Raw genomic sequence first — 194911 nt, 5'->3', positions numbered from 1 at the left:
TTATGTTCGCATACTTGGTAATGCCCGAAAAAATCACTATTTTGGCGGGCTTAGTTTTGTTCGGTCTTAAAACGAAGTTTTTACTCGAATAACTACTCCTTTTCACTTGACTTACTACCACTAGACTCACCTCTCATTATACCATTTCTTTCTCTTTTTTCAAGTCATTCTCCGACTTAACAACTCTTCTTTTTTCATCGCTAGTTCCTCCATTTGCTGATTAGTAATCGCTAGTATTTTTTCTGTTGTCCACAAATTTTGAACGTATCTGATATTCTTAAATGGTCCATATTGCAGAGCACTTTCTAGCAAGTCTTCATTTTGACTCATAAAATCGCAGAAAACACCGCTAATTGGATCAAAAATAATATCATTTTCGACTATCTCGGTTTTTACATAGACGCAAATATGCTCCATTGCATTCAAAATTTCTAATCCTCCGCATTGTATCTTAACTGCGACAATAATTTCTCCCTTTTTATCCTGCCCCACACTACCAAATTTGGCTATATCTAACTCAGCCTGAACTCGCCTGATATATGTGTTTATAGCAGGTATAATATCTTTCGAAAAAGCATGTAATAAATCCACAGAGTACTCAATTTTTTGCATCCTAACATCCATATCCCGCTGAACTTCTGAACGCTTAAATTGGCGAACCGTATAGACCAAGGCGATAACTCCAAGTATCGTCGTAGCCTCAGCCAATATGGAAACTATCTCTTTTAGAATCATAAACCAATCTGCCAAAACTACTCCCTACCTTCATTTTTAGCCATTATATCATGTTCTCTCTGTAAACCGAAATCACTAAAATATGATAGTTAGCAAAAATAGCGCGCGAAAAAACAGCCAACTCCATCTAAAATCTAGATTTAGTCAGCTGTTCTCTATTTTTGAGCTTATAATTGTGTTTTTTCTACTAACGCTTCTTTTAATTCTTCCACAAATTTTTGTGCATTTTGTCCCGCTAAACCACCATCACCAGTTGCTGTAACTACTTGGCGCAATGACTTCACGCGAACATCTCCTGCCGCAAAAATTCCTGGAATCGATGTTTCCATTTCCTCATCCGTGATAACATAACCCTCATCATCCAGAATTCCAAGTCCTTTAAAAGCACTCGAAAGCGGTACAAGGCCGACGTAGATAAACGCACCATCCGCACTTATTTCAGATGTAGAGCCATCAACCGTCGAAACAAGACGAGCACCAGTCACCTTCATGTCGTCGCCAACAATTTCTTCCACCGTACTATTCCAAACGAATTCGATTTTCTCGTTTTTGAAAGCACGATCTTGCAAAATTTGTTGCGCACGTAATTTATCGCGACGATGCACAATCGTTACTTTGCTTGCGTATCGTGTCAAATACGCGCCTTCTTCCACAGCTGAATCCCCGCCTCCGACAACGATTAACTCGCGATTTTTGAAAAACGCTCCGTCACATACCGCACAATAAGAAACGCCGCGACCGCTGTACTTATCTTCGCCCTCTGCACCTAACTTGCGATGTTCGGCGCCTGTCGCGATAATAATCGAGCGCGCTTTGAACGTCTTAGAACCCGCGACAACCGTCTTATATTCCTGGCCATTTTCGACCGATTTAATATCACCATACGCGTATTCTGCCCCAAATTGTTTCGCGCCAGAAAACATTTTTTCCGACAAATCTGGTCCTAGAATGCTGTCAAAACCAGGATAATTCTCAATATCAGCCGTGTTCACCATTTGACCACCTGGAACACCGCGTTCGATCATTAAAGTATCTAAATCAGCACGGGAAGTATAAAGCGCCGCAGTCATTCCCGCAGGCCCAGCACCGATAATAATAACGTCATAAATCCTCTCTTCACTCACTGTTATTCCTCCAATCTAACTCTAGAACTATCGTAAACCCTCACGCATTTTCCGTCCATTTATCTGCTCAAAAATTCTCGATCTCAAGCGTATATTTACGAAGCGTCGCCACCGAAATATCAAATAAATCCGCAACCACTTTCTGCGTTCCAAACTTATATCGATACAAAATCGCCGCAGCCACTCCGTCCAAATTTTTCATCCGTAAATCATATTTCTGATCAATCGAACGCTTCATAAAATCTAGCACAAACACATACATCGAAGCCGTCTCCACTTTTGCAGGGAAATCAAGCTCTTCAAAACGGCCTAGAATCGCAACCGCAGCATTGCAATTCGCCGCATCTCGACTATCCGGCAAAAACTCGAACTCCGAAAAAATCAAATGCTCAAAAAAGTCCCAACCCGTCATATCGAAATAATCATTGAACATAATCAGCGCTGGCTGCTTATCCGAAACCGTCAACAAATACACACCAAACAAGTGCTCCGCCCGATCATCACTCGCCAATTTCTCCAAAACCGCACGCTCATCATTCGCCAGCAAATCAGGATAATCCCACGGAAAATCAAGCTCTTCCCCATCAATCTGCTTAAAATGCTGCCAAAAATCTCGAGCCTCACCCAAACGCCCCAAAAAGAACGCCGTCTCGGCCTGATAATAATAATACGCATATCGATCCAGAATTTCCAGCTGATCCACTTTTGCAAACAAATGATCCGCGTGTTCGTAATCCCCAGACATCGCACAAATCCGCGCCAGCTTCTCCCGTTGCGACGACATAAACGGCTCCACTTTTCCAAGCTCCTTCAAAACCGCATCTGCCTGCTCCCACTCTGCCTGATAATAAGCATACAAATAAAGCTCGCACAACGCCATGAAATTTCCTGGGTCTCGTGCCAACACATCTTCCAATATCGCCAGTCCTTCAGCAAACCGCTCCTCTTTAAAACGAATGCCCGCAAGTTCAATATAAGCCTGCCAAAAAATGGGGTTATCCTGGATTTCAGCAATCAGAAACTGGCTAACCTCATCCAATTTATCTTCCGAAACAAGCTCGTCTACCTTCGCTTTGAACGCAAATGACGCCTTCTCAATTTCTGACATATCACTCACACCAAAACTCGCAAGGGGCGCTTCTTCCATAATAAGCTGAATCAAATCCTTCGCTTCCTCGACATATTCCCCTTCAGAAACGAGCGCCAAATACTTATTCGCATGCTGTAACGCCTGTTTAAACTCCTTCATGTACGCATAATTATTCGCCATGAAATAGTAACAATAATGAATATCATCCGCCTCATCCAAAACACGACGCAAAATCTGATTCGACTTATCAAACTGACCTAGCTCCGTATAACAAATCGCCAGCTGACACATAATCACAGGCTCATCCGGTTCAAAAAAAGCAGCCCGTTCCAAATACCGCAACGCTTCCGGCATCTCCTGATTACGAAAAGCCTCAATACCTCGCTGAAAATAAAACTCACCATTCGGCCTAAACGGATAAATTTTGTTACTATCTTCTTTACTATTTTTCAAATTTTTAACCTCCGCGCATTTTCCAAGTAAGTTGAGTATACCATAAAATGAGACAATAAAGGGCTTTACTTTTCTAATTCACTAATAACAATCGGATTTCCTCTGGCAAAACTCCGCGCTGGGACATCCTTCGAAACGACCGCACCAGCACCAACTACAGCACCATCACCGATACTAACACCCGGCAAAATCGTCACATTCGCGCCAATCACAACCTCGTCACCAATCACGACCTCACCAATCCGGTACTCCTGAATCAAATACTCATGCGTCAAAATCGTCGTGTTAAAGCCAATCACCGAATTCCGCCCAATCGTAATTTTCTCCGGATAAAAAAGATCCACCGTCACTTTATAAGCAATCGATGTATTCTCACCAATCTTCATTCCCAATCCATGCCGGTAAAGCCACCGTTTTCCGCGCATAAAAGGAAAAATACGCCCGCATTCAATCACAAGCGTATTCTTCAACGTACGGCCAAACGACACGGTTTTATATACATTCCAAAGCGGATTAACACCATTCTTCGTCTCAAACCGTTTCGTTCGGCGCACTAATCTTCCCTCACGATATCCAAAAGATCGCCCATCGATTCCAAAATATACGTTGGATCGTAGCCTCTTAAATAATCCGCACCACGAATAGCCCAAGAAACACCAGCACTTTTCACGTTCGCATTATGTGCCGCTTCAATATCATGATAATTATCGCCTACCATAATCGCCTCATCCGCCGTCGAATTCAGCAATTTCAGCGCCATATTAATTCCTTCCGGATCCGGTTTCGGCGACGCCACTTGATCCAGACCAATCACCACTTGGAAATACTTATCCAAACCAGTCGTCTTGAGCCCTTTAAGAATCATATCGTACATCTTAGTGGACACAATCGCCAATTTATAATCTTCCTCATACAGCGCTCTAATCGCCTCATAAACCCCATCATACTCCAAAATTAATTCATCATGATGCAATTTATTAAACGCCCGATAATGATCCACCATCTCCTGCGCACGCTCCGGATCAAGCCCAGTAAACGTATCAATCAACGAAGGCCCAATAAACGGCAAAATATCTTCACGCTCATACGTCCGCTCCGGAAAATAAGCCCCCAGCGTATGTTGAAACGTTTTAATAATCAATTCATTCGTATTAATCAAAGTCCCGTCTAAGTCAAACAACAATGTCGTAATTTTCCCAGTCATGTGTACTTCCTCTCTAAAACCCTATTTCTTCTTCGCGATACCATACTTATCTTCCAAATAATACGGGCGATCACGCTTCACGCGGAAATAAGCAATCAATGCCACTGAAAGCGCCACAAGCACAATCGAAATAAACTGCGCCATCCGAAGCGTATCCGTCAACATCAAACTATCCGTCCGCAAACCTTCGATAAAATAACGCCCAACCGAATACCAAATAACATAAGACAAGAACAGTTCCCCACGCAAAATTCGCGTCCGACGCAATACCAGCAACACGATAAAGCCAATCACATTCCAAATCGACTCATATAAAAACGTCGGCTGATAATACACACCATCAATATACATCTGATTAATAATAAAATCAGGCAAATGCAAACTCTCTAAAAAAGCACGCGTCGTTGGCCCACCATGAGCCTCTTGATTCATAAAATTGCCCCAACGTCCAATCGCTTGCGCAATAATCAAACTCGGCGCTACAATATCCGCCAACTGCCAAAACGAAACTTTCTTAATGCGAGAAAAGATAATCGCGGTCAACACAGAACCAATCAACGCCCCATGAATCGCAATCCCGCCATGCCAAATTTTGATAATCTCGTTCAAATGATCCTTGTAATAACTCCACTCAAACAACACATAATAAATACGCGCACTGATAATCGCAATCGGAATCGCCCAAATAAGCAAATCCACCAATATTTCTTTATCTACATTGCGTTTCGTCGCTTCCTGTAACGCAATAAGTAGCGCCACCACAACAGCCGTCGCAATAATAACACCGTACCAGCGTATCGATATTCCACCTAATTGAATGGCCACTGGATCCAGCGCCGCAAAATTCAAGTTCATCATGCCCCTACTTTCTAAAACAGACTAGCCTCAATCTGTCATACTACTATTTTGACCAATAAGGTTATTTAAATCTTGTGTGAAGCGCTCTGCTGCATTGTACCCCATGTTTTTCAAGCGGAAATTCATTGCCGCAACTTCAATAATAACCGCCAAGTTACGCCCTGGACGAACCGGTACCGTAATTTTTGGCACATCAATATCAAAAATTCGAATCTTCTCTTCATCCAATCCAACGCGGTCATAATGCTTGTCTGGATCCCAACTTTCAAGGTGAACCACAATCGTAATTTTCTTGCTAGAACGCACAGCACCAGCACCAAATAGCGTCATCACGTTAATAATTCCTAAACCGCGAATCTCCAGAAGATGCTCGATAATCGGCGGCGACTGTCCAATAAGCGTCAACTCATCTTCCTGTCTGATCTCCACATTATCATCCGCAACCAGCCGATGTCCACGCTTCACAAGCTCAAGCGCCGTCTCACTTTTACCGACACCACTTGACCCCATAATCATCACACCGAGGCCATAAATATCGACCAGCACACCATGCATCGAAATCACAGGTGCCAATCTACTTTCCAAATAATTCGTCACATATACCGACAAACGCGTCGTCTTCAGTTTCGAACGCAAAACAGGTATCTTAGCTTCCGTCGCCGCTTGCACCAACTCTTTCGGCGCTTCCAAATGGCGCGACACAACAAATGCCGGCGTCCGATTCGTACACATTTGGCGGAACCGTTTCAAACACTCATCACTCGACATCCCTTCCGAAAAAGAAATCTCCGTCATTCCAAAAAGCTGCACCCGATCCTCCGGGTAATAAGAAAAGAAGCCTGTTAATTCTAAGCCTGGGCGTGATAAGTCACTCGTCAAGATTGGTCGTTCCAATCCCTCTTCCCCACAAATCAATTCCAAATTTAGACGTTCCATTAAATCTTTCACCGTTACTGATTTTGTCATGAAAGTACCTCCATTAAGTCAACAGGCACAAAGCTCAAAACACAGCCCAATCCCGCCAATCCTTTTTGTCTGCAATCTATATCTCATTTTAGCACTTTCTCATTTTTAAGGCTACCTATTTTTGTACATACGAAAAGAAACCCCGAAAGGAAGCGATTCTTCATTTAGCGAAGTCCTGCTATTTCGAGGTCTCATCTCATCGTGGTTCTTTACTCCAAAGTACCGAATTGATAACCATATTGGCAAGCGACATCAGTAACGCAATTAATAATGCCGTCCCAAAAGTCTCAATTTGAATGTACGAATCTAGGAAGAATGACGTTAATTCTAGCATCATCGCGTTCACGACGAAAGTAAATAACCCAAGTGTGAAAATATTGATCGGCAATGTCAAAATGAGGAGAATCGGTCTCACCAACATATTCAAAATCGCCAATACAAAACTTGCAATCACCGCACCTGTAAATCCTTCTACATGGAAACTTTCAAAGAATCCAGATAGAGCGACAAATAATATCGCATTAATTAAAACTCCTGCTATCCAACGCATTTACTTGGATCACTCCCAACTTGAATTAGCTGGCATAAGAATGGCTAAAATAATATAGATGAGTATTCCTGTTCCGAAAAATAGGGTTAATAATGCCCAACCAATACGAACCAGCGTAACGTCCCATCCGAAGTATTCAGCAATTCCGCCACATACACCTGCTAGCATTTTTTGTGATGATGATTTCGTTAATTTTCTCATGTTAGTTCCTCCTAAGATAGATTATACTTGTTTTTCTTCTAATTCGGTAATTTTAATGATGCCGTTGTCCACTGCGGCTTGCAATGTTGCGACACTCATCTCTTCTGAATTTTGCGTGAACACAAGGGACTTATTAGACTCATCCCAGACTTTTGCATTTTTTAGGTCAAAATAGATTTTTTCGCGTTTCGTTCCAAGTGTCCCATTCACATTCCATGTTGCTGGAATTTGGATACGAAGATCACCGTGAGGCGCCTTCAAGTCGGCTGCTGTTGCTTGATCATTTTGAAGAATATAGCCTACATCACCATGTTCAGCAACGGCAACGGTTGTTTGGAAATCTCCTGTAATAGAGATATCTCCTTTTGTCGTATGCAAATCGATGTTTTCAACTTTACCGCTCTTGAATAGAATTTCGCCGTCCTCCGTGCTAGCAACGAGGAATTTACCTGCCGTTCCAGTTGATCTAATATCACCATGACGGACTTTTAGCGTGCTATCGTCAACTTCCATATCGTCATATTTCAAGTTACCATTCAACAATTGAATTCTCACTTGCTCATAGGTCCGTTTTGGAATAGTCAACACGATATCTGTTTTCAATGCATCATTCTTCGATTCAAAAACAAAACGGTCATTAGACATATCAAGCGTTGTTTGGCTAAAGAAATAATCCCACAGTTTCTCTTCGCTCAGTTGTTGGACTGCTCTAGCCTTATTGTGCACAGAAAGTACCGTGCGCATCTTCACGTCATCTTTGTCCCAAGCACGAATAATGATGTCACCAGTTGCGATTTTTAATTCCATCGTGCGGAAAGTCGTATTGTTAAACTCAAATTCACGAATTGGTCTTGGACGCGCAGTCTTTTGATTGCCGTGGATATTATTCTCCATATTCATACGCTGATTCATGCGGTTTTGGCGATGTTGTCCGTGGCGTCCGCGCATTTCTCTAGCACGCTCGATATGGCGTTGTTGCATTTCTTTTGCGCGTTCTGAGTGTGTCGCTTGCGCTTGTTTGATGCGCTCGCTTTTTGATTGCATTTTTCTTTCGTGGCGATCGTATTTATCTTTCATTTTTTGGTTATGTCGATCGATCACTTCATCGTAGCTTGTATCTTCGGAAGGGATGATAAACAAGGCAATAATATAAGCAATAACCCCGATCATCGTTTTCCAAGAAATAATAATAAGTACAACATAGATAATACGTAAAACGTTGGCGTCGATACCGAGATATTCGGATAATCCACCAAAAACCCCGCCTATTTTACGATCTGATCTGGATCTCCTTAATTTTTTGTCCATCATTGTTCCTTCCTTTCATTCATAAATATGTAACCAGTCGCGCTATCCCTCGAAAGCGATAGCGCGCCATCTTACTTCACGTCTTTTACTCTCACGTTACCAGTCGTTGCTTCTGCTTCGATTTTCAAAACAGCTTCATTTGATTTTGGTAATTTTGTGAAAAGAATTGTTTTGTTAACAGAGTCAGATGTTTCATCAAGCACATCAGCATCCGAGATTCCAAGGTTAATCTTACCTAGATTCGTATGCAATTTACCATCCACACCTAGCTCGCTTGGCACTTGAACATCGATGTTACCAACACCAGTTTTTGTTTTCAAGAAGCTAGAATCATGGTTCGTCAATGTGAATGAGATGTTTCCTGTTTTCGTTTGCAGGTTCGTTGAGTCAAATGCACCTTTAGCAGAAACGTTGCCGTGGAATGTTTTTAGCGATAAATCACGCACCGTACCACTATTTACACGAACATTTCCATTGATAGATTCGATCTCTGTTAGCGTCGTATTCAACGTACCAACACTGATATTACCATTCGTTGTTTTGGCGAACATATCGCGACCTGTCAACCCTTCAATATGAAGATTACCATTCAAAATCTTGATCGATACATAATCATATTCGCGCTCTGGCAAGTAAATCGTCAAGTTCGTTACCACTTGTTTAGATGGTGATTGGAAGCGCAAAGTCTCTTCATCCACACGTAATGTCGTTTTGTCAAAGAAAATTTGCAATGCTTCGTCTTCTGGATACTCTTTGAAAAGCTTGATATTCGCGTGCACCTTCACATCATTGCTGTCCCACGTCTTGAATTCCACATTACCATTCGCAATTTCGAACTCTAAAATCGATAAAGTTGTATCATGGTAAACAAAATCACGTTCTAATTTCGTCGACGTCAAAAACGGAATCGGTATATCCTTCACTTGCTCAAAAGCACTATTCAAGAATTTACCGAACTTTTCTCCTGCTTGAGAAAGCTCATCCATGATTTGGCGACCAGTATCTTGTTGTTTCTCTTGACCAGCTTCTGGTTTTTGTTTTGGCTGCGGGCGTTTCTTGTAAGAAGCACCACCACGGTATGGATTTTCTTTCGTATTCCAACCTTGCGAATAATCGTATTCTTCTTTAACGATCTCTTCTTGCACGTCTTCCACTGTTTCCGAAGAGCGGATATCCTCCGCTGCTGCACTTTTGCCTTCTTTTTTTGAAATATTTTCAAGTAACGTTAGCGCTTCTTCCGTAGAGATAATACCTTGTTTCACTAGTTCTAAAATTCGTTTGCGTTCGTTTTCCATGTTTTTTTCCTCCTCGTGGAAATATAGCGATATCCATTAAGTATTTGTAAAATAAATGCTTGGCTTCTAACTGATAACTCTATTATGACCGACAAGACCATTTCTGTCATACAACCAGAGTATGATTATTTCTTTAGACTTTTGTCACTTTGGATTTAGTGTATACGCAAAAAAATCGGCGGCAAGCATTCGCAATTCGGGCGTTTCGTGGAATCTGGAAGCGGAGCATACCCCGCCAGAAGTCCACGAAACGCCCATATTACAAACGCTCTCGCTCGATTTGTGTAAAGCTTCGTTTACGTCCTACCCGAAAAAATGGGGTTGGGCGCTCTTCGGCTTATTTAGAATTAGTTTGAGTTTATCTTTGTTAGTCTGCTTTGCTTGCTATTTTTTCTTTCATTCTGGCTTTGTCGCGAGTTAGAATTGGCTTTAGGTATTTCCCGGTGTAGGATTTGGCTACTTTTGCGACTTGTTCTGGTGTACCTTTCGCAATGATTTGACCGCCGCCATCTCCGCCTTCTGGTCCTAAGTCAATGACATGATCGGCTTGTTTTATAACGTCTAAGTTATGCTCGATAACTAGAACAGTGTCGCCATTTTCATCTACCAAACGCTGTAGTACTTTTAGTAAGCGCGCGATATCGTCCGCGTGCAAACCAGTTGTTGGTTCATCCAAAATATAGAACGACTTACCGTTACTGCGTTTGTGAAGTTCCGAAGCTAGTTTCACACGTTGCGCTTCTCCACCTGATAGTGTCGTTGCAGGTTGCCCTAATCGTATATATCCGAGCCCTACATCTACAATTGTTTGTAGTTTGCGGCTTATACGAGGAAGGTTTTTAAAGAACTCTAAGCCTTCTTCCACAGTCATATTCAGTACTTCTGCGATATTTTTGCCTTTAAAACGGATATCTAAGGTCTCACTGTTATACCGTTTTCCGTGACAAATTTCGCACGGTACATACACGTCGGGTAAGAAATGCATCTCTATTTTGATGATACCATCTCCTTTACATGCCTCACAACGACCGCCTTTTACGTTGAAGCTAAAGCGACCTTTTTTATAGCCACGAATTTTGGCTTCATTTGTGGATGCAAAAAGATCCCGAATATCATCAAATACGCCTGTGTAGGTGGCTGGATTAGAACGCGGCGTGCGCCCAATTGGTGATTGATCAATATCAATAATTTTCTCTAGATTTTCTAATCCTTTGATCTCTTTGTGCTCACCTGGTTTCGCGTGCGCCCGGTTAATATGACGGGATAAAGCTTTGCGTAATACTTCATTAACTAGCGAACTTTTCCCTGATCCGGAAACGCCTGTTACACATGTAAAAGTTCCTAATGGGAAGGTTGCACTTACGTTTTTGAGGTTATTCGCCTTGGCTCCGATGACTTCGAGCTTGTTACCACTACCTTTGCGACGCTCAGAAGGAATCGGAATGAATTTCTTCCCAGATAAATAGGCTCCAGTAATAGAATTCTTATTATTCCGCACTTCTTCTGGTGTTCCAGCAGCCACAACTTCTCCGCCATGCTCACCGGCACCTGGTCCGATATCAATTAGGTAGTCCGCCGCGAGCATAGTATCCTCATCGTGCTCCACTACAATTAGTGTATTCCCAATATCTCGCATACTTTGCAGTGTATGAACAAGTCGATCATTATCACGCTGATGTAGCCCAATCGAAGGCTCGTCCAAAATATACAATACGCCTGTCAAACGTGAGCCAATCTGTGTCGCTAATCGAATCCGTTGTGCCTCTCCTCCCGAAAGTGTTCCGGCAGCACGACTCAATGTTAAATAATCCAATCCAACATTCTTCAAGAATCCTAAGCGTTGTTTTACTTCCTTCAAAATCGGCTTTGCAATCTGTGTTTCTTTTTCAGATAGTGTTACTTCATCGAAAAAGTTCAGCGCTTCAATGATGGAGAAATTGCTCACATCACCAAGATGCGTCTTGTTAATTTTGACGGCTAATGCTTCTTCTTTAAGACGATAGCCTTTACAAGATGGACATGGTAAATCCGTCATATATTGTGCCATTTGTTCTCTCGTGAAATCCGAACTGGTTTCACGATAGCGGCGCTCCACATTAGGTATAATTCCTTCAAATGGTATATTTGTTTCGCGCGTCATTCCAAAATCATTTTTATATTCGAAATAGAATTCTTTGCCATTTGAACCATTCAGAATGATATCTAAGTGTTCTTTCGGTAAACCTTCTAATGGTGTATCCATATCAATCTTGAACTCTTTACAAGCCGCAGCCAGCATTTTTGGATAGTATTGCGAGCTGATTGGTTTCCAGGGAATAATCGCGCCATCATTAAGCGATAGACTCATATCTGGAATGACTGTATCGATATCTACTTCGAGCTTCGTTCCAAGACCATCACATGTTGGGCACGCACCGAATGGACTGTTGAACGAGAACATTCTTGGCTCTAATTCACCGACAGAAAAACCGCAATACGGACAAGCGTAATGTTCACTAAATAGTAATTCCTTATCACCAATAACATCGACAACAGCGTAACCATCTGCCAATCTCAAGGCGGACTCGATAGAATCAAACAAACGAGAGGTCACGCCTTCCTTCACAACAATACGGTCAATCACGATATCAATGGAATGTTTTTTGTTCTTTTCAAGTTCAATTTCGTCTCCGATATCATACATGTCTCCATCGATGCGAACGCGGACATAGCCCTCTTTCTTGATACCTTCTAGAGTCTTCTTGTGCGCACCCTTCTTGCCTGAAACAATAGGTGCCAAAATTTGAATCCGCGTCTTGTCTGGCAACTCTAAAACACGATCCACCATTTGTTCAATGGTTTGCGATGAAATCTCAATGCCGTGATTCGGGCAAACTGGATGTCCCACGCGGGCATACATTAAGCGCAAATAATCATGAATTTCCGTTACCGTTCCTACTGTCGATCGCGGATTTCGGCTCGTTGTTTTTTGGTCAATGGAAATTGCTGGAGATAAACCTTCTATTAAATCTACATCTGGCTTGTCCATTTGACCTAAAAATTGGCGTGCGTAAGAAGATAGCGATTCCACGTAACGTCGTTGTCCCTCTGCATAAATGGTATCAAAAGCTAGCGACGATTTTCCCGAACCAGATAAGCCTGTCATGACAACAAGCTTATCTCTTGGAATTTCGACGTCAATATTTTTTAAATTGTTGGCTCTCGCGCCTTGTATCACAATTTTATCTTTTTCCAACTCTAATCATCCTTCCGCTTTTAACTCGAGTAAGGTATCGCGAAGTTGCGCTGCACGTTCAAAGTCAAGTGCTTTTGCCGCATCTTTCATTTCATGTTCTAATTCTTCGATAAATGCCATTCGCTCTTTCTTGTTCATCTTGCTAAGGTCTTTCAAGTGCTCAGCTTCTCTTGTTTCAGCAGCAGTTGTTGCGGCGATGACACCTCGAACGTCTTTAATAATCGTTTGTGGAGTAATGCCGTGCTCTAAATTGTAAGCCTCTTGTATTTCACGGCGACGCGCTGTTTCGCTAATCGCAAATTTCATCGAGTCGGTCATCTTATCTGCGTACATAATAACTTTACCATTCTGATTACGCGCGGCACGACCGATTGTTTGAACGAGAGAACGCTCAGAGCGAAGAAAACCTTCCTTGTCTGCATCAAGAATCGTAACTAATGAAACCTCCGGTATATCGATTCCTTCACGCAGTAAGTTGATTCCGACAAGTACATCATATACGCCTAGTCGCAAGTCTCGGATGATTTCAATCCGTTCCAACGTCTTAACTTCTGAATGCAGGTATTGTACCTTGATACCCGTTTCTTTCAAGTAATCCGTCAAATCCTCTGACATTTTTTTCGTCAGCGTCGTAATCAGGACGCGTTCATTCTTCTTAATACGCTCATTTATTTCATCTATCAAATCATCAATTTGTCCTTCGATTGGTCGAATTTCGATAATCGGATCGAGAAGACCGGTAGGACGAATGATTTGTTGAATCACATCCGGATTTAAAGCCAGTTCATACGGTCCTGGTGTCGCTGAGATGTACATAATTTGATTGACATGTTTCTCAAATTCCTCCAAGCGTAATGGACGATTATCCAACGCCGAGGGCAGCCTGAAACCATGATCTACTAGCATTTGTTTACGCGCTTGGTCCCCGTTGTACATACCTCGAATTTGCGGCATCGTGACATGGGATTCATCAATTACTATTTGGAAATCGTCTGGGAAAAAGTCTAGCAAAGTATAAGGTGTAGAACCAGCTTCTCGCAAGCCTAAATGACGTGAATAGTTCTCAACGCCTGAACAATAGCCCATCTCTTCCATCATTTCAATATCATAATTCGTACGTTGCTCCAAACGTTGCGCCTCTAGCAACTTATTGTCAGCACGCAATACTTTCAAGCGATCCTCGAGCTCCGCCTTAATATTCACGATTGCCTTCTTCATAATATCTGGGCGCGTCACAAAGTGGGATGCTGGGAAAATAGAAACGTGTTCTCGCTCCCCGATGATTTCACCCGTCAACGCATCTACTTCACGAATTCGCTCAATTTCATCACCAAAAAACTCCACACGCATACAGTGTTCATCACGGGATGCTGGGAAAATCTCTACCACATCGCCACGGACACGAAAACGACCGCGCTGGAAATCAATATCATTGCGATCATACTGTATTTCTACTAAATCGCGCAACAACTGATCGCGACTAATCTCCATTCCAGGTCGTAAGGAAACGAGCATAGCACCATATTCCTCCGGCGAACCCAAGCCATAAATACAGGAAACACTGGCTATGATAATGACATCACGCCGCTCAAACAAGGATGCTGTTGCAGAATGTCGCAATTTATCAATTTCATCGTTCACACTGGAATCCTTCTCTATGAACGTATCTGTTTGCGGTACGTAAGCTTCCGGTTGGTAGTAATCATAGTAACTCACGAAATACTCTACCGCATTATTCGGAAAAAACTCTTTGAATTCACTATATAATTGCCCTGCCAAAGTCTTATTGTGTGCAATGACGAGCGTTGGTTTATTAACTTCTTGAATCACATTAGAAACCGTAAACGTCTTCCCCGTTCCCGTTGCTCCAAGTAAGGTCTGATGTTTTATACCACTTCTAAGGCCCGCAACCAATTTCTCGATTGCTTTCGGTTGGTCCCCTTGTGGCGTATATTTCGAAACTAGTTGAAATGTATCCTTCACCTTTTTTCCTCCTTTAGCAAAACGAAAGTGAGTCTAGGCAAATCCCAGACTCATCACTTGTATTCATTTTATCATAATCTGACTAAATCCGCTAGCAAAAAGCGAACATATTTTCGCATCCGTGTAACACGAAAGGCTCCGCCGTTAAGCAAAGCCTTTTCATCATAATACGCGTCTTTTTTACGCTTCTTTATCTGCTTGACGCAACTTGCCAAGCATTCGTGTTGCTAGGAAGAACCCGATGGTCATCGAAATCGCGTCTAAACATATGAGCCACCAGGTGTTCGTGAAACCCATGCGAGCGGAAACAGCTATTAAAATCACGGTGAGTCCTAAACCTACAAAGCGTTGGTACGTCATTCGAGATAATATAATAACCAACAATCCTGGAAAAATTAACGCCGAAATTAGCTGATCCCACATAGGCTTCGCTCTCCCTCTTTTTTAACTGTCTGCTTTTAAAACGCGTGCTTTGATTTCATCTGTTAAAGCTGGTAAATCTGTTTTTTCAATCCCTTTTTCGGCGAGTAGATCTGGCAATATTTCACGTAAGAAGTACTGGACGCAGTTCATGTCGCGGAATTGGTAAATGGTTTCTAATGCCTCGCTGTAAATTTTAGTGAAGGTCGGCTCTGGGTTGCCTTTCTGGATTTCGCCGAATGATTCGTAGAGTAAATCTACTTTATCTGCCACCGCCAAAATTTGGCCTTCTAGCGTGTCGTCTTTGCCTTCTTTAAGCAACACGTGATAGATGGCTTGAAACTCTTTCGGAATCTCATTGTTAATGAAGTTTCGCGTCATCGTTTCTTCTACTTCGGATAGCATTTCGCGGAGTTCTGCGGTCGCATATTTGACGGGTGTTTTGATATCTCCAATGAACAGTTCTGGATAGTCGTGGTTCAGCGCTTTTTCATATAAGGCGCGCCAATTGACGGTTTGTCCAGCTTGCTCTTCTACATTGCCTAGAAACTGTGCAACTTGGGTGACTTTGAATGAGTGTTCCGCGACTGAGTGTTCTTGGTATTTGAACTTGCCTGGACAGCGATAAATATTCTCTAAATCTGATAAACTACGAAAATATTGATGGATTCCCATTTTGTTTCACTCCTCATTGTTCTCATTGTTCTTCTTGTTTTTTATTATCTGGATGCGTGTTTTCTACTTCACGCATAATTAACGCTGAACTAAAGCCAAGTAAGGCGATAATAGCCGCCGAATATTGTCTGAAATTGTCTGCTGCAAAAATATAGATGAGTCCCATAAAAATAAGTGTCGTCAAGATTCCCCATGTGAATAATTTGTGCCCGCGTGTGACGCCAACTTTCATAACGGAATAAATGCCGACATAGCAAACCGCTTGGATCAAAATGAATTGGACGATGGAAATGATGATGACGGATATTAGGTCATCGTTGAACATCACTGCTGCAACAGAGACGGCGAGTAGAGCTATGATGCCTAAAATAACGATAATTTTTTTGCTATTAGATAGTTGCTTCATGTTCTTCCCCCAAATGGCTTTCTTTTTTTACTAGTATAACGAGGATACGTGTTGATAGCAACCTAAAACACTTGATGGTATGCGGTTTATCGGTTTATTTCAAGAAAAACAAGAAGCATTGCTACTCCTTGTTTTTGCTTGCTTATTTGATTTCTTTTTCGACTTTACTTCGGAATAAGATGGAGAGTCCAAAGATGGTTACGACGATGGTAGCGCCCATATCTGCCATGATTGCCATCCATAGAGTTAGATAGCCTGTTAGCGCGAGTAGGAGCGCCACGATTTTGAGGCCTAACGCGAAGGCGATATTGAATCCTACGACGAACCTTACTTTTTTAGCAATTTTTACGGTGATTGGTAATTTGCCTAAATGGTCTTGCATGAGTACGATATCTGCTACTTCAATCGCGCTGTCTGTTCCTTTCCCCATCGCGATGCCGAGGTCTGCGGTTGCAAGGGCTGGGGAGTCGTTGATGCCATCGCCAACCATTGCAATACTGCCGTTTTGGGCTTGAAGGTCGCCGATTTTTGTCAGCTTATCTTCTGGTAGCAAACTGGCGTAGTAGTGGTCGATGCCGATTTCTTTTGCTACTTTTTCAGCGGTTTTTTCGTGGTCGCCAGTTAGCATGATGATATTGGTCATACCTGCTTGATGGAGCTGGGTCACGAGTTGCTTGCTCTCTTTGCGCAAAGCATCTTGAATACCAAACATGCCGAGAATCGCGGTTTCTGATGCGGTAATAACGACCGTATAGCCTGCTTCTTTCAATGCGTTAACGTCTGTTCTAGCCGCGTCTGTCCAACTCGATTCTGGGATTTGTTGCTCATTGCCCAAGAAATATTGCTTGCCCTCGAATGTGCCGATGAGTCCTTTTCCGCCGACCGTTGTTAAATTGTCCATTTCTGCATCAACCGCACCGATGCGAGCGATGATTGCTGCTGCGATTGGATGCCCTGAGCTCTGTTCCATCATACTGGAAATTCGGAAAAAGTTCGCTTCATCATACACGATTTCTTTTTCGACAGCTGGTTTTCCTTCTGTCAGTGTGCCCGTTTTATCAAACGCGATTTGTTTCGTTTTAGCGAGTTGCTCTAGGAAAACGCCGCCTTTGATCAAAACACCATTCTTGGCACTGCGCGTAATGCCAGATACAATCGCGACTGGCGAGGAAAGGATTAGCGCGCACGGACAGCCGATAATTAATACTGCGAGTCCTTCGTAAACCCAGTGACCCCAAGCTCCTCCGAAGAAAAGTGGTGGCACGATAGTCACTAATACGGCGAATAGCATAATGATCGGTGTGTAATATTTGGCAAATCGATCGATGAATAGTTCCGTCGGTGTCTTCGTTTCCTGCGCTTCTTCTACTAAATGCAAAATTTTAGCTAGCGATGAATCCTCGTAAACCGCTGTAATCTCAGCTTTTAGCGTTCCTTCGTTATTGACTGAACCGCCGAACAAAGCGTCACCAATTTGTTTTTCCACCGGCATCGATTCACCAGTTATTGCGGCTTCGTTTACAGAACTTTTCCCGTCCACAATTACAGCGTCAGACGGTACTTTTCCACCGGCTTTTATCAAAATAATATCACCGAGCTGTAAGTCATTAATTGGTACTTCCGTTGCAACGCCATCTTTTAAAAGGTTCGCCGTTTTTGGCACGACTTTGAGTAATTCTGCCATCGATTTGCGTGCTTGCCGCATGCCGAAGCCTTCTAGATACTCATTCACTCCGAATAATATCGCGACAACCGTTCCTTCGCGCCAATCTCCGATAATAAAAGCACCAACTAGCGCAACCGTCATCAACGTATCGATGTTAAACTTCAAACGAAATAAGTTCTTAAGTCCTTTGAAAAACGTTTGGTAGCCGCTGAGTGCCGCCGCAACGAAATAAATGCTGAACGATCCCCAGGTTGGCATATATTTATCTGTAAAAAAGGCGAGGAAGAATAGCAACGTTGAAATGACAATCTGAACAATGAGTTTTGTGTCACCGTGGCTATGGTCATGGTCATGATCGTGATCTCCATCTGGTTGCACGACAGAAACACCTTCTTGTTTCAATATTTTCTCCACATCCACCATTTCCATCTTATTCGAAATAACCATTTTCCCAGAGTTATAGAGTACTTTCGCATCCTTGCCGTGCTTCAACTTCTTCATCTCGGCTTCCATCTCTTGCGCACAGTGCGCACAGGAAAGCCCGGTTAATTTGAACTCTGCCATTGTCCTCCTCGTCCCTTCTCAATTTGTGTGTTCCACGTGCCTAATCGCTTGTGAGAGCAGTTCCAGAACGTGGTTGTCGTCTTGCGTATAATAAATCGTTGTACCTTCGCGTCTTGATTTTACCAAGCGTAAATTCTTTAAAAAGCGTAATTGATGGGAAACCGTTGTCTGATTGAAACCTAGCGTCCGCGCAATATCGTTCACCGAATACTCTTGATCTTGCACGAGGTTCAAAATTTGCACGCGCGTCGGATCTGCCAATGCTTTAAAAATCTGTGTCACACCAAAAAGTGTTTCTTCGCCTAATAGTTGCTTGCTTTGTTCCATCTCTTATCACTCCAATTCTCGTATATGTTCATATACACATATAATAGACCAAAAAAGGAAACTTAGCAAGGTTTAAATGGGATAATTTTTAATATATGTTTATATACACATATATTAATATAGATTCGATAAAATTGCAAGTATTTCAATCATTATGTACAAAATGAGTTTATTTATGTAAAAAAAGAGCTCAATCCGCAAAATCATGATATAATTTACACAAAGGAGTGATAGCATGCCAGATTTAAGCGGACGATTGACAGTTTTAAGGGAAAAGCAAGGCTGGTCGAAAGCCGAAACAGCGAGAAGACTCGGACTGAAGGCCCCTTCTACATACGGTAACTGGGAGTATGGTATTCGAGAACCGGATTTGGATACGGTTCGCCATATTGCAACGTTATTTGATGTTTCGGTAGATTATTTAATTGGCCAAAATAGTGAACCCTCATATAAACCGGTCACAACAAAAGAAAAGAACGACATTGCAAAACGAATCGAGAAAATAATTGAGGATTTGCGTTACGAGGAACATCAACATTTAAACGGGGAGTACTTACAGGAAGAAACGACGGAATTTATTATGGATTCCCTTGAATTCACTTTGAAACAAGCTCGGAAATTAAATAATTGATACATCGAAAAACTCTGCCACAGCAACGTGACAGAGTTTTTTCGTGTATCAGTTATTCAGTTCTTCAATTTCGCCGCTCTTCAAATAGACAATCCATTCGCAGACGTTTGTTACATAATCACCAATCCGCTCTAAATATTGCGCGACAAGAAGTAAGTACGAAATTTCTTCTAAATGATCAGGATCTTCTTGCATGAAATGGATACATTTTGTATAAATGACGCGTTGCAGTTTATCGACTTCATTATCTCGCGATGCTATTTCACGCGCTGCCTCCTCGTCCTCCGCCAGATAAGCTTTTAGAACGTCATGTACCATTATTTTGACGATATCGCCCATCTCTTGAATTTCTGGGATTGGCTTCACGACTTTGGTACGACCGACTAAGATCGTTGTTTTAGCGATGCTGACGGCGTGGTCACCGATTCGCTCTAAATCAGAACTTGCTTTTAAAACCGTGACAATTTTGCGAAGGTCAATGCCTACCGGTTGTTGGAGGGCAATGAGTTCAAAGGATCTTTGTTCCAACGCCAATTCCATATTATTGATGGCTCGGTCGCTTGCAATGACGTTTTCCGCTAGTTCATGATCCCGATTAACAAGAGACTTAACAGCTTTGTAAATCGCCTCGTTGACTAGCATTCCCATCTCGAGTAAATGTTGGTGCAACTCGTTTAACTGCTCATTAAAAATTTTTCTAACTGGCATATGCTTCGCTCCTTATCCAAATCTTCCTGAGATATAGTCTTGCGTTTGTTGTTCTGCTGGATTCGTGAAAATGGTGCTTGTATCAGTGAATTCAATGATTTCTCCGTTGAGGAAAAAGGCTGTCTCATCAGAAATACGCGATGCTTGTTGCATATTATGCGTCACAATAACAATCGTGTAATCTTTTTTCAACTCTAAAATCAGATTTTCCATTTTTGCTGTGGAGATTGGGTCGAGCGCGGAAGTTGGCTCATCCATTAGAATAACTTCTGGCTGTACCGCTAAAACGCGGGCGATGCAGAGCCGTTGTTGTTGTCCGCCAGACATGCCGAGCGCTGATTTGTGCAAGCGATCGTGCACTTCATCCCAAAGTGCCGCTTGTCGCAGGCTTCGTTCCACGATTTCATCTAGTTTTTTCTTATTTTTGACGCCGTGGGTTCTTGGACCGTAAGCGACGTTATCATAGATTGAAAATGGAAACGGGTTTGGTTGCTGGAACACCATCCCGACTTTTTTGCGCAAATTAACTGTATCGATTTTGGAACTTTGGATGTTTTCGTCGGCAACTTTGACCTCGCCTTTGATTGTAACGTTTGGAATCAAGTCGTTCATTCGATTCAACGTGCGCAGAAAAGTCGATTTTCCGCATCCAGATGGACCTATAAGCGCCGTCACGCGATTTTTTTTGAAGTTGAGACTTATCTTATTTAGCGCTTGTTTTTGCCCGTAGAATAGGTCTACGTCTCTTGTTTCGATGACGAATTCCGTGTCGGTTATGGTTGACATTTGGGTGACTCCTTTCTTCTTTTTATTATCCAAAATTACCAGATATATAGTCTTGCGTCTGCTTATTAGACGGATTCGTAAACAGCGTCCCTGTATCGGTCACTTCGACTACTTTTCCAAGGTAGAAAAAAGCGGTGTGATCGGATACGCGGGCGGCTTGTTGCATGTTATGCGTCACGATAATAATCGTGTATTTTTTCTTCAATTCGTGAATTAAATCCTCTATTTTACTCGTCGAAATCGGATCGAGCGCGGAGGCTGGTTCATCGAGTAGCAACACTTCTGGCTGCATCGCAATCGCGCGGGCAATGCATAAGCGTTGTTGTTGTCCGCCAGATAATGATAAGGCACTTTTGCCTAAATCATCTTTGACTTCATCCCAAAGCGCGGCGCTACGCAAGCTTTTCTCGACACGTTCTGCGAGCTCGGCTTTATTTTTCATGCCGTGACGTTTCAAGCTAAATGCAATATTTTCAAAAATCGATTTCGTAAATGGATTCGGCTTTTGAAACACCATCCCGATTTCTTTACGAACGTTGTATAAATCCACTTCTTTGCGGTTAATGTTGATGCCGTTATATAAAATTTCGCCTTCCATTCGGCAGCCATCGATTTCGTCATTCATTCGGTTGAGTGCGCGAAGGTAGGTCGATTTTCCGCATCCAGATGGGCCGATGAGCGCCGTCACTTGGTTTTCATGGAATTCTAAATCGACACCTTGAATCGCGTGGTTGTCGCCATAATAGACGTGCAAATCATTCGTAGCCATTGCGGGCGCGCCAGTCGTCACGATTTCATCTTTTGCTTCGTTTATCGCGAACGACATATTAGTAGTTGCCATCATTTTACAAAACTCCTTTTGTCCGCCGAATTAGGAAGACGTCATCTTTTTAAATACGTATTTTCCTAGAATGCGGGCTAAAATATTGAAAAGTAGTACGGAAAGAATGAGTACGGCGGACGCTCCCGCGGATACGGCTGCAGCGTCTGGCATGATTCCTTCCCCATTAATTTTCCAAATGTGAACGGCAAGTGTTTCTGCTGGACGGAAAATGTTGAGTGGCGACGTCGGGTTCATAGGATTCCAGTCTCCGAAGTTCAATGTTGGCGTACTTTGTCCAGCAGTGTAGATTAAAGCGGCTGCTTCACCGAATACGCGTCCTGCGGCTAAAATAACCCCGGTCACGATTGCTGGAAGCGCGGCTGGAACTAACACCCGTGTTATGGTTTCCCAGCGCGACAAGCCTAATGCAAGCCCTGCTTCTCGTTGCGTATTTGGAATAGCATTGAGCGCTTCCTCGATAACGCGAATGAGTAGCGGTAGATTAAAGATGGTCAGCGTCAGCGCCCCGGAAATAACCGAAAAGCTCCACCCCATCTGCAACACGAAAATTAAGAAGCCGAACAAACCGACCACGATCGACGGTAGCGAAGACAAGACTTCAATGGTTGTGCGGATGAAGTCTGTGATCCAATTTTTACGGGCATATTCTGCCATGTAGATGCCTGCTCCGAGCGCAATTGGAACGGATAAAATCATTGTGATAAGCAACATGTAGAAAGAGTTCCAAATTTCTGGACCAATCCCACCGCCTGCTTTGAATGATTCGGGTGGTGAGGTTAGGAAATGCCAGCTCAGATGAGGAACGCCTCGAACTAAGATATAGCCGAGTAAGCCTGCCAAAATAACGACGATGAGTAGCGCAATCAAATAGAAAACGGAGGTCGCGATCTTATCTTTTGTTTTTACATTCATTTGACTTTCCTCCTACGTCCGATGAAGCGGATCATAATGATAAAGAACAGTGACATTGCCAGTAGCACCATCGCTAGTGACCAAAGCACGTTATTATCAAGCGTCCCCATGACGGTATTTCCCATTCCCATTGTTAAAATACTTGTTAACGTGGATGCCGGTTCGAATAACGAAGTCGGGATAACCACAGAGTTTCCAATAACCATTTGTACAGCTAGTGCTTCACCAAACGCGCGCGCCATTCCGAAAACAACGGCTGTCAAAATACCTGGTCGTGCACTGCGCAGAATTACTTTCCAAATCGTCTGCCACCGCGTTGCACCGAGCGCAAGCGAAGCCTCACGATAATGACGTGGTACCGAATGAATCGCATCCACTGTCAAACTGGTCACAGTCGGCAAAATCATGACGGTCAAAACCGCGGTCGCCGCTGCAATCCCAAAACCACTTCCTGAAATATGTTCCCGAATAAATGGAACAACGACGCTGAGCCCGATAAACCCGTAAACAACGGACGGAATCCCAACGAGCAACTCCATAACAGGTTGCAAAATTTTCTTACCAAACTTCGGCGATATTTCCACCATAAAAATAGCTGCGCCAATCGCGAGCGGTGCAGCAATACAAGCTGCGAGTAATGTCACACCAAAAGAACCAAGAATCATCGGCAAGGCGCCAACGAGTGGATTTCCAGCCGCATCTGTTTTGGAAGGGTTCCAATCTGTTCCTGTAATAAAGTCAACAAACGAAACATTATTGACAAAAAAAGTAGCCAGTCCTTTCGAGATGACAAAGAAAAGAATGGATGCCGCTGCAATAACCATGATGCTGATGCAGATAAACGTTATGATTTTCCCTCTCTTTTCAAGACGGGCCTTTTTGGAAGTTTGCGTTAATGCTTTTTCTCGTGCTTCCACTGCGTAGACTCCTTTCCGATGCTGGGCTCTTATTTTTATACCCAACAAACGGGTTTGCGCCCACTTCTATACTTAGAAGTAGACGCCTTCCCCAATATATTTTTTATTTAACGTCTGTGATATTTCCTTTAGCGTCGCGTTCTACTTTCATCGAGTGAATCGATTGGTAACCAAGTTGTGGCACCAAGTCATTTTGAACGTCTTCGCTCGTGATGTAAGCTAGGAATTTTTTCGCAAGTCCTGTCGCTTCACCTTTTGTATACATATGCTCGTAAGCCCAAATTTTCCAATCGTTTGTTGCTACGTTTTCTTCTTTCGGCTCTACATTATCAAGGGAAAGTCCTTGGATCGAATCGTCAATGTAAGAGAAGGCTAGGTAACTGATAGCTCCTGGTGTTTCGCTTACGATTTTACGAACGGTACCTGAGGAATCTTGTTCTTGTGCTTTTACTGGAGTCGCGCCATCTAAGCCCCATTTTTCAAAAGTTGCGCGTGTTCCGCTTCCTTCTGCACGGTTGATGATCGTGATTTTTTCGTCTTTACCGCCAACATCTTTCCAGTTTGTAATTTTGCCAGTGAAGATGTCGATTAATTGTTGTTTCGAAATATTTTTCACGCCAGCGTCTTTGTTCACGACTGGTGCCATGCCGACTACTGCGACTCTGTGGTCTACTAATTTTGAAGCATCAACGCCGTCTTTTTCTTCAGCGAAAACATCCGAGTTGCCGATATCCACTGCGCCTTGTTGCACTTGCGTTAGGCCAGTACCAGATCCGCCGCCTTGCACGTTGATTTGTGCTTTAGGATTCTCAGCTGTAAATTGTTTTGAAGCAGCTTCGACAAGAGGTTGTAGTGCTGTTGAGCCGACCGCCGTGATCGAACCAGAAACTTCCTTGCTATCTGCATTTCCGTTTGCTTTATCTGATGATGTATCCGAATTTCCACATCCTGCTATAATCATTGTGAATGCTGCAATAACAGCTACTATTCCTAAAAATCTCTTCTTCATAAACTGTAAACCACCTTTTTTTTCGATTTAACTTACAAACCTACTATACCTCTTCTGGATTAAGGGGATGTGTAGCTAATGTTAAGAGAATGTAAAGATGATGATTCTGTAAATTTCTTTATCAGGAAATGACAAAAAGACCGCGGATTGGGCGGTTTGGAGCTGGATCTTATGTAAAGAAAAACACAAGCCGCTAAAATCACGACTTGCGTTACCTTTTTATTTTGGAAGTGTTACGGTGAATGTTGTGCCTGAACCTTCGATGCTTTCGACTTGAATCTGACCGCCGCAGCTCTCCACAATATGTTTCACAATGGAAAGTCCAAGTCCTGTGCCACCGGAATGCCTGCTACGAGCACGATCAACACGATAAAAACGTTCAAAAATCCGATCGATATCCTTGACTGGTATGCCGATTCCATTATCGGTGACCGTGATAGCAATCGTATCATTAGCCTCGTTTTCCGTCACGCCGACCGATACTGTCCCATCTTGTGGCGTATACACAATCGCGTTTGAAATGAGGTTAATCAAGATTTGCTGCAACCGATCACGCTCTGCTTGGATAATCACCGGCGACGCTAAATTCGGCGACACAAGCTGAATCCCTTTTTCAAGCGCCATCGAGCGAACCGTATCCATCGTCGTAATCACCACGTCCTCCACGTCCACCTGCTCCAAATTCATCGACACATGCTTCTGCTCAATTCGCGACAACTCTAAAATATCCATGATTAAGCGGTGCAAACGATCGCTTTCCTCTTTTATAATGGTGAGGAATTTCTTGAGTAGCGCTTCATCGTACATCGCGCCATCAAGTAGCGTTTCCGCAAAGCCTTTCAGCGCGGTAACTGGTGTTTTCAGTTCATGCGACACATTCGCGACAAATTCCGAACGCACATTTTCCAGTCTTCTAATTTCAGTAATATCATGCAACAGCAAAATCACGCCTGTTATATTGCCCGTTTTTGATAAAATTGGCGAAACGTTGGCGTCTAAAATAAGCTCCCTCGGGAAATAAATCGTAATCTCTTCTTGTTGGAAAGCTTTTTGATCTAAACACTGATCGACAAGCTGCGTCAAAGCAAAACTTTTCAAAACTTCATAATACGCTTTTCCTGTCAGTTCTTTTTCACCGATAATTTGTTCCATCATTGGATTCGTCATCACAATCAGTTTTCGTTGATCAATCAGCATCACACCGCTGACCAAGTTCTGCACGATTCCGCTTAGTCGCTGCTGGTTAAGCTCGATTTCCTGCATTTGCTTCTCTAAACTTTGCGCCAGTTGGTTCACACTTAGCGATAAATCCTGCAATTCGCCGCTCGTTTTTCCGGTAATTCGGCTGTAATAACGGTGGTTCGCCAAATCCATCGACACGTCGATAATCTCGTTGACCGGTCGCGTAATCCGTCGCGCAATCACCGCGCTGATAAAGCCAATAAATACTAGCGCCAAGCCAAATATCAAGGTGAGGCTGAGCCATAATTGATGGACCGCTTTTTCCACCGATTCCAGTGAAATCGAAATTCGCAACACACCATCCGTTACACCGTTATGCGTAATTGGAACAGCCACATACAGCATACTATAACCAAGCGTAGAGCTTTTTCGCGTAGCAATCCCCACATCTTTTCCTTGCTCAAGGACTTCCTGCACTTCCGGACGATCCATATGACTACCCAGACCGTGCGGATCTTCCTTCGTATCAGCGACCACATGCCCCGTCTGATCAATGACCGTAATCCGCGCATCAATTTTATCCTCTAGCGGTTTTAAGCTCGACTGAATTTTATCCGCATCCTGGTCCAAATCAACATCTTCTAGCTTCGTCGTTGTCAACAATATCTTCGCATCATCCTGCAACTGGCTTTCCTTCATATGCAAGTAAACACTCTTCATCAATTCCCCTGAGAAAAAGCCCACAATCACCATGACAATAAAAAATAAGATAAAAAAAGACAGTCCTATTTTCAGCCATAATTTTTTCATGATTTCACGTTCTCCATCTTATAGCCAAAACCACGAATCGTCTTAATGTAGCGCGGCTGCTTCGTGTCCGCCTCAATTTTATCGCGCAAATGGCTCACATGCACATCCACAATCCGCGTTTCGCCAATATAATCATAATTCCAGACCGCATCCAGCAACTGATCTCGCGAAAAAACCTTGCCCCGGTGATTCGCCAAATAGAGCAACAACTCGAATTCCTTCGGCGTCAAATCCAGCAACTCATCCTGCAAATACACCTCATAACTCTCCGTCAGAATCTTCAACTCACCAACTTGCAGCGCCTTCTCTTTTGGCAACTCCTCCGGTTCCACATCCGTCGCTTTCCCAGCACTCCGTCGCAAAATTGCCTTGATTCGCGCCACAACCTCACGCGGGCTAAACGGTTTCGTCAAATAGTCATCCGCACCAAGCTCCAGACCAATAATTTTATCCAATTCGTCATCTTTTGCCGTTAACATCAAAATCGGCGTCTCCACCTTATCTTGGCGCAACTGCTTACACACTTCAATCCCGTCCATCTCAGGCAACATTAAATCGAGTACAATCAAATCCGGTTTTTCCGACAAAGCAAGCTCGTACCCTGTCCTACCATCTTCTGCCGTCACTACATCAAAGCCAGCCTTTTCAATGTTAAATTGCAGTAAAGTTACAATAGAAGACTCATCATCCACTACTAAAATCTTGGTCAATGCTCTTTCCTCCCCATTCATAACGCGCAGCCCTTTACAATCCCGCCACAACTTGTTATGTATTCTTCCACTAAAATATAGCACGAATTTACCTTTTTCGGGTAGAAAACGGTCACTCTTAACACAATCTTAAAAGTCAGGGCTGCGAGAACTACCCATTTTCGTCGTTAAAAGTTCCGTTCCGATACTCATGTACAAATCGTACATTCCGTTTCGGTACTCACTTTTGCCTAGGATCTGGGCAGTTCTAGCAGCCCTGAGGCGTTTTTTTACTATTCGAAGTTCAAATAGAGTCAAACTATTCTACCATGAATAAACCTAGTTCAAATGAGTCTTCTTCATAGATAGCGGTTTGGACAATTCGTGGTTCGCCGTTGTTGTCACGGACTTTTAGTTTGCAGTAAGCTCGGTTTTCATTTAGCGCCTCGTACAAATCTTCGCGATCCATCACCGGTATCCCGTTTACTTCCATGATGACCTCTCCCGCCAAAATGTCCATTCGGCTAGCTGGCGTATTTTCCCGTGCGCCTAGAACCATAATGCCATCCACTTGTGGTGTAAACTTAAAGGCAGAATCCCGTTCCTCGTTACGATGACGATAGGAAATCCAAAATCGGCCTGCGATTGCCACGATAAATGCGAGTAAGCTCAAAACTGGAATCACGATGCTAACTACGCCAAGTAGCGCGATCAGAATAGATAAACTAGTCACTCGGACGGCAATTTTATGCGTCGCTTGTGCTGGCAACTGAGACTGGACTTGTTGCTGAAAACCAATCACAATCGGCAATACCATCAAGGAAAATGTCTGATTCCCGATTTGAAAAATAGGCCACCAGTCAAATAATGCTGCAAAACCGTGTCCTGGAATAAAGCATACAAGTGGTAATAACCATAAACGGCGTAACTGGAATGCTCCAACCCATTTTCCGCGCCCACTTTTCCGAAGCATTGGTGAGGCTTGGTTGGCCCCGGTAAATTGAATCAAAAACGCCTCTACCGCAAGCAATAATGCCAATACAAACACAATAACAATCATGAAATTATCAATATACAAATCGCGAATCGGCAACATCCGGTCTTCAAACGGCGCCAACTGCCAGTCGAAATAGTAGACCGCATAATAAACGAGGCTGGTAATCCCAATCGTATACGCCGTGGAAGTCATCCTAAACATCCCGACGAGCAACAACACAATCAGCACGACATTAAATATCGCGATCCATCCAATCGTCAGCGTAAAACCTACAAAAACCATGATAATCGAAATCGCCACACCAAAAACGATACCTAAACCGAAGAATCCTTTTAGCTCCTGCCAAGGTGAATGTATCCGTACATGAAAGGATTTCCGTTCCCATTTTATTCGATTAAAGCCAGCAATAATCGCTATCAATATCGACACGTATAACGCCGGTTGTACCAATATACTGCCAATTCCTTTTACAATTTCTACTATTATTGTCTCCATTCCATTCACCTCTTATAGTATCGGAGAAAGTAGCCGCGACACCGCCTCTTTCACTTTTATCCAAAATGAGCGCTCTGCATACAATTCTTCCGTCAGCTGATACGATTTCAAAATATCCTGTAAAAAAATATCTTCTAGTTTTTGAGCTATTTTCTTTTCATACATAAACGCATTCACTTCAAAATTCAGTCTAAAACTGCGAAAATCCATGTTTGCCGTCCCAACCGAAGCAATTTCTCCGTCCACAACAAGCGTTTTCGCATGAATAAAGCCATTATCATAAATATAAACCTTTGCACCACTCTCAATCAATTCCCCGCAATAGCTCGTCGTGGCCCGGTAAACAAAGGCATGATCCGGCTTATTCGGAATCATCAAACGCACATCGACACCAGACAGCGACGCGATTTTAAGCGCCTCTAGCAAACTCGCATCTGGAATAATATACGGCGACTGCAAATAAATCGATTTCTTCGCCGAGTTAATCATTTTGATGTAACCATTCTTAATTTGCTGCCATTCCGAATCCGGTCCACTGGATACAATCTGCATACTCGTCTGTCCCTTACCGTGAAAACTCGGAAAATAGCGCGTTTGATAATCCAGCTTTTGACTAGCCGATGCCGCCGAATTCCAGTCCATAATATATCTCGTCTGCATCGCAAAAACCGCTTTTCCACGAACCCGAAGATGCGTGTCACGCCAGTATCCAAAACTATCATCAAGCCCTAAATACTCATCCCCCACGTTGAATCCACCAATATAGCCAATTTCACCATCAATAATCGCCAATTTACGATGATTACGGTAGTTCAATCGGAAATTTATCAACGGTAATTTCGAAGGGAAGAACGGCCATACTTTGACGCCATTTTGCTTTAACTTATTCCAAAAAGCCTTTTTCGTAGTTCGACATCCCATCGCGTCATAAATCACCCGAACATCGAGGCCTTCTTCTGCCTTTTTAATCAGCGCTTTCTGTAAACGATTTCCCAGCATATCCGAGTGAATAATATAATAAATCAAATGAATATGGTCCGTCGCCATCTCAATATCCCGCATCAACGCATCGAACTTCTCATGCCCATCTGTGAAAATCGTCACTTCATTATCCTGCGTCAAAATTGCGCCATCGTTCACCAACAATAAATAAATCAAATCCCGATGCTTTGCTACATTTCGATCGCTAAACGGAAACTCCTGCTGCCTAATCATGCTAATCTGATTATCCGTCGACTCTCGCAATCCAATTTTCTCCTGTCCCTTCCAGTCGAAAATTTTGCGGTGGGAGAGCTTTCGGCCAAATATTAAGTATATAACAAATCCAATAACAGGTATGAATGTTAGTACTAGCAGCCAAGCCCACGTTGCTGATGTGTCTCGTCTTTCTAAAAACACCATCACAGCAGCGAAAAATAGATTGATGACTAGCAAAACAATCAGTAATCCCGCGATAATCCCCATAATGTACCTCCCAATAATAATGCTACCTTTTTATCATATCATAAATCAGAGGTGAAGTATTGCCTTAGTATCACACAAAAACTCGGCTACCAAAAGTGGCTAGCCGAGTTCGATATTAAATATAAGGTGATGGATCTACTGGAACACCATTTTTATGAATTTCAAAATGAAGATGTTGCCCAGTCGATTGCCCAGTTGAGCCCATCATGCCGATGCCTTGTCCTTGAGAAACGCTTTGTCCTGCAACCACTTGCAAGCTTCCTGCTCTCATATGACCGTAAAGTGTTTGGTAGCCATTTCCATGATCGATTTCAACAACATATCCGTAGCCACCATAACCGCTACCTGGAGCGCCGAAACCAGAGAAAACAACCGTTCCACCTGCTGCTGCATAAATTGGCACACTACCACCTGCGGCGATATCTTGCCCTTTATGCGATTCATGTTGACCAGTCACCGGATTCGTTCTATCGCTAAATCCAGACGTCAGGATTCCAGCTGCCGGTTTAATGAACATGCCTGTTTGGGAACCAGCACTAATCGAAGGAATCGAAACTGCTGGTGTATCTGGTGTTGTCGTTGCGGCTGCCGCAGTTTCGGTCTGTGTAACGACCTTAGATCTTGCCTGTGCCGCGGCTTCTCGCGCTTCCCTTGCTGCCCGTTCTTCGCTCGCTTTACGCGCTGCTGCTAATTGTTGTTGCGCTTGGCGGTTCTTCTCCGCTTGGATATTTCCAGCGATTGCTTGTTCATTCGCTGCCAATTCACCTTGTTGCGCTAATAAATCATTCTTTTGTTGCTGCGTTAAGTCTTTTTCAGCCGCGATTGCCAAGATTAACTCATCTTTTTGACTTTTTTGGCTTTCTAAGTTGTTTTTTGATAGCGCGATTTCAGTAGATAATTTCTTCAATCCTGCCAACTTAGTCTCTGTTTGCTTTTGCTTAGAGTTAAGAGCGTCCTCATCTTTCTTCTGGTCACTCATAATATCTTTATCCGCATTAACAAGTGTCGATACCATCGTTGCGCGATCAATAAAATCACTGAAGTTATCCGACGCTAAAATTACATTCATGTACTCTTGTCCGTTTCCGTTCACCTGGATAGCACGTGCACGATCTTTTAGTAAATTAAGACGATCATCGATACTTTTTTGTAACACGACGATTTCATTTTTTAACTTACTTACTTCTGCATTCGTTACCGCTACTTCTTGTTGCTGCTTTTGTAACTTTTTATTGGTTTCTGTAATGCTTTTTACGAGACTTTCCAGTTCAGCAGCCGTCGTTTGTTGCTTTCTTTCAAGAACGGATACTTCATGATCTTTCTCGTCAATGTGATTATCTATAGTAGAACGTTGTTGCTGAATTGCTTGTTGTTGTTTCTGTAGTTCATTTAAGTCAGCAGCCTTTACATTGGTTGGCACTGTACTAAAAAGGCCAACTGCTACAGTTATTGCAAGGCTATTTACGAGTAATTTCTTATATGCCATGTATTAATTCCTCCTAGATCAGATTCATATATTACTATTTTTTCCATGCGTTAGATTAGAAAAAAAGTACCCTCGTAAATAATCATACAAAGGTACTTTTCTATTTTCAAAAACGCTTGTTATATTTTACGATTAAAAGTTAGCTACACGGCCAAAACCTACAAGAGATTGTGCCCAGAAGCCGCTTGAAAGGCTATCGATTTTAACACCGTCGTTTTGCGCGTTAATCATTTTGCCTCCGCCAATGTAAATACCAACGTGAGCGATTCCGCTACCATAGCTGAAGAATACTAAATCACCTGGTTTTGCTTGGCTTGAACTAATTTTAGTAGATGCTGCATATTGAGCACCTGAAGTTCTTGGAAGAGAAATTCCTGCTGCACGGAATGAGTAAGAAGTGAATCCAGAACAGTCAAATGAACCTGGTCCAGTTGCTCCTAGTGAATATGGTTTACCTAATTGTGCGTAAGCAGTTGAAATCATTGCATCATAACCAGAACCTGTTGGTGTTGGGATATTATTGTTTGTTGAACCTGAATTATTTGATGATGCTTTTTTCGCTGTAGTACTTTCAGATTTAGAACTGTTGTCATTAGAAGATGACGCTGTAGATGAAGAATCATTCGAACTTGCATTCGACGATGATGATTCTGTTTTCGTTTCCGTAGCTGCTAATGGTTGAACAGTTGTCGCTTCTTTCGCTGCTGCCGCACGAGCCGCCGCTGCTGCTGCTTCTCTATCACGTTGCGCGATTAAAGTAGATTTTTCTTGTTCTGTTGTTGCTTGTTGCGCTGCTAATTGTGCTACAACAGCTTCTTTCTCAGCTTTTTGAGCTTCGATTTTATTTTGTTGTTCTTCATAACTAGCGATTGCTTTTTGTTGTTTTTCTTGCTCTTTTTTAACAGATGCAGATTTTGATTTCAAAGCATCTTCGTCTTTTTGTTGTTCATCAAGGATAGCTTTATCAGAATCAACAATTGTGTTTACAGCAGACACACGGTCTACTAAATCGCTGAAATTATTTGCTCCTAAGACAACATCAAGATATACGTTTGAATTTGAGTTTACTTGCATAGAACGAGCGCGCTCTTTAAGGACACCTTCACGTTCTTTAATGCGGGCATTGATTGCCGCGATATCAGCGTTTAATTTCTTTAATTGTTCTGCTGATTTGTTGAAGCTCGCTTGTAGCTCTTTAGATTTTGCTTGCGCTGTTTCTAGTTTTGTTACTAGAGATGATAGATCAGCTTGTAAATCAGCTTTCTTAGATTTAAGATCGTTTAGCTTAGCATCTTTCTGTTGGATGTCTGTGTTAACGTCCGCAAATGCATTTGTTGTAAAAACCGGTGATAAACTGATTACAGCTGCCATTGACGCAGCGATTAAAGTATTTTTTTTCAAAAGATTTTACCTCCTAAAAAGCTCCCTAGGCTTTTCTTTCATTGAATTTTTTTATTATTTTTTAGAATGCGTTCGTTTCTCTGATACGCATTTAATTGTTAAACTTTCAAGAATCTACGGATGGAAATTGCGCTTCCCCATATACCAATCAATACTCCAATAGCAATGATTAACCCTGATATTTCATACATGAATGGGGTTGGCGATAATAAGGAAAGGTTGGTGCCTTCTCCAAGTCTTGGGTTGACAAGGTTATATGTGTTGATGTAACCCACAAATGTTAGTATGACTGGCACAATAGATCCTAATAGACCTAGCCAAGCGCCTTCTAACACGAACGGCCACCGGATAAACCAGTTTGTCGCTCCTACCAATTTCATAATCTCAATCTCGGTTCGACGCGAGTAAATCGCAATCTTAATCGTATTGGAAATTAGGAACATGGCTGTTAATAAAAGACCAGCACTTAATATGATACCAGCATATCGTCCCCATTTCAAGACATTAAACAATTTATCTACTGTTTTTTCACCATAGTTCACTTTTGCGACATATTTCATTTTCTCGATCTGGGATGCAACCTTCGCCGTTTCACTCGGCTCCTTCGCTTGAACAATGAACACATCGTAAAGTGGATTATCTTGTTCGAACAACTCGAAATCCTTACCATATGTAGAGACTAACTTCTCCATTTGCTCATCTTTGGAAGAAAATGTGACACTATCGACGCCGTTTAGCTCTCCGATATTGGCTTTTAATTCATCCTGTTGATCTTTGGTCGCAGTAAGTTGGATATGCACGTTAATTTCAACGTCATTCTCAACATCATCTGCTAACTTGTTCATGTTCATCATAATTGCGAAGAACACACTGACTAAAATCAAAGTTACTGTTACCGCACTAGCTGCAGCGAATGTCATCCAACCGTTACGATAGAGACTCTTAAAGCTCTCTTTAAAATGTCTACCTACTGTTCTAAATTTCATAGCCATAATCTCCTTGCTGTTCATCCCGAACGATTCTACCGTTTTCAATAGCGATTACACGATGTTTCAGAGTATTAACAATCTCTTTATTGTGTGTCGCCATAACGATTGTCGTTCCGCGATTACTTATTTCTTCAAGGATATTCATGATTTCCCATGAAGTATCAGGATCGAGGTTTCCAGTTGGTTCATCTGCAATTAAAACCTGTGGCATATTTGCTATCGAGCGAGCAATCGAAATCCGCTGTTGCTCCCCGCCAGACAACTCATCTGGTAGCATTCTGACTTTGTGTTTCAAATTAACTAGGTCTAGCACTTCCATGACACGGTCTTTGATGACTTTCGGATCTTCCTCTACTACTTCCATCGCATACGCAATGTTTTCATAAACGGTTTTGCTCGGTAGCAACTTAAAATCCTGAAAAACAACGCCGACATGTCTTCTTAAAAATGGGACTTCTCGATTCTTCATATGGAGTAAATCAAATTTACCCACGTTAATCGTTCCTTTTGTTGCTCGCTCTTCGCGGTATATCATTTTGATAAAAGTCGATTTACCAGCACCACTCGGCCCTACGACATAAACGAATTCTCCCTGATCGATCCGAATGTTCAATCCGTTCGCGGCTGTTATACCATTGGGATACTTCTTGTAGACATCTTCCATAACAATCATTTTATCACCTAACTATGCCTTTCTTAAATCAAGTTGGAATGATATAACATGTAAGATAACCCGAATCTGTGCAGTGAAGTCTCAAACAAGGCTCACCATTTTTGCTGAAGTACTTGAAGTCACAACGCATAATACAATTATAACACTTCAATTTTTCAGCCATGGGTTAATTAGGTTACAGTTATATTTCAACCAATGACAAGTTTTATTTTATTCGCAACATACCTATTTACATTCATTTTCATTGTTAACTATTTTACGTTATTCTCTTTCTGTAAAAAGACCATAAAAAAACGTGCCCGAATTTCCGCACTGTTTTACTACTCTCCTATTGTACCGCGTTTTCCAGTGAATTAACATTACAGGGATATTAAAAATAGTTACAGTGAAATCAATTGGAATAGACCACTTCTTGTAAGCAAATACCTTCCCACTTACTCTGAATGAGCTTCTTGTTACACAACTGTTATACAAACGATGCGCTATTTTAAAACTGTATTACAAAAAAGCAACATTAACTTGATTGGTCAATGCTGCTCGTTTTGCATTCTTATTATAAGTTGAAGCCTTCTCCCATCACTTCACTTGCGCTCATAACGACGACAAATGCGTTTGGGTCAATCTCTTTTATGACGCCTTTTAACCTTGAAAATTCGGACTGGGCAATGACACAGAGCAATATTTGCCTGTCATCTTCTGTATAACCGCCTTTTGCCGATAGACGCGTAATACCTCGGTCAATTTTATAAAGGATGGCGTGGCGTATCTCATCTTGCTTTTCAGAAATAATAAGCACGGTTTTTGACTGATTGAGCCCCACTTGAACGAGGTCGATCGTCTTACTCGTAGCGAAAAGTCCGATAAGCGCGTACAATCCCGACTCGATATCAAAGACGAACATAGCCGCAATAACGACAAACCCATCAATCAAAGCCACACAAATACCTAGCGAAAGATTCGTGAATTTGTGCAAAATTTGGGCGATAACATCTGTACCACCAGTCGATGCTTTGCCGCGAAAAACAATGCCTAGCCCAACACCAACCAACACACCGCCAAACAATGCGGCAACGAGTGGTTCATGCGTCCAAACCGTCCAATCTGCTGTCAAATAAACAAATAGTGGCATAATCATCGTGCCAACAAAAGTCTTGATTCCAAACTGGTAGCCCAAGAAAAATACGCCTGCAAAGAATAACGGAATATTAAAAGCCCACTGAATGTAAGCCGGTGTCCATCCCGTTAAATAATTAATAATCGTACTAATCCCGCTCACGCCGCCAGAAGCAACATGATTTGGCAGTAGCAAAACATTGAAAGCCAAAGCAATAATGAAAGCGCCTAAAATAACATAGACATACTCCATCGCTTTCGCTAATTTAGGCGGAAGTTTACGCCGTTTGACTGGTTTTATTTCGCTCATTTTTTCACCTTAATCAATCCGCGAACGCAGATAGCCATTGATAAACTCATCAATATCGCCATCCATCACTGCTTGTGTATTTCCTGTTTCAACATTTGTACGGTGATCTTTTACCATGGAATATGGATGGAATACGTAGGATCGGATTTGACTTCCCCAACCTATTTCTTTTTGTTCACCGCGAAGTTCCGCAAGTTCTTTCTCTTTTTCTTCTTGCTCTTTTTGGTATAATTTCGCTTTTAACATTTTCATTGCTTGATCACGGTTTTTCAACTGCGAACGCTCGGATTGGCATGTTACAACAATTCCGGATGGTATATGCGTCATCCGCACAGCTGAGTCGGTCGTATTGATATGCTGACCACCGGCACCGGTCGCGCGATACGTGTCGATTTTTAAATCCTCAGGGCGCACTTCGATTTCGATGTCGTCATCCATTTCCGGCATCACATCACAGGATACGAACGATGTATGGCGACGTCCCGAAGAATCGAATGGCGAAATACGGACGAGACGGTGAACGCCTTTTTCCGCTTTTAAGTAGCCGTATGCATTATGTCCTTTGATGAGCAATGTGACACTCTTAATGCCCGCTTCGTCTCCTGCTTGGTAATCCAGCATTTCGACTTTGAAATCCTTCTTGTCCGCCCAGCGCTGGTACATGCGCAGTAACATGGAGCCCCAATCCTGCGACTCCGTTCCGCCAGCTCCTGGATGTAACTCTAAAATCGCGTTATTTTTATCGTAAGGCTCGCTTAACATCAATTTCAATTCAAAATCTGTTAACTTCGCCACAAATGTCTCTAATTCTGTTTCTAGTTCTGTTTGCAACTCTTCATCTGCCTCTTCACGCAAAAGTTCCAAACTGAGTTCTAGATTTTCTTGCTCCTCTTCTAACTCATGAAACGCATTATACGTCTCTTTGTAGCCATTCGCTTCATTGATGACTTTCTGCGCTGCTTGCTGGTCATTCCAAAATTCTGGGTCCAACATTTGATCCTCTAACTCAGCAATCCGAACTTCTATGCTGTCTAAGTCAAAGAGACCCCCTAAAGTCTTTGATTTGTTGGGTTGTCTTTTCTAGTTCATTGCGAATTTCAGCTAATTCCATTCTCAACACCTCTTTTTCAATTTTCATGCATCAAATAAATGCACCCTTAATAATATAGCATACTTAGAGAGAAACTGCGATTCCAAACAAAAAACCAGGAAAAATCCTGGCTTTTTGCATCTTACTATTTCTCTTTTCCGTGACAGTTCTTATACTTTTCGCCACTTCCACAAGGACACGGATCATTACGACCAATGTGTTGATCTTTGTGAACTGGTTGTTTCTTAGCAACCGGTTTGCCTTCGTTTGGATCGATAGCATCACCTTTCGCCACTTGTTCACGCTCAAGATTTTGACGAATTTCAGCTTTCATAATATAACGCGCAACTTCCTCATCAATCGAACTAATCATTGCTTCAAACATTTCAAAGCCTTCTGATTGATATTCACGTAGCGGATCGATTTGACCGTAGGCACGTAGATGAATACCATCGCGTAAATGATCCATTGCATCGATATGATCTACCCATTTCGTATCTACTACACGTAGCAATACTACTTTTTGGAACTCATTGAATTCTTCTTCTGGTAGCAATGTTTCTTTTTCATTGTATGCTTCATTCACTTTTTCTAAAATGAAATCTTGAATGTCATTAGACTCCATATTCTTAATGTCATCTACGCTAATTACGTCTTCTGGTAGCAAGTTCGCTTCCACGAAATCGATAATTCCTTGCAGATTCCATTCTTCACGATCCTCTTGTCTTGGTGCATTAGACTGTACCACAAAATTCACGACGTTTTGAATCATTGGTTCGATCACAGAGCGCAAGTTATTCTCTGCAGTAATAACTGCATAACGCTGTTTATAAATAACTTCACGTTGTTGACGTAAAACATCATCGTATTGCAGTACTTGTTTACGCGAATCAAAGTTATTTCCTTCGACACGTTTTTGAGCAGATTCAACGGCACGGCTAACCATCTTACTTTGGATAGCTTCGTCGTCCATTCCAAAACGTTCCATCATCGATTTCATGTTATCTGAACCGAAACGTTTCATCAACTCATCTTCCATTGAAAGATAGAATTGTGTCACGCCTGGATCACCTTGACGTCCTGCACGACCACGTAACTGATTATCAATACGTCTTGATTCATGACGCTCTGTACCAATAACAGCTAAACCGCCTGCTTCGATTGCACCTTCGCCAAGTTTAATATCCGTACCACGACCAGCCATATTTGTCGCGATAGTTACAGAACCTTTTTCACCAGCAAACTGGATAATTTCAGCTTCTTTTTCATGTTGTTTCGCATTCAAAACGCTATGTGGTACACCTTTACGTTTTAATTTATGGGAGATAACCTCAGACGTCTCGATGGCTACTGTACCAACTAGTACTGGTTGCCCATTCGCATAACGCTCAGCGATATCTTCTACCACAGCATTAAATTTCGCATCAATCGATGTGTAGATTAAATCCGCACGGTCATCACGAACGATTGGCTTATTCGTCGGAATTTCGATAACACGCATGTTATAAATATCGCGGAATTCTTCTTCTTCCGTTTTAGCCGTACCAGTCATACCAGATAGTTTCTTGTACATACGGAAATAGTTCTGGAATGTAATAGTCGCCATTGTTTGTGATTCATTTTGGATTGTAACGCCTTCTTTAGCCTCAAGCGCTTGGTGCAAACCTTCACTGAAACGACGGCCCTTCATAATACGACCAGTAAATTGGTCTACAATCAATACTTCATCGTCTTGCACAACATAATCAACATCAAGATGCATAGTATAGTTTGCTTTCAAAGCTTGCGCAATATGATGCAATAAAGTAGAGCTTTCAATATCAAATAAATTCTCGACGTCGAAATACTTCTCACCTTTTGTCATACCCTCTTCGGTCATGTATACTGATTTCGTCTTAATATCAACTGTATAATCTTTCTCCACTGTCAATGTCTCAACGAATGAATTAGCACGAACGTATAGAATGGTCGATTTCTCTGCTTGACCAGAAATAATCAACGGCGTTCTCGCTTCATCAACAAGAATGGAATCGACCTCATCAATTACCGCATAAGAAAGCGGACGTTGAACCATTTGCTCTTTATAAACAACCATGTTATCACGTAAATAATCAAACCCTAACTCATTGTTTGTACTGTACGTAATATCAGCAGCATATGCTTCACGTTTTTCTTCACTGGAAAGCGCATTTAGATTCAGTCCAACTGAAAGACCAAGGAAATTATATAGAACGCCCATTTCTTCCGCATCACGTTGCGACAAGTATTCATTGACTGTAACAACATGCACGCCATTGCCTGAGAGCGCATTTAAATAAACAGGTAGTGTTGCTGTCAGCGTTTTACCTTCCCCAGTTCTCATCTCTGCAATATTACCTTCGTGTAGTACGATACCACCCATTAATTGAACACGGAATGGGAACATACCTAGTGCACGCTTTGCTCCTTCACGCGCAACAGCAAAAGCCTCTACCAAAAGAGAATCTAATGTTTCTCCATTCTGATACCGCTCTTTAAATGCCTCTGTTTTCGCACGTATCTCATCATCAGAAAGCTTCGCCGTTTCTTCAGCTAGTGCCTCAATCTGATCTGCTTTCTTCTCTAGATACTTAACATCTTTTTTACCAGATTCAAATATCTTTTTTAATAAACCTGCCATGATCTTATTCTCCTCTACTGTTTCTATACTTTCCCTGAAGTTGAAATCGTCGCGCTCTTCCCATTTTCTGACGCAACTGCCTTATCACAGGCACACTAGACAATTCTACCATCTTTCGCCTGTCTTTTACAACCTGTTTTCCTGTGAACATTTCGACGCATTTCCTTTGATTCTGTATAAAAGCCTAGGCTATGCGATTTATTTAAATAAAAAAATATCTTCTTAACTCCGTTTTTCGTCATTCACTATTTTATTTTTAATTAGGTATTGACAACAAAAGCCGAGATCCCCTTGTTTTGGATCCCGGCTTTTAGAGGACAGTCTAAGTTAATTGGTTTCAATTAAACCGTATTTACCATCTTTACGACGATACACAATATTTGTGCCGTCTGACTCTGCATCCGTATATACAAAGAAACTATGGCCTAATAAATTCATTTGAAGTACAGCTTCTTCACTATCCATTGGTTTCAAAGAAAATTCCTTTGTACGAACAATGTCTAGCTCGCTGTCATTTTCAAATTCATCTGCTGCAGCACTGCCATTTACTTCTGAAAAAGCAAAGTAATCATGCTCAGCGCCTTTATCACGGAATTTACGGTTCACTTTTGTTTTGTGTTTACGAATCTGTCTCTCTAATTTATCTACAATTAAATCAATACTTGCATATAAATCCCCGCTCGTTTCTTCAGCACGTAACACTAAATTTTTGAGAGGAATGGTCACTTCAACCTTTGCATTCTTATCGGAATAAACTTTAAGATTCACATGAACATTAGCATCTGGAGCCTCGCTGAAATAGCGCTCTAATTTGTCGATTTTCTTTTCAACATACTCTCTAATTGGCTCCGTTACTTCAATGTTTTCGCCACGAATGTTATACTTTAGCATAGCAATTCCTCCTTTGAAATAAAACAAATCATACTTTGCAAGAAGTGAATGACTTCTTAGATACAGTCTACGTTATAATGTAGTATTTTGCAAACATTTACACAGAGCAAAATTACTATATTCCAACTGCTTACATAGTCTGTAAGTATGATGCTGTTACTCTATTCATTCCACAAATCCTCAAATACAAACCTAAAATAATTGAAAATTTTGCTTTAACGGAAAATAGTGAGTGATGATACGCTTTTAGCACCTGCTTTCACAAGGGCTTCTGCGGCCAGATGCAACGTGGCTCCGGTTGTATAGATATCGTCGACTAGTACTATTTCTTTGGATTGAATGACCATTTTGTTTTCTACAAAAAAGAACTGCTCCTGCTCGATTCTTTCTTTGCGTGTTTTTTTAGATTGCTTTTCGGTGTGCTCTCTCTTTAGCTCTGTCACAAATGGAATATCTGCAAAATGAAGGAGTCCTTCTGTTTGATTAAATCCGCGCTCTTTTCTCCGCTCCGAACTGATTGGTAGCGGTATTGTGACCTCTTTATTCATTTCTGTCCACTTTGCTTTCAATCGCTCTGCAAAAACTGCTGCAATCGCGTAATCTCCCCTGTATTTATAGAGAGCCATTAGATCCTTAGCGAATTCATTATATGTGTAACAAGCCATATTTTTGTGTAAATAGCCTTGCCGTTCTTTTTTCGCCCATTTTTGGCAATCTTCGCAAATTAACGCTTCATCAGGATCCGCCATCTGTCTACCGCACTTGCTACAGGTAGCATTATCAATACGATATAACTTAGATTCGCACCTGATACAGATTACACGCTCTTTTTCTAACTTAAATAAACTTCCCCAAGAAACTTCCGATATCAACTCTGTTTCACATAGGAGGCACTTAGTTTTCATCTAACAACCCTTGACGCTTTCCAAGTTGATTCATCATTTTTATTTGCGAAATCGCCAATGCCATATTTTTAGAAACACCATTGTGAAAAAATAACACATCTCCACTTGGATAATCAAATTTCCGTCCAGCGCGACCTGATATTTGGACCAAGGCTGATTCCGTGAAAATTCTCCCTTCACTTCCGAAGACGCCTACCTGCACATTTGTAAAGGTTACTCCACGCTCAAGAATTGTCGTTGTAAGTAATAATCGAATCGTTCCGTCTCGCATTTGTTGCACCTTTTCTTTCCTCTCTGGATCCGCCGAATGAACCGTCAAAAGCGGCTCGAAGTTTAGATGTTCAAGGATGCTTGCCACCTCTAGCATGACTTTGATTTCCGGAAAAAACAGTAAGACGGGACAATCCTCGCTCAGCTTTTGTCTCATCCATTGGTGTATCTTGCTAGGAATTTTTTGTTTTTGTAATTCTTTTTTCCAATTCCCTACCCATATTTTCTGAGGAACAGGAAGCGATTTTCTATGGTAACGCGCCGGGACTTTCACAAAATTACGCTTTCCATTACCGCATTCTTTTTGCCATTTTCTGTCTGGCGTTGCTGTAATAAAAATGGAGCAACCTGTTCGTAATTGTGCTTTTTTAACAGCGTATTCCAAAAATGGGTCTTTAGCATACGGAAAGGCGTCCACCTCATCTATAAAAACAACATCAAACGCTTCATAAAATCTAACGAGTTGATGGGTTGTCGCTACTACAAAACGTTCCCCATTGTAAACATCTGTCGAATCGCCGTATAGACAAACCATATCCACGTCCGGAAACACTTCTTGCAACCGTGGAAATAGTTCCAAACAAACATCTACTCTGGGTGAAGCCACACACAGACGCCCACCGTTGACCAGCACTTCATTCATCCCTTCAAACATCATTTCTGTCTTCCCAGAACCAGCCACGGCCCATAAAAGTAGGTTTTCTCTATCCTTTACGGCTTGATGCACTTTATCGGATGCCACTCGTTGACCTGGGGATAATTCTCCTTTCCAAGCCAAGTAAGTATCTCTTTGATGTGAGGTACTCATCACGCTAGGTAAAAAGAAAAGGTTGGCACACGCCGTCATCTTCCCCATTATGATACAGTTTCTGCAATACCAACATTCTTCACTACCACAATGACTGCAAGGAGATTTAAAAAACAGGGTCTCTTGATTATTTCCGCATCTAAAACACAATTTCTTATTCTCATTGATTTGAATCGCTTTAACTTGTTGCATGCCTTTACTATCAAGGGTTTCTTCTTCTGAAAATAGCCTTCCCTCTATTTTTCTCTGCAATATCCTCACCTCGTATACCCATTTATACACGAAATAAAAAATGTTTGCCAATTGCCATATTCCGATTTTCATCCCTGATTACAGCTTTATTGGCATACATTTTAGAGTAATATTTACTTTTTCGGCCTTTTCTCAGACTTTTTATGGTTTGTTTGAACTTTTTTATGCTTTTTATTTTTTCTTGTTTGTGCGCTATACTAGTAAAAAACCTCCTAAACTAATAGGAGGCTGAAAATATTTATTTTATTGTCCATACGAGAGCTAACGAACCTTCACCAAGGTGCGTTGCAATAACCGGGCCGAAATAGCTGATATTAAAATCTACATTAGGATGTGCCTTCTGTAACTCCGCTCTCCAGTTCTCTGCTTTTTCATAGCAATTGCCATGAACAATGTATGCTTGTTGCGCTTGACCATTTTCTACAGCCTCAGCTAAAAGACCTTCAATTCTGCGAAATGCTTTTTTCTGTGTTCTAATTTTTTCGAACAGAACAATCTTTGCCTCCTCAAAATGAAGGATTGGCTTAATTTGGAGAACACTCCCAATAATCGCTTGAGCATTGGAAAGCCTACCACCTCTTGCAAGATGATTTAAGTCATCCACAATGAAATAAGCACCCATAGCATCACGCATAGCATCCAATTGCGCCAAAATGACGTCTAATTCAGCTCCTGTAGTTGCTAATTTTGCAGCCTTCTCCACTAGCATTCCCATAGCCATACACGCTATTTCAGAATCGTACGCCGTAACGTGAATGCCTTCTACCATTGCTCCAGCCGATACAGCATTCTGATAGGTACCGCTAATCCCGCTACTAAGATGGACGCTAATAACTTTATCAAAGCCCTTGTCCCGCAATTTTTCATATAAAAGAACAAAATCACCTGGCGCTGGTTGAGACGTTGTTGGAAAGGATTTAGCCGCCTTCACAATGCCATAAAAGTTGCTTTCATCGATATCTTTATTCTCCACATAAGACTTCCCGTCAATCGTCACAGAAAGCGCCACACTATAAATCTCAAACTTATCGATTACTGCTTGGGGTAAATAAGCAGTACTGTCAGTCACGATAGCAATTTTCTCCCCCATAAAGTCACCTCAAACTTAACGATTTTATCTGATGAATACCCAGCCATTTTTGATTGCAGTCACAACAGCTTGCGTACGATCGTTTACTTTCATTTTTTGTAAAATACTACTCACGTGATTTTTAACAGTCTTCTCACTAATGAAAAGTGTTTCTCCAATGCCACGATTACTTTTACCATCCGTCAATAGCTGCAAAACTTCACATTCTCTGTGCGTGAGAATATGTAATGGCATCTTGACTTCCGGTTGCTGATAACCATACGCGCCCTGTGCATTATTAGTACTAGCCAAATGACGATATTCACGAACTAATTTGATAGCAGCTTTCGGGTGGATATATGCCCCACCATCTTCCACTGTCTTGATAGCATCAACAAGATCTTTAGCGTCCATTTCTTTAAGTAAATAGCCCACTGCTCCAGCGCGCAGAGCCTCTGTAACAAATTCATCTGTATCATGAATAGTCAACACCACCACTTTTATACTCGGAAATTGTCTCACTAGCATTTCTGTGGCATCCAGACCGTTTACAGTAGGCATATTTATATCCATAAGCACGATGTCTGGTCGATATTCGCGCACCTTAGCAACTATATTTTTTCCATTTTCGGCTTCTGCAACTACTTCAAATGAATCTTCTAGTTCTAGTATACGCTTTATACCTTCACGAAATAATTGATGATCGTCTACAATCATGATTTTTACAGTCATAATGAGAAATCCTCCTTCAAAATTCTTATTTTCATATTCGTTCCCATTTTTATCCCTTTAGTAGCTCTAAAGACCACTCAGATTAATTTATCGACTATATTCCTATAGCTTTTCTCTGTATCATTTCATGCTTTTCTAGAAGCCATCGTTCTCATAATTATGTTATGTTCGCCAATTACTTCCTATACAATCCGTGAGAGATTATCACTTGATATATTTCGAGTCTCCCACAAAAATGCCTAGACGATAAAAATTTTATCTATCGAAAGTAACAACGACATTCATTATACCATGAATTTGCTCCCACTTCACCTTTCAAATATGCTACAAACACATTTTCTAACTATACACGCTTCCTTTTTTCCGTTAGAATGTGAAATAAGATCATTAAATTAACTATTGGAGGCCTATATGCTAGAAAAATATTTAACAATTAAGGTAGCTGGGCAACATGAAATAATTATTGAAAAATCTAGATTTATTTGCTCTATTATTCGAGCCACAGATGAGCAATCCGCGCAAGAATTCATTCTTAATGTCAAAAAGAAAAATTGGAATGCTAGTCATAACTGCTCTGCCTACTTGCTTGGCGAGCGTGATCAGTATCAAAAAGCTAATGATGATGGGGAACCAAGCGGTACAGCTGGTGTGCCGATGCTTGAAGTTTTAAAGAAGAAACAATTAAAAGATGTTGCTGTTGTTGTCACTAGATATTTTGGTGGCGTCAAACTAGGGGCTGGTGGTCTTGTACGCGCATATAGTAATGCGGTTAGCGAAACTTGTAGCACTTTAGGCATCGTAGAGCGTTCGCTTGCTATTATTATCTCATGCACACTTGATTACTCCTCCCACGCAAAATTTGAAAACGCGCTGGAGAAAAAAGGGTACCAAATCGCCGGTACAGCCTTCACTGATAAAGTTGTTCTTGATGTTTATGTTGATAGTAATGATGTCGCTTTATTTCAAGAGTGGGCTACAAACTTAACAAATGGGCAGGTGGAAATGCATGAAACTGGGAAAAAATATCGTGAAAAGGATGTTAGCTAAATGTTAGTAGATATATTGCGAAAAATACCTACCGAATTCGAAACCACGCGCACGCAAAATAGGAGGATGACTTTCGATGATGCCGATCAAATGCTACAGGTATGGTCAGATGAAGATGTAACACGCTTTATGAATATTGAGACATTTAGCACAGTTGAGCAAGCGCGCGAAATTATCTTGGCTATACTTCAAGAAAAAGCAGCTAACAGGTATGTTATTATGGATAAAACCAGTGGTGAAATAATCGGCTCTTTTGGCATTAATGAGTTGTACATTGATACAATGACTGCTGAGGTTGGATATGAACTGAAGAAAAAATACTGGGGGTCTGGCATTATGTCAGAGGTTCTCCAAGCATTCATGCAAATAGTCCAATCAACAAGCAACATTCTTATTTTCACAGCAAAAGTAGCTCCAGAAAACGAAGCTTCTATCAGATTGTTAGAAAAATTAGGGTTTCACTTCGAAAAAACGGTATCAGAATTGGATATGAGTACAAAAACCTTAAAAGCTATAAAACAGTATAGTCGTGGAATAATTTAACTAAAATGCTATTACATACGACTTATTTTGCCTTATTTATGATGATTTTAATGTTCTTTTACGCCTTACTTATGTATAATAGAAAAAAGCACCTTTGTTTTGCAATGTTCTTTACTATAACTTTAAAGCAAACGTAAATTTACTGTAACAAACCAAGCTTCTTATCATGGTACAATTGCATCTATTGCATATGCAAATACTTTACTTCGGGATTTAGCTAGAAATTTAATTATAAGGAGAAAATAATTCATGCCTATAAACAAAAGCCCAGCTCCAAGAAGCGCGAAGTATAAACGCCGCCGACTGGTACTTTTTTCAGTCCTGATTCCATTGATGCTAATCGTACTTGCGTGTGCTGGATATGCTACATATTTGTTCAGTTCGGCAAAACTTGCTGTAGATAATTCCTACGATAACGTGAGAAGCGGAGAGGCATCATCTCTACGTAATAAAGATGTTGACCCGATTAAAGACAGCTTTTCTTTTCTAATTATCGGTGTAGATGATAGTACAAAACGACAAGCGAATAATGGCGGTAATCCTCGTAGCGATGCACTTATCTTAGCAACGCTCAATGTAAAAGATAACAAACTCGAGATGACAAGTATTCCTCGTGACTCTTACGTCCATATAGAAAGCAAAGACGGTAAAACTGACAGATATACAAAAATAAACGCTGCTCATGCGTATGGTGGTCCTGAGCTAACGATGAAAACAGTAGAAGATTTGTTCCAAGTTCCTGTCGATTACTATGTTCGCTTCAATTTCGACGCTTTCTTGGAAATAGTTGACGCTCTGGACGGTGTTGAAGTTGATGTTCCCGTTGATTTCACGGAACAAAACTCAAAAGACCAAGCTGGTACTATTACACTGAAAAAAGGAAAGCAAAAACTCGATGGAGAGCAAGCATTAGCGCTTTCTAGAACACGACATATCGATAATGACATCGAGCGCGGCAAGCGACAACAGCTCGTTATGAAGGCAATTATTGATAAGTCCACCTCTATCGGCTCCATAAATAAGTACTCCGATGTTATTAAAGCTGTTGGAGACAACATGAAAACAAATATGACTTTTTCACAGATGCTTTCCATTGCTAAATATGGTATGACGAATGATATTGACATGAAATCTCTCTCGCTTAAAGGAGCAGATGCCCCGCAAGATGGCGTCTATTATTACCAACTAGACGAGAACTCTGTGCAGAGTGTTGCTAATGAATTTGCTGGGCAACTTCAAGGTGTCAATAAGCCATTCCCTAACGCATTACCATACAGCGAAGAGAATTAAATAATAAGAGGCGCTAAGTATCTAGGAGAATTCTCCCCAGTTACTTAGCGCCTTTTTTTTGCTATGGTCTTTTCCTTCTAATTTTGGATAGTATATTCAAAATCGGACGATAGTTTTCTCCAATTAAACCAATAAATTCTACGATAATTTCTATACAAAATGCTAATAATATTAATAGAATAACGGCTCCCCATGTAGTCGAAAACGAGAATACAAAACCAGTTATCGAAAACAAAATAGCCATACAATAAATCAGTAATACAGTCTGCCTTTGCGAAAAACCTAATGCCATCAGTCTATGGTGGATATGCGATCTATCGGCCATTGAAATTGGTGTCCTCGCTTTTAACCTCCTTATGATTGCAAAAAAAGTATCAGAAAGCGGCACGCCTAAAATAATTAAAGGCACCAGTATAGAGATAAAAGTCACATTTTTAAAGCCCATCAAGGATAGTACTGCAATCATATACCCTAAAAATAAAGAGCCCGTGTCCCCCATAAAAATAGTTGCAGGCGGGAAATTATAAACAAGGAAAGCCAAAATACAAGCAATCAACATAAATGCTACTGGTGCCACAAAAACGTCTTGCAGTAATAATGCCATCCCAGCAATCGTTAGTAAAGCTATAATGGAAACACCGCCAGCCAAGCCGTCTAACCCATCAATAAGGTTCAATGCATTGACAATAGCTACAATCCAAATAAGGGTAATCGGGATTGCCCATACTCCGAAATATAACGGCCCCATAAAGGGAATATTAATAAATTCGATGGTTATCTGTCCCCATAGCACAACACAAAGCGCCGCGCTGATTTGACCAACTAATTTCCATCTAGGTGATAATTCAATAATGTCATCAATGAATCCAGTCGCGACAATAATCACTGCACCTATGTAAACTGGTAAAAAGTCACTTTTATCGACAGCTAGTAGTAACATTCCTACAGTAAACGCCAAAAATATGGCTAAGCCGCCTAGTGTTGGTGTTATTTTTGTGTGGATATGCCTTTCACGAGGCTCATCAACTGCATTGATAAAAAAAGCAAATTTGCGGACTAATGGGATAATCAAAATCCCAATTAGAAAGCAAATAATCATAATCCATATTTGCAAATTAATTTCAGCTCCATCCTTCAGTTTAAAACGATATATTCTCGTCGTTTGCAGTAGGAATCTAGACTTTGTTGGTCTATCTCCACACCTATTCCCAACCCCGATGGAGTCGTTACTTTCCCTTGCTTAATATTGAATTCTTCTTTCGTGATATCCCTCTCAAAGTATCGGTTAGAGGCTGAGATATCCCCTGGAAAACTAAATTCCGTTCGAGAGGCTAAAGCAATATTATGCGCACGACCAACACCTGCTTCGAACATGCCACCACACCAAGCAATCATGTCGTTTTCATAGCAAAATGTAGCTATTTTAAGCGCTTCTGTTAAGCCACCAACACGAGCTATTTTAATATTAATTGCCTTAGCACTATTTAGTTCAGCTGCCTGCTTTACATCCTCTAAAGATCGAATATTTTCGTCGAGACAAATTGGCGTTTGTAGCTGTTTTTGCAACCACGCGTGATTCACAAAATCCGTTACACCAAATGGCTGCTCTATCATAGCTAAATTATATCGATCCAATTGCTTGAGTACAGCAATATCTGATTTACTATATGCAGAATTAGCATCTACCATCAATGATAGTTTCGGGAAATCGCGTCTGATTCGCTCGACTGGCCCTATATCAAACCCCGGCTTAATCTTGAGCTTTACTCGCGAATACCCATCGTTAACATAGTTAGATACAGTATGCACCAACTCGTCAAGATTTTTTTTAATTCCTATACTAACTCCAACAGGGATATTGCCTATTTGACCACCTAAGTAAGTCGTTAACGGTTGTTCCGACATTTTTGAGAAAATATCCCAAACAGCCGTTTCAACAGCAGCTTTTGCCATCTCATTTCCCCGGATAACTTGAAAAATTTGATTTATTTGATCAGGATTGGTGAGATTAACGTTCTTCAGCATAGGTAGTAAGTGATTTTTAATGATCAATGCTGCAGTCTCTGTTGTTTCTTCTGTGTACCACGGTGCAGCAAACGCATCGAGCTCACCATAACCCTCTAATCCGTCGTTTGAGACGATTTTAATGATGCATAGGTGTTTATCCTTCATAGAGCCGTAACTAGTCTTAAACGTCTCTCTAAGAGGCATAACAAGATGATATATAACAGCTTCCTCGATAACCATATAAAAATCACCCTTGCCTTCTTTGTTTTTTCATGGCTAACATAAATCGAGGGATGGCCAATGCTCGTTTCCAGCGACTAGGTTGCGATAAAATGCGATACAGCCACTCTAAATTAAATTTCACCCAAAAACTAGGTGCGCGTTTCGTACACCCCGAAAGGACGTCAAAACTACCACCAACACCCATAAATACACCTTTTTCAAATTTATCTAAGTATGCTGATATCCATTTTTCTTGTCGCGGAAACCCAAGGGCTAAAAATACAAAATCCGCTTGACTCATTAAAATATCTTCTGCGATTGCTTCTGATTCAGAAGTTTCAAAATAACCATCACGTGCGCCTACAATTTCAATATGACTGTACTTCACACTAACATGCTCTTTTAGCTTTTCTATAACATTTGGTTTAGCTCCAATAAAATATACTCTCAGGTTCATTTCATTTGCTTTCTCAAGAAGCCCCAACATTGTATCATATCCAGTTACTCTTCCTTTAAGCGGCTTCCCAATACTCTTTGCAGCCTTAACCACTCCAATGCCATCCGCGACAACATAATCGGCTTGCCGAATCACTTGGTTAAATTCCAAATCTTGTTGTGCATGCATAACTATCTCGGGGTTGGCCGTCACAATAAACCTACGCTTCTTATTCAAAGCAGCGTCCATCAATTCATCTACAAAAGCATTCTGAGAAACATTATAAAATGGAATACCTAGAATCTCAACCGTCCGTTTCATATGTTCACTCCTATATTTCTCATATCTCTAAGTTTATCATAAATATCCGATTCTTCCTATGCTAAAATTATATATTCTCTCCTTATCTCATTATGTAACTGGGAAAACAACGCAAAAAAATTCGTGATTGATATAATTACCAATCACGAATTTCACTAACTTATTCTTAGTTTAGAATTTGAACTTTTACAGTCTTAACGCCCCAATTGTAACAAGCTTGCACGCTATCTAAATGAACATCAATTTTATTACCTTTGATGGCACCGCCAGTATCGGCAGCGATAGCTTCTCCGTATCCTTCTACATAGACTCTAGATCCTAGTGGAATAACAGACGGGTCCACAGCTATAACTCTTGGATTGTCATTTAAATCAATACCAGATGCTGTCACATGCCCCATGCCAGGTTCTGCTTTGCTGTAAGCGGTCGCAGTCACTGTTACGGTTTTAGCTACACTTTTAGATGTGCTTTTACTTGAACTTTGCGTTTGTTTGCTCGGCGTACTAGTTGCCGCCTCTTGTTTTTGCGTTGTTTCTTTTTGAACTACTGGCGTATCCGATTTCGTTTCTTGCTTCGGTGTTTCTGATGCAGGAGCCGTAGTTTCTGTTTGCGTACTTCCAATATTTAAGGTCTCACCTGCAATAATCAAATCAGATGATAGAGAATTCCAAGATTTTAATTGAGCAACTGTAACATTGTGATTTTGAGCAATTTTACTTAGAGTGTCGCCTGGTACAATTTTGTATGTACCTGTGTTTGTGGATGATTTAACTGTCGCAACTTCTAATTTTTGATTTGGATAAATAACGTTTGAACTTAAATTGTTAACTCGTTTTAATTGATCTATGGAGATGTTATTTTCATTCGAAATTTTCCATAGTGAGTCTCCTGATTGCACCGTGTATTCTGCCGCACTAACCTGAGTTGATCCAATTCCAGCCAGGACTATACCTGCTGCAATAGTAGCTACTGTTTTCTTCATGTAATAATTACCTCCTTGATAACTTCGAGAATAATCGTATCATATGGGAGAAGGCATTAGGTTACTAAACCATTAAGGCTACGTAACACACCTCTTGAAATCCTCCCATTATGCGTAACATTCGTTAATAAACTCATTTGAATGAATTTTCTTATTATTTTATTTCAGATTTAATATACCTAGTTAATTGAGACAAGCGTTCTCCCACAAACATGTTCTTACATCGCTTTATTTTTTGAAATAGTTAAGAAACAGAACTTCTTTATATCAATATATGATATTTAGCAAATTTAAACATTTCAAAAATAGTATTCAAACAATGAAATTTGGCAAAAATAGCAGCATTTTTGGACTATTTTTTTAGTATCTATCTATAAATATAACAGTAGATTACAATTGTTATCTCTATTTTTAGCTACTTTCCTCTACTGTCATTTCCGAATCGTCTGCTTTTTGCTCCTTATTTTTACTCAAAAATCTTATTTTATCTACTAAAACCTCCGTAACATATATCTTCTTCTCCTCCCTATTTACATAGTTTCTCGTTTGTAGTTCTCCATTTATCCCAACTAGTGTTCCTTTCCTGCAGTATTCCACTGTATTTTCTGCCTGTTTTCCCCATATCACGCAAGGAATAAAGTCTGCTTCTTGATCTAGCCTACTACCTCTTCCGAATCGGTTCAAAGCCACAGTAACATTCACAACTGCCTTTTCTTCTGATGTAAAGCGCATTTCTGGATCCTCAGTCAATCTGCCAACTAATGTTACCTGATTAATCATATTATCACTCTTTTCTTTTTTAGTACCATCAGCATACCTCCTCACTTCCAATCTGTAAAATACATAAAAAAATTTTTTTCTATGTTTTAGTCTGCCCAAAACAAGTTTTTCTCTTAGAAAAAAAGAGAAACTGTATCTCTAAACAGTATTCAAAATACGAAATTCAATGTTAAGTCACAATTTTATTGCCCTTTATTTTATGCTCATAGTCTGTTATTCTGTAACTCAAGCTAGTTATAGGCCAAACGGAAAAGCCGCGATACAATATCACGGCCATTCCTCTTTTATTCAGCTATATCTGTCAAAGCGAACATGATATCCGCCTCACAGACTAACTCTCCTTCAACTGTTGCCTTTACATGTGCTTTAGCAATAGACCCACGTAAGCGAAGAATCTCAGCTTCTAAGCGAAGTTGATCTCCTGGAATTACTTGGCGCTTGAACCTACATCCATCAATCCCAGCAAATAAACCAATTTTCCCTTCATTTCCCGCTACTTGCATCATAGCTATCCCGCTTGCCTGAGCTAAGGCCTCTACGATGAGGACTCCTGGCATGACGGGGTAGCCTGGAAAATGCCCATTAAAAAACTCTTCATTTGCTGTCACATTTTTAATAGCTACTACTTTCTTATCTTCGAGTTCTATTACTCTATCTACCAATAAAAATGGATAACGATGTGGTAATATTTTTTTTATTTCACTAATATCTAACATGTCATACCTCCGAACAATTGTACATGAATATTAATTCACCCTTCGAATCGACTTCATTTGTGTTAATAAAACCATGCCTTTCATACAATCTTCTAGCATATTGGTTTTCAGGTGTGAAACTTAACAATATTTTTCTGATTTTAAATTGAGCCTGTATGTGCTCTAATAAATAAACTAAGAAGCTCCGGCCAAAGCCCTGCCCCTGATACCTTCCATCTATCATGAAACGATCTAACCAAATGGAATCATTTTCGCAACAACCGTACATTGCAAAACCAACTAATATTTCTCCAGAGTATAGACCTATAGGATACCAACCAGCCACGTAATGAGACTCTAAGATAGAGCAAACATTTGATTCAATAAAGTTCATTTGGCTTGAATCTACAGTCAGATTAATAACATCTTCCCAATTTGATCTGTCTACAAGCTCTATTCTGATAGACAAACTATCACCTCAAATTTTTTAAAGCCAGTTTTTCTTAGTACGTGACGTATTTTCCAAAAGTATTCCTGTTCCTATCGCAACAGCGTCTAAAGGATTTTCAGCAAGCAAAACTGGGACTTTTAATTCCTCAGCTAATAGTTCATCTAAGCCATGAAGCAAAGCTCCCCCGCCAGTCATGATAATTCCGCGGTCAATAATATCAGCTGAAAGTTCTGGCGGTGTCTGCTCTAATACCTGTTTTGCGGCTTGAACAATAACATGAACAGACTCTCTTAGGGCCAACTCAATTTCTTCGCTGGTTACTGTTACCGTTTTAGGTAGACCTGTAACTAAGTCACGTCCTCGGATATCCATGGATTCTTGTCTTGTTCCCGCTGATGCAGTTGCAACATTGATTTTTAATTCTTCTGATGTTCTCTCTCCTATTAGAAGGTTGTATTGGCGCTTAATATATTGTAGAATGTCGCCATCCAGCTGGTTCCCTGCAAGTTTCACAGATTTACTGGTAACAATATCTCCCATAGAAAGAACCGCTATATCTGTTGTGCCACCACCAATATCAATAACCATATTTCCACTTGGTTGGAAAATATCCATACCGGCACCAATTGCAGCTACCTTAGGCTCTTCTTCCATAAATACCTGTTTCCCGCCACTTTGCTCAGCTGCTTGTCGTATAGCTTTTTGCTCCACTGAAGTTATATTTGTTGGACAGCAGATTAAAACTCTTGGCTTAGAGAAAAATCCTTTTAAATCTAGTTTTTGTAGGAAAATACGTAACATTTCTTGAACAATATCAAAATCAGCAATCACACCGTCTTTCATTGGTTTAATTGCAGTTATATTACCCGGAGTTCTCCCTACCATATTTCGTGCTTCCGTCCCAACTGCTAAAACTTCATTTGTAATATTATTGATTGCTACAACAGATGGTTCATTTAATACAATACCTTGCCCCTTCACATGAATCAGGACATTCGCAGTACCCAAATCTATCCCAACATCTTTCGCCATAATTTACAATGACCCCTTTCTGTGTTGTTTCATATGTATTGCCTCATACTACCTCTTTTGCATTATAGCATATTTCTTTTAACATATATATCTTTTCCCTAATTCTAAGTAAGAAAAATATTTTTACAAATAAAAAACTAGATCAGTTAAGACCTAGTTCGTTCATTTATTTTGTTGTTTCTTTTACGTTAACTTGTTCAGAATCGGCCACACGTTCGATATCTGCGCCTAGAGCCTTAAGCTTAACATGGAAATTATGATAGCCTCTATCTAAGTATTTAAGTTCAGTTACTTGTGTGTATCCATCGGCCACCAAACCAGCAAGAACTAATGCTGCTGCTGCACGTAAATCAGTTGCAGCTACCTCAGCTCCTTGAAGCTTAGCTGGACCAGAAATGATAACAGAATGGCCTTCAATTTTCATATCTGCATTCATTCTACGCATTTCTTCAACATGCATAAATCGGTTTTCAAAAACAGTCTCTGTCATAACACTAGTACCTGTACTCAACATTTGGATAACCATCATTTGAGATTGCATATCAGTCGGGAATCCCGGGTGAGGTAAAGTCTTCACATCGACAGCCTTCAAATGTTTAGGTCCAATAACACGCACGCCATTGTTTTCTTCAATGATTTTAACGCCCATCTCTTCTAATTTAGCAATAAGTGAGCTGATATGTTCTGGAACCATATCTTCAATAAACACGTTTCCTTCCGTAATTGCCGCTGCAATCATAAATGTTCCGGCTTCAATTCGATCAGGAATAATAGAGTGATCTGTTGCGGTGAGCTCTTTTACGCCTTCTATGCGAATAACTTCAGTCCCTGCACCAATAACTCGAGCACCCATTTGGTTTAAGAAGTTAGCTAAATCAACAATTTCAGGTTCTCTTGCAACGTTCTCAATAACAGTTGTGCCCTCAGCTAATGTTGCAGCCATCATAATATTTTGAGTTGCTCCAACACTTGGGAAATCCAAATATATTTTAGCTCCTACTAATTTCTCAGCAGTCGCTTCAATGTAGCCATTCTCAATTCTTACGTTTGCACCCATCGCTTCGAATCCTTTTAGATGTAAATCTACTGGGCGTGAACCTATTGCACAACCACCTGGAAGTGCTACCCTTGCTGAACCTGTACGAGCTAAAAGTGGCCCCATAACAACGATGGAAGCACGCATTTTACGAACATATTCAAATGGTGTATCCGATAAGATATCTCCTGTAGCATTCACAGTAACAACATCATCTTCGAAAGATACATCTGCTTTTAAGTATTTTAGCACTTCATTAATTGTGTAGACATCAGATAAACGTGGTACATTTCTTAACGTGCTTGTTCCTTTGCTAGCTAATAAGGTAGCGGCTATAACAGGTAAAACAGCATTTTTGGCGCCTTCTACTTTCACTGTTCCCTGTAATTTATTCCCACCACGGACAATAATTTTTTCCAAAACGAACCCCTCCGCGTATTAATTACTCTATTCCTATTTGATATACATCGCTTAAAATTAATCCTGAAATGTATTCTTATCTTTACTCATACTCTGAACATTTTACCATTAATGCCTACTACATTTCAACACTAATTTTAAGAGAGTTATATCAATTGCGAACATGTATAAACATTTTTAATCAATTTCCGAACAAATTACCTAGTTGTCTCGCTGATATAAAGTAGTCTAGAAAGAAATTACTAATTGTAACTCCTAAGGCTACAGCAAGGAGTAAATATAATATTCTTGCTTGTATCACATGATCTCGGCGTATTAGTTTTTCAAAGTGAAGTGCTTGGAGTGCCCAAAAAGCAATAACGATGAAAAGTAAATGTGAAACCATAACAATAATTGCTTGTTGTCCAATAACTGTATACATCTATTACCTCCAAAATTTTATCAGCCTCTATCATTCTACCAGTATTATCGCTGAATAACAATTTTATATGCTTTTATTGTTTCTTTTCAGAGAATGAAGTAAATGAGCTTGGAGTCATATCCATTCTAAAATGGTTTACTCCAAACTCATTCTGTCTTACTTTTTGTTGTAAGCGTGAATTCGATTTACTGCTTTTTGAAGAGCTATCTCTGCTTTTAGTTCGTCCACTTGCTTGCTCTTCGCCTCTCTCAGTTCATCTTCTGCACGTTGTCTAGCAGCTTCTGCGCGAACGATATCAATTTCTTCTTCTCGCTCTGCAGTGTCTGCTAGTATGTTTACTTCTTCACCATTTACTTCCATAAAGCCGCCATTTACTGCAACCCATTCTTCTTTGCCATCGTGCTTTAAACGCACCACATCAATTTTGAGAGGGGCTACTAAAGGAACATGGCCAGGTAAAATACCTAATTCGCCGGCTTTTGTTCTTGCGATAACCATGCTCGCTTCACCGCTGAAAACAGGACCATCTGGAGTAACAATACTTACATTTAAAATGCCCATGTGTACCTCCTCCTGTTTTTATTAAACTTCAACGCCCATGCTTTTGGCTTTTTCGATAACTTCTTCAATGCGTCCTAACGAGCGGAATGCATCCTCAGGAAGATGATCGTATTTACCTGCAAGAATATCTTGGAATCCTTTTACCGTTTCTTTGACTGGTACATAAGAACCTTTTTGACCAGTAAATTGTTCGGCAACATGGAAGTTTTGACTCAAGAAAAATTGTACGCGACGAGCACGCCCAACAGCTTGTTTATCTTCATCAGATAATTCATCCATACCTAGAATCGCAATGATATCTTGTAATTCTTTATAGCGTTGTAATAATTGTTGTACTTGCGTTGCCACTTCATAGTGATCTTCACCAACGATATCTGGCGCAAGTGCACGTGAAGTCGATGCAAGTGGATCTACCGCTGGGTAAATACCTTGCTCTGTTAATTTACGCTCCAAGTTCGTTGTTGCATCTAAATGGGCGAATGTTGTTGCTGGTGCTGGATCGGTGTAATCATCGGCTGGAACGTAGATTGCTTGAATAGATGTAACGGATCCAACGTTTGTGGATGTGATACGTTCTTGCAATTGTCCCATTTCAGTTGCCAATGTTGGTTGGTAACCTACGGCAGATGGCATACGACCAAGCAAGGCAGAAACCTCTGAACCAGCTTGTGTAAAGCGGAAAATGTTATCGATGAATAGCAGCACATCTTGATGCTCTACATCACGGAAATATTCAGCAATTGTTAAGCCTGTTAAAGCAACACGCATACGTGCGCCTGGTGGCTCGTTCATTTGTCCAAATACCATGGCTGTTTTTTCGATAACGCCTGAGTCTTTCATTTCAAAGTAAAGGTCATTACCTTCACGAGTACGTTCACCTACGCCGGCAAATACCGAAATACCGCCGTGTTCTTGGGCAATATTATGAATGAGCTCTTGAATAAGTACTGTTTTACCTACACCGGCACCACCGAACAATCCAATTTTACCACCTTTAACGTAAGGGGCTAAAAGATCAACCACTTTGATTCCTGTTTCCAGGATTTCAGTCGTAGTGGAAAGTTCATCAAATGTTGGGGCTAAACGGTGAATTTTATTGCGCTGAACGTCACTCGCGATCGGTTCGTCTAAATCAATTGTATCTCCAAGTACGTTGAATACACGTCCAAGAGTTATATTTCCAACTGGAACTGTGATTGGGCTTTCAGTATCAATTACTGTCATGCCTCTTTGAACACCGTCTGTCGAAGCCATCGCAATGGTACGAACGACATTGTCGCCTAAATGGATAGCTACTTCAAGCGTAAGTTCCACACTTTTTTCCTCTTCGGATAGTGCTTTATATTCAACTTTAAGCGCGTTGTAGATTTCAGGTAAGTGATTATCAAACTTTACGTCTACAACGGGACCCATAACTTGGATTATTCGTCCTTCAGTCATGCGATTTTCCTCCTCACTTGCTTTCCCTGATTGGGAACTTTAGGGGTGGATAGACGCGCTCTTAAATGTTTATTCAAGAGCCGCTACACCACCAATAATTTCAGTTATTTCTTGCGTAATCGCAGCTTGGCGAGCACGGTTATATTGTAATGACAGATCATCAATAATATCGGTTGCGTTGTCAGTCGCGCTTCTCATCGCTGTCATACGAGCAGCATGTTCCGCGGCTTTAGCATCCAAAATAGCACCGAAAATCAAACTTTCAACATATTGCGGTAACAATACTTCTAAAATCTCACCTTCTGAAGGCTCGAATTCATATGTCGTCAAATCGTGTTCTGTCTCATTTTCATGAAACTCTGTCAGTGGCAGCAATTTCTCGTTTCTTATCGATTGAGAAATTGAGTTCACATGGTGGTTATAGACGATGAATACTTCATCGAAAACGCCATCTTCGAACATTTGAACCGTATTGCGCGCAACATCTTTAATCTCAGCAAAAATTGGATGATCCGAAATACTTGGTACCTCTAAAACAACATTCATACTGCGGGCTTTAAAAAAGTCTGCGCCAGCTCTTCCCAAAGCGATAATTGCATATTCATCGCTGGAAGTATGGTTTTCTTGAATTTGTTTGTACACTTCTTTGATAGCATTACTGTTATAAGCGCCTGCCAAACCTTTATGCGAAGTGACTACGATATAGCCCGTTCTGTGGACTGCTCGCGTTACTAGCATCGGATGGTCTGCACTGTTACCAGAAGCAACATGGGTTACAACATCTCGAATTTTTTCTACGTAGGGTGCGTAGGCTCTTGCTTTTTCTTCTGCACGACCGAGTTTGGATGCAGAAACCATTTGCATGGCCTTTGTAATTTGACTGGTTTTCTTTGTAGAAGTGATTCGCTGTTTAATATCTATTAAAGATGCCAAAGATTTTCACCACCTTTGTTTCGTTTGTCGGTCAAAAACGGGTTAGGCTTCTGAAGGAACAAATGTATTTTTGAATTCTTTAATCGCACTATCTAACTCTGCTTCGTCAGGCAATGATTTCGTCGTGCGGATCGTTTCCAGAAGTTCTGGACGGTTGTGATCGAACCACGTATTCATTTCACTTTCGAAACGCAACACATCTGTTACAGGAATATCATCCAAGAAGGAGTGAACTAATGTGTATAGAATTAGGATTTGTTTTTCAACTTTTAGTGGTTTGTGTAAATCTTGTTTTAGGACTTCTACTGTACGTTTACCACGTTCTAGTTTCGCGCGTGTTGCTGCGTCAAGATCAGATCCAAATTGTGAGAAGGATTCTAACTCACGGTAAGATGCTAAATCTAAACGAAGCGTTCCGGCAACTTTTTTCATGGCTTTGATTTGTGCTGATCCACCGACACGGGATACGGATAACCCGGCGTTGATTGCGGGACGAACACCAGAGAAGAATAGATCGGATTGCAAGAAAATTTGACCATCTGTTATCGAGATAACGTTTGTAGGAATGTAAGCAGAGATATCTCCGGCTTGCGTTTCTACGAACGGTAGGGCTGTGATCGAGCCGCCACCTAATGAATCATTTAGTTTTGCAGCACGTTCTAATAAGCGGGAGTGCAAGTAGAATACATCCCCTGGATATGCTTCACGACCTGGAGGACGGCGAAGTAGCAAGGAAAGTTCACGATAAGCAGCAGCTTGTTTCGATAAATCATCATAGATAATCAAAACGTGTTTGCCGTTATACATGAATTCTTCAGCCATCGCGACACCAGCGTATGGAGCTAAGTATAGTAATGGAGCTGGTTGAGATGCGGATGCTGTTACAACGATTGTGTAATCAAGCGCTCCGTGTTTACGCAATGTTTCAACTGCTGTACGAACTGTTGATTCTTTTTGCCCAATAGCCACGTAGATACAAATCATATCTTGGTCTGCTTGATTTAGGATTGTATCGATAGCAACCGTTGTTTTACCAGTTTGGCGGTCACCGATGATTAGCTCACGTTGACCACGACCGATTGGTACTAAGGCATCGATAGCTTTAATTCCTGTTTGAAGTGGTTCATTAACGGATTGACGTTGCATAACGCCTGGTGCAATTGCTTCGATTGGGCGTGTACCCGTTGATTCAATTGGACCTAAGCCATCGACAGGTTGTCCAAGTGCGTTGACAACTCGACCGATAAGACCTTCGCCAACTGGAACTTCCATGATTTTTCCTGTACGACGAACTTCATCGCCTTCACGGATTTCAGTATAAGGTCCCAAAATAATGATACCAACATCATTGGTTTCTAAGTTTTGAGCCATACCCATAACGCCGTTTGAGAACTCGAGAAGCTCTCCAGCCATTGCGTTATCTAATCCGTGAGCACGCGCGATACCATCACCAATATAGGTAACTGTTCCAACATCGCTAACTTTTAGCTCCGATTGATAATTTTCAATTTGTTGCTTTATGAGAGAACTAATCTCTTCAGCTTTTATGCTCATCAAATTCACCCCTTGTTACACTGAAAGCCTACAATTTAATTTGTCGCTCCAGGTCTCTTAGTTTAGATTTTAGACTGCCGTCATAGATACGGTTTCCAATAACTACCCGCACGCCTCCAAGAAGGGACGGATCGATATGATTATGAATATTTAACTCGTTTTTAGCCATTTTTGCTGCAAACGCTTTGGATAATTCTGCTTCTTCTGCTTCAGAAAGCGGGATTACGGAATATACATCGGCGTCAGCAATGCCACGAGCGTCTTTTACTTTTTGTAGATAGCGATCAATGATAGTTACTAGATAATCCTCGCGTCCACGGTCGATTAGCAGAAAAATGAAATCTTGTAATACTGGCGTTAAACCACTAAAAACAGTTGCAATCATATTTTTCTTAGCATCATCTGTGAGCGTTGGATTTTCGATTAGTGTGGCGAAATCGGTATTTTGTTCTATCGATTCCTTCACAACCGCGAGCTCCGTATCGAACTGGTCGATCAATTGCTCGTCTTTGGCAACTTCAAAAAGTGCTACGGCGTAACGATTCGCAACTTCGAAATCTTTGCTCATTTGTCATCGCCTAACTTTCCGATATACTCTTGTACAAGTGCTGTTTGCGCTTCTTCGTCCAAGTTTTTCTCAATAACTTTGGATGCGATTAGCACAGACAAGGAGCCGACTTGTTCACGAAGCGCTTTGATAGCATCTTCTTTTTCGCGAGTAATGTCGCTTTTGGCTTCTTCTTTAATGCGTTCACTTTCAGCGCGCGCAACTTTGATGATTTCTTCGCGTTCTTTTTCACCAAGTTGTTTAGCGTTCTCAATCATTGTTTGAGATTCTAAACGAGCTTGTTGAAGAACTTCTTTTTGTTCGGCTAACAGGGCTTCTGCTTGTACACGACTTTCTTCTGCAGAGTCGATTTCCGATGCGATGTGCTCTTCGCGGGCCTTCATGATATTCATCAAAGGTTTCCAAGCATAAATACGGATTAGGACTAACAAAATACAGAATGCTACGACGGTAAAAATAGAATCACCAGCTGTAAAAACGGCTGAACCTAGTGCAATATTAAATCCTAGCACGTTCGATTCACTCCTTTCCATACATTCGCTTTTTATCGTTTCATGTTTTTTGACACATAAAGGAATGGCGAGTTGGCCCCGCCACGTTTTCTAATTACTTATTCATTACCATGAACGCGATAACAACAGCGATGATTGGAAGGGCCTCAACCAAACCAACACCAATGAACATGATTGTTTGTAGCATAGAACGTGCTTCTGGTTGACGAGCAACACCTTCAACTGTTTTTGATACGATAAGTCCGTTACCAATACCTGCTCCTAAAGCTCCTAAACCTACGGCGATAGCCGCTGCAATTGCACCTAATGACATAATAAATATCCTCCTCGAATTATCTTCTAAATTATTTTTGTTTATAAAAAGATTATGAGTTTTGCCTCATAGCTCTGACTTAACTTAGGTGTGGCGAGTGTTGCTTAGTGTTCGTCACTTACTTTGTGCGACATGTAAACCATGGTCAGCACGGTGAATAGGTAGGCTTGGATAGCACCGATAAATACGGAGAACCCTTGCCAAACCACAGCTGGAATGATTGCAAATACGCCAACTACTGGGTTAATATGTGCTAATTGTATTGCGATAATACTTAGCAATACTTCCCCTGCAAAAATGTTACCGTATAGACGCAAACCGAGTGTCAATGTGTTGGCGAATTCTTCCACTAGCTTCAATGGGAATAAAAATTTCATTGGGCTAAAGTAAGTTCCAACAACGTAATGTTTGACTCCTCTAAGTTTGATTCCATAATAATGAGTCAACCCGATAATGAGTACGGCCAAGGTTAGTGTTACAATCGGATCGGCAGTAGGTGAACGCCACCATACTTCGCCACCAACAGCTATCTGCATTGGCAATCCTAACATATTAGCTACGAAGATAAAGAATATCAGCGTAATTCCTAATACGTGGAATCTCCCGCCAGTTTTCCAGTCCATATTACTGTTGATAATGCCTTTAACAAAGTCCATTACCCATTCAATAAAGTTCTGTTTTCCTGTGGGACGCATTTGTAGCTTTCTCGTACAAAAGATTGCAATAAACAGTACGATAACACATGTGACTGTGATCATCAGGACATTAGACAAGTTAAATGCTAATTTCCCTAAGTACCATATTGGAAATTCCTCTTCCAATTTGGTTCACCCCTCTCTCTTTTTAAGCGTTTTTCTTCCGGTAGATGGAATAGATAACAAAATCCAAGAAAACCACGGAATAAACAATGCCCAAACCAATCACCATACTATAAACGTGAAAGAAATCCGGTACTTGTGTCGCAATGATTGTTGCAAGTAGAACGCTTCCCATTCTTGCTGTTGTGCCCATGCCATAAAAGGTTCGCTTCTCGGCAATCGCTTTCGTCATGGCCTGTGTACGTCTCATCAACAGCCAGTAGTTAAACCAACCTACAATAATCCCCAGTTTTAGCCCCAAAAAAATATGTACATGTGGGGTTAGTAACCATCCAGCTACACATATACCAACAAAAGCAATGATGTATTTCTGATGACGATGATACATTCCTATTAGTGATTCTAACATTCCGGCAGATGTCCTTTCTTAATGTTATTGGTATTTCTTGCTCCCCGTCTGTAAAATGTGACTCGGATTTTAAGACAGAAGTAAGCTTGGAGTTTGTGATTTCTTACACATTACCCGTTTGCTAACAAAAAATTAAACACAGCTGTAAGCCTTATCAGTGCGTTAGTTTTTAGCATACAATAGGCAAAAGTAAAAAGTCAATATCTTTTCACAAATTCCGTACCTACTTGATAACAATTCTACCACAATAACACTGCTTCAAGGAAATAATGCGAATTGATTTTTAACATTTTTTTGAAAAATCATATAGGTTGCTCTGATTTCGCTAGTACAGGCATTATTTGGATTTGATTTCAGAGTAGTTTATCGCACGCTACACCTCCATATTCCTTAGAAAGCTTAGATGTTGTTTAGACTTTCACATAAATTGTACAAAAAAAGCTCTCACCTGACTTGGCAAAAGACTTTCGGCAAGATACGTGTTTGCGAAAGCTCCTTCCAGTGAAAAAAATAGCTAGACACGTATGACTTGAATATGAAGTTATAATTACCCAGCACACTTGGGTCAATTCTGTCCACGCCCTTATTTTCGGACGTCGGCGGGATTGAGACAGTGCTGACTTGCAGCAATTATCCCTTACGCATTTCATGAACAGCTAAATCTCATGCTCTTTTGTAATAACATTGTTCATCTTAACACAATCCACTGTAAAGCTCTAGCGAAAACTTGCCTCGTAATATATCTGTAATAATGATGCGCTTCCATTGGGATTTCTTGTTTTTTCATAGGTTTTTAGGCGTAATAAAACGGATTATTCATAGAAAATAAAAAGACCATCTTTCGCGTAAAATTTTGAAACGAAAGATGATCGGATTCTTTTTTATACGGTGTAGTCTGATGGGCGTTCAGTTGTTTTTTGGAAATGGAACTTGATGGCTTCTAAAATTCGTGCGGATGCTTCGCCGTCTCCGTATGGATTGCTTGCATTCGCCATTTTAAGATAGGCATCTTTATTGTCCAGTAAATCGAACGCTTCTTTTTTCAGGTCTTCTTTGGCCGTGCCGATAAGTTTCAGCGTTCCTGCTTCCACGCCTTCTGGACGCTCAGTTGTATCGCGTAGCACTAAAACGGGAACTCCCATTCCAGGCGCTTCTTCTTGTACGCCACCTGAATCGGTAAAGACAAGATACGATTTTTTCAAGAAATTGTGGAAATCGATTGCGTCTAGTGGCTCGATGAGATGGATGCGTGGATGCCCACCAAGAATTGCCGTTGCTTTTTCACGAACGGCAGGGTTCATATGCATTGGGTACACGATTTCAACGTCTTCGCGCGACTCGGCAATTTCACGAACGGCTTCAAAAATACCTTGCATCGGTGCCCCTAGATTTTCACGACGATGTGCCGTCATTAGAATTAAGCGGTTATCGCCTAGCCCATCTAAAATTGGATGATGGTAGTCTTCTTGAACTGTTGTTTTCAGTGCATCGATCGCGGTATTACCTGTGACAAAAATAGTATCAGGATTCTTACCTTCATCTAGCAGGTTTTGCTTCGATTGTGACGTCGGCGAGAAATGTAAATCCGCCATAACGCCTGTCAATTGACGGTTCATCTCTTCTGGAAATGGTGAGTATTTATTCCATGTCCGCAAGCCTGCCTCTACGTGTCCAATAGCTGTTTGGTTGTAGAAAGCTGCCAGTGCCGCCGCAAAACTTGTTGTCGTGTCGCCGTGAACTAGGACGATATCTGGTTTTTCTTCGGCGATTACTTCATTCAAACCTTGCATCGCGCGTGTTGTAATGTCGGTTAACGTTTGTTGTTTTTGCATGATGTTTAAATCTACGTCGGGTTGCACGTTGAAAATATCCAACACTTGGTCTAACATTTCGCGATGTTGCGCGGTGATGACTACGCGGGACTCGAAAAACTCTTTTTGTTTCTCAAATTCTAAAACTAGTGGTGCCATTTTTATTGCTTCTGGTCGTGTTCCGAAAACACTCATTACTTTAATTTTACTCATCGTTCCCCAACCCTTTCTGAAAAAACGAGGAAACCTCTGCTTCCCCGTTCTTGAATCTCTATTATTTTGTACCAAACAAGCGGTCACCAGCGTCGCCTAAGCCTGGAATAATGTAGCCGTGTTCGTCGAGTTTTTCATCTAAGCCGGCAACGAAAATATCCACGTCTGGATGTGCCTCTTGTAATGCTTTAATTCCCTCTGGAGCGGCAACTAAACACATGAATTTCATGTTTTTCGCGCCACGTTTCTTCAAGCAGTCGATGGCCATGATTGCGGAACCACCAGTTGCAAGCATTGGATCAACTACGATGAATAGACGCTCTTCCACGTCAGATGGTAGTTTCACGAAATACTCGACTGGTTCTAATGTGTCATGATCGCGGTATAGCCCAACATGCCCCACTTTTGCAGCGGGAATTAGTGTTAGAATTCCGTCTGCCATGCCAAGACCTGCGCGCAAAATTGGAACCACGCCTAATTTCTTACCTGCGATTGTTTTTGCGGGTGTTCTTTGTAGCGGTGTTTCAACAAATGTGTCTTCTAGCTCGACGTCGCGTGTAATTTCATACGCCATTAATGTCGCGACTTCGTTTACTAGTTCACGGAATGCTTTCGTTCCTGTGTCTTTGTCGCGGATAATTGTTAATTTATGCTGAACTAATGGGTGATCTATTACGTGTACTTTTGCCATTGTATTCGCTCCTTTAAGGTAAATTTCCTTCTCTTATTGTATCAGAGAATCGCGCTTGTGCAAGTATTAAATCGTTTCGTAAAAAATGCTACAAAAAAAGCCCTACTAAATTGCTAGCAAGGCTTTCTCTGTTTATAGTGATGGATATAATGGATATTCCGCTGTGATTTCAGCTACTTCTTGTTTCACTTCTGCAAGAACAGCCTCGTCTTCTAAGTTATGCAACACTTTTGCAATCAGTTTTCCGACTCTAGCAATAGCTTCTTCATCGAAACCACGCGTTGTTACTGCTGCAACACCAACACGAATACCGCTCGTTACAAAAGGACTTTCTGTTTCGAATGGAATGGTGTTTTTGTTTACAGTAAGGCCGACATCGTCAAGCACTGCTTCTGCTGCTTTTCCAGTTAAGCCCAGTGGTTTCAAGTCGATTAGTAGCAAGTGATTGTCGGAACCGCCAGTTAAGACTGTTACGTCGTTTTCTTGCAATGTTTTCGCCAATTGTTTGGAATTTTTTAAGATATTTTCGCTGTATGTTGTGAATTCGGGTTGTAATGCTTCGCCAAATGCAACTGCTTTTGCCGCGATAACGTGCATTAATGGACCGCCTTGAATTCCTGGAAAAATGGCTTTGTTTAGTTTCGCTTCCCATTCAGCTTTTGCTAAAATCATACCGCCACGTGGACCGCGCAAGGTTTTATGCGTTGTCGTCGTTACGAAGTCTGCATATGGAACCGGGTTTTGATGATGACCTGTTGCAACAAGACCGGCGATATGGGCCATGTCAACCATTAAGTATGCGCCAACTTCATCCGCGATTTCACGGAATTTAGCGAAATCAATGGCACGTGGATAAGCACTTGCTCCCGCCACGATCATTTTTGGCTTATGTTCTAGGGCAATTTCACGAACTTTGTCATAATCAATTTGTTTCGTCTCTTCATCCACACCGTAAGCCACGAATTTATACAATTCACCACTAAAATTAGCTGGGCTGCCGTGTGTTAAATGCCCACCATGAGATAAATTCATTCCAAGAACGACGTCTCCTGGTTTCAGCGTAGCGTGATAAACCGCCATGTTTGCTTGTGCACCAGAGTGAGGTTGAACATTAGCATATTCGGCGCCAAATAATTGTTTCGCGCGATCACGGGCTAAGTTTTCTACAATATCAACATATTCACAACCGCCGTAATAGCGTTTGCCAGGGTAACCTTCTGCGTATTTGTTCGTTAAAACAGATCCCATCGCTTCCATAACTTGTTCGGTTACGAAATTCTCCGATGCGATTAACTCGATATTACTGCGTTGTCTGCCTAACTCTAACTCAATTGCATCAAAAACTGCCTTGTCGTGCTTTTGTAGATAAACCATGTGTGGATCCCCATCCTTTTCTCAAATGATTAGTAAAGCTTCGTACATGGTTTAATAATCTCTCATTCCAGCTTAAATTGCAAGTATTTTCGCGCAAGATTAGCTTAATTCTAAATAGTGAGGTAATTCACAAGAACGAAAAGCGGAGTCAGCCCGTTAGCCTCGACAGAAATTGTTAGGGGGCGAGGAACGAATGTTCACTGCCTTCACACTCATATTGAGGTTTTAACTTCCTAACAACCACAGCAATTTCCGAAAGGCTGGCTAATAGGACTAGACGAAAGACGGAATCAGCTATTTTTCGGCGTATCCCGTCCCAATGCTAGACTTATTCCTCTGCTTTTAGATTTCGCATTGTGGTCAACAAACTATCATGAATATACGTTAATTCCTCGCTTGGCTCAAAATCCCAACTTTCATCAGAATCCTCGCTTGCTTCCCATGAAACTTCCTGCTCTTGATGCTCATAAATCCACCAAACATTTCCCCATTTATCTTGTATTCGAGACAATGTATCGCCATAAAAATCAGTCGGGTTTGTTACAATTTTCGCACCTAAATGCTGTGCTTCTCTTAGTGTTTCTTCCATGTTTTCCACATATACACGAAGCAAACTTGGAGTGTATGGCCAATCTGCTTTTCTATCCGCAACCATTACAATAGAGTCACCAATGATCACCTCAGAATGTAGTATCAGACCATCTGTATCCACCGTCCTAGCGTCAACTAGCTCTTTGGCATGGAATACCTTTCTTAAAAATTGGAGCACATTTTCGGCATCTTTCGTGATGATAAATGAATTCACCGTTTGATAACCTTCTGGTGCTTTAGGAACGTTTGGCTTTGTCATACTATTTCCCTCCTCCGATTATTTCACAAAAATCGTCGCGCAATCATCTCTTCCAACTCTGCAAACGTATATTCGTAATCCGCCTTACTCCCACCGTACGGATCGGCCACATCAAAATCGTATGGGGAAATCAGCTCTGTTTTTTTGTTTGGGAACTTATCCACAAGGGTGCGCCGATGTTGTTCTGTCATCACAAAAATTTTGTCGGCTTCTTCTACTAAGTCAGGGGTTAGCAATTTTGCAAGATGATAGGTCGGTAAGCCATGTTCTTGCAATATTTCTTTTGATTGTATCGACATTGGTGCGCCGGTCTGTGCTGCAAGTCCGGCAGAGCGGATTTCCCATTCTGGCTTGAACCACTGTAACATTTTTTCGGCCATTGGGCTTCGGCATGTATTTCCAGTGCACACAAATAAGATATTCATTCTAACGTTCCTCGCTTTGCTTAATATAATGTCCGCCTGCTGCCTTATCAAGACGATTCATTACCGCTTCTCCAATACCCGTTTTTGCAAAAGGCTCGGCGTAAATTAGCGTCACAGGTGTGTGGTCAAAATGGCGTAATCGGTCGTATAGGCGGTAGGCGACTTCTTCCGGATAAGCCTTACTGCCAAGCCCCACCATATAATCTGACTTTCGCAACTGCGCCTCTAGCTCATCTGAAACGAGCACACCGACGATTTCTCCGCGTTTTTCGGCCAAGTCAATCTGTTTTTGGAAAAATGCTGCATCGCCCTCAATAATGGCCACAGGGGCTTTCGGGGCATAGTGCGTGTATTTCATTCCGGGCGCTTTCGGGGCTTCTTGTTGCGCGACTTCTTTCGCTTCTGAAATAACAGGACCAATCACCGCTTCTATTTCCTCTTGTGAAACGCCGCCTGGTCGCAAAATGGCTGGGATTTCAAGCGTGCAGTCAATCACCGTGGATTCCAGACCGACGCCAGTTTTCCCACCGAAAACAATACCCGCAATTCGTCCCGATAAATCTTCCTCGACGTGTTCCCCAGATGTTGGGCTCGGTTTTCCCGATTGATTCGCACTTGGAGCTGCCACAGGAATGCCCGCTACCGCTAAAAGACCAAGTGCAACAGGATGTTCCGGCATGCGTACACCCACACTATCGAGGCCTGCCGTCACATTGGTAGCTAATCGACCAGGCTGTAATGGCAAGATAATCGTTAACGGTCCCGGCCAAAATTCCCGCATCAGTTTTTTGGCGTTGCTCGGAACTTTCTGGACGAATTCATGAATTTGAGACTGATCCGCGATGTGGACGATGAGCGGGTTATCAGATGGCCTGCCTTTTGCTTCGTATATTTTAGCGACGGCTTGCTCGTTTGTAGCGTCCGCACCGATACCGTATACCGTTTCGGTTGGGAAAGCCACAGTTTCTCCCGCTTGCAAAAGTTTCGCGGCTTCGAGGTACGTCTGAATTTCATTTTCCTTTGTGATATGCCAAATCTTTGTTTCCATTAGGAATTGCTCCTTTACATTGCTTTAATCTTATTTTAACGGTTCTGACGCTTTTTTTACAGTGTGAGATCGATTTATTTGAAAAATGGCTTTCATCCACGAAGTTATCCCCAAACTGTGGATAATAACTTTGTCAATGTGGATAACTAATTGTGAACCTGTGGATAATGTGAATAAGTGTGTTGATAACTGGGTTTTAATTATTAAGATTTGATTAAAAATATTTTTTTGCACAAAGTTTTATCCCCAATGCTGTGGATAAATAATGCGAATAAAAAAGCACTTCTTCATTAGAAATGCTTCTATATCAATTAGTTATGGCAAATTACCATTCGATCTTTCCCGTTGATGTCTTGCTTGATGATGACATTTGCCTGTGGAAAACTTTTTTTGAAAAACTTTTTTACTGCGGAACCCTGTGTATAACCTATTTCCATCCCAATCCAAAACAAGTTATCCACAATATCTGGTAAATCCTGAATCAACCGTTCGTAAATGGCTAAACCGTCATTTGGCGCGAATAGGGCTAGTTCTGGTTCGTGATCTAAGACGTAATTCGACATTTCCACGCGCTCACTATCCGCAATATACGGCGGGTTTGCCAGAATCATATCGAATTTTTCGCCATTTTGTTGGAAATAGTCTACGAGATCGCTGTGGATAAATCGGACATCTTTTTTTAGGCGGGTCTTATTTTGTTCTGCGACTTCGAGGGCTTCGGCGGAAATATCGGAACCGGTCACCGAACACTCGGGAAATGTTGCTTTTAGTGTGATGGGGATAATTCCGCTACCTGTGCAAACATCCAAAATACGCTGGATTCGCGCTGGATTTTTTTCGATAAATTTTTCGGCGGCGTACACGAGTTCTTCGGTTTCTGGACGAGGAATTAGGACACTCGGTGTGACATAGAAATCGCGACCATAAAAAGGAGCCACTTCTAAAATATACTGAACTGGCTCTCCGTTTATATAACGTGCGAAATCGTTGTCAAACTGGGCTTTTTCGCTCGGATTTAGCTCGCGGTTCGTTGACATCCATAGCTCGGATCGTGTCAGGTCAAGCCGCGTTTCGATGATAATTTCTGCGATGTTGAGGTCTAAATCGCGAGCGCTTAATTCGGCTTTTGCTTGGTGCAAGATTTCGGCAATTGTCATCTTACATACCGTCGCTTAGGTGGTCGAGTCGGCTCGTTTGATCTTCCATAATAAGCGCGTCGATCACTTCATCCAGCTTGCCTTCCATAATTTGATCGAGCTTTTGAATCGTCAAACCAATGCGGTGGTCTGTCACACGGTTTTGTGGATAATTATACGTCCGAATCCGCTCAGAACGGTCACCGGTACCAACTGCCGATTTCCGATGTGTATCGTATTCCTCACGTGCTTCACGCTCAAATTTATCAAAAATCCGAGCACGCAAAATTTTCATCGCCTTTTCTTTATTCTTAATTTGGGAACGTTCATCCTGCATCGAAACAACAATCCCCGTCGGAATATGCGTCAAACGTACGGCTGACATCGTCGTATTGACACTCTGTCCGCCCGCACCACTCGAAGCGAACGTATCCGTCCGAATTTCGTTATCTTTAATGTCGATTTCCACATCTTCTGCTTCTGGCAAAATCGCAACGGTCGCCGTCGATGTATGGATTCGACCGCCTGATTCGGTTTCTGGAACACGTTGTACACGATGCGCGCCATTTTCGTATTTCAGACGTGAGTAAGCGCCAGCGCCGTTAATCAATACGATGATCTCTTTATAACCACCAATTCCCGTCGCGTTCGCTTCCATAACTTCGGCTTTCCAACCGCGAGATTCGGCGTAACGTGAGTACATCCGGAATAAGTCGCCAGCAAATAGAGCGGCTTCATCGCCACCCGCAGCTCCGCGAATCTCCATAATAACGTTTTTGTCGTCATTCGGGTCTTTTGGAACGAGCAATAATTTCAGTTTTTCTTCCAGTTCGGCTTTTTTTTGCGTTAATTCATTAAATTCTTCTTTCACCATTTCTTTCATGTCATCGTCGAGCTTCTCGTTCATCATTTCGCGCGTTTCCGCAAGTCCCGCGGTCACTTCTTTGTATTCGCGATATGTCTCGACTGTTTCGGTGATGCCAGATTGCTCTTTGGAATAGTCGCGGAGCTTTTTCGCGTCACTGACCACGTTCGGGTCGCTCAGCAATTCGTTCAATTCATCATAGCGATCTTCCACCGCTTGTAAACGATCATACATTTAGGTTCACCTCATTTTTTAGTTGTTAAAATGTTAAATTGATGGGTTGGCGTGACATTTTCGGCATACTGGATAGTAACGATCATTGCCGCCAATCATGATTTGGTCGCCTTTATACATTGGTTTCCCCTCTTCATCCACACGTAAAACCATCGTTGCTTTTTTCGTGCAAAACCAACAAACCGTCTTCATTTCCTCGATTTTGTCTGCGTAAAGCAATAAATACTTGGAACCTTCGAAAAGTTCATTTTGAAAATCGTTTTTTAGGCCGTAAGCAATGACGGGGATGTTGAGTCCGTCTGCAATTTGCGCTAGTTGCAGGATATGTTTTTTCTCCAAAAATTGCGATTCATCGAGTAGTACGCAATACGGTTTTGGCTCGATTTTTGCGACTTCTTCATACAGATTCGTCGCTGAAAATACTGGTGTTGCCTCGCGTTTTAAGCCAATCCGACTCGAAATGATGCCGACTTGATCGCGATCATCGATACCTGACGTAAAAATCATGACCGGCTTATTTTGTTCCTCGTAATTATGTGCCACTTTTAAAATTTCAATTGTTTTACCGCTGTTCATTGAACCATATCTAAAGAAAAGCTGTGCCATTCACTCAAAACCTCGCATTCCCATGTTAAAAACTCTTTTTCATTCTATCATAGCGCGTAATTTGGGACAACAGGTATTGTTTTGGAGAATGTGTAAAAGTAGCAACAGCCTCATTCTGAAGGTAACTTTCTATGCAAGATTCTTAAATGCGCATGGCAAAAAAACTACAAGTAAAGCGTAAAAACGATACTTTACTTGTAGTTTATTCATGAAAATATCGTCGAGCCATTTCCCTCTACAGTTAATGAAAGGACCGTCGCCGTTTGATCGAATTCCTTCATAACACGTATCAGATTCTCGCTTTCCGTTTTTGGAGCGAAGATTAGAATCGTTGGACCCGCGCCACTCAAACACGCAGCGTAGGCACCGTTCGCTTTCGTCAATTCACGCAAAGGCTTCAGATGAGGCACAAGTTTGGCACGATATTTCTCATGCCATAAATCGCGTTCCATCATCTCACCTGCGAGTTTCAAATCATTTTGCAAAAGCGCCGCGATCATCACATTGGCAATACTGCTAGCTTTGACCGCCTCTTTGTACGGAAGCTGATCCGGCAAAACACCGCGACTCTCACTCGTTAGGAGTACTTCTTGCGGAATAAACGCGAGCAGCGCGCAGTCTGGGAAAAGATGCCTCACGTAGAAATCTTCACCATCCAATTTTGCACCAACGACAAAATTACCGAGCACGGCTGGGGCAACGTTATCCGGATGGCCTTCGATTTCCGCGGCAATCTCGACTTTGCGTTCTGGCGTCAACTCCAAATTCGCGAGTATATTCGCAAGCTCAATGCCTGCCACAACGGCCGCCGAACTACTTCCAAGTCCGCGCGCCGCTGGGATATCGCAGAGCATTTTCAAATTGTGTGGTTCGAGATTTGGCGCGATGCTAAGCGCGGTTTCGACGATGACGTTTGACGCGTCCATCGGGATTCCGTCGCCTAAATCATGCGCGATATGCCACTCTTTTGCTGGCTCCAAAACTTCTAGCGTCAAATAAAGCGATAACGCAAGACCACACGAATCAAAGCCTGGTCCAAGATTCGCTGTTGTAGCCGGAACTTGGATTCTAATCATTTCGTCACGCCTCCGCGCAAGTAATCACGCATTGCGTCCACGCCTTCCACATGCGAAATTGGAACTTCATGCACGCTCATCGCCGTATCCGGGTCTTTCAAGCCGTTTCCAGTGAACACACACACGACCGTTTCGCCTTGTTTGATCGCGCCACTTTTCACGTGTTGAATTACGCCAGCAAGCGATGCCGCCGAGCCTGGCTCAATAAACACACCATCTTGCGCTGCGACTTTTTTGTAAGCATTCACAATCTCGTCGTCCGTCACCGAATGGATATAACCCTTAGACTCATCACGCGCAGCCTCAGCCAAGCCCCAACTTGCAGGGTTACCAATCCGAATCGCCGTCGCAATCGTCTCAGGATTCTTGATTGGCGCACCTTGAACGATCGCCGCCGCACCCTCCGCTTCAAAACCATGCATCCGCGGTAAACCAACGCCAAAATGACCGTCCCATTCTTTGAAACCTTTCCAATACGCCGAAATGTTCCCCGCGTTCCCAACCGGAATCGCAAGCACGTCTGGCGCTTTCCCACCTAGTTGTTCGCAAACCTCGAACGCCGCCGTCTTCTGGCCTTCCAAACGATACGGATTCACCGAGTTAACAAGCGCAACGGCTTCCGTTTCCGCAAGCTCACGAACCGCGTCCAAAGCTTCATCAAAGTTCCCTTGAATCGCGATAATATCCGCGCCATACATCACGGCCTGCGCCAATTTACCAAGCGCCACTTTGCCATCTGGAATCACGACATACGCCTTCATCCCCGCGCGAGTCGCGTACGCAGCCGCTGCCGCCGACGTATTCCCAGTAGAAGCACAAATGACCGCCGTCGCGCCCTCTTCCTTCGCTTTTGCAACAGCCATCACCATTCCGCGATCCTTAAACGACCCCGTCGGATTCAAGCCTTCATATTTCCCATATAACGTCACGCCAAGTTCCTTCGACAAATTCGGTAACGGAATAAGCGGTGTATTCCCTTCCGCCAAGCCAATCATCGGTGTTTTGTCCGTAATCGGTAAATAATCCTTATATCGTTTCAATAATCCTTCATACATGCTTTATCCCTCCACAACTTGATATTTCGCTTCGACTTGCATTTGCGGTTCCAGTTTCACTTTTTCGATCGCTTGTTCCAGTTGTGCCTTGCTCGTCACATGCGTCACCACAACAACCGTCGCCGTAAACTCATCCAGCGGTTCCTGCAAAATTTTATCAAAACCAACGCCCGCTTCCGCAAAAATCTGCGTTAATTTCAGGAACGTTCCCGTTTTATCATCCATGACAATCCGCAAATAATATTTCGAGAAAATTTCTTCCGGTACCGTCTGCTTCGTATCATGTTTATAACTATTAAATACATTGCCGTTAATGCCTAACTTGCTGTTTTTGGCAACCGTAATAATATCGCTGACAACACTCGTCGCCGTAGGTAATTCACCAGCACCAGGCCCGTAATACATCGTCTCTCCAGCCGCAGCACCCGTTACAAACACCGCATTATTCTCGTTGTTCACGCCCGCCATCGGATGGTATTTCGGCAAGAGCACTGGCCCAACGCTAACCGCGACCGAACCGTTCTTCTCTTCCGCCGTACCGACCAATTTAATCACGTATTTCAACTGCTCCGCAACTTCCATATCCCGCGGCGCAATCCCACGAATACCAACCGTATCCACGTCCGCCAAGTCCACATTCATGCCAAATGACAATCGCGTCAAAATAACCATTTTGCGAGCCGCGTCGATTCCGTCCACATCGTTCGTTGGATCAGATTCCGCAAAACCTAAGTCCTGCGCCTCTTTCAAAACATCCTCATAACTTCGCTTCTCCGTCTTCATTTTCGTCAACATGAAGTTCGTCGTACCGTTCACGATTCCCATAACTTTCTGAATTTTATCAGCCGCGAGCCCGTTCACAATCGTGCGCAAAATCGGAATTCCACCAGCAACGCTCGCTTCGTAAAATAAATCACATTGGTTCGCCTGCGCAACAGCAATCAGTTCGTCCCCGTGCAACGCGATTAAATCCTTGTTCGCCGTCACAACATGTTTCCCAGCATTAAGCGCCTGTAAGACATACTCACGCGCCGGTTCAATGCTTCCCATAACTTCCACAACCACCGAAATGGCTGGATCATTTAAAATGTCAGAAGGTTCCGTGGTCAAGCTAAATCCCTTCGTCTCGTAACGACGATTTTTCTCTAGGTCGCGCACGAGCACCGTTTTGACGCTCACTTGGTAGCCAGTCATTTGACTAATTTTCTCTGCATGCTCTTCTAAAATATGAATGACACCACTCCCAACTGTTCCAAATCCTAAAATCCCAACTTCTAATTTCGCTTCCACTTGTCAACCTCCTCAGTTATAAAACCATGTAATTATGCTTATTATACGCAATTTCTTATCATAAAGCAAAGGATTATTTGACATATCAGAATATTCATTTAGGACAATGTTCACAAGACTATCACATCTAGGGAGGGAAACGTAAAAAAGGCTGCATCTCTTTCTTGTTTAAATTAGAGACTTGACAGTTAGAATTCTATCTATTATAATCACTTTATTAAGTTAGAATTCTAACTATAAGGAGTCGAATTAAAATGAGCAATCAACCACTAAACACCCCGTATTCCGATTTATTCCGAGGCGTTGGGATGAAAATCAAGATGACCGCCGATGCCAGACTTCGCGAATTAGACCTCAACGGCCAGCAAGGACGCATGATTGGCTATATTTTTGAGAACCAGGACCGCGGCGTTATTCAAAAAGATCTCGCCACCCAATTCAATCGTAAAGGCGCCAGCATCACGAGCATGCTACAAGGCCTCGAGAAAAAAGGCTACATCAAACGCGTCATCCCAGAAAACAACGAACGCCAAAAAAAAATCTACGTCCTAGATAAAGGCGTGGCATTAATAGAAGAATTCAACACCATTTTTGCCGAAATCGAAGCCAGCATCACGCAAAACCTCACCGCTACCGAAACCGAACAATTAAAATCGCTTTTGGAAAAAGTACAAGATAGCCTATAAGGAAGAAGGAAAGAACATGACCAAGAAATTTTCAGATCAATATTATTTAGAAACCGCACCCGTGAAAAAAGCCATCGCCCATTTATCGATTCCCATGATGATCGGGATGTCAGTCGGCACTATTTATAACGTCATCAACGCCTATTTCATCGGATTGCTACACGATACTAGCATGCTCTCCGCGATCACCCTCGGCTTACCAATTTTCACCGTTCTCATGGCTTTCGGTAACGTGTTCGGCGTCGGAGGTGGCACATTTATCACCCGCCTCAATGGCCAAAAAGACACCGAAAAAGGCAAGCGCATCGCCGGCTACACATTCTACGCCAGCATTATTGCCGGACTTTTGCTCGCACTCCTTGCTTTCTTTTTAATCAATCCTATTACCCAACTACTCGGTGCTGATGCAGCAACCTTTGATTACGCCAAAACTTATGCGCTAACCTTATTCGCAGGCGGTTTCATCGTCATACTGAACTTCGCTTTGGAACAATTAGTCCGGTCGGGCGGCGCTTCCAAAGAATCCATGTACGGCATTTTCATCAGCACCGGCCTCAGCCTCATTCTCGATCCTATTTTGATTCTAGGCCTAGGCTGGCACGTTGCCGGAGCTGCACTTGCCATGATTTTATCCCAACTCGGTTCCGCCATTTACTACCTCTACTTCCTAGAAAAACGCAGCGAACATTTACAAGGCTTCCTGAAACACTTCAAAATCTCCATCAAAGACCAACTCGAAATTTATAAAATTGGCGTCTCCGAACTATTACAATCAGCCTTTTTAATCGTAACAACCTTACTACTCAACAATTTTGCGATCCAATATGGCGATAATGTTATCGCTGGATTCGGAATTGCACTACGCATCGTTCAAATCCCAGAATTTTTAGCTATGGGACTGTTCTTTGGTCTCATTCCATTCTTCGCCTTTAATTTTACTAGTAAGAATATTCCGAGATTTAAAGCTGGTATGAAACAAGCGTCCCTTTATATCGGCATCATTTCCGTTACATTCGTCGGCTTCGTTTACCTATTTAGGGCGCCAATTATCCACCTATTCTCTAACGACCCGAGCGTTCTAAGCGTTGGCACCTACATTCTCGTGGCTATGCTTGTATCAGCAATATTCAACGGCTTTACTGGCTTATTCATCAGTCTTTTCCAAGCAACCGGACAAGGTACAGCGACGATGGTTATGTCCATCACACAAGGCGTCCTTTACATCCCAATGATTCTGATTCTACACGCAACACTTGGCCTCCACGGCGTCATTTGGTCCATGACAATCACCGAAATCATAACCGCCGTGATGGGGCTTATCTTCTTCATTGCCTTCCAGAAAAAATTAAAAACACCCGCTGTGACCGGAGTCAAAATAAGTACAGCTTCCTAAAAAAAAGCGCCGTTCCCAGCTCGGAATGGCGCTTTTAAAGTATCTAATTAACGCATCGTCACAAATTCCTCAGAACCCGTCGGATGAATCGCAACCGTGTTATCAAAATCAGCTTTCGTCGCGCCCATTTTCATCGCAACCGCAAAGCCTTGAATCATTTCATCAACACCCGTTCCGATGCCGTGCAAGCCGACCACTTTCTCATTATCACCAGCACAAACCAACTTCATTCGGCAAGGCTCGCGGTGCTCTGTAATCGCCGTGTACATCGAGGTAAACGAGGACGTATACACTTTCACTTGCGTCTCCCCATATTTCTCTATCGCTTCCGGTTCCGTCAAACCAACCGTCCCAATCGCCGGATGACTAAAAACAACCGTCGGAATCAGATTATAATCCAGATGCTCATCCAATTTCCCATTAAACAACCGCTCAGACAAGCGACGCCCAGCCGCAATCGCAACCGGTGTCAGCTCGATATGCCCCGTAATATCCCCGACCGCATAGATTCCTGGAACCGCCGTATTTTGGAATTTATCCACTTTAATGTAGCCTTTTTTATCCAGCTCCACAGCCGTTGCCGCCAAATTCAGCGTCTCGGTCACCGGTGTTCTGCCAATCGCCCAGATCAATTTATCCACCGTCTGCGTCCGGCCATCCTCCAAATGAAGCGTCACCGAGCCGTCCTCATTTTGTGTGACCTCCTTAGGAATCGCCTCCGTATGAAGCGTCGGTCCCTGTTCCTTCATGACCTCCACCAAAGTTTCCACTAATAAGGGGTCAAAATTGCGTAATGGCGCGTGTTTCCGAACAAATAAATGCGTCTCTACACCAAAGCCCTGCAATACGCCCGCAAGTTCCACCGCAATGTAGCCAGCACCAACAACCGCCACGCTTTTAGGCAACTCCGTCCACGCAAAAAAGCCATCCGAGTCCGTCCCCAACTCTGCACCAGGAACATCCGGCCAAGCAGGCTTCCCACCAGTCGCGACCAAAATATGATCCGCCGTATAATGCTTACCGTTCACCTCAATCGTGTGCTCATCCACAAACGACGCGTATCCCTTCAAAATATCGACCTTATTATGATCGAGTCCGCGCTGATACGAACCATGAATCCGCTCAATATACGCTTCCCGATTTTCCACCAACTTCGCAAAATCAAAACGCTCCTGTTTCACATCGAACCCATAATCCGGCGCATATTTGTGCATCGCCTCTGAAATCTGAGCCCCGTACCACATCACTTTTTTAGGAACACAGCCAACATTCACACACGTCCCACCAAGATGTTTCGGCTCCACAAGCGCACATTTCTTCCCATAACTAGCCGCACGATTCACCGAAGAAATCCCGCCACTACCTCCACCAATCGCTATATAATCATAATGTTCCACCATATGAAAACCTCCTCATTTATTTCTCTATCCTCCAATTCTACCCCAAGCAAGATTGAAATGAAAATGTTTGGATTTTGTTGCGCGGTTTTATGTTTTTCTCACTTTGATTGGGGCTTTGTACAAAGAAGAACTAAAAATTCTCCAATGGTCCACTAATTTTTTCTTTTTCTGCGTAAGACGTACATTCTGCTTTACACAAATCGAACGAAAGCGGTTGGAATCAAGTGATTTGGTGAAAAAGGATGGCAAACTCATTTCATTCCTTTGCATACTAAGGTTCTAATTCGCTTCACTTCAAAGAACCACAATAAAGCGGAGCGTACTGGTGTACGTGATGACTGAAAGCAGGGAGAGAGTAGTTTCCTCGACCATGCGAGAAGTTAAGCGAAACGGCTCTTGTGTAGCAGAACCGTAAAGATGTACCGCATCCTTGTTATACATCTCCAGAAGGAACGCCTATTCGCGATGCTCCTAGGCATATTGGGACTGTAACTCATTCCATTTCGAACAGCCCCAACAATGCGAGCGCTTGCCGCCGATTTACCCCGCATAGGCTCAAGGTATCAAATAAAAAAGCCACCCGAGGGTGACTTTTTTATTTGATGCCGTATTTCTTGTTGAAACGGTCGACACGTCCGTCGGCTGTCGCATGTTTTTGTTTACCAGTATAGAATGGGTGAGAATCAGAACTGATCTCGACACGTAGTAATGGATACTCGTTGCCATCTTCCCATTGAATAGTTTCGTTCGAGCCCTTAGTAGAACCAGAAAGAAATTTGAAATCTGTACTAGTATCAAGAAATACCACTTGACGGTATTCCGGGTGAATTCCAGCTTTCATTGTTTTCAACTCCTTCGCCCTGAATCATCTGAAACAGAGTAATTTCTGCACAATTGCACACAGTAAACTCATTATAACAATGCTTTTCTAATTTAGCAAGGCTTATTTTTTAAACATTTCTGTTTGGATAACTTCGAAAAAATCTGCGTTCGTCGGCGTCTTTTTCAAATAGCGAATAAAGCGTTCTGAAATGTCTAGTGCATCGCCTTGAATCGGCATAATTTTACGGATTTTCCAAAGCTGTTCGAGGTTTTCTTTTGGAAGTAGGAGTTCTTCTTTACGCGTTCCTGAGCGGCGAATATCAATGGCTGGGAAGACGCGGCGTTCTGCCATCGCGCGATCGAGATGAAGCTCCATGTTTCCGGTTCCTTTGAATTCTTCGTAGATAACGTCGTCCATCCGCGAACCGGTGTCAACAAGCGCCGTCGCCAAGATTGTTAAACTTCCGCCTTCTTCGATATTTCGAGCAGCCCCGAAAAAGCGCTTCGGTCTGTGGAACGCGGCTGGATCGATACCACCTGACAGCGTTCGACCGCTCGGTGGAATAACGAGATTATAGGCTCTGGCTAAACGCGTAATGCTATCCATCAAAATAATAACGTCACGCTTCTGCTCTACAAGGCGCATTGCCCGTTCTAAGACGAGTTCTGCAACTTTGATGTGATTCTCTGGAACTTCGTCAAACGTCGAGCTAACAACCTCTGCTTTGACGGAGCGTTCAATATCGGTTACTTCTTCTGGACGTTCATCGATTAGTAGTACAATCAATTCTGCATCTGGACTATTTTCTGTGATCGCATTAGCAATTTCTTTTAAAAGAATCGTTTTACCAGCTTTAGGCGGGGCTACAATGAGTCCACGTTGACCAAAACCAATCGGCGCAATCATGTCAATCATACGCGTTGAAATCGGCTCTTGACCAATCTCCATACGTATTTGGCGATCAGGATAAAGCGGCGTTAGGCCGGGAAAATGGACACGATCTTTCGCGACTTCTGGATTTTCACCGTTAACCGCCTCGACGTGAAGCAAGCCAAAATAGCGTTCATTCTCTTTTGGAGGACGGACTTTTCCTGAAACTTTATCACCTGTTCTTAGATCAAAACGTCTGATTTGGGAAGCTGATATGTAGATGTCTTCGGAACTCGCGGAATAGTTGATGGGGCGCAGGAAGCCAAAACCTTCCGAGGCAATAATATCAAGAACGCCTTCCATGAAGAAGAAGCCTTGTTTTTCAGCACTTGCCTTTAGCAGAGCAAAGCTGAGTTCTCGTTTCGTGAGCTTGCTATAATAGGGAATCTTATGTTCCTTTGCAAGCGCATAAATTTCTTTAATTGTCAGTTTTTCCAGATAGGAAATGGATATGTCCGGCATATAATTTGACCACCTTTTGGATTTTTTGTAAAGAGGATTTTAGGAGAGCTGAGGATTAAGAATGTTCTTTTATGACTTACTAACAAAATTTGAATTAAAGAAACTGATGTTTTCACGCATTTCACGATCTCCTGCCGAGCCTCAGCGGAGGTAGAAGTGCTCAGATTCTAGGCAAAGCCGAGCACTGGAGCGGAATGTACTTGGGTACGTGAGCACCAGCGCACAGGCTTTAACGACGAATATGAGTGCTTCTACCTCCGCTGAACGACTAGACGATTTCGGAGGCGTGTGACACCTTACAAATATCAGCGCCAATACCTTCTAATTTTTCAATAATACGGCCATAGCCTCTTTCAATATGTTCGACGCCGTGGATTTCTGTTACACCGTCTGCAGCAAGGCCTGCGATAACAAGCGAGGCACCTGCGCGTAAATCTGACGCGGTAACTGTTGCTCCTCTAAGCTGCGTTGGGCCTGTCACAATGGCTGCGCGACTTTGAAGTTTGAAGCGACCACCCATGCGTTTTAGCTCATCGATATGTTTAAAACGGCTTGGATAGATAGTGTCTGTTACGACGCTACTTCCGTGGGCACCGGCTAATAATGCGGTCATTGGTTGTTGTAAATCGGTTGGGAAACCTGGATAGGCGTAGGTTTTGATATCTACTTTTTTTAGTGAACCACTTTTGCTGATATAGGCAGAATCTTCATCCATTTCGATGGATACGCCAGCTTCGACGAGTTTCGCTTTCACGGCTTCCATGTGGGCTGGAATGATGTTTTCGACCTTGATTCCAGAACCGACTGCGGCTGCTAAAATCATGAAAGTGCCGGCTTCAATGCGGTCAGGAATAATGGTGTGGCGGCATCCGTGAAGTTTTTCAACGCCTTCGATGCGGATGGTGTCTGTGCCTGCGCCTTTTATTTTTGCACCCATGCTTGTAAGGAGGGTTGCGACATCGATAATTTCGGGTTCTTTGGCTGCGTTTTCGATGACAGTTTTACCAGTTGCTTTAACAGCAGCAAGCATGATATTAATCGTTGCACCAACACTCACGACGTCCAGATAAATACGGGCACCTTTTAGTTCGTCGGCACGCAAATAGATAGCGCCTTGCTCATTTGTGACTGTAGCTCCAAGCGCCTCGAAGCCTTTAATGTGTTGGTCGATGGGACGCGGACCTAAATAGCATCCACCTGGAAGTCCGATAACCGCTTTTTTGAAACGGCCTAGCATCGCACCCATGAGATAGTAGGAAGCGCGTAATTTTTTTACATTGCCATTTGGTAGTGGCATATCAATTAAATTAGACGGATCAATCGTTACAGCATCTGTATCCGCATGAATCGTTCCGCCAAGTTCTTCTAAAATGGCATATAATGTGTGTACATCGGATATATCGGGTAAACCTTCAATGGTAACGTCTGAATCGGCCAGAATTGTAGCAGGAATAAGCGCCACAGCACTATTCTTAGCCCCATCCACACGCAACGTCCCTGATAGCTCTTTTCCACCTTGTATTACTAATTTCTCAATCATACCGTTCCTTCTTTCTAATTAAAAAGATTTCACTTGTTGCTAATTATCCCTGATATTGAGGAAATTTGCAAATATTGAAAAGCTAAAGAAGCCCGTTAGCCCCGAAAAAGCTTGGAGCGGCCGCAATGAAAACCCGCTCTTGGTTTTTATGGAGGGCGTGAAAGCTTCGAGGGGCTGGCTTCTGAAGCTAGATCCGGAGGTGCTGGTCATGACGCAGCACATAGATTACATGCTCACTTCGTTCTCATGCATATTGGGGTTCTAATTCAGCTCGACTTCGCTTCTTAACTCCCTCACCCATCCAAATCCACATCATACAAATAATCCAACTGCTTTCGTTGCAGCGTCGCGGGTGCCAAACGCATTCCCATATTCCGCGTCTTACATACAAACGACGCCTCCAACTGCCCAATTTTTCCAATCAATCGTGAGCGCTCTGTAATTTTCTTTGTTCTGCCAACTCTAGCCAGACTGAAATCCTCAAAAGCCTGCTCCACATCATGATTCTTTTTCAAGCAGTTCCGCAAAATAATCGCGTCTTCCATCACCTGACAGCCGCCCTGTCCCAAATTCGGCGTCATCGCATGTGCCGCGTCTCCTATCAAAACCACGCGCCCTTTTGCAAAACTTTTCATCGGTTCCAAATCAAAAATATCTCCGCGTATTATTTTATCTGGATTTGTAGCTTCCAATACTTCGCGAATCGGCTTGTGGTAAGGACCAAAACGTTCTATTAAATGCGATAATTCATATGTTTGATGGGCGATGCTATTCTCGGACGCCCCAACTACCGCAAACCAATATGTTTCCTTGTTTGCCAATGGGACAATTCCAATGCGCCCTTTTGTGCCCCAAGTTTCTGTGAATAACTTAGGATCTGCATCTTTCGGCCAAGTTTCAGCAATGCCACGCCAACACGTGTAACCCGCATAACGGAGCGGTTGTTTGCCAAAAATACAGTTCCTCGCGATAGAATGGATCCCGTCTGCAACGATTGCGTAGTCTCCGCGAACCTCAGAACCGTCCTCCATCTGAGCGACAACTCCCGAATCATCCTGTATCAAATCGTGACATTTGCTACCTAGTTTTAATGTACTTTCTTGAAGAGCACCTAGCAAAATTGTCTGCAAATCGGCTCTATGTATTGCGTAAATCGGGAAGGCATATTTTTCATCGTCTAGCTTTGTAATAGCTTTGCCAACCTCATCCACAATCGCAATTCCTTTGGAGCTAACATTTCCCATCGCCTTTACTCGTTCCGCCAAACCGAGCTGTTCAAGCGCTGCCATCCCGTTCGGTGCAACGGTAATCCCTGCGCCAACCCGCTTAACTTCCTCTGCCTTTTCAAAAATTTCTACGGAAAAACCGGCTTGTTGAAGCGCTATTCCTGTCATCAAACCAGCGATTCCTCCGCCTATAATTAAAAATTTATTTGCCATTTTCTGCGCCTCATTTCTTGTATGCGTTTTCTTTTAATTTTATCAAGCTTTGTGGAGATTGGGTATCGGACTTTTGATTTATGTATTTGGAGAATAGGAGAGGAGTTGATTTTCTGCTATTTATTTGGTTTGGGGTATATGCTGTCTTAGTTTCCTCATATCTGCTTGTTTCGTCTATTGTCTTGGCTTGGCTGCTGGGGGGATGCCTCATAACAACCTCAACAAATAACGAGCCCAGATTTAGGCTCGTTATCATCGTTAAGTATAAAATTATGCTTTGCCGTTTGAACCAAATTCTTGGATCTTAGCAACAACTGTTTTAACAATCGCATCTTTACCAGGTCCGATAACTTTACGTGGATCGTAAACTTTATCATCTGTAGCTAATTTTTCGCGAACAGCGGCTGTCCAAACGATTTGGCATTCCGTGTTAACGTTGATTTTGCTGTGACCGTGTTCGATTGCTTGTTTAATTTGGTGTTCAGGAATTCCAGAACCACCGTGAAGTACTAGAGGAGCACCTGTTAATTTCGAGATTTCTTCCATTTCTTTGAATCCTAAAACTGGCTCGCCGTGGTAAGGACCGTGTACAGAACCTAATGCTGCAGCAAGTGCATCAATGTTAGCTTCTTTAACAACACGTAGACATTCAGCAGGATCAGCATAGTTGATTCCGCCTGTTACGCCGTCTTCTTCGCCACCAACAGTTCCAACTTCGGCTTCAACAGAAACGCCTTTTGGATGTGCGTAGTCAACAACTTTTTTAGTCATTTCAACGTTTTCATCGATTGGGTGATGAGAACCATCGATCATAACAGATGAGAATCCTGCATCAATTGCAGCTTTACAAGAATCAAAAGATGAACCGTGATCCAAGTGAATTGCAACTGGTACAGTGATTTTTAGGTCATGCATAAGTCCTTCAGTCATTTTAACTACTGTCGTAAATCCACCCATGTATTTCGCTGCTCCTTCAGAAACACCAAGGATTACAGGGGCTTTTTCTTGCTCTGCAGCTTCTAAAATAGCGCGAGTCCATTCAAGGTTGTTGATGTTGAATTGACCTACAGCATATTTACCAGCTAACGCTTTGTTCAACATTTCAGTCATACTAACGATAGGCATAATACAATTTCCTCCTCAGGAATATAAAAGTGTGGAGCATAAGCCGGGGAAATCGGCGGCAAGCGTTCGCATTGTTGGGACTGTTCGACATGTAATGAGTTACAGTCCCAATATAAGCGTGAACGTAGTGAACGGTTAATCCATCCACCGGTTCTGCTACACAAGGACAGTTTCGCTTAACTTCTCGCATGGTCGGGGATATGACTCCCTCCCTACTTTCAGTCATCATGTACAGTCGTACACTCCGCTTCCGGCTTCCGCGAAACTTGCGGAATACAAACGCTTTCGCTCGATTTGTATAAAGCCGAGTCTTCATCCTACCCAAAAAGAAATAGGGCTCGGAGTTCTTCGGCTTCATTCGAGCTTAGTTCCAGACTCTTACAAAATTTGATTTTCTGCTGTGAAAAATAACGATTGCTATTTTTCCTAACACTGTAATAATACCAGATTTGTGAGTGGTTTACCATAGTGAAGGTCGATATTTTTGATGTAATCGTTTTATTTCTGGATGCGGTGCTCGATTCGGGCTGCATCTGCCAAAATTGCTAGTTTTTCTGGTAAGACTTCCAATCTGTAGGGTGTCTCTCCTCCATATACGCCGTCGTAACTTATGTTCAAACCCGCCTCGCATTCGATATCTGCGTATTTTGTTTTGACGTATACGACATCTTCGCTTTGGAGATGAGAACCATTTTTAATAGAAGCAAGTAATTTGAGTAATTTTGCGGGCGAAACTTTTTTCAAGATGAGCAAATCCATATATCCGTCGTTTAGTATTGCTGGTGGGCACAGTTTTTCCATACCTCCGACGCTGTTTGTTAACGCGCCAAATAACAACAAGATTTCACCTTCAAATACGCCTTCATCGTGTGAGATTTTTACTTGTTTTGGAGCTAATTTTGGTAGTAACTTTATACCGCTCGCCAAATAGGCTAAGCGTCCAATTTTGTTTTTCATGGATTCTTTGACAGCATACGTGATTTCGGTAATTTTTCCACCCGCCGCATTGTTGATAAAATATTGATCGTTTGCTTGACCCACATCAACTTTTACCGTCGCACCGGCTGCAATGATATGCAAGGCTTCCACCGGATCTTTTGCCATCCCGAGTGCGCGCGCGAAATCGTTCGTTGTTCCCACTGGTAATACCCCAAAAATGGTCTGCGTTGGCGCTTGCATTAAACCGTTGACAACATCATTTACCGTGCCATCTCCGCCTGCCGCAACAATAAATTCAAAACCGTCCAATACGCCTTGCTTCGCGATTTTAGTCGCACTTTTCGCCTGGTCGGTCGTTGGAATCAAGGTAACATCAAACCCCGCCTCTTCCAAAACTTGTTCTGCAACCGGCATCAATTTGTGAAACTTGCGCTGCCCAGCAACAGGATTATAGATGATTAACATTCGCTTTAACAACAGTTTTCCCCTTCTCTCATGCAGTGATAATCTTAGTTTCTTATTTTCCTTCTTTCTTGTCAAATTGGGCGCCTCGAATCCACCTTTTTTGATGCAAAAATTAGTACACCGAATAGCTCACTTTTCAAGTTAAAACGCATACAGGAATATTTTGTTGTAACATTACTTACTAAATGACTTTTTTGACGCTATTTCGACATAGAATTGTAGGTAATTTGTCAATATTCGAGTTAAATGTCCTAAAGATGTTGCTACCACTTACTATTTTTGTCATAAACAGTAGATACATTCGCTCAAATTGCGCCCAAGATAGGGAAACTCTATTGACTCTCTTCTTGATTTTCTACATAATAGGAGTATTCATTGTGTACATTGGGAATAGACTGGGAGCAATCGCGTTCATACCGTGTACTTTTTAATACCAAAGGGGACTTTTTAGAATGGAGATGGAAAATTGAAGACTTTATTAAAATCAGCTATTGTGACGGTCGGGCTTACAACTGTTGTTTTACCGATATCTGTCCTGGCTGTTGAACAACAACCTGCTGATAATATTAGCGCAGTCACTGCAAAAGACGGGTCGCAAACGATTGATGATAATTCAATCTACGTACCAAAAGCAGAACGGGAAGGCACATTCACTGGAGATTTACATGCCGATGAAGACCAGGATGCACCAATTCCTGATCGTAGCAGAGTTTTAAATGCAAAAGCAGCCTATCCAAATGTGAATAACTATATCAAATCCAATAATTTTACAAATGCAAAGTTGAGTAGCCAAATTCAGTCGCAATTCACGAAATTCAACTATCGCAATGGTTATGGCAAGCCAGAAGGTGTTGTTTTGCATGAAACGGCTAATCCAAATTCGACCATTCAGAATGAGATTGACTACATGAGTGGCAATTGGGAGAACGCTTTTGTGCATAGTTTTGTCGATAAAGGCAATATTATTCAAATTCACCCGACCGATTATGGTGTTTGGGGAGCAGGACGTTTTGCCAACGCTCGTTTTGTTCAGTACGAACTGGTAGAGCACAAGACTTTTGACGAGTTTGCGCGTTCGATTAATAATTATGCCTATTATACAGCCTACATTCTAGATAAATATAAACTGCCGATTGATAGCGCTGAAACAGATGGCGTTGGAACTGTTTGGACACATAATGCAGTCAGTAAATACCTAGGTGGCACAACGCATACCGATCCGATTGGTTATTTCAACAAATGGGGCTACAGCTATAATGAGTTCCTAGCACTCGTGACTGAGAAATACAACGCGATGAGTAAAGATACAATTATTTCTAATGTCCCATTCGCAGCTACAACTTACGCTAATGTCAAAACAGCGGCTGGCAACACGGTTTGGTCAGCACCTTTCAATACAGCAGGAGCCAACGAAGTGAATCCACTATCCGCCTACACTGGCAAAAATTTGAAACTATTACGCGAAGCAAAAACGCAAAGTGGCACGTGGTATCAATTTAGCATTGACGGGAAAATCATTGGTTGGGTGGAAAATAAAGCCGTTACTGCTTTCTACACACCAAGCATGGAACAAACCGCAAATCTAACTCGCTACGTCAACGTTCCAACTGAATCCGTTTATTATTTCCCAGTGATTGACAGCTCGGTGCGTAAAGGAACATTAGCGTCTTATACGAACAAACCATTGCTTGCGAACAAACAAATCACGCTAAACGGTACATTATGGTATCGCCTAATGAACGGTTCCGAAGCAGTCGGCTGGGTTCGCGCTTCAAGCCTTACCGCCACAGCTTTTGATCAAATCGCTTATGACAAGGTAATGGGAGCTACAACCTATGCTAGCGTCAAAACTGCTGCTGGCAACAACGTCTGGACTGTACCAAGCGGAACACTCGGCGCCAAAGTTGTCAACCCCCTCTCTACCTATAACGGTAAGAATTTAAAACTCATTCGTGAAGCGAAAACAAGCAAAGGCATCTGGTACCAATTTGCCATTGATGGGAAAACGATTGGTTGGGTAGACAGCAAAGCCGTATCGATTTTCTATACACCAAGTATGGAACAAACGGCGAATCTGCCGCGTTATGTCGCGCTTCCAAAAGACTCTATTTACTACTTCCCAGTGGTTGACAGTTCGACACGTAAAGGCGATTTGACGAAATATCTGAACTTAAAACTAACTGTTCACAAACAAATGACGGTTAACGGTACACTCTGGTTCCGCCTAATGAACGGCGCAGAGTCGATTGGTTGGGTTCGCGCAGTGAGCGTTACGCCGACTAATTACGACCAACCCGTTTACGACAAAACATTGACCGCTTACGGTAAAACAAAAACGACAGCAAATCAATACATCTGGAAATTAGTTCCGAACACATACGGTATCAATTCAAAAATTGCACCACTTTCCAATTACAGTGGTAAAAAGCTCCGTATCTTGCGTGAAGCCAAAACAACTGGCGGCTTATACTACCAAATCAGTTCAAACGGTCAACTTCTTGGTTGGGTTAATGCAAGTGCCCTGACGAAATTTTATGATGGCGCAATTGCTGAAAAACCAGTGAACTTAACGAAAAAAGTAGCTAATACTGCTGGTGTACTCTACTCATTCCCTGTCGATGATCCTCCGATTAAAGTTGGAACGCTCGCTAATTTTGCTGGCAAAACATTAACCGCAGATCGTCAAGCTAATATCGAAGGAAAAGTATGGTACCGCCTCAAGAATGGCAATGTCGTTATCGGTTGGACATTACTAGCAAATCTTAAATAACATGAAAAAGCAGTAAATCCACGAAAATGGATTTACTGCTTTTTTCGCATCTAGAAATTAAAATTATCTGGATCAGGACCTGTACGCTCATTCTGATTCAAACTATCAATCAACTTCATCTCTGATTCTTTCAACTCGAAATCAAAAATATTCGCGTTTTCGATAATGCGGTTTTGGTGGACTGATTTTGGAATTGTCACGATACCGTGTTGCAAATCCCAACGTAAAATGACTTGCGCCACCGACTTCTCATAAATTTTGGCGATGGAATTAATCACGCTATTATCGAGAACTTTACCACTACCAAGCGGGCTCCATGCTTCTACGACGATATTTTTATCCGCGCAATATTTGCGTAATGGTTCTTGAGACAGCAACGGATGCAACTCAATTTGATTCACCATCGGCGCGATTTTCGCTTCTTTTAATAATTCATCCAAATGATGCTCATGGAAATTACAAACACCGATCGCGCGTACTTTTTTATCTGCGTATAATTTTTCAAAGGCACGCCATGTATCGACAAACTTACCTTCCACCGGCCAATGAATTAAGTATAAATCAACGTAATCTAAGCCTAGCTTCTCTAAACTCGTGTCAAAAGCAGCTAATGTCGATTCGTAACCTTGATCCGCATTCCATAACTTCGTCGTTACAAAAAGGCTATCGCGCGCCACCCCAGATTCCTTAATTGCGCGTCCCACACCTTCTTCATTTTTGTAAGCAGCAGCCGTATCAATGCTCTTGTATCCCGTTTCGATCGCCCACTTCACGGAATTCACTGCCTCTTCCCCATCATTCACACGCCAAACGCCAAAACCAAACTGTGGCATCTCCACGCCATTTGCAAGTGTTACCGTATCATTAATGTTCATTTTACCAGCCTCCCGATTTCTATTTACCTCTCTACTATACACCTAATGCCCCCCAGAGATGCAAGCCTTAAGCCTCCTCCATTCTGAGCACAAAAAACCACCGCGGAAAAAGGGGGGAAACCGCGATGGTTAAAAAGGAGTTCTATCGGATGAACAACTACTAAAAAGGGGGAAAAAGTAATTACTATCCTCTTTACATTCTCTATAATACAGGTCCAACATGATAACCCATCAAGAATTAGATGAGAAATTCATGAAAATTACATTTTGGTACTTATACATCTTTTTTCGCAAAAATACGTAACGAGCAGCATAACGATACCGCGTAGGCTACAATAGAAATAACCAGAAGAACGCCTGCAAGTACAACTATCGACATATCCGCCAAATACCGTACTAACCAATGCCCAAAATCAGACTGATATAAAGCCACCAGTCCCGCACCAAAAAGAACAACCAGAGCTGTGTACATATAGCTCAATCGCTGAAACCCGAGCCAATAGTAGCAAGGAAAAACAATAGCAAAAAAGAAACATAGCCCAGCCACAACAAATCCTATCGAAACAAAATGCGCACGTATCCCACTTCCACTTTCGATAAATAGGCCGATAATTAGTGTGCTTATAAAAATAAACACCATAGCAAAAATCATGAAAATCAAGCTCGATATATATTTTGCAATAACTATCTTGCCCCGAGAAACTGGCAAAATTGCTATTAGCTCACCACCACTTTTATCGTCATAGCTGAGTGCTGCAAAAATCGGAGCCATCGAAATCATAGTCGCGCCCAAAGCATAAAGAGCCCATGTTACAAATCCCTGATTCATCCATAAAGCTAACAGAGCTACAACAAAAATCAGATAATAAGCCGTCACTTTCGTCTGAGCACAAAAATCTTTCCTTATCAATGCATACACTATAATCCCCCCTTATAAATCCGTGAATTCCAGAACTCGAATAGATAATCGCATCGATACTACATATAACATCAGCATCAATCCGAGCAGCAGGGCCAGTATCACACCATATCCCCATCCTTCAAACCAAGTTATCGCCTGTTGAACAATAGGGAGGCTGGCTAGCATTGTCAATAAAGCATAAAAAATAATCAATCCACCTAACACATATCGCATGGAATCATAACCAAGCCAGAAATAAATCGGAAAAAGAATCATTGTTACGCCTAAAATTATCATCCAAGCCGTCACAGCACTCAAGAAAAAATCCGTCATCGGAATCAACGTCCACATCATAACACTTGTTACCACATACAAAAATACGGTTGTAGCCATCATGATAAGCAACGTTCCAACATAACGCGCCATGACAACATCTTTTCTACTCACTGGCAGAGACGTCACAAATAGTAACGTGTGATTATCCTCATCTCTGCTAATCGATTTTGCTATGATACTTCCACCTGCAATCAATGCTCCTAGCGACAAGAAAACAAACGCTGGCATCCCAATACTTACACCAAAAACAACCAAAAATAGTAACAATACCGCAAGCCATATAATCGAGCCGCGCTGAATCATCGCGTCTTTCCAAATCAATTGCCACATCTACATTACCCCTTGTCGCCTCTTCTTCGTTGCTTGCACGGTGTGATACATAATATCATCCAAGGTCGGCTTCTCAAAAATAACTTCCTCACCAAAATAAAACCGAGCTTCCTCCGCTTGCCTAGATAACCCCTGAAAGCCTAATGAACCGATCTCCACATCAACAAATAAACTTTTAGCATCGTCATCCAATAGGTCTTGGTCACCCTTCACAATCACATATTGTTCCAATAAGGCGTCTTTCTCCTCACTGAAAAAAACACGCCCCTCATGAATATACGTAATAAAATCAGCTATCCGCTCTAAATCAGCGGTTACATGCGTAGAAAAAATCACAGATACTTCTTCCTTCATCACCACTGTTTGTAAAACGCTAATCAGCTCGCGTCGCACGATTGGATCCAGTCCAGCAGTAGGCTCGTCCATAATAATCAATTTCGCATGATGACTAAGAGCAATCGCAATACTGTATTTCATCTTCATTCCTTTAGAAAGCGTCTTTATCTTCTTATTGCTTGGAAGTTCAAACATTTTCATGTAATTCTGATATTCTGCCTCATCCCAATTCCGATAAAAAGGAGCAATAATCCGCTTCATTTGCTCACAGTTCAAATGTTCATAGAAATGGTTCTCATCAAAAACAAAACCCACATCTTGCTTAATCTCTTCCATCGCATCTTTCGTATTCTTCCCGAATATAAAAACATCCCCACTGTTCTTCTGTACTAAATCCATCATTATTTTTAATAACGTGCTTTTACCCGCGCCATTCACACCAATCAATCCCATGATATAGCCTTTCGGTAAGCGAAAAGAGATATTTCGCAACGTAAAATCCTTATACACTTTCGAAACACGCTCCACCTCTAAAATGCTCTCCATAGTCTAGTCCTCCTCTGCCAACAAATCCATCATGTCACGAACTTCTTTATAGGTTAATCCTAAATCATCCGCTAACTGCAGCAGTTGACTTATCTTTTTCTCCAAGTCCCTTATCTTATGTTCCCGAATTAATGCCATGTTTTGATTCGAAACATATGTACCTTTCCCAGCGACAGTCTGAATAAAGCCATCACGTTCCAGCTCCTCATACGCGCGCTTCGTTGTAATGACACTAACTTGTAATTCCTTCGCCAGTGCCCGAATAGAAGGCAACTGATAGTCTCCAACAAGCTCCCCATTGATAATCTGGTTGCGAATCTGTGAAGCAATTTGCTCATAAATCGGCAATGTGGACGTATTCGTAATGATTATTTTCATACGCACCTCCGCACATAACTGTTCATATAATATATATACAGTATACACGGATATGCTATAGATTACAAGCCTAAAAAAGCGCAAAAAAAAAACCAAGCTGGCAGGGGAACCAACTTGGGAAAAAGGAGTTTAGATATCCTATTACTAAAAAGGGGGTAAAAGTAATAGTTATCTTGTTTACATTTACTATATTACATCAGCTACCTAACATTGCGAGGAAAATCACATGAGATTTCCATTAAACTTTGCCAATTTACTCATGTGAACTACCGATATGAAAATTTTTCTTCGTTAGCAATAAAATCGATAGGCCGAGCAACACGACAATAAAGAGAAGCGAAATCAACAAATTGCCTACAAAATACTCCTTCACGTCCCCAGTCACAATTATATGAACCGCATTCGCGCTCAAATAAGCAGGATTAAAGATTTGCCCCCACCCTGAAGCTCCACTCACCAACTCCAGAATAATCGCGCCACCAGCCCCTATCATCGCGACAACCGCTGTGCTCCGAAACACGATTCCGAGGATAAGCACCGCTGAGACTATAAATAACAACCATACAAAATAAATGCCAAATCCAGCAAAAATACTTGCCATCTGAATTCCACCGTACAATAAGTAAACATAATAATACGCTGCAAAATATCCTAAACCTAGCGAAATTAACACTAGTAAGGCTTGAGAAAACCATTTTGCTAAAATATACTGCCACGCTTCTACAGGCCGCGTTAAAATAAACGCCAACATTCCATTATTTTTTTCAGAAATAATCGCACCCATCAATGCCACAATCAAAATAATAATGCCAAGTTGGTCAAACTGCGAAGAAAGCGTCCCAGCCATGACTTGTTGCGCATTTACCACACCCATTAAGTCCGCGATTGCAGCCCCTTGCTCACTACCATCGCCACCCACTGCCCCCATAATTTCAGGTAAATAATACATCATAAGCGGTTGCATCATCCCAAGAATCGCAAACACGACCGGCAACCAAATCCATTTCAAACTGCGCCACTGCTCCATCTGCTCTTTCAAGAAAAGCGTCATCACATTACTCATTTGCCCACCATCCTTAAAAAGACATCTTCAAGCGTCTCCTCAGCCTGACTCACACTCGTCCAAGCCATTCCAGTCGCCATTAGCACGCGCAAAATAGCTTCACGCGCAGCATCCGCATCCTCCTGATAATACAAATATAAGGCGCCTTGCTTCCGTTCCACACGACTAATCGCCGCCTCTGCCTCAATCAAACGCTCGAATTCAGAAACGCCCACTTCACCCTTCAACACAAAAACAGGCGCGGCATTGGCTTGAACTAAGCTCACAATCCGATCATCCGCCACAATTTCGCCCTCGCTAATAATACAAACACGTTCACAAACCTCTTCCACGTCCGCCAATATATGCGTAGAAAACAACAGCGTCGTCTCCCCTTTCAAAGACTGAATCAGCTGTATAATCTCACGACGCCCAATCGGATCAAGCGCTGAAACAGGTTCATCCATAATCAACAACGCCGGTCGGTGCAAAATCGCCTGCGCAATCCCCAAACGCTGTCTCATTCCCCCTGAAAAAGTAGCAATTTTCTGCTTAGGAGTCGCATCCAAACCAACTTGCGCCAACACCTCAGGAATCCGTTCCGCCAAAGCCGCCTTATCCATACCAGAAAGTTTTCCCATAAACTGCAAAGCATCCGTTGCCGTCATCCATCCATAAAAATTAGGATACTGCGGTAAAAAACCAATTTGCTGCTTCATTTTTGCATGCTCGCCACCACAAATCTGAATTGTCCCACTATCCGGATTTATCATATCCACAATCATTTTCAAAATCGTCGTTTTCCCAGCACCATTGGGACCGAGCAAAGCCACACACTCCCCGGCTACCAGCTGAAAACCGACATTTTTCACAGCCTGATACGCATCAAACCGCTTCGATAAATTCGTAACCTCCAATATTTTCTCCATCATCGATAATCCTTCCTACCAAAAATAAAGTAAATAATCGATCCAATTGTACTAACAAAACAAATAAGAAGTAACCACAAAATCGGGTTTTGCCGATTGTTCCAATTCCGGATTAAATCTATCAACGCTGTCACTAATAAAATAACGTATAAAATAAAAAATGGTGCTAACAATGCTAACGTGTTTGACATCATACTCATCCTTTCTAAATCTAACTGTTATACAAATAATATAACAGATGCATATAAAAGTCAACAACAAAAAAACCGAGCATACACTAATGTATATCACTCGGCTTCAAAAAATTCACTCTTTCAACGATGCAGCAATAAAATCATGGAATAGACTTTGCGGACGCGTTGGGCGTGAAATAAATTCTGGATGATATTGACATGCCACAAACCACGGATGATCCGTAATCTCCACGACCTCAACAAGACGACCATCTGGGCTCGTTGCTGATACTGTCATTCCCGCATTTTCTAACTGCTCACGGTACTCATTGTTAAACTCATAACGGTGACGGTGACGCTCTTCAACCAATGTCGCGCCATACGCTTCCGCTGTTCTTGTACCTTCTTTAATGCGTGCTGGATAAAGGCCTAAACGCAATGTTCCGCCCATATCTTCCACATGTTTTTGCTCTGGCAATAAATCAATAATCGCATGCGGCGTTTTCGGGTCGATTTCCGCAGAATTCGCACCTTCCAAGCCCATCACATTACGCGCATATTCAATTGTCGCCAACTGCATTCCTAAACAAATACCGAAATACGGCACTTTATTTTCACGCGCATATTTAATTGCAGTGATTTTGCCTTCGATACCACGATCTCCGAAACCACCAGGAACTAGGATACCGTCTGCATGACCAATTTTTTCTTGGACATTCTCAGGTGTAATTTCCTCTGAATCAACCCAGTCAATTTGTAGCTCAGCATCATTCGCATAACCCGCATGACGCAATGCTTCTGCGACAGAAAGATACGCATCTGGTAACGCAACGTACTTACCAACCAACGCGATTCGAACTTTTTTCGTCAAATTCTTCACCTTATGAACAAGCTCTTCCCACTCAGACATGTCAGCAACCGGCGCCTCCAACTGCAAGTGATCCAATACAATCTGGTCCATTTTTTGCGCTTGTAAAGAAAGTGGCACATTATACAACGTGTCCTCATCACGCGCCTCGATAACTTCCGACGCTCTCACATCACAAAATAGCGCGATTTTCTCTTTCATCTCTTGAGAAACCGGTTGCTCCGTACGAACAACAATAATATTCGGCTGAATACCATAGCTACGAAGCTCCTTCACACTATGTTGCGTCGGCTTCGTTTTCATTTCACCAGCAGCCTTGATGTAAGGAATTAACGTCGTGTGAATGTAAAGCACGTTTTCCGCACCAACATCACTCTTAATTTGGCGAATCGCTTCAATAAACGGTAAAGACTCAATATCCCCAACCGTTCCGCCGATTTCCGTGATAATAATATCCGAATTCGTCATACGAGCCGCACGGAAAACACGATCCTTCAGTTCATTCGTAATATGCGGAATAACTTGCACTGTCCCACCAAGATAATCACCGCGACGCTCTTTCTTAATAACCTCGGAATATACTTTCCCCGTCGTTACATTGCTGTACTTGTTCAAATTAATATCGATAAAACGCTCATAATGACCTAAATCCAAGTCAGTTTCCGCACCATCATCCGTGACAAAAACCTCTCCATGTTGATACGGGCTCATCGTCCCAGGATCGACGTTAATATAAGGATCAAATTTTTGAATCGTTACACTAAGTCCTCGGTTTTTAAGTAGTCTACCAAGTGAAGCAGCCGTAATCCCTTTACCAATTGATGAAACGACGCCACCTGTCACAAAAATATACTTTGTCATTGTTCTAAAATCTACTCCTTTCGCCTTATCGAAATTTATTTCGGGGTGGAGAACCTTTACTTGCAAAATTTCATTGCTAAAAAAGAAAATCGCCAATTGCTTTCATGCCCTTGGCTTACACTCTTTGCGTCATCCATTTTCATCACACAAAAAGAAAACGCCCACTTACTCATCTTGCAAAGTAAGGGAGCGCAATATTTATATCCGTCCTTATAAAAAGGAGCCCAAATAAAATATTACATAGATAGCGCAAATAAGTCAACCCTTTATTTCATGAAAACGCCCTCAAGCATTGCAACTAGAGGCTAAAAATATTTTCAAATCGATTCTCATTTCTACAAACGAAAAACCCGCCTCTTAATTTCAGAAGCAGGTATCCATTTTTTACTTTTCGAATTCATCTTCAAATTCACTATCGTCTTCCACAATAGTTGTCAGATCTCCTTCGATACCATCTGGTAAATGACCTTCTTCTGGATCATCGTCGTCACTAACAAGACCATCTGTAAGAACAACTTCTTCTTCCCCTAGTTCTTCTACCACATCGTCCTCTTCGTAATCGATATCATCGTCAAGAATGTCCTCATCGATTTCTTCGTCATCATCGTCGTCATCATCTGATTTACGTTTCTTCTTAGGTTTTGTCTGCGTTTGAACTTCTTCATCAATCGCATCAATTGGGTACCACGCACGTAGCCCCCAAGTATTATTACCAAGAGAAATAAAATTACCCTCAATATTCATATCCGTGTAAAATTGAACAAGTCTCTCTCTTACTTCGCCTTCGCTTAAATCAAGAAACTTAGTAATCTCATCCACAATCGCTTGGAATGGCATTACTTCTCTTCTTTTTTCAAGAACATAGTGCGCCACTTCAATCAAAGATAACTCTTTACGTTCTTCTTTTGTCAATTGGCTCAAATCCAAAGCTGGCACGCCCCTTCTATAATAAAAAATAATTTCCTAAACTGCATTTTTCTGACTCTATCTATTCTACATGTAAATGACGCTGAACACAATAAAATTATAACATACTCTGCAATAATACCCATATCAATTCCATATTCATAGCTTCGTCAGTACACAATAACCAATATAGAACAACAATATCGCGAGCAATAGTATCGGGATAGAGCCTAATTGCATGCTATATAAAATTGCCGTTGCAATGACAAGGAGCAGAAAAATGATACACATGAAAATGATATAGCGCATAATTCGCAAAACCCCGATCTAAAATTTTTCTAGTGCTCACTTTGTTCAACTAAATTCCTAATTACATTTTTTCTGGTGCAGAAACGCCAAGAAGTGTAAGTCCATTACGCAATGTGATTTGTGCCGCTTTAATCAAAGCAAGCCGCGCTTCTGAAACCTCTTTATTCTCCATATCCAAAACCTTATTAGAATTATAAAAGCGATGGAAAGCCGTCGCTAAATCATTCAAATAACGCACAATCCGATGTGGAATTCTTTTCTCAGCAGCCTCTGCGACAACATCTGGAAATTCACCCAATACTTTCAACAAGTTATAATCTACCTCAGAATTCAGCAAAGCAATGTTCGCGTCCTTACTCAAAGTAAAGCCTTGCTCCACGCCTGAACGTAAAATACTTGAAATCCGAGCATGCGCATATTGTACGTAATATACTGGGTTTTCAGTAGACGTCGATTTCGCAAGCCCCATATCAAAGTTCATATGTGTATCTGAACTACGCATCGCAAAGAAATAACGTGTCGCATCCAATCCAACTTCCTCAATCAAATCGCGCATAGTCACTGATTTACCAGTACGTTTGCTCATCTTCACTTGTTTGCCGTCCTCATAAAGATGAACCAGTTGGATAATCTCAACCTCAAGATGGTCTGGGCTGTATCCCAAACTCTCAATGGCAGCACGCATCCTTGGAATATAGCCATGATGATCCGCTCCCCAAACATCAATCAGTACGTCAAATCCACGCTCTAATTTATCTAAATGATAGGCGATATCTGGTAAGAAATACGTGTAACTACCATCCGATTTAATAAGTACGCGATCTTTATCGTCACCAAATTCCGTTGTCCGAAGCCAAGTAGCGCCCTCTTCTTCAAAGATATAGCCATTATCACGAAGTTTCGCTAGTGCAGGCATAATTTTATCATTCTCATATAGCGTCGTTTCCGAGAACCAGCTATCAAAATGAACACGAAACTCCGCCAAATCTTCGCGTAATTTCGCCGTTTCAAAAGCCAACGCTTCTTTGCGGAATAACTCCCGTCTCACGTCTACATCTTCCTTGACATACTTATCCCCATACTTTTCAGCTAATTGCTTACCCAAGTTAATAATATCCGCACCACGGTAACCTTCTTCTGGGAATTCTGCATCAATGTTCAGCGCCTCTAAATAACGAGCTTCTGTCGACAAAATCAAATTATTAATCTGATTTCCTGCATCATTGATATAGTATTCACGAGATACACTGTACCCTGCCATCGTCAAAATATTCGCCAATGAATCACCAATTGCCGCGCCACGTGCATGTCCTAAGTGCAAATCACCCGTTGGATTCGCTGAAACAAACTCAATCTGAAACTTCTTGCCTTTTCCTGTATCACTTGTACCATAAGTATCGTCAGCATCCATAATGACAGGTATTAAAGCCGTCAAATAGGCATTATCTAAGTAAAAATTAATAAATCCTGGTCCAGCAATCTCAATTTTATTGATAAGTGCATGGTTTTTCCCGATTGCCGCTACAACCGTCTCTGCAATCGCTCGCGGTGCTGTCTTAGCCACACGTGCCAGCTGCATAGCGATATTGGTAGAATAATCCCCATGTTGCTTATCCTTTGGAACCTCCAGCAAAATAGATGGTACCTCGGCTTGCTCAATCCCCAATCCTTGTACCACCGCTTCTTTAATAATTGCAATCAAATCTTGTTGACTTTTTTGACTAACATTCATTCTTTATCCTCCTCTAAAATCATCGAGACATCAAAAATTCCAATGTTCACACCTCTGTCTAACAACTCGTACTGAAAGTCAATCTTCCCAGAAAACAGCCCCTCTTGTACGTAAACTTCTTCTATATTCAAAAGCTCTGACTCCATCATCAGTTTGCCAACACCATAGTCTACGCTAACCGTACTACGCTTACGCTCTCTGAAAAAATGCATGCGCATATTCACAGCACCGCTACGCATCAACAAAACTTCTTGATCCGTTATTTTCAAAACCGTTCTAATAGTCCCAGCTTCTTGCTCTTCTTCATAATGAAGGTAACGACTTCCCGTGGTATGATCCAAATAAAACACACCTGACAGCGTTAACTCCGTACGTTCCTCTTCCATTTCCTGCTTAGAAATCGTTTTTAAACGCAACTGTACCGGCGTCTTTTCCTTATTACTCACGCTTTAAAGTCCCCCCATATAATTTCGAATGCACTACATTATAGTTAAAAACAGGCTAAAATGCAACCTCAAATTTGAAAAACAAAGTAGTAGAAACTCGCCATTTCCCCAGCAATCCACGGCATAAGCGTGTTAAAAATCGGTGATATCGTATACCTCGAAAGCGGCGTAATAACTAGTATCAAGAAAAATAATAACGCATAGTTCTCATAAGCCTGCACTTTTAACCGCCATTTCAAAGGTAAAAATTCCGATAAAATTTGATAACCATCCAATGGTGGCAATGGCAATAAATTAAAAATAAATAAAATCAAATTCAGCGACACAAACAAATTGAAGAAATGCAAGATAATCTGCGAATACGCCACATCCATTTGTAGAAATAAAAAATACAGCCCCAATCCAATAAAAGCAAGCAATAAATTACTAACTGGACCAGCCAAACTCACAACTACACTACCAACACGTCGGTGCTTCATTTTATACGTATTAACAGGCGTTGGTTTCGCCCAACCGAATCCGGCTATAATAACAAAAATAAAACCAATCGGATCAATATGTTTCAACGGATTAAACGTTATGCGACCCTCATTCTTCGCAGTATCATCGCCAAATAACAGAGCAACCCAAGCATGCGCCAACTCATGTATTGTAAAAGCAATCAAAAGCGTCACGATGACGTAAGGCAAATCCTGCAACGAATAGGCTAAAAAATTCTCCATGAATAATCTCCTTCTGTATTGTAGTACTTCAATTATGTTATAATACACTCATTAAATCAATACTTAGGAGTGAATTTCATGCCGTTCGTAACAATAAAATTTCTAGAAGGTCGAACAGATGATCAAAAGAAAGCCGTCGTAGCAGACGTAACAGAAGCTGTTTCGAAAAATCTAGGTGCACCAAAAGAAAACATCCACGTCATCCTAGAAGAAATGAAAAAAACAGATTATGGCGTAGCTGGCGTTCGAAAATCGGACATCTAAGCCACTAAACGATTCTCCACTAAAAGCGTTGTATCGCAGTCTGCTTCTATTAGCACACTAGGTACAGCGCTTTTTCTTAGCCTCACCGCTTATATTCTTTCAAAGAATGTGCATGTATCAAACTCACGATTTCCTCCGAAATGGTAGCATTGATACGTCCACTTTCTATAAAATCAAGCGGATAATAAAGTTTGATATCCACACGCCGTTTGCCAGCTATAGCTTCCACTATAGAAGATTCCGTCGATAGCTCATGTAATTCTCCATTTGGCATTAATAATTGGATAGGCGACCTCCCAGCGACGTCTCCTGGCTCATATAAGTCATACGGTAAATCCGATGTCGAATCAATCACCAAATAATATTCTGGATCAATATCTGCCTGTTCCAGCAACCCTTTTAACTTCAAATAAAGTTCCGCATCCACTCTCGAATCATAATTAATATATTGCAACAATCTTCTGTTCAAAAAACGACTACATAAATCACTTAAAATAGCGTCCTCTTCGTACTGCCATATCGAAAAGAAGTACATCAATACCGTATCATCTAGCGTAATATACTCCTCAAAAGAAACGTCACGATTCAAAAATGGCAACAACTGAACTGGCGTCTGTGTAAAATGATAGTCTCTTTCATGTAAATTCTGCGCACGCTCTAATATCTTCCACAAAAGAACCTCCGCACTCCTGCTCACCGGGTGGAAATACACCTGCTGATACATCTGATAGCGGCTCACAATATAATCCTCCACCGCATGCATTCCCGAAGCCTTAATAATAACTCCATTTCCATCCGGGCTAGGACGCATCACACGCATAATTCGCTCCATATCAAAATTCCCATAACTAACTCCAGTATAATAAGCATCTCGCAACAAATAATCCATCCGATCCGCATCAATTTGACTAGAAATCAACTTAACCAGCGTCTGGTTCTGATATGTTTTATTGATAACGGCTGCTACTTTCTCTGGAAAATGTATCCCAGCCCGCTCTAAAACCGTTCGCACCTCGGTATTCCCTGTTATAATTGCCATCGTATAATGTTCATGATCCGTGCTAAAAACCTTCTCAAAAGCATGTGAAAACGGTCCATGTCCTAAATCATGTAACAACGCCGCACACAAAGCTACCAAACGCTCTTCGTTATCCCACTGAATCTCATTGGCAAACGTACCTTCTACAATGTGCCGCGTCACCTCATACACACCTAATGAATGATTGAACCGACTGTGCTCAGCCCCATGAAAAGTAAGCGAGGTTGTTCCCAATTGATGGATTCTACGTAATCGCTGAAATTCTTTTGTTGCTATCAAATCCCAAATAATTTGGTCAGAAACATGCACATATCGGTGTACAGGATCTTTAAATACTTTTACTTCTGGTAATTTTGTCTCTAAATATGTCACATGTCATCTTTCCTCTCTAAACTAATTCATAGATCTGCTAAAACCTTCTCGTTCCTCAGTATAAGCCGTTCGTAATAAGCCGTATACCAATCTAACTCTTCTCCCATTAGGCGGCTGGACTCTAAACGCCCCGCGAAATGGTACAATGCGTTGAGCAATTTCACCATCACATCATTCACTTCAAGCGGCTCTCCAGATAGCTCCGACAACGTGGTCATAACCGCTGGATCAACATCTGGATACGTATATTTCTCTTGCTTATCCTTCCCACTAATACGGTAAAATTCGCGAATCAGCTCGGCCCGTTTCTGTTGATCGCCATTAACAGCTAAATATATTTGTACCGCAACACCCTTCGCCATCCGACGCTGAGATATGCCTGCAAATTTCTTACCATTAATGCTTAAATCATAACTTCCCGGACAATAAGATCCGACTATTTCACGCGCTTCCATCTTGTAAGCAAAAGTCGGAAACATGTGTTTAATAAGTGCGAACATTGTCTCATAACCACGATCTATCGCAATCCCTCGTTCCACATCTGGAAAAACTAACGACAGATTGAGCACACCAGAATCCAGTACCACTGCCAAACCACCAGAATTCCGCACAACCGCTCGATATCCTTGCTCTCTAAAATAAGCAATACCCGCCTTTAAATCAGGCAGCTTCGTATCTTGAATCCCCATCGAAATTGTATCATGATGCACCCAAGCTCTCGTTGTAGGTGGCGATATCTCACTTCCAACCGAGCGACAAAGCGTATCGTCCGTCGCAAATGATTGCAAGGCGTCAAACGCAATTTGCACCGTTGTCTGATCGATAAATCGCCAATTTTCCTGCTTTAATAAATCCAGTCCTTCTTTCATCTCAGTGACTCCATTTCCAATAATCTTTGTTGTTATTATAGCACACTCCACGGCGATTTGGAGGGCATTTAGCAATTTCGCAGTTTAAATGAATATACGTATTTTTAACCCCTGATTCGATTATTTTACACGCCTCTTTTTACTTGTTAGAATTATTTTTGCTATCCATGCGACAGCCGCTAATTTTCCCAACCGATTCCAATTCTTTTTATTCACGATAATCGCCTCCTCAATACCAGTTTAAGTGGTTTTATCGGAATGTACAAACATGCACGCTTATCGTTTTAACCTTAGACAATAAAAAAAGCCTGAACGCGGGGCTCAGGCGAAATTTAAAACCTAGGGAGTTTTAAATGAGTATATGGTTTAAAGCGGTTTTACCATTCATAACGGTCGTGTTTGCTTGAGTTACGACGGTTACAGTTACGTGGGTTGCCCCAAATGCGGTATAGCAGATACACAACAAGCGCTAAACCTAGAAGTGGGAATAGGAAATGCATCGTGATACCGATGACTTTGAATAGAATATTAAGTCCAATGATAGCTAGAATAACGGTGAATAAGTATTTGAAAAAATTGTTCATTTTAATGACCTCCAAATTTTATTATATCAACTTTTAACGTTAGCATGATTAAAATCTATGTGAAATCGCTGAAATGCCACGATTAGTTTTTAACGTCTATAATTTGAGCTGTTGATGGCTCGGCTGGAATGGTGGTATGTAGTTTTATCGTTTTTGCTGGTACGATAATTGGCTGTGTCTGTGTTCCAACTAGCAACATAATGAGTAATGCTGACATTAGACCGAAAATCCCTTTTTTCACGTCGTTCACGCCCTTTTGTTTGGTTGATAGGTTTATTATAGCTGGATTTATTTTTTTTAACGATAGGCTCTGGGCTGAAAATTCGTACGCCCTAAGTCGGATGTTTGAATGGGCCACCTACAAAACCACCTTCACCTTGGAACCCACCTACAATTAATGCTATGATACATACCATATAAAACAATTGGAGGGAAACAAGATGCTAGAACAAAACCAACCGCGAATCTGGACAATTATTTGGGTTTTCGGTGTTTATTTATTCCTATCACTTATATTTCAGATTGCGAGCATCGTTTGGGATGTATTTGCTGGGAATGAGGCTCTGGATATCGCCGTCACGTGGCATAGTGAACTACTTAGCCTGGCCGCGATGCTAATCACGCTTTTGCTAGCGAGATGGCAGCGTATTCGATTTTTCAGTCGTGTGCGGATTAGTTGGAAAGGATTTCTGTTTGCGGCTGTTGTGATGCTTGTCGCGATTGGGATTAGCTCTGTCATCGATTATCTCGGTCAGAATTTTTCTTCCTATACGAATACGCAAAACGAGATGCTATTAGAAGATGCTTACCTGAACGCTTCTTGGCTGCTTAGTTTCTTGTCTATCGTTATTATCGCGCCATTTGTGGAGGAAATTATTTTTCGGGGATTCCTGATGCAGCAACTTTTCAGAAGTCGGTTATGGCTTGGCTGGATTGTTAGTAGTTTGCTTTTCTGCGCGGCGCATGTTCCGACGGATTGGGTTAGTTTTCTGCTTTATTTGATTCCAGGCATTGCGCTGGGCGGGATTTTGTACAAAACGAAGCGGCTTGAACTGACCATTTTTGCCCATTTCCTGAATAACTTTATAGCTTTTATTTGGACATGAAAACAGCAGCGATTCCTCGATGCGAATCGCTGCTGTTTCTATTTATATAACCAGTGTAATAACGCGGTCGCCTGGTTTTACTTCTTCTTCATCGACAACCATGACGTCTAAATATTGATTCGTGTTTGTGACGATAATAGGTGTCGTGATATCATAGCCTTCGCTTCTGATACCTTCAATATCGAATTCTGTCAATAATTGACCTGCTGTAATTTTATCGCCTTGTTTTGCGTGGACGGTGAAGTACTTTCCTTCTAGTTGAACCGTGTCCATTCCGATATGCATTAGGATTTCAGCGCCTGAATCGGTTGTGATTCCTACTGCGTGACCGGTTGGGAAGACCATTGTTACTGTTCCATTTGCTGGTGAGTATAGTTTGCCTTCTGTTGGTACAATTCCCAAGCCTTTGCCGAGTGCGCCGGATGAGAATGCTTCGTCTTTAACGTTGACAAGTGGGATAAGTTCACCTGCAAGTGGCGATACTAAAACTTCTTGTTCGATTAGTGTTTCGCTTTGTGTCACAACTGGTGTTACGGATGCTGCTGTTTCTACTGGATCTTTGAAACCGAATACGAGTGTCAAAATGAGTCCTAGTACAAAGCTGACAACCATCGCTAGCATAACCATCCAGAATTGGGTGCCGATTGGGCTACCTGGTTCGATGAAGTTCGGGATACCGAAGACGCCAAGTCCGCCGAGGATATATCCTTGTGAGCCTGCAAATCCGATGATTCCACCACCGACTGCTCCGGCGATACAACTCATGATAAATGGTTTTTTAAGTGGTAATGTAACCCCGTATATTGCTGGCTCTGTTACGCCAAAAATACCGGAGATGAATGCTGGAAAACCAAGTGTTTTGATTTTTTGATTCTTTGTTTTTAGGATAACTGCTAGAACGGCACCGATTTGTGCAAAAGATGCGCCGAACGTCATCGCTAGAATTGGATCTGCGTGTAGTGTAGCAATGTTGTTGAGCGCCACCGGGATAAGGCCCCAGTGAAGTCCGAAGATGACGAATACTTGCCAGAATCCACCGAGGAATAGACCTGCGATAACTGGACTTAGGTTGTAAACCCATAGTGTTCCTTGACCGAGTAAGTCGCCTGCCCATACTGCGATTGGACCGATAACGATGAATGTTAGTGGAACAACGATTAGTAATGTAAAGAATGGCACTAAGAAAGTTTTGACTACATCTGGAATGATTTTTTTGAGTCCTTTTTCCACTTTTGAAGCGAAGAATGTTGCTAAAATAATGGGAATAACCGATGAGGCATAGCTCATTAGAATGACTGGTATTCCTAGGAATGTAACGTGTATTGGTGATTCAAAAAGTGTGCCTGCAAATAGTGTGTATAGGGGTTTTCCGGCTGTTAATCCTGATATTGCTGGATAGACGAGCGCGCCCCCAATGGCCATCCCGACGAATATGTTGCCGCCGAATTTCTTGATGGCTGTGTAACCCAGGAAGATTGGGAAGAAGTAGAATAGCGCGTCCCCAATCGCGTATAGGATTTGATAGGTTCCGGATGTTGCTGTCACCCAGCCGAATGCTAGGAACATCGATGCGAAACCTTTAATCATACCAGTTGCTGCTAGAACGCCCAGAACTGGTGTAAATACGCCTGAAATCATGTCGATAAATTTATTGAAAAGATTGCCGCCGCCTTCGTTTCCTGCTCCTTCTGCGCCTTCAGCAGAAATGCCGCCAACTGCTAGTACTGCTGTGTACACGTCTGGTACGTGGTTTCCGATGACGACTTGGTATTGACCACCGCTCCGAAGTACGGAGATAACGCCGTCCATTTTTTCTAATTCTTCCGTTTTCGCAATACTCTCATCTTTCAGTTTAAAACGCAATCGCGTGATACAATGGAATACACTATTGATGTTGTCTGTTCCGCCGACTTTTTCGAGAATGTCTTTAGCGAGTTGTTCATATTTCATAATATAAACCTTCCTTCTTACCTTATTTTTGCACAAAGAAAAACCCAAACCGTTTCATGGGAGAATACATGTGTATCCCACGAATCAGCTTAGGTAATGCCCGTAGATTGGTAACAATCCTTTGCGATGTCTATAATATATCACAGGTTGAAAACGATTACAAGTAGTTTTTTTAAATTTTTTTATTTTTATTTTGGCTTTAAAATTTGTGCTTTTATTTGACTTGATAGAGAATTGTGGAATTATTTGTATAATTTCCTTTTGATTCTGATATTTGAACTTTAATTTGATTACCGCGAACGAGTTTGATTGGAATGCTGAAATTTCTAGTGACCCCTTTGATTAGTTTTTGTTCGGGAGCTATTGGTTTGCCTGCTAGATTTGTGATTCGGATGTATTTCGTTTTTGTTTCGTCGGCGTTCCAAATGATGGTTCCTCGTATCGCTTTATTGGAATAAGTAATCGATTTTAGCGTGGTTCCGATGTAATTTCTAGCGGTTTGATGGATTTTGCCGTTGTTTTTGTTGTTATTTAGAAATAGGAGTTGTAGGGCATCTTTTTTGCTAGTGGAGGAACCGTCGACCATGCTTCCTAGATTTGTGCTGCGAATGTTGTTGTTAAAAACGCTTAGTAATGCGGTTGGATAGTAGGCTGTGCGTTTGTTTTCTGTTACTGGGACTTCGCGGACATTGATGAGTGAGCGGTAGTAATTGTTGATTTTACCGACGATTCGGAAGTTGTTGGATTGGATGGTGATGCCGTTTAAAAGCGCTGTATCACTTATTCCTGCAAAAATTCGGATGGGATAATCGATGTTTCTTGATGTGAAGTTGTTCCCCGTGAGAACGATGCCTTTTGGTCTGGTTAACGTGTTGCTTTTGCGCATGTTGGTTGTGAAAAAGGAGAATGTGTCTGGGCTGTCGATGTTAACGGTGTTGCCTTGATATAAAACGTATTGGGCCCCGCTTGCTCTGAAGGCTGTGTATCTCGTATAGTTGGGAACTTTTTTGAGGCGCCATTTTTTTGCGATTAGTGGGTTATTGGGATTGACTTTGTTTGCTCCGGCGGATAAGTTGATTCGGTTGTTTTTAACGGTGATGTACTGATTGGCTGGGCCGTAGCTGTCGATTGCGGCGTCTTGCATGCTGTCTAAGGTTTCACCGCTTTTTTTGACTGCATCGTAGTGGTAACTGCCGTAGCGCTGCATCCAATCGATGACTTGATTGTTGTAAATTGTGATGCCGCTGTTTCCGTAATACATCACAATGCCAGTTCTGCCAAGGTTTTTAAGGCGGTTATTGGTGAGTGTGATGTTGTCTGAGTAGGTGAGTGAAATGCCGCTTTGTAAGCCTGAATTTAAGAGTTGGCTATTTTGAATCATGACGTTTTTTGCTTTGGCAATGTTGATGATGCTCGTACCGACATTGTTCGCATTGAAGATCATGTTGGAAATTTTGATATTTGTTTTTAGCGCTTTCTTGGTGGTGGCTTTGTAACCCGCCGCAGTCTCTGCTTTTGTCGTCATCCCGATATTCAGCAGGTTGTCTTGATAAAAATTAGTGGGATTGGTTAAGTAATTGAATTTCGATATCGTCGGATTATATTGTAGGGTAAAATTTTGTAGGATTATATTCGTAGCAGATTCTTGGCTTGTTGGTGTCGAATCTGTAGTCATTGGGGCGTTGTTCATGGTTAGCGTTGTCGCTGTGGGGGTGGAGTTTGGGCCGGTTAAAACGATATTTGATTTTAAAATAATTTTCCCGTTTATATAAAATAAGCCGGCTGGTAATGTTACTTGTTTTGCTTTTGTTGTTGAGGCTTGGTTAATTGCAGCTTGCAATACCTTACCGTTTTGCGTTGCGATTTCTGGCGTCGTGCCTTTTGTTAATGGTATAATTTCGGCCTTAGCTATTTGGGGAATAAGGATGACAAGTGTCAAGCTAATAATAAATCCTGTGATATACGTGATGGTTTTCTTCATTTGAACCACCGCTTTCTTTAAATGTGTCGAAATTGTGTCTTTTACCTTAATATACCGCAAAAAAATACATTCCAAACACACAAAATCGTGTTTGGAATGTATTTTTCTTTACTTATTATCTTTTGACATCCATTTGTAATTCTCGGAACCGATTGGGTACGCGATGTAATCTTGTAGTGCTGCTTTTTGGAGATACGCGCGTCCGCCTTGGTATAGTGGCACTAATGTCGCGTTATCCTTGAGCAAAATTTGTTCGGCTTTTAGGAGTGCTTCCCAGCGTTTTTCGGGGTCATTGGATAGTGATCCTTTCGCGCCTAGTACTAATTTGTCGTACTCTGCGTTAGAAAAACCGGTGTGATTTCCTGGGCTGTCTGTTAGGAAGAGGTTCAGATATGTGAGTGGATCTGAGTAGTCTCCGCCCCATCCGCCGAGTAACATTTCGTAGTCTTGGCTAACATCGGCTACAAAGCTTGCTTTTTGTGTGACTGTTTTGATGTTGACGGTCAAGCCTGGTAGATTTTTTTGGAGCTGGTCTTGCATGAACTCTGTTTGTTGTTTTTGCAAGGATGAGTCGCCGGCTGTTAAGGCAATGGTTAGGCCTGATTTGCCGATTTCTTTTAACCCTGATTCCCAGTATTTCTTGGCTTCTGTTGGATTATAACTTAGGAGATCGCCGTTTTGTTCGCGGAAATCTTCTTTTGTTTTTGGATCAAACATGATTTTAGCTGGTACGTTTCCGTTTAGTACAGCTGAACCATTGGCAAGTAAGCGGTCTACCATCGATTGTTTATCGATTGCCATGGCTAAGGCGCGGCGGATATTGACGTTTGCTAAATCGGTTTTCTGGCCATCTTTGCCTTGGTTCATCTTGAGGTAGACGGAGCGTCCTGTGAAGGTCTTGTTGAAATCGGGATCGTCTTTGTATTTGGAAACGAATTCGCCGTCAAGTTCGATGCGATCTAGTTTATCTGTTGTGTATAGATTTAACGCCTGATTCGTGTCTTTTACAACCTGAACGTGGATTTTATTCGCTTTCACGTTCTTTTTGTCCCAGTATTTGTTGTTTTTAACGTAATCCCACGTTTTTTTCGTGCCGTCCCAGTTTTCTAGTTTGAATGGGCCGTTGGAAATCAAGTTTTCGCTAGATAGGGCGTAGCGGTCGCCTTGGCTCTCGATGTACGCTTGGTTTTGTGGGAAGAACGTGCCGGTTGTGAGCAAGTCTTTGAAAATCGGTACTGGATTTTCGAGCTCGACTTGTAGCGTTTTGTCGTCTAGTGCTTTGACGCCGAGCTGATCTGGATCCATATCACCTTTTAAAATTTGCGTCGCGTTCTTCACGATTTCTTCCATCTGCGGACCATATGCAGCGGCTGATTTCGGATCGACGACTTTTTTCCATGCGTATTCGAAATCAGCAGCGGTTACTGGTGTTCCGTTCGACCACTCGGCATCTTCGCGAATTTTGAAAATCAGCGTTTTACCGCCGTCCTTTTCTTCTGGTTCTGCGGCAGCCATGGCGAGTGCCGGTTTGCCATCTTTATCTAAACGGTATAACCCTTCATATACTTGATTGATTGCTTTAAAACTGACGCTATTGTCCGCAGTCGTTGGATTGACGCCTGGTATTTCGCCTGTTTCCATGATGTTAATCGTACTGCTTTCTTTTTTCTCCGTGTCTTTTACTGCATCTTTTGACTGACAAGCGGCAAGTAATACAAGTCCTAAAAGCATTAGGACGCCTAACATTTTTTTGCGCAAAATCATGTCCCCCTTTGTGTTTTGGCCGAAAAAAAAGCCCAGAGAAATTGGGACATCAGCGACTTAGTAGAAACTGTATTTTAAAACGCCTAACCCAATTCTTCGGGTAAGACCCTACATACGGCTCCAAACAAATTGAGCGAAAGCGTTTGTATTCAGGAGATTCGGTGGAACCCGGAAGCGGAGCGTACTTGTGTACGTGATGACTGAAAACAGGGAGGGGGTAGTTTTCCCGACCATGTAAGAAGTTAAGCGTAGCAAGTATTGCGTAGCCGAACCGGAAGTCCGCCGAATCTCCTGAATGCGAGCGCTTGTCGCCAATTTACTAAGGCTATGATCCAACTCTCTTTGGCTTTATTAAACCATAAACTGTATTCATTGTAAACTGGAACTGTACTATTTTTTATTTAAGTAGACGCCTGATCCGACGATGATAATAGTCATCGATAGTAGCGCTGCAAGCATGATAATAGAGGGATCGTTGAACATGAAGATGCCGAGAAGTAGAAATGTAAATCCGACTACTGACAACGTTATAACAGTTATTTTTCTCAAACTATTTCGTGATCTTGCGTCTATCTTTTTAAAGCCGATGAGTGTGAGCCATAAGAATATTTTTTTGGAATTTGAAAGGTACATTGCGGTCAGGACTAGGAGCGCTCCAACAAGTAGTAGGCTGTAGCGGCCTGTTGGGATTTCGTAGCCTAGACTGAACAGGATAATCGTCACCTGAATGATTGCGAGTAGGATTAGTAATGCGTAGAACATGTACTCAAACTCCAAACGATTATCTGGTTTTACTTTCTCTTTCCCGTAGTATTCTGTGCCGGTAAACATCACCATAAGGAAAGGAATTAAAATTAAGCCAAGCCATTTTTGGACGAACATATCGGGTGAAAAATCCGTTCCAAAATGTACCGCTACCTCGCTTGGGAGTAAGGGATACGTTGCTAAGGTTAAAACTAGTGTCGCAAAAATAACCATGCTTGGAAACATTCCAATTCTTTTCATTCGTCTCGCCTCTTTCCTACATTTAAATTTGGCGATACGCGGCTAATTCAGCTCGGTCCTTGGCTATCCTGACGTTTTTTAGCGTTCCTAGATGCGCTGCTGTGTCGTGATAACCGCGCTCTGTCAAAGCACGCGTCGCAGGCAAATATACAACAACCGCGAAACCTGCTCGTGAAAGCTGTTCCACCGTCGTTTTTACACAAAAATCAAAGGCTAATCCTCCAACAATAACAAGGTCTACTTCTCGCTCTCGCAGGAATTCAATCACACCGGTCGACAGGTTTTCGCGAATATCGTGATAACACGCGCCGTATGGATGCAAATCTGGCTCCATTCCTTTCCAAACAAAAAGATCGTATTCGGATGGGTGCGGCATGTCGTCTAATAGTTCAAAGCCTGGCGTACCTGGCACGCAATGCTTCACCCAAGTGAGGTCGGCATCTGGAAAATTGAGTGGCGCCAACATTTCTTCAGGCTCCGTGACGGTCCAAACGGCTTGTTTGGGATGCGCGTCTTTACTGCCAATGCGAATGCTGCCCATCGTCGCCATAAATTGTAGTTCCGGCACGATGAGATGGCCTTCTGGAACGGGAAGTTCTTCTGGGCAAAGTGGCGTAAAACCTTTTTGTACGTCGACATCAAAAGTTGCTATTTTCATGATTCATTACTCCTTTTTGCGATACGTCATCTGTGTAAACTGGCCAAACTTTACGACTTCTTCGAGATGTAGCAGCTCTCGTGCGCCTTTTTCAAAGAGTGGTGTGCCGTCTCCGAGAATAATCGGGGCAACCGTGATGATGAAGCGATCGATTTGATTTTCTTCGAGGAACTTTTTCACTAATTGGGCGCCACCAACAAGCCAGATGCTCTTGCCTTCTGTGGTTTCAAGCCAATTTTTAACGGAACCATTTACAAACGCGGCGTATTCGTCTTTTGTACCCGCTTTTTCATTGGAAAAAACATAAACGTGCTTCTTGCTGTATGGGAATGTGTCGGTGAGCGTGAATAATTGTTTGTAGGTTGTGTGGCCCATCACGACGGTATCGATTTCATCTAGAAATGTTGTGTAGCCGTTATCGCCCTTTCCTTCGATCTCTTCTAACCAGCCTACACTCCCGGATTCGTCTGCTATATATCCGTCTAAACTCATGGCTATGAATAGGTCAATTCGTTTTTCTGTCATCCTGATCAAATCCCTTCACTACTAGTTTTCCGATTGATTTTCCTGATTCTAAAATGCGGTGTGCTTCTTTTATGGTCGTTGCGTTTATCGGTGTTAAGGTTTGGTTTAAGGTTGATTTTAAAAAGCCGGCTTCGAATAGCTGCGTGGCCTTTGTTAGAATGTCGTGTTGGCGTACTTTATCTCGTGTATTGTATTTGGAGCGGGTAAACATGAATTCGTAGCTCACCGTCACGCTTTTATCTTTGATGAGGCTCATAGATACTGGGTTTTGGAGCTCTACGATGGAGCAAATATGACCTTGTGGCAAAATAATTTCTTGCATCGCATCCCAGTAGGCGTCCGTGTTATGTAGGCATAAAATATAGTCTACACCGTCAAAACCGAGTGCTTTTAACTGTGGCAAAAGTGGCTCGCGATGATTGATGATATGCGTCGCGCCTTGCTGTTTGGACCAAGTAACGGTCTCGTCTCGCGATGCCGTCGTGATGACTTCCAAACCAGCCCATGCGGCGAGTTGCGTTGCGATGGAACCGACACCACCTGAGCCGTTGATGATAAGGAGCGGTTTCCCAGCATCGGCGTCAGGGTCAATACGGATTCGGTCGAATAGGGCTTCCCACGCGGTGATTAGCGTAAGTGGCATGGCAGCGGCTTCTTCGAGGGATAAATTGGCTGGTTTCGCGCCGACTAGATGTTCATCGACAAGTTGGAATTCGGCGTAACTTCCTGGCCGCGTCACATCGCCTGCGTAGTAAACGGTATCGCCAACTTGGAATAATTCGACGGCGTCACCGATTTCTGTCACAATTCCGACCGCGTCCCAACCGAGAATTCGCGGTGTTTCTTCCAAGGTGCTTTTCGGCGCGCGTAGTTTTGTGTCGACGGGATTGACTGATATCGCTTGAATTTGGACGAGTAGATCGGGTCCGCTAGCTTTTGGTGTTTCGGTTGTGAGATCTAAGAAACTTTCTTCGGCTTCGATTGGTAAATATTCGTATAGTCCTACTATTTTCATTTTTCAACACCTCGCTTTTTATTATTCCCCGTCTCCTTGGAAATAATGCATGGATTGGGAATTTTTTTGTGGAATTGAAAAAACACGAACGAGGACAAATGAAAACAGGACACAAAAGAGACGTTCCTTTTATGCCCTGTTTATCAGCAAAGTGAACATGAAAGAGAAATTATTTTTTCATGTTAGCTATTGCTTCTTCTAGATTTTTGTTTTGAAACAAGTAGGAACCTGCTACGAGGATGTCGACGCCTGCTTTTTTGGCTAGTTTTGCGGTTTCTTGGTTGATGCCGCCGTCTACTTCGATGAGATAGGAATAGTTGTTTTTTGTGCGCCAAGTTGCTAGTTTTTCAATGTTGGTTAGTGTTTCTGGGAGGAAGCTTTGGCCGCCGAAGCCTGGATTGACGGTCATCTGGAGGATTAGGTCGGCTTCGGATAGGACGGCGGTTAGGCTTTCTGCGGGTGTGCCTGGATTTAGAACTACGCCTGCTTTTGCGCCGGTTTGCTTGATGGCTTTTAGGGTCGCGTGGATGTGCGGGCAGGCTTCGATGTGGACGGAAATGATGGCGACTCCGGCGTTTGCGAAGGCTTGGATGTAGCGTTCTGGTTCGGCGAGCATGAGATGGACGTCGAGTGGGACGCTGGTGCTTTTTGCGATTTGGGCGACCATGTCGATGCCGAATGTGAGGTTGGGCACAAAATGTCCATCCATCACATCGATGTGCAAGTAATCGACGTCTGCGGATTCCATTCGGTTGATTTCCTCGCCAAGTTTTAAGTAATCGGCGGCGAGGAGGGATGGCGCGATGTGAGTCATGCTTTGACACCTTCTTTTGCGAGATGCTCTGCCGTTTTTTGTGCGATGGCTGTGGCTGTGAGGCCGTACGCTTCGAAAAGTTGCGCTGCTGGGGCGGAGTCGCCGAAATGGTCGATGCCAATATTGAGCCCAGCTGTTCCGGTGAATTCTTTCCAGCCAAATGTGGCGCCGGCTTCGATGGAAACGCGGGCTTTGACGGCGCTTGGTAGGACGCTTTCTTGATAGGCTTCGGTTGTTTTGGCAAAGCGATCCCAACTCGGGAGGCTGACAACGGAGGCGTCGATATGATTTTCATCGTGCAGGACGCGTTGGGTCTCTAAGGCTAGCGATACTTCGGAACCGGTCGCGATGAGGATGGCTTCTGGGATGGTGGCGCATGATGGTGAGATGGTGTAACCGCCGTGCTTGACGCCTTCATCGATGGTGGGTTGCGGGTTCGGAAGGATTGGTAGGTCTTGGCGGGACAGAATGAGCGCGACGGGTCCTTCCGTGTTTTCGGCTGCGAGCGCCCATGCTGTGCGGGTTTCTTTGGCATCGGCTGGACGGATAATCGAGAGGCCTGGCATGGCTCGTAATGACGCCAAATGTTCGATTGGTTCGTGTGTTGGGAAGTCTTCGCCGACTGCGATGCTATCGTGTGTGAAAACGTACGTGACGGGGAGCTTCATGAGTGCGGCCATTCGGATGGCTGGTCGGATATAATCGGAAAATACGAAAAATGTGGATCCGAAAATGCGGAGGCCTCCGTGCAATGCCATTCCGTTCATCATGGCTCCCATCGCGAATTCGCGGACGCCGAACCAGATGTTGCGCCCTGTTGGATTTTTTGCTGTGTAGGCTGGGCTTTCGTCGATGAATGTTTTGTTGGAACAGCCTAAATCTGCGGAACCGCCGAATAGTTCAGGTAGTTTCGCCGCTAGCGCGTTGATCATATTTCCAGATGCGCTTCGGGTTGCGATTTTTTTACTGCTTGCATCCTCAAAATTCGGGAAATTGGCTTGCCAATCGGTCGGTAGTTTGCCCGTGATGACGCGTTGGAATTCGGCGGCTAATTCTGGGTGTGCTTTGGCGTAATTGGTGACGAGATTATTCCACTGTGTTTCTTTTTCCGCGCCGCTTTTTGGGTAATTTTCGAGATAGTCTTGCACTTCGGCTGGAACGGTGAAGGGTTCATGATTCCAGTCATAGGCTTTTTTGGCGGCGGTGGCTTCGACGGTGCCTAGTGGTGCGCCGTGACTCGCGGAACTTCCTGCTTTTGTTGGAGCGCCGTAACCGATGACCGTCTTCACTTCGATGAGTGTTGGCTTCTGGCTCTTTTTGGCTTTTGTGATGGAAGCTTGAATCGCAGCCAAATCGTTGCCATCTTCTACGCGCAAAACTTCCCAGCCGTACGCTTCGAATCGATTTTGAACGTTTTCGCTGAAGGAGGCGCTTAAATCGCCGTCAAGTGAGATATCATTGGAATCGTAGAGCACGATGAGTTTTTTTAGTTGGAGATGGCCTGCAAGTGAGGCGGCTTCGGATGCCACGCCTTCCATCAAGTCGCCGTCTCCGCAGATAGCATACGTGAAGTGGTCGACGATTTGGTAGTCATCTTTATTGTACTGAGCGGCAAGATGCGATTCGGCAAGCGCCATTCCAGCTGCCATCGCGATACCTTGTCCTAGCGGCCCACTTGTTGCGTCCACGCCTGCAGTAAGGCCAAGTTCTGGGTGTCCGGGCGTTCTGCTTTCGTATTGACGAAATCGTTTTAAGTCGCTTATTTCTAAGTCATAGCCAAATAGATGAGTCAAGCTGTAAAGTAAGGCTGATCCATGTCCAGCGGCTAATACGAAACGGTCGCGGTTGAACCAGTTTGGATTGATTGGATTGAAATTCAGATTTTTCGCCCAGAGCATGTATGCCATTGGAGCCGCTCCCATCGGCATGCCTGGATGGCCTGAGTTCGCTTTTTCAATCATGTCTATCGATAAGGCTCGCACCGTGTCGATGGTTTGTTGGTCTAATGTTTTTTTCAATGTATTCACTCCTCATTGTGATTTATCGCACATAAATATTTATCTTTTTACTTCTGACCAAATTTGAACACAGCGCTCGGCATAGGTTTTGTTATCCTTTTTATGGAATAATGCGGACGTTCCGAGTACAAAAATATCAGGTAGGCAGTCGCTCATTTCGCCTATTGTGGTGGCGTTTATATTGCCGTCCACTTCGATGAGCGGCGCATAGGCGTTGTCTGCGAGTGTGGCTCGTAGTGTTCGTAGTTTTTCTAACACGCTTCGCTGGAATGCTTGTCCTGCAAAACCTGGATTTACGGTCATCATCAGTACCATTTCTACGTCATTTAAATATGGCAAAATGACTTCGAGTGGTGTTTCTGGATTCAGCGCAATGGCTGGTTTTATGTGGTAGCTACGGATTTTCTGAATGACTGCTGGGACGTCTTCACAAACTTCGACATGGAACGAGATGTATTCGGGCTTTATTTTGGCAAACATTTCAATATATTTCAATGGATCTATGGTAGCAAGGTGGATATCAAGGGCTATGTTCGTCGCCTCTTTTACCGCCAGCAGCCATTCTGGGCCAATCGCCAAATTATTCACATACTTGCCATCCATGACATCACAATGTAAAAGGTCTATTCCAGCAGCGTCCAATCGCTCTAGTTCGTCCGCGATATGTAGCTGATCCGCGCACATAATAGAGGCTGCAATGCGTGTTGCCATTTAGATCCGACCTCCTTTTGCGTGAAGTTGGAAGGTTTGAATGCTATCTGCGGCTAATTTGTTCGCCATCATGACTTCCACCAAATCTGCTGGTATCGTCACATCTGTCGCCCCAGCTATAAGCGTTTCTGTGATTTGCGCTGTATTTTTAAAACTGGCGCCGAGAATTTTCGTTGGAACGCCTAGCTGTTTAAAAAGTGTCGCTGTGTCTGAGATGATTCTTGTTGCGTGGAGTCCCTGATTCGCCATTCTGTTGACGTAAGGCGCTACCCAATCACAACCTGCAAGCGCTGCGAGATAACTTTGCTCCACTGAAAAAATGGCTGTGGCCAAAATTTCAACGTCTGGCCGTTCTTGTTTTAACTGTGCCATCACACAAAAACCGTTTTGATCAGCTGGAATTTTGATAGCGATTCTAGCATCTTTTGAAAGAATGGTTTGGGCATCTTCGTATAGTTCGGCTTGCGTTTCGCCAGTTGCTTGAATGAAAAGGCGTTGATTTTCGTCAAGGAGCGATAATATTTCCCGGGAAATAATTGCGCGCGTCTTCCCTTTTTCTTTGGCAAGTAGCGTCGGATTGGTTGTGACACCGCTGAGCCATTGGAATGGTAGGATTGCTTCGATTTCAGTTATATTCGCTGTATCTAAAAACATGACCTTCACCTCACGATTCGTTTTTTAATTCGATTGCTGTGATCATTTGTAATCGGCGTGCATGACGTTCTCCACCAAATGTGGCGTCTAGCCAAGTATCTACGATTCGTAGTGCCAAGCCTTCGCCAACAACGCGTTCACCAAGGCATAGAATATTGCTATCGTTATGCTCTCGTGTCGCTTGTGCGCTGAAGCAATCAGAGACTACTGCGGCACGAATTCCTGCGACTTTATTTGCTGCGATAGACATGCCAATCCCAGTTCCACAACACAAAATGCCCAAATCGGCTTCTCCGCTATTCACTTGATTGGCGACTTCTTCTGCATATGATGGAAAATCAACGCTGGCATCACTGTAGGTGCCTATATCTGATACTTGAGCGCCTCGCGTATTTAGATGAGTAACAATGGCATCTTTCAACCTCCTGCCTCCGTGATCGCATCCAATGGTTATTTTCATTTTTTTCACCCTCATTCTAGATTTTCAACCCCTGATTCGCGTATAATGAATGACAACAGAAACAGATGTGATACGCCAATATGACATCTGTTTCCGTTGCTTTTAGAGGATAACTGTATGCTTGAATGAGCCCGCCAGCTTTTTCTTGTGTATTGGTTGTCCTTTTTTGTCGTTGTTTTAGCATGGTCGTTATCCTCCAATCGTTAAGATTTCACTAATACTTTGATTTCATTTCCGGCCATGACCGCTTCAAAACCGTCGCGCCATTCTTCTAAATCATAGACTTTCGTGATCATTCGCTCGGTATCGATTTTCCCATTGGCTAGTAGGTCTAAGGCGATGTGCCATGAGCTAGGCTTCTGCGATCTGCTGCCGATATAGGTGATTTCGCGCTGAATAATAGATTCTTCATCGATGGGATTGCATTTCTCCGCAAAAAGTCCAACTTGGCCGAATGTGCCTTTTTTGGCGGTTAGTGGCAAGCCTTGATTTACTGCGGGAACAGCGCCTGAGCAGTCGAACACTTTATCTGCGCCATAGCCTTCTGTCATCTCGAAAACGATGTCTGCCAAATTCTCCTGCATCGTTTCTACTGTGCGATCGATGCAAAGTTCTGTCGCCAATTTCAACCGTTCGCTATCCTTCGTAATTCCTGCCATGATAACTGTCGCGCCTTGTGCTTTCACAACTTGTGCGAGTAGCAATCCGATTGGTCCTGGGCCGAAAATCAATACCGTATCGGTTGGCTCAATCGTCGTTTTTTCAAGTGCGGCGTGGACGCAACATGCGAGTGGCTCTGTGAGTGCCGCGGCTTGATAGGAAATCGAATCCGCTAATAGATGACAGCTTTCCTCGCGTGACAACACATACTCCGCAAAACTACCATCCGCCTGCGTTCCAATGCCACGTCGATGCGAACAAAGATTATACTCTTTTTCCAAGCAAAATTTGCACGTTCCGCACGTTTCGAATGTCGTCTCACTTGTTACCCGATCGCCCACTTTGAGCCACGTTACATCTGGCCCAATCGCGACCACTTCACCTGAAAACTCATGTCCCAGCGTCACTGGCGTCGTTGGATTGCCGTACTCGCCTTTAAATGTATGAATATCAGACCCGCAAATCCCAGTATAGGCCACTTTGATTTTCACACGATCTCCGTAAACCTCTGGCTCAGCGACATCTTTTAATATCATCTTGTCAAATCCTGATTCTGTTTTTACAACTGCTTTCACTTTTTTTCACTCCTCCTGTGGTAAAATCATGACTTTGTTATAATCCTCTTTTCGACTGAGTATCATCGCGAATGCGTCACCCGTTTCGCTTACTTTATAGCGGTGCGAAATCAATGGTTTCAACTGGATTCGCCCTTGATTCACGAAAGCAATCGATGTCGTCCATTCTTCTCCTGGAAACGGTGCCGAATAAGAATTCCAAAAACCTTTTAACGTTAACTCTCGCCTGAAAATATTCTCAAATGCTTCTTCGGGTAGCAAAACATCTGCGTACGCAATACCGAGATAGCCAATCTTGCCTTTTTTCTTCGTCACGTGTAGGCATTGTTCCTGCGTAATCTTAGAACCAGCGCACTCCAATGCGATATCGGCGCCACTTCCGTCAGTGTATTCGCGCACTTTTTCAGCTAAATTTTCTTGGAGCGGATTAATCGTGTAACGGCACCCAAACTTGCGAGCTTCCGCCAATTTCCCGTCACTAATATCCACCGCGATAACATCCTTCACGCCTGCTAGCTGTAAGCACTGCACCACAAGGATTCCGATCGTCCCAATTCCAAAAACAACAACCGTATCGCCGAGTTCTGGCTTAATGCCTAGCACGCCATGCATCGCTACAGCGAGCGGTTCTAACATCGCCGCTACCTCAAAATCCATATCGCCAATCCCAATCACATTTGTTGCTTTCAACACCACATTTTCTGCAAAAGCACCGTGGAAATGAGAGCCGACCATCCGATAATTTTCGCATAGGGAGAATTCGCCTTGTTGACAATACTCGCATGTCCCACAAGGAACGAGCGGAATCCCAGCAACGCGCTCTCCGACAGCAACCTGCGTCACGTCCGCACCTTTTTCCACGACCACGCCTGCGAATTCGTGCCCCATTACCGCCGGAAGTGGATATTTCCACCGCGTCTGCATTTTATGAATATCCGAGCCGCAAATACCAGCCGCCATCACCTTTACACGTACCTCATCCTTGCCACAAACCGCTTCTTCCACCTGTTCCGCTTTAATTTCATTATTTTCATGCAAAACCGCTGCTCGCATTTTTCCAACTTCCTTTCAAAAAACACCTTTATTTGCCGAATATAGCTTGATAACCTTCAGAGAATTTCAAAATTAACCAATTTAAGAAATTCCCACCTAAATCAAGGCTCGAGACTTTCGTTGCCCCGTCTGGCATTTTGAAATCAGCGCCGTTCATCATCGCCGTGTGTGTATCTGCAAAGTTTGTTGCCATGAGTAGTGAGAAAGCGATAACAATCGTCCCCGTGATGAGTGACTGCACAATGTTCCCTTTTCTGGAAGCTACGATAAATGCAATATAAAACGGGATTGTCGCCAAATCACCAAATGGCAAAACCCGATTTCCCGGCAAAATAACCGCCAATAGAAGTGTAATCGGAACGAGCATCAAAGCTGTAGACATAACCGCCGGATGTCCAACAGAAAGCGCCGCATCTAGCCCAATATATAATTCCCGACCTTTGAATTTTGACTTCATAAACTCACGTGCGGCTTCTGAAATCGGAATTAAACCTTCCATCAAAATCTTCACCATACGTGGCATGAGGAGCATAACCGCTGCCATGGAAATCCCGACTTGCAACACTTCACCAAGATCATAACCTGCGAGTAAACCGATTCCAATACCTAGAATCAAGCCCATCATCATCGGTTCCCCGAAAATACCAAAGCGTTTTTGAATCGACTCTGGATCGGCGTGAAGATTGCGCAATCCTGGAATTTTTCCGACAACCCAGCCAATCGGAATACCAATCGCTCCGAATGCAGCCGTAGAACCAGTCGGCATCGAAATCCCTTTTAGACCGTAGAATCGTTCAACCATCGGCGCCGTTTTATCCGCAATAATCAGAACAGCCATCTCATACAAAATCGCGCAGAGAATCGCGAACCACCAGTTACCGCCAGTGACAACATAGCCCGTCGCCCCAGCCGCGATAAAGTGCCAATAGTTCCAAATATCAATATCCAACGTTTTTGTGATTCTAAAGAAAATAAGTAATAGATTGACAATAAGACAAATCGGAATCAGAATCGCCGCTACCGGTGATGCCCAAGAAGCCGCAGCCGCTGATGGCCAACCCGCATCAATAATCGTCAAATTCAGGCCAAAACGCTCCACCATTTGTTGCGCCGCGGGACCGAGATTCGTCACAAGTAAATTAATCACGAGGTTAATCCCCACAAAACCTATCCCAATTGTAATCCCCGACCGAAACGCCTTTTTAAAACCAGTCCCAAAAATCATTCCGATAATCAAAATTGCAATCGGCAAAATAACCGTCGGGCCGAGATTCAAGACATACTGTACACCATCTAAGAGCTTATCCATACCCTTTTCCTCCTTTTTAGATGAGAGCTTTTTTGTCAAGCTCCCGACTCTCTATTTACTTCAAACTCGCCAAAATCTCCTCATCCAATTCTTCCATCCCAATCCCTGAAATGTACGCCGTCGCGATAATCGCTGGAATGCTATACGTCGTCGGCAGAATCGTCGTTGATACAATGAGATCCGCCCCTTCTTGCTTCGACGCTGCTTCCGCGATTTTAATCTGCTCCACACTCGCGTCAATGCCGTTATCCTTCAACAAATTCTCCACACGATTCATAACGACCGTCGATGTTGCGATTCCTGCTCCACATGCTACCAATACTTTTTTACTCATAATTTTTCCTCACCCTTCAAATGTAATACGACTTGCGACAACGTTTCGATGATATCATCCGCCGTTTTTGCCGCGAGCAGTGCTTTTACGTGTTCTTCATTTTGGATTGCACCCATTAATTGTTGCAAAACGGCAAGTTGGCTGTGCGGCTCATTTAGCCCCAACACAAAAATCAAATTCGCCGTCGTTTCTTGATTCGCGTCCGCCATCTGCTTGAACGGAATTCCCGCCTCACTTGTTAAAACCGCGATAAACTGCTCCGTCACACATTCCGGGTCCGTATGCGGCAATGCCACGCCAAAATTTTCTAACTGTAATCCCGTTGGAAAAATGGCCTCCCGTTCCGTCAACTTCTGCAAAAACTGGTCGGTAATCAAGTCCTGCGAAGCCGCACGCGTGGATACTTCTGCAAAAAGTGCCGTCTGATCTTGGCAAGGCGTCTGCACCCAGATCATCTCTTTCTTTATAAACTGTACTAAATCCATTCCCATTCCTCCTTATTTCACTTTCTCCTCAAGTTCTACGATGAATTTTCGAATTGTCTGATGGATGATTTGCGATTCCTCTAGTTGCGCGATTTTTTTCAATGTTTTTTTATGTCCAGCAAGTTCCATCAATTGCAGTAAAGCTTGGAAGTGAGCGTTTTTATCGATGGCTGCGATGACCACAACGAAATGCAATGTTCCGCCGCCTTCAAGCGCTAGCCCGTTCTCGATATAAAGCATGCTCATTCCGAGTTCTTTCACGCCTTTTTCAGTCTCTGCATGAGGAATAGCAATGGTCTGCCGCAATACAATATGTGCGGCAGGTGTGACATGTTGTTGCATCATTTCTTGCACGTACGCCTCCGTGATGGCGCCTTTTTCCAGTAACGGCACCGAAGCCAGTTGAATCGCCGCTCGCCAATCCGTCACGGCTTGCACCCGTTGAATCATCTCCGGTTGTAACAAGTCGGCCAACTGTTTCCGCTCGCCAGTCACATATTCCGCCGTCTTCATCGGTTGCGTTAAACAATCCGCCAGCGCCTTCGCCAGCCGTCCCTTATCCTGCACCGTTGCATGTTTCTCGACCGCCCGCATCAGCTGCTCCACGCTCACGCTGCTCTCGCCCACCATGTAAACCGACCGCATCACGCGCCGTCTGAGCTCCAATCGTTCCTGCTCATCCATTAATTGATTTATTAGAAAAATTTTCTTCTCCGTCCGCAGCGGCACTGCCGAAAAAATCAAATCATACCGTACATTCGTCTGTTCAAACTCACGAATCGACATCGCCTGGTAAAAAAAGATTTCCGGGAACAAACTCCGCAACGTCTTCTCCATCAAACGCGAAATCGACAACCCATTCGGACAAACCACCACGCCCTTTAATCGCGTCTGCAATCGCTCCGTCGTATCAATCAAATGCCCACCAATAAATAACGTGATAAAAATACTCTCATTCTCAGGAATACGCGTTCCAATAAATTTTTCGAGCGGTTTGAGGGACTGCTTCACAATATAATGTACCGCCTGAAATTCCTGATCGATTTTGTCCAAAAGACTATAATCCGTCGTTAAATGGTATTTTATACGATAATACGCCGGTTTGATGTGCGCAAATAGCTTTTCGAGCAGAGAATCCTTGTCCACAAACTGAATGCATGCCTTCTTCTCAAATTCGCCTAAAACCTGTGCCACGGCCATTTTCAAGCGCGGCGACGTCTCATTCGTTAAATCATTCTTCGGTAACACGTTCGAGGTCAGCAGTTGCAGCGAAATATACAGCCGCTCCGTCTCCGAAATATACGGCTCGTCCTCGATTAACAGCTGCACCGCGCCATATTCCTGCGTATCCGACAGCTCGTTAAAATCAATTAAAAATTCCGTCGTGATTCGCTGCCCTTTTCGGATTCGCCTGAAAATACTTTCCAGAATATACGGTAAAATCTGCATCTTGTTATCAATAAACGTCAAATTCAGCTGGCCTTCCACTTCCACCAAATGCTCCCGAATTGTCTCCACCCGCGCCGCATCCATCTGCATAAAATGCTGTAAAAACGACTCGCCATGATAACTAGAAATAATGTGTCCTGCCGCATAAATCAACGCTGACCGCTGATTCCACTCATCCCCGCGAACCTGATAGCCCTTCATCCGCGAATAATGCACCTCAAGCCCAAACGTATCGAAAATCTGCTGCACACCCTTCAAATCACGCAAAACCGTATTTTTGCTGACATCTAATTCACTAATAAAATGATTCAGCGACAGTTCCTCCTGATTCGTCGTGAGCATCAAGATAATTAAGCTCGCCCGCTCTTTTTCAGACAGGATATACCGATCTTCCTCCTCCCCACTCGCCTTTTTTTCCACCAATTGAAACAGGTCAGGTTCCACAACAAAACGTCCATTCGCCGACCGATGAATTTTTGGATAGGCCTGCTCTTCCAGCCACTGATTCACCTTCTGAAAACTATAATCCACCTGCCTACGCGTCAACCCGAACTTCTCTTGCAGCTTGGCATTCGATATATTAGGATGCCGCAGAATCTCTTTCAACAGCACGTTGCTTCTTTCATCCAAATACATGATATCCCTCCTGTTCTCTTTTATTATAGAACGCTTTTCGCTAAAATTGTACACGCTTTCATCCCAACATCTTGTCCAGCAATTGTACAGCATGGGGCTTTACTTGTGATTTTCTTAACAGGAATGCCTCTTTTCAAACACGCAAAAAAAGCCCACTAGGCGATGCCCGGCAAGCAAAACAAAAACCACATCTACCTCAACTATACGGCGCAGACATGGCGATTTCAATAAGAATTATTTGACATGGTAGGCAATTCTAAAAACGGCGTACAAGATACGGAAGTAAACCATCGTCGCTGAACAATTCGATGTCTATCAAAATGTATAAATCATCGTTTCGAGTGCCTTTAAATCTTGTTTTGTCGGGGGCATATTCCAAATAAGTATCGGAACCTCATTGGAAATAGCCGCTGGATAGTCGCTCACTATTACGTCGTAGTCGATGACATGCTCCTTCGAATTAAGCTCATTACTAAAGATCACCAATTTTTCTGGGAAGCGTTTTCGAATCTCGTATTTCATGAATTGTTCCCAGACTGGTCCTTTTTTAGATAAAACCTTGATTTTTATGGAATTAGCAACGTTTTTAGAAAGCATCGCTACATGAACAAATTCATACACATAGGCGAGGATGACACCCTTATTCTTCCTAACAAAGATCAGATCCTTATCGTGTGATGCCTCATCGATAATATGTTGGAGTCTTTTTTGTATCGCTTGATCAGGAGCAGTTAGTCTTGAAAAATAATCAATATCCGTAATTTGCGCTGCTTTTTCTAAAAAGGTAAACTTAGAAAAATAAGCGAGCAATTCGGCTTTAAGCATCTCTAAATCTTTATAATCCGCTCCGGCTACTTTAGCTATTTCTTCAGCCAGTAAATAACGCGAAGGCCTGAATTGTTTATTGTAGTCTAATATCCGTTGCACCTTGCTATCATCAAAAAAGGTAAATGATGTCAACCGAAGACTCAGTATAATCAAATGACGCTCTGTATCCGGTAAGCTAATACCTCCAATACTAGTCTCAAGCTCCGTGAAATCAATGTTTGAAAAAGAATAGAGATGTGCAAATTCAGTCACTGCCTTACGCTCCTGCGCCGTTAGTTTTACATAGTAACCATCCCGTATTCTAACCAAACAAACACTTATCGCGATAGCATAATCAATCTTAGCAATGGGTGATAAATAAATTCCCATGTAAGGCGCTAACTTTTCAATGAAAGAATAGATGTGCTCCAAGTCCACTTCCGGAATCTCCCAGCCAGAAAAAGGATATGATTTTTCAAATAGATGGAAGTAGAAAAAACGGATATTTAACTCATTTCCCACTATGTTTAACGGACTTCTATCTAAAAACAAACTATTGGCAGCAAGTACATCGTCAAATTCTTCTAATCTAGAATAAGCACTTGATTTACTAATGCCCGCGAATTCCACTACTTGCTCCACAAAATCAGGCTTTATTCTGAACGCTAATTTCGAGATATTATATATGTCACTATTATAGATCATATAGGAACCCAGCAAAGCGTTATTCAACAGGACCTCAGGCGCTTTCTTTAAATAGAGTAGATTCTTCTGATAAACTTCTATCTTAAACTGAAATGTAGCGTAGAATTCATTTATTTCTGAGATATCCTTATTAAGCGTCTTCATCGTAATTTCCATTTTATCCAAAATAAACTGTTTCTCTACATATTCAGACTTAGAGTAAAATAACAAATTAATAATGCTTAGTTTTCGAAAATTGGAACGACTTAGTAACTTCCTCACATCCTCAGCCCCTTTCTTTTTCCTTGTTATCTAGTTTTATCAAATACATTTCCAAATTTATACCCTTTCATTTCTTCATAAACTCAAATAAAGTCACTACGCATTATGTAATCTATATTAGTTTACTAGATTAATAAAGTCAAAAAGGAGCACCGCATAAAATGGAGCTTACCCTTGATGTCAATTTTGACAACCTTGAGTAAGCTCCGTTTTATGATTATTTATTATACACTACTTATTTGTTCTTATTCCGTTTCCTTTGCCTTCGTAATCGCCGTTTCGTAATCAGGGTGGTCTGTTACCTCACCAACATATTCGGCATGAACGACTCTATTATCGCTATTCAACACAAAGACTGCGCGTGTTAGTAAACGCAATTCTTCAATCACAACACCATACGCCTCACCAAACGAAAGATCCCGATGATCGGAAAGTGTCGTCACATTAGGAAGGCCTTCTGTATCACACCACTTCTTTTGTGCGAAAGGTAAATCTACAGATATCGTAAGTATTACCGTATTTTCTAAACTAGATGCTTCTTCATTGAATTTGCGCGTTTGTTGCGAACATACGCCTGTATCAATCGACGGAATCACACTGATTATCTTCACTTTGTCATCGTAATCGCTTAATGTGACTGGCTCCAGACCTTGATTTAAAACCGTGAAATCTGGTGCTTTATCACCAACTTTTACTTCTTTCCCAATCAACGTCATCGGTGTTCCCATAAATGTAATCTTTGTCATTTGAACTTCCTCCCTTGATTGCATCTAATTCTCTTACTTTACTAATATCAGAGTTAGGTCACTAAGAACGGAATGATTTTTTCCGTAGAGGTACTAACATGATATCATGCGCTTGTTACATCAGTGTTACATTTATTTAGTATTAAAATCAGCTTTTCTATGTTGTCTAACAACTACTGCTCCTAGGATGAGGAGGATTATTGCTCCTAATAGAATCCAGATATATTCTAATGCATCACCGGTACTCGGTAGGGTGTTCGTAGGTGTTGGTGCGTTGTCGTTATTTTTTGCTCTGCTGACTTTCATTTCTGCTGTTTTTTCTGGTTGACTTGGTATCTTGCTCGCTTTTTGGGGTGATGTTTCTTTGTTGATTTGTGTTTCTTTTATTGGCGAGACTGGCGTTACTTTCGATGGTGTTTCTGGATTTCCTGGTGTTACTGTCACTGGTGTTTCCGGGTTTGGCGGGGTCACTGTTGGAATTTCTGACCGGATGTTGTCGCCCTTATTACCGAACGCTAGATCAGCTTGGTTTGGAATCCCACCGTCTTGGATGAATGGCGCTAGTTGTTCATCTGTCACGCTTTCTTTGATGGTTGTTGCCGCTATCATTGTATACGTGTGACCTGCCAAATAGGCAAAGCTATCGTCTTTTTTGCTCATCGTGAAGGTAATCAAGTTGTTTTCTTCTGTGATGGTGCCATTTTCTGTTACATCGTTGCCATTTTCATCAGTGATTTGGATGCTTTGAATCGCTAGTACGTTGTTTATTTGGTCTGTGATGATGGCTTGGTTCCAGCTTGCTGTTTGGTTACCGAATGCTGTGTGGATATTCCACTTAAAAGCATCATTACGGTTCGCTAAATCTACATGCTGTACACCTTCAATGTCTTTGTGGATTTCTGGATTCACTGGTGGTGGTGTTACCGTTGGAATTTCTGACTGAATCATATCGCCTTCGTTCGCAAAAGCTAGTTCTGCTTGGTTTGGAATACCTCCGTCTTTAATGAATGGGGCTAATTGCTCGTCTGTTACGTCTTGTTTGATCGTTGTTGTCACAGTCATTGTATAGGTGTGGCCTGCCAGGTACGCAAAGCTGTCGTCTTTTTTGTTCATCGTGAAGGTAATCAGGTTATTTTCTTCTGTGATGGTGCCATTTTCTGTTACATCGTTGCCGTTTTCGTCGGTGATTTGGATGTTTTCGATTGCTAGTACGTCGTTGATTTGGTCTGTGATGATGGCTTGGTTCCAGCTTGCTGTTTGGTTACCGAATGCGGTGTGGACGTTCCAGTTGAAGGCGTCGTTGCGGTTGGTAAGGTTTAGGTGCTCTTTGCCTTCGATGTCTTTGCTGATTTCTGGATTCACTGGTGGTGGTGTTACCGTTGGGATTTCCGATTGGATCATATCGCCTTCGTTACCGAACGCTAGGTCTGCTTGGTTTGGAATCCCACCGTCTTGGATGAATGGGGCTAGTTGCTCATCTGTTACGCCTTCTTTGATGGTTGTTGTCACAGTCATCGTGTAGGTGTGGCCTGCCAGGTACGCAAAGCTGTCGTCTTTTTTGTTCATTGTGAAGGTAATCAGGTTGTTTTCTTCTGTGATGGTGCCGTTTTCCGTTACGTCGTTGCCGTCTTCATCTGTGATTTGGATCTTTTCAATCGCTAGTAAGTTGTTGATTTGGTCTGTGATAATCGCTTGGTTCCAGCTTGCTGTTTGGTTACCAAATGCTGTGTGGATGTTCCAGTCAAAGGCGTCATTGCGGTTCGCTAGCTCTAGGTGGTCTTTGCCTTCGATGTCTTTACTGATTTCTGGATTCACTGGTGGTGGTGTTACTTTTGGAATGTCTGATACGATTTTACCGTTATTGTTGAAGGCTAATTCTGCTTGGTTTGGAATCCCGCCTTCTTGGATGAATGGTGCTAATTGCTCGTCTGTTACGCCCTCTTTGATTTTTGTTTGGATGTTCATCGTGTACGTTTGGCCCGATAGGAACGCGTAGCTGTTGTTTTTCTTGTTGATGGTGAATGTGATTAGGTTGTTTTCTTCTGTGAGTGTGCCGTTTCCTGTCACATCGTTGCCTTGTGCGTCTGTGATTTGAATGTTTTCAATCTCTAAAAGGTCGTTGATCTGATCGGTTAATACGGCTTTTGTCCATGTCGCTGTGTTGTTGCCAAACTTCGTGTCTACATTCCAGACGAATGAATCGTCGCGGTTTGTTAGTTCTAGTGATTGGCTAGCTGTCGTTGGTGCGCCTTCTAGTTGAGCCATGATGTTCCAGTCAAATGCTTGGTGTGCTGCGACATTTTTGTGGATTTCTGGTACGTCGATTTTTGTGTTTTTATGCGTCAGTGTGATCATTTGGCCTGCATTAGCTTCTGTGATTTCGAAGGCGATGGGTGTTTTATCCAGGATATAACCGCTTGGGGCTGTCATTTCAACCAGACTGTATTTTCCAAGGGCAAGATCATTGATTGTCAGCGTACCGTTGGCTTCTGTCGTTACCGTCTTAATGGGTGTCCCAGCGGCGTTAAGCAAGTGATACGTAGCACCGGCTAATGTCTTGTTGGTAGCTGCTGCATCGACTTTGCGTAGTTGTACGCTACCTGTTGGATCTGGCTGTTCCACTATTAATGGTTTGTTATCTACCGTGACTACTTGGACGCTGGTATGATTTGTTGCTGTGATTTCAAATGTATGTGGGGTCGCATCTAGCTCAAAACCTGCTGGTGCTTTTGTTTCAACCAAGGTGTAGTTTCCTAGTGGCAGATTCCCTACTTCCACGTGTCCTGTAGCATCTGTTGTGATGGTGCGCGCCGCCTCGCCATTATTGCTTGTTAATCGGAATTCGGCTCCTTCTAAACGATTCGCATGATTTGATGCATCGCGTTTTATAAGTTCTAGACTACCTGTTGGATCTGGTGTCGGTGGCTGATCTGGTGTTGGTGTGTTATCTATTGTTATGGTCTGAATAGTCGTATGATTATCTGCGGTGATTTCAAATGTGCGCGGCGTGGCATCTAGCTCGAAGCCTGTTGGTGCTTTTGTTTCAACCAAAGTGTAGGTTCCTAGTGGTAGATTTCCTACTTCTACACGCCCGGCAGCATCGGTTGTAATCGTACGCGCTGCTTCACCATTATTGCTTGTTAATCGGAATTCGGCTCCTTCTAAACGATTCGCATGATTTGATGCATCACGTTTGATAAGCTCTAAACTACCTGTTGGATCTGGTGTTTCGCCAGTTCCGGATCCATCACCACCAAAGTATTTTACTTCTGATTCCTTATTTTCACTTACATCTGTCCCTGTCAATTTCGCTTCGTTTCTATAGACTTGCCCTGTGGTAGGATTCGTCATTTTTGTTTGGTATGTCACAGATACCGTTTGATTAATTGAACCTAACTCTAATTGGAACCCTTCAGCACTATGACTTTTTAACATGTTGGCCGTTTCTGTATCTGATAATTTATTAGCAGGTCTCGGATTTCCTTGACCATCCGTATCTCCCTTATAAACCACTAAAGAGTCACGTACAAAAGTATGACCAGCAGCAATTGTGTCTGTATACACAGCGTTTGGAATCGTTAACTTATCGTAATTGATGAGTACATTCCAGTTGATTAGCGTTGGATCGTTCGCATCTACCTGGCCCCATTTGCCCAATACGTTGGCTGGTACTTCTGTTGTTGGCGGTCCTACTGTTCCGTTATCTGGAACAGTAATTCCTAGTCGTACTTCACCATTTTTTGTTGGGAAGTTAATGGTGGTCGTTTCGCCAGGTATATTTGTAAATCTATCTAATTGGACCCAGACTCGCATATCGCCATGTACGTTCGTTCTTGATTCGGCGTAGTCAGTGAACGTTACTGTGATTTCGTTCGTTGTTGGATTTACTTGCGCTCTCCCTACAATATTCCTTTGTGCATCTTTTAGATCGAAGTCAAGACCAGCTTCTAGTTTTAACTCGGCAGGCATCTTCACAATCATCGTGTCGCCTGCTTTTACCGTACCATCTGGAATAGCCCAGGTATAGTTAACTTGAAATTTCTCGCTAAAATTAACTGTCGTTTTATCTAAACTCACACTCGTGATGAGGTTTGAACCGTGATTCGTGCTGGCAGAACTAAAGTTGAAGGGAATCACTGTGAGTGTGATAACTGTTATCATTAACATGGTTAATAACTTTTTCATTTTTTTCATAAAATTGACTTCACTCCTATACATTTCGTTTTGGTTCCGTGGCTTTTAATTAACGGCTCTATCTACTAGATTTGAGTCACCCTATTTATTCTTTCGGAACGCAGATATCTTGCTATTGATAAAAAGCATATAGGGAAAATAATTCTGTAGCACATGATATCTCTCCTTTCTAGCTTCTATATATCATTTATTTTTATGTAAATCTCTGCTCGCATGCTAATATCTTATCGCATCCAATATTCGCTCACAACTCTACTTTGTCGATTTGTATGACAAAAAAAACATTGTAAACTGAATATTATTATTTTTGAAACATATTTAAAGATCACATTATATTTGTATATTCCCTTACATTTATCTATACTTGACACGTAGGTAAGATGCTCCTTCTTGAATCTTTATGGTAGCTATTCCTTGATATGAAATTTGTTACTCTAAGGAGTTTTATTTATGAATCAATTTTGCCTAAATATTATAGCGGATAAGAAAATTCGTCGGCAACTTCATCTGGTGGAGCGAATTTATGCCTCTCAATATCCTATTTCTCTGGAAGAAATCGCGAATGAGTTCGATATTTCAGTTCGTACGCTGGAACGTGACATTTCAGAAATCAGTACCGTTGATAAGGACTTCATTATTCAACATAGAGCAGTCGGATATGAGATTGAGAGCCATAGCCTTATTGATGATTTGTTAAGCGAAATTTCAGAACAGTCTCCTCTTTTTATAATCATTCAAAATATTTTTGAAGAAATATTCTTAGACGTAAACGAATGGGCGGATGAGTTGTTTATATCTTCGTCTGCTCTTACTCGCTATCTGAATGGTTTCAAAAAAATATTGAAAGATTTCGATCTCACGCTGTCGTATTATCCCGTTAAAATAGAAGGTTCTGAGGTAAATATTCGTTATTTCTTTTTCTATTTTTTCTATAGTACAAATGACATTTCAGAAAAATATCGACCTGGTCAGGAATTATTTGATATTTTTGAGAAAAACTATAACTACTTTATTGAAAATACGCATATTGAAGGCTATATTCAGCATCGTAGCTTGCTTTATTGGATAATGGTTATGAATAAACGACTAGAACAAGGCCACCATGTCGTGATTAGTGAAGAAATAAAAGAGAAGCAGATGCAATCATTGACCTATGAGTATATTGCTAAACTGGCGCATGAAATTATTACAACTGTACGCTTATCGAATATAACGGAAGATGAAATTGCTTTTATGGATATGTTGCTTTTGGATAATTACATTTATAAAGAAGGCGTCGCAGGGCCAATCGAGGAACGGCTTTATCCTTTCCTTACCAAAGAATTGCACGCGCTTGTGAACGACTTTTTTGTAGATGCCAGGTTGGAAAAGCCGAGTGATGATACGCTTTATATTTTCGTGTTCTATATCCGGAATATCCTTTTGTTATCTGAGCTAACACCACTTTTTCAAAAGAATTTTTTCGAGGTAAACCAATTTGTCAAGTCCACGCATTATGCTTTATTTAAACAATGGATGGATAAGGTTTCTTCGAGTAGTATTCCTGAGTTCAAAAATATTCACCACATGGAAGATGTTTGTGCTAACTTAACGTTATTTACAATTTACGCCAATAGTCAAACATTGCAGCATACTTCTCATATTCTTTTTTCATTCGATGGAAAAACGGCTTATCTTAACTACCTAGAAGTATTTGTTGGTAATTTTATTGGTGGTAATAAAAAGATGACTTTCATTTCTAATCAACATATTACCAATGATTTGGCGAAACAGCTGCATGTCGATTTGGTTGTTACGAATTATAAAGAAACATCGCAAACATTCGATTGTGCCTACTATAATACGGCCAGACACCCTTCCTTAAAAGATTGGGATAATATTCATCATTTAATTCTTTCTATGTAAGTCTTAAAGAGGCACCAACCTGCTTTATGGTGCTTCTCTAAGACTAGATTTACCGTGCGACTGACTAAGACATTGGCATCCGTACACAGATTAGCCGATCGTCTAATTTGACTAACTCCCTCTCTTCTAGTCGCTTTATCGTTGTATTAAGCGTCATACGGCTCACGTTTATATAATCGCTCAATAGTTTTCTCGTGAAAAAGCTCGGAATTTTAACAAAAGGACCATCTTCTTCTCCAAATTTATCAGCCATTATTTCTAAAAATCCGAATACTCTTTCTTCAACGTCTGCTCCCATCGCCAGAATCTTATTTAAATAAATAGGATAGATGCTAATCATGTAGTTGTAGTGGTATAGGTAGCCTTCCTGGATATTCATTATCTTAGCTAGTACATCATGAAAATGGAATCGCCAGACAACAACCTCGTCTGATATGACACTCCCGCTAAATCTGGTTTCGTCCGTACTACCTTCACAATGCAAGCCAATAAACTCTCCTGCCCCGACAAAGTTTACGAGTTGATTGCCTATAAAGACCGAGCTGATACCTTTCTCAATCGCAAAAACATACGAATCCTCCTCATTTTCCATGTAAAATATTTCGGATTTTTCAAAGACTAGTTTTTGCTTCCTGATCGGGTAGACCTCATCATCTAGTAATATGGATAACAATTTTCCTAAACTAAAATCCCGTTTGATTGCTTCGATATTGTAGAGCTTGTTTATAGTCAAAATTTAACCTCCCGATTTTGAATTTTATCGACTGTTAAGAGTGCTTTCGGTCTAGCTAGAAATAAGTAACACGCGTCTGCCATGAATAATTTTCCCCTCCTCATTTAACTTGTTTAACGTTCCTGTAAGTGTCGCTAATTTGATGTCCGTATAATTGGCTAATATTTTTTTAGTGAAATCTTGTGGAAGTCTGATGACACCTTTATCCTCTGAAACTTCACCGAACCTTGATGCGAGCATTCTTAAAGATAGGAGCAATCTGTTCGACTTGTTCAGCATCATGATACTGCTTTTTTTCAATAAATTTTCTTGGATATGTGTGATATGCTTGTTGTAAAGTTGCAGACCATTTTTATTTTGCGCTACTTTTGATAGGACATCTTTTAGTTCGAATTTCCAAACAGTTGCTTCTTTAGATACGATTTCACCGTGCAAGGTTGCTTTTCCATCTGTGTAAAGCCCGATGAACTGGTCTGTCCCAATGAATTCAAGGATGGTTTCTTCGCTCTTAATCGCTGCAATTCCTTCTGAAATACCGAATACGTATTGCGGCTTGTTCCCCGCATCTTCTAGCAATAATTGTTCGCCTCTTTTTAACGTTATCTGCTCACCTTTGATAGTTGGGAATTCATCATCTAATAGAAAATTTATGAATGTTTGCATCGTATACCTCCTATATAATTTTGCCTTTATTGGCTTGCTCTCTATCTTGGTTGGCTTTCTTAATCTAAATGTAACATGTGGGCATTATCAAATTGGGCTATTACAAAAAAAGAAAAAATAGGCGTATTTATCCGTTTTATATCTAATTATTCTGATTATTCATATTTAAAAATAAACTACTGGAACTCCCATTTTTAAGGGAAATTCGCAGGAACTAGCATTATTACAAAAAATCAGTTATACTTGTATCGTTATTTGAAAGCGTTATCACAAATATAGAAATACTCAGGAGGTATGAAATGAAAAAGAGTTATTGGTTCATTGGTTTAGGTGTTATCCTGCTGATCGTAGCTGGAATCACTGGTTTTAACGTATGGAATAAAGACAAAAAGCAGGAACAGGCGTCAGAATTGGTCGAGAAGGCGCCAAAATCAGAAGTCTCGAATTTTAAGAATCTGATTGATATCTCGGCAAATCCCACAGAAAATATGTATGGGAATTATGATACCAACCGCTTTAATAATTTCGCTGATTTAGGCGCTTGGCACGGTTATTATTTGCCTGATGGGAATACACCTGAAATACTTGGCGGTTTTGCTGGCCCGGTCATCCTTGCTGAGGAGTATCCGGCGAATTTAGCGAAAACATTTGATAAAATCCAAATTGCGAATGATGACACGAAAACAACGTATGATTTGAGTAAAGCAAGTACCGATTTTGCATACTATCCAGGCAAATTAGTTCAAACGTATGAGCTCGATGATTTGACGTTACAATTGGACTTGATTTTTGCGAGTAATCGGACGGCGCTTGTGAAAACAAATATCACGAATAAAACGGAAAAACCGCTTCACTTATCGCTTTCGTGGCAAGGGACTTTGTTTAATAAATTGAATGATGGCAGCAATCAAATCGACTTGAAGCAAACGCTTGAATCCACGCCAAATGGTGTCCAAGTCAATTTTCCGACTATAAGAGAAATGTGGACGTTCTTCTCAACGACACAAACGAAATATTCGATCTATCATGACATGCCAGTTACGAATGATGTGGCTGCGAATACATATACATCGAAGGCAAAAAATCCGATTACGATTGACCCGAGCAAGGATTTTGCGACATATGCCGTGGAAAGTTACACGTTCACCGATAAGGAATTGCAGACGGAAAAAGCCAATTGGGATTCGTATATCGCGGACCAAGATCAACTTTTCCAAGATAACAACAAGCGCTGGCAAGGCTATTTAGACAAAACATTTGCTGAGAAGACACACGAAAACCATCCAGAATATAAAAATGCGGCCGTGAAAACAATCGAAACGCTGACAACAAACTGGCGCAGTCCGGCTGGCGCGATTCAGCATGATGGCATTGTTCCGTCGATGTCCTATAAATGGTTTATCGGACTCTGGTCTTGGGATTCGTGGAAAGAAGCCGTCGCGACAGTGCAATTCAACCCAGAACTGGCGAAAAATAGCGTGCGTGCCCTATTCGATTATCAAATTCAGAAAGATGATCCGATTATGCCACAAGACTCCGGCGCGATTATCGATGCCATTTTCTACAATAAAACACCAGAACGCGGCGGGGACGGTGGAAACTGGAATGAGCGCAATTCGAAGCCACCACTTTCCGCGTGGGCAGTTTGGAATATTTATACGGAGACAAAAGATAAAGACTTCCTCAAAGAAATGTATCCGAAGCTCGTCGCTTATCACGATTGGTGGTATACGAACCGCGACCATAACAAAAACGGCATCGCGGAGTACGGCAGCATGGTCAGTGACGCCAACTGGAAAAAAGACGCGAACGACAAGAATATCAAGGATGCAAACGGCAATTATGAGCTGAATGATGAAGCCGTTATCGAGGCCGCAGCTTGGGAAAGTGGTATGGATAACGCTGTCCGTTTTGACAAAGATGGCATTGGGAAAAATGATCCCGGCGTGCTCGTTTTTGAGAATAAAGATAGCGCAGATAAAGTCATCGGCTACTCCATCAACCAAGAATCCGTCGATTTAAACGCCTACCTATACGCTGAAAAAGGCTTTTTAGTCTCGATGGCAAAAGAGCTCGGCAAGACAGACGACGCGGATAAATACAAAAAAGAAGCCGAAAAAGTACAAACCTACATCGAAAAAAATATGTACGACAAAGACACCGGTTTCTATTACGACCTGCAAATCAACGACGATAACTCCAAAACAAAACTGCTTGTAAATCGCGGCAAAGGCACAGAAGGCTGGATTCCACTTTGGGCAAATCTATCCGACAAAGACAAAGCAGCAAGCGTCCGTGAAAACATGCTTTCTCCAAATAAATTCAACACGTACATGCCGTTTCCTACTGCGTCCAAAGACAACCCGCGTTTCAGCGCAACAGAATATTGGCGCGGCCCCGTTTGGCTCGATCAAGCATTATTCGGAGTCGAAGCCTTGCAAAATTACGGTTATAAGTCCGACGCAACCTTCCTTTCGAAAAATCTATTTAATCACGCGAACGGCTTGATGGGCAACGGACCGATTCACGAAAACTACGATCCGCTTACCGGTGACGGTCTAAGCACGAAAAACTTCAGCTGGTCCTCCGCCGCGTATTATTTAATGTATCAAAATACGATTGTCGGTGATGAAACAACCAGCCAGACTGGGATTGAGAAATAAGATTTACCGCTAATATAAAAACCGCTAAAAATCGAACCTGATTTTTAGCGGTTTTTATATCATTTATAATTTTCCAAGTCTACGAACATACAGAGCAATCAAACCGGCAATCACCATCAGTGCACCAATTAATAGAGCTACTTGATTCGTTGTTTCTCCTGTTTTTGGAAGCTTAGCTGCTTGCACTTTTGCTTGGTTATCTTTAGGTTGCATTCTCATATCAATGTTTCCATATACGCCCATGTTTATCTTGCTTGTATAGCTAGTTACTACATTTTTATTCTCTTTTTTTCCTGTAACTTTCTCCTTGATTGCAGCATCTTTTAATACTTTTCCGTTCTTATCTACAGTTGGAGCTACAATACTTTCTTTATTCGATTTCACCGTTACATAAGCCGTTTTTTTCATCCCTTCGTAAGCGTATTCGATTCGATAAGTCCCTTCCTTATTGACATTAACCAGCCCTGAGACTTGCATGTTTTGAAATTCGAGCGGATCACCATTTTTATCTGATGCACTTTCAAAATTGTCAGAGGCAGTCCAATTTCCGCCAACATAAACAATGGAATCTTTCACAACTATGTTCGTCTTGTCTTTCTTATAGTGATACGTAATCCGTTGCGCCTGATCTGTGTATTTCCCCGCAATACTATTTCCCTCCTGTGTCTGGCCATTTAAATCTCCTGATTGAAAAATATATCCCGGTATATCTTTCATATTACTCTCAAAAGGGTCTCCAAAAATCGCGTTCTTATCCAATATCTCATCTTGTAATCCTATTTCTTTTTGTGTATCATCATCCATATATTGTACGTACACCGGAGCCGCTTTCTTCCAGTCATAACTGTAAATAACAGTTTGCTCTTTTGCATCATCGAATACACCGCTTCCCTCGGAAACTCGTACGCCATCAAGGGTAATCTCCTTCAACTCGTATCCTGTAAATGATTTTAATTCTGTCTCAAAAGAATCGCCCCATTTTTTATCAACCCCATCCAACTCTTCTTTCGCTAGCACCTTACCCTCCTTATTTTGGTAGATAACATGCACTGGTTTCGCTTTGGCTTTCGTATAAGAATAGTAGACTTTGATTGTTTGGTTGGGATCAGGATACGTTCCTTTTGCATTATCGGGTATGTCTGATAATTCATAGCGATTTATATTTTTAGGTTCAAAATCATACGCTTGACCCACCCCTCCGCTTTTAACATCTACTGGACTTATTTCCTCTTTTGTATCCTTGTCAATGTAATGTAATTCGACGGTACCGCCAATATCGGGCTCATAAAGATAGCTTACTTCACTGCTCTTATCGCCGAAAGTTCCTGATGTATTATCTGGTATATAAACCAAATGATAGCCATTTATGAACTTAGGCATTGTGGAGTATCGTTCATCATATTTACCCGTTAAGATTTCTTCTGAGGCGATGTCTTTTTGATTATTTTTATCCTTAAAGCGTACTTTTACTTGGCCGGGAGCATCGTCTTTTTTCAAGGAGTACGTGAGTTCACTTGAATATTGGACGTCACTATCATCGGTAAAATTCCCACTTGGGTTGCCTTGAACGTCTTGCAGTGTAAAATGTTCGCTCTTTAATTTCGTTAAAATATCTTGAATGGCTTTGTTTTTTTCAGACCCATCGAATGCCTCATCATGTTTTCCATACATTAAGTAGCTCTCGTGTATTAGTCTGCCCTTATCATCTTTGAAACGCGCAATCACAGGTTTACCATCATTTTTTTCATAAACAAATGTAATTTCTTGTTGTTTATCTGTTACTTGGCCGCTAATCTCATCTTTTTTTTGTCGATAATGTTGTATATTGATGGCTTTTTCTTTGAACCTGGAACCATATTTTAGGCCTGATAACTTCTTGTCTTCATGAATCGTTTTACCTTTTTCATCCACGTAATGGACAACTACCGGAGCGCCCTCAGATACTTTATATCGGTAGACGATTTCTTGATCATCATCTGTCAAATAGCCTTCTTTCTTTTCACCGCTATCTATAAGCGTATAAAAGGGAATTTCTTCTCGTGGCGTCACCGTATATTGGTCTCCCCATTTTCCAGTTATTATTTTATTATCGACTCCTGGAATGGGGTTCCCATCTTCGTCTACATATTTTACAATCAACGGCTTTGCTTGCTTGAGTTTGTACTTAAACGTTTGTTGTTGTGCTTTTTCATCTAGCTTTATCTTCATCTCCTCTTTACCATCGAGTGTTTCGTAATGCACCATATTTTTGGCTTTCGCGGTTACCGTGTCGCCATATTTGCCTGTCAGGATATCAGGCGTCGGGCTTCCAAATGCCTCCCGTTGCTTCTCATTTAAAGTGGATTCTGCGTTAACGTGATTTACTGTCGCATTTCCACCAGGCTCTCTTTCAAATTGATATTCTGCGTTAACTTCTCCATCTCGATAATTTCCCATCGTATTTTTTTCACCTACATAATTGTAATGTTGATTCTTAATGTATTCTTTTTTAGCTATGTAGTCCTTTTGAACATCTTGATTGTAGGGATTGCCAATTTTTCCGTGTAAGACACTTTCCACCATGATCGATTTTCCTGTATCCACATCGACGTAAGATACCTTTACTGCTCCTTCTTCATTATCTTTTGTGACATGTACCCTGATAGATATCGGTTTATCTAATACATCTTGGGAATACAAGGTTTGTTCTGAACTTCCCCAAAAAACTTCCCGTTCGAATGTGTGCCATACTGTATAAACGCTACGAACTTCTAGCAAAAAACTGGTGTCGATTTTCTTATTTGTTTTCGCAGTAATCGATATGGAGCTTGGACTTGTGTTAGTCGTTCCGTTTCCTGGGCGCTTGTAGTCGATGGATAGTAAGCTAGTATCGACACCGACTGTAGAATAAATGGGGTTCATACTAATGACATAGGCTTCTTTTTTCCACGTCGGGCCTCCCTCACTATACTTTGTGGATTCTCCTCCCCTATAGGAAAATTTATCTGTTAGCGGTGTTGTGACTGTATGGATACGCTGTTCTGAGTTCTCTTGAATAATTCGTTTTACATTTTCTGTTAATTTCGCTTTTGACTCATTTTTCGCTTGTTCGACTCTTTGCTCCATCGCTGCATGGGCTAGTTCAGGGTGTAGTACAAACGTGAAAAGCGGAAAAATTAACATCATAACGATACCTATTTTTAAAAATTTCTTCATCTCGAACCTCCGATTATTTTTTATAGCCTATTTTTATTTAAAAATTAGGAATAATGATATTATTTTATTGTTAGATCTTATGTAGCTGCTCCAGAAGATGTCGTAAAGTACATTGGTCGCTAGCTTTTTTGTAATATTTTGACACAAGTGTTTATTTTACAACTTTATCCTACTCTGCTATAGTAACATTATTAAACGAGACTTTGTATGTACAATTAATGTTTAGCGCTAGATATTAATTGTACATAGCAATGAGGAGGTATTATTTTGATTCCAGTCTATTTGCAAAAAGAGCTAAATATTTTATTCTTTGTCATCAAAAAAAAGAATACTTCGCTAAGGGATATATCCTCATCTTTAGGTATTTCTAAGCAAACTGTAAAATCAAATGTGGTTAGAATCAATCAATCTTTTGAACAGTATCTAAAAATGAAGGACTTCATTTCATCAGACAACACTGGCACTATTCGGGTGAAACGGCAGTATGAGAAACAAGCCGTGGAATGTTCTTATATTTTGAAATTAAAATTGCTGAAGCAGGTAGTTATATTCAATTATGCTGTTTTACTTACAACAAGATCCGTTATTAAGAAACAAGAGATAATCGAGTTATTATTTATTTCAGAGAGCTACTTTACTAAGTTAACGTACAAATTAAATACATTTTTGAAACCATATAATATTAAAATAATTGTCTCTGATAACAGAATTTACCTTGAGGGTAATGAAATATTTATCAGGCTCTTCTCCTACATATTTTTGCAAGATTCTTTTCAAGATTTAGAATGGCCTTTTTCCAATATAAGTATCGATGAAATTAAATCCACCGTTCCTCCAGAAGTTCTACAAACCACTCATCAGAGATCTAATACGAAAGAAAGGTCTCTCTATATTCTTTATGCCGTTCTTCATACTAGAATAAAGGAACAAAACTTCATTGAAAACCCTAATTCTCCAGAGCTTTTATCTTTCTTTGAGCTGATCACAGAGAATTTTGACGCTGCGTTAATTTTTCACAAAAATGGGTTTGGTAACCTGAGCTTAATTAACAAAAAAAATGAAATACTTGTTTTTAATTTTCTTTCTAGAATTTTTATTTCAGATATTATTCAGAGGGAACAAAAAATCCAGCTCGGTAAAACCTTTTCTGCCCAAAAACACCCTTATTGTGTGCTTTCGAAGCAAATTTATACGCGATTTTCTACGTTAACTTCCTTAGTTTTATCCAAAGAAAAAGAATATATGTATATCTATTATTTGTCACTTATTATCTCTTCCTATAATTTAATTGGCAACGCATTTCTCAGTTTTGTGGAACTATATATCCCAAAGCTGGTCATTTATTTACCAAAGAAAGATGCTATGGCCGATGCTATAAGAGAGACACTTTCTCCTATCATAGATGATGAAAGCCACCTAGAATTGATATGTAATCTTTTGCATTCTTTATTGCATTCCGAAAGAAGTCCTAAAATCAAGATTTATTTACAAATGACAAAGGATTTTACCGCTATTTATGTCATCAAAAATCGCCTATCTTCGCTGTATAATAATATTAATATTTCCGTTACTAGCGACTACTCAAAAGCAGATATTATTGTAACGGATACGCTTGAGAAAGCCAAACCAGATAAACACGTATTTTACCTAGATTCAACTAGAAACATGGAAAGATGGGCAGAATTAACAACGATTATACAAGATAAATTCCGCGAGAAAATAAATTTGGAAGGAGGAGTATAATTCGTTATATCAGGATAAACTGCAGCTTCAAAATTTTGACATGCAAATACATGTATGAAGACTAGTAAGAGAGAGTACCACAATAACCTTACTAGTCTTTGTACGCTTTATTCATGTTTTTATCGGATATTCCCTTCTAATCCTTTCCCCATATCTTCCATCCACGCCGCCATTTCGTTTGCATCCGCTGAAACGCTAAAAACTGCTGGCGCGAACGCTTGAGTTTCTTGTATCTTCTCGGGTTTTTCTGATAGAATTGTTGATGGAAATTTTCAGCTGGCCAAAAGGTCGTAGCTGGTTCGATAGCTGTCACGATTGGATGCTTGTATCTCCCCGACTCCGCTAAATCTCGCTTCGACTGCTCCGCGATTTGGTGCTGTTCCTCATTTGCCACGAAAATAACAGGCCTGTAGCTGTCACCACGATCCGCCATTTGGCCAAATGCATCAGTCGGATCAGTCAACTGCCAGTAAAGTTCGACCAGCTCTTTATAACTCCAAATTTGCGTATCGAAAATAATCTCCACCGCTTCGACATGCCCCGTATAACCACCAACCACTTGCTCATACGTCGGATTTTCCATATGACCACCAGTATAGCCCGATATCACCGAAATAATTCCAGGCCTAGTCTCAAACGGCTCCACCATACACCAAAAACAACCACCAGCAAAAATCGCGCGCGCTTGATGTGGACCATCTTGTTCGTAATGGATAGACAAATCGAAGGAGCTACCAGCCAGAGGATCATCCGTGATTTTTAAGTAAAAATCGGTCACGTCTGGCGTCAAGTTATCTCTTAGGGCCAATGGACGCAACAACGCCTCAAGCTTCGCAATCTGATCGTCAAAATGCGCACCATCATCAATCGCCGTCTTTGCCACCCGCAATTGAGCACGTTCCCAGTCGCGAGTGGCTGGATTTAGCAGCAGATTGTAGAGATCTCCGAGTATTTCGGTTTGGCTTGTTTTCATTTTTTAGGACCACCTTTGTGATGTGTCAGTAACATTTATATTCTATGTTATGCCACTTTTGAAGGTTAGTCAAAATGTAGGGTTGCGGGTTTCTCCTCTTTTAATAATGCGAAACACTATTCAGCCAAGTAGCCACAGAGTTACCAATAAAATATTGTCCTTCGTCATTAGGATGAAGTCCATCAGTATTGTTTTCATCGTAGAAATTCATGATTGCTTCTGCATCTGCTGTTCTAATTTTATCGGCTGCGTAGAATCTAACTGTGCCGTTAGCAACAGTTCCACCCCAATATTTCGTGCCGTCGACTACTAAACCAACCTTGGCTACATTGTTGTTATACGTTCCTGTTAGATAGCCATCGCCAATTTTATAGTCTGCCACAGTTACTTTTAATGGTTCATATACTTGTACCTGTACAGACGTTCTGATTTGTTTACTGCTATCGTAGAAATTCACAATCACAACATCGCCGGCTTTTAGATTTTTGTCTGCTACGTAGAATTTAAAAGTACCATTAGCGATATCCCCGCCGTAGTAACGTTTACCATTGACATCGACGCTCAAAGCTGTTGCTGGGCCAGTATATGTTCCAGTGATGTACATGTCACCAACTGTGTATTTTGTAATGGCTCCTGTAATCCCAACTCTTGCTGAAACTTGTGCTTGCGCTTTATCTACTTGTTTTTGAAGTGTTGCTTTTAGCGCTGGGTCAGTCACTGCGTTTACTTTATCTTGTGCGGCGTTAACTGCTGCTTGGTTCGTTGTCGTTTTAATATCTTTTGTTGGATCATTATTTAAGAATAGATCGCTCACGCTTGCTTTAGCTGCATCTTCTGCTTCTTTTTCAGCGTTTGTGCGGTCTACTAGTTGTTGTTTTGCCTTATCTAAGTCGCTTTGAAGTGCTTCTTTTGACGTTTCATCTGTTACTTTGTTGATTAGATCCTCTGCTTTATCAATGTCTTCTTGTGTCATGCTTTCTGAAATGTTTCCGTTTGGATCGTTATTCTCAAATAAGTTGTTTACTGCTTCACGCGCTTTTTCTTGCGCTTCTTGTTCCGCAGCTTCTTTACGATCTGTTAATTGTTGTTTTGCTTTGTCCAAATCTTTTTGAAGTTCTGCTTTTTTCGTTTCGTCAGTTACTTTATTGACTAAATCTTGTGCTTTATCCAAATCGTCTTGTGTTAGATTCCCAGTGATGTCACCATTTGGATCATTGTTTTCAAACAGATTATTTACTGCTTCGTTCGCCTTGTCTTGCGCTTCTTTCTCGGCAGCTTCTATGCGATCAGTCAATTGTTGCTTTGCGTCGTCCAATGCTGTTTGGAGCTCTGCTTTTTTCGTTGCATCTGTTAATTCATTCACTAAGTCTTGCGCTGCATCAATGTCTTCTTGTGTTACATTTCCTGTAATATCACCGTGTGGATCTTTATTTTCAAACAAGTTGTTTACTGCTTCTTGCGCTTTGTTTTCTGCATCCATACGCTCAGTCAATTGTTTCTTCGCGTTATCCAAATCCTTTTGGAGTGCTACTTTTTCGGTTTCATTTGTTACTTGATTCACTAAATTTTGCGCCTTGTCGATATCGCCTTGTGTCACAACTCCTGTAATATTACCGTTCGGATCTTTATTCTCAAATAAGTTATTTACTGCTTCGCGTGCTTTTTCTTGTGCTTCTTTTTCCGCATTATCACGAGCAATTAATTGTTGTTGCGCTTTATTTAGACTGCTTTGTAATTTCGTTTGCAACGAGCTATCTGTTACATCGTTAATTAGCTCTTGTGCTGCATTGATTTCCTCTTGTGTTAGTCCAGCTTTAATATCATTGGCTGGGTCGCTTCCACTAAATAAATTATTAACCGCCTCTTGTGCTTTTTGAGCCTGTGCAATGGCATCTTGTTGCATTTGGTTAGCACTTTTCGTAATGCTTTGCGTAGCTTGGAATACTTTATAATCTCTTGTAGAAGCAGTTCCAGTAGAAGCTAGTGTGATGTTTGTTTTTGTTGATGTTGCCACGAAGCTAAAAGTACCTTCATAACCATTGAGGATTCCCTGATTTAAACCAATCAATGTTCTAGGTGCCAAATCATTAATCTGTAACGTAATATTTCTATTTACCATTGTTCTAGTCGGACCAGGACCGACGCTTTGATCTAGATAGAACAGGGACGTGTATGTGTATTCTTTTCCGATTTCTGTATTGATTGTCTGAGATACAGAAGCATTTTTTCCAGCTTTAAAAGTAGTTTGCATGACTCCGTTCACATTACTTATTTGAAATAAAGTACCTGATGCATCTGTCGCTCTTACCCTTGAACTACTACCAGTTTCATATCCTAGCGTTGTATAATCTGCACCAGATGTTAGATTCCAGTTCGCTGCTAATTTTTTATTATTCGTGGCTGAGATAGAAAGATCTTGGCTTAATAAGTTTGGGTTAAGCACTGCTAATGTGCTTGGTTGCGACTGCGATTCTGCCGCCTTGGCAGTTAGTGCTCCTAGTGGTGTCGTTACCGATGTTCCGAGTAGTGCTACTACAGCTACAATACTTGCTGCTTTTTTCATTTTATTATTTAACATATTTACTTTCATTCTCCTTTGTGTTTGATTACTTTTTATACTGGTATTCCATGGTGGGCGGCCCCTTGCCCATCACCTCCTTATATGTTGTACTCAGAATGAGCGCCCCACCTACGTCCTTATTCGCTTTTTTATAGAGGTTGCGCGATTACCTGTTTCTCAGATATAGGTAGGTGGTAGGGACCATTCATGATCATATCTCACCTCCTAATAGCTATCAATAAATTATCTGATTTTTATATTAAACTTTCTATTTCTAATATAATTTCACGTTTACTGGTCATCTGGATAAGGTCTTCCTCTTGCAAGGCTAGCAAACTATCGCTCAGCTTTGTTAGTCCAATCCCTACATATTGCGCGATGAGATTCCGTGTAAAGACGGGAGGAATTTTCACGTAATCAGAACGGTTGGTGGGTGTGCCGAACTTTTTCCCTACTTCTTGCAAAGCTATAAAAACGCGCTCTTTATGTGTTTTTTTCATCGTCATGAGCTTCTTTGTGAATAAACTGTATTGATCCAACATGCTCAAATAGTGAAAAAGATAGCCTTCTTGTGTGCTCATAATTTTTGCGATAACATCACTTTTTAGGAAGCGCCAAATGATTGTTTCGGTGATTGTTGTTACTTTGAAATCTTCATTATTTGTATTTATCATGCTATCTGAAAGGCCAATAAATTCGGAAGGGCCCTTGAATTCGAACACTTCGTCCGTTATGCTTACACTGGTAATCCCGTCGCAAATGTAGTATACATATTCTGTATCGTCTTGATATAAAGGAATAGTCGTATTCTTTTTGAACGTCATATTTATTTTTTCAATATGAAAGAATGTGTTTTCTGCTAATAATTTAAAAAGTTTAGGTTGATTGAATTCCTGTTTGATCATTTCTCTGGAATATAGATTATTTTGACCCAAATACACAACCTCCTTATGATTAATAGTATGTCATATTATTTTTGACGTTTGTTACCTGAAAAAATGGTCCTATGCTCTAAATTGTGAATTATTTGTGACAGTTAGTTTTTTTGAGGGGTTAACAGATTAAAAAGTGGCATTAGGGGAAAAGAATAGAAAAGTTGGCGTTTAAAATGCGTCATGTCTCACTGGGGATACTTTTATTTTATGGGAATTTGCTTGTCATCGCCATTTTATTTTGCCTAAATTTTGGGCGTTTTTGAAATGAGGGGGTTGCTTATGAATCATTTTTGTTTGCGGTTAATACCTGATAAAAAAGTCCATCGTCAAATTTTGTTGATTGAGCAGGTCGCCAAGGCTAGGTATGCGATTACGCTGGATGAGATTGCGGATACGCTCAATACGTCATTGCGAACGTTAAAAAGGGACGTGCAGGAAATTGAAAGTATGGAGGAAAAGTTAATTATTAGACATTCTGCTTCGATGCTGGAAATTGATGATAATGAGCTTGTGGATTTTGTTTTGGCTGAATTGGCTGAGAAGTCGCCGCTTTTTGCGATTACGAAAAGCATTTTTGAGGGGCGGTATTTGAATATTGATGAGTGGGCGGATGAGTTGTTTATTTCGACGTCGACGTTGTACCGGTATTTGAATCATTTTAAGGAGATTTTGGCGGATTTTCATTTGAAGTTGCAGTTGTCGCCGGTTGCGATTGAGGGACGCGAGGTGGATATTCGGTATTTCTTTCATTATTTCTTCTATAGTACGGATGATGTGTCGCAGAATTTTAGGCCGGATAAGCGGGTTTTTAATCTGTTTGAAGAGAGTTTTCAGTATATTATGGAGCATAGTGAGTTGGAGGGGCATGTGAGTCATCGGAGTGTGCTGTATTGGATTATGGTGATCACGAAGCGGCTTGAGTTGCGGCAATATATTCAGATTAGTGATGATGTGCAGTTGAAGCAGCAGGAGTTGCCGATGACGTATAAATCGATTGAAAAATTAGCTGTTGAGGTGCTGGGCCTCGTTCTTTCTTCTGATGCGGATGTGAATCGGAATGAAATGCTGTTTTTGGATTTTATTTTGTTGGATAATTATGTGTATACGGAGCAGTTTTCGAGTGGAATCGTGAATATGGAAAATGTGACGTTGATTGAAAATTTGTTCGCGATGGTGCGGGAGTATTTTGTTCGGAATGGGTTGGAGGAGCCGGATGAGGCGTCTTTGAGTATTTTTGTGTTTTTCCTGCGAAATATTATTTTGTTGAGTAGACTTTCACCGCTTTTTCAGAAAAATTTCTTTGAGGTGAACGCTTCGATTAAGAAGAATCATGGAAATATTTTCGAGGTTTGGTATGATATTTTGAGGGAGAATGCGGTTCCTGAGCTTCAGCATATCGCGCATATCGATGATGTAAGCGTTAACCTGACGATGTTTACGCTGTATGTTAATAATAAGAATAACGGGAAAAAGAAGCATATTTTGTTTTCGTTTGATGGGAAAAAGGCGTATTTGAATTACCTTCAAATTTTTGCGGCGAATATTGTGGGGAGTAACACGAAAATGACGTTTTTGTCGAATCAGCGTGTGACGAATGATTATATTAAGGAATTTGACGTGGATATTTTGGTGAAGAATTATAAGGAGCGTTATGAGCATTTTGACTGCGTGACGTATACGTGTTCTAGACAACCGAATGCGACGGATTGGGACAAGGTTTCGCAGTTGGTTTTTGATATTTAACCCAAGTCTGGAACATAGCCCAGATAATCGGCGAAAAGCGCTCGCATTCAGGAGATTTAGCGGACTTCCGGTTCTGCTACGCTTAACTTCTTGCATGGTCGAGGAAACTACCCTCTCCCTGCTTTCAGTCATCACATACGGGGGTATGCTCCGCTTCCGGCTTCCACCAAATCTCCTGAATACAAACGCTTTCGCTCGATTTGTGTAAAGCAAAATTTTCGTCTTACTCAAAAATGATAAGGCGATTTTTTTGTAGTGAACGGTATCACATGTTAGTTCGCAATGTCTACATTTATAGACTGCAAGCAGGATGCCAATTCAGCGGATAATACTTGATCTGTCACCAATACATCAATATCCTCTATTTTCGCAAAAGTCGCGATGGAGCTTTTTCCGAGTTTGCTATTATCAACGAGTGCGATTGTTTTTCGGGCGGTTGCAACCATTTCGCGCTTGAGTTCGACTTCATACAGGCTAAAATCGGTTAAGCCGTCCGATGCGTTCAGGGCATATGCTGACGTGAATAGGATGTCGACGTTTACTTTCTTCAATAATTCGTGCCCAATCAGGCCTTCAATCGAGTTGGAACCGCTGCGGACAATGCCGCCGATGATGATTATTGTCAAATTCGGATTTTCTTTTAGCATCGTGGCTGTTGTTAGGCCGCTCGTAACGATCGTTAGGCGTTTCGTCGATTCTTTGATGAACTTCGCGAGTTCGAAACAGGTGGTGCTGGCATCGAGTATGATACATTGGTCGTTCTCGATATATTCAAAAGCCGCGGCGGCGATGCGTTGTTTCTCGGAGCGGTGTTTCTTTTCGCGGACGGCGTATTTTTTGTCGATGTCGTCTTTTTCTTTCATCATGGCGCCACCGTGTGTTCGTGTGAGTAATCCTTGTTTCTCCATGGCATTTAAATCGGCCCGAACGGTTGCTGCGGAGACGTTTAGCTTCTCGCTCAGCTCGTTGACGGACACTGTTTTTTGTTCTTGCACCCTATGTAAAATCTCACTTCGACGTTGATTTGCGAACATGGATTTTCACCTACTTTTTCATATAATAGTGTAATTCATCGTTTCCTTCTATTTGCTTTCAATAAATCACACTTTCATTTTACCACATGCCTACCAATAATTGTAGTATCTGGCAATCAAAAGAGAGTCTGAACAAGCATGCGCCACGCTCAGACTCTCTTTGCTCAATTCTTTTGTAGTGTCGCCAAAATTTGATCTGCTATTTTTTTAGTGGAGAAACCGAAGTCTTCGGCAAGTTCGGTGCCTGGACCTGATTTTCCGAATGTATCGATGGCGATAATTTTGCCTTGGTCACCGACGTATTTGTGCCAGCCTTGGGATGAAGCCATTTCGATCGCGATTCGGTGTGTGATTTCACTTGGGAGTATAGCTTCTTGATAGTCTGCGGATTGGCGTTCGAATAATTCCCAACTCGGCATGCTGATGACGCGGGCGCCGATTTGTTCTGTCGCTAAGCGTTCGCGGACTTCCATCGCTAAGGAAACCTCGGAACCAGTTGCGATTAGGAGCATGTCTGTCGTTGCAGTCGGCGATTCGGCTAGGATGTACGCGCCTTTTTCGACGTCTGTCGCGGCTTTCGTGTCTGTGGTCGGCAAGATTGGTAGCGCTTGACGGCTGAGCACGAGCATAACTGGATTTTCTTGTTGTGTTAGCGCGTATTTGTAGCTCGCAACCGTTTCATTCGCATCTGCCGGCCTTAAAACGACCAAGTTCGGCATCGCTCGGAATGAGGCCAGGTGCTCGATTGGCTCGTGTGTCGGGCCGTCCTCTCCAACCATGATCGAATCGTGCGTCATCACGTATGTTACTGGAAGATTCATGAGAGCTGCCGAACGAATCGCGCTCCTTAAGTAGTCTGAGAATACGAAAAAAGTCGCGCCATACGGCTTAATTCCGCCGTGCAAAGCCATTCCATTCAAAATTCCACCCATCGCAAACTCGCGGACGCCAAACCAGATATTTTTGCCTTCGTAATGGTTGGCCAGGAAGTCACCGCTGTTTTTAAGCATCGTTTTGTTGGAAGATGACAAGTCAGCCGAACCGCCAAATAGGCTTGGTATTTGAGGCGCTAGCTCGTTTAAAAGTGTACCGGAAACATCTCGTGTTGCCACTGGCGCATCCTCCGTCGTGTAGGTCGGTAAAACGAGTCCTTGATCCGCGGTTTCTTGATTATCGATGAGGCGTTGCAATTTCTCCGCTTCTTCTGGGTAGTCGTTTCTGTATTTGTTGAACGCTTGGAGCCACTTCGATTCACGGTGGTTTCCTTTAGATAAATAGTAGTCTTTTTGATAGCCGACCGTTTTTGGTAGCTCAAATGGTTCTAGTTCCCAGCCGTAGTTTTTCTTGATTTGGGCGATTTCTGCTTTGCCTAGTGGCGCGCCATGTGCTGCGGCTGTGCCTGCTTTGCTCGGACTTCCGTCGCCAATCACCGTTTTAATTTCAATCAAGGTCGGTTTGTTAGTCTCGGCTTTCGCTAGGAGAATGGCGCTGTTGATGGCCTCGACGTCATTTCCATCGGGGACGCGCAACGTTTGCCAGCCTGCTGAGCGAAAACGCAAATCGATGTCTTCGGAAAAACTTTGCGAGAGTTCGCCGTCTAGGGAAATATCGTTGGAATCGTAGAGCACGATGAGTTTTCCGAGTTGCAGATGGCCGGCGAGTGAGCTTGCTTCGTAGGAAATACCTTCCATCAAGCAACCGTCGCCGCACAAAACGTACGTGTGGTGATCGATGACTTCGTGGGATTCCTTGTTGAACATCCCGGCAAGATGCGCTTCTGACATCGCCATTCCGACACCCATCGCGATGCCTTGACCCAGTGGGCCAGTTGTTGCGTCGACGCCGGGCGTGTGGCCAAATTCGGGATGACCTGGCGTGGCGCTGTCTTTTTGCCGGAAGTTACGCAGGTCTTCTTTGCTGACATCGTAGCCGAAAACGTGAAGCAGGCTGTAAAGTAGTGCCGAGCCGTGGCCTGCCGAGAGGATGAAGCGGTCGCGGTTGAACCAGCTCGGATGCGCCGGATTAAATTTTAAATGATTTTTCCATAGTGTGAAAGCCATTGGTGCCGCGCCCATCGGTAGGCCTGGGTGCCCTGAGTTCGCCTGTTCGACCATGTCCATCGATAACACGCGTAACGTTTTTATCATTTGTTGATCCATGAGTGACATATGCGTCCTCCTTTTATTGAATGGTATAACCGCCGTCGATCACTAGATTTTCACCGGTGATTAGGTTCGCGGCGTCGCTTGCTAAAAATAATGCTGAGGCTGCGACTTCTTCTGGATAGCCAAAACGGCCAATCGGAATCTGTTTTTTCATCGCTTCGCCAACTTCTCCGGCCCATGCTTTTTTGCCGAGTTCGGTCAGGATGACGGTCGGTGAAATCGCGTTCACATTGATTTTGTGAGGCGCCCATTCCATCGCCAAAACTTGCGTCATCGAAACGATCGCGGCTTTACTCGCGCAGTAGGCTACGTGTTTATCGAGCGCAACGACGGATGCTTGAGAGGCAATATTGACGATTTTTCCGCCGCGGCCTTGTTGGATCATCACATTTCCTGCTGCTTGCGCGATGAGGAACGAGGCTTTCAGATTCAGCTCCATTGTCTTGTCCCAGTAAGCTTCGGGTAGGTCCGCGGCTTTTTCAAGAAGCGCGATGCCCGCTGAATTCACCACGATATCGACGCTACCGAATTGCTCCAAAACGGTTGCCATCACGCGTTCTACGGTTTCTTTTTTCGTAATGTCAGCTTGGATGCCTAGCGCTCGTGCCCCGCCGATTTGTTGCGCGATTTCGGCCACGTCTGGCTTGATATCAACGAGCACGACACGCGCGCCTTTTTCGAAGAACAGCTCCACGATTGCCCGCCCAATCCCGCTTGCACCGCCAGTTACGACAGCTACTTGATCTGTTAATGCAAAATTTTTATCGAACATATTTGTCACTCCTCGCTTTGATTTTCAATCTAATACGCGTTCTGGTAAGCTCACGAGAAAATCCATCAAAATCAGATAGGCCGATGTTGCGCCTGGATCTTGATTGCCGAGAGATCGGTCGCCGAGTCTGCTGGAGCGGCCACGTTTGGATAGTAAATCGATAGTCGAAATCATGCCAGCTTCTGCCGCCACAACCGCCACACGAAACGCTTCTTCAAAATTGCCTGTTTCCAAAAATGCGTGTTCTAATGCGATTCGCGCTGGTTCCAACGTGTCAATCATCGTTTTATCGCCAACTTCGGCCTGTCCGCGTTCTTTCACGCCACCCATAAATGCCAGCCAAAAAGCCGTCAAATCCGCGTCGCTAAGCGTTTCTTTGCCCTTAATCACCTTCGCCCCGCGCAGAAATCCCGTCGCATAAAGCGGGCCAACCGAGGAACCAACTGCTTCTAAGAACGTTTTACCCGCCAGCACCGCCAACTTCGAACAATCTAGTTCCTCCTGTTGCGCCAGCTCCTTCTTGATCGCCTGCCAACCAATTGACATCGTCACGCCATGATCCCCGTCGCCCAATTTTCGATCGAGTTCGCATAAATAATCTTTTTCCCGTTCCATCGTTTCCGTTACGTTATTTAAAAAATCGCGAAAATTCGCCGCATTATACATACTTGTCACGCCTCCTTATTTCTGAACATACATCGGGCAATCCGCCGGGTAATCGATGCATTCCTTTAGCTCCGCGTCTAGTTTTATCAGCGTCACCGAACTGCCGCCCATCTCAAGCGACGTGCTGTAATCCCCAATAAATGACCGGTAAATCTTAATACCACGCTCACTCAAAAGTTGCTCCACACGCCGGAACATAATCAGCAATTCCATCCGTGTCGTCGAGCCCAAACCATTGATGAGCACAGCAACCTCTTCTCCCGTCTCAATTGGCATATCCTCCAAAATCGCCCCAACAAGACGATCTACCACGTTGTCCGCCGTCTCAAGCTTACCTTTTTCAATGCCAGGTTCGCCGTGATGACCCAATCCGATTTCCATTTCATCCTCCGCAAGCGTAAAACTCGGCTTCCCAGTTTGCGGCAACGAACACGGTGACAAGCCCACGCCCATCGTCCGCGTCACGTCATTCGCACGATTCGCAAGCCGCGTCACACCCACCAAATCATGGCCCTTCGCAGCCGCCACACTCGCCACTTTTGTCACGAAAAATTCACCGGCAATACCTCGCCGTTTTTCCGTCTCCGTTTTAGGCGCCGAAGCAACATCATCCGTCACAACCACAGACGTCACCTCAATATCGTGCTCCAAATCAGCCATTTCCGCGGCCATCCCGAAGTTCATAATATCCCCGGCATAGTTCCCGTAAACGTAGACCACGCCTTTGCCTTGATCAATCGCTTCCGTCACGGCCACAATCGGACCCGGCGGCGGCGATGCGAAAATGTTCCCGACCGCAACACCATCCGCCATCCCAGCACCAATGTAACCCATAAAAGCCGGCTCATGTCCAGAACCGCCACCGATCAAAACACCAACCTTATCCGCGTCAAGCTTAGAGCGCACCAGCGCCCGCGGGTTTTCCAAACGCGTCACATATTGCGGAAACGCCTTCACGTAGCCATCAATCATTTCCTCCACTACATGATCCGCGTCATTGATTAATTTCTTCATCCTTCCACACTCCCCGTCTCCAAATAAGCTCTCTCCTGATTCGAAATTTGATCAATTTTCCGTTTCGATTGGCCGCCAGCAAACGCCACATCCAGATACGCGTCCACAATTTTTTTCGCCAATTCCAGCCCGATCACTTTTGCGCCGAGCGTTATAATTTGTGCGTCATTGCTCAGCTGGGCACGCTCCGCCGAATACACATCGTGGCACTGCGCCGAACGAATGCCCGGCACCTTATTCGCCGCAATCGACATCCCGATTCCAGTCCCGCAAACCAAGATCCCACGCTCGACCTCACCACGCTGAATCGCCGTCCCCACCTGAAACGCGATATCCGGATAATCCACCTCATCCTCCGAGAAACAGCCGAAATCAACGACCTCGTTCCCCGAATCCTCGATGTAGCCCCGCAACGCCTCCTTCATTCCAAACGCATTATGATCCGCACCAATTCCAATTCTCATTTTCCAACACTCCAATGCATTTAATCCACCGAACCAGCCGGCACCACCAAATCCTGATTTTTCGGTAAGGTCACGAATTTCATCAAAAAGGCGCTAAAAACGTAAAGTCCCGCGAACACCCAGATGACCCCAACCGTACCAAGACTTCCAATAAAAATTCCCACGACAGCAGGCCCTAAAAACGTGCTCAGCCCTGCGCCTAAATTCAAAATCGACATCGCCGCACCCTTATTTTCCGGGGCAAGCGTTGGCATAATCGCTGAAAGTGGCACGTAAGCCGCCAAGCAAGCGCCGAAGCAACCCGCGATCAGCATCGTCAGCAAGAAATTCGCGCCAGACCAAAGCGGTACGTAATAAAACAGCACCGTAAACGTCGCGCAACCCATTCCGCCGAACCACATCACCGTATTCCGCCAGCCAAGCCGATCACTAATCACACCAAACAATAAGTTAAAAATAATATTCACCGACCAAAGGCACGCATAGATTTGCAACCATTCCCCACGCGTAAAACCAATCTCCATAAAGAACAGCGGCATAAACACCGTGAAACCGTACGCCGCCGATGTATTAATCGTCCGAACAATACCGCCCATCCCGATTTTCGGTTTTTCAAAAGCGATCGTGATTCCTTTCAATAAATAACCAAGCGATGGTCGTTCGCCCGTAGCCTTTTTCGCTACTTTTTCACGGTTCAAGAAAATCGCAATCATCGCACCAATCACGACGAAAACTAGCGCGCTCCATAAGGTTGTCATTTCGCCCAAATACGGCAGCGCAATGCTTGAGTACAGCGCTCCCAACACATTCAGCCCACCACTATAGCAAAACCAGAAAATGCCGACCGCCGAACCTAGTTTTTCCGTAGGCGCTTCATACGCTACCCAAACAAGGAACGAATAAGCAAAAAGTGGATAACCGAATCCGCGCAAAGCATACGTCGGCAACATCACGTACAAATTATGACTCGGCAGCCCGACCGATATGAAGAAAATCGAACCGATAATAAAGAGAATCACACCGACCGTCATCACCCGCTGCGCCCCAAACATTTCCGATAAAACACCAGATAGCCAAGCCGCAAGCGCCGCCGCAATCCCATACACACTAAACAATAACGCCGACTGTTGAATCGAAAGTCCGCCGCTGATCAAGAACGGCGACAACCAGCCCTGCTCTAAACCTTCACCCATCATGAAGACGACAAGTCCCGCATATCCCATCATTAATTTTGGCGGTAAACCGATTCTGTTCGTTAAACTTTTCATGTCACGTTCCCCTTTCGATTATAAGTTTGGATTCAATACGACCTTCAGCGACTCCGCACCACTTCTCACCAAATCAAAACCAGCCTTAAAATCCTCGAGCGGCAATGTATGCGTTACGACACCTTCTGTTGGCAAATCCCCATTTTGAATGCCTTCGATCACTAGCGGATAACAATACGGTCCCAAATGCGAGCCCAGCACGTCCAGCTCCTTCCGATCACTAATAATGCTCCAATCCACCGTCACCGGCTCCTTAAATACCGAAAATTCAACAAAAGTTCCCAGCTTCCGAATCAGCGTCAACCCTTGCTCCACCGACTTCTGCGCCCCAGTTGCCTCAATATAAATATCGCAACCATAACCATCCGTCAAATCCTTAATAATTGTGATAACATCGTCCTTCGCCGGATTCAGCACCATATCCGCGCCAAATTTCTTCGCCAACTCCAAGCGATCCTCGAACAAATCCAGCACAATCAATTTCTGCGGACCAGACTTCTTAATCGCGCCAATCATGCCCAGCCCAAGCGTTCCCGCACCAGCAAGCACCACGACATCGCCCAATTTAATATTCGCACGCTGCACCGCATGGAACGAACACGCATAAGGCTCAATCAAAATCGCTTTTTCAATCGGCAAATCCTCCGGAACCAAATAATTTATCGCTTCTTTCGTAAATTTCATATATTCCGCCATGCCACCGTTTACATTCTTCTGGAAACCGTATAAATCATGTTTTTCACACATCCAATACTGACCACGCTTACAAAAACGACAATCCCAACACGGCACAATCTGCTCCGAAATAACACGATTCCCAAGCTCAAACTCCGTCACTTGGTCCCCATAACCAACGACGTGCCCGATAAACTCATGACCCGGAATCATCGGCGCCTTTATGTATGCAGGTTGCTTCTCGTCACCCCAAAAACTAGGAGCCCCATCAAAAGCCTTCAAATCTCCCGCACAAATCCCGCACGATTCCACCTTCACTAAAATTTCATGAGGCCCAATCTCAGGAACAGCGACCTCCTCCAAACGATAATCACCAGGGGCATACGCAACAATTGCTTTCATTTTTTGAGGGATATCTTTGCCTAACACAACATGACCTGTTTTCTCTTGACACATAAGAACATCTCCTTTTTTATTAAAGCGCTTTCTTGATTACCTCCCCATTATATTTTTATTTCCTCACTTTGTCAATCATTTATTTTCATTTACTTTCGTTTGTTATCGATTATTGCTCGTTCCACTAAAAATAACGACAAAAAAAGCCGAAACAGGCATCGATTTTTAGGTCGATATCCTAGTTTCAGCTTTCTGCATTTCTATTTTTAGAGCACGTTCATCAGCCAAATAATAAAGAAAACGAAGAAAAACGTCGCCGTTCCCCAGATAATCTTAGAATCCTTCCAAACCAGCTGACCATTGGGCCCCTGCTGCTGTTCCCGATACGTCTCCACATCCAGGCTCGCCGTCCCATCCGTCACGATATTCACAACGATAGGCGCCTGATTCCGCGTATCAATTTTTTCACGCAAAGGAAAGCGATACTCCTCCCCACGAATCGTGAAATTCAGCTCACACACCGTCGAATTCGAGGCAGGCAAATAAATACTCCGCTTCTCCCCAATTCCAAAATCATTGCCACGCTGCCGCTGATTCCCATTCACCAAATATGTATCAAAAAGCGTGTGCCTTGTCTTATTCTCTATTTTTATCTCATGAGCAATCACCGGCCCAGTAAACAAATGCATCAAATTAGACATGCCTTCCACCCCTTCATAAATTTACCCCTTTTTATTCCCGTAAGATTTCCCACCATGATGCGGACATCTCATATGGTATCGAACGAATAATCCCAACCAAGACATAACTTCCCGACATAGCACGATAGCTGTTACGCCTAACTCCCGCAACGCTCCCCATAAACTTCCCCGCATATGCTCATCCCTCATTTTTTTTAGAATCATTTATAACAAAAGGATTCAAAGCAAGTTCACTACATAACATAGAAAACTAACTGAACCCTTTTCACCGAACCCTATCACATTCATCTCAAAAATTAGTGATTGTATCTTTATCTACCAAATAAGACCCAAATATATCATTTTTATTTACTTAAGTGCTAGCCGAAGTAAGTGGTATGTTATATAATGGATTTAAGTCTTATTTTTCACTCAGTGATTACTTCATTTAAAAGCTGTTCAAAAATTAAAATTAATCCATGAACAATCAAGTTACTGCATTTCTATTCTGTAATTATCCAGATTAACGTTTCTAACATAGATGTCACTCCTCTGTATATTCATCAGTACTACCATCATGTTATAGCTAATCTGTATAGTTTTGTTGCTTCTGTTCCTTATTTCCATCAAATTAATAAAAAGTTTGGAGGCGCTATCTTGAACTTTGGAGAAACCATTAGGAAAATTAGAAAAGATAAAAATTTTACGCAAAAAGAGCTATCAGAAGGAATTCTCACTCGCTCACATCTTTCCCAAATCGAAACAAATAATTATTATCCATCTTATGATAAGTTTTTCTTACTTCTAAACAGACTAAACGTTATTTTTGAAGAATTTTTATTTGTTCAAAATGACCAGAAAATGCTTTTCAATCAACAAATACGTTCGGAAATTAGTGAAGCTGCGAATTTGAATGATACAGAAAAGCTCAAAAACTTAGCGGTTACGGCAAATGATTTATATGATAAAACAGATAACATTACCTACTATCACTATATGCTAATTTGCAAAGCTCTGATTTCATATAATATCAGTCATACCGTAAATGATGAAATGATTGAATTTGTGACACCTATAAAAGAGTATTTATTTGGGATGGATAACTGGTACCTATACGAATTGAAACTATTTAACAATATTATCTACGCTCTAACTGTTGAAGAAGCTTTACTATTCGCACGTACATCATTAAAAAGATTAGGTAACTTTCAATATTTTTTAGAATTCAGACACATTGAACAGCATATTTACACCAATCTATCAACTCTTTGCTTGGAGCATAGAGATTTTCAAGCTGCTAAAAATTTTGCTGAAATCGCTATTGAGAAGTCCACGAAATATACCTTAGTTTATGAAAAAGTATGCTCTGAATTAAATCACGCCATTGCTATCATTAATCTTGGTGAAGATGGAAACGCATACGAAGTTATTCGGAAAAATATGCTTATTATTGAATATCTAGAGTTTGATAACTTGCATGAACATTTTTCTAGTTTTTTGAAGAAATATGAGATTGAGGTGGACATTTAAACACTCTTAGTTAATCTTTTATTTTCAACATTTATACGCTACGCGAAAGAAGCCAGGCGTTCATCACATTACGCTGGCTTCCTATTCTGTATGTCATACGATATCAATTCATCATTAAAAGTTTATAAATAATATGCATAAGCCTATCATTCTGCCTCATAATCTGACTTCGATCTATCTCTTTTGTAAGGAATTTCGTTTTCATAAGCTTCCGTGTATTCTTTTGCAGTCTCGGTCACTACAACTTCTTCCTCCGCAGCAGCTTTATTTTTTGTATTGATGTCATCGATTAACACATTGGAATTAGGCCCAGAAACTAATAAACTCCCATCGTCTTGCGCATTTGCAGTAAATATATAATATTTTCCTTGACTAGGAAGTGAATCCTCTTCATATAAAAAATATTCTGTGTTTTCTTCATTGATTCCGCCTGCTTTTTCTAAAGAAATCTCTTTATCTTGCTCTAACTCTCCTTTTATATTTTCAATTACTGTTACACTATATTGAGTGTAAGGAGTAGATGCTTCTTTAGTAGATCCATTCTCTTGTTCCATCGTTTGTGCATCTTCATATCTCGTACCAGTCTTTTTATTAACATAGCCAATAAAAGTATAATCACTAAAACCAACAGTTGCCTCTGGATTATCAACATCTATTACAAAAGAGCCATGCATATATGATGTTGGAATTTTATCAGTTTCACTTGGCTTTACTGTGTCGTTTGTACATGCTCCTAGAACAGAGCTACTGATTAGAAAAAGCGTAATTATTTTGCCTGACTTCAATATATGATTCTTCATCGTATTAATTCCCCTTTAATATTTTTTATATGCTGCATCATATGAAGCTTTATCATTGATGCTCAATGTTACTTTAGTAGATACAAGATAATACATAACATCCGATGTCCCATTATGAGCTAATCTCAACGCATGCCCTAACTCATGAATCGATACATTATTTTTTTCATTAGTAGTTAGAGTATCCATGTTATATTTATTGTATTTAATAGTGCCTGAGGGGGAAGTCATCGCAGCTGTAGTATCTTTTTTAGAGTAATCGGATAATGTAACATCCTCAATGGTATTCCAAACATCCTTTCTAATTACTCCTTTTTTATAGGCATTCCAAACTGATACGCCCTTGTTGAAATTAGATTGATATTTAGTACTACCGCCCCAATCTAAATGTTTTCCTGAGTCAACCAAATCCCAAGTTAATAATTTGGTGGCAGCTTCAGCCTTGGTTGGAATTAATAAACTACTAATTCCAAGTACCATTACAGTTGAAGTAGCGATTAATATTTTCCCCATTTTTATTTTCATAATTAAACTCCTTTAGTTATATTTATATTTTACCAATAAAATATGCCTTACGCTAGGTGCATAATTGCATTCTAGAAACTTTCAGTATGAAATCTCATGAACACCTCCTTTGCATTTATATTGATTTCATAGTATCCACCTCCTAATTCAGAAAAAGTAAATTTTAATTTGATATTATTGGAAATATTTTGTATAGTATAAATAACCATCGTTACACTATCTATGTTACTAGTTTATTGATATAAATTGTTATTGTGTTATCTATTTCTATCAAATACATTCTATTGGAGGGCAATCATGAATTTTGGAGAGACTATAAGGCAAATACGAACAGATAAAAACCTGACACAAACACAGCTATCAGAAGGTATACTAGCTAGAAATCATTTATCGCAAGTTGAGAACAGCAACTACTTTCCATCCTATGATCGTGTCTTTATGCTTTTAGATCGATTAAATGTTACCTTTGAAGAATTTTTATTTGTTCAAAATGATTTACAGCCCCACGATAAGCAACAATTTAGAGTTGATATTAATGAAAAGGCGAGTCTCAATGACTACAGTCAGTTGCAACAATTATCTTTAGACGCAGATAAGCTCTATGAAGAAAATGCTAATATAAGCTATTATCACTATAGTTTAATATGTAAAGCTGTAATTGAATACGGGCTAAGCAATAAAATTAATAAAACTATGATTCAACATGTAGAACCTATAAAAAAATATCTGATGAGCATGGATAACTGGTATATCTACGAATTAAAGCTATTCTCAAGTATTATCTTTTCTTTAACAGTTGAGGAAGCTATTTTCTTCTCACGAAAAGCCTTCAAACGATTGCATACATTTCGTTGCTTCCTTGAATACCAACATATTGAACAACATCTTTATTTAAATCTATCTACACTTTGCTTAGAGCATAGGGATTTCATCTCAGCAAAAAATTTCGCTAAAAATGCTATTAAAACTGCAAAAAATTATCGTCTTGTCTACGAAAAAATTTGTTCTGAATTAAATCATGCTATCGCTTGTATTAAGCTTGGAGAAGATGAGAACACTTATGAAACAATAAGAAAAAACATGCTTGTTCTTGAATATTTAGAATTTAATACAGTACACAAGCATTTTTCAGATTTTTTAAAGAAATATGAGATTGGGTTAGAAGTATAGACAAAATAGAGCCTATTCGTGGTGCCGATTTCGACACACACGAATAAGCTCTATTTAATATTACCGCGGAGTATAAAGTAAACTGCATAAATAATGAACCTAGGATTCATTATTTACACTCCCAAGAAAGAGCCACACTTTTCAGTGTGCCTTTTCTTAAAATTAACTACTTTTTACTTTTCGTTCTTCTCCTAGCAAGCAATAACAATCCCATAGTCAAAAATAGCATTCCATAAAATCCTGATTCTAAAAATTCACCACTTACTATAAAATCACGATTTACTATATATTCTATCAAAATAGTTACACCACTACTTACACCAACTATTATCCAAACACTCCAATAAGGATGCTCCTCATAAAAATCATTCCACTTTTTATACAATGCTCCCCCACCTCCATTAGCCACTATTTATTGGTATCTGGGTCTATAGCGTGAACTAAAGAATATTCAGCTACTTTTTTTAGCTTTTACTATCAATCTAAGATATCTTCCAACAATGATGGCTACAAAAAGAACAAGCAAATACGTTCTTCCGTTATGTACAAGCTCACCAACCTCCGTGAAATAAGACGCTACTAGTAGAACTAAAAACATCATACCGAAAATAACGAAAGCCTCATTTATAATTTTTTTCATGGCTATGACCTCCTCATTCGTAGTTGTTATTTCTTTATATTACCACATAATACATCGATAGATAGCTTAATATCAGCATTATTCTTTGTTTATTCACCCAACTTTTATTTGTTGACCTCATCTTTCCTTCTGTATTACCTCATAGCAATGAAAAAAAGCTTACTCATGCTGCCGAATTTCGACGTACATGAATAAGCTTAGTTTTTTGATACTATTTCACCCAAACATAACCGTACGGCGGCAAGTCACATTTGCCATCGCTGATTTGTTCGCCTGTGAGTAGGTTTTTCGTTCCCGCGGTTTCAATCGTAATCGCCTGATCGCTAACATTCGTGTAGCAATAAACATCGCCTCTTTTCAGCGCGAAAATATGGCTATCGCTCGAAATAACTTCTTGTGGTTGGTACGGATTGAACGCGGTTTCTCCTTGGCGAACTTCTGCCAGTTTCTTTAATCCTGTAAAAATGGCTCGGCGGTATGGGTTCGTTTCGAGTTCGCTTTGTAAGGTCGCCAAATCGAGTTTTTCGCGGTTGATTCGTCTTGGGATTCCTGATGTTTCGGCGGCTTCTTTGTCGTTTCTTGAGCCGAATAGGGAATGGTAGTAAATGGCTGGTACACCCATGACAGAGAATAGGATGTGATGGGCGGCGAGCATTTTTTGAATCGCTAGTTCGTCGGATTCGCCGGTGTTTCGGAGCGCGTCGCTGTAATTGATGTTGAGTTCGTAGATGGATTTGCTGCCGTCTGGATTGTTTTTATAGGAAATTTGACCGCCATTTTGCAGGACTTTTTCGGCTAGTTTTTCGCGGTCGGTATCGGTTAGAATGCCTTCTGTTGGACGCATGCCGATGCCATCATGGGAAGCTAGGAAGTTGAAATAGGTCGCGGTTTGGCTCATCGGCGTGATTGTTTTTGCCCAGTTTGTTAGGTGGGTCGCGTCGTGCGTTGTGAAAGCGTGTAATGTGAGTGGTGGCAACGGGAATTGGTAGACTTGATGGGCTTCGTTGGTGCCGTCGCCAAAATAACTGATATTTTCTTTGTGCGGTACGTTGGTTTCTGTAATGATTTGTGTGTTCGGTGCGAAATAGTCTGTCAGCAAACGCCAAATTTGAATGACGGTATGGGTTTGTGACAAGTGAATGCAAGTCGTGCCGGATTCTTTCCAGAGAAAACCGATGGCGTCTAGTCGAATCGATGTGGCGCCGCGCGTGATGTAGGTGAGCAGCGTTTCGGTCAGGCGGATGAACATCGCGGGGTCCTGGATATTGACGTCGACTTGGTCTTTACTGAATGTAGACCAGACTTGCTTTTCGGTCGCGCCGTATGTGTGAAAGAGTGGACTCGTTCTTGGGCGGACAACGTTTGTAGCGTCAAATCCGGCTTCTTTTTCCACGAAGGCTTGCTCAAATCCGGGTTTTCCTTGTAGAAATTGTTGGAACCAGTCGCTGGATTCGGACATGTGGTTCGCGACGAAATCGTACATCAGTCGGTAATTCCCGGCGAGGTCGTCGATGTCAGGCCAGTCGCCGAGTTCTGGGTTGATTTGCAAATAATCGGTCACGGAAAAACCGTCGTCGGATGTGTAGGGGAACATTGGTAGTAAATGGACGTCCGTGATGATATCGGCAACGGTTTCGTCAAGCATCGCGCGCAAGGCTTGTAGCGGTTTTTGGCCTGGTGACTGAATGCTGTCGCCGTATGTGATCAGGTACATATTTTTCTCATTGATCGCGGCGGCTTGCGGAACTTGTTGTTGTTCTTGCGCGTCGATGAGTTTTGTCAGACGATTGCTGATATCACTACGTTTTGGCTCGTCGAAAAGTGTAGCTAGGTGGTCGTTTAGTTGCTTATTTAAATCGGATCGCTTCATCGGTTTAGAGCTCCTTCATTTTTAGTGTTAGATGGCTTTGTGGTGCGATTTCTGCTGGGCCATTTGTTGGTAATTCGGCCATATTTACGGCGATGCTTGTGCGGCTTGCCTCGATGCTGATTGGCTCGTCCGTTGGGTTGAAAGCGCGTAATATGATGCCGTCGCCGTCTTCTGCTTGTTTTAATGCGCTGAAAAAGGCGTTTTCGCTGATTGTGAGTAAGCTCGCGGATGTTGGTAAATCGCGCATTGATGCTGGCTGTGGCAGTTCGAAACGTTCCACTCGTTCTTCAAAACTATTCAGCGTTTGAAGGTGGTAGCTGAGTTGGTGCGTGCGAACGCGTTCGGTGGCGCGGAACCAATCGGTGGCCGTGAAGCTTGCGGTGGCACGATAATGGTAGCTGAACTCTAGATCGCCAAGCATTTGCGCGTCCGGCGTTTCCACGACTTTATTATTGATACCAGAGGCACGGCCGGGACGCCACGCGATATTGTCTTTACCGAGCAGTCCAACACTCCGGAAAAGCGTGAGGGCAAGATAATCCGTGGTCGCCTCATATTCTTTCAGGCCTTGTGTCACGACGCCAATCGCGCCTTTATCACTGAGACTTACGGCAAAATTTTCAAGCGGATAAATCGGGACTGGCGCTTCGGCAAAACGGTTTTCGCGCCAATTCGCAAAATGTGGATTCAGGTTGGCGCGCTTGATGGCAGTGAACGCTTGGTCGGCGTAACTTGCCTCGCTTTTCGGCGCTGCGAACTTGACGCGGATACGATGGTTTTTCGTTTTATTCGTGAGGCGATGCTTGATGCCCAGCGTATCTTCGCCCTTTTTGAGCGTGAGGGTGGTCTCGATTTCCGTCCCTTCGCCGCGCGTTAATGTATGGCGAATCGTCATTTCTGAAACGAGTTCCGACTGCTTCACCGCGATGCATTCCGCCGTTCCCGCCAGTTCCGCAACATCCCCTGCAAGCGGAGAAAAATCATACGAATCGCCGTCATCCGCTACGTCTTCAAATAGCATGAAATTGGAGAATTGTTCGCCCGATTGCGTCGTTAATTCCAGCTTTCCAGCAACAACCTCGACTGTATAAAATTCGTTCGTAATTTTGGCATCAGCTGTTGGCGTTACGAGATTCACCGCGCCTTCAATGATTTGCAAAACCTGATAACTAAGCGGTTCCATCGCGATTTCGGCGCTTACAACCGTGCGATAGTATCCCGGAATTTCGACTTCCCGTTCCCCATCCGCCGTCACCACCACTTTTTTTCCACCAGAAATGTAGTCTTGAGACAGAATCGTTTGCGGCACAACAACGCCCGACGCATCAGCCAAACACACCGCTTTTTCTTTCGTAAAAATGACCGTCTCGACTTGTTTCGTCATCGCTTTTGGCAGCAAGTGAAAAACAAGAACGGCGCCCTGCTCATATTCCGTCCCAATTCCGCGTGCGATTTGCTTTTTCAAAACGTTGATAAGGCTATCACAAATACGCTCGGCCTGCTCCAAACGATGCCCAATCGCGCGGTTCGTCTCGTCCGAATTACAGCCACCGATAGAATCATGCGCGTGGACGTCAAATAATAATTTGAAAACCTTATCCAGCCAGCGTTTCGGGTACGGCGCGCCATACTTATTCGCCATCACCGCAAGCGGCTCCAACTGGTGATAAATTTTATCCTCAATCCGGCTATTCGCAAGCTTAATATCCACACGCTGCGACCGAATCGTATTGTGAATCCGCGACTTCTGCGATGCGAGCAGTTCTCCCTCGATCACCGTCTCGAATTCCCCATTCTCCCACGTGGCTTCCATAAACATCTCATAATCCGACAACACGAAGCGATAATCCGATTGCTCGGCGTTAAGTGCCTCCACCGTCTCCGGAAAATGTTCCCGCACCAACACCTGATCGCCGCCCGCCGGAAGCAACATATGCGATGTCGACTTATTCATTTTCCGCAACGTATCCAAAATCGGCGTCAACGTTCCCGCCACATATGCCGCATCCGACGCCAAAAATTTCCCTGGTCCGTATCCAAAATACATATAATTCGCCTTCGAAATCACGCCATCCGGAGCGACCCAGCGAAAATTCAAATCCGTCGCCACATCATCTGTGTACAGACCACGCTGCAAAATCGCGTATTCCATCCCAAAAGACTGAAAGATAGACGGCAAATACGCATTTTGTCCAAATATATCCGGCAAATAACCAATTTTCATACTATGTCCCATCTCTGCAGCCGCACGCGATCCATACAGCAGGTTCCGAATCATCGACTCCTTATGCACAAGTAACGTATCTGTCTGCGTATACCAAGGCCCTACAAAAAGCCGTTTTTGCGTAATAAGCTCCTCCAATTTCGCCTTTTTCTCCGGCAAAATCGCGAGGAAATCCTCAATGACCGACATTTGTGCATCAAATACGAACGATTTATAATCCTCATCCCGTTCCAAAACATCCATCAAATGACGCAAATTTTCGATTAGCATCACGTTCGAATCCTCTATTGTAAAATACCACTCACGATCCCAATGCGCATGCGGCACCACGTGAACTATTTTTTCTTCGTTTGTCATTTTTAAACCCTCACAATCTCCATATAAAAACGGATTGGGACCCCAAATTGCTGAGTCCCAACGTGTCTATTTAATAATCAATTTTTTCGCCATTGCGTTCTTTTCGTTTAATAATCGCGTATCGAATAAAAATATTACCAAACGCGATAATCGCGACACCGACTAGCATGCCGACAAGATACGCCGGCAAATTCTCAACGAGTGGCCAACCCCAGATAGCTGGAAGTGGTAGCCATTGTACCGCGCCGAGTGCCACACCTGTACATGCGCCTGCGATTGCGCCGATTAGATTTAATGGAATCGTGATCAGCGGATTGCGCAGCATGAACGGAATCGCGCCTTCTGAAATCGCTAGAAAACCGAGCAAGAATGACGTGTTTCCGAGCAAACGCAAGTCTTGTGAAAAGACGCGACGTCCAACAACGAAGCGGTCAATAATCGTCGCCAAACCAATGCCTAGCGGTGGAATAACGATCGCCAACACACGCGGTGTCAACGGGAAAATACCATCTGCGGAGAGCCCAATCGCAATCGCACCCGCCGCTTTATTCACCGGACCACCGAGGTCAAACGCCGTCGCAGCAGCAATCATCGCCGAAAGACTAAGCGTTCCAGACGTACTCATACTCGCAATCGTGTCCGCAATCCACTTATTAAGATGTCCGAAAACCGGATCAATAACGTATAAATTCAAGATAAAAATAACCAAAACACTGATTCCCGGCACGATTAACATCGGCTTCATCGCCGCCAGATTTTTCGATAATTTGACGCGTTGATTTAGGAATTTTGCCACGTAACCTGCTGTTAGACCTAGGATTAGCGCGCCTAGGAAACCGCTCGGAATACCTCCTTCGATGCCCCAAAACGTATAATGCAAGCCACCTGCGAACAAACCGCCCGCAAAACCAGCGATCAAGCCAACGCGGTCAGCAATCGCATACGCCACGAACATCCCGAACACCGGATAAATGAACTTGAAGAGCATGTTGCCAAAGCCGTCAAGATAATGGAGGAATTCTTGCAAACCGCCAACACTGTTGTACGTTGGGTCGCCAATCATGCCGATATCAAGGCCAAGCGCATAAACCCACGTCAGCTTCGCGATACCTAGCATCAAGCCTGCCGCAACGATAAGCGGAATCATGTACGAAATCCCAGTCATGATAGCTGCCGTCACATCTGCGCCGACTTTTTTCCAGCCTGTTTTTTGCGTTTTGCTCGCGACAACGCCTTCCGATTCTGAGCTCGCCGTCACCGTGCCATCCGGTTCTGATAGCGTCCGAATCAGGATTTCCTTCGCGTGACGAAGCGGATCAGCGACTTTGACTTCGACATAATTTTTGCCGACAAAGCGCTCTTTTTCCTTCACTTTCGTATCCACGGCGAACAAAATTGCGTCTGCTTTTGCAATTGCTGCTGCGTCGTGCGTGTCTTCCATCCCGTTCGCGCCTTGTTTTTCGACACGAACATCGATTCCTAGCTCTTTCCCGGCCTGCTCCAACGCTTCCGCCGCCATGTAAGTGTGGGCAATGCCCGTCGCGCAAGCCGTTATCGCCAACACCGATTTCCCAGCATAAGCCGAATCGCCAGCCACGTTTTCCGTCACTGCTTCCTCACCAAGCGCTGCAAAAAGTGCCTCTTTACTAGGCGCCGCAAGCAATCCGTCCAAATACGATGCATTCATCAAGCGACCACTCAGCTCCGCCAACAATTTCAAATGCGTCGTGCCTGCTTCCTCGTCTGGAATCGCTAACAAAAACACTAACGAAACCTGATTCGTCGGGTCCACAGACTCCCAAACGTTCGCCGCTAATGGTGTTTTCAGTTTTGCCACAGTGAAAACGGCTTTGTTCACGACACTCGATTTGCCGTGTGGAATTGCTAAACCGCGCTCCATTCCAGTTGCCGAATGCGCCTCACGCTCCAAAACCGCTTTTTGAAACGCCGCTTTATCTGATATATAGCCTTCCTTGTCTAAATGATCCACTAAAAATGAGATTACTTCTTCCTTTGACGTAGCTTCGATGTCATAGAAAACCAAATTTTGCGTCGTCATCTCTTTTAAATTCATTGTCAATCCTCTTTTCTAAGTTCATGAATTCGCTTACAGATTACCTTTCGAAAGTATAATCGAAGTATAGCATAAAGCCGAAAGCCTTTTCATACAGAATCCGTATAATTGTACGGCGCACACTATTAATCTCTTTCAAATCGTGATAAAGTAGGAATTGAAGCGATTGGAGGTTTTTTGAATGGGAAAAGTAGCAGAACGTTTTGTCGAGGATATCACGAATTTGAGCGACTCGGAGAAATATGTTTTTTATTATGCGGATAACCATATCGAACAGGTGAAAAACATCACGCTAACCAACCTGGCCGAGATACTAAACACGTCCAACACCACGATTATCCGGATGTGCCACAAGCTTGGTCTGCAAGGCTTTTCGGAATTCAAATTTATTTTAGCCAGTTTTAGCAATCAAAAAAAGACTCGCGAAAACGGGAGTCTCAAAGAAGATTATTTGGCCCAGCTGACCCAGACCATTCACGCCATCGACCTGCGAAAAATGGATTATATCGCCACGAAAATTCTGAACGCGAGCACCGTTATTGTCGTTTCTGTTGGTTTGACTAAAATGATTGGGGAATATATCGGGAAGCGGTTGATTCAAGTTCAGAAACCGACGATGTACGCCTATGAATCCCATATTATTGACCTTTTGCCGAGCTTTATTAAGCCGAACGACGTGATTTTATTCGTATCGATGAGCGGCGACACGAAAACGCTCGTTCAGGCCGCACAGAAACTGGAATATAGCGGTTGCTTCATGTTCGCGATTACAAACCACGGGGATAGCGCACTCTCGCAACTTATGGATACGAATCTGAGCAGCGATATCCCGACCGTTTCTTACGCAGGATATGATATTACATCGCGTTCTGGGCTTATGATTCAGGCGGATATTTTACTCGAAGTATACTTGAAAAAGATGTTAGAGCGTGATAAATAATGTTTTTACCCCTCGATCACACAACAATACGAACTCATCGGCAAAACGGTGTCCACCCGAATCAAATTCGCCTGCGTCAACAGCAACTCTTTAAACTTCGCTGGTAACGCCTCTTGTTTCGCGATTTCCTCCGCGATATGATTGACGACAAACGACGCCTCCCAGCCCGCATCTTGCATTTCCCGCGTCCAAATATCGCCCTCACTCGTCACCTGCCAACCTTGACTCAGCGCCATTTCTGCGATATCACCCGGCGTGATAAACGTCCGCACATTCGATTCCGTTTCTGACTTAAACGCCTCGTATTGCGCCTGCACCAGCACCGCCAACAAATGCGATTCCTGCCGCGGATCCGTGAGATGTGGATTCCATTCCGCAAAACAAATCCGTTTCGCCCACTTTTTCAACACTTGAAGCATTTCTAGAAGCTCAGCTTTGGATCTGAAATACCAGGACGCATGCGAGATCACCGCGACGTCAAACGCTTCGTCTTCAAACGCCAAATCACCACGCAAAATATCCGTTTCGAGCTTAAATTCGATGCGCGATCCAAGCTCCGACTGCAACAAATGATACGTCGATTGCGCGAGCGTGAATGGTGCGCCGTAATCTGGTGACGCAATGTCCACCGCACACACAGAGCCAGTTTCACCGACATGATACGCCAATACCGCCGTCGTGTCGCCTTGTCCACAACCGACCTCCAGCACCTTATCGCCCTCTTTTATTCCCCAGAACTCCGCAAGCTTGATGCGATGCCCTGTTTGTACATTTTGAATCTCATCCGACGCCGCATCCCGAAGCATACACGCCACAATAGAAGCCACACATTCTCTCATTTTTCACCCGCCCATTGATAAAGAGTCAATTTTTGTTACTTTACTAGTAGCTGAAGCAAAGTCTTTCAAATTACAAATAAGCAGAAACCCTGTATCTTCCATCTTCATAAATGGTACATACAAAAATTCCTGCCTATCCATTTTAAAGTTTTATGCTAAATTTCAGTGAAGTTTCAGATTCTTCAATTACGATTATTTTCAATGCCTTGCTCTTCAAGATATTTCTCTATCCTTGCCTCCATAACAGCAAGTTCAACTGGAGGTACTATCATAGGAGACAAAAATATTTTTTCTGTGAGGAAACCTACTATCAAGCTTGCTTGTTCTAAAACAGGTTCAGTTAGGTGAGTCCTTACCTCACTGTCACCAGACAATTCTTCAATGCCTGAAAATTCGCCGTCAATTAGATACGTTGCTTCTACTTCTAAATAGAGTAGTGTATTATCCGTATCCGCATCGTAGATACTCTCTTTATCGGTAACCAATAATATATTATTTTCACCCTTACCTAAACTAAACTCTATTTCATTCTTTCTTGATAGAGAGCCTTTATCCACAGAAATATTCGTTTCTACTTTAGTTAATCGAATTTGCTCTATCGTCAAGTCTAATTCTAAACTTTCCATCCTGACTCTCCTTTGAAGTTTGACATTACTTTTCTGCGATCTTCATGAATTTTTATATGTTTACCACTTAGCAACTTAGTTACATGAGTTCCAATACTTTGAGTCTTAGAAAATTTATTAGTGTATCCCAGAAGTTCCCCCCTCATCCTCTCCAACTCCAAATGATCTGATTTGTTGCTGGAGAGATTATGGATATCACCAGCGACACGTGCTATATTTTCCAACATATTTTCATATTTCTCATTTCCAGTAGCCTGAAACTTCATGTACACAAGTTTATGAAGAGCATTTGGAGTAGTCGCTAAAATAAATGTTGAATTATGATGCTCCGTTTGAAGTGCCCCACCCTCATATCTACAAAGAGTTGCATGACTCATCCCCAGAACATCTGCAAAATCTCTTTGACTCATATTGTACATTTCTCTAATCATTTTAATTTCTTCTGGCTGTAATAAACCTTTAACTCTTCTATATTCTTTAAAATCTATTATATAATTGTAGTCTAAATTAGATGGATCTTCCATAAGCTCCCCACAAATCGTGCATTCCAAATACCTATGCTCAACCTCTAAATCTAATCCTCGTACGTTTACTATTTCAGCTACAAACTTTTCATCATGTTTAGATTCCTCATAGCAATTAATACAAAATATTTTCTTCATATCTTACACCTCATTTATGTGGATATTTAAGTTTCTTTCCCCCTTCTGATTCATGGAAAGATATGCAACAAAAGCTGGGACCACCCGGAACTGGAAGATCATGCATTTTAACATAAACCTCGTACCCCTCTATGTCAACTCCAAACACCCATACTCCACCTTTTTTAGGGCCACTGCTACCTATATTCATATCTGGCCCAGAAACATAATGTTTACACGTAAGCGTTTCTTCTAAATATGAAAATACTTGGGTAGGCAGCCAACCAATCAGACTCAAAAAATCATCATTTTTAGACCTTCTCGCCATATTACAACGATTATTAGCCACAGCGTCTTTAAATTTCTCTATAACTCTTTCAACTGCCACTGGTGTACTGTTCATGTAAACACTCCTGCCATAAAATGCATACATAAATTATACAATAGGTATAATTTATAATCAAGACAATAGATGTTATCGCATAATAACACTTTACCCTATAATATGAAATATTAAAAGTCTTTTACGGTTTTTTTTTAGGTTATTTATATTTCAAACGTTTTTAGACAATATATCGACAAATCCTATTGCTTAACCCTATATAATATTTTATAATTTGAATTTCCATTTTTACATCCTCTTTACAGAACCTCCAAACAAATCGTCATTTCGCTCGCTATAATAAGGCGTATGAGGAGGGGGAAAATTTGAATAAAATCGTTACTATTACTGGTGTTATCGTTGTTGGAAGCTCATTATTACTCGCAGGTTGTGGTCCAAGTGATGTGAATTCGCTCGCCGCAAAAGAAACCCAAACGCAAGTCAAGCCAGGTGGTCAAATTAAGCTAGACGGTGCCGTGAATATTCGCGATCTTGGTGGTTACAAAACGACCGATGGCAAAACTGTCAAGCCTCACAAACTGATTCGCGCCGCCGAACTCGCCAATCTTTCCAAAAACGACATCAAAAAGCTGACTTCTACATATAGTCTGGCTGAAATTATTGATTTCCGTACCAATTCCGAAGTGAAAGCGAAGCCCGATCCAGTCATCAAAAACGTCGACTATATCCACGATTCGATCATGAAAGACAACGGTTCGTCAACTAGCGCCCAAGATATGATGGCCAGTCTCGCCAAAATGGACAATCCCGAACAATTCCTAATCAGCGCCAATAAAAGTTTCGTCACCGATCAGCAATCCATCGACGGCTACAAACTTTTCTTCCAAGAACTGCTGAACAATAAAGAAGGCGCCGTACTTTGGCATTGCACCGCCGGCAAAGATCGCACCGGTTTTGGGACCGCGCTTGTCCTCGCAGCACTTGGTGTCGACCAAAAAACGATTATGAACGACTACCTACTTTCCAATAAATACCGCGCGACCGAGAATCAGAAAACCATTGATGCCCTTGCAAAACAAACTGATAATCCAAAAATCCTATCCGGCATGAAAGCCATTCTCGACGTCCGCCCAGCCTATCTAAACGCCGCGTTCGACGAAATCAACGCCAAATACGGCAGCACCGACGCATTCCTCAAACAAGGACTCGGCTTAACCGACAAAGATATCAAAAAACTCAAGAAAACCTACCTACAATAAAACGAAAAATGTGATCAGACCTCGCCAAATCTAGCGTGAGTCCCTGATCACATTTTTTAATTACTATTCGATTGTATCGCCGTCAAATTTCGACTTACATCTTGACCATTTCATCTTATGTTTCCCGTGCCCACACGACTCGCCACTATACGACGTCATCATTCCGTAAGCTTTTTTCAGTAGTGGAATCGCGATAACGATCCCGATCAGTGTCATCAGCGCGATAAAGCCAATGAAAATCAGCCCGGCCGCGATACCAATCACGAAAATTTTCTTCACCGTGTGTCCTAGATCAAAGCGTTCTTCCTCTTCCATGTTGAATCAGCTCCCTAGATAAAATTTCTTCCAATTTCAGCATAACACGTTACTTCTCAAAATCAAGTAAAAACTGACCGAGCCCGCCGATATCATGATGACCCGCGACATAATCCGCAATCGCCAACGTCTCTGGAATGCTGTTCTCCATCGCCACGCCCATTTTTGCAAGTTCGATCATGCCGATATCATTCTCATTATCGCCAAACGCAATCGTCGTCTCCAAATCGAGCCAGCCAGCCTCATCCAAATACGCGAGGCCATGCGATTTATCGATACCAACATTCATAATATCAATCAGCGTCGTGCCAGAAGCCATCACAGAAAGCGGCAATTCCGCCAAAGCTTCGCGCACCGCCACACGTTTCTCCGGATCATCCGAAAGCACCAAAACCTTCAGCGCAAACTCGCCAGAACGCTCAATTTCCCCAACAACATCCGCCGTCACCGTCAATGGCACCTGCTCATTTTCAGGAAGCGTCTTATTCGCCTCGACAAACCCAGCAATTTTCCCCGTCACAGTCGGCCCAACAATCCGCTCCGTCGTGTACACATGATAATCCACGCCAAACCCGCGCACCAGCTCGATCACCTGCCCCAGCAAATCATACGAAATATCACTTTTCATCAAAATTTCATTCTTCCCAAAATCCCGAACAAGCGCACCGTTACAAGAAATAACCGGCATCGTGATCCCAAGCTCATGAATAAACGGCATAATCGCCAAATCCAAACGCCCAGTCGCCAGCACCAATTTTTTCCCCTGCTTCTGCCAATCCAGCAAAACCTCTTTATTCAGCGGCTGAATCACCGCACCACCCTTAGCCAGCAGCGTTCCGTCCATATCCGTTACAACCGTTTCCATTACAAAATCACCCTTCCACACTCATTTGAAACGCCTCATCAATGGACGCCATTACTACTCGAATTATAAAGGAGTTTTGGCGAGTTGTCACGGGTTGCGACAGAAAAAGTCACAGCATCAAAATCATCGTGACTTTACATACTATTCATTCTTCTCTATCTCTTCAATTTCTGAAACAGACAGCACATCCTGATTTAAACTCTTTGTATAAGGAAATGATTCACCGCTTATAATTAGTGCTCCTTCATAATGTTCATCATATACACCGGCATCAAAAGATAATTTCTTATCACCATTCACATATCCCATAATATGCGGAATCCCCGTTGGATTGACATCTACACCCGTAATTGTGACAGAATCAATGTTCTCATAATTATATTTTAAGTATTTTTCTACCCGTGGGCTTTCTTCCGCAATCAATTTTTCAATCGCTTCTTCTCTCGCTAATTTTCGCTCATCGATTTCTGCCTTCACAAAGAGAAAACTGCCTGCGATGATAAATAACCAGAATGCTACTAGCGCTAGAAAAATAATTCTACTCATTCTCATTCCTTACTCCCCTGTTCACGTTCCTGAATCTCCGAAACAGACAAATCACTCTTCTGCATCTCCTCCAGCCCATACGGAATACTCAAATCCCCTTCAAAATGATCTTTATGTATTGCTGCATTAAAATATAGATCTTTATCATCATTCACATAACCCTTGATATGAGGTATACCAGTTGGGTGAATCTCCGCCCCAGTCACAGTTACCTTATTCACTCCCGTAAAATTATACTTAAAATATTTTTCAATACGTGGCTTCTCTACAGAAACTAGCCTTTCTAATTCATCTTCCGCTTTTTGATTTTCTTTTTCTTTCATAATGTATACTCCTCCTGCTATAATGAAAATAAGTACCAGTAAAATACTAGAAACAATTAACCATTTTTTCATGTAATCACCCCACCATATCATAACATAAAGGGAGCAAAATGGAGATGAAAATAACAGAAGAAACTAATTTTTATTTAGCCGATGCTGTGTATGACAGTGAAGTACTAAGGAAAGACAACGTACTAACACTGAAAGATATCGGTAAAACAAAATGGATTACAGTAAATTCAGTAGATAATAAAAACGGTTTACAAGCGGCCGCGGTTGTACCGCTTAGCGAATATAAAGCATGGAAAGCAGGTTCTATCAAAGAGTTTAGCCATATGGTCTTCATGTCAAGAGGCTCTGAGGAAGACGCTGATTGGGACCAAAACATCAAATTAGCAACTGCCTCACCCGCCCAAAAAGACGACCAATTTATCACCTACAATAATTTCGTAAACACCACTCTATCCAAACACACAACCAAAGACTACAGCTTCACAGGTCACAGTCTCGGCGGCGCACTCGCTCAATACGAAGCTGTCAAACATACCAAACCCGCCGTAACATTCGCCGCGGCCCGTTCATTCAATAAACTAACACCTGACGAACAAGCAAAAGCAAAAGACGGCGCATACTTCCATCTCATCAAAGATTTCCGACACCACGGCGACGTTGTAGGATTACTCCCACCCGATGCCTTCGTTTTTTACCAACAATATTATTCCAAAAACGGAGCAGCCAGCGATCCACTAAACGCTCACTTAACAAAAGGCTTTCGTAAACAGTTTGGCAGTAATGGTGCCACAAAACTTGCCATCTCTCCCGATGAAATTAAAGCGCTCGCGAACAGAATGAAGGATGTAGCCGCAGACATCGATCGCATGGTTCGCCTCATTGAAGATTTTCGTCAAGCCGAAAGCGACGCAGTCAAGAAGATGGTGCGTAAGTTCAACGATGCTACATATGGCGGTGAATATGATTTGCTAAATGAAAACGATGTAGACGATGTGATGCACGACCTCGCTGTCAAAAAAACAGAAGGCGTCTATCGTTTCCATAATGAAGAAATTTTGCATGATTTACTTAATAAATTGCTAGAACGGCAGTATTACCTGCAACAATTCGCAAATGAAATAGGCAATGCGGGACACCAGATGCAGCAAACAGATATCAATCTCGGTCATGACTTAGATCGTACAATTGGTAGTCTTGTTGGCATCGCGGCCGGTAACGCGGTGAATTTTTTCAAGTAAAAAAAGATAGAAAAACGGGGGAACAAAATGGATTTATTTCATGAAATTAGACAAATAGAAGTTGAGATTGCTAAGGCGATTCTAGCAGGTGCGGATGCAACGGTTGGCGCTTTAAAATCTCAAAAAACAGAATTCGAACGGCAACTTCAACTCGCGGCTTTGAAACGTAACATGTTACGTGACGCGAACCATTTAGCCGAAGATTCCGCTCAAATCCTGCACGGCAAGGAAACGATGTTTGATGATTGGGGTCGCGAACTTACCCGCATTCAAAGTCAACTCGGCATCTCCTTCGAAAGTAAAACCGGTGACGCGATTAGCTCACAACTGCAAAATGAAATCCGAAAGCTTTGTACAGATCGTGAAGCGGATTTTCAAGAACTCAAAAAAAGTTGCAAGGTCAATATTCCTATGTAATGAACCACGTAATCCGATGCGATTCAACGCCCTGAAATCTTCAAAACTGCCTGCATCTAATCACAACAAAAAAAGCCATCCAAACCCACGGATAACCTCTTTTGATACATCTCAACTATGCGCTCATTTCACCTTCACCAACTTACGAGTTGCTTCGTGTTTGCATTATAGACAACTAACTCGATTTTGTCGGTAGGTTTGTAGCTTGTTTTTGCGCCTACATAATATTTAAAAATCCCTTTACTAAACTGCCCGCCCCAACTTTTTGCTACACCATTTACTAGGAGTCGTGCTTTTACGACTGGTCCAATATAAACGCCTGTTATATAAGCCGTCTTCTTTTGATACACATTTGGTACAATCGTTCCTTTTAAGACGTTCAGAATCGCTGGGTATTTGCCTTGGAATGCATTATCTATAAATACGAGATGATTTATGCGAGGTATGATTGGTGCTTTTTCACGTAGAAAGAATGATTTATTGGAGATGGTCGTGCCTTTTCGTGATTGGATGGTATTTCCGCTAATGTCAACGCTATCTATGGCAGTTTGTCCCATGAAGCTGAATACATTCTGATAGTTGGAAAGCCCTTGCAATGTAAACTGGTTGCCTTTAATAGTTAAATTACGAACCTTCCCAATCGGAATGACATCATAGTTCGCTGGCGCTGTGTCTGTATCAATTTTATTATTCATGAATTTGAGCTGTTGCACCGTATAGGCAGTATTATTTCTCCAAGCAATGACTGCTGGACGCGTTTTCGTTTTTTTATTTTTGATGTAATTATTACTGATTTCTACACTTTTTGTCTCGCCATTAATCGCGATAAACTTGTTCAAAACATTGTAAGCTCGGTTGTTCGTAATCTTAAAATTGCCCCCGTCAAGAACAATTCCTTCATCTCCTGAACTTGTTTTCTGGCCTTTATTAAAATCATTGTTGTAGACGTTCGCCACCGGTATTTTAATCAAGTAAAGACTATTATCTACTATTTGATTAAATACATTATCATGAATATTCAGCTGAAAAATAGCGCTTCCTTGAATGACAATAGCTTGATTCACCTTCGAGAACTTATTTCCTTGAAGTGTGATGGAACGGTTTAACTCGTTAGTGGCTTTTCCGTATTGATAGCCGTTGTTGAAAAAACGTTTTTTCTTGATTATGATGTTTTTGCAATTTGTAAATGAAATCGAGCTGTCGACTTTGTTGCAGCCGTATTGCTTCGAATATCCTGTAAAACCACTGTTCTCAATCGTGATATTATTATTTTGCTCAAAATAAACAGCTCCTCGGCCGATAAGCGCTAAATCAAAGGTAACATTTTTGATGGAGATGTTGTGAATGCCTGCTTGATATCGAAGCAAGAACGGTGTTTGTTGATCGCCGTATCCTTTGAAGTTCGCCTTTACATAAGAACCTCCCGGCGCGCCTTGAATCGTGCATCGGACATTCGTAATTTGTTCATTTACCACATACGTCACGTCCTTTTTGTCCTTTAAAAGCAAAGTTCCGCTCCCCGCCTGTTCAATCAATAGCTTTAAGTCTAGCACGGTTGTCGCTTTGGCATTTATAGAATTAGTAGAAATCCATAGGAACAAGAGTCCTAATGCTGAAATAATGGCAACTATAAATGATTTTTTCATTCTAATCGCCTCTTTTATCTCCCTGCTAAAATATTCCACATTTACTGCCTTACGTCTAAATTAATATTCACCCCAAGCCCTCATTACAAAACTATCGAGCTATATTTCACTGGTGTTGCTTTCGCTAAAAAATCAATTTTCACATATAATCTATAAAACAAAAATATACCGATTTGTTCTCCTGTTTTCCTAACTCTACTACAAATAGGCATATATCTTAACTCTAAGTGCAAACAAAAGAAGGCAAATCCACTGGCACACAACGATCTATCCTCACCAAAATCCGTCCCCCACCTACAACCAGCGCCTGTCCCTACATTAAATTTAAATGTGAACAAACTGTGAACTTGATAAATTTTGCCGTCAAATGTACATTTTTTCTCTAGCCAAAGAAATTGATACCTTGTACAATAGAAACTAAGCATATTAAAAAGGGGAGACACTCATGTACCTAAAAGAAAAATCGATTAGCATCGCGCTAGTATTTGGACTAACTTTTTCAACTGTAAGTCCTGTATTTGCCGAGGAAATGACATCCCAACAAGATGCACAGCAACAAGCAGGTTGGGAAACCACTGAAGTCGCAGCTAAACCAAATGTTCATGTAACACAAGGTTATTACATTATTCCAGCTGATTTTGTGCAAATTTTTAGCCAAGATCGTGCTCCAGTCCTAACTTACAAGGATGGTGTAGTAGCAAAGAACGACACAGTAGGCACTTTTGAAACAACGATTGTCGTTACTTACAACGACGGAACATCGGAAGAAATCACGGTCAGCTATACCGTTGATGCAGATCCGAATGTAACACCGAAACCAGATCCTGAAACACCAGTAACTCCTGATCCTGATCCAGTGGAACCTGTGAAGCCTGACCCTGAGACTCCGGTAACGCCGGACCCAGAACCAGAAAAACCGGTAACGCCGAATCCTGATCCAGTGGAGCCTGTGAAACCAGATCCTGAAACACCAACAAAACCGGATCCAGAAAAACCAGTAACTCCTGATCCTAAACCAACAGATCCTGAGCAACCAGTGAAACCAGAAACGACTGTACTTGCTACAGCGAAAAACAACGTCACATTGGAGCTAAATGATGCGACAGCGACACCAAGTACTTTTGTAACTAAGAGTGCTGCTAACGTGCAACTTTCCTTCAAAACACAACCAGTGACTGACAAAATCGGCGCACAATCCGTGCAAATTACGGCAACAAAAGGCTCTACTACAACAACTGTAACCGTTAATTACACAGTGGTAGACACAACGAAACCATTTATCAGCCAAGATGAGGATGTTTTCTACGTGTGGCCTGGTGAGGAATGGACAGCAGAAGAGCTAGTGAACGCAACAGATAACTCTGGCTACGTGAAAGTTTATTTCCAAAATGGCGCAACACATTTAGACACGTCAAGCATTGGCGCAAACAGTACGGTTATCGTAGCTGAAGACGCTAGTGGCAACGTTTCTACTCTTAATTTCCAATATGAAGTTATCTCGGTAATGGGCATCATGCTTTACTCCGCCCCTTCTGTTAACTTCGATATGAGTACAGACACAGACATTTACGGTGGTACAGAGCCGGATACAACGCTTTTCGTTATCACAGAGGAAAGCGAAGAAGTTCTTGCTGAAACACGCGTGGACTACTCTGGCAGCTACCATGCCGTTCTTGATCGTCCGCTACAACCAGGCGAAACAGCATATCTGATTGCAGTTGATGATAACGGTGGTGTCAGTGACGTTACACATTACACTTATGGTACGAAACAAGTGCAAGAAGTGAAGTCAGCTACTATTTCTAAAACACCAGCTAACTCAGAGTCTGAGCAATCGACACAACAAGCACAAGCAGCTGGAAACGAAATCGTACCTGCAAGAGTAAATGAGCTACCAAAAACAGGAGATTCCAGCACAAACGGATTCGTGGCTTTCGGTCTACTCATTTCCGCAACAGCTTTATTCTACCTGAGAAAACGTTCATAAAAAATAGGGAAAGACGCAAAATCAGATTTTGCGTCTTTTTTGTTTCCGAATTCTTACAAAAGATATGATTATAACTTAAAAACCCCCAATTTTTAACGCTTACGAACGAAATAGCTACGTTCACGACTTAAAAAGTTTTTTTGCGCTTCTATAGAGTATACTATGATGGGGAACAATAAAAACTTATTTTAAAGGGAGCGATACAGTTTTATGGGGACATTTTTATTTTTGATTGCATTTTTAGGTTTTTTCTATGCTCTTGTTATGTTAATTTTAGGAATCTTTATCCGTGGAAAGAAACTTTTTAGACCGAAGCTGAATTTGATTATTTTAGGAGGGACGTTTGTTTTAGCGATTATTGGTGCTACTATGGCACCGACAACGCAAACAGCCGCAGAGCCTAAAGTCGAAACGAAGAGCGAAGAAGTGCAAAAGGATAAATTAGCGAAGGAACAAGAAGAAGCTAAGCAAAAACTTGAAAAAGAACAAGCTGAGCTAAAGAAAGAGCAAGAAAAACTAGCCAAAATACAGGCTGAACAATTGAAAAAAGAACAGGCGCAATTGGCTAAAGATAAAGCACTTGCTGAACAGAAAGCGAAAGACTTAAAAATCCAGCAAGAGCAGCAAGCAAAATTAGAGGCAGAACAAAAGGCCGCCCAAATAGCAGAGAAAGAAAAAGCAGCGGAAGAAGCTCAAAAAGCGAAGGAAAAAGAAGAACAGCGGCAACAAGCATTGAAGGATCAACAAGAGCGTGAAAAGCAAGAAGCTCAAGCAAAACAAGCCTCTCCGCCTGCGAGTAACGATGGTGGAAGCGGGAATCAATATGTCGATTCGAATGGTCAAGGAACGATAAAAGGTAGCGTTAACGGCATCTACCACTTACCTGGTGGAACCTACTATAACCGTACAAAGAATGTCGTTGCTTGGTTCAAAACAACCGCCGAGGCTGAAGCTGCAGGATACAGGCCGTCAGAGCGTTAATCCTAAAAAGTGCCAAATTCAAATTTGGTGCTTTTTCTTATATTTAATGAAAGCTTATCAATTTTGCCAGCCATTGTTCCCCTACTCCAATCGCGTGCGTCTTCCTTCCGTCTTGATTGAAAAACAGCATTAAATCGTTATTCCCAAGATTAATCACTAGCTGCGACTTCTTCTTTTTCCGCATCAAAATTGGTGTCATCACTTCTTCTTCCACCCAATGGTATTGCAAATTGTCTGTTAGAAAGATATACATTTCTAATCCTGAATTCTTATAAATCTCCATCAAATGTAGCATCTTCGGATAGTTGGATGGTACATTTTTGATGAGTATGTATTTCTTTTTGAGTGACAATTCTTCGCATTCGAGTTCTGGAAACTCCATCTGAAAATCTGCTAATTTCCAAATTTTCGTTGTGACTATAATCGAGATATTGCTTTCATGAAAGGCTTGGTGTTGCAGTTTCTTAAGAATATTTGCTTCGGTGGAAATGACATGGAAGAGACTTTTCACTTGGAACGGGAAATAATTTTCTAGCGGATTCATGAGACACCTCCTGCTATTCATTATAATATAGAATCTGATAAACCTTGCAATAAAAGCATATAGTTAGTATACTAACTATATGCTTTTATTATTTACGAAACAGGTGATATGATGAACGAATTTGGTTATTTATTAATGAACAGCGCGAAAAAGCTGCGTCATGCTTTGAATGTCGCTTTGGAGAAACACGACGTCACCAGTGCGCAGTGGGCTATTTTGAAACATCTTCAAATCCTTGATGGGCAGGCAGTTACGAGTCGCCTCCTGTCAGACAGACTTGGTTTTGATAAGCCGACTGTATCTGGTATTATTTCTAGGCTTGAGCAAAAAGGACTTCTTGCAAAACAGGCAAATACGCAAGATCGGCGCTCCTTTTCCTTACAACTGACTCCAAGTGCCCATGAAATCCTGCCGCAACTCGAAGCCACCAGTCAGGAAGTAACCGCCTCTTTTTTATCAATCTACACACCCGAAGAACAGCGCATTTTTGTGGCATTATTGCAGAAAAAACTAGAAAGGGATGAGTGATTTGGAGAAAATATTAGTGCTTGGCGCCACAGGAAATATCGGTTTTACAGTAGTTCAGAAGTTAACGGAAAACGGTATAGCAGTGCGTGCTGGGGTCTCGAATCCTGAAAAAAGTAAAACATTATGGGCAGATAACGCATTAGTCGATGTTATTCATTTCGATTTCTTGGACACCGCTACTTTTCCTAGTGCATTAGAAGGTATTACAAAAGTGTTTTTTGTCCGCCCTCCGCAGCTTTCCAAACCGAAAGAGGATATGTTTCCATTTTTGCGGTTTTTAAAAGAGCGTTCTGTAGCTCATGTCGTTTTCGTTTCTTTGATTGGAGTTGAGAAAAATCCAGTCACGCCGCATCATAAAATCGAGAAAGAGATGGTGCGCCTTGCGTTGCCGTACACTTTTTTGCGACCTAGTTTCTTCATGCAGAACTTGAATACAACTCATCAGGAGGATATTCAGAAGCACAGCGATTTGTTTATCCCAGCTGGCAAAGCAAAAACTAGTTTTATTGATACGCGGGATATTGGTGAGATTGCGGCGATTTGTCTCATGAATACGCCTGATCATCTGCATCAGAAATATAGTATTACTGGGAAGGAAGCCGTGAGTTACGATGAAGTTGCGGATAGAATGACTGCAATTCTAGGAAAAAAAATCACGTATAGTAAGCCGTCACTGCGGTATTTCCGGTCGACGATGATCAAGCGTGGTATTCCGAAAGAGTATGCGAATGTGATGACGATGTTGTATTTTATTACGCAGATGGGAAACGCGAAGAAAGTCACGGTCACTGCGAACGAACTTCTAAAACGTGAACTGACTTCTATCGATCAGTATATTGCAGATTATCGGACATCATTTCTATGATAAAAGCGCCAAATCTCTAAATTGAGGTCTGGCGCTTTTTCTAATTCTCCAAAATCCGATGTTGCCCGCTGTACACACTAAATTCATTACCGCGAATAAAGCCGACAGCCGTGATATTGAGTTCCCGCGCCATTTCTATCGCTAGTTCTGTGGGTGCCGAGCGCGATAAAATAATACCGCAACCAATTTTCGCCGTCTTCACTAAAATCTCCGAGGAAATCCGACCGCTAAAAATAATCGCCTTGTCCGTCATCGGAATTTCTGACTTCAAGCAATGTCCATAAATTTTATCAAGCGCGTTGTGCCGGCCAATATCCATCCGCACACAAATGACCTCATCACGACTGCAAAGCGCAGCGTTATGCACTCCGCCAGTTTTGCGAAACGTATCAGAATCCGCTTCAAATCGCGACATCAAATCGAAAATTTCCGCCGGACGCAACACCAAATCCGTCTCATTCCGCGTCTCCACCAGCGATGCATCCGATTGAAAATAGAAATTCTCCCGCGACTTCCCGCAACAAGACGTGATGTAACGTTTCGCGCGATATTTCGCATTAAATTTATTCACAAAATTCGCCGTCACCTTCGCGTGACCCGTCGCCTCAATGATTTCCACGCGATCAATATCCGCCACACCGCGCACAATCCCCTCCGAAGTCAGGAACCCAATCACCAAATCCTCCGCATATTCCGGCGTGCAGACAATCGTCACCAGCTCCTCCTCGTTCACATAAATCGTCAGCGGATACTCCACGGCCACCGTCGCCACATCATCAAACATATGCCCCTCTTTAAAACGTCGAATCCCAAGCCCCGCAGTCGTTTCCATCCTCGCCCCCACCTAACGAAAACCCCAGATGCGCATTTGTAAGCACCATCTGGAGTCTAATTTTTATTTCAGTTCCTGGCCGACGCCTTTTAAAAATGCCAAGCCGTAGCGCAACGCCCGGTTCACATCAGGGTCCTTCATCGCTTTTGCCAAGCCGAAAAGTCCCAGCGTCGTGTCATCTTTCAAGCTCTCATTCGCCTTCGCCTGCGCGTTCGCCAGTCCAGCCAACAATTGCTCCGTCTGCTCCGGTTTCGTCTCCGTCAATAATTTACTCGATATCATCAAATTATTAATCGCATTCGTCGCCGGTTCCTTCCGCGCCTCGTTCAAAAAGGTCGTCGCGATATCCTCTTTCGCCTTCAAAGCACTGTTCAACATATCCAGCGCCCCAGAATCATGCAGCGACTTCACTAACTCCAAAACTTCCATGAAAGCCGCATCATCCGTCGCAATCTGGTCTTTTATTGCCGTCATTTTATCCTGTTTTATCTGATCTTCTGTTTTTTCCACACGGCGGATTTTAGAAATCGGTTCTGCCATCACGCGTCACTCCCTTTCTTACACGCACAGTTTCCACCACAAGCACAATTATGCTTCGAAATCGGTTTGTAGTCCGCACGTGCCCACTTGCGCTCAATTTCCACACCATTTTGCGGGAACCTTGCTGCATTTCGTGGGTTATGTTTCGGTAGCGGATTTTCGCCACATTTTTGCAATACTTCTAAGTTTACCTTCGTTTGTTTGTAGGCCGGCGTCTTCGTCCGCACATCACCCGCGCTCGACGTTAACAAGTTGACCGCCGTTTCGTGACTGACTGAGTGCATCGGCAAGTAAACCTCATTTTCGCGAACCCGATCCGTCACGACCGCGTGTACCTTAATGTGACCGTATGGCGACGTCAATCGTACCAGCGAACCGTCCTCCACACCACGTTTCTGCGCCAATTCCTTCGATACCTCTACAAAAACTTCCGGTAATTTATAATCCAAGCCCTTCGTTTTATGCGTCAAATTCCCTTCATGGAACTGCTCCAACAAACGACCATTATTAAGCGTTAAATCAAACTCTTTCGGGAACTCAATCGGCGCTATATAAGGCAATACAGACAATTTCGCCTTGCCATCTGGGAAGTTAAAACGATCCTCATAAAGCAGCGGCATATCGACACCATCCGCCGAAACCGGCCAAACAAGGCTATCAAAACCTTCCATCCGATCATAGCTCACACCCGCGAAGAATGGCGCCAGACTAGCAACCTCATCCATAATCTCACTCGGATGCGTAAAGTTCCAATCACCACCACACGCGTTCGCCACTTCTTGAATGATCCACCAATCCGGTTTCGAATCACCAAGCGGCTCTAACACTTCGTACAAGCGCTGCACACGACGCTCCGTATTCGTAAACGTCCCCTCTTTTTCAAGCGAAGGCGATGCCGGTAAAACAACATCAGCAAACTGCGCCGTCTTCGATAAAAAGACATCTTGAACAACGAAGAAATCGAGTTTTGCGAGCGTATCTTGGACATGGTTCGTATTCGAATCCACCCAAGCCATCTCTTCCCCAATCAAGTACATCGCTTTAAGCGTCCCAGCCTCGATTGCGTCAAGCATTTCGTTATTTTTAAGACCCGGTACTTCCGAAATTTCCACGCCATACGCTTCCGAGAAACGCGCGCGAACTTCTGGATTCAAAATCGACTGCACGCCCGGCAATACGTTCGGCAAGGATCCCATATCACACGCACCCTGCACGTTATTGTGCCCACGAAGCGGATACGCGCCCGCGCCATGACGACCAAAGTTCCCCGTCACAAGCAGCAAGTTCGAAATCGCCGCCGACGTATGCGAGCCCGCAATGTTTTGCGTCACACCCATACCCCAACAAATCGCCGTGCCATCAGCCTCGTGTACCATTTGCGCCACATTTTGCAGCGTCTCAATCGAAAGCCCCGTCTCAGCCTCCGCGTACTCAAGCGTAAACGGCTCAAGGAACGTCATGTAATCCGCCACATTCGAAATCCGTGCTTCCATAAACGGCGCATCATGCCATCCCATATCAATCATGTACTTCGCAACCGCCGTCAACCACACAAAATCCGTACCCTGCTTCGGCCGAATAAACAAGTCCGCGCGCTCCGCCATCTCATGCTTCCGAAGATCCGAAACCATCAATTTCTGGCCGTTCAATTTCTGCGCACGCTTCATGCGACTAGCAAGAACCGGATGCCCATCCGCCGGCGAACAACCGACCAAAATCACAAGTCCGGCCGTCTCAATATCCTCCGCCGTTCCCGAATCCGCCCCAATTCCGACCGTATTCGTCAAACCATCCGACGCCGGCGCTTGGCAATAACGCGAACAATTATCCACATTATTCGTCTCAAACACTTGGCGAGACAATTTTTGCATCAAATAATTCTCCTCATTCGTTGTCTTAGAAGAAGAAATAAAACCAAGCGAATCATTGCCGAACTCCGAACGCAAACTGCCCAAACGCTCCGCAATCAAAGCAATCGCTTCCTGCCAAGATGCCTCCACAAATTCATCACCTTGGCGAATCAACGGCGAAGTCAAACGCTGCTCACTATTCACAAAATCCCAACCAAATTTACCCTTCACACACGTCGCAAATTTGTTCACAGGACCTTCACCAGTCGGCTCCACTTTCAAGATTTGACGACCTTTCGTCCAAACCTCAAACGAACACCCAACCCCGCAGAACGTACAAACCGTTTTCGTTTTCTTCGTCCGCGTATCCCGCATCGATTTTTCCATTTCCGACAACGCGAAAACCGTCTGATACGGCGGCTCCACTTTTTTCACCATATCTATCATTGGCTCCAGCACTTCCTCGCCAATTCCCGTCATAAATCCAGCTTGGCCGAGCATCGATTTCTCCATCATCGCGTTACAAGGACAAACCGTCGAGCAAAGCCCACACGACACGCACGACGACATATTCGCCGGACGATCATCATCCCAAATAACCCGGGGCTGCGGCCGATCCCAGTCAATCGAAAGTGTCTCATTCACCTGCACACTCTGACACGCCTCCACACAACGCCCACAAAGAATACACTGATCCGGATCATAACGATAAAACGGGTGCGAGAAGTCATTGATATAGCCCTTCTCACGGAATGGCCGTTCCTGCGAATCCACCTCAAGCAGTTCCGCCGTATTATGTACCCGACAGTTCCCATTATTATTATCACAAACCGTACAATACAACATATGATTCTCTAAAATCCGGTCCATCGCCTCAAGTTGCGCCTCTTTCGCCTTTTCCGAATCCAACTTAATCTCCATTGCATCCTTGAAATCCGTACTACAAGCCCGCATCAACTCGCCGTCAACCTCGCACATACACGTATCACACGACTGAATCGCGCCCATCTGCTTACTATAACAAATATGCGGATGATGCACGCCCTCATCATTCAAATAATCTAAAATTCGCGTTCCTTCTTCCACATCATGCGCCTTGCCATTAATCTTCACCGTGACTTTCACCTTCGCACTCATCCAAAAATCCCTCCTTGAAAACTAAAAACTCATGCCATTTATCGAAAAACGCTTGACCCACCTCACAAATAAGATAAAAAATACCAAACCTTATCTTCAGGTAAGATGCACACTCCGCTTCCAACAAATCGAGCGAAAGCGTTTGTATTCCAGCTAGCATCCTATTCTTCAGGAAGCGTTTCCATTCACCTTTCATTATATCAGTTATTGTGAAAATTGAATAGCAAAAAGTTAACTGATAATCGTTCTCAATCACGTGTTGGCGCCCTTTTCACACCACCTACCAGATTGTGAAAATTAGTGCTAATAGAGACTAATTCCCACCATCCAGATTCTTATCTAATTTTACCTTAAACCCACATCATGAACACATTACCCATATCAAATAGTACTACTAATCCTAGCAATTTTTTGCAGAAATTTATTTATTTTGACTTCATTAGAACCTTTTACATACGATAAAGAAGTATGCTTATATGTCGAAATACCACACATTTTCAGAATTTGCTTACTGAGAACTCGCCCATAATCCTTTTGAATAAAGTTAGCATAAACCGCTGGCGTATCGTGCGTATTAATAATCCAAGCCCGCTTCCCTTTCAGCAACCCAATCGGCCGAATCCCTTTATACTTATACGCAAAATCCTTCGCAAACACCTTATCAATAAATCCCTTTAAAATCGCCGGCGTGCTACTCCACCAAATCGGATAAATAAAAATCAAAAAATCCGCCCAAAGAAGCTGCTCTCTATACTCCTTTGTATACGCATCTCTATGTAAATCTCGACGCTTATTCATACTATCAAAACGTAAAACAGGATCAAACTCCTCTTTATAAAGGTCAATTCCCTTGACGATATTTTTCTTTCCCAACTCTTTTTCCACCGTCTCCTTAATGGCATAATTTAACCCTTCATGATTTGGATACGTATAAATTAGTAGTACATTCATCTTTGATCGCGCTCCTTGCTTGCTTTGTATTTTCATTTATACATGCTACTCTACTCCATAAAACCTTTAGATGCAACACAAGTATTAGAACGGGGGTTGACTTCCAATAACGATGCATGTTACTATTTATTCACGGATTACAAATGTAGTCCGAAGAAAGGAGGCATCACATGGGACACTTACCTAAAATATCCGAAGCTGAATTAGAAGTTATCCAAGTTATTTGGCAAGAATCTCCATTAACGGCCGGTGAAATAATTCAAGCCTTGGAAAAAGAACACGAGTGGAGTCCTAAAACAATACGAACGTTACTCAACCGACTAGTCCAAAAAGAAGCTATTTCCTCCCATCAAGAAAAAGGAAAACTGCACACATACACCGCATTAGTCTCCCAAGAAGATTACATGCAAAGCGAAACAAAATCATTATTAAACCGTTTTTACGGCGCAGCTTTCAAACCATTACTCGTTAACTTTATAAAAGAGGAAAAGCTATCCGCAGAAGATATCGATGAATTAAAGCAACTTTTAGATGATAAAACTGAGTCCAATCCCAGAAAGGATAACTAGTTATGGTTCATACGCTATGGCACACGTATCTCCCCTCCATTTTTGACTGGGTTATCGAAACTTCTATTTTGGCAAGCGTGTTAGTCGTTTTCCTTCTGTGCATCAGATTCGCATTAAAAAAATGGCTAACACCGCAATGGAAATACGCATTATGGCTAATTCTAATAGCAAGGCTTGTACTACCATGGTTCCCAGAAAGCTCGTTCAGCATCTACTCCATACTACCAATAAACCCTGAGCCCGCTCCCATTGTTAGCCAAGAAAGCACAGCAATACCACCCGAAGCCATCGCAGAAGTACCCGTCATAACGGAAGACGTACCTGTCGAAATCAACGTATACACTATCTTTTTATGTATTTGGATACTAGGCGTTCTGATTGCTGGAATTTTCATAATCTTGACAAACAGACGTCTATATAACTATATAAGTAAGCAACCCGAAATAACAGACAAACGAGTTTTGGCCATTTATCGCCAATGCAAGGAAGATATGTCCATTAAAAAAGACATCCCGTTACATTATTCTGGAAAAATTTCAGCACCAACCTTATTCGGAATGAACAAACCTAGGATTTTGCTTGATGAAAAACACGTAAAGCATCTAAATAACGATCAACTAAAATACATTTTTTATCACGAATTATCCCACTATAAAAGAAAAGATATCAGCATTAATTTACTGATGAATTGCCTGCTTATTGTCCACTGGTTCAACCCGGTTCTTTGGTACGCCAATCGCGCCATGCGAGAAGATCAAGAAATGGCCTGCGATAACATGGCCCTGACCTTCATCAATCCCGCAGAAAGAACCGCTTACGGGCACACCATTATTACATTAGTAGAGCAATATTCGACGTACTACCAGCCATCCACATTGGCACATTTCAGTAAAAACAAACTAAGATTAAAGAGGAGAATCATTATGATCAAAAAATTCAATAAAAAATCCCAACTATTAACAGCAGTAGGTTTCATCGCTATTTTGGGCGTATCCGCGTTCTCTCTAGTGGACGTAAAGGCCGAAACAACCGAATCACAAAAGCAAGAAATGGCAGACAAAATGAAAAAAGAAGAAGCCGTAAAACAAGAAGCAGCAGATAAAGTGGCAAGCGGAGAATATGACGAAAAAATGGCTGCTGATTATAAAGCAAAAATGGCGAGCGACAATGCCACTGAGGAAGTAACAAGCGCAGAAATCGACAAAAAAGTAGATGCAGCATACGAAGAGAAGAAACGACAAATGGCTGAGGAAAACGCAGCTAAGAAAGCAGAAGACGCAGCTTTCAACAAAAAAATGGCCGCGGCTACTGAAGAAAAGAAAAAACAGATGAGCGAAGAAAACGCAGCAACTAAGGCAACAAGCGAAAAATATGACGAAAAAACAGCCGCTGATTATAAAGTAAAAATGGCCGCTGAGAACGCAAAATAAGGCATTAAAAACAAACGATGCTCCCCATCTAATGTTCACCCCAAAATTAGACTAAAACTCTGATTTTGGGGTGTTTTATTATTACTTATCCAACCACCGCAAAGCATCCTGACTCATCGATATAATCTCCTCATGCTCCCCAACATTCGTGACAAACAGCAATGACCGAATCCGCTCTGCCGTGGAAAAAAGATGATTATCCGGATACTCCGACTCGATCATATTACTATACCGAATCCCATCCAAATGCTCTATTTTATACGACATCTGATCCGTAACGATAAGCCCCTTTCCATCATAATTCGCCTTAATCCCATTATCCTCCCCATTCAACAACACCGATTTTTGCAGTTTCGTATCGTACAAGTAAAGCCCGTTACCCTTGGAATAAGCCACCAAATTATCACCAACTGGCTTCAAATCACTATAATCCACGCCTAAATCATGTATTTCGTAATTCCCAGACCTCAGATCATAACACTTCAAATGCCCGCTTCCTCGCCGAATATCCCGATACCACATTTTATGCTCTGAAAAAGCCAGAACCGTCCCGTCCGCTCCAACCTCATCAAGCTGCTCCTCCTCAGCCGTTTTCAAATCATACGACATAACCAATCCCGTCTTCCCATTAGACTCCAACCAATAAACCCGGTGACCTATCACATGAAAATCGAAAAATGAGTGCGCATCACTGCCCTTCCATTTCTTCAAAATTTTCTCCTGTTCGATGTCATAGATAACCGTCCGTGTCGCACCGTCCGCGTCTGCCTCCACCCAACCAAGATAATCCTCATTCCCAAAAGTCGAATCAATCCCGTCCATGCCAAACTTCATCTTGCTAGAACCTGGCACCATCTCCATTTTGCCAGTCTTCTTATCAATCCCATAAACAGCCTTCGCGATGTTGTAACTGTCCGTATCGCCTTCCGTATCCACCAACGTATAAATCGTATCCCGCGTATCCACCATGGAGTAAAAACCAACCCCATCCTCACCGATAAACCGCGTCCGATCCTTCTCGTTCACCACCTGCACACGCAATTCCTTATTCGCCTTCACAACCTTATTTATCGCAAAAGCCACACCTAAAACGAGTAAAACCACAATCACAACCACCACTCGTTTTTTCTTCGCATCCATCATTTCTCCCTCACAATCTTAAAAATATATTCCCCATCAATCTGCGCAGGAGACGTCTCCTTAACTGCCGTATTTTCCGACAAATATATTTTCAACGCATCGCCTTTCTTAATATCATCCGCTTCAATCCTTTTCCCATCCGCGTCAAAAATATCACTAGTCTTATGTAACACATACTTCCCATCATCCAGACTAGGCTCCATACCAGTAAACAATTTCAAATGCTGCACATAAAGCGACGAACCTCCATCCTCATAAGCCTCCCCAAGATACAAATTAAAATCATCCTCCGTTTTCGCAAGTGGATACTTCACATCCGGCTCATCACTTGTAAACGAATACGGCATAAACAACACATCCTGCCCCTTACCTATAAAAATATACTGATACACAATATCCGCCGAATCTCCCCGAACCTTGAAATTCTTCACATAATCCCCACTTTTCATCCAATCCCACACAAATTTCTCATCATAAATAGCCTTATTCGGCACACTTTGCTCCTGAATAAACGCATCGATTTCCCTCTCCGCGTAAGCCTTCGTATAATAATGCTTCCCAATAAAAAATCCACCCACAATCACAGCGAGCCCTAGCAACATCCAACTGTACTTATTCTTCATATCATCTGCCTCCACACTTCACGAATTTTCCATAACCTACCCTAAAAGTATCATAAATCACGAATCCGAACAATGACAATCCGCATATCTTTAGGAAATATTTAATCCCCCATACATTCCTTAACAAAATTTAAAGAACCCGATATAATCACAAAACACAAATAAAAAATTTCAAATCCCATCCAATCCCCCAAGCCCGTCCCGC

At 42.3% G+C, this 194911-nt stretch carries 179 protein-coding genes and 3 pseudogenes; 25 read left to right on the top strand and 157 right to left on the bottom strand.

Annotated elements, in window-relative coordinates:
- Positions 1-159: 159 nt before the first annotated feature.
- The 18 genes from DUK53_RS12950 to DUK53_RS12865 form a co-directional block, all read right to left on the bottom strand.
- The gene (locus DUK53_RS12950) at positions 160-750 is read right to left on the bottom strand and encodes a hypothetical protein (RefSeq protein WP_036089791.1); all 591 of its coding nucleotides are present in this window, start codon (positions 748-750) and stop codon (positions 160-162) included.
- A gap of 152 nt (positions 751-902) precedes the next feature.
- Positions 903-1859, bottom strand: a complete 957-nt coding sequence (gene trxB / locus DUK53_RS12945) for a thioredoxin-disulfide reductase (protein WP_036089788.1) — start codon at positions 1857-1859, stop codon at positions 903-905.
- Between the two features lie 67 nt (positions 1860-1926).
- Entirely contained in the window at positions 1927-3402 is a 1476-nt protein-coding gene (locus DUK53_RS12940) for a tetratricopeptide repeat protein (protein ID WP_052164896.1), read from the bottom strand.
- A 65-nt stretch (positions 3403-3467) separates the two neighbouring features.
- Complete coding sequence (locus tag DUK53_RS12935; RefSeq protein ID WP_036131775.1) at positions 3468-3956, bottom strand: acyltransferase; 489 nt, start codon at positions 3954-3956, stop codon at positions 3468-3470.
- Complete coding sequence (gene ppaX / locus DUK53_RS12930) at positions 3956-4606, bottom strand: pyrophosphatase PpaX (RefSeq protein ID WP_036089783.1); 651 nt, start codon at positions 4604-4606, stop codon at positions 3956-3958. The genes DUK53_RS12935 and ppaX overlap by 1 nt, the downstream gene beginning before the upstream one ends.
- Before the next feature lie 21 nt (positions 4607-4627).
- On the bottom strand, positions 4628-5461 hold the full coding sequence (gene lgt, locus DUK53_RS12925; RefSeq protein WP_036089803.1) for a prolipoprotein diacylglyceryl transferase: 834 nt from the start codon (positions 5459-5461) through the stop codon (positions 4628-4630).
- Between the two features lie 30 nt (positions 5462-5491).
- A complete protein-coding gene (gene hprK / locus DUK53_RS12920; protein WP_036059725.1) occupies positions 5492-6430 on the bottom strand; it encodes an HPr(Ser) kinase/phosphatase in 939 nt (312 codons plus the stop codon).
- 196 nt (positions 6431-6626) lie between these two features.
- A complete protein-coding gene (locus DUK53_RS12915) occupies positions 6627-6980 on the bottom strand; it encodes a phage holin family protein (protein ID WP_036089780.1) in 354 nt (117 codons plus the stop codon).
- Between the two features lie 9 nt (positions 6981-6989).
- Positions 6990-7181 carry a PspC domain-containing protein gene (locus tag DUK53_RS12910; RefSeq protein WP_036089778.1) on the bottom strand — a complete coding sequence of 64 codons (192 nt, stop codon included), beginning with the start codon at positions 7179-7181 and terminating at the stop codon, positions 6990-6992.
- A gap of 21 nt (positions 7182-7202) precedes the next feature.
- Positions 7203-8489 (bottom strand): PspC domain-containing protein, encoded by a 1287-nt coding sequence (locus DUK53_RS12905; protein ID WP_036089775.1) that lies wholly within the window; start codon positions 8487-8489, stop codon positions 7203-7205.
- Between the two features lie 71 nt (positions 8490-8560).
- Positions 8561-9784, bottom strand: a complete 1224-nt coding sequence (locus DUK53_RS12900; protein ID WP_036131773.1) for a DUF4097 family beta strand repeat-containing protein — start codon at positions 9782-9784, stop codon at positions 8561-8563.
- A gap of 367 nt (positions 9785-10151) precedes the next feature.
- A complete protein-coding gene (gene uvrA, locus DUK53_RS12895) occupies positions 10152-13019 on the bottom strand; it encodes an excinuclease ABC subunit UvrA (protein ID WP_036089771.1) in 2868 nt (955 codons plus the stop codon).
- A gap of 6 nt (positions 13020-13025) precedes the next feature.
- Positions 13026-15002, bottom strand: a complete 1977-nt coding sequence (gene uvrB, locus DUK53_RS12890) for an excinuclease ABC subunit UvrB (protein ID WP_036131771.1) — start codon at positions 15000-15002, stop codon at positions 13026-13028.
- Positions 15003-15182: 180 nt separating this feature from the next.
- Positions 15183-15425, bottom strand: coding sequence for a CsbA family protein (locus DUK53_RS12885; protein ID WP_036131769.1), 243 nt, complete (start codon positions 15423-15425; stop codon positions 15183-15185).
- 21 nt (positions 15426-15446) lie between these two features.
- Positions 15447-16097: an HD domain-containing protein gene (locus DUK53_RS12880; RefSeq protein ID WP_036131767.1), complete on the bottom strand. Its 651-nt coding sequence runs from the start codon at positions 16095-16097 to the stop codon at positions 15447-15449.
- 22 nt (positions 16098-16119) lie between these two features.
- Positions 16120-16503 (bottom strand): hypothetical protein, encoded by a 384-nt coding sequence (locus DUK53_RS12875; RefSeq protein ID WP_036089760.1) that lies wholly within the window; start codon positions 16501-16503, stop codon positions 16120-16122.
- Positions 16504-16645: 142 nt separating this feature from the next.
- Positions 16646-18733 (bottom strand): heavy metal translocating P-type ATPase, encoded by a 2088-nt coding sequence (locus tag DUK53_RS12870; protein WP_036089757.1) that lies wholly within the window; start codon positions 18731-18733, stop codon positions 16646-16648.
- Between the two features lie 18 nt (positions 18734-18751).
- Positions 18752-19060 (bottom strand): ArsR/SmtB family transcription factor, encoded by a 309-nt coding sequence (locus DUK53_RS12865; RefSeq protein WP_036089755.1) that lies wholly within the window; start codon positions 19058-19060, stop codon positions 18752-18754.
- A gap of 235 nt (positions 19061-19295) precedes the next feature.
- On the opposite strand from DUK53_RS12865, the gene DUK53_RS12860 reads away from it, so the two are divergent.
- The gene (locus DUK53_RS12860; protein ID WP_036076692.1) at positions 19296-19691 is read left to right on the top strand and encodes a helix-turn-helix domain-containing protein; all 396 of its coding nucleotides are present in this window, start codon (positions 19296-19298) and stop codon (positions 19689-19691) included.
- Between the two features lie 48 nt (positions 19692-19739).
- Here DUK53_RS12860 and phoU read toward each other — a convergent pair whose 3' ends face one another.
- The 22 genes from phoU to DUK53_RS12750 form a co-directional block, all read right to left on the bottom strand.
- Positions 19740-20399, bottom strand: a complete 660-nt coding sequence (phoU, locus tag DUK53_RS12855) for a phosphate signaling complex protein PhoU (RefSeq protein WP_036089752.1) — start codon at positions 20397-20399, stop codon at positions 19740-19742.
- Between the two features lie 12 nt (positions 20400-20411).
- Positions 20412-21185 (bottom strand): phosphate ABC transporter ATP-binding protein PstB, encoded by a 774-nt coding sequence (gene pstB, locus DUK53_RS12850; protein ID WP_036129733.1) that lies wholly within the window; start codon positions 21183-21185, stop codon positions 20412-20414.
- 25 nt (positions 21186-21210) lie between these two features.
- Positions 21211-22011: a phosphate ABC transporter ATP-binding protein PstB gene (gene pstB / locus DUK53_RS12845; RefSeq protein WP_036089800.1), complete on the bottom strand. Its 801-nt coding sequence runs from the start codon at positions 22009-22011 to the stop codon at positions 21211-21213.
- Positions 22012-22056: 45 nt separating this feature from the next.
- Positions 22057-22941: a phosphate ABC transporter permease PstA gene (gene pstA / locus DUK53_RS12840; RefSeq protein WP_036089747.1), complete on the bottom strand. Its 885-nt coding sequence runs from the start codon at positions 22939-22941 to the stop codon at positions 22057-22059.
- Positions 22938-23858 carry a phosphate ABC transporter permease subunit PstC gene (gene pstC, locus DUK53_RS12835; protein WP_036089745.1) on the bottom strand — a complete coding sequence of 307 codons (921 nt, stop codon included), beginning with the start codon at positions 23856-23858 and terminating at the stop codon, positions 22938-22940. The genes pstA and pstC overlap by 4 nt, the downstream gene beginning before the upstream one ends.
- 103 nt (positions 23859-23961) lie before the next feature.
- Positions 23962-24867 (bottom strand): phosphate ABC transporter substrate-binding protein, encoded by a 906-nt coding sequence (locus DUK53_RS12830; RefSeq protein WP_036089743.1) that lies wholly within the window; start codon positions 24865-24867, stop codon positions 23962-23964.
- A gap of 219 nt (positions 24868-25086) precedes the next feature.
- Positions 25087-26859 carry a two-component system histidine kinase PnpS gene (gene pnpS / locus DUK53_RS12825; protein ID WP_036129731.1) on the bottom strand — a complete coding sequence of 591 codons (1773 nt, stop codon included), beginning with the start codon at positions 26857-26859 and terminating at the stop codon, positions 25087-25089.
- Complete coding sequence (locus DUK53_RS12820) at positions 26856-27569, bottom strand: response regulator transcription factor (RefSeq protein ID WP_103034994.1); 714 nt, start codon at positions 27567-27569, stop codon at positions 26856-26858. Before DUK53_RS12820 ends, pnpS begins: the two co-directional genes overlap by 4 nt.
- Before the next feature lie 298 nt (positions 27570-27867).
- Positions 27868-29040, bottom strand: coding sequence for a PDZ domain-containing protein (locus tag DUK53_RS12815; RefSeq protein ID WP_036129729.1), 1173 nt, complete (start codon positions 29038-29040; stop codon positions 27868-27870).
- A gap of 12 nt (positions 29041-29052) precedes the next feature.
- Entirely contained in the window at positions 29053-30504 is a 1452-nt protein-coding gene (gene cls / locus DUK53_RS12810) for a cardiolipin synthase (RefSeq protein ID WP_036089735.1), read from the bottom strand.
- Between the two features lie 115 nt (positions 30505-30619).
- Entirely contained in the window at positions 30620-31990 is a 1371-nt protein-coding gene (locus DUK53_RS17975; protein ID WP_036129726.1) for a murein hydrolase activator EnvC family protein, read from the bottom strand.
- A 132-nt stretch (positions 31991-32122) separates the two neighbouring features.
- A complete protein-coding gene (locus DUK53_RS12800; protein WP_036089730.1) occupies positions 32123-33391 on the bottom strand; it encodes a C40 family peptidase in 1269 nt (422 codons plus the stop codon).
- A gap of 98 nt (positions 33392-33489) precedes the next feature.
- Positions 33490-34377: a permease-like cell division protein FtsX gene (ftsX, locus tag DUK53_RS12795; RefSeq protein WP_036089728.1), complete on the bottom strand. Its 888-nt coding sequence runs from the start codon at positions 34375-34377 to the stop codon at positions 33490-33492.
- Positions 34367-35053, bottom strand: coding sequence for a cell division ATP-binding protein FtsE (gene ftsE / locus DUK53_RS12790; RefSeq protein ID WP_036089727.1), 687 nt, complete (start codon positions 35051-35053; stop codon positions 34367-34369). Before ftsE ends, ftsX begins: the two co-directional genes overlap by 11 nt.
- 553 nt (positions 35054-35606) lie before the next feature.
- Positions 35607-36476 (bottom strand): YitT family protein, encoded by an 870-nt coding sequence (locus DUK53_RS12785; RefSeq protein ID WP_036089724.1) that lies wholly within the window; start codon positions 36474-36476, stop codon positions 35607-35609.
- Between the two features lie 9 nt (positions 36477-36485).
- Positions 36486-37587, bottom strand: a protein-coding gene (gene prfB / locus DUK53_RS12780; RefSeq protein ID WP_103034995.1) for a peptide chain release factor 2 whose coding sequence is annotated in 2 segments (ribosomal slippage) — positions 36486-37514 and positions 37516-37587 — 1101 coding nt in all. Because the reading frame shifts where the segments join, the coding sequence is not laid out codon by codon here.
- 124 nt (positions 37588-37711) lie between these two features.
- Positions 37712-40225 (bottom strand): preprotein translocase subunit SecA, encoded by a 2514-nt coding sequence (secA, locus tag DUK53_RS12775; protein WP_036089718.1) that lies wholly within the window; start codon positions 40223-40225, stop codon positions 37712-37714.
- Between the two features lie 327 nt (positions 40226-40552).
- Positions 40553-41116, bottom strand: a complete 564-nt coding sequence (hpf, locus tag DUK53_RS12770) for a ribosome hibernation-promoting factor, HPF/YfiA family (protein WP_036089716.1) — start codon at positions 41114-41116, stop codon at positions 40553-40555.
- Between the two features lie 215 nt (positions 41117-41331).
- Entirely contained in the window at positions 41332-41865 is a 534-nt protein-coding gene (locus DUK53_RS12765) for a ComF family protein (protein WP_159106205.1), read from the bottom strand.
- Between the two features lie 145 nt (positions 41866-42010).
- Positions 42011-43291 (bottom strand): ATP-dependent helicase ComFA, encoded by a 1281-nt coding sequence (locus DUK53_RS12760; RefSeq protein WP_052164769.1) that lies wholly within the window; start codon positions 43289-43291, stop codon positions 42011-42013.
- A 298-nt stretch (positions 43292-43589) separates the two neighbouring features.
- Positions 43590-44441, bottom strand: a complete 852-nt coding sequence (locus DUK53_RS12755) for a DegV family protein (RefSeq protein ID WP_036089710.1) — start codon at positions 44439-44441, stop codon at positions 43590-43592.
- Between the two features lie 24 nt (positions 44442-44465).
- Positions 44466-45152, bottom strand: coding sequence for a response regulator transcription factor (locus DUK53_RS12750; protein WP_036087343.1), 687 nt, complete (start codon positions 45150-45152; stop codon positions 44466-44468).
- A 411-nt stretch (positions 45153-45563) separates the two neighbouring features.
- Here DUK53_RS12750 and DUK53_RS12745 point away from each other — a divergent pair, with 411 nt between their 5' ends.
- The 3 genes from DUK53_RS12745 to DUK53_RS12735 all read left to right on the top strand — a co-directional run bounded on the left by DUK53_RS12745 (position 45564) and on the right by DUK53_RS12735 (position 48032).
- Complete coding sequence (locus DUK53_RS12745) at positions 45564-46199, top strand: YigZ family protein (protein WP_036089708.1); 636 nt, start codon at positions 45564-45566, stop codon at positions 46197-46199.
- Positions 46200-46742 carry a GNAT family N-acetyltransferase gene (locus tag DUK53_RS12740; RefSeq protein ID WP_052164767.1) on the top strand — a complete coding sequence of 181 codons (543 nt, stop codon included), beginning with the start codon at positions 46200-46202 and terminating at the stop codon, positions 46740-46742.
- A 249-nt stretch (positions 46743-46991) separates the two neighbouring features.
- Entirely contained in the window at positions 46992-48032 is a 1041-nt protein-coding gene (locus DUK53_RS12735; RefSeq protein WP_036089706.1) for an LCP family protein, read from the top strand.
- Between the two features lie 61 nt (positions 48033-48093).
- Here DUK53_RS12735 and DUK53_RS12730 read toward each other — a convergent pair whose 3' ends face one another.
- The 31 genes and pseudogenes from DUK53_RS12730 to DUK53_RS12580 all read right to left on the bottom strand — a co-directional run bounded on the left by DUK53_RS12730 (position 48094) and on the right by DUK53_RS12580 (position 76617).
- Positions 48094-49131, bottom strand: coding sequence for a glycosyltransferase family 4 protein (locus DUK53_RS12730; RefSeq protein ID WP_373862733.1), 1038 nt, complete (start codon positions 49129-49131; stop codon positions 48094-48096).
- Positions 49132-49153: 22 nt separating this feature from the next.
- A pseudogene (gene menC / locus DUK53_RS12725) lies at positions 49154-50279 on the bottom strand (o-succinylbenzoate synthase).
- 7 nt (positions 50280-50286) lie between these two features.
- A complete protein-coding gene (locus DUK53_RS12720; protein WP_036089699.1) occupies positions 50287-51018 on the bottom strand; it encodes a WecB/TagA/CpsF family glycosyltransferase in 732 nt (243 codons plus the stop codon).
- A gap of 166 nt (positions 51019-51184) precedes the next feature.
- Positions 51185-52000, bottom strand: coding sequence for a LysM peptidoglycan-binding and 3D domain-containing protein (locus tag DUK53_RS12715; RefSeq protein ID WP_036089698.1), 816 nt, complete (start codon positions 51998-52000; stop codon positions 51185-51187).
- A 411-nt stretch (positions 52001-52411) separates the two neighbouring features.
- Complete coding sequence (locus DUK53_RS12710; RefSeq protein ID WP_036089793.1) at positions 52412-52780, bottom strand: single-stranded DNA-binding protein; 369 nt, start codon at positions 52778-52780, stop codon at positions 52412-52414.
- Between the two features lie 284 nt (positions 52781-53064).
- Positions 53065-53496 carry a 3-hydroxyacyl-ACP dehydratase FabZ gene (gene fabZ, locus DUK53_RS12705; RefSeq protein WP_036089696.1) on the bottom strand — a complete coding sequence of 144 codons (432 nt, stop codon included), beginning with the start codon at positions 53494-53496 and terminating at the stop codon, positions 53065-53067.
- Position 53497: 1 nt separating this feature from the next.
- The gene (locus DUK53_RS12700) at positions 53498-53944 is read right to left on the bottom strand and encodes a GNAT family N-acetyltransferase (RefSeq protein WP_036089694.1); all 447 of its coding nucleotides are present in this window, start codon (positions 53942-53944) and stop codon (positions 53498-53500) included.
- 18 nt (positions 53945-53962) lie between these two features.
- Entirely contained in the window at positions 53963-54958 is a 996-nt protein-coding gene (gene mreB / locus DUK53_RS12695; RefSeq protein ID WP_036089693.1) for a rod shape-determining protein, read from the bottom strand.
- Between the two features lie 166 nt (positions 54959-55124).
- Entirely contained in the window at positions 55125-56414 is a 1290-nt protein-coding gene (gene murA, locus DUK53_RS12690) for a UDP-N-acetylglucosamine 1-carboxyvinyltransferase (protein WP_036089691.1), read from the bottom strand.
- 181 nt (positions 56415-56595) lie between these two features.
- Positions 56596-56835, bottom strand: a complete 240-nt coding sequence (locus DUK53_RS12685) for a DUF1146 family protein (protein WP_036089689.1) — start codon at positions 56833-56835, stop codon at positions 56596-56598.
- 156 nt (positions 56836-56991) lie between these two features.
- Positions 56992-57396: a F0F1 ATP synthase subunit epsilon gene (locus DUK53_RS12680; RefSeq protein WP_036076640.1), complete on the bottom strand. Its 405-nt coding sequence runs from the start codon at positions 57394-57396 to the stop codon at positions 56992-56994.
- 21 nt (positions 57397-57417) lie between these two features.
- Positions 57418-58836, bottom strand: coding sequence for a F0F1 ATP synthase subunit beta (gene atpD / locus DUK53_RS12675; RefSeq protein ID WP_036089688.1), 1419 nt, complete (start codon positions 58834-58836; stop codon positions 57418-57420).
- 69 nt (positions 58837-58905) lie between these two features.
- Entirely contained in the window at positions 58906-59769 is an 864-nt protein-coding gene (locus DUK53_RS12670) for a F0F1 ATP synthase subunit gamma (protein ID WP_036129723.1), read from the bottom strand.
- 42 nt (positions 59770-59811) lie between these two features.
- The gene (gene atpA / locus DUK53_RS12665) at positions 59812-61323 is read right to left on the bottom strand and encodes a F0F1 ATP synthase subunit alpha (protein WP_036089684.1); all 1512 of its coding nucleotides are present in this window, start codon (positions 61321-61323) and stop codon (positions 59812-59814) included.
- Positions 61324-61351: 28 nt separating this feature from the next.
- Positions 61352-61891, bottom strand: a complete 540-nt coding sequence (locus tag DUK53_RS12660) for a F0F1 ATP synthase subunit delta (RefSeq protein ID WP_036089681.1) — start codon at positions 61889-61891, stop codon at positions 61352-61354.
- Positions 61888-62424 (bottom strand): F0F1 ATP synthase subunit B, encoded by a 537-nt coding sequence (gene atpF / locus DUK53_RS12655; protein ID WP_052164766.1) that lies wholly within the window; start codon positions 62422-62424, stop codon positions 61888-61890. Before atpF ends, DUK53_RS12660 begins: the two co-directional genes overlap by 4 nt.
- Before the next feature lie 73 nt (positions 62425-62497).
- The gene (atpE, locus tag DUK53_RS12650) at positions 62498-62716 is read right to left on the bottom strand and encodes a F0F1 ATP synthase subunit C (RefSeq protein ID WP_036065649.1); all 219 of its coding nucleotides are present in this window, start codon (positions 62714-62716) and stop codon (positions 62498-62500) included.
- A gap of 104 nt (positions 62717-62820) precedes the next feature.
- Entirely contained in the window at positions 62821-63537 is a 717-nt protein-coding gene (gene atpB / locus DUK53_RS12645; protein WP_036089676.1) for a F0F1 ATP synthase subunit A, read from the bottom strand.
- Between the two features lie 6 nt (positions 63538-63543).
- A pseudogene (locus DUK53_RS12640) lies at positions 63544-63943 on the bottom strand (ATP synthase subunit I).
- 881 nt (positions 63944-64824) lie between these two features.
- A complete protein-coding gene (wecB, locus tag DUK53_RS12635) occupies positions 64825-65967 on the bottom strand; it encodes a non-hydrolyzing UDP-N-acetylglucosamine 2-epimerase (protein WP_036089672.1) in 1143 nt (380 codons plus the stop codon).
- A 61-nt stretch (positions 65968-66028) separates the two neighbouring features.
- The gene (gene upp / locus DUK53_RS12630; RefSeq protein ID WP_036089667.1) at positions 66029-66658 is read right to left on the bottom strand and encodes a uracil phosphoribosyltransferase; all 630 of its coding nucleotides are present in this window, start codon (positions 66656-66658) and stop codon (positions 66029-66031) included.
- Between the two features lie 132 nt (positions 66659-66790).
- A complete protein-coding gene (gene glyA / locus DUK53_RS12625; RefSeq protein WP_036089663.1) occupies positions 66791-68032 on the bottom strand; it encodes a serine hydroxymethyltransferase in 1242 nt (413 codons plus the stop codon).
- A 328-nt stretch (positions 68033-68360) separates the two neighbouring features.
- On the bottom strand, positions 68361-68882 hold the full coding sequence (locus DUK53_RS12620; RefSeq protein WP_036089661.1) for a VOC family protein: 522 nt from the start codon (positions 68880-68882) through the stop codon (positions 68361-68363).
- A gap of 23 nt (positions 68883-68905) precedes the next feature.
- Positions 68906-69307: a low molecular weight protein arginine phosphatase gene (locus DUK53_RS12615; protein ID WP_036089659.1), complete on the bottom strand. Its 402-nt coding sequence runs from the start codon at positions 69305-69307 to the stop codon at positions 68906-68908.
- A 1-nt stretch (position 69308) separates the two neighbouring features.
- Positions 69309-70355, bottom strand: a complete 1047-nt coding sequence (locus DUK53_RS12610) for an L-threonylcarbamoyladenylate synthase (protein ID WP_036129720.1) — start codon at positions 70353-70355, stop codon at positions 69309-69311.
- Between the two features lie 311 nt (positions 70356-70666).
- Positions 70667-71512, bottom strand: coding sequence for a peptide chain release factor N(5)-glutamine methyltransferase (gene prmC / locus DUK53_RS12605; protein ID WP_036129718.1), 846 nt, complete (start codon positions 71510-71512; stop codon positions 70667-70669).
- Position 71513: 1 nt separating this feature from the next.
- A complete protein-coding gene (gene prfA, locus DUK53_RS12600; RefSeq protein WP_036089652.1) occupies positions 71514-72590 on the bottom strand; it encodes a peptide chain release factor 1 in 1077 nt (358 codons plus the stop codon).
- A gap of 33 nt (positions 72591-72623) precedes the next feature.
- Positions 72624-73196 carry a thymidine kinase gene (locus tag DUK53_RS12595; protein WP_036089648.1) on the bottom strand — a complete coding sequence of 191 codons (573 nt, stop codon included), beginning with the start codon at positions 73194-73196 and terminating at the stop codon, positions 72624-72626.
- Positions 73197-73402: 206 nt separating this feature from the next.
- Positions 73403-74269: a homoserine kinase gene (thrB, locus tag DUK53_RS12590; RefSeq protein WP_077917801.1), complete on the bottom strand. Its 867-nt coding sequence runs from the start codon at positions 74267-74269 to the stop codon at positions 73403-73405.
- Complete coding sequence (gene thrC, locus DUK53_RS12585) at positions 74269-75327, bottom strand: threonine synthase (RefSeq protein ID WP_036129715.1); 1059 nt, start codon at positions 75325-75327, stop codon at positions 74269-74271. The genes thrB and thrC overlap by 1 nt, the downstream gene beginning before the upstream one ends.
- A 3-nt stretch (positions 75328-75330) precedes the next feature.
- A complete protein-coding gene (locus tag DUK53_RS12580; protein ID WP_036089635.1) occupies positions 75331-76617 on the bottom strand; it encodes a homoserine dehydrogenase in 1287 nt (428 codons plus the stop codon).
- Between the two features lie 254 nt (positions 76618-76871).
- Between DUK53_RS12580 and DUK53_RS12575 the strand changes: the two genes are divergently transcribed.
- Both DUK53_RS12575 and DUK53_RS12570 read left to right on the top strand, forming a co-directional pair.
- Complete coding sequence (locus DUK53_RS12575; protein ID WP_036129713.1) at positions 76872-77303, top strand: MarR family winged helix-turn-helix transcriptional regulator; 432 nt, start codon at positions 76872-76874, stop codon at positions 77301-77303.
- 16 nt (positions 77304-77319) lie between these two features.
- The gene (locus tag DUK53_RS12570; RefSeq protein WP_036129710.1) at positions 77320-78696 is read left to right on the top strand and encodes an MATE family efflux transporter; all 1377 of its coding nucleotides are present in this window, start codon (positions 77320-77322) and stop codon (positions 78694-78696) included.
- A gap of 47 nt (positions 78697-78743) precedes the next feature.
- Here DUK53_RS12570 and gorA read toward each other — a convergent pair whose 3' ends face one another.
- From gorA to DUK53_RS12535, 7 genes are all read right to left on the bottom strand, one after another.
- The gene (gene gorA / locus DUK53_RS12565) at positions 78744-80096 is read right to left on the bottom strand and encodes a glutathione-disulfide reductase (protein WP_036129707.1); all 1353 of its coding nucleotides are present in this window, start codon (positions 80094-80096) and stop codon (positions 78744-78746) included.
- A gap of 595 nt (positions 80097-80691) precedes the next feature.
- The gene (locus DUK53_RS12560) at positions 80692-80937 is read right to left on the bottom strand and encodes a type B 50S ribosomal protein L31 (protein ID WP_036065627.1); all 246 of its coding nucleotides are present in this window, start codon (positions 80935-80937) and stop codon (positions 80692-80694) included.
- A 102-nt stretch (positions 80938-81039) separates the two neighbouring features.
- Entirely contained in the window at positions 81040-82311 is a 1272-nt protein-coding gene (gene rho / locus DUK53_RS12555; RefSeq protein ID WP_036089624.1) for a transcription termination factor Rho, read from the bottom strand.
- A gap of 268 nt (positions 82312-82579) precedes the next feature.
- Complete coding sequence (locus tag DUK53_RS12550) at positions 82580-83851, bottom strand: UDP-N-acetylglucosamine 1-carboxyvinyltransferase (RefSeq protein ID WP_036089621.1); 1272 nt, start codon at positions 83849-83851, stop codon at positions 82580-82582.
- A gap of 293 nt (positions 83852-84144) precedes the next feature.
- Positions 84145-85290, bottom strand: coding sequence for an FAD-dependent monooxygenase (locus tag DUK53_RS12545; RefSeq protein ID WP_036129704.1), 1146 nt, complete (start codon positions 85288-85290; stop codon positions 84145-84147).
- Between the two features lie 270 nt (positions 85291-85560).
- The gene (gene fba, locus DUK53_RS12540; RefSeq protein WP_036065624.1) at positions 85561-86415 is read right to left on the bottom strand and encodes a class II fructose-1,6-bisphosphate aldolase; all 855 of its coding nucleotides are present in this window, start codon (positions 86413-86415) and stop codon (positions 85561-85563) included.
- Positions 86416-86913: 498 nt separating this feature from the next.
- The gene (locus DUK53_RS12535; protein WP_036129702.1) at positions 86914-87831 is read right to left on the bottom strand and encodes a diacylglycerol kinase; all 918 of its coding nucleotides are present in this window, start codon (positions 87829-87831) and stop codon (positions 86914-86916) included.
- Between the two features lie 454 nt (positions 87832-88285).
- Here DUK53_RS12535 and DUK53_RS12530 point away from each other — a divergent pair, with 454 nt between their 5' ends.
- Positions 88286-90589 carry a GW domain-containing glycosaminoglycan-binding protein gene (locus DUK53_RS12530; RefSeq protein ID WP_036129700.1) on the top strand — a complete coding sequence of 768 codons (2304 nt, stop codon included), beginning with the start codon at positions 88286-88288 and terminating at the stop codon, positions 90587-90589.
- Positions 90590-90639: 50 nt separating this feature from the next.
- Here the strand turns inward: DUK53_RS12530 and DUK53_RS12525 are convergent, their stop codons facing one another.
- The 13 genes from DUK53_RS12525 to DUK53_RS12465 all read right to left on the bottom strand — a co-directional run bounded on the left by DUK53_RS12525 (position 90640) and on the right by DUK53_RS12465 (position 102279).
- Complete coding sequence (locus tag DUK53_RS12525; protein ID WP_036129698.1) at positions 90640-91464, bottom strand: aldo/keto reductase; 825 nt, start codon at positions 91462-91464, stop codon at positions 90640-90642.
- Between the two features lie 274 nt (positions 91465-91738).
- Positions 91739-92383 (bottom strand): ABC-2 transporter permease, encoded by a 645-nt coding sequence (locus DUK53_RS12520; protein WP_036129696.1) that lies wholly within the window; start codon positions 92381-92383, stop codon positions 91739-91741.
- A gap of 12 nt (positions 92384-92395) precedes the next feature.
- On the bottom strand, positions 92396-93031 hold the full coding sequence (locus tag DUK53_RS12515) for an ABC-2 transporter permease (RefSeq protein ID WP_036129694.1): 636 nt from the start codon (positions 93029-93031) through the stop codon (positions 92396-92398).
- Positions 93032-93904, bottom strand: coding sequence for an ABC transporter ATP-binding protein (locus DUK53_RS12510; RefSeq protein WP_036129736.1), 873 nt, complete (start codon positions 93902-93904; stop codon positions 93032-93034).
- A gap of 12 nt (positions 93905-93916) precedes the next feature.
- Positions 93917-94291: a GntR family transcriptional regulator gene (locus DUK53_RS12505; protein WP_036094219.1), complete on the bottom strand. Its 375-nt coding sequence runs from the start codon at positions 94289-94291 to the stop codon at positions 93917-93919.
- A 253-nt stretch (positions 94292-94544) separates the two neighbouring features.
- Complete coding sequence (locus DUK53_RS12500; RefSeq protein WP_036094220.1) at positions 94545-95354, bottom strand: ABC transporter permease; 810 nt, start codon at positions 95352-95354, stop codon at positions 94545-94547.
- Positions 95351-96265 (bottom strand): ABC transporter ATP-binding protein, encoded by a 915-nt coding sequence (locus DUK53_RS12495; protein ID WP_103034915.1) that lies wholly within the window; start codon positions 96263-96265, stop codon positions 95351-95353. The genes DUK53_RS12500 and DUK53_RS12495 overlap by 4 nt, the downstream gene beginning before the upstream one ends.
- Positions 96262-96453: a PLDc N-terminal domain-containing protein gene (locus DUK53_RS12490; RefSeq protein WP_376700839.1), complete on the bottom strand. Its 192-nt coding sequence runs from the start codon at positions 96451-96453 to the stop codon at positions 96262-96264. The genes DUK53_RS12495 and DUK53_RS12490 overlap by 4 nt, the downstream gene beginning before the upstream one ends.
- Before the next feature lie 115 nt (positions 96454-96568).
- On the bottom strand, positions 96569-98164 hold the full coding sequence (locus DUK53_RS12485) for a CTP synthase (protein ID WP_036094224.1): 1596 nt from the start codon (positions 98162-98164) through the stop codon (positions 96569-96571).
- A gap of 384 nt (positions 98165-98548) precedes the next feature.
- Positions 98549-99091 (bottom strand): DNA-directed RNA polymerase subunit delta, encoded by a 543-nt coding sequence (gene rpoE / locus DUK53_RS12480; RefSeq protein ID WP_036094225.1) that lies wholly within the window; start codon positions 99089-99091, stop codon positions 98549-98551.
- 349 nt (positions 99092-99440) lie between these two features.
- Entirely contained in the window at positions 99441-101111 is a 1671-nt protein-coding gene (argS, locus tag DUK53_RS12475) for an arginine--tRNA ligase (RefSeq protein WP_036129693.1), read from the bottom strand.
- Positions 101108-101557 (bottom strand): YwiB family protein, encoded by a 450-nt coding sequence (locus DUK53_RS12470; protein ID WP_036094227.1) that lies wholly within the window; start codon positions 101555-101557, stop codon positions 101108-101110. Before DUK53_RS12470 ends, argS begins: the two co-directional genes overlap by 4 nt.
- A 68-nt stretch (positions 101558-101625) precedes the next feature.
- A complete protein-coding gene (locus DUK53_RS12465) occupies positions 101626-102279 on the bottom strand; it encodes a site-2 protease family protein (protein ID WP_036094228.1) in 654 nt (217 codons plus the stop codon).
- Between the two features lie 78 nt (positions 102280-102357).
- Here DUK53_RS12465 and DUK53_RS12460 point away from each other — a divergent pair, with 78 nt between their 5' ends.
- Entirely contained in the window at positions 102358-102543 is a 186-nt protein-coding gene (locus DUK53_RS12460) for a 2-hydroxymuconate tautomerase (protein ID WP_036094230.1), read from the top strand.
- Between the two features lie 82 nt (positions 102544-102625).
- Here the strand turns inward: DUK53_RS12460 and DUK53_RS12455 are convergent, their stop codons facing one another.
- The 4 genes from DUK53_RS12455 to DUK53_RS17935 all read right to left on the bottom strand — a co-directional run bounded on the left by DUK53_RS12455 (position 102626) and on the right by DUK53_RS17935 (position 105624).
- Positions 102626-103954 carry an HD domain-containing protein gene (locus DUK53_RS12455; protein ID WP_036129692.1) on the bottom strand — a complete coding sequence of 443 codons (1329 nt, stop codon included), beginning with the start codon at positions 103952-103954 and terminating at the stop codon, positions 102626-102628.
- 26 nt (positions 103955-103980) lie between these two features.
- Positions 103981-104823 carry a lipoyl-[GcvH]:protein N-lipoyltransferase gene (gene lipL, locus DUK53_RS12450; RefSeq protein ID WP_036129691.1) on the bottom strand — a complete coding sequence of 281 codons (843 nt, stop codon included), beginning with the start codon at positions 104821-104823 and terminating at the stop codon, positions 103981-103983.
- Between the two features lie 377 nt (positions 104824-105200).
- Complete coding sequence (locus DUK53_RS12445) at positions 105201-105407, bottom strand: hypothetical protein (protein ID WP_036094233.1); 207 nt, start codon at positions 105405-105407, stop codon at positions 105201-105203.
- An 82-nt stretch (positions 105408-105489) separates the two neighbouring features.
- Positions 105490-105624 (bottom strand): hypothetical protein, encoded by a 135-nt coding sequence (locus DUK53_RS17935; RefSeq protein ID WP_255309532.1) that lies wholly within the window; start codon positions 105622-105624, stop codon positions 105490-105492.
- Between the two features lie 223 nt (positions 105625-105847).
- Between DUK53_RS17935 and DUK53_RS12440 the strand changes: the two genes are divergently transcribed.
- Complete coding sequence (locus tag DUK53_RS12440) at positions 105848-106513, top strand: CPBP family intramembrane glutamic endopeptidase (protein ID WP_052164765.1); 666 nt, start codon at positions 105848-105850, stop codon at positions 106511-106513.
- A 42-nt stretch (positions 106514-106555) separates the two neighbouring features.
- On the opposite strand, the gene DUK53_RS12435 is transcribed toward DUK53_RS12440, so the two are convergent.
- The 21 genes from DUK53_RS12435 to DUK53_RS12335 form a co-directional block, all read right to left on the bottom strand.
- Positions 106556-108463, bottom strand: a complete 1908-nt coding sequence (locus DUK53_RS12435) for a beta-glucoside-specific PTS transporter subunit IIABC (protein WP_036129690.1) — start codon at positions 108461-108463, stop codon at positions 106556-106558.
- Between the two features lie 214 nt (positions 108464-108677).
- Positions 108678-110444, bottom strand: a complete 1767-nt coding sequence (locus DUK53_RS12430; protein WP_124892773.1) for a right-handed parallel beta-helix repeat-containing protein — start codon at positions 110442-110444, stop codon at positions 108678-108680.
- A 108-nt stretch (positions 110445-110552) separates the two neighbouring features.
- Positions 110553-112190, bottom strand: a complete 1638-nt coding sequence (locus DUK53_RS12425; RefSeq protein ID WP_081964386.1) for a peptide ABC transporter substrate-binding protein — start codon at positions 112188-112190, stop codon at positions 110553-110555.
- Positions 112191-112598: 408 nt separating this feature from the next.
- Positions 112599-113213: a DUF1648 domain-containing protein gene (locus DUK53_RS12420; RefSeq protein ID WP_036094242.1), complete on the bottom strand. Its 615-nt coding sequence runs from the start codon at positions 113211-113213 to the stop codon at positions 112599-112601.
- Between the two features lie 22 nt (positions 113214-113235).
- Positions 113236-113871 carry an isochorismatase family protein gene (locus DUK53_RS12415; RefSeq protein WP_036129684.1) on the bottom strand — a complete coding sequence of 212 codons (636 nt, stop codon included), beginning with the start codon at positions 113869-113871 and terminating at the stop codon, positions 113236-113238.
- Between the two features lie 6 nt (positions 113872-113877).
- Positions 113878-114396 (bottom strand): dihydrofolate reductase family protein, encoded by a 519-nt coding sequence (locus tag DUK53_RS12410; protein WP_036094244.1) that lies wholly within the window; start codon positions 114394-114396, stop codon positions 113878-113880.
- Positions 114377-115411, bottom strand: a complete 1035-nt coding sequence (locus DUK53_RS12405; RefSeq protein WP_036129681.1) for a zinc-binding alcohol dehydrogenase family protein — start codon at positions 115409-115411, stop codon at positions 114377-114379. The genes DUK53_RS12410 and DUK53_RS12405 overlap by 20 nt, the downstream gene beginning before the upstream one ends.
- A 169-nt stretch (positions 115412-115580) precedes the next feature.
- Positions 115581-116225, bottom strand: coding sequence for a ribulose-phosphate 3-epimerase (gene rpe, locus DUK53_RS12400; protein ID WP_036129679.1), 645 nt, complete (start codon positions 116223-116225; stop codon positions 115581-115583).
- A complete protein-coding gene (gene tkt / locus DUK53_RS12395) occupies positions 116222-118243 on the bottom strand; it encodes a transketolase (protein ID WP_036129677.1) in 2022 nt (673 codons plus the stop codon). The genes rpe and tkt (DUK53_RS12395) overlap by 4 nt, the downstream gene beginning before the upstream one ends.
- A gap of 39 nt (positions 118244-118282) precedes the next feature.
- Entirely contained in the window at positions 118283-118954 is a 672-nt protein-coding gene (locus DUK53_RS12390) for a ribulose-phosphate 3-epimerase (protein ID WP_036129676.1), read from the bottom strand.
- A complete protein-coding gene (locus tag DUK53_RS12385; protein WP_036129674.1) occupies positions 118955-119608 on the bottom strand; it encodes a transaldolase family protein in 654 nt (217 codons plus the stop codon). It lies immediately after the preceding gene.
- A gap of 10 nt (positions 119609-119618) precedes the next feature.
- Positions 119619-120068 (bottom strand): ribose 5-phosphate isomerase B, encoded by a 450-nt coding sequence (gene rpiB, locus DUK53_RS12380; RefSeq protein WP_036094431.1) that lies wholly within the window; start codon positions 120066-120068, stop codon positions 119619-119621.
- A gap of 203 nt (positions 120069-120271) precedes the next feature.
- The gene (locus DUK53_RS12375) at positions 120272-121303 is read right to left on the bottom strand and encodes a zinc-binding dehydrogenase (RefSeq protein ID WP_036129672.1); all 1032 of its coding nucleotides are present in this window, start codon (positions 121301-121303) and stop codon (positions 120272-120274) included.
- A gap of 6 nt (positions 121304-121309) precedes the next feature.
- Positions 121310-122356, bottom strand: coding sequence for a galactitol-1-phosphate 5-dehydrogenase (locus DUK53_RS12370; RefSeq protein ID WP_036129670.1), 1047 nt, complete (start codon positions 122354-122356; stop codon positions 121310-121312).
- Positions 122357-122384: 28 nt separating this feature from the next.
- Entirely contained in the window at positions 122385-123665 is a 1281-nt protein-coding gene (locus tag DUK53_RS12365; protein WP_036094259.1) for a PTS galactitol transporter subunit IIC, read from the bottom strand.
- A 55-nt stretch (positions 123666-123720) separates the two neighbouring features.
- On the bottom strand, positions 123721-123999 hold the full coding sequence (locus DUK53_RS12360) for a PTS sugar transporter subunit IIB (protein WP_036094261.1): 279 nt from the start codon (positions 123997-123999) through the stop codon (positions 123721-123723).
- Positions 123996-124484 (bottom strand): PTS sugar transporter subunit IIA, encoded by a 489-nt coding sequence (locus tag DUK53_RS12355; protein WP_036094263.1) that lies wholly within the window; start codon positions 124482-124484, stop codon positions 123996-123998. The genes DUK53_RS12360 and DUK53_RS12355 overlap by 4 nt, the downstream gene beginning before the upstream one ends.
- Before the next feature lie 12 nt (positions 124485-124496).
- The gene (locus DUK53_RS12350; RefSeq protein ID WP_036094265.1) at positions 124497-126569 is read right to left on the bottom strand and encodes a BglG family transcription antiterminator; all 2073 of its coding nucleotides are present in this window, start codon (positions 126567-126569) and stop codon (positions 124497-124499) included.
- Between the two features lie 315 nt (positions 126570-126884).
- The gene (locus DUK53_RS12345) at positions 126885-128342 is read right to left on the bottom strand and encodes an AcpB/EbpR/MafR family transcriptional regulator (RefSeq protein ID WP_036094266.1); all 1458 of its coding nucleotides are present in this window, start codon (positions 128340-128342) and stop codon (positions 126885-126887) included.
- Between the two features lie 245 nt (positions 128343-128587).
- On the bottom strand, positions 128588-129088 hold the full coding sequence (tpx, locus tag DUK53_RS12340) for a thiol peroxidase (RefSeq protein ID WP_036129668.1): 501 nt from the start codon (positions 129086-129088) through the stop codon (positions 128588-128590).
- Positions 129089-129220: 132 nt separating this feature from the next.
- Positions 129221-133282, bottom strand: coding sequence for a SpaA isopeptide-forming pilin-related protein (locus tag DUK53_RS12335; RefSeq protein ID WP_161564240.1), 4062 nt, complete (start codon positions 133280-133282; stop codon positions 129221-129223).
- A gap of 450 nt (positions 133283-133732) precedes the next feature.
- Between DUK53_RS12335 and DUK53_RS12330 the strand changes: the two genes are divergently transcribed.
- The gene (locus DUK53_RS12330; protein WP_036094271.1) at positions 133733-135187 is read left to right on the top strand and encodes an AcpB/EbpR/MafR family transcriptional regulator; all 1455 of its coding nucleotides are present in this window, start codon (positions 133733-133735) and stop codon (positions 135185-135187) included.
- Positions 135188-135251: 64 nt separating this feature from the next.
- Here the strand turns inward: DUK53_RS12330 and DUK53_RS12325 are convergent, their stop codons facing one another.
- A complete protein-coding gene (locus DUK53_RS12325) occupies positions 135252-135920 on the bottom strand; it encodes a Crp/Fnr family transcriptional regulator (RefSeq protein WP_036133412.1) in 669 nt (222 codons plus the stop codon).
- 51 nt (positions 135921-135971) lie between these two features.
- Positions 135972-136583 (bottom strand): Crp/Fnr family transcriptional regulator, encoded by a 612-nt coding sequence (locus DUK53_RS12320; RefSeq protein WP_036094274.1) that lies wholly within the window; start codon positions 136581-136583, stop codon positions 135972-135974.
- Between the two features lie 299 nt (positions 136584-136882).
- On the opposite strand from DUK53_RS12320, the gene ygjK reads away from it, so the two are divergent.
- Positions 136883-139246, top strand: a complete 2364-nt coding sequence (gene ygjK, locus DUK53_RS12315) for an alpha-glucosidase (protein WP_036133409.1) — start codon at positions 136883-136885, stop codon at positions 139244-139246.
- Positions 139247-139309: 63 nt separating this feature from the next.
- On the opposite strand, the gene DUK53_RS12310 is transcribed toward ygjK, so the two are convergent.
- On the bottom strand, positions 139310-142441 hold the full coding sequence (locus tag DUK53_RS12310; protein WP_036094277.1) for a MucBP domain-containing protein: 3132 nt from the start codon (positions 142439-142441) through the stop codon (positions 139310-139312).
- Between the two features lie 267 nt (positions 142442-142708).
- On the opposite strand from DUK53_RS12310, the gene DUK53_RS12305 reads away from it, so the two are divergent.
- Positions 142709-144184 carry a helix-turn-helix domain-containing protein gene (locus DUK53_RS12305; protein ID WP_036133407.1) on the top strand — a complete coding sequence of 492 codons (1476 nt, stop codon included), beginning with the start codon at positions 142709-142711 and terminating at the stop codon, positions 144182-144184.
- A gap of 136 nt (positions 144185-144320) precedes the next feature.
- Here the strand turns inward: DUK53_RS12305 and msrA are convergent, their stop codons facing one another.
- The 4 genes and pseudogenes from msrA to DUK53_RS12290 form a co-directional block, all read right to left on the bottom strand.
- On the bottom strand, positions 144321-144899 hold the full coding sequence (gene msrA / locus DUK53_RS17845; RefSeq protein WP_255410898.1) for a peptide-methionine (S)-S-oxide reductase MsrA: 579 nt from the start codon (positions 144897-144899) through the stop codon (positions 144321-144323).
- Between the two features lie 42 nt (positions 144900-144941).
- A pseudogene (locus DUK53_RS17840) lies at positions 144942-145157 on the bottom strand (bacteriocin immunity family protein); the annotation flags it as partial.
- Positions 145158-145257: 100 nt separating this feature from the next.
- The gene (locus DUK53_RS12295; RefSeq protein WP_124892769.1) at positions 145258-147747 is read right to left on the bottom strand and encodes a toxin Cry1Ac domain D-VI-related protein; all 2490 of its coding nucleotides are present in this window, start codon (positions 147745-147747) and stop codon (positions 145258-145260) included.
- Positions 147748-147971: 224 nt separating this feature from the next.
- On the bottom strand, positions 147972-148652 hold the full coding sequence (locus DUK53_RS12290) for a Crp/Fnr family transcriptional regulator (RefSeq protein WP_036133401.1): 681 nt from the start codon (positions 148650-148652) through the stop codon (positions 147972-147974).
- 279 nt (positions 148653-148931) lie between these two features.
- Here DUK53_RS12290 and DUK53_RS12285 point away from each other — a divergent pair, with 279 nt between their 5' ends.
- The gene (locus DUK53_RS12285) at positions 148932-150395 is read left to right on the top strand and encodes an AcpB/EbpR/MafR family transcriptional regulator (protein WP_036133397.1); all 1464 of its coding nucleotides are present in this window, start codon (positions 148932-148934) and stop codon (positions 150393-150395) included.
- A gap of 272 nt (positions 150396-150667) precedes the next feature.
- Here DUK53_RS12285 and DUK53_RS12280 read toward each other — a convergent pair whose 3' ends face one another.
- The 10 genes from DUK53_RS12280 to DUK53_RS17530 form a co-directional block, all read right to left on the bottom strand.
- The gene (locus DUK53_RS12280; protein ID WP_036094286.1) at positions 150668-151429 is read right to left on the bottom strand and encodes a DeoR/GlpR family DNA-binding transcription regulator; all 762 of its coding nucleotides are present in this window, start codon (positions 151427-151429) and stop codon (positions 150668-150670) included.
- A gap of 164 nt (positions 151430-151593) precedes the next feature.
- Complete coding sequence (gene tkt / locus DUK53_RS12275; RefSeq protein ID WP_036133394.1) at positions 151594-153597, bottom strand: transketolase; 2004 nt, start codon at positions 153595-153597, stop codon at positions 151594-151596.
- 13 nt (positions 153598-153610) lie between these two features.
- The gene (locus DUK53_RS12270; protein WP_036133391.1) at positions 153611-154366 is read right to left on the bottom strand and encodes an SDR family oxidoreductase; all 756 of its coding nucleotides are present in this window, start codon (positions 154364-154366) and stop codon (positions 153611-153613) included.
- 24 nt (positions 154367-154390) lie between these two features.
- A complete protein-coding gene (gene dhaL / locus DUK53_RS12265) occupies positions 154391-155032 on the bottom strand; it encodes a dihydroxyacetone kinase subunit DhaL (protein ID WP_036094292.1) in 642 nt (213 codons plus the stop codon).
- A 15-nt stretch (positions 155033-155047) separates the two neighbouring features.
- Positions 155048-156046: a dihydroxyacetone kinase subunit DhaK gene (locus DUK53_RS12260; RefSeq protein WP_036133388.1), complete on the bottom strand. Its 999-nt coding sequence runs from the start codon at positions 156044-156046 to the stop codon at positions 155048-155050.
- The gene (gene rpiB / locus DUK53_RS12255; RefSeq protein ID WP_036094296.1) at positions 156043-156510 is read right to left on the bottom strand and encodes a ribose 5-phosphate isomerase B; all 468 of its coding nucleotides are present in this window, start codon (positions 156508-156510) and stop codon (positions 156043-156045) included. Before rpiB (DUK53_RS12255) ends, DUK53_RS12260 begins: the two co-directional genes overlap by 4 nt.
- 20 nt (positions 156511-156530) lie before the next feature.
- Positions 156531-157778, bottom strand: a complete 1248-nt coding sequence (locus tag DUK53_RS12250; protein ID WP_036133384.1) for an MFS transporter — start codon at positions 157776-157778, stop codon at positions 156531-156533.
- Between the two features lie 18 nt (positions 157779-157796).
- Entirely contained in the window at positions 157797-158909 is a 1113-nt protein-coding gene (locus DUK53_RS12245) for an MDR/zinc-dependent alcohol dehydrogenase-like family protein (RefSeq protein ID WP_036094299.1), read from the bottom strand.
- 206 nt (positions 158910-159115) lie between these two features.
- Positions 159116-159550: a hypothetical protein gene (locus tag DUK53_RS12240; RefSeq protein WP_036133381.1), complete on the bottom strand. Its 435-nt coding sequence runs from the start codon at positions 159548-159550 to the stop codon at positions 159116-159118.
- Positions 159551-159571: 21 nt separating this feature from the next.
- Positions 159572-159724: a hypothetical protein gene (locus DUK53_RS17530; RefSeq protein ID WP_156110612.1), complete on the bottom strand. Its 153-nt coding sequence runs from the start codon at positions 159722-159724 to the stop codon at positions 159572-159574.
- A 462-nt stretch (positions 159725-160186) separates the two neighbouring features.
- Between DUK53_RS17530 and DUK53_RS12235 the strand changes: the two genes are divergently transcribed.
- Positions 160187-161059 (top strand): helix-turn-helix domain-containing protein, encoded by an 873-nt coding sequence (locus DUK53_RS12235; RefSeq protein WP_124892766.1) that lies wholly within the window; start codon positions 160187-160189, stop codon positions 161057-161059.
- A 146-nt stretch (positions 161060-161205) separates the two neighbouring features.
- Here DUK53_RS12235 and DUK53_RS12230 read toward each other — a convergent pair whose 3' ends face one another.
- Complete coding sequence (locus DUK53_RS12230; protein ID WP_036094304.1) at positions 161206-161859, bottom strand: hypothetical protein; 654 nt, start codon at positions 161857-161859, stop codon at positions 161206-161208.
- Positions 161860-161874: 15 nt separating this feature from the next.
- Positions 161875-162339 (bottom strand): zinc metalloprotease, encoded by a 465-nt coding sequence (locus DUK53_RS12225; protein ID WP_373862721.1) that lies wholly within the window; start codon positions 162337-162339, stop codon positions 161875-161877.
- A 342-nt stretch (positions 162340-162681) separates the two neighbouring features.
- Here DUK53_RS12225 and DUK53_RS12220 point away from each other — a divergent pair, with 342 nt between their 5' ends.
- Complete coding sequence (locus tag DUK53_RS12220; RefSeq protein ID WP_036094306.1) at positions 162682-163554, top strand: helix-turn-helix domain-containing protein; 873 nt, start codon at positions 162682-162684, stop codon at positions 163552-163554.
- 166 nt (positions 163555-163720) lie between these two features.
- Here DUK53_RS12220 and DUK53_RS12215 read toward each other — a convergent pair whose 3' ends face one another.
- The 5 genes from DUK53_RS12215 to DUK53_RS12195 all read right to left on the bottom strand — a co-directional run bounded on the left by DUK53_RS12215 (position 163721) and on the right by DUK53_RS12195 (position 170719).
- Positions 163721-163939, bottom strand: a complete 219-nt coding sequence (locus DUK53_RS12215) for a hypothetical protein (protein WP_036094318.1) — start codon at positions 163937-163939, stop codon at positions 163721-163723.
- Between the two features lie 66 nt (positions 163940-164005).
- Positions 164006-164194 (bottom strand): hypothetical protein, encoded by a 189-nt coding sequence (locus DUK53_RS12210; RefSeq protein WP_036094319.1) that lies wholly within the window; start codon positions 164192-164194, stop codon positions 164006-164008.
- Between the two features lie 211 nt (positions 164195-164405).
- A complete protein-coding gene (locus DUK53_RS12205) occupies positions 164406-166064 on the bottom strand; it encodes a sugar phosphorylase (protein ID WP_036094321.1) in 1659 nt (552 codons plus the stop codon).
- A 4-nt stretch (positions 166065-166068) separates the two neighbouring features.
- On the bottom strand, positions 166069-168645 hold the full coding sequence (locus DUK53_RS12200; RefSeq protein ID WP_036094322.1) for a glycoside hydrolase family 38 N-terminal domain-containing protein: 2577 nt from the start codon (positions 168643-168645) through the stop codon (positions 166069-166071).
- Between the two features lie 70 nt (positions 168646-168715).
- Positions 168716-170719: a fructose-specific PTS transporter subunit EIIC gene (locus tag DUK53_RS12195; RefSeq protein WP_036094324.1), complete on the bottom strand. Its 2004-nt coding sequence runs from the start codon at positions 170717-170719 to the stop codon at positions 168716-168718.
- Positions 170720-170900: 181 nt separating this feature from the next.
- Between DUK53_RS12195 and DUK53_RS12190 the strand changes: the two genes are divergently transcribed.
- On the top strand, positions 170901-171659 hold the full coding sequence (locus DUK53_RS12190; protein ID WP_036133378.1) for a MurR/RpiR family transcriptional regulator: 759 nt from the start codon (positions 170901-170903) through the stop codon (positions 171657-171659).
- A 5-nt stretch (positions 171660-171664) separates the two neighbouring features.
- On the opposite strand, the gene DUK53_RS12185 is transcribed toward DUK53_RS12190, so the two are convergent.
- The 4 genes from DUK53_RS12185 to DUK53_RS12170 all read right to left on the bottom strand — a co-directional run bounded on the left by DUK53_RS12185 (position 171665) and on the right by DUK53_RS12170 (position 174168).
- Positions 171665-172498: a class I SAM-dependent methyltransferase gene (locus DUK53_RS12185; protein WP_036094328.1), complete on the bottom strand. Its 834-nt coding sequence runs from the start codon at positions 172496-172498 to the stop codon at positions 171665-171667.
- Positions 172499-172680: 182 nt separating this feature from the next.
- The gene (locus DUK53_RS12180; protein ID WP_036094329.1) at positions 172681-173124 is read right to left on the bottom strand and encodes a hypothetical protein; all 444 of its coding nucleotides are present in this window, start codon (positions 173122-173124) and stop codon (positions 172681-172683) included.
- Complete coding sequence (locus DUK53_RS12175) at positions 173112-173786, bottom strand: type II TA system antitoxin MqsA family protein (RefSeq protein WP_052165074.1); 675 nt, start codon at positions 173784-173786, stop codon at positions 173112-173114. Before DUK53_RS12175 ends, DUK53_RS12180 begins: the two co-directional genes overlap by 13 nt.
- 10 nt (positions 173787-173796) lie before the next feature.
- The gene (locus DUK53_RS12170; protein WP_052165073.1) at positions 173797-174168 is read right to left on the bottom strand and encodes a hypothetical protein; all 372 of its coding nucleotides are present in this window, start codon (positions 174166-174168) and stop codon (positions 173797-173799) included.
- A gap of 305 nt (positions 174169-174473) precedes the next feature.
- On the opposite strand from DUK53_RS12170, the gene DUK53_RS12165 reads away from it, so the two are divergent.
- Complete coding sequence (locus DUK53_RS12165; protein ID WP_036094330.1) at positions 174474-175367, top strand: tyrosine-protein phosphatase; 894 nt, start codon at positions 174474-174476, stop codon at positions 175365-175367.
- Positions 175368-175430: 63 nt separating this feature from the next.
- Here DUK53_RS12165 and DUK53_RS12160 read toward each other — a convergent pair whose 3' ends face one another.
- From DUK53_RS12160 to DUK53_RS12145, 4 genes are all read right to left on the bottom strand, one after another.
- On the bottom strand, positions 175431-175682 hold the full coding sequence (locus DUK53_RS12160; protein ID WP_036094332.1) for a hypothetical protein: 252 nt from the start codon (positions 175680-175682) through the stop codon (positions 175431-175433).
- Positions 175683-175731: 49 nt separating this feature from the next.
- Positions 175732-176547: a Cof-type HAD-IIB family hydrolase gene (locus DUK53_RS12155; RefSeq protein WP_036094334.1), complete on the bottom strand. Its 816-nt coding sequence runs from the start codon at positions 176545-176547 to the stop codon at positions 175732-175734.
- 141 nt (positions 176548-176688) lie between these two features.
- The gene (locus tag DUK53_RS12150) at positions 176689-177099 is read right to left on the bottom strand and encodes a DUF1433 domain-containing protein (RefSeq protein ID WP_052165072.1); all 411 of its coding nucleotides are present in this window, start codon (positions 177097-177099) and stop codon (positions 176689-176691) included.
- Positions 177096-177488, bottom strand: coding sequence for a DUF1433 domain-containing protein (locus DUK53_RS12145; RefSeq protein ID WP_036094335.1), 393 nt, complete (start codon positions 177486-177488; stop codon positions 177096-177098). The genes DUK53_RS12150 and DUK53_RS12145 overlap by 4 nt, the downstream gene beginning before the upstream one ends.
- A gap of 44 nt (positions 177489-177532) precedes the next feature.
- On the opposite strand from DUK53_RS12145, the gene DUK53_RS12140 reads away from it, so the two are divergent.
- Both DUK53_RS12140 and DUK53_RS12135 read left to right on the top strand, forming a co-directional pair.
- Positions 177533-178666: a Tle-like phospholipase domain-containing protein gene (locus DUK53_RS12140; protein WP_052165070.1), complete on the top strand. Its 1134-nt coding sequence runs from the start codon at positions 177533-177535 to the stop codon at positions 178664-178666.
- A 27-nt stretch (positions 178667-178693) separates the two neighbouring features.
- Positions 178694-179083 carry a hypothetical protein gene (locus tag DUK53_RS12135; RefSeq protein ID WP_036094336.1) on the top strand — a complete coding sequence of 130 codons (390 nt, stop codon included), beginning with the start codon at positions 178694-178696 and terminating at the stop codon, positions 179081-179083.
- A gap of 134 nt (positions 179084-179217) precedes the next feature.
- On the opposite strand, the gene DUK53_RS12130 is transcribed toward DUK53_RS12135, so the two are convergent.
- Complete coding sequence (locus DUK53_RS12130) at positions 179218-180729, bottom strand: immunoglobulin-like domain-containing protein (RefSeq protein ID WP_052165069.1); 1512 nt, start codon at positions 180727-180729, stop codon at positions 179218-179220.
- 445 nt (positions 180730-181174) lie between these two features.
- On the opposite strand from DUK53_RS12130, the gene DUK53_RS17970 reads away from it, so the two are divergent.
- Both DUK53_RS17970 and DUK53_RS12120 read left to right on the top strand, forming a co-directional pair.
- Positions 181175-182716 carry an LPXTG cell wall anchor domain-containing protein gene (locus DUK53_RS17970; protein WP_036094337.1) on the top strand — a complete coding sequence of 514 codons (1542 nt, stop codon included), beginning with the start codon at positions 181175-181177 and terminating at the stop codon, positions 182714-182716.
- Positions 182717-182926: 210 nt separating this feature from the next.
- Positions 182927-183697 (top strand): sunset domain-containing protein, encoded by a 771-nt coding sequence (locus DUK53_RS12120; protein ID WP_052165068.1) that lies wholly within the window; start codon positions 182927-182929, stop codon positions 183695-183697.
- A gap of 43 nt (positions 183698-183740) precedes the next feature.
- Here the strand turns inward: DUK53_RS12120 and DUK53_RS12115 are convergent, their stop codons facing one another.
- Positions 183741-184241, bottom strand: coding sequence for a hypothetical protein (locus tag DUK53_RS12115; RefSeq protein ID WP_036094338.1), 501 nt, complete (start codon positions 184239-184241; stop codon positions 183741-183743).
- A 108-nt stretch (positions 184242-184349) separates the two neighbouring features.
- On the opposite strand from DUK53_RS12115, the gene DUK53_RS12110 reads away from it, so the two are divergent.
- Both DUK53_RS12110 and DUK53_RS12105 read left to right on the top strand, forming a co-directional pair.
- Positions 184350-184769 (top strand): MarR family winged helix-turn-helix transcriptional regulator, encoded by a 420-nt coding sequence (locus DUK53_RS12110; protein WP_077917928.1) that lies wholly within the window; start codon positions 184350-184352, stop codon positions 184767-184769.
- A 1-nt stretch (position 184770) separates the two neighbouring features.
- Positions 184771-185634, top strand: coding sequence for an SDR family oxidoreductase (locus DUK53_RS12105; RefSeq protein WP_103034918.1), 864 nt, complete (start codon positions 184771-184773; stop codon positions 185632-185634).
- A gap of 40 nt (positions 185635-185674) precedes the next feature.
- Here DUK53_RS12105 and fdhD read toward each other — a convergent pair whose 3' ends face one another.
- The 5 genes from fdhD to DUK53_RS12080 all read right to left on the bottom strand — a co-directional run bounded on the left by fdhD (position 185675) and on the right by DUK53_RS12080 (position 190944).
- Positions 185675-186466 (bottom strand): formate dehydrogenase accessory sulfurtransferase FdhD, encoded by a 792-nt coding sequence (fdhD, locus tag DUK53_RS12100; protein WP_036094342.1) that lies wholly within the window; start codon positions 186464-186466, stop codon positions 185675-185677.
- A 63-nt stretch (positions 186467-186529) separates the two neighbouring features.
- Complete coding sequence (locus DUK53_RS12095; protein WP_036094344.1) at positions 186530-187006, bottom strand: helical membrane plugin domain-containing protein; 477 nt, start codon at positions 187004-187006, stop codon at positions 186530-186532.
- A complete protein-coding gene (gene fdhF / locus DUK53_RS12090; RefSeq protein ID WP_036094345.1) occupies positions 187006-189993 on the bottom strand; it encodes a formate dehydrogenase subunit alpha in 2988 nt (995 codons plus the stop codon). Before fdhF ends, DUK53_RS12095 begins: the two co-directional genes overlap by 1 nt.
- Positions 189959-190249 (bottom strand): hypothetical protein, encoded by a 291-nt coding sequence (locus tag DUK53_RS12085; protein ID WP_036094347.1) that lies wholly within the window; start codon positions 190247-190249, stop codon positions 189959-189961. The genes fdhF and DUK53_RS12085 overlap by 35 nt, the downstream gene beginning before the upstream one ends.
- Before the next feature lie 125 nt (positions 190250-190374).
- Complete coding sequence (locus DUK53_RS12080; protein WP_036094348.1) at positions 190375-190944, bottom strand: NAD(P)H-dependent oxidoreductase; 570 nt, start codon at positions 190942-190944, stop codon at positions 190375-190377.
- 170 nt (positions 190945-191114) lie between these two features.
- On the opposite strand from DUK53_RS12080, the gene DUK53_RS12075 reads away from it, so the two are divergent.
- Entirely contained in the window at positions 191115-191513 is a 399-nt protein-coding gene (locus DUK53_RS12075; protein WP_036094350.1) for a BlaI/MecI/CopY family transcriptional regulator, read from the top strand.
- 2 nt (positions 191514-191515) lie between these two features.
- Positions 191516-192943, top strand: coding sequence for a M56 family metallopeptidase (locus DUK53_RS12070; protein ID WP_052165066.1), 1428 nt, complete (start codon positions 191516-191518; stop codon positions 192941-192943).
- An 81-nt stretch (positions 192944-193024) separates the two neighbouring features.
- On the opposite strand, the gene DUK53_RS12065 is transcribed toward DUK53_RS12070, so the two are convergent.
- Both DUK53_RS12065 and DUK53_RS12060 read right to left on the bottom strand, forming a co-directional pair.
- Positions 193025-194086, bottom strand: coding sequence for a hypothetical protein (locus DUK53_RS12065; protein WP_124892764.1), 1062 nt, complete (start codon positions 194084-194086; stop codon positions 193025-193027).
- Positions 194083-194706, bottom strand: a complete 624-nt coding sequence (locus DUK53_RS12060; RefSeq protein ID WP_036094352.1) for a hypothetical protein — start codon at positions 194704-194706, stop codon at positions 194083-194085. Before DUK53_RS12060 ends, DUK53_RS12065 begins: the two co-directional genes overlap by 4 nt.
- Positions 194707-194911: the final 205 nt, after the last annotated feature.

Source organism: Listeria sp. SHR_NRA_18 (assembly GCF_003856515.1).
Lineage (GTDB): Bacteria > Bacillota > Bacilli > Lactobacillales > Listeriaceae > Listeria_A > Listeria_A newyorkensis.
This window is presented reverse-complemented; position numbering and strand designations above follow the sequence as displayed.

Excerpts from the sequence above, each read along its gene's own strand:
- ygjK (WP_036133409.1), top strand. The coding sequence starts at position 136,883 with ATGAAAAAGAGTTATTGGTTCATTGGTTTAGGTGTTATCCTGCTGATC.
- DUK53_RS12170 (WP_052165073.1), bottom strand. The coding sequence starts at position 174,168 with ATGAACAGTACACCAGTGGCAGTTGAAAGAGTTATAGAGAAATTTAAA.
- DUK53_RS12270 (WP_036133391.1), bottom strand. The coding sequence starts at position 154,366 with ATGTTCGATAAAAATTTTGCATTAACAGATCAAGTAGCTGTCGTAACT.
- DUK53_RS12075 (WP_036094350.1), top strand. The coding sequence starts at position 191,115 with ATGGGACACTTACCTAAAATATCCGAAGCTGAATTAGAAGTTATCCAA.
- DUK53_RS12185 (WP_036094328.1), bottom strand. The coding sequence starts at position 172,498 with ATGAGAGAATGTGTGGCTTCTATTGTGGCGTGTATGCTTCGGGATGCG.
- DUK53_RS12210 (WP_036094319.1), bottom strand. The coding sequence starts at position 164,194 with ATGAAAAAAATTATAAATGAGGCTTTCGTTATTTTCGGTATGATGTTT.
- DUK53_RS12435 (WP_036129690.1), bottom strand. The coding sequence starts at position 108,463 with ATGAAATATGAACAACTCGCTAAAGACATTCTCGAAAAAGTCGGCGGA.
- fba (WP_036065624.1), bottom strand. The coding sequence starts at position 86,415 with ATGCCTATCGTTAGTATGACTGAAATGTTGAACAAAGCGTTAGCTGGT.
- hpf (WP_036089716.1), bottom strand. The coding sequence starts at position 41,116 with ATGCTAAAGTATAACATTCGTGGCGAAAACATTGAAGTAACGGAGCCA.
- cls (WP_036089735.1), bottom strand. The coding sequence starts at position 30,504 with ATGGGGATTATCGCGGGATTACTGATTGTTTTGCTAGTCATCAATCTA.
- pstA (WP_036089747.1), bottom strand. The coding sequence starts at position 22,941 with ATGAATGTAAAAACAAAAGATAAGATCGCGACCTCCGTTTTCTATTTG.
- DUK53_RS12145 (WP_036094335.1), bottom strand. The coding sequence starts at position 177,488 with ATGAAAAAATGGTTAATTGTTTCTAGTATTTTACTGGTACTTATTTTC.
- atpD (WP_036089688.1), bottom strand. The coding sequence starts at position 58,836 with ATGACTGAAGGACGAATAATCCAAGTTATGGGTCCCGTTGTAGACGTA.
- DUK53_RS12420 (WP_036094242.1), bottom strand. The coding sequence starts at position 113,213 with ATGAAAAGAATTGGAATGTTTCCAAGCATGGTTATTTTTGCGACACTA.
- atpE (WP_036065649.1), bottom strand. The coding sequence starts at position 62,716 with ATGTCATTAGGTGCAATTGCAGCGGCTATCGCCGTAGGTTTAGGAGCT.
- secA (WP_036089718.1), bottom strand. The coding sequence starts at position 40,225 with ATGGCAGGTTTATTAAAAAAGATATTTGAATCTGGTAAAAAAGATGTT.
- argS (WP_036129693.1), bottom strand. The coding sequence starts at position 101,111 with ATGAATGTTAGTCAAAAAAGTCAACAAGATTTGATTGCAATTATTAAA.
- DUK53_RS12815 (WP_036129729.1), bottom strand. The coding sequence starts at position 29,040 with ATGGAGACAATAATAGTAGAAATTGTAAAAGGAATTGGCAGTATATTG.
- DUK53_RS12200 (WP_036094322.1), bottom strand. The coding sequence starts at position 168,645 with ATGACAAACGAAGAAAAAATAGTTCACGTGGTGCCGCATGCGCATTGG.
- DUK53_RS12365 (WP_036094259.1), bottom strand. The coding sequence starts at position 123,665 with ATGGATAAGCTCTTAGATGGTGTACAGTATGTCTTGAATCTCGGCCCG.
- DUK53_RS12545 (WP_036129704.1), bottom strand. The coding sequence starts at position 85,290 with ATGGCAAATAAATTTTTAATTATAGGCGGAGGAATCGCTGGTTTGATG.
- tkt (WP_036133394.1), bottom strand. The coding sequence starts at position 153,597 with ATGTCACTCATGGATCAACAAATGATAAAAACGTTACGCGTGTTATCG.
- DUK53_RS12330 (WP_036094271.1), top strand. The coding sequence starts at position 133,733 with ATGAATCAATTTTGCCTAAATATTATAGCGGATAAGAAAATTCGTCGG.
- DUK53_RS12720 (WP_036089699.1), bottom strand. The coding sequence starts at position 51,018 with ATGAAACGGACGGTTGAGATTCTAGGTATTCCATTTTATAATGTTTCT.
- mreB (WP_036089693.1), bottom strand. The coding sequence starts at position 54,958 with ATGGCGAAAGATGTTGGGATAGATTTGGGTACTGCGAATGTCCTGATT.
- DUK53_RS12615 (WP_036089659.1), bottom strand. The coding sequence starts at position 69,307 with ATGAATATCTTATTTGTGTGCACTGGAAATACATGCCGAAGCCCAATG.
- DUK53_RS12160 (WP_036094332.1), bottom strand. The coding sequence starts at position 175,682 with ATGGAAGAGGAAGAACGCTTTGATCTAGGACACACGGTGAAGAAAATT.
- DUK53_RS12620 (WP_036089661.1), bottom strand. The coding sequence starts at position 68,882 with ATGACAAAGCCAAACGTTCCTAAAGCACCAGAAGGTTATCAAACGGTG.
- DUK53_RS12865 (WP_036089755.1), bottom strand. The coding sequence starts at position 19,060 with ATGGAACAAAGCAAGCAACTATTAGGCGAAGAAACACTTTTTGGTGTG.
- DUK53_RS12500 (WP_036094220.1), bottom strand. The coding sequence starts at position 95,354 with ATGAGTAATGTGATGACGCTTTTCTTGAAAGAGCAGATGGAGCAGTGG.
- DUK53_RS12370 (WP_036129670.1), bottom strand. The coding sequence starts at position 122,356 with ATGCGAGCAGCGGTTTTGCATGAAAATAATGAAATTAAAGCGGAACAG.
- DUK53_RS12760 (WP_052164769.1), bottom strand. The coding sequence starts at position 43,291 with ATGCAACAAGTTAAAGCGATTCAAATCAATGAGAATAAGAAATTGTGT.
- upp (WP_036089667.1), bottom strand. The coding sequence starts at position 66,658 with ATGGCAAAAGTACACGTAATAGATCACCCATTAGTTCAGCATAAATTA.
- DUK53_RS12310 (WP_036094277.1), bottom strand. The coding sequence starts at position 142,441 with ATGAAGAAATTTTTAAAAATAGGTATCGTTATGATGTTAATTTTTCCG.
- DUK53_RS12745 (WP_036089708.1), top strand. The coding sequence starts at position 45,564 with ATGCTAGAAAAATATTTAACAATTAAGGTAGCTGGGCAACATGAAATA.
- DUK53_RS12490 (WP_376700839.1), bottom strand. The coding sequence starts at position 96,453 with ATGTCAAACACGTTAGCATTGTTAGCACCATTTTTTATTTTATACGTT.
- DUK53_RS12350 (WP_036094265.1), bottom strand. The coding sequence starts at position 126,569 with ATGTATTTGGATGAAAGAAGCAACGTGCTGTTGAAAGAGATTCTGCGG.
- DUK53_RS12195 (WP_036094324.1), bottom strand. The coding sequence starts at position 170,719 with ATGAATTTAAAAGAGATGACGACGCAAAATTTGGTTTTCTATGACATC.
- DUK53_RS12230 (WP_036094304.1), bottom strand. The coding sequence starts at position 161,859 with ATGAAGAATCATATATTGAAGTCAGGCAAAATAATTACGCTTTTTCTA.
- DUK53_RS12785 (WP_036089724.1), bottom strand. The coding sequence starts at position 36,476 with ATGAGCGAAATAAAACCAGTCAAACGGCGTAAACTTCCGCCTAAATTA.
- thrC (WP_036129715.1), bottom strand. The coding sequence starts at position 75,327 with ATGTATGAAGGATTATTGAAACGATATAAGGATTATTTACCGATTACG.
- DUK53_RS12175 (WP_052165074.1), bottom strand. The coding sequence starts at position 173,786 with ATGAAGAAAATATTTTGTATTAATTGCTATGAGGAATCTAAACATGAT.
- DUK53_RS12405 (WP_036129681.1), bottom strand. The coding sequence starts at position 115,411 with ATGAAAATAGTAGGACTATACGAATATTTACCAATCGAAGCCGAAGAA.
- tpx (WP_036129668.1), bottom strand. The coding sequence starts at position 129,088 with ATGACAAAGATTACATTTATGGGAACACCGATGACGTTGATTGGGAAA.
- DUK53_RS12295 (WP_124892769.1), bottom strand. The coding sequence starts at position 147,747 with ATGAAAGTAAATATGTTAAATAATAAAATGAAAAAAGCAGCAAGTATT.
- DUK53_RS12430 (WP_124892773.1), bottom strand. The coding sequence starts at position 110,444 with ATGAAGAAAACCATCACGTATATCACAGGATTTATTATTAGCTTGACA.
- DUK53_RS12765 (WP_159106205.1), bottom strand. The coding sequence starts at position 41,865 with ATGGCGGATCCTGATGAAGCGTTAATTTGCGAAGATTGCCAAAAATGG.
- hprK (WP_036059725.1), bottom strand. The coding sequence starts at position 6,430 with ATGACAAAATCAGTAACGGTGAAAGATTTAATGGAACGTCTAAATTTG.
- DUK53_RS17975 (WP_036129726.1), bottom strand. The coding sequence starts at position 31,990 with ATGGCATATAAGAAATTACTCGTAAATAGCCTTGCAATAACTGTAGCA.
- DUK53_RS12680 (WP_036076640.1), bottom strand. The coding sequence starts at position 57,396 with ATGGGCATTTTAAATGTAAGTATTGTTACTCCAGATGGTCCTGTTTTC.
- DUK53_RS12685 (WP_036089689.1), bottom strand. The coding sequence starts at position 56,835 with ATGTATACAGTTATTGGACAACAAGCAATTATTGTTATGGTTTCACAT.
- DUK53_RS12225 (WP_373862721.1), bottom strand. The coding sequence starts at position 162,339 with ATGGTACTTGGAATTAGTAGTTTATTAATTCCAACCAAGGCTGAAGCT.
- DUK53_RS12135 (WP_036094336.1), top strand. The coding sequence starts at position 178,694 with ATGGATTTATTTCATGAAATTAGACAAATAGAAGTTGAGATTGCTAAG.
- ftsX (WP_036089728.1), bottom strand. The coding sequence starts at position 34,377 with ATGAAATTTAGAACAGTAGGTAGACATTTTAAAGAGAGCTTTAAGAGT.
- DUK53_RS12560 (WP_036065627.1), bottom strand. The coding sequence starts at position 80,937 with ATGAAAGCTGGAATTCACCCGGAATACCGTCAAGTGGTATTTCTTGAT.
- DUK53_RS12730 (WP_373862733.1), bottom strand. The coding sequence starts at position 49,131 with ATGATTATTTGCTTTCTAATTGGGATTTTGATTATCCCATTAGTCCGC.
- rpiB (WP_036094431.1), bottom strand. The coding sequence starts at position 120,068 with ATGAAAATAACCATTGGATGCGATCACGGAGGCAGGAGGTTGAAAGAT.
- DUK53_RS12080 (WP_036094348.1), bottom strand. The coding sequence starts at position 190,944 with ATGAATGTACTACTAATTTATACGTATCCAAATCATGAAGGGTTAAAT.
- DUK53_RS12130 (WP_052165069.1), bottom strand. The coding sequence starts at position 180,729 with ATGAAAAAATCATTTATAGTTGCCATTATTTCAGCATTAGGACTCTTG.
- DUK53_RS12240 (WP_036133381.1), bottom strand. The coding sequence starts at position 159,550 with ATGTCTAATTTGATGCATTTGTTTACTGGGCCGGTGATTGCTCATGAG.
- DUK53_RS12095 (WP_036094344.1), bottom strand. The coding sequence starts at position 187,006 with ATGGCAGAACCGATTTCTAAAATCCGCCGTGTGGAAAAAACAGAAGAT.
- DUK53_RS12390 (WP_036129676.1), bottom strand. The coding sequence starts at position 118,954 with ATGGCAACACGCATTGCAGCCTCTATTATGTGCGCGGATCAGCTACAT.
- DUK53_RS17935 (WP_255309532.1), bottom strand. The coding sequence starts at position 105,624 with ATGTCAGCATTACTCATTATGTTGCTAGTTGGAACACAGACACAGCCA.
- DUK53_RS12550 (WP_036089621.1), bottom strand. The coding sequence starts at position 83,851 with ATGATTGAGAAATTAGTAATACAAGGTGGAAAAGAGCTATCAGGGACG.
- DUK53_RS12740 (WP_052164767.1), top strand. The coding sequence starts at position 46,200 with ATGTTAGTAGATATATTGCGAAAAATACCTACCGAATTCGAAACCACG.
- atpA (WP_036089684.1), bottom strand. The coding sequence starts at position 61,323 with ATGAGCATAAAAGCTGAAGAGATTAGTTCTCTCATAAAGCAACAAATT.
- ppaX (WP_036089783.1), bottom strand. The coding sequence starts at position 4,606 with ATGACTGGGAAAATTACGACATTGTTGTTTGACTTAGACGGGACTTTG.
- DUK53_RS12140 (WP_052165070.1), top strand. The coding sequence starts at position 177,533 with ATGAAAATAACAGAAGAAACTAATTTTTATTTAGCCGATGCTGTGTAT.
- DUK53_RS12425 (WP_081964386.1), bottom strand. The coding sequence starts at position 112,190 with ATGTTAGGCGTCCTAATGCTTTTAGGACTTGTATTACTTGCCGCTTGT.
- DUK53_RS12860 (WP_036076692.1), top strand. The coding sequence starts at position 19,296 with ATGCCAGATTTAAGCGGACGATTGACAGTTTTAAGGGAAAAGCAAGGC.
- DUK53_RS12875 (WP_036089760.1), bottom strand. The coding sequence starts at position 16,503 with ATGAAGCAACTATCTAATAGCAAAAAAATTATCGTTATTTTAGGCATC.
- DUK53_RS12320 (WP_036094274.1), bottom strand. The coding sequence starts at position 136,583 with ATGCAAACATTCATAAATTTTCTATTAGATGATGAATTCCCAACTATC.
- fdhF (WP_036094345.1), bottom strand. The coding sequence starts at position 189,993 with ATGAGTGCGAAGGTGAAAGTCACGGTGAAGATTAATGGCAAGGCGCAT.
- DUK53_RS17530 (WP_156110612.1), bottom strand. The coding sequence starts at position 159,724 with ATGCGGGGAAGTTTATGGGGAGCGTTGCGGGAGTTAGGCGTAACAGCT.
- DUK53_RS12915 (WP_036089780.1), bottom strand. The coding sequence starts at position 6,980 with ATGCGTTGGATAGCAGGAGTTTTAATTAATGCGATATTATTTGTCGCT.
- pnpS (WP_036129731.1), bottom strand. The coding sequence starts at position 26,859 with ATGAAAAAATTATGGCTGAAAATAGGACTGTCTTTTTTTATCTTATTT.
- DUK53_RS12385 (WP_036129674.1), bottom strand. The coding sequence starts at position 119,608 with ATGTTTTTAGATACAGCGAATATAACTGAAATCGAAGCAATCCTACCA.
- DUK53_RS12660 (WP_036089681.1), bottom strand. The coding sequence starts at position 61,891 with ATGAGCAAAGATTTCGAAGTTGCGAATCGTTACGCCGTAGCACTTTTT.
- DUK53_RS12115 (WP_036094338.1), bottom strand. The coding sequence starts at position 184,241 with ATGAATCCGCTAGAAAATTATTTCCCGTTCCAAGTGAAAAGTCTCTTC.
- DUK53_RS12905 (WP_036089775.1), bottom strand. The coding sequence starts at position 8,489 with ATGGACAAAAAATTAAGGAGATCCAGATCAGATCGTAAAATAGGCGGG.
- rpiB (WP_036094296.1), bottom strand. The coding sequence starts at position 156,510 with ATGAGAATTGGAATTGGTGCGGATCATAATGCGTTTGGAATGAAGGAG.
- dhaL (WP_036094292.1), bottom strand. The coding sequence starts at position 155,032 with ATGTATAATGCGGCGAATTTTCGCGATTTTTTAAATAACGTAACGGAA.
- DUK53_RS17970 (WP_036094337.1), top strand. The coding sequence starts at position 181,175 with ATGTACCTAAAAGAAAAATCGATTAGCATCGCGCTAGTATTTGGACTA.
- DUK53_RS12410 (WP_036094244.1), bottom strand. The coding sequence starts at position 114,396 with ATGACAGAAAAACGAATTGACCTATTCATAGCCATGAGTTTAGACGGA.
- DUK53_RS12750 (WP_036087343.1), bottom strand. The coding sequence starts at position 45,152 with ATGACTGTAAAAATCATGATTGTAGACGATCATCAATTATTTCGTGAA.
- wecB (WP_036089672.1), bottom strand. The coding sequence starts at position 65,967 with ATGAGTAAAATTAAAGTAATGAGTGTTTTCGGAACACGACCAGAAGCA.
- DUK53_RS12525 (WP_036129698.1), bottom strand. The coding sequence starts at position 91,464 with ATGAACATTAATGATACGGTAACACTTGCAAATGGCGTGGAGATGCCA.
- DUK53_RS12485 (WP_036094224.1), bottom strand. The coding sequence starts at position 98,164 with ATGACAAAGTATATTTTTGTGACAGGTGGCGTCGTTTCATCAATTGGT.
- DUK53_RS12570 (WP_036129710.1), top strand. The coding sequence starts at position 77,320 with ATGACCAAGAAATTTTCAGATCAATATTATTTAGAAACCGCACCCGTG.
- DUK53_RS12245 (WP_036094299.1), bottom strand. The coding sequence starts at position 158,909 with ATGTGTCAAGAGAAAACAGGTCATGTTGTGTTAGGCAAAGATATCCCT.
- DUK53_RS12495 (WP_103034915.1), bottom strand. The coding sequence starts at position 96,265 with ATGATGGAGAAAATATTGGAGGTTACGAATTTATCGAAGCGGTTTGAT.
- DUK53_RS12120 (WP_052165068.1), top strand. The coding sequence starts at position 182,927 with ATGGGGACATTTTTATTTTTGATTGCATTTTTAGGTTTTTTCTATGCT.
- DUK53_RS12285 (WP_036133397.1), top strand. The coding sequence starts at position 148,932 with ATGAATCATTTTTGTTTGCGGTTAATACCTGATAAAAAAGTCCATCGT.
- DUK53_RS12505 (WP_036094219.1), bottom strand. The coding sequence starts at position 94,291 with ATGAAAATAATCATTACGAATACGTCCACATTGCCGATTTATGAGCAA.
- DUK53_RS12595 (WP_036089648.1), bottom strand. The coding sequence starts at position 73,196 with ATGGCACAGCTTTTCTTTAGATATGGTTCAATGAACAGCGGTAAAACA.
- rpe (WP_036129679.1), bottom strand. The coding sequence starts at position 116,225 with ATGACTCACATCGCGCCATCCCTCCTCGCCGCCGATTACTTAAAACTT.
- DUK53_RS12460 (WP_036094230.1), top strand. The coding sequence starts at position 102,358 with ATGCCGTTCGTAACAATAAAATTTCTAGAAGGTCGAACAGATGATCAA.
- DUK53_RS12360 (WP_036094261.1), bottom strand. The coding sequence starts at position 123,999 with ATGAGTAAAAAAGTATTGGTAGCATGTGGAGCAGGAATCGCAACATCG.
- phoU (WP_036089752.1), bottom strand. The coding sequence starts at position 20,399 with ATGCCAGTTAGAAAAATTTTTAATGAGCAGTTAAACGAGTTGCACCAA.
- DUK53_RS12885 (WP_036131769.1), bottom strand. The coding sequence starts at position 15,425 with ATGTGGGATCAGCTAATTTCGGCGTTAATTTTTCCAGGATTGTTGGTT.
- DUK53_RS12205 (WP_036094321.1), bottom strand. The coding sequence starts at position 166,064 with ATGAAGCGATCCGATTTAAATAAGCAACTAAACGACCACCTAGCTACA.
- gorA (WP_036129707.1), bottom strand. The coding sequence starts at position 80,096 with ATGGTGGAACATTATGATTATATAGCGATTGGTGGAGGTAGTGGCGGG.
- lgt (WP_036089803.1), bottom strand. The coding sequence starts at position 5,461 with ATGAACTTGAATTTTGCGGCGCTGGATCCAGTGGCCATTCAATTAGGT.
- DUK53_RS12220 (WP_036094306.1), top strand. The coding sequence starts at position 162,682 with ATGAATTTTGGAGAGACTATAAGGCAAATACGAACAGATAAAAACCTG.
- DUK53_RS12515 (WP_036129694.1), bottom strand. The coding sequence starts at position 93,031 with ATGTGGCAATTGATTTGGAAAGACGCGATGATTCAGCGCGGCTCGATT.
- DUK53_RS12355 (WP_036094263.1), bottom strand. The coding sequence starts at position 124,484 with ATGGATTTAGTACAGTTTATAAAGAAAGAGATGATCTGGGTGCAGACG.
- fdhD (WP_036094342.1), bottom strand. The coding sequence starts at position 186,466 with ATGGAAACGACTGCGGGGCTTGGGATTCGACGTTTTAAAGAGGGGCAT.
- DUK53_RS12150 (WP_052165072.1), bottom strand. The coding sequence starts at position 177,099 with ATGAGAATGAGTAGAATTATTTTTCTAGCGCTAGTAGCATTCTGGTTA.
- prfA (WP_036089652.1), bottom strand. The coding sequence starts at position 72,590 with ATGTATGATCGTTTACAAGCGGTGGAAGATCGCTATGATGAATTGAAC.
- DUK53_RS12180 (WP_036094329.1), bottom strand. The coding sequence starts at position 173,124 with ATGGAAAGTTTAGAATTAGACTTGACGATAGAGCAAATTCGATTAACT.
- DUK53_RS12070 (WP_052165066.1), top strand. The coding sequence starts at position 191,516 with ATGGTTCATACGCTATGGCACACGTATCTCCCCTCCATTTTTGACTGG.
- DUK53_RS12610 (WP_036129720.1), bottom strand. The coding sequence starts at position 70,355 with ATGGAAACAAAGATTTGGCATATCACAAAGGAAAATGAAATTCAGACG.
- DUK53_RS12415 (WP_036129684.1), bottom strand. The coding sequence starts at position 113,871 with ATGAAAATAGCAACTTTTGATGTCGACGTACAAAAAGGTTTTACGCCA.
- DUK53_RS12335 (WP_161564240.1), bottom strand. The coding sequence starts at position 133,282 with ATGAAAAAAATGAAAAAGTTATTAACCATGTTAATGATAACAGTTATC.
- glyA (WP_036089663.1), bottom strand. The coding sequence starts at position 68,032 with ATGGTTTATCTACAAAAGCACGACAAGGCAGTTTTTGATGCAATTGAG.
- DUK53_RS12710 (WP_036089793.1), bottom strand. The coding sequence starts at position 52,780 with ATGATTAATCAGGTAACATTAGTTGGCAGATTGACTGAGGATCCAGAA.
- DUK53_RS12190 (WP_036133378.1), top strand. The coding sequence starts at position 170,901 with ATGGGAAAAGTAGCAGAACGTTTTGTCGAGGATATCACGAATTTGAGC.
- DUK53_RS12060 (WP_036094352.1), bottom strand. The coding sequence starts at position 194,706 with ATGAAGAATAAGTACAGTTGGATGTTGCTAGGGCTCGCTGTGATTGTG.
- DUK53_RS12830 (WP_036089743.1), bottom strand. The coding sequence starts at position 24,867 with ATGAAGAAGAGATTTTTAGGAATAGTAGCTGTTATTGCAGCATTCACA.
- pstB (WP_036089800.1), bottom strand. The coding sequence starts at position 22,011 with ATGTCGTTCGCGATAAACGAAGCAAAAGATGAAATCGTGACGACTGGC.
- DUK53_RS12260 (WP_036133388.1), bottom strand. The coding sequence starts at position 156,046 with ATGAAGAAATTAATCAATGACGCGGATCATGTAGTGGAGGAAATGATT.
- DUK53_RS12900 (WP_036131773.1), bottom strand. The coding sequence starts at position 9,784 with ATGGAAAACGAACGCAAACGAATTTTAGAACTAGTGAAACAAGGTATT.
- DUK53_RS12575 (WP_036129713.1), top strand. The coding sequence starts at position 76,872 with ATGAGCAATCAACCACTAAACACCCCGTATTCCGATTTATTCCGAGGC.
- rho (WP_036089624.1), bottom strand. The coding sequence starts at position 82,311 with ATGCCGGACATATCCATTTCCTATCTGGAAAAACTGACAATTAAAGAA.
- DUK53_RS12445 (WP_036094233.1), bottom strand. The coding sequence starts at position 105,407 with ATGAACAATTTTTTCAAATACTTATTCACCGTTATTCTAGCTATCATT.
- atpF (WP_052164766.1), bottom strand. The coding sequence starts at position 62,424 with ATGGAAAGGAGTGAATCGAACGTGCTAGGATTTAATATTGCACTAGGT.
- lipL (WP_036129691.1), bottom strand. The coding sequence starts at position 104,823 with ATGAAAGAAGGACTGGATTTATTAAAGCAGGAAAATTGGCGATTTATC.
- DUK53_RS12755 (WP_036089710.1), bottom strand. The coding sequence starts at position 44,441 with ATGGGGGAGAAAATTGCTATCGTGACTGACAGTACTGCTTATTTACCC.
- DUK53_RS12910 (WP_036089778.1), bottom strand. The coding sequence starts at position 7,181 with ATGAGAAAATTAACGAAATCATCATCACAAAAAATGCTAGCAGGTGTA.
- DUK53_RS12065 (WP_124892764.1), bottom strand. The coding sequence starts at position 194,086 with ATGATGGATGCGAAGAAAAAACGAGTGGTGGTTGTGATTGTGGTTTTA.
- DUK53_RS12110 (WP_077917928.1), top strand. The coding sequence starts at position 184,350 with ATGATGAACGAATTTGGTTATTTATTAATGAACAGCGCGAAAAAGCTG.
- DUK53_RS12880 (WP_036131767.1), bottom strand. The coding sequence starts at position 16,097 with ATGGGAATCCATCAATATTTTCGTAGTTTATCAGATTTAGAGAATATT.
- DUK53_RS12870 (WP_036089757.1), bottom strand. The coding sequence starts at position 18,733 with ATGGCAGAGTTCAAATTAACCGGGCTTTCCTGTGCGCACTGTGCGCAA.
- DUK53_RS12155 (WP_036094334.1), bottom strand. The coding sequence starts at position 176,547 with ATGGAAACGGTTGTAACGGATATGGACGGAACGCTGCTGGCTAAGGGT.
- DUK53_RS12715 (WP_036089698.1), bottom strand. The coding sequence starts at position 52,000 with ATGAAGAAAACAGTAGCTACTATTGCAGCAGGTATAGTCCTGGCTGGA.
- DUK53_RS12465 (WP_036094228.1), bottom strand. The coding sequence starts at position 102,279 with ATGGAGAATTTTTTAGCCTATTCGTTGCAGGATTTGCCTTACGTCATC.
- DUK53_RS12735 (WP_036089706.1), top strand. The coding sequence starts at position 46,992 with ATGCCTATAAACAAAAGCCCAGCTCCAAGAAGCGCGAAGTATAAACGC.
- DUK53_RS12280 (WP_036094286.1), bottom strand. The coding sequence starts at position 151,429 with ATGTTCGCAAATCAACGTCGAAGTGAGATTTTACATAGGGTGCAAGAA.
- ftsE (WP_036089727.1), bottom strand. The coding sequence starts at position 35,053 with ATGATTGTTATGGAAGATGTCTACAAGAAGTATCCCAATGGTATAACA.
- fabZ (WP_036089696.1), bottom strand. The coding sequence starts at position 53,496 with ATGTTAGATATTAGTGAAATAAAAAAAATATTACCACATCGTTATCCA.
- DUK53_RS12440 (WP_052164765.1), top strand. The coding sequence starts at position 105,848 with ATGCTAGAACAAAACCAACCGCGAATCTGGACAATTATTTGGGTTTTC.
- prmC (WP_036129718.1), bottom strand. The coding sequence starts at position 71,512 with ATGACAATTGCCGAAATCTTGCACCAAGCAAAAGCCGAATTAAGCGCT.
- DUK53_RS12250 (WP_036133384.1), bottom strand. The coding sequence starts at position 157,778 with ATGAAAAGTTTAACGAACAGAATCGGTTTACCGCCAAAATTAATGATG.
- pstB (WP_036129733.1), bottom strand. The coding sequence starts at position 21,185 with ATGTCAACCATAACCGACACGGAATTCGTCATCGAAACAAGAGACGTA.